This is a genomic window from Enterobacter oligotrophicus (assembly GCF_009176645.1).
Taxonomy (GTDB): domain Bacteria; phylum Pseudomonadota; class Gammaproteobacteria; order Enterobacterales; family Enterobacteriaceae; genus Enterobacter; species Enterobacter oligotrophicus.
Map to the genome: position 1 here is coordinate 3,664,548 of NZ_AP019007.1, position 230,686 is coordinate 3,895,233.

207 protein-coding genes, 8 tRNA genes and 3 pseudogenes (2 of these 218 only partly in view) are annotated in these 230,686 nt (G+C 54.5%); 105 read left to right on the forward strand and 113 right to left on the reverse strand.

All coding sequences use genetic code 11. The annotated features are described in order from the left end of the window. Positions 1-719 carry the 5' portion of a bifunctional methylenetetrahydrofolate dehydrogenase/methenyltetrahydrofolate cyclohydrolase FolD gene (gene folD, locus EoCCA6_RS17535; RefSeq protein WP_152083729.1) on the reverse strand. Its footprint begins 148 nt before the window's first position, so only the first 719 of its 867 coding nucleotides appear in the window; its start codon is at positions 717-719; the stop codon falls past the left edge of the window. Positions 720-1,028: 309 nt separating this feature from the next. Here folD and fimA point away from each other — a divergent pair, with 309 nt between their 5' ends. The 6 genes from fimA to sfmF all read left to right on the forward strand — a co-directional run bounded on the left by fimA (position 1,029) and on the right by sfmF (position 7,050). Further along, a complete protein-coding gene (gene fimA, locus EoCCA6_RS17540) occupies positions 1,029-1,592 on the forward strand; it encodes a type 1 fimbrial major subunit FimA (protein ID WP_152083730.1) in 564 nt (187 codons plus the stop codon). Positions 1,593-1,661: 69 nt separating this feature from the next. Further along, positions 1,662-2,204, forward strand: a complete 543-nt coding sequence (gene fimI, locus EoCCA6_RS17545) for a type 1 fimbrial protein subunit FimI (protein WP_152083731.1) — start codon at positions 1,662-1,664, stop codon at positions 2,202-2,204. A 34-nt stretch (positions 2,205-2,238) separates the two neighbouring features. Continuing rightward, entirely contained in the window at positions 2,239-2,931 is a 693-nt protein-coding gene (gene fimC, locus EoCCA6_RS17550; protein WP_152083732.1) for a type 1 fimbria chaperone FimC, read from the forward strand. Positions 2,932-2,945: 14 nt separating this feature from the next. Continuing rightward, positions 2,946-5,510: a fimbrial biogenesis usher protein gene (locus EoCCA6_RS17555; RefSeq protein WP_152083733.1), complete on the forward strand. Its 2,565-nt coding sequence runs from the start codon at positions 2,946-2,948 to the stop codon at positions 5,508-5,510. Continuing rightward, positions 5,500-6,519: a type 1 fimbria D-mannose specific adhesin FimH gene (gene fimH, locus EoCCA6_RS17560; protein WP_232623261.1), complete on the forward strand. Its 1,020-nt coding sequence runs from the start codon at positions 5,500-5,502 to the stop codon at positions 6,517-6,519. The genes EoCCA6_RS17555 and fimH overlap by 11 nt, the downstream gene beginning before the upstream one ends. A gap of 9 nt (positions 6,520-6,528) precedes the next feature. Beyond that, positions 6,529-7,050: a fimbria assembly protein gene (sfmF, locus tag EoCCA6_RS17565; RefSeq protein WP_152083735.1), complete on the forward strand. Its 522-nt coding sequence runs from the start codon at positions 6,529-6,531 to the stop codon at positions 7,048-7,050. A 51-nt stretch (positions 7,051-7,101) separates the two neighbouring features. On the opposite strand, the gene fimZ is transcribed toward sfmF, so the two are convergent. The 3 genes from fimZ to EoCCA6_RS17580 all read right to left on the reverse strand — a co-directional run bounded on the left by fimZ (position 7,102) and on the right by EoCCA6_RS17580 (position 9,984). Beyond that, complete coding sequence (fimZ, locus tag EoCCA6_RS17570) at positions 7,102-7,734, reverse strand: fimbria biosynthesis transcriptional regulator FimZ (RefSeq protein WP_152083736.1); 633 nt, start codon at positions 7,732-7,734, stop codon at positions 7,102-7,104. Between the two features lie 810 nt (positions 7,735-8,544). Continuing rightward, complete coding sequence (locus EoCCA6_RS17575; protein ID WP_152083737.1) at positions 8,545-9,261, reverse strand: helix-turn-helix transcriptional regulator; 717 nt, start codon at positions 9,259-9,261, stop codon at positions 8,545-8,547. A gap of 24 nt (positions 9,262-9,285) precedes the next feature. Continuing rightward, positions 9,286-9,984 (reverse strand): EAL domain-containing protein, encoded by a 699-nt coding sequence (locus EoCCA6_RS17580; RefSeq protein ID WP_232623262.1) that lies wholly within the window; start codon positions 9,982-9,984, stop codon positions 9,286-9,288. A gap of 277 nt (positions 9,985-10,261) precedes the next feature. On the opposite strand from EoCCA6_RS17580, the gene EoCCA6_RS17585 reads away from it, so the two are divergent. After that, positions 10,262-10,338 (forward strand) — tRNA-Arg (locus tag EoCCA6_RS17585). 15 nt (positions 10,339-10,353) lie between these two features. On the opposite strand, the pseudogene EoCCA6_RS17590 reads toward EoCCA6_RS17585, so the two are convergent. Beyond that, positions 10,354-10,548, reverse strand: a pseudogene (locus EoCCA6_RS17590) (integrase); the annotation flags it as partial. After that, positions 10,548-10,715, reverse strand: a pseudogene (locus EoCCA6_RS17595) (regulator); the annotation flags it as partial. The pseudogenes EoCCA6_RS17595 and EoCCA6_RS17590, both read right to left, overlap by 1 nt. A gap of 507 nt (positions 10,716-11,222) precedes the next feature. Here EoCCA6_RS17595 and EoCCA6_RS21785 point away from each other — a divergent pair. After that, entirely contained in the window at positions 11,223-11,402 is a 180-nt protein-coding gene (locus tag EoCCA6_RS21785) for a phage tail protein (protein ID WP_420841611.1), read from the forward strand. A gap of 1,735 nt (positions 11,403-13,137) precedes the next feature. Here the strand turns inward: EoCCA6_RS21785 and EoCCA6_RS17605 are convergent. Together EoCCA6_RS17605 and EoCCA6_RS17610 are read right to left on the reverse strand one after the other, a co-directional pair. Then, positions 13,138-13,536, reverse strand: a complete 399-nt coding sequence (locus EoCCA6_RS17605) for a divergent PAP2 family protein (RefSeq protein ID WP_174779603.1) — start codon at positions 13,534-13,536, stop codon at positions 13,138-13,140. A gap of 6 nt (positions 13,537-13,542) precedes the next feature. Then, complete coding sequence (locus EoCCA6_RS17610) at positions 13,543-14,415, reverse strand: decaprenyl-phosphate phosphoribosyltransferase (RefSeq protein WP_152083738.1); 873 nt, start codon at positions 14,413-14,415, stop codon at positions 13,543-13,545. 76 nt (positions 14,416-14,491) lie between these two features. Between EoCCA6_RS17610 and EoCCA6_RS17615 the strand changes: the two genes are divergently transcribed. The 3 genes from EoCCA6_RS17615 (at position 14,492) to EoCCA6_RS17625 (ending at position 17,974) form a co-directional block, all read left to right on the forward strand. Next, entirely contained in the window at positions 14,492-14,821 is a 330-nt protein-coding gene (locus tag EoCCA6_RS17615; RefSeq protein WP_152083739.1) for an EamA family transporter, read from the forward strand. A gap of 8 nt (positions 14,822-14,829) precedes the next feature. Continuing rightward, positions 14,830-16,413 (forward strand): hypothetical protein, encoded by a 1,584-nt coding sequence (locus tag EoCCA6_RS17620; protein ID WP_152083740.1) that lies wholly within the window; start codon positions 14,830-14,832, stop codon positions 16,411-16,413. A gap of 499 nt (positions 16,414-16,912) precedes the next feature. Then, the gene (locus EoCCA6_RS17625) at positions 16,913-17,974 is read left to right on the forward strand and encodes an acyltransferase family protein (RefSeq protein WP_152083741.1); all 1,062 of its coding nucleotides are present in this window, start codon (positions 16,913-16,915) and stop codon (positions 17,972-17,974) included. Positions 17,975-18,010: 36 nt separating this feature from the next. Here the strand turns inward: EoCCA6_RS17625 and EoCCA6_RS17630 are convergent, their stop codons facing one another. Next, positions 18,011-19,009, reverse strand: a complete 999-nt coding sequence (locus EoCCA6_RS17630) for an acyltransferase family protein (RefSeq protein ID WP_167515548.1) — start codon at positions 19,007-19,009, stop codon at positions 18,011-18,013. A 617-nt stretch (positions 19,010-19,626) separates the two neighbouring features. Here EoCCA6_RS17630 and EoCCA6_RS21825 point away from each other — a divergent pair. Then, positions 19,627-20,011: pseudogene (locus EoCCA6_RS21825) on the forward strand (HumD family translesion DNA polymerase). A 376-nt stretch (positions 20,012-20,387) separates the two neighbouring features. Here EoCCA6_RS21825 and EoCCA6_RS17645 read toward each other — a convergent pair. From EoCCA6_RS17645 to EoCCA6_RS17665, 5 genes are all read right to left on the reverse strand, one after another. Continuing rightward, entirely contained in the window at positions 20,388-20,837 is a 450-nt protein-coding gene (locus EoCCA6_RS17645) for a Shiga toxin A subunit (RefSeq protein WP_232623263.1), read from the reverse strand. Then, on the reverse strand, positions 20,834-21,202 hold the full coding sequence (locus EoCCA6_RS17650) for a tlde1 domain-containing protein (protein ID WP_152083743.1): 369 nt from the start codon (positions 21,200-21,202) through the stop codon (positions 20,834-20,836). Before EoCCA6_RS17650 ends, EoCCA6_RS17645 begins: the two co-directional genes overlap by 4 nt. Positions 21,203-21,213: 11 nt before the next feature. Beyond that, positions 21,214-21,471, reverse strand: coding sequence for an Hcp family type VI secretion system effector (locus EoCCA6_RS17655; protein WP_152083744.1), 258 nt, complete (start codon positions 21,469-21,471; stop codon positions 21,214-21,216). Positions 21,472-21,593: 122 nt separating this feature from the next. Further along, on the reverse strand, positions 21,594-22,463 hold the full coding sequence (locus tag EoCCA6_RS17660) for an EAL domain-containing protein (protein ID WP_152083745.1): 870 nt from the start codon (positions 22,461-22,463) through the stop codon (positions 21,594-21,596). A gap of 296 nt (positions 22,464-22,759) precedes the next feature. Then, on the reverse strand, positions 22,760-23,197 hold the full coding sequence (locus EoCCA6_RS17665) for a winged helix-turn-helix domain-containing protein (RefSeq protein WP_152083746.1): 438 nt from the start codon (positions 23,195-23,197) through the stop codon (positions 22,760-22,762). Positions 23,198-23,673: 476 nt separating this feature from the next. On the opposite strand from EoCCA6_RS17665, the gene EoCCA6_RS17670 reads away from it, so the two are divergent. From EoCCA6_RS17670 to EoCCA6_RS17710, 9 genes are all read left to right on the forward strand, one after another. Continuing rightward, positions 23,674-24,450 (forward strand): transcriptional regulator, encoded by a 777-nt coding sequence (locus tag EoCCA6_RS17670; RefSeq protein ID WP_152083747.1) that lies wholly within the window; start codon positions 23,674-23,676, stop codon positions 24,448-24,450. Next, positions 24,443-24,904: a hypothetical protein gene (locus EoCCA6_RS17675; protein ID WP_152083748.1), complete on the forward strand. Its 462-nt coding sequence runs from the start codon at positions 24,443-24,445 to the stop codon at positions 24,902-24,904. Before EoCCA6_RS17670 ends, EoCCA6_RS17675 begins: the two co-directional genes overlap by 8 nt. A gap of 274 nt (positions 24,905-25,178) precedes the next feature. Beyond that, positions 25,179-26,258, forward strand: coding sequence for a YncE family protein (locus EoCCA6_RS17680; RefSeq protein ID WP_152083749.1), 1,080 nt, complete (start codon positions 25,179-25,181; stop codon positions 26,256-26,258). 52 nt (positions 26,259-26,310) lie between these two features. Next, complete coding sequence (locus tag EoCCA6_RS17685) at positions 26,311-28,488, forward strand: TonB-dependent receptor (protein ID WP_152083750.1); 2,178 nt, start codon at positions 26,311-26,313, stop codon at positions 28,486-28,488. A gap of 104 nt (positions 28,489-28,592) precedes the next feature. Then, on the forward strand, positions 28,593-29,978 hold the full coding sequence (gene pheP, locus EoCCA6_RS17690; protein ID WP_152083751.1) for a phenylalanine transporter: 1,386 nt from the start codon (positions 28,593-28,595) through the stop codon (positions 29,976-29,978). A 270-nt stretch (positions 29,979-30,248) separates the two neighbouring features. Beyond that, complete coding sequence (locus EoCCA6_RS17695) at positions 30,249-31,484, forward strand: MFS transporter (RefSeq protein ID WP_152083752.1); 1,236 nt, start codon at positions 30,249-30,251, stop codon at positions 31,482-31,484. A gap of 15 nt (positions 31,485-31,499) precedes the next feature. Further along, positions 31,500-32,525, forward strand: a complete 1,026-nt coding sequence (locus EoCCA6_RS17700) for a sugar phosphate isomerase/epimerase family protein (protein WP_152083753.1) — start codon at positions 31,500-31,502, stop codon at positions 32,523-32,525. Next, a complete protein-coding gene (locus tag EoCCA6_RS17705) occupies positions 32,518-33,660 on the forward strand; it encodes a Gfo/Idh/MocA family protein (RefSeq protein WP_152083754.1) in 1,143 nt (380 codons plus the stop codon). The genes EoCCA6_RS17700 and EoCCA6_RS17705 overlap by 8 nt, the downstream gene beginning before the upstream one ends. 75 nt (positions 33,661-33,735) lie before the next feature. After that, positions 33,736-34,707 carry a LacI family DNA-binding transcriptional regulator gene (locus tag EoCCA6_RS17710; RefSeq protein ID WP_152083755.1) on the forward strand — a complete coding sequence of 324 codons (972 nt, stop codon included), beginning with the start codon at positions 33,736-33,738 and terminating at the stop codon, positions 34,705-34,707. On the opposite strand, the gene EoCCA6_RS17715 is transcribed toward EoCCA6_RS17710, so the two are convergent. After that, positions 34,708-35,952, reverse strand: a complete 1,245-nt coding sequence (locus EoCCA6_RS17715; RefSeq protein ID WP_152083756.1) for a mechanosensitive ion channel family protein — start codon at positions 35,950-35,952, stop codon at positions 34,708-34,710. A gap of 66 nt (positions 35,953-36,018) precedes the next feature. Further along, complete coding sequence (locus tag EoCCA6_RS17720) at positions 36,019-37,455, reverse strand: MFS transporter (RefSeq protein ID WP_152083757.1); 1,437 nt, start codon at positions 37,453-37,455, stop codon at positions 36,019-36,021. A gap of 107 nt (positions 37,456-37,562) precedes the next feature. Between EoCCA6_RS17720 and EoCCA6_RS17725 the strand changes: the two genes are divergently transcribed. Together EoCCA6_RS17725 and EoCCA6_RS17730 are read left to right on the forward strand one after the other, a co-directional pair. After that, a complete protein-coding gene (locus EoCCA6_RS17725; RefSeq protein ID WP_152083758.1) occupies positions 37,563-38,432 on the forward strand; it encodes a helix-turn-helix transcriptional regulator in 870 nt (289 codons plus the stop codon). 151 nt (positions 38,433-38,583) lie between these two features. Then, a complete protein-coding gene (locus EoCCA6_RS17730) occupies positions 38,584-39,186 on the forward strand; it encodes a hypothetical protein (RefSeq protein ID WP_152083759.1) in 603 nt (200 codons plus the stop codon). A gap of 27 nt (positions 39,187-39,213) precedes the next feature. Here EoCCA6_RS17730 and nfsB read toward each other — a convergent pair whose 3' ends face one another. From nfsB to EoCCA6_RS17745, 3 genes are all read right to left on the reverse strand, one after another. Further along, positions 39,214-39,867, reverse strand: a complete 654-nt coding sequence (gene nfsB, locus EoCCA6_RS17735; protein ID WP_152083760.1) for an oxygen-insensitive NAD(P)H nitroreductase — start codon at positions 39,865-39,867, stop codon at positions 39,214-39,216. A 120-nt stretch (positions 39,868-39,987) separates the two neighbouring features. Then, positions 39,988-40,356: an MmcQ/YjbR family DNA-binding protein gene (locus EoCCA6_RS17740; protein WP_152083761.1), complete on the reverse strand. Its 369-nt coding sequence runs from the start codon at positions 40,354-40,356 to the stop codon at positions 39,988-39,990. Next, entirely contained in the window at positions 40,346-40,936 is a 591-nt protein-coding gene (locus EoCCA6_RS17745) for a TetR/AcrR family transcriptional regulator (RefSeq protein WP_152083762.1), read from the reverse strand. The genes EoCCA6_RS17740 and EoCCA6_RS17745 overlap by 11 nt, the downstream gene beginning before the upstream one ends. Positions 40,937-41,126: 190 nt before the next feature. Between EoCCA6_RS17745 and EoCCA6_RS17750 the strand changes: the two genes are divergently transcribed. Both EoCCA6_RS17750 and EoCCA6_RS17755 read left to right on the forward strand, forming a co-directional pair. Beyond that, positions 41,127-42,230 carry a RomA family MBL fold metallo-hydrolase gene (locus EoCCA6_RS17750; RefSeq protein WP_152083763.1) on the forward strand — a complete coding sequence of 368 codons (1,104 nt, stop codon included), beginning with the start codon at positions 41,127-41,129 and terminating at the stop codon, positions 42,228-42,230. 32 nt (positions 42,231-42,262) lie between these two features. Beyond that, a complete protein-coding gene (locus tag EoCCA6_RS17755; RefSeq protein WP_119935465.1) occupies positions 42,263-42,604 on the forward strand; it encodes a RamA family antibiotic efflux transcriptional regulator in 342 nt (113 codons plus the stop codon). 98 nt (positions 42,605-42,702) lie between these two features. On the opposite strand, the gene EoCCA6_RS17760 is transcribed toward EoCCA6_RS17755, so the two are convergent. Beyond that, complete coding sequence (locus tag EoCCA6_RS17760) at positions 42,703-44,847, reverse strand: TonB-dependent siderophore receptor (protein ID WP_152083764.1); 2,145 nt, start codon at positions 44,845-44,847, stop codon at positions 42,703-42,705. Between the two features lie 123 nt (positions 44,848-44,970). Here EoCCA6_RS17760 and EoCCA6_RS17765 point away from each other — a divergent pair, with 123 nt between their 5' ends. Then, positions 44,971-46,539, forward strand: coding sequence for an alpha/beta hydrolase-fold protein (locus tag EoCCA6_RS17765; RefSeq protein ID WP_152083765.1), 1,569 nt, complete (start codon positions 44,971-44,973; stop codon positions 46,537-46,539). Here EoCCA6_RS17765 and EoCCA6_RS17770 read toward each other — a convergent pair. Next, positions 46,525-46,773 (reverse strand): DUF1158 domain-containing protein, encoded by a 249-nt coding sequence (locus EoCCA6_RS17770; protein ID WP_152083766.1) that lies wholly within the window; start codon positions 46,771-46,773, stop codon positions 46,525-46,527. The two genes, EoCCA6_RS17765 and EoCCA6_RS17770, sit on opposite strands and share 15 nt — an antisense overlap. Positions 46,774-47,262: 489 nt before the next feature. Here EoCCA6_RS17770 and EoCCA6_RS17775 point away from each other — a divergent pair, with 489 nt between their 5' ends. The 3 genes from EoCCA6_RS17775 (at position 47,263) to EoCCA6_RS17785 (ending at position 54,285) form a co-directional block, all read left to right on the forward strand. Further along, positions 47,263-49,971, forward strand: coding sequence for a cation-transporting P-type ATPase (locus EoCCA6_RS17775; RefSeq protein ID WP_167515549.1), 2,709 nt, complete (start codon positions 47,263-47,265; stop codon positions 49,969-49,971). A 105-nt stretch (positions 49,972-50,076) separates the two neighbouring features. Then, a complete protein-coding gene (locus tag EoCCA6_RS17780) occupies positions 50,077-51,141 on the forward strand; it encodes an efflux RND transporter periplasmic adaptor subunit (RefSeq protein WP_152083767.1) in 1,065 nt (354 codons plus the stop codon). Positions 51,142-51,150: 9 nt separating this feature from the next. Next, on the forward strand, positions 51,151-54,285 hold the full coding sequence (locus EoCCA6_RS17785; protein ID WP_152083768.1) for an efflux RND transporter permease subunit: 3,135 nt from the start codon (positions 51,151-51,153) through the stop codon (positions 54,283-54,285). Here EoCCA6_RS17785 and EoCCA6_RS17790 read toward each other — a convergent pair. Beyond that, positions 54,236-55,357: a YbdK family carboxylate-amine ligase gene (locus EoCCA6_RS17790; RefSeq protein WP_152083769.1), complete on the reverse strand. Its 1,122-nt coding sequence runs from the start codon at positions 55,355-55,357 to the stop codon at positions 54,236-54,238. The genes EoCCA6_RS17785 and EoCCA6_RS17790 overlap by 50 nt on opposite strands. A gap of 786 nt (positions 55,358-56,143) precedes the next feature. Between EoCCA6_RS17790 and EoCCA6_RS17795 the strand changes: the two genes are divergently transcribed. Further along, positions 56,144-56,617 carry a cold-shock protein gene (locus EoCCA6_RS17795; RefSeq protein ID WP_152083770.1) on the forward strand — a complete coding sequence of 158 codons (474 nt, stop codon included), beginning with the start codon at positions 56,144-56,146 and terminating at the stop codon, positions 56,615-56,617. A 109-nt stretch (positions 56,618-56,726) separates the two neighbouring features. Here EoCCA6_RS17795 and EoCCA6_RS17800 read toward each other — a convergent pair whose 3' ends face one another. The 5 genes from EoCCA6_RS17800 to EoCCA6_RS17820 all read right to left on the reverse strand — a co-directional run bounded on the left by EoCCA6_RS17800 (position 56,727) and on the right by EoCCA6_RS17820 (position 61,764). Next, the gene (locus tag EoCCA6_RS17800; protein ID WP_152083771.1) at positions 56,727-57,431 is read right to left on the reverse strand and encodes an ABC transporter ATP-binding protein; all 705 of its coding nucleotides are present in this window, start codon (positions 57,429-57,431) and stop codon (positions 56,727-56,729) included. Then, positions 57,418-58,254 carry an ABC transporter ATP-binding protein gene (locus tag EoCCA6_RS17805; protein WP_152083772.1) on the reverse strand — a complete coding sequence of 279 codons (837 nt, stop codon included), beginning with the start codon at positions 58,252-58,254 and terminating at the stop codon, positions 57,418-57,420. The genes EoCCA6_RS17800 and EoCCA6_RS17805 overlap by 14 nt, the downstream gene beginning before the upstream one ends. Then, complete coding sequence (locus tag EoCCA6_RS17810; RefSeq protein WP_152083773.1) at positions 58,247-59,080, reverse strand: ABC transporter permease; 834 nt, start codon at positions 59,078-59,080, stop codon at positions 58,247-58,249. Before EoCCA6_RS17810 ends, EoCCA6_RS17805 begins: the two co-directional genes overlap by 8 nt. Then, positions 59,080-60,093, reverse strand: coding sequence for an ABC transporter permease (locus EoCCA6_RS17815; protein WP_152083774.1), 1,014 nt, complete (start codon positions 60,091-60,093; stop codon positions 59,080-59,082). The genes EoCCA6_RS17810 and EoCCA6_RS17815 overlap by 1 nt, the downstream gene beginning before the upstream one ends. A gap of 102 nt (positions 60,094-60,195) precedes the next feature. Next, a complete protein-coding gene (locus tag EoCCA6_RS17820) occupies positions 60,196-61,764 on the reverse strand; it encodes an ABC transporter substrate-binding protein (protein ID WP_152083775.1) in 1,569 nt (522 codons plus the stop codon). A 198-nt stretch (positions 61,765-61,962) separates the two neighbouring features. On the opposite strand from EoCCA6_RS17820, the gene EoCCA6_RS17825 reads away from it, so the two are divergent. Continuing rightward, positions 61,963-62,658 carry a GNAT family N-acetyltransferase gene (locus EoCCA6_RS17825; protein WP_152083776.1) on the forward strand — a complete coding sequence of 232 codons (696 nt, stop codon included), beginning with the start codon at positions 61,963-61,965 and terminating at the stop codon, positions 62,656-62,658. A gap of 88 nt (positions 62,659-62,746) precedes the next feature. On the opposite strand, the gene betA is transcribed toward EoCCA6_RS17825, so the two are convergent. From betA to betI, 3 genes are read right to left on the reverse strand one after another with little or no spacing between them, the layout of a single operon-like run. Beyond that, a complete protein-coding gene (gene betA, locus EoCCA6_RS17830) occupies positions 62,747-64,411 on the reverse strand; it encodes a choline dehydrogenase (protein WP_152083777.1) in 1,665 nt (554 codons plus the stop codon). 13 nt (positions 64,412-64,424) lie between these two features. Beyond that, positions 64,425-65,897 carry a betaine-aldehyde dehydrogenase gene (gene betB, locus EoCCA6_RS17835; RefSeq protein ID WP_152083778.1) on the reverse strand — a complete coding sequence of 491 codons (1,473 nt, stop codon included), beginning with the start codon at positions 65,895-65,897 and terminating at the stop codon, positions 64,425-64,427. A gap of 13 nt (positions 65,898-65,910) precedes the next feature. Beyond that, a complete protein-coding gene (gene betI / locus EoCCA6_RS17840) occupies positions 65,911-66,498 on the reverse strand; it encodes a transcriptional regulator BetI (protein WP_152084480.1) in 588 nt (195 codons plus the stop codon). A gap of 128 nt (positions 66,499-66,626) precedes the next feature. Between betI and betT the strand changes: the two genes are divergently transcribed. The 3 genes from betT (at position 66,627) to EoCCA6_RS17855 (ending at position 70,648) form a co-directional block, all read left to right on the forward strand. Continuing rightward, positions 66,627-68,660: a choline BCCT transporter BetT gene (gene betT / locus EoCCA6_RS17845; RefSeq protein WP_152083779.1), complete on the forward strand. Its 2,034-nt coding sequence runs from the start codon at positions 66,627-66,629 to the stop codon at positions 68,658-68,660. A 279-nt stretch (positions 68,661-68,939) separates the two neighbouring features. Next, positions 68,940-69,656, forward strand: coding sequence for a hypothetical protein (locus EoCCA6_RS17850; RefSeq protein ID WP_152083780.1), 717 nt, complete (start codon positions 68,940-68,942; stop codon positions 69,654-69,656). Between the two features lie 536 nt (positions 69,657-70,192). After that, positions 70,193-70,648 carry a SymE family type I addiction module toxin gene (locus EoCCA6_RS17855; protein ID WP_152083781.1) on the forward strand — a complete coding sequence of 152 codons (456 nt, stop codon included), beginning with the start codon at positions 70,193-70,195 and terminating at the stop codon, positions 70,646-70,648. Between the two features lie 89 nt (positions 70,649-70,737). On the opposite strand, the gene EoCCA6_RS17860 is transcribed toward EoCCA6_RS17855, so the two are convergent. Genes EoCCA6_RS17860 through EoCCA6_RS17870 form a run of 3 tightly spaced genes read right to left on the reverse strand, consistent with a single transcriptional unit; the run spans position 70,738 to position 72,151 of the window. Beyond that, on the reverse strand, positions 70,738-71,238 hold the full coding sequence (locus EoCCA6_RS17860; protein ID WP_152083782.1) for an Hcp family type VI secretion system effector: 501 nt from the start codon (positions 71,236-71,238) through the stop codon (positions 70,738-70,740). Then, entirely contained in the window at positions 71,238-71,594 is a 357-nt protein-coding gene (locus EoCCA6_RS17865; RefSeq protein WP_152083783.1) for a putative T6SS immunity periplasmic lipoprotein, read from the reverse strand. The genes EoCCA6_RS17860 and EoCCA6_RS17865 overlap by 1 nt, the downstream gene beginning before the upstream one ends. Beyond that, on the reverse strand, positions 71,591-72,151 hold the full coding sequence (locus tag EoCCA6_RS17870) for a type IV secretion protein Rhs (RefSeq protein ID WP_152083784.1): 561 nt from the start codon (positions 72,149-72,151) through the stop codon (positions 71,591-71,593). Before EoCCA6_RS17870 ends, EoCCA6_RS17865 begins: the two co-directional genes overlap by 4 nt. A gap of 260 nt (positions 72,152-72,411) precedes the next feature. Between EoCCA6_RS17870 and sitA the strand changes: the two genes are divergently transcribed. The 4 genes from sitA to EoCCA6_RS17890 are packed head-to-tail and all read left to right on the forward strand — an operon-like array spanning position 72,412 to position 75,790. Further along, positions 72,412-73,275, forward strand: a complete 864-nt coding sequence (gene sitA / locus EoCCA6_RS17875; RefSeq protein ID WP_373308836.1) for an iron/manganese ABC transporter substrate-binding protein SitA — start codon at positions 72,412-72,414, stop codon at positions 73,273-73,275. Between the two features lie 3 nt (positions 73,276-73,278). Continuing rightward, on the forward strand, positions 73,279-74,100 hold the full coding sequence (sitB, locus tag EoCCA6_RS17880; protein ID WP_152083786.1) for an iron/manganese ABC transporter ATP-binding protein SitB: 822 nt from the start codon (positions 73,279-73,281) through the stop codon (positions 74,098-74,100). Beyond that, positions 74,097-74,954 (forward strand): iron/manganese ABC transporter permease subunit SitC, encoded by an 858-nt coding sequence (sitC, locus tag EoCCA6_RS17885; RefSeq protein WP_152083787.1) that lies wholly within the window; start codon positions 74,097-74,099, stop codon positions 74,952-74,954. The genes sitB and sitC overlap by 4 nt, the downstream gene beginning before the upstream one ends. Then, positions 74,951-75,790, forward strand: coding sequence for a metal ABC transporter permease (locus tag EoCCA6_RS17890; RefSeq protein WP_152083788.1), 840 nt, complete (start codon positions 74,951-74,953; stop codon positions 75,788-75,790). The genes sitC and EoCCA6_RS17890 overlap by 4 nt, the downstream gene beginning before the upstream one ends. On the opposite strand, the gene entD is transcribed toward EoCCA6_RS17890, so the two are convergent. Then, entirely contained in the window at positions 75,777-76,427 is a 651-nt protein-coding gene (gene entD / locus EoCCA6_RS17895; RefSeq protein ID WP_152083789.1) for an enterobactin synthase subunit EntD, read from the reverse strand. The two genes, EoCCA6_RS17890 and entD, sit on opposite strands and share 14 nt — an antisense overlap. A 54-nt stretch (positions 76,428-76,481) precedes the next feature. Continuing rightward, positions 76,482-78,734, reverse strand: a complete 2,253-nt coding sequence (locus EoCCA6_RS17900; protein ID WP_152083790.1) for a TonB-dependent siderophore receptor — start codon at positions 78,732-78,734, stop codon at positions 76,482-76,484. Between the two features lie 251 nt (positions 78,735-78,985). Between EoCCA6_RS17900 and fes the strand changes: the two genes are divergently transcribed. The 3 genes from fes to entF are packed head-to-tail and all read left to right on the forward strand — an operon-like array spanning position 78,986 to position 84,262. Continuing rightward, entirely contained in the window at positions 78,986-80,185 is a 1,200-nt protein-coding gene (gene fes, locus EoCCA6_RS17905) for an enterochelin esterase (RefSeq protein ID WP_152083791.1), read from the forward strand. Between the two features lie 10 nt (positions 80,186-80,195). Continuing rightward, complete coding sequence (locus EoCCA6_RS17910; protein ID WP_152083792.1) at positions 80,196-80,408, forward strand: MbtH family protein; 213 nt, start codon at positions 80,196-80,198, stop codon at positions 80,406-80,408. Then, a complete protein-coding gene (gene entF, locus EoCCA6_RS17915) occupies positions 80,405-84,262 on the forward strand; it encodes an enterobactin non-ribosomal peptide synthetase EntF (protein WP_152083793.1) in 3,858 nt (1,285 codons plus the stop codon). Before EoCCA6_RS17910 ends, entF begins: the two co-directional genes overlap by 4 nt. 80 nt (positions 84,263-84,342) lie before the next feature. On the opposite strand, the gene fepC is transcribed toward entF, so the two are convergent. Genes fepC through fepD form a run of 3 tightly spaced genes read right to left on the reverse strand, consistent with a single transcriptional unit; the run spans position 84,343 to position 87,127 of the window. Next, positions 84,343-85,137 (reverse strand): iron-enterobactin ABC transporter ATP-binding protein, encoded by a 795-nt coding sequence (gene fepC / locus EoCCA6_RS17920; RefSeq protein ID WP_152083794.1) that lies wholly within the window; start codon positions 85,135-85,137, stop codon positions 84,343-84,345. Next, positions 85,134-86,123, reverse strand: coding sequence for an iron-enterobactin ABC transporter permease (fepG, locus tag EoCCA6_RS17925; RefSeq protein ID WP_152084481.1), 990 nt, complete (start codon positions 86,121-86,123; stop codon positions 85,134-85,136). The genes fepC and fepG overlap by 4 nt, the downstream gene beginning before the upstream one ends. Next, a complete protein-coding gene (gene fepD, locus EoCCA6_RS17930; RefSeq protein WP_152083795.1) occupies positions 86,123-87,127 on the reverse strand; it encodes a Fe(3+)-siderophore ABC transporter permease in 1,005 nt (334 codons plus the stop codon). The genes fepG and fepD overlap by 1 nt, the downstream gene beginning before the upstream one ends. A gap of 111 nt (positions 87,128-87,238) precedes the next feature. Here fepD and entS point away from each other — a divergent pair, with 111 nt between their 5' ends. Further along, positions 87,239-88,477, forward strand: coding sequence for an enterobactin transporter EntS (gene entS / locus EoCCA6_RS17935; RefSeq protein ID WP_152083796.1), 1,239 nt, complete (start codon positions 87,239-87,241; stop codon positions 88,475-88,477). A 77-nt stretch (positions 88,478-88,554) separates the two neighbouring features. Here the strand turns inward: entS and fepB are convergent, their stop codons facing one another. Further along, positions 88,555-89,514 (reverse strand): Fe2+-enterobactin ABC transporter substrate-binding protein, encoded by a 960-nt coding sequence (gene fepB / locus EoCCA6_RS17940; RefSeq protein WP_152083797.1) that lies wholly within the window; start codon positions 89,512-89,514, stop codon positions 88,555-88,557. A 187-nt stretch (positions 89,515-89,701) separates the two neighbouring features. Between fepB and entC the strand changes: the two genes are divergently transcribed. From entC to EoCCA6_RS17975, 7 genes are all read left to right on the forward strand, one after another. Continuing rightward, positions 89,702-90,877 carry an isochorismate synthase EntC gene (entC, locus tag EoCCA6_RS17945; protein WP_152083798.1) on the forward strand — a complete coding sequence of 392 codons (1,176 nt, stop codon included), beginning with the start codon at positions 89,702-89,704 and terminating at the stop codon, positions 90,875-90,877. Positions 90,878-90,886: 9 nt separating this feature from the next. Beyond that, complete coding sequence (gene entE, locus EoCCA6_RS17950; protein ID WP_152083799.1) at positions 90,887-92,497, forward strand: (2,3-dihydroxybenzoyl)adenylate synthase EntE; 1,611 nt, start codon at positions 90,887-90,889, stop codon at positions 92,495-92,497. Between the two features lie 10 nt (positions 92,498-92,507). Further along, positions 92,508-93,362: an isochorismatase gene (locus EoCCA6_RS17955; RefSeq protein WP_152083800.1), complete on the forward strand. Its 855-nt coding sequence runs from the start codon at positions 92,508-92,510 to the stop codon at positions 93,360-93,362. Further along, complete coding sequence (gene entA, locus EoCCA6_RS17960) at positions 93,362-94,117, forward strand: 2,3-dihydro-2,3-dihydroxybenzoate dehydrogenase EntA (protein ID WP_152083801.1); 756 nt, start codon at positions 93,362-93,364, stop codon at positions 94,115-94,117. The genes EoCCA6_RS17955 and entA overlap by 1 nt, the downstream gene beginning before the upstream one ends. Next, complete coding sequence (entH, locus tag EoCCA6_RS17965; RefSeq protein ID WP_152083802.1) at positions 94,118-94,531, forward strand: proofreading thioesterase EntH; 414 nt, start codon at positions 94,118-94,120, stop codon at positions 94,529-94,531. A 201-nt stretch (positions 94,532-94,732) separates the two neighbouring features. Beyond that, the gene (gene cstA / locus EoCCA6_RS17970; RefSeq protein ID WP_152083803.1) at positions 94,733-96,838 is read left to right on the forward strand and encodes a pyruvate/proton symporter CstA; all 2,106 of its coding nucleotides are present in this window, start codon (positions 94,733-94,735) and stop codon (positions 96,836-96,838) included. Between the two features lie 103 nt (positions 96,839-96,941). Further along, the gene (locus EoCCA6_RS17975; protein ID WP_006809671.1) at positions 96,942-97,139 is read left to right on the forward strand and encodes a YbdD/YjiX family protein; all 198 of its coding nucleotides are present in this window, start codon (positions 96,942-96,944) and stop codon (positions 97,137-97,139) included. Here the strand turns inward: EoCCA6_RS17975 and EoCCA6_RS17980 are convergent. From EoCCA6_RS17980 to EoCCA6_RS17995, 4 genes are all read right to left on the reverse strand, one after another. Beyond that, positions 97,136-97,540 carry a helix-turn-helix domain-containing protein gene (locus EoCCA6_RS17980; RefSeq protein ID WP_152083804.1) on the reverse strand — a complete coding sequence of 135 codons (405 nt, stop codon included), beginning with the start codon at positions 97,538-97,540 and terminating at the stop codon, positions 97,136-97,138. The genes EoCCA6_RS17975 and EoCCA6_RS17980 overlap by 4 nt on opposite strands. After that, positions 97,512-97,817 carry a type II toxin-antitoxin system RelE family toxin gene (locus EoCCA6_RS17985; protein ID WP_152083805.1) on the reverse strand — a complete coding sequence of 102 codons (306 nt, stop codon included), beginning with the start codon at positions 97,815-97,817 and terminating at the stop codon, positions 97,512-97,514. The genes EoCCA6_RS17980 and EoCCA6_RS17985 overlap by 29 nt, the downstream gene beginning before the upstream one ends. A gap of 183 nt (positions 97,818-98,000) precedes the next feature. Further along, on the reverse strand, positions 98,001-98,744 hold the full coding sequence (locus EoCCA6_RS17990) for an SDR family NAD(P)-dependent oxidoreductase (RefSeq protein ID WP_152083806.1): 744 nt from the start codon (positions 98,742-98,744) through the stop codon (positions 98,001-98,003). Between the two features lie 56 nt (positions 98,745-98,800). Then, the gene (locus EoCCA6_RS17995; protein ID WP_152083807.1) at positions 98,801-99,889 is read right to left on the reverse strand and encodes an oxidoreductase; all 1,089 of its coding nucleotides are present in this window, start codon (positions 99,887-99,889) and stop codon (positions 98,801-98,803) included. Positions 99,890-100,049: 160 nt separating this feature from the next. Between EoCCA6_RS17995 and EoCCA6_RS18000 the strand changes: the two genes are divergently transcribed. The 4 genes from EoCCA6_RS18000 to EoCCA6_RS18015 all read left to right on the forward strand — a co-directional run bounded on the left by EoCCA6_RS18000 (position 100,050) and on the right by EoCCA6_RS18015 (position 104,954). After that, entirely contained in the window at positions 100,050-101,552 is a 1,503-nt protein-coding gene (locus EoCCA6_RS18000; RefSeq protein ID WP_152084482.1) for a sugar ABC transporter ATP-binding protein, read from the forward strand. Next, positions 101,549-102,544 (forward strand): ABC transporter permease, encoded by a 996-nt coding sequence (locus EoCCA6_RS18005; protein ID WP_152083808.1) that lies wholly within the window; start codon positions 101,549-101,551, stop codon positions 102,542-102,544. Before EoCCA6_RS18000 ends, EoCCA6_RS18005 begins: the two co-directional genes overlap by 4 nt. Positions 102,545-102,564: 20 nt before the next feature. Continuing rightward, on the forward strand, positions 102,565-103,629 hold the full coding sequence (locus EoCCA6_RS18010; protein WP_152083809.1) for a sugar ABC transporter substrate-binding protein: 1,065 nt from the start codon (positions 102,565-102,567) through the stop codon (positions 103,627-103,629). Between the two features lie 83 nt (positions 103,630-103,712). Continuing rightward, positions 103,713-104,954, forward strand: a complete 1,242-nt coding sequence (locus tag EoCCA6_RS18015; RefSeq protein ID WP_152083810.1) for an LVIVD repeat-containing protein — start codon at positions 103,713-103,715, stop codon at positions 104,952-104,954. 62 nt (positions 104,955-105,016) lie between these two features. Here EoCCA6_RS18015 and mtnK read toward each other — a convergent pair whose 3' ends face one another. After that, complete coding sequence (gene mtnK, locus EoCCA6_RS18020; RefSeq protein ID WP_152083811.1) at positions 105,017-106,216, reverse strand: S-methyl-5-thioribose kinase; 1,200 nt, start codon at positions 106,214-106,216, stop codon at positions 105,017-105,019. Between the two features lie 105 nt (positions 106,217-106,321). Here mtnK and mtnA point away from each other — a divergent pair, with 105 nt between their 5' ends. Next, positions 106,322-107,356 (forward strand): S-methyl-5-thioribose-1-phosphate isomerase, encoded by a 1,035-nt coding sequence (gene mtnA / locus EoCCA6_RS18025; protein WP_152083812.1) that lies wholly within the window; start codon positions 106,322-106,324, stop codon positions 107,354-107,356. Between the two features lie 22 nt (positions 107,357-107,378). Here mtnA and EoCCA6_RS18030 read toward each other — a convergent pair whose 3' ends face one another. Continuing rightward, a complete protein-coding gene (locus EoCCA6_RS18030; protein ID WP_152083813.1) occupies positions 107,379-107,651 on the reverse strand; it encodes a helix-turn-helix domain-containing protein in 273 nt (90 codons plus the stop codon). Between the two features lie 106 nt (positions 107,652-107,757). Between EoCCA6_RS18030 and EoCCA6_RS18035 the strand changes: the two genes are divergently transcribed. Beyond that, a complete protein-coding gene (locus tag EoCCA6_RS18035) occupies positions 107,758-107,982 on the forward strand; it encodes a helix-turn-helix transcriptional regulator (RefSeq protein ID WP_152083814.1) in 225 nt (74 codons plus the stop codon). Between the two features lie 80 nt (positions 107,983-108,062). Here the strand turns inward: EoCCA6_RS18035 and EoCCA6_RS18040 are convergent, their stop codons facing one another. Genes EoCCA6_RS18040 through EoCCA6_RS18050 form a run of 3 tightly spaced genes read right to left on the reverse strand, consistent with a single transcriptional unit; the run spans position 108,063 to position 109,902 of the window. Continuing rightward, positions 108,063-108,605, reverse strand: a complete 543-nt coding sequence (locus EoCCA6_RS18040; RefSeq protein WP_152083815.1) for a 1,2-dihydroxy-3-keto-5-methylthiopentene dioxygenase — start codon at positions 108,603-108,605, stop codon at positions 108,063-108,065. Continuing rightward, entirely contained in the window at positions 108,602-109,291 is a 690-nt protein-coding gene (gene mtnC, locus EoCCA6_RS18045; protein ID WP_152083816.1) for an acireductone synthase, read from the reverse strand. The genes EoCCA6_RS18040 and mtnC overlap by 4 nt, the downstream gene beginning before the upstream one ends. Further along, positions 109,288-109,902: a methylthioribulose 1-phosphate dehydratase gene (locus EoCCA6_RS18050; protein WP_152083817.1), complete on the reverse strand. Its 615-nt coding sequence runs from the start codon at positions 109,900-109,902 to the stop codon at positions 109,288-109,290. Before EoCCA6_RS18050 ends, mtnC begins: the two co-directional genes overlap by 4 nt. A gap of 126 nt (positions 109,903-110,028) precedes the next feature. Between EoCCA6_RS18050 and EoCCA6_RS18055 the strand changes: the two genes are divergently transcribed. Beyond that, on the forward strand, positions 110,029-111,189 hold the full coding sequence (locus EoCCA6_RS18055) for a pyridoxal phosphate-dependent aminotransferase (protein ID WP_152083818.1): 1,161 nt from the start codon (positions 110,029-110,031) through the stop codon (positions 111,187-111,189). Here the strand turns inward: EoCCA6_RS18055 and EoCCA6_RS18060 are convergent, their stop codons facing one another. From EoCCA6_RS18060 to citR, 3 genes are all read right to left on the reverse strand, one after another. Then, a complete protein-coding gene (locus tag EoCCA6_RS18060; protein ID WP_152083819.1) occupies positions 111,190-111,816 on the reverse strand; it encodes an IbrB-like domain-containing protein in 627 nt (208 codons plus the stop codon). After that, entirely contained in the window at positions 111,801-113,024 is a 1,224-nt protein-coding gene (locus EoCCA6_RS18065; protein WP_152083820.1) for a phosphoadenosine phosphosulfate reductase, read from the reverse strand. Before EoCCA6_RS18065 ends, EoCCA6_RS18060 begins: the two co-directional genes overlap by 16 nt. Before the next feature lie 163 nt (positions 113,025-113,187). Beyond that, the gene (gene citR / locus EoCCA6_RS18070) at positions 113,188-114,087 is read right to left on the reverse strand and encodes a DNA-binding transcriptional repressor CitR (RefSeq protein WP_152083821.1); all 900 of its coding nucleotides are present in this window, start codon (positions 114,085-114,087) and stop codon (positions 113,188-113,190) included. A gap of 688 nt (positions 114,088-114,775) precedes the next feature. On the opposite strand from citR, the gene ahpC reads away from it, so the two are divergent. From ahpC to EoCCA6_RS18100, 6 genes are all read left to right on the forward strand, one after another. Continuing rightward, positions 114,776-115,339 carry an alkyl hydroperoxide reductase subunit C gene (ahpC, locus tag EoCCA6_RS18075; protein WP_008501015.1) on the forward strand — a complete coding sequence of 188 codons (564 nt, stop codon included), beginning with the start codon at positions 114,776-114,778 and terminating at the stop codon, positions 115,337-115,339. A 187-nt stretch (positions 115,340-115,526) separates the two neighbouring features. Beyond that, complete coding sequence (ahpF, locus tag EoCCA6_RS18080; RefSeq protein ID WP_152083822.1) at positions 115,527-117,092, forward strand: alkyl hydroperoxide reductase subunit F; 1,566 nt, start codon at positions 115,527-115,529, stop codon at positions 117,090-117,092. Between the two features lie 181 nt (positions 117,093-117,273). Then, positions 117,274-117,849, forward strand: a complete 576-nt coding sequence (locus EoCCA6_RS18085) for a TorD/DmsD family molecular chaperone (protein ID WP_152083823.1) — start codon at positions 117,274-117,276, stop codon at positions 117,847-117,849. Continuing rightward, a complete protein-coding gene (locus EoCCA6_RS18090; RefSeq protein WP_152083824.1) occupies positions 117,846-120,122 on the forward strand; it encodes a molybdopterin-dependent oxidoreductase in 2,277 nt (758 codons plus the stop codon). The genes EoCCA6_RS18085 and EoCCA6_RS18090 overlap by 4 nt, the downstream gene beginning before the upstream one ends. After that, complete coding sequence (locus EoCCA6_RS18095) at positions 120,119-120,676, forward strand: 4Fe-4S dicluster domain-containing protein (RefSeq protein WP_152083825.1); 558 nt, start codon at positions 120,119-120,121, stop codon at positions 120,674-120,676. The genes EoCCA6_RS18090 and EoCCA6_RS18095 overlap by 4 nt, the downstream gene beginning before the upstream one ends. Then, a complete protein-coding gene (locus EoCCA6_RS18100) occupies positions 120,676-121,443 on the forward strand; it encodes a dimethyl sulfoxide reductase anchor subunit family protein (RefSeq protein ID WP_152083826.1) in 768 nt (255 codons plus the stop codon). Before EoCCA6_RS18095 ends, EoCCA6_RS18100 begins: the two co-directional genes overlap by 1 nt. A 43-nt stretch (positions 121,444-121,486) precedes the next feature. On the opposite strand, the gene uspG is transcribed toward EoCCA6_RS18100, so the two are convergent. Next, on the reverse strand, positions 121,487-121,915 hold the full coding sequence (uspG, locus tag EoCCA6_RS18105) for a universal stress protein UspG (protein ID WP_152083827.1): 429 nt from the start codon (positions 121,913-121,915) through the stop codon (positions 121,487-121,489). 181 nt (positions 121,916-122,096) lie between these two features. Between uspG and EoCCA6_RS18110 the strand changes: the two genes are divergently transcribed. Further along, positions 122,097-123,335 carry a zinc-dependent alcohol dehydrogenase gene (locus EoCCA6_RS18110; protein WP_152083828.1) on the forward strand — a complete coding sequence of 413 codons (1,239 nt, stop codon included), beginning with the start codon at positions 122,097-122,099 and terminating at the stop codon, positions 123,333-123,335. An 8-nt stretch (positions 123,336-123,343) separates the two neighbouring features. Here the strand turns inward: EoCCA6_RS18110 and yldA are convergent, their stop codons facing one another. Both yldA and rnk read right to left on the reverse strand, forming a co-directional pair. Further along, a complete protein-coding gene (gene yldA / locus EoCCA6_RS21715; RefSeq protein WP_275938378.1) occupies positions 123,344-123,433 on the reverse strand; it encodes a small membrane protein YldA in 90 nt (29 codons plus the stop codon). 139 nt (positions 123,434-123,572) lie between these two features. After that, a complete protein-coding gene (rnk, locus tag EoCCA6_RS18115) occupies positions 123,573-123,983 on the reverse strand; it encodes a nucleoside diphosphate kinase regulator (protein ID WP_152083829.1) in 411 nt (136 codons plus the stop codon). Positions 123,984-124,285: 302 nt separating this feature from the next. On the opposite strand from rnk, the gene EoCCA6_RS18120 reads away from it, so the two are divergent. Together EoCCA6_RS18120 and EoCCA6_RS18125 are read left to right on the forward strand one after the other, a co-directional pair. Then, the gene (locus EoCCA6_RS18120; RefSeq protein WP_152083830.1) at positions 124,286-124,906 is read left to right on the forward strand and encodes a flavin reductase family protein; all 621 of its coding nucleotides are present in this window, start codon (positions 124,286-124,288) and stop codon (positions 124,904-124,906) included. A 1-nt stretch (position 124,907) separates the two neighbouring features. Continuing rightward, positions 124,908-125,762, forward strand: a complete 855-nt coding sequence (locus tag EoCCA6_RS18125; RefSeq protein ID WP_232623264.1) for a helix-turn-helix transcriptional regulator — start codon at positions 124,908-124,910, stop codon at positions 125,760-125,762. Between the two features lie 3 nt (positions 125,763-125,765). Here the strand turns inward: EoCCA6_RS18125 and ptsP are convergent, their stop codons facing one another. The 7 genes from ptsP to dcuC form a co-directional block, all read right to left on the reverse strand. Beyond that, a complete protein-coding gene (ptsP, locus tag EoCCA6_RS18130; RefSeq protein WP_152083832.1) occupies positions 125,766-128,261 on the reverse strand; it encodes a phosphoenolpyruvate--protein phosphotransferase in 2,496 nt (831 codons plus the stop codon). 21 nt (positions 128,262-128,282) lie between these two features. Next, the gene (gene ypdE, locus EoCCA6_RS18135; RefSeq protein ID WP_152083833.1) at positions 128,283-129,323 is read right to left on the reverse strand and encodes an aminopeptidase; all 1,041 of its coding nucleotides are present in this window, start codon (positions 129,321-129,323) and stop codon (positions 128,283-128,285) included. Continuing rightward, complete coding sequence (gene ypdF, locus EoCCA6_RS18140; RefSeq protein ID WP_152083834.1) at positions 129,323-130,408, reverse strand: aminopeptidase; 1,086 nt, start codon at positions 130,406-130,408, stop codon at positions 129,323-129,325. Before ypdF ends, ypdE begins: the two co-directional genes overlap by 1 nt. 12 nt (positions 130,409-130,420) lie before the next feature. Next, positions 130,421-131,671, reverse strand: a complete 1,251-nt coding sequence (locus tag EoCCA6_RS18145) for a PTS fructose transporter subunit IIC (RefSeq protein WP_152083835.1) — start codon at positions 131,669-131,671, stop codon at positions 130,421-130,423. A 27-nt stretch (positions 131,672-131,698) separates the two neighbouring features. After that, positions 131,699-132,022, reverse strand: coding sequence for a PTS fructose transporter subunit IIB (locus tag EoCCA6_RS18150; protein ID WP_152083836.1), 324 nt, complete (start codon positions 132,020-132,022; stop codon positions 131,699-131,701). A gap of 173 nt (positions 132,023-132,195) precedes the next feature. Beyond that, positions 132,196-133,005 carry a ribonuclease I gene (rna, locus tag EoCCA6_RS18155; RefSeq protein ID WP_152083837.1) on the reverse strand — a complete coding sequence of 270 codons (810 nt, stop codon included), beginning with the start codon at positions 133,003-133,005 and terminating at the stop codon, positions 132,196-132,198. Positions 133,006-133,099: 94 nt separating this feature from the next. Continuing rightward, complete coding sequence (gene dcuC / locus EoCCA6_RS18160) at positions 133,100-134,467, reverse strand: anaerobic C4-dicarboxylate transporter DcuC (protein ID WP_152083838.1); 1,368 nt, start codon at positions 134,465-134,467, stop codon at positions 133,100-133,102. Between the two features lie 342 nt (positions 134,468-134,809). On the opposite strand from dcuC, the gene EoCCA6_RS18165 reads away from it, so the two are divergent. The 7 genes from EoCCA6_RS18165 to cspE all read left to right on the forward strand — a co-directional run bounded on the left by EoCCA6_RS18165 (position 134,810) and on the right by cspE (position 142,281). Next, positions 134,810-135,211 carry a hypothetical protein gene (locus tag EoCCA6_RS18165; protein WP_152083839.1) on the forward strand — a complete coding sequence of 134 codons (402 nt, stop codon included), beginning with the start codon at positions 134,810-134,812 and terminating at the stop codon, positions 135,209-135,211. A gap of 55 nt (positions 135,212-135,266) precedes the next feature. After that, positions 135,267-135,560, forward strand: coding sequence for a copper-binding protein (locus tag EoCCA6_RS18170; protein ID WP_152083840.1), 294 nt, complete (start codon positions 135,267-135,269; stop codon positions 135,558-135,560). An 11-nt stretch (positions 135,561-135,571) separates the two neighbouring features. After that, positions 135,572-136,828 carry a TolC family protein gene (locus EoCCA6_RS18175; protein ID WP_152083841.1) on the forward strand — a complete coding sequence of 419 codons (1,257 nt, stop codon included), beginning with the start codon at positions 135,572-135,574 and terminating at the stop codon, positions 136,826-136,828. Next, positions 136,825-138,030: an efflux RND transporter periplasmic adaptor subunit gene (locus tag EoCCA6_RS18180; protein ID WP_152083842.1), complete on the forward strand. Its 1,206-nt coding sequence runs from the start codon at positions 136,825-136,827 to the stop codon at positions 138,028-138,030. Before EoCCA6_RS18175 ends, EoCCA6_RS18180 begins: the two co-directional genes overlap by 4 nt. After that, positions 138,027-141,143, forward strand: coding sequence for an efflux RND transporter permease subunit (locus EoCCA6_RS18185; protein ID WP_152083843.1), 3,117 nt, complete (start codon positions 138,027-138,029; stop codon positions 141,141-141,143). The genes EoCCA6_RS18180 and EoCCA6_RS18185 overlap by 4 nt, the downstream gene beginning before the upstream one ends. A gap of 120 nt (positions 141,144-141,263) precedes the next feature. Next, positions 141,264-141,881 carry a lipid IV(A) palmitoyltransferase PagP gene (pagP, locus tag EoCCA6_RS18190; protein ID WP_373308822.1) on the forward strand — a complete coding sequence of 206 codons (618 nt, stop codon included), beginning with the start codon at positions 141,264-141,266 and terminating at the stop codon, positions 141,879-141,881. A 190-nt stretch (positions 141,882-142,071) separates the two neighbouring features. Continuing rightward, positions 142,072-142,281 carry a transcription antiterminator/RNA stability regulator CspE gene (gene cspE / locus EoCCA6_RS18195; RefSeq protein ID WP_002439184.1) on the forward strand — a complete coding sequence of 70 codons (210 nt, stop codon included), beginning with the start codon at positions 142,072-142,074 and terminating at the stop codon, positions 142,279-142,281. A gap of 219 nt (positions 142,282-142,500) precedes the next feature. On the opposite strand, the gene crcB is transcribed toward cspE, so the two are convergent. Then, positions 142,501-142,884, reverse strand: a complete 384-nt coding sequence (gene crcB, locus EoCCA6_RS18200) for a fluoride efflux transporter CrcB (RefSeq protein WP_152083845.1) — start codon at positions 142,882-142,884, stop codon at positions 142,501-142,503. A 69-nt stretch (positions 142,885-142,953) separates the two neighbouring features. Between crcB and EoCCA6_RS18205 the strand changes: the two genes are divergently transcribed. Both EoCCA6_RS18205 and tatE read left to right on the forward strand, forming a co-directional pair. Further along, a complete protein-coding gene (locus EoCCA6_RS18205; protein ID WP_152083846.1) occupies positions 142,954-143,742 on the forward strand; it encodes a deaminated glutathione amidase in 789 nt (262 codons plus the stop codon). A 126-nt stretch (positions 143,743-143,868) separates the two neighbouring features. Further along, the gene (gene tatE, locus EoCCA6_RS18210; protein WP_014069320.1) at positions 143,869-144,072 is read left to right on the forward strand and encodes a twin-arginine translocase subunit TatE; all 204 of its coding nucleotides are present in this window, start codon (positions 143,869-143,871) and stop codon (positions 144,070-144,072) included. Positions 144,073-144,151: 79 nt separating this feature from the next. On the opposite strand, the gene lipA is transcribed toward tatE, so the two are convergent. From lipA to leuS, 14 genes are all read right to left on the reverse strand, one after another. Further along, complete coding sequence (gene lipA, locus EoCCA6_RS18215; protein ID WP_006177132.1) at positions 144,152-145,117, reverse strand: lipoyl synthase; 966 nt, start codon at positions 145,115-145,117, stop codon at positions 144,152-144,154. A gap of 207 nt (positions 145,118-145,324) precedes the next feature. Next, positions 145,325-146,278 (reverse strand): YbeF family transcriptional regulator, encoded by a 954-nt coding sequence (locus EoCCA6_RS18220; protein ID WP_152083847.1) that lies wholly within the window; start codon positions 146,276-146,278, stop codon positions 145,325-145,327. A gap of 291 nt (positions 146,279-146,569) precedes the next feature. Next, entirely contained in the window at positions 146,570-147,211 is a 642-nt protein-coding gene (gene lipB / locus EoCCA6_RS18225) for a lipoyl(octanoyl) transferase LipB (protein ID WP_152083848.1), read from the reverse strand. Positions 147,212-147,304: 93 nt separating this feature from the next. Beyond that, positions 147,305-147,568, reverse strand: a complete 264-nt coding sequence (ybeD, locus tag EoCCA6_RS18230; RefSeq protein ID WP_003858718.1) for a DUF493 family protein YbeD — start codon at positions 147,566-147,568, stop codon at positions 147,305-147,307. Between the two features lie 107 nt (positions 147,569-147,675). Continuing rightward, positions 147,676-148,887 carry a D-alanyl-D-alanine carboxypeptidase DacA gene (dacA, locus tag EoCCA6_RS18235; RefSeq protein WP_003858714.1) on the reverse strand — a complete coding sequence of 404 codons (1,212 nt, stop codon included), beginning with the start codon at positions 148,885-148,887 and terminating at the stop codon, positions 147,676-147,678. A 139-nt stretch (positions 148,888-149,026) separates the two neighbouring features. Continuing rightward, positions 149,027-150,133, reverse strand: a complete 1,107-nt coding sequence (rlpA, locus tag EoCCA6_RS18240; protein WP_152083849.1) for an endolytic peptidoglycan transglycosylase RlpA — start codon at positions 150,131-150,133, stop codon at positions 149,027-149,029. 17 nt (positions 150,134-150,150) lie between these two features. Beyond that, complete coding sequence (gene mrdB, locus EoCCA6_RS18245; protein WP_042715186.1) at positions 150,151-151,263, reverse strand: peptidoglycan glycosyltransferase MrdB; 1,113 nt, start codon at positions 151,261-151,263, stop codon at positions 150,151-150,153. A gap of 2 nt (positions 151,264-151,265) precedes the next feature. Further along, positions 151,266-153,167, reverse strand: coding sequence for a peptidoglycan DD-transpeptidase MrdA (gene mrdA / locus EoCCA6_RS18250; RefSeq protein WP_152083850.1), 1,902 nt, complete (start codon positions 153,165-153,167; stop codon positions 151,266-151,268). Between the two features lie 28 nt (positions 153,168-153,195). Beyond that, the gene (gene rlmH / locus EoCCA6_RS18255; protein WP_003858701.1) at positions 153,196-153,663 is read right to left on the reverse strand and encodes a 23S rRNA (pseudouridine(1915)-N(3))-methyltransferase RlmH; all 468 of its coding nucleotides are present in this window, start codon (positions 153,661-153,663) and stop codon (positions 153,196-153,198) included. A gap of 3 nt (positions 153,664-153,666) precedes the next feature. Continuing rightward, the gene (gene rsfS, locus EoCCA6_RS18260) at positions 153,667-153,984 is read right to left on the reverse strand and encodes a ribosome silencing factor (RefSeq protein WP_152083851.1); all 318 of its coding nucleotides are present in this window, start codon (positions 153,982-153,984) and stop codon (positions 153,667-153,669) included. A 269-nt stretch (positions 153,985-154,253) separates the two neighbouring features. Further along, positions 154,254-154,919 carry a nicotinate-nucleotide adenylyltransferase gene (gene nadD, locus EoCCA6_RS18265; RefSeq protein ID WP_152083852.1) on the reverse strand — a complete coding sequence of 222 codons (666 nt, stop codon included), beginning with the start codon at positions 154,917-154,919 and terminating at the stop codon, positions 154,254-154,256. After that, complete coding sequence (gene holA / locus EoCCA6_RS18270; protein ID WP_152083853.1) at positions 154,912-155,943, reverse strand: DNA polymerase III subunit delta; 1,032 nt, start codon at positions 155,941-155,943, stop codon at positions 154,912-154,914. Before holA ends, nadD begins: the two co-directional genes overlap by 8 nt. Beyond that, positions 155,943-156,512, reverse strand: a complete 570-nt coding sequence (gene lptE / locus EoCCA6_RS18275; RefSeq protein ID WP_152083854.1) for an LPS assembly lipoprotein LptE — start codon at positions 156,510-156,512, stop codon at positions 155,943-155,945. Before lptE ends, holA begins: the two co-directional genes overlap by 1 nt. 14 nt (positions 156,513-156,526) lie before the next feature. Then, the gene (gene leuS / locus EoCCA6_RS18280) at positions 156,527-159,109 is read right to left on the reverse strand and encodes a leucine--tRNA ligase (protein ID WP_152083855.1); all 2,583 of its coding nucleotides are present in this window, start codon (positions 159,107-159,109) and stop codon (positions 156,527-156,529) included. A gap of 214 nt (positions 159,110-159,323) precedes the next feature. On the opposite strand from leuS, the gene EoCCA6_RS18285 reads away from it, so the two are divergent. Beyond that, the gene (locus tag EoCCA6_RS18285; protein ID WP_152084483.1) at positions 159,324-159,806 is read left to right on the forward strand and encodes a zinc ribbon-containing protein; all 483 of its coding nucleotides are present in this window, start codon (positions 159,324-159,326) and stop codon (positions 159,804-159,806) included. 79 nt (positions 159,807-159,885) lie between these two features. Here the strand turns inward: EoCCA6_RS18285 and rihA are convergent, their stop codons facing one another. The 10 genes from rihA to miaB all read right to left on the reverse strand — a co-directional run bounded on the left by rihA (position 159,886) and on the right by miaB (position 170,159). Then, the gene (gene rihA, locus EoCCA6_RS18290; protein ID WP_152083856.1) at positions 159,886-160,827 is read right to left on the reverse strand and encodes a pyrimidine-specific ribonucleoside hydrolase RihA; all 942 of its coding nucleotides are present in this window, start codon (positions 160,825-160,827) and stop codon (positions 159,886-159,888) included. Positions 160,828-160,947: 120 nt separating this feature from the next. Then, entirely contained in the window at positions 160,948-161,673 is a 726-nt protein-coding gene (locus EoCCA6_RS18295; protein ID WP_152083857.1) for an amino acid ABC transporter ATP-binding protein, read from the reverse strand. Further along, entirely contained in the window at positions 161,673-162,347 is a 675-nt protein-coding gene (gene gltK, locus EoCCA6_RS18300) for a glutamate/aspartate ABC transporter permease GltK (RefSeq protein ID WP_152083858.1), read from the reverse strand. The genes EoCCA6_RS18295 and gltK overlap by 1 nt, the downstream gene beginning before the upstream one ends. Then, a complete protein-coding gene (locus EoCCA6_RS18305; protein ID WP_152083859.1) occupies positions 162,347-163,087 on the reverse strand; it encodes an amino acid ABC transporter permease in 741 nt (246 codons plus the stop codon). Before EoCCA6_RS18305 ends, gltK begins: the two co-directional genes overlap by 1 nt. 154 nt (positions 163,088-163,241) lie before the next feature. Next, on the reverse strand, positions 163,242-164,147 hold the full coding sequence (locus EoCCA6_RS18310) for an amino acid ABC transporter substrate-binding protein (protein ID WP_152083860.1): 906 nt from the start codon (positions 164,145-164,147) through the stop codon (positions 163,242-163,244). 401 nt (positions 164,148-164,548) lie between these two features. Next, positions 164,549-166,087, reverse strand: coding sequence for an apolipoprotein N-acyltransferase (lnt, locus tag EoCCA6_RS18320; RefSeq protein ID WP_152083862.1), 1,539 nt, complete (start codon positions 166,085-166,087; stop codon positions 164,549-164,551). A gap of 5 nt (positions 166,088-166,092) precedes the next feature. Then, on the reverse strand, positions 166,093-166,971 hold the full coding sequence (gene corC, locus EoCCA6_RS18325) for a CNNM family magnesium/cobalt transport protein CorC (protein WP_152083863.1): 879 nt from the start codon (positions 166,969-166,971) through the stop codon (positions 166,093-166,095). Positions 166,972-167,060: 89 nt separating this feature from the next. Next, positions 167,061-167,528 (reverse strand): rRNA maturation RNase YbeY, encoded by a 468-nt coding sequence (gene ybeY / locus EoCCA6_RS18330; RefSeq protein ID WP_010428616.1) that lies wholly within the window; start codon positions 167,526-167,528, stop codon positions 167,061-167,063. Then, positions 167,525-168,571 (reverse strand): PhoH family protein, encoded by a 1,047-nt coding sequence (locus EoCCA6_RS18335; RefSeq protein ID WP_152083864.1) that lies wholly within the window; start codon positions 168,569-168,571, stop codon positions 167,525-167,527. Before EoCCA6_RS18335 ends, ybeY begins: the two co-directional genes overlap by 4 nt. Positions 168,572-168,734: 163 nt before the next feature. After that, complete coding sequence (gene miaB / locus EoCCA6_RS18340; protein ID WP_152083865.1) at positions 168,735-170,159, reverse strand: tRNA (N6-isopentenyl adenosine(37)-C2)-methylthiotransferase MiaB; 1,425 nt, start codon at positions 170,157-170,159, stop codon at positions 168,735-168,737. 135 nt (positions 170,160-170,294) lie between these two features. Here miaB and ubiF point away from each other — a divergent pair, with 135 nt between their 5' ends. Next, positions 170,295-171,470, forward strand: coding sequence for a 3-demethoxyubiquinol 3-hydroxylase (ubiF, locus tag EoCCA6_RS18345; RefSeq protein ID WP_152083866.1), 1,176 nt, complete (start codon positions 170,295-170,297; stop codon positions 171,468-171,470). 109 nt (positions 171,471-171,579) lie between these two features. Here the strand turns inward: ubiF and EoCCA6_RS18350 are convergent. The 12 genes from EoCCA6_RS18350 to nagB form a co-directional block, all read right to left on the reverse strand. After that, positions 171,580-171,654, reverse strand: a tRNA-Gln gene (locus EoCCA6_RS18350). A 37-nt stretch (positions 171,655-171,691) separates the two neighbouring features. Further along, positions 171,692-171,766, reverse strand: a tRNA-Gln gene (locus tag EoCCA6_RS18355). 44 nt (positions 171,767-171,810) lie between these two features. Beyond that, positions 171,811-171,887 (reverse strand) — tRNA-Met (locus EoCCA6_RS18360). Between the two features lie 17 nt (positions 171,888-171,904). Further along, positions 171,905-171,979 (reverse strand) — tRNA-Gln (locus EoCCA6_RS18365). A gap of 33 nt (positions 171,980-172,012) precedes the next feature. Beyond that, positions 172,013-172,087: transfer RNA gene (locus EoCCA6_RS18370), tRNA-Gln, on the reverse strand. Between the two features lie 23 nt (positions 172,088-172,110). Beyond that, a tRNA-Leu gene (locus tag EoCCA6_RS18375) sits at positions 172,111-172,195 on the reverse strand. Positions 172,196-172,203: 8 nt separating this feature from the next. After that, positions 172,204-172,280: transfer RNA gene (locus EoCCA6_RS18380), tRNA-Met, on the reverse strand. A gap of 224 nt (positions 172,281-172,504) precedes the next feature. Further along, entirely contained in the window at positions 172,505-174,169 is a 1,665-nt protein-coding gene (gene asnB / locus EoCCA6_RS18385) for an asparagine synthase B (RefSeq protein WP_152083867.1), read from the reverse strand. Between the two features lie 250 nt (positions 174,170-174,419). After that, positions 174,420-175,172 (reverse strand): ribonucleotide monophosphatase NagD, encoded by a 753-nt coding sequence (gene nagD, locus EoCCA6_RS18390; protein WP_152083868.1) that lies wholly within the window; start codon positions 175,170-175,172, stop codon positions 174,420-174,422. Between the two features lie 45 nt (positions 175,173-175,217). Then, positions 175,218-176,438, reverse strand: a complete 1,221-nt coding sequence (gene nagC / locus EoCCA6_RS18395; protein WP_152083869.1) for a DNA-binding transcriptional regulator NagC — start codon at positions 176,436-176,438, stop codon at positions 175,218-175,220. An 8-nt stretch (positions 176,439-176,446) separates the two neighbouring features. After that, on the reverse strand, positions 176,447-177,595 hold the full coding sequence (gene nagA / locus EoCCA6_RS18400) for an N-acetylglucosamine-6-phosphate deacetylase (RefSeq protein ID WP_152083870.1): 1,149 nt from the start codon (positions 177,593-177,595) through the stop codon (positions 176,447-176,449). Between the two features lie 56 nt (positions 177,596-177,651). Beyond that, a complete protein-coding gene (gene nagB, locus EoCCA6_RS18405) occupies positions 177,652-178,452 on the reverse strand; it encodes a glucosamine-6-phosphate deaminase (RefSeq protein ID WP_152083871.1) in 801 nt (266 codons plus the stop codon). Between the two features lie 327 nt (positions 178,453-178,779). Between nagB and nagE the strand changes: the two genes are divergently transcribed. The 4 genes from nagE to chiQ all read left to right on the forward strand — a co-directional run bounded on the left by nagE (position 178,780) and on the right by chiQ (position 184,857). Next, complete coding sequence (gene nagE / locus EoCCA6_RS18410; RefSeq protein WP_152083872.1) at positions 178,780-180,801, forward strand: N-acetylglucosamine-specific PTS transporter subunit IIBC; 2,022 nt, start codon at positions 178,780-178,782, stop codon at positions 180,799-180,801. Positions 180,802-180,970: 169 nt separating this feature from the next. Beyond that, positions 180,971-182,638 (forward strand): glutamine--tRNA ligase, encoded by a 1,668-nt coding sequence (gene glnS, locus EoCCA6_RS18415; RefSeq protein ID WP_152083873.1) that lies wholly within the window; start codon positions 180,971-180,973, stop codon positions 182,636-182,638. A 447-nt stretch (positions 182,639-183,085) separates the two neighbouring features. After that, positions 183,086-184,483, forward strand: a complete 1,398-nt coding sequence (gene chiP / locus EoCCA6_RS18420; RefSeq protein ID WP_152083874.1) for a chitoporin ChiP — start codon at positions 183,086-183,088, stop codon at positions 184,481-184,483. A 47-nt stretch (positions 184,484-184,530) separates the two neighbouring features. Further along, positions 184,531-184,857, forward strand: coding sequence for a ChiQ/YbfN family lipoprotein (chiQ, locus tag EoCCA6_RS18425; protein ID WP_152084484.1), 327 nt, complete (start codon positions 184,531-184,533; stop codon positions 184,855-184,857). A 157-nt stretch (positions 184,858-185,014) separates the two neighbouring features. Here chiQ and fur read toward each other — a convergent pair whose 3' ends face one another. The 4 genes from fur to ybfF all read right to left on the reverse strand — a co-directional run bounded on the left by fur (position 185,015) and on the right by ybfF (position 187,626). Next, positions 185,015-185,461: a ferric iron uptake transcriptional regulator gene (gene fur, locus EoCCA6_RS18430; protein ID WP_152083875.1), complete on the reverse strand. Its 447-nt coding sequence runs from the start codon at positions 185,459-185,461 to the stop codon at positions 185,015-185,017. Positions 185,462-185,750: 289 nt separating this feature from the next. Then, complete coding sequence (fldA, locus tag EoCCA6_RS18440; protein ID WP_003858653.1) at positions 185,751-186,281, reverse strand: flavodoxin FldA; 531 nt, start codon at positions 186,279-186,281, stop codon at positions 185,751-185,753. A gap of 155 nt (positions 186,282-186,436) precedes the next feature. After that, a complete protein-coding gene (gene ybfE / locus EoCCA6_RS18445) occupies positions 186,437-186,724 on the reverse strand; it encodes a LexA regulated protein (protein WP_152083876.1) in 288 nt (95 codons plus the stop codon). 128 nt (positions 186,725-186,852) lie between these two features. Continuing rightward, positions 186,853-187,626 (reverse strand): esterase, encoded by a 774-nt coding sequence (gene ybfF / locus EoCCA6_RS18450; RefSeq protein ID WP_152083877.1) that lies wholly within the window; start codon positions 187,624-187,626, stop codon positions 186,853-186,855. 183 nt (positions 187,627-187,809) lie between these two features. Between ybfF and seqA the strand changes: the two genes are divergently transcribed. Both seqA and pgm read left to right on the forward strand, forming a co-directional pair. After that, positions 187,810-188,358 carry a replication initiation negative regulator SeqA gene (gene seqA, locus EoCCA6_RS18455; protein WP_152083878.1) on the forward strand — a complete coding sequence of 183 codons (549 nt, stop codon included), beginning with the start codon at positions 187,810-187,812 and terminating at the stop codon, positions 188,356-188,358. Between the two features lie 24 nt (positions 188,359-188,382). Further along, a complete protein-coding gene (gene pgm, locus EoCCA6_RS18460) occupies positions 188,383-190,023 on the forward strand; it encodes a phosphoglucomutase (alpha-D-glucose-1,6-bisphosphate-dependent) (RefSeq protein ID WP_152083879.1) in 1,641 nt (546 codons plus the stop codon). 90 nt (positions 190,024-190,113) lie between these two features. Here the strand turns inward: pgm and potE are convergent, their stop codons facing one another. The 9 genes from potE to kdpF form a co-directional block, all read right to left on the reverse strand. Further along, positions 190,114-191,427, reverse strand: coding sequence for a putrescine-ornithine antiporter (gene potE, locus EoCCA6_RS18465; RefSeq protein WP_152083880.1), 1,314 nt, complete (start codon positions 191,425-191,427; stop codon positions 190,114-190,116). Then, positions 191,424-193,622 carry an ornithine decarboxylase SpeF gene (gene speF, locus EoCCA6_RS18470; RefSeq protein ID WP_152083881.1) on the reverse strand — a complete coding sequence of 733 codons (2,199 nt, stop codon included), beginning with the start codon at positions 193,620-193,622 and terminating at the stop codon, positions 191,424-191,426. Before speF ends, potE begins: the two co-directional genes overlap by 4 nt. A 256-nt stretch (positions 193,623-193,878) precedes the next feature. Beyond that, positions 193,879-193,983 carry a leader peptide SpeFL gene (speFL, locus tag EoCCA6_RS18475; protein ID WP_003858645.1) on the reverse strand — a complete coding sequence of 35 codons (105 nt, stop codon included), beginning with the start codon at positions 193,981-193,983 and terminating at the stop codon, positions 193,879-193,881. 278 nt (positions 193,984-194,261) lie between these two features. Beyond that, positions 194,262-194,939, reverse strand: a complete 678-nt coding sequence (kdpE, locus tag EoCCA6_RS18480) for a two-component system response regulator KdpE (RefSeq protein WP_152083882.1) — start codon at positions 194,937-194,939, stop codon at positions 194,262-194,264. After that, the gene (gene kdpD, locus EoCCA6_RS18485) at positions 194,936-197,623 is read right to left on the reverse strand and encodes a two-component system sensor histidine kinase KdpD (RefSeq protein WP_152083883.1); all 2,688 of its coding nucleotides are present in this window, start codon (positions 197,621-197,623) and stop codon (positions 194,936-194,938) included. Before kdpD ends, kdpE begins: the two co-directional genes overlap by 4 nt. After that, a complete protein-coding gene (gene kdpC, locus EoCCA6_RS18490; protein WP_152083884.1) occupies positions 197,624-198,199 on the reverse strand; it encodes a potassium-transporting ATPase subunit KdpC in 576 nt (191 codons plus the stop codon). Between the two features lie 12 nt (positions 198,200-198,211). Further along, the gene (gene kdpB / locus EoCCA6_RS18495) at positions 198,212-200,260 is read right to left on the reverse strand and encodes a potassium-transporting ATPase subunit KdpB (RefSeq protein WP_152083885.1); all 2,049 of its coding nucleotides are present in this window, start codon (positions 200,258-200,260) and stop codon (positions 198,212-198,214) included. A gap of 18 nt (positions 200,261-200,278) precedes the next feature. Next, positions 200,279-201,958 carry a potassium-transporting ATPase subunit KdpA gene (kdpA, locus tag EoCCA6_RS18500; protein ID WP_152083886.1) on the reverse strand — a complete coding sequence of 560 codons (1,680 nt, stop codon included), beginning with the start codon at positions 201,956-201,958 and terminating at the stop codon, positions 200,279-200,281. Next, entirely contained in the window at positions 201,958-202,047 is a 90-nt protein-coding gene (gene kdpF, locus EoCCA6_RS18505; RefSeq protein WP_152083887.1) for a K(+)-transporting ATPase subunit F, read from the reverse strand. The genes kdpA and kdpF overlap by 1 nt, the downstream gene beginning before the upstream one ends. A gap of 309 nt (positions 202,048-202,356) precedes the next feature. On the opposite strand from kdpF, the gene EoCCA6_RS18510 reads away from it, so the two are divergent. From EoCCA6_RS18510 to nei, 7 genes are all read left to right on the forward strand, one after another. Beyond that, positions 202,357-202,563: a YbfA family protein gene (locus EoCCA6_RS18510; RefSeq protein WP_014883027.1), complete on the forward strand. Its 207-nt coding sequence runs from the start codon at positions 202,357-202,359 to the stop codon at positions 202,561-202,563. A 698-nt stretch (positions 202,564-203,261) separates the two neighbouring features. Then, positions 203,262-204,674, forward strand: coding sequence for a deoxyribodipyrimidine photo-lyase (gene phrB, locus EoCCA6_RS18515; RefSeq protein ID WP_152083888.1), 1,413 nt, complete (start codon positions 203,262-203,264; stop codon positions 204,672-204,674). 10 nt (positions 204,675-204,684) lie between these two features. After that, entirely contained in the window at positions 204,685-205,428 is a 744-nt protein-coding gene (locus EoCCA6_RS18520) for a type 2 GTP cyclohydrolase I (RefSeq protein ID WP_152084485.1), read from the forward strand. Positions 205,429-205,442: 14 nt separating this feature from the next. After that, positions 205,443-206,099, forward strand: a complete 657-nt coding sequence (gene pxpB, locus EoCCA6_RS18525) for a 5-oxoprolinase subunit PxpB (RefSeq protein WP_152083889.1) — start codon at positions 205,443-205,445, stop codon at positions 206,097-206,099. Continuing rightward, the gene (gene pxpC, locus EoCCA6_RS18530; RefSeq protein WP_152083890.1) at positions 206,093-207,025 is read left to right on the forward strand and encodes a 5-oxoprolinase subunit PxpC; all 933 of its coding nucleotides are present in this window, start codon (positions 206,093-206,095) and stop codon (positions 207,023-207,025) included. The genes pxpB and pxpC overlap by 7 nt, the downstream gene beginning before the upstream one ends. Beyond that, complete coding sequence (pxpA, locus tag EoCCA6_RS18535) at positions 207,012-207,749, forward strand: 5-oxoprolinase subunit PxpA (protein WP_152083891.1); 738 nt, start codon at positions 207,012-207,014, stop codon at positions 207,747-207,749. The genes pxpC and pxpA overlap by 14 nt, the downstream gene beginning before the upstream one ends. Positions 207,750-207,773: 24 nt before the next feature. After that, on the forward strand, positions 207,774-208,565 hold the full coding sequence (gene nei / locus EoCCA6_RS18540; RefSeq protein ID WP_152083892.1) for an endonuclease VIII: 792 nt from the start codon (positions 207,774-207,776) through the stop codon (positions 208,563-208,565). A 119-nt stretch (positions 208,566-208,684) separates the two neighbouring features. On the opposite strand, the gene EoCCA6_RS18545 is transcribed toward nei, so the two are convergent. Continuing rightward, a complete protein-coding gene (locus tag EoCCA6_RS18545; RefSeq protein ID WP_152083893.1) occupies positions 208,685-209,968 on the reverse strand; it encodes a citrate synthase in 1,284 nt (427 codons plus the stop codon). 639 nt (positions 209,969-210,607) lie between these two features. Here EoCCA6_RS18545 and sdhC point away from each other — a divergent pair. The 8 genes from sdhC to sucD all read left to right on the forward strand — a co-directional run bounded on the left by sdhC (position 210,608) and on the right by sucD (position 220,380). Further along, positions 210,608-211,012: a succinate dehydrogenase cytochrome b556 subunit gene (gene sdhC, locus EoCCA6_RS18550; RefSeq protein WP_165853329.1), complete on the forward strand. Its 405-nt coding sequence runs from the start codon at positions 210,608-210,610 to the stop codon at positions 211,010-211,012. Continuing rightward, complete coding sequence (sdhD, locus tag EoCCA6_RS18555; protein ID WP_008501088.1) at positions 211,006-211,353, forward strand: succinate dehydrogenase membrane anchor subunit; 348 nt, start codon at positions 211,006-211,008, stop codon at positions 211,351-211,353. The genes sdhC and sdhD overlap by 7 nt, the downstream gene beginning before the upstream one ends. Further along, complete coding sequence (sdhA, locus tag EoCCA6_RS18560) at positions 211,353-213,119, forward strand: succinate dehydrogenase flavoprotein subunit (protein WP_152083894.1); 1,767 nt, start codon at positions 211,353-211,355, stop codon at positions 213,117-213,119. The genes sdhD and sdhA overlap by 1 nt, the downstream gene beginning before the upstream one ends. Positions 213,120-213,134: 15 nt before the next feature. Then, positions 213,135-213,851 carry a succinate dehydrogenase iron-sulfur subunit SdhB gene (gene sdhB, locus EoCCA6_RS18565; protein ID WP_008501090.1) on the forward strand — a complete coding sequence of 239 codons (717 nt, stop codon included), beginning with the start codon at positions 213,135-213,137 and terminating at the stop codon, positions 213,849-213,851. 359 nt (positions 213,852-214,210) lie between these two features. Then, positions 214,211-217,018, forward strand: a complete 2,808-nt coding sequence (gene sucA / locus EoCCA6_RS18570; RefSeq protein ID WP_152083895.1) for a 2-oxoglutarate dehydrogenase E1 component — start codon at positions 214,211-214,213, stop codon at positions 217,016-217,018. Between the two features lie 14 nt (positions 217,019-217,032). After that, complete coding sequence (gene odhB / locus EoCCA6_RS18575) at positions 217,033-218,259, forward strand: 2-oxoglutarate dehydrogenase complex dihydrolipoyllysine-residue succinyltransferase (protein ID WP_152083896.1); 1,227 nt, start codon at positions 217,033-217,035, stop codon at positions 218,257-218,259. An 85-nt stretch (positions 218,260-218,344) separates the two neighbouring features. Further along, positions 218,345-219,511, forward strand: coding sequence for an ADP-forming succinate--CoA ligase subunit beta (gene sucC / locus EoCCA6_RS18580; protein WP_006809579.1), 1,167 nt, complete (start codon positions 218,345-218,347; stop codon positions 219,509-219,511). After that, positions 219,511-220,380 carry a succinate--CoA ligase subunit alpha gene (gene sucD, locus EoCCA6_RS18585; RefSeq protein ID WP_008501094.1) on the forward strand — a complete coding sequence of 290 codons (870 nt, stop codon included), beginning with the start codon at positions 219,511-219,513 and terminating at the stop codon, positions 220,378-220,380. Before sucC ends, sucD begins: the two co-directional genes overlap by 1 nt. A gap of 83 nt (positions 220,381-220,463) precedes the next feature. Here the strand turns inward: sucD and EoCCA6_RS18590 are convergent, their stop codons facing one another. Continuing rightward, positions 220,464-221,180, reverse strand: a complete 717-nt coding sequence (locus tag EoCCA6_RS18590; RefSeq protein WP_152083897.1) for a GntR family transcriptional regulator — start codon at positions 221,178-221,180, stop codon at positions 220,464-220,466. Positions 221,181-221,352: 172 nt separating this feature from the next. Between EoCCA6_RS18590 and mngA the strand changes: the two genes are divergently transcribed. The 8 genes from mngA to tolQ all read left to right on the forward strand — a co-directional run. Beyond that, complete coding sequence (mngA, locus tag EoCCA6_RS18595; protein ID WP_152083898.1) at positions 221,353-223,269, forward strand: PTS 2-O-a-mannosyl-D-glycerate transporter subunit IIABC; 1,917 nt, start codon at positions 221,353-221,355, stop codon at positions 223,267-223,269. A gap of 21 nt (positions 223,270-223,290) precedes the next feature. Beyond that, the gene (gene mngB / locus EoCCA6_RS18600) at positions 223,291-225,924 is read left to right on the forward strand and encodes a mannosylglycerate hydrolase (protein ID WP_152083899.1); all 2,634 of its coding nucleotides are present in this window, start codon (positions 223,291-223,293) and stop codon (positions 225,922-225,924) included. A 684-nt stretch (positions 225,925-226,608) separates the two neighbouring features. Further along, complete coding sequence (gene cydA, locus EoCCA6_RS18605; protein WP_008501098.1) at positions 226,609-228,177, forward strand: cytochrome ubiquinol oxidase subunit I; 1,569 nt, start codon at positions 226,609-226,611, stop codon at positions 228,175-228,177. Between the two features lie 15 nt (positions 228,178-228,192). After that, positions 228,193-229,332, forward strand: a complete 1,140-nt coding sequence (gene cydB / locus EoCCA6_RS18610) for a cytochrome d ubiquinol oxidase subunit II (protein WP_152083900.1) — start codon at positions 228,193-228,195, stop codon at positions 229,330-229,332. A 14-nt stretch (positions 229,333-229,346) separates the two neighbouring features. Next, positions 229,347-229,460: a cytochrome bd-I oxidase subunit CydX gene (gene cydX / locus EoCCA6_RS18615; RefSeq protein ID WP_006177208.1), complete on the forward strand. Its 114-nt coding sequence runs from the start codon at positions 229,347-229,349 to the stop codon at positions 229,458-229,460. After that, positions 229,460-229,750: a cyd operon protein YbgE gene (ybgE, locus tag EoCCA6_RS18620; protein ID WP_020884961.1), complete on the forward strand. Its 291-nt coding sequence runs from the start codon at positions 229,460-229,462 to the stop codon at positions 229,748-229,750. The genes cydX and ybgE overlap by 1 nt, the downstream gene beginning before the upstream one ends. 148 nt (positions 229,751-229,898) lie before the next feature. Further along, complete coding sequence (ybgC, locus tag EoCCA6_RS18625) at positions 229,899-230,303, forward strand: tol-pal system-associated acyl-CoA thioesterase (protein ID WP_152083901.1); 405 nt, start codon at positions 229,899-229,901, stop codon at positions 230,301-230,303. Then, positions 230,300-230,686, forward strand: the 5' portion of a protein-coding gene (gene tolQ, locus EoCCA6_RS18630; protein WP_152083902.1) for a Tol-Pal system protein TolQ. Its footprint extends 306 nt past the window's final position; only the first 387 of its 693 coding nucleotides appear in the window; it begins with the start codon at positions 230,300-230,302; its stop codon lies beyond the right edge, outside the window. Before ybgC ends, tolQ begins: the two co-directional genes overlap by 4 nt.

The following is a 230,686-nucleotide window of genomic DNA, read 5'->3' on the forward strand; positions in this document are numbered from 1 at the left end:
ACCTTGCCGTTTTCCAGTCGGTTAATACCGACATCCACGACAATCGCGCCCTCTTTAATCCACTCGCCCGGAATAAAGCCCGGTTTACCGACTGCCACGATCAGCAGGTCGGCGTTCTCAACGTGATGACGCAGGTTTTTCGTAAAGCGGTGGGTCACGGTGGTGGTGCAGCCCGCCAGCAGCAGCTCCATGCTCATCGGGCGGCCGACGATGTTGGAGGCTCCAATCACCACCGCATTCAGGCCGTAGGTGTCGATGTTATAGCGCTCCAGCAGCGTCACGATGCCGCGTGGTGTGCACGGGCGCAGACGCGGCGCGCGCTGGCACAGGCGGCCCACGTTGTATGGGTGGAAACCGTCGACGTCTTTATCTGGTGCGATACGCTCCAGTACCTTCACGTTGTCGATGCCCGCTGGCAGCGGCAACTGAACCAGAATACCGTCGATCTCGTTATCGGCATTCAGAGTGTCAATAAGTTCCAGCAGTTCCGCTTCGCTGGTGGTTTCTGGCAAATCGTAAGAGCGGGAGACGAATCCTACCTCTTCACACGCTTTTCGTTTGCTGCCGACATAAATCTGTGATGCCGGGTTGCTGCCAACCAGCACAACAGCTAACCCTGGAGCGCGAAATCCAGCCGCAGTACGCGCTTTCACTTTTCCCGCGATCTCAGAGCGCACCTGCTGCGCAATCGTTTTACCGTCAATAATCTTTGCTGCCATCAGAGAGAGGATTCCGTCTGTAACGTTTAAAAGGGGGGATGCCCTGTATTTTGTCAGAAGCGAGCGCCGCTGTCAGTCACCCTTTGCGAGAATTCCACAGCAGGCCGCAAAAACCTTTCTTAAGGCATGGTCAATTTCCTAGCCGGAATTAGGATGTCGCCTGGTGAAATGGCAGTGTTTTGACATATTTAAAAAACACATCCTGCGCTACTTTGTCTCCTCCGAAATAAGCCTTCAATTACTTAATTGAACATATTTCTTATTCCCGAACGTCGCGGGAAGGGTTATTTATATTTTAAAGGAATAGACATGAAACTCAGCAACATTGCTTCTACTGTTATTGCTACACTGGCCCTGGTCGCGGGTGCCGCTCACGCAGAAGATACCACCACTCCGGTTTCCGTAAATGGCGGTACTGTGCATTTTAAAGGTGAATTAGTGAATGCCGCATGTTCAGTCAATACTGATTCTTCTGAACAGACGGTTAAACTCGGTCAATACCGTACTGCGAAATTCACCAAAGTGGGTGACACGACTTCAAATATTCCATTCACCATCGAACTGAACGATTGCGATCCGCTGGTGGCGAAAACTGCCGCAGTTGCCTTTACCGGTCAGATTGACGCGACCGATAAAACCCTGCTGGCCGTCACCTCCGGTAGCAACGATAACACCGCGAAAGGCGTGGGTATCGAGATCCTCGACAGCAAATCCACCACTCTGACCCCAGATGGTGCGACCTTCTCTGCGGCGCAGAACCTGATTGAAGGGACCAACACCCTGAACTTCACCGCGCGCTACAAAGCCACGGCGGCTACCACCGAGCCAGGCCAGGCGAACGCGGACGCTACCTTCGTAATGAAATACGAATAATTTTTCTGCACAGGGACGTTTATGGCCTCAGGGAAGAGGTCTTTTAAACGAAAACGCCGGGAACGAAGGATGACAAGGATTGGGATAGCGCTGTTAGCCCTTGCGATTGCTCACCAGACCCTCGCGCATACCGTGGTAATTGATGGCGGGAAAGTTCACCTCAGAGGTGAGCTGGTCAACGGTGGCTGCGCCGTGGCACCTGACAGCCAGAATATGCGTATTGATATGGGGCAGTACCGCACAAATGCATTTTCCGGTGTGGGGAGCTTTTCAACGGTGAATGTGCCTTTCACCGTTCGGCTGCTTGACTGCAGCGTGGACGTCTCGCGCACCGTGGGGATTCAGTTCCAGGGGGTAACGCCTGCCGAAGATCCGCAGGTCTTTCTGGCGACATCGCGGCCAGGCGAAACGCCTGTCAGCAGCGGCGTTGGGCTGGCTCTTTTTGACGAACAACAACGCCAGATTATTCCAAATGCGACGGCGGTCAGCTGGTTGCCCATTAATTCCAGCGAGCTGGCGTTTCATTTCAGCGCCCGTTATCGGGCTATTTCCGAACAGCTCGTGCCAGGCAATATTCAGTCAGATGTCTGGTTTACGTTGATTTATCCCTGACGCCTGCGAACACATTATTAAAGGTACGGTTGTGATGAACACCCTAATTAAACCTGGACTGATCTTTTCACTTATTTTGATGATGGTGTCTGTTTCCGCGAACGCCTCCGGGGGGATTGCCCTGGGCGCGACGCGCGTTATTTATCCGGCGGATGCCAAACAGACGTCGCTGGCGATCACCAACAGCAATAAACAAGAGCGCTATTTAATCAACGCGTGGATTGAAAATGCCAGCGGCCAGAAAGAAAAAACCTTTGCCGTGACGCCGCCGCTGTTTGTCAGCGAGCCGGACAGCGAAAACACGTTGCGCATTATTTACGCAGGCCCGCCGCTGCCAGCCGACCGCGAATCGCTTTTCTACATGAACGTGAAGGCAATCCCGTCGGTAAGTAAATCACACCAGGACGGCAACAATGTCCTGCAACTGGCAATCTTATCGCGCATCAAACTGTTTGTTCGCCCGACGAACCTTGCTATGCCGCCGGAAGAGGCGCTTTCTCAGCTGCGCTTTGAGCGGGTCGGGAATCATCTCAAGGTGAGCAATGCCTCGCCGTATTACGTCACCCTGGTCAACCTGACGCTCGGCGGCAAGACGCTAAACAACCTGATGGTCGCCCCGAAAAACTCGGCGCAGCAGGTATTGCCTGCCGCAGCAGGGGGCACGCTCTCCTGGCAGAGCGTGAACGATTACGGTGCCATCACACCGGCGCGTAGTGTCAACCTGTGAGCAGAGTCAGGGCGATGAACACTCAGCAATGGCGTTACTGCCCGGTTGCACTGGCACTGATGGCAACGCTCTGGCCGCAAACCGGCTGGAGCGAAAGTTACTTCAACCCCGCCTTCTTATCCGATGACACCGCTAACGTGGCGGATTTGTCACGTTTCGAACAAGGGCACCAGCAGGCACCCGGTATCTATCGCGTGGATATCTGGCGCAACGATGAATTTATCGGCACGCAGGATGTGCGCTTTGAACAGGCCGACGACACGCCGCCAGTCGCGGGCGGATTGTCGCCGTGCATCACACGCGCGCTGCTCGATCGCTTTGGCGTCAATATCGCGGCGTTTCCTGAGCTGGCTAACGTGCAGGGGGACGCCTGTGTCCCGCTGAAAACGGCCATTCCCGGAAGCGAAACGGTATTCAACTTTGCCTCGCTGCGCCTCAACGTCAGTCTGCCGCAGGTGGCGATGCAGAACAGTGCCCGCGGCTATATTCCCCCTGAGCAGTGGGATGAAGGCATCCCCGCCGCGCTGCTGAATTACAGCTTTACCGGCAACCGGGGGAGCGACGACGACAGTTATTACCTGAACCTGCAAAGCGGGCTGAACTACGGTGCCTGGCGTCTGCGTAATAACGGCGCGTGGCGTTACTCGCAAAATAACGGTCAGCGGCACAGCGAGTGGCAGAACATTGGCACCTGGGCGCAGCGCACCGTTATCCCGCTTAAAAGCGAGCTGGTTCTTGGTGACAGTAATACCGGTAACGATGTGTTCGACAGCGTTGGTTTTCGCGGCGGGCGGCTCTACTCCTCCGACAGTATGTACCCGGACAGCATGCAGGGCTACGCGCCCACCGTGCGCGGTATCGCCCGCACGCCTGCCAAAGTGGTGATCCGCCAGAATGGCTATGTCATTTACCAGAGCTATGTGCAGCCGGGTGCGTTTGCGATTACCGATCTGAACCCGACCTCCTCAAGCGGTGACCTGGAGGTGACGGTCGAAGAGAAGGACGGTAGCCAGCAACGCTACACCGTACCGTATTCCACCGTGCCGTTACTGCAACGTGAAGGGCGCTGGAAATACGATCTGGTGGCGGGGGACTACCGAAGCGGCAACAGCGAGCAGGATACGCCGTTCTTTACGCAGGGCACGCTGATTGCTGGTCTTGCGGAGGGGTATACGTTGTATGGGGGTACGCAGCTGGCATCGCGCTATACCGCGATTGCCATCGGTGCCGGGAAAAACCTCGGAGACTGGGGCGCGGTGTCGCTCGATCTCACCCATGCCCGCAGCCAGCTTGCGGATGACAGCCGCCATGAAGGGCAATCGCTGCGTTTCCTCTACGCAAAATCACTGAACGGCTTTGGTACTAACTTCCAGCTGCTGGGCTATCGCTACTCCACCAAAGGGTTTTATACCCTCGACGATGTGGCCTGGCGTTCGATGGAAGGCTATCAGTATGGCGATGATCAGGATGATGACGGTGTGCCGGATGTGCAGAGCTATCACAACCTGACGTGGAATAAAAAAGGGCGTTTCCAGCTCAATATCTCCCAGTCGCTGGGGGATTACGGCTCTGTATATGTATCGGGTAGCCAGCAAAGTTACTGGGGAACCAGTGAATCAAACGTCTGGTATCAGTTGGGTTATGCCGGCGGTGTGCAGGGGATCAGCTACTCCGTCTCCTGGTCGTGGAACAAGTCTGTCGGAATCGACGGGATGGATCGCATCGCGTCGTTTAACGTCTCCGTGCCGTTTAGCCTGTTTACCCGCCACGGTTATCGCCGCGATAGTGCGATAGACAGGGCCTATGCCACGGCGTCAGCCAGCCGTAATAGCGACGGTGAAAGCAGCTGGCAGACTGGCGTCAGCGGCACGTTACTGCAGGATCGCAACCTGAGTTACAGCGTGACCCAGGGGCACACCAGCAATAACGGCTCAAGCGGAAGCGCCAGTGCTAACTGGCAGGCAACCTACGGCACGCTGGGCGTAGGTTACAACTACACGCGTGACCAGCACGATCTCAACTGGCAGCTCTCCGGCGGTGTGGTCGGCCATGCTGACGGTGTGACTTTCAGCCAGCCGCTGGGGGACACCAACGTGCTGATCAAAGCGCCTGGCGCAACGGGCGTCAGCGTCGAAAACCAGACTGGGGTGAAAACCGACTGGCGGGGCTATGCGGTGATGCCGTATGCCACGGTCTACCGCTATAACCGCGTGGCGCTGGACACCAACACCATGAGCAACAACACCGACATTGAAAATAATGTCTCAAGTGTGGTGCCAACCAAAGGTGCGCTGGTGCGTGCCAGCTTCGATACCCGCATTGGCGTGCGTGCCCTGCTGACCGTTAAGCGCAATAACCAGCCGGTGCCGTTTGGGGCGGTGGTGCGTGAAACCCAAAGCGGTGTCACCAGCATGGTGGGGGATGACGGGCAGATCTATTTAAGCGGGTTGCCACTTTCAGGCCAGCTGTTAATTCAATGGGGCAATGGTGCGAGCATGCAATGCCGCGCGTCTTACCGCCTCCCGGAAGAGAGCCTGCAACAGGCGATCACGCAACAGGAGATCCACTGTGATCGATAAACGACTTAATCGCCGGATTCTGCTGGCGTTATTGCTGGTCAGCCTCCCGGCAACACAGGCCCTGGCGACCGTTTGCGTAAATGAAAATGGGGTGGCGACCGATATTTTTTACGATCTGACCGACACCTTTAACAGTTCAAATAACCAGGTGGGACAGATTGTTACGCTGAGCCAAAAATCGCAGTGGGTGGGTGTCAACGCGGTCTGCCCAAAAGGAACATCCGGCACGACCACCAAACGTAGCTATGTGACTGATTTTCCGATCACAACCACGATCGATAACTACAAGTATCTCAGGCTGAATGACTACCTTGACGGCGCGATGAAGATAACCGATAGCGCCGCAGGGGTGTTTTATCCTCCGCAAAATTATATCCAGATGGGTAGCCACCCTAACGTGGCAAAAAATCAACCCTTCCCGGTAAAAGACTCTAATCTGGTCTTTCGTCTGAAGGTGACACGACGGTTCATCAATATGGTTGAGATCCCGCGGGAGACGATGTTCCGGGTTTACGTTACCACGACATCATCCGACCCGCTTAGCACGCCGGTCTACACCATCAGCTACAGCGGAACAATCCAGGTACCGCAAAGCTGCGCCATTAACGCCGGTAATATCGTGGAATTTGATTTCGGTGACATCGGTGCCTCTTTGTTCAGCAAAGCCGGCGCGGGCAACAAGCCGGAGGGCGTGTCAGCGCAAAGCAAAACCATCGCCATTAAATGTACCAACGTGGAGGCGAATGCTTACCTGACGATGCGTGTGGAAGCGGAAAAAGTTTCCGGCAGTGCGCTGGTGTCGGATAACCCGGACGTGGGTTTTGTCATTGCCAATGAAAGTGGTACGCCGCTGACGCCCAACAACCTGACCAGCAAGATCCCGTTCCGCCTGGATGACAGTGCGCAGGCGCAAGTGGGAATACGCGCGTGGCCTGTCAGCGTGACGGGCAACAAGCCTGCTGAAGGGCGATTCACCTCCCGCGGCTATCTGCGCGTGGATTACGATTAAGGAGGAGTGATGCACTACGGGATCAGGCTGGTCGCGGTAGCTCTCCTGGCGCTTCATACCCAGGCCCAGGCGACGACGGCGTTGGGGGAAATTAACATTCAGCTTTACGGCAACATCGTGGATTTTACCTGCGTGGCGGAGGGCAGCGACAGTGATAAGACCGTCTCGCTGGGCACCTGGCCGACGAAGCAGCTCAACACCACGGGCAGCCGCACTCAGGCGGTTCCTTTTACGCTGAAGCTGACGGGGTGTCCGCCGGGGGCGGCCTCTATTACATTCTCCGGTAAAGCCGACGGGAGTGATAACAGCCTCCTGGCGCTGAATGATGCCAGTGCGGCCAGCAACGTAGCGGTGGAGATCCGCGATCGGGATAAAACGCGCCTGGCGTTGCAGCAGGCCAGTCAGGAGGTGGCGGTTGACGCGGAGGGCAATGCCGAATTGTCGTTTTATGCTAATTATATTGCCACAGCCGATAATCCGCAGCCTGGCCGGGCGGATGCCGATGCGACGTTTATGATTAATTATAATTAAGCCTGACCGCACTCCCTGCAACTCACGTAAGTTGCAGGGAGTGATTTCAGGTTATAGCAATTCGTGTGCTTTGGCGTAATCAATTAATTCAACAATGCTCTGCACACCCAGCTTGGAATAGATATTGGATTTATGGGCACTGATGGTCTTGTTGCTTAATAATAACTGTTCTGCAATCTCCTTATTGGATAATCCGTTCGCGAGGTAACGCAGCACCGTTACCTCGCGATTTGATAAGGGCATATCCACAGCGGCTCCCGTCCGGGAACCCAGATGATTTATAAAGCTCAATGTTTCTGAGGGGAAAAAAGAATAGCCCGTCAGAATCATTTCAACCGCGTTATAAATCTCGCTCAAATCTTTTCGCTTGCTGACAAAGCCATTTGCCCCGGCGCGTATGGCGCGCCCGGCATAAAATAATTCAGATTTCGAAGACAGGAAAAGAACCTTTATCTCTTTGTTTAAGTTCCTGATTCTTTTAAGCAATGAGAATCCATCGGTGCCTGTCATTTCGATGTCGAGGATCACCAAATCGATGGTGTGGTTACGAATGCAGTCAAGCACTTCGTGACTATCACCAGACTTGAGTTTGACAACGATATTTTTATTTTTCTGTAGCAGGACTTCTATCGACATTCTGACGATAGGGTGTTCGTCCATAATGATAACGGATGCCGGTTTCATTTTTTATGCCTCAGATTGTTAAAAGCGTTATGCTGAGTTTTGTAAAACTCTCGTAAAGCCGGAAGGATAATTGTGCAGATCCTTATACGGTGGTATTTCCCTGGAAAGAGCGAAAGCATCCTTGTTAACGTAGTGATGGAATCAATGCCACTGCGCGGTTATGTCATTTTGCTGTCGATGGCAAAAGGAATTTTCTTATTCGTATTTGAAACACGGCTTATTATACCGTTTAAGTTTTATCCGAAAAGCCTGTAAATTAATAACTGTATATTTCCGAATATTATATTCTGGATCTTAAGAGCTATTATTTTAAATTTAGCGGAATTGTCCTGTTATTTCATTTACTGCAATCATTCATCTTTATGTAATAACAAAAAATAAAAGATATCACTATATGTTGATCAATTGTTAACAAAAAGGGGCAGGAAACGCACCTGCCACGTTCGTGTTTATTGGTTATCATGCAACCACATTGGGCGCGATATCGTCATCTGAAGCCTTTGTTCTCCTCCTGGAAAATTCTCTCATTACACAGCAGGATCTGCTGTGTTTCACGCTTTACGCTCCCCGTCAATTCAGATAAATCGCTTGTTTTTACATCATTATCTTACTCTTTACGGAAAGAGTTAAACCTTAACGCATGGGCGAAATCGCTGTTTTTACTGTTTTTGTCAGCATTTCACGTTGTTGAAGTGGATAAATTAGGAATAGTTTTAAATTCGATATTTTTGTTAAAAATAAACATTAAATTAACATTTATAGTAAGTAATTTCCTAAAGGTCTTTAGGAATTAAGGGGTTAGTGGGCGCGTTAAAATGTGAAGTCTGAGAGGTTATTGAGAAGATGGAGCAGTTCCTGGCGGTTGTTCAGCCCAAGTTTCGTCAAAATGCAGCTGAGACGATAAATGATGCGGTTGTAGGGTCGGTTATGCAAAAGCGCGATATGCCGTAACGAGTAGCCGCGCGACAGCGCCTGCAAAATAGGCCACTCCTCACGTGAAAACCACTCTTTACTCACGCCTGGGTGAGGCCGGGTCTCCAGCAGGCTTTGCTGCATTGCCGGTGCCGGAAGCTGACGCTCCAGAACATGGAAAGGCCCCGCTGCTTTGCAAAAAAGCCGTGCGTCGTAATCATCCGCCCTGATTAACAGGTGAGGCATGAGAAAGGGAGGATAGAGGCTTTGCCTTCTCAATCGATCCAGCAGATCGATTAATGTTGACGTGCGGCTGTCGATATCCACGACAAGCCGTGCTGACGGCCAGTGGCTTAGTGCGGCGAGCGCCGTTTCCAGCGTAGGGTAGTCGCAGCAGTTATTGAGGGGAAACTGGCCGTTGAGAAACCCTGTGCGCAGGAAATTATCCTGGGTGACCAGGATAATGAACGGGGCATCGGTTTTGCGAGTCTGGTTGACCGACTGGCTCAAAAATTCGAGTCGATCGAAAAAGGGGGGAACAAAAGGGGAGTGCGTAAATCCCAGTGAATCACTTCCTGTCCGACGCCGCCTGTAACGGCGTACTGTCATTCGCATAGCTTCCCTCTCGGCGATGACCGTTTATTCCTCCGGCCATGTCCAGGATGGCCAGTAATATCCCTGACCGAATCCCGCGCCTGCCTGCAGAGCACATGCTTGATCCCTGTCTGTTTCAATACCTTCGATAAGCACGTTCGCCGCGATTTGCGAGCACAGCGTGACCAGTTGCGAAAGCGCAGGACTGGTTCGTAAACGCCAGAACGCAAACTTATCGATTTTTACCCCACACAGCGGCAAGCGAAAGGATAAAAACGCGTGCACTAACGCTTCATCAACATCATCCAGCCAGATACGGTGTCCCTGTAGGGTCAACTGCTGTAAGCGCAGAACGACACATTCACGCTGTCTGGCAGACAGCGAAAAAAATAATCCCGGCTCGACAATCTCAATATTTAGCGGCGGACTTTTCAGCTGGTACAGACGCTTAAAAGTTTCCGGCACGGTTAATACGGTTATCGGCAGATTGATGAAAAGATTGTTACAGGGGACGTCGTTTTTTAGCATGGCAAGCTGAGTCTCAAGCAGCATAACCGCCTGCATCGTCGATTGATGGCGAAAAAAGCATTCGCTTTGCTGATGTGGAGACAGCACGCTGAGCACTTCAGCCCCCACGGTGCGGGAAGAGGAGAGGGCGACGACAGGCTCAAGTTTGATGCCGGTGATGTCCTGTGAGATATGTTGCAAGCGAGAGGGGGAATACGTCAGGTTGTGCGCTGTCACTCCGTTGTCCTGTTCTCTGCCAGCCTCCGGGCGGCCGGGATACCGCGTAACAGTGTGACGGGGCAGTGAGCAAGATAATAGCGGGCGTTACTTAAAAGCGACTAAGGTTTTTCTCAGTGATAAAATGCGCAGAGAACACGCACAAATGTTGAAAAAACAGCCGTATTTACAACTGGCTAACCGTTATCAGAAGAGAAGGCGGAAAAGGCATTGACTCACCTGTCATTGACCGTATAATTCCTCGCGTTTCACCACCGCGAAGTTCACTCTTCTCCGTGCGCCCTTAGCTCAGTTGGATAGAGCAACGGCCTTCTAAGCCGTAGGTCGTAGGTTCGAATCCTACAGGGCGTGCCATTATGAATCATGAACTTACGCCTCTTTCGCTTCCTCCTCATTTCCGGTGTGGGACATATTTGGGACATCAAACCCAAAAATTGAGTCAATTTGCTTCGCATGCTCAGTTAAATGGTTAGGGGCTAAGTGAGCATATTGACGTACCATTTCTATGCTTTCCCAGCCGCCCATTTCCCGCAGTATAGATAATGGAACTCCGGACTGAATTACTCGTTGATGATCAGCGAAGAGGCAACGTCCTGATTGTCCAGAATCGATGACCAGGCGCGTACCGCATTGCGGATCTTTTCGTGGTCTGGCACCGCCTGAGATTGAGCGCGGTTTATCATCGCTCCCGGAATGAATCCGGTATTGTATTGATACTTAAGTGAATGCATTGCTTTCCCTGTCGCGGTTAGGGCCGCCGGTCACGATGCAGCCGTTGAGCGCCGAAGGGATACCTTCATCAGGTAAAGATATGAATGGAGTGCTTTATTCAACTACTGTCCAGCAGCAATAGCAAAATATTGGTATGACATATCCATTCAGCCAGGAATTCTCTGAAGCAGTGAGCGGATACCCTAGAGGAGCCATTGTTCCAAACAACTATTTCAGGCCTGACAAATTCCAGCATTACGCTCCCATCTCTCCAGGCAGCCAAGGACCGCATTATTTTAACTGGAAGTCTTACCAGGAATATAAACCTCACATTTCCTATGGATAAGATTATGGACATCTAGAATAATTGCCCTGGTAATTTCTCTGTCACATACAAAATGGCTTCTGGGACTGGGGGCCAAATAGTGTCGGGTCTGACATCAAGAATATTTTGTGATGGCGTTAACATCTCAGATGAAACCATCAATGCCAAGAACGATATGGTAGGTGTCGCCCTGCCTTTTGCGATGAACATAGCTTCTACAGGATGGCTGATTTGCAATGGTCAGGAAGTAAGCAGAGCCGCATATGCCAGATTATTCTCGCGAATTGGAACGCTTTATGGATCTGGTGATGGGTCGACAACGTTCGAGTTCCAGATATGCGTAGTGAATTTGTCAGAGGGTTTGATTCTGAGAGAGGTGTAGATGTCGGAAGGTTGTTTGGTTCGTATCAAAGTTATGCAATGGAGAGAATAACCGCATCGTTTATTACACGATCATCGATATCAGCAGTCGGTGCTGCTGCGCAAAATATTGTTGGTGTTTCTGGTGCTATGACAACCCAACCACTTTTGGCTGGAGATTACATCCTAACGCAAACACCCCGTTCTATCTCAACTCTATTTCAGAGTTAGTTGATGTTAGGTGTGGCATGGGTGTTTATAGATGGAATATCGACCCAAGGGGCATGGTGAAGGAGCACAGTTATGCTACCGAGATGCGCTACGATGACCTAACGAAGCCGGCATTTTACTCGGATATAAAAATTCCCTCGGCTCTGGGTGGGTATGGAAGACAATTTGCGACATTACTTTTTAACGGAGAGAGTGCAGCTCGGACTACTGTAGCAGCAATAAGCTATAAAGATTTTACTTCTGATGTTGAATTGAAGAAGGTTGGGAGATATGTGTTTAACCAGCGAGTATATTACCAATATGAATGTCGGAATCAGGAAGCCATCTGGAAACATCGGCAATGAAATACATAACATTTCTACACAAAATATCAATTATATAACATGGGCAACATTTATCGTTTAATCACCGCAAATGAATAGCGGAAATGACACATACATGAAGTATAATTTCTCCGGGTGTATGATAGCTGCCACAAGATTTGATGTAAAAAATATTTTTGGTTCAGGATTCGATATTGTATATAGACAATGTCTCTTTCAGTATAATGAAGGATATGCAATAAGGATGAGATGCCATAATTCTGAAACTCAACATTATGGCTCTGTAATTATTGACAATCGCTGGTTCGAGGAAAATGGTAAAATTGGCGATGCGATTATTATTGATGGAATAACAGAATAGCCAGTGGACATGTATTTTCAGAATATCAGAAATGTTAAAATCGTTGACGCTGCGTTTTCTAGTATAAGACTGGTAAACTCATCAGTATCCATGAACTATTTGGCGTTCAGTGATGTTCGCGGATCTGATTATTATCTTTCTGAGATTGATTCAAATAGTTGTATCTATAGTGAAAATGAACGAGCGCAATTAGGAAGGCCTTTGCAGGGATTGATTATCAATTCAATTCCCGCATATTAGTGGAAGTAATGGCTTGCGTGATAGGTTTCTTACAACGCATCGTAGAACTAAAACAAACCTCAGTCTCGCTTCCTCATGTGGCTATGGATGCAGTTTTGACCAATCAGCAAGCATGAACTCAGCAACAGGTTCTTTGTACCCCAGCACCCAAGCGCAGTATGCACTTCTTGGCACCTACGTTTCTGGATGGATTATTCCTGCAGGGACAACGGTAGTTATAACAAATCCGGCGAATATCATGATGGTTGTTGGTCGATATTATGCCTGGTCTGTTGATGTATGCTGGATAGTTGCCGGGGATGCCACAGTGCAATTAGTGCAGTCTGGAGGAGTCACTCTCTCATAACCGCTGGTAAGAAATACATCTACAGAAAACGGATACAGAACATTTTCTGGACTTGGCTGGTATAGTGCCGCATAAGAGGATAATCGCTGTGCATTGAGGATTAATGGAGGAACAGTATCAACTGTTTTACAAACCAGCATGTTTCAATTTCAAATGTTCGATTCTCTTTCTGAGGCTATCAACTGGTTTAACTCCGGCATATGTCTGGGTAAAAACTCTACTATATGATTCATGCCCCATGAAGGGGCTATTATTTCTAAAAATTCGACATGATGAAACCAACAATCCCGCCAACAAGGCAGCCCACCGCAATTTCAGGTAGGCTATGCCCAACCCTCTCACGCAGACCAGATTGATTTATCTTGTTGATGGCCTTCGCGTGCTTCTCCACCTGCTTGCGTAGACTTTTCGCATCAAGCAATACGATGTACGCCAGAGTCACAGCAACACCAAATGCCGGATTATCAATCCCATTTCTAAACCCAATCAGCGAAACCATACTGAATACGATCGCCGAGTGGTTACTTGGCATTCCGCCATAACCTATCAATGAAAAGGCCAGCTTGCCTTCTCTGATGCTGTTCACCAGAAACTTAGTAACGCCAGTAACAAACCATGCAACGAAAGGCGTTGCCAGATACACAAAGCTCATCATTTTCCCTTAAGGCATAAGCACATAAACACAGGTACTAATCCACGCCAGAATTGTAAGTATTAGCGGGTAATCTGAAAGAAGAGAGTCTGTGGGAGACTCACCGCCATCAAGTGAATCAACGTTATACCAGTAGCGGAAGAGACCGAAAAGAACCAATGGAATTGTGATTGTCATTTCCGGTTTCTCTGAGATCACATACAGGCTATAGAAAACCAGAGCGCCAGTTGCGGACATTTCAGAGTACCGAGACACAAGCTGAACGGAGTATTTACCAAGGACATTCCTGGACTCCTTTCCACTCTTTAAAAGCTCCTGTCGGCGCTTGATGGATGCAAGGTAAAGAGCCAGACACAGTGTTGTGATGAACATCCACTGAGAAAGGCTGACACCTATAGCCATAGCTCCAGCCATAGTCCTTAGCACAAAGCCTATAGCAATGCAGAATATATCTACTACCGGTATGTGTTTCAACTTATATGAGTAGGCAACGTTAAGACCGATATAGCCAATGACGACTACGGCTACATTGCTGTACACGGCCAAAGCCAAAGCCAGGACTGTATACAGAATAGCAAGCAAAGCCCATGCCTGAGCATTAGAAACGGCACCTGATGCAATAGGGCGCTTCATTCTCTTCTTCGGATGAGCCCTGTCTTTCTCAACGTCATTGATATCGTTTAAGACGTAAACAGCGGAGGATGCAGCGCAAAATATCAACATTGCAATAACGGAATGAAGAATCGAATCGGCATTCATGAACTGGCTTGAAAATAGCAATGGAGCCATAACAAACAAGTTTTTTACCCACTGCTTTGGTCTGAGCAATTTAATCAGCCCGGCAGGCAAAGAGTTCCTTTCAGATACTGTATATTCAGTCATGTGTTTTTAAGTAAATGGTAATGAAGTTGCCCGGATGATAGCATGTCTGCAAAATCATGTCTTTATCGGTGGGTAAATGGGGATTATCTATATTATAATCAGCGGCTTATGTAGCGCATTGGCTGGGGCTATGTTAAAACTAGGGGCGCACAGAAAGCCATATGTAAGCCTGTTTGATTTTTGGCCGCATGCATCTGCAGTGGGATTTTATTTTGTGGGTTTTGTATTCTATTTTCTCGCACTATCAAGAATGAGCCTTACCATTGCATATCCGATCATGGTTTCCAGCGCCATTCTGTTTGTGATGTTTATGGGAACGATATGGTTTGCTGAGCCAATTACAACAACGAAAATTGTTGGTGCGGCAATAATTATCCTCGGTGTATTTGTTGTTAATATGGCATGAGGTGTTTTGTGCAAAAGGAACTTCAAAACAAGTGGGCATTAAGTAGTTTTTATATCCTCCTGTTTTTCATAATTGTAAGTCTAGCATCTATAGCAAAACAGCTATTAATGCATTACCAAGTTATTGGAGGGGGTAACTCTGTTTTCATTCTCTCCTTGGTCATTGCTGCGGCCATCACTTTTGTTTCAGCCAGAAAGGCTAACGCATGGATTTTGCTGCCACTTTTGATGATCGGGATTTCTCTGCTTCAAGCCTCTATATATCCAGATCATAGTTGGGATGGGTTGGCGTATCATCAGAAGGCAGCATGGTACCTCATGCATAGTGGAAACCTTCTGTTTGATGGTGATGCTGGAAACTTCTGGATTGCGCTATATCCAAAATCAACGTGGTACTTTGCTGGTGAGGCAGGATTGCAGTTTGGTAGCCTTGCTTACGGCAGCGCCTATCAGCTTATGATCGGATTTTCTGCGTATGCATACACAATCTATTTCTTCGGAAAGAACGGATACTCATTAGTTGCAGGCCATATCTTCGCGGTATTGAGTTTGCTTAGTCCAATATTCATAGCGCAGTCTTTCAGTTATTACGTTGACGCCACGATGGGATTTCTGGCACTCCTGATGATGCTGTCATCACTCGAATATGGAAATACGAGGCACTGGTTTGATGCTGCTGTATTGATCATGGCATCCATCATAATCGTTAATATAAAGTTCTCTGGCTTCCTTTACGTTGGAGTTTGCTTCTTAATTCTGGGCCTGAGAAGCCTTCCCAGAGTGAAGGAAACAGTAACGGTCTGTGTAATTTTTATAGCTTTCCTCATTGCTGGCGTGGGTGTGATTGGCGCTAACCCATACGTTAAGAACTTAGTCTCAGGAAAGCATATATTTTATCCATTGTTTGGGGAGAGTAAGAAAGACATCATCACTTTTGCACAGCCTCCTTCTTTTCATGACATGAATCGTTTTGAAAAGCTGGCAGTGGCTACGTTCTCTCAGAGTGAGAACATAAACGAGGCATCCAAAAGGGATCCTCAACTAAAAGTGCCTGGAATTATAAGTGCTAACGAGTTAAGCCAATTATCCTTTGAAGATTTGCGAATTGCAGGATTTGGTCCGCTTTATTCTTTTGCACTTATATTAGCTTTTGGATTCATCATCTACCGCAGAGGTATAGATCGGAACTGTCTTATACTTCTTGGAATGATTGGACTGAGTACCATTCTTAACCCAGAGGCATGGTGGGCGAGATATGCACCGCACCTGTATACGATACTTCTTCTTCCACTAATAAGCATCAAAAAAGATGAAGATGGGTTGGGGAAAGTATTCATAGGAGCAATCATTGGTGTCGTTATCGTGAACGCACTGATGATGGCAAAGGCAAGATATGAAACATCAAGCTCATTTAATGCTGGTCTCAACTGGATTTCAGGGAGTTGCAAGGACAAGACACTGCACCTCTCACCATTCAATACCTTCCTTATAGAGCCAATGGCTCAGAGAGGTGGTGAGAAATACTTCATCGACGATAAACCATCAGGCGATGCAAAAGACTACAGGCGTAAATTTTACTACTGGTGTGAATGAGTTAGAGACCCGCTCCGGCGGGTCTTCTTATTTCATTAGTTGAGCTATCAGCTCGCAACCTTATGCGGTGCGAGTAGAGGTGCCAAGACGGCTTACTGAAATATCGAATTGTGGTGCATTGAGTTTAATGGTACACCTATAGCACCTGCTATTTGTTCTTACGAACGCCGATACTATCGCTTAATTCTACTGAACAGATCTTTTACTACCTTCCAGTCCATTTGTGACCATATTTATATTCCGATTAAGTCGATAATTTTTGTGTCTTGAACTGAGCAGAGAAAATTAAAAAGTAAAGATAAAAGGCATACCATAACAATGAACCCTACTAAGGAAGTGATTATTTTTAACATGGCATCAACCATCAACACACGCAAACAAACCAGCCAATTGATACACTTATGGCGAACAGATCAAGATGATGTGAATGATGTCATTGTAAGAGAATGATTTATGTGGTAAAAACATAAAAATCACCAAAATCTTTCGGAAATTTTTAATGCGCAACAATGTTGTAGACTACTACCGCGCTTTAGCTGTAACGTTGGTCACTGTATACCATATTCAGATGGGGCTTGGGAAAGATACCTTTGATTTAAATTACGGATTTAACCTATTCGCCCCATTGGGTAATGGTTGGATTGGTGTGGGTATATTTTTCATTCTCTCTGGTTACTGCATGGGGATGTCAACGGCGCGCGATCTTACCAATGGTGTCACTATTTTTAAATCACTTCGGTATTTAATGAAACGCTTCCTTCGTATCGCGCCTGCATATTATTTCTCGATGCTGGTCTGGTTCGTTTTTATTAATTATTTTTCCATTATAAAAAAACCAACAGATCTCATTGATATAATTACCCATTCCATATTCATTCATAATCTGATACCAGAAACCATTTACACCATTAATGGTGTCTACTGGTCCATTGGCGTAGAAATGCAATTCTATGTCTTACTCCCGGTAATTATTGCTCTGGCCACAACGCTAAGCAAGCGAGTTATATTGCTAGCGCTCTGCGTTGTCACAACCATAGCAACTTACTACTCAGACCTGAGCCATGCTTATAAAATTGGGTTAGCTAATTATCTTACACTCTTCGTGTTGGGATGGATGTTTTATGAATACAGGCATCAGATTCATTACTTCTTAAAAAAAAATAATCTTGGGCTGGCGTGTCTTTTAATCGCTGTAACTATGATGTTTTACAAGGGGAACAGTTACAGTAACTCAGAAAAAATTTTTGAACTTATAGTTTCTGTTTTCTTTGGATTAAGCATGATCAATTTCGCGGTTGATGGGAAGTTCGCAAAAACGTCATACATAAATGAGTTAGTAGCCTTAGTCGGAAGAGCATCATTCAGCATATATTTGTATAACTATATATTCTATGCTGTTAAGCCAGTACAATATAATTTGATTGCGGGTCTTGTACTACTAATCACAGTAATTGCGTTCGGTATACTCATGTACCAGATTGTGGAAGTACAAACGGAAAAAATCAGGAAAAGAATTTTCTCCCGAAAAGCTCAAAATGATCACGTGGGACAAGTTGCTTGAATCCAAAAGAAACCCCACTAAGGTGGGGGTTCTTTATCAAAGACATCTAACTTTATCCCGAATTTTGTTTATTCTTTTTTCAAATGCATGTGCAATAAAACAAGCGAAAAATGTAGTGATTGTTCCTGCTATCAATAGCACGAAACTCCGCGCTTCAATATCTGTAATTTTGAAAATAATATAACCAATAGGCAAGTGAAGAAGGTAAAATGGATAAGAATAATCACCCAATAATCTTGAAGTATTGCTTTGCTTCATATTAAATAATTTATAAACTATTATTGCGCTAGATAGTATGTTTATATAGAAGAATAAGGCTGACATTATTTTCAGTTGCGTTGTTGAAGGACCATTTAAGAACCAGATAAAAGTAAAAGCGTAACATATCATAAGAGCAGCAACCGAAGAAACAAAGGCCTTGTTTGAACTGGCCCAGTTCAATAAATAGGTTCGGAAGTAGCATCCAACAGAAAACCCGAGGGAACCAGCTATTATTGTGCCGTAACGATCATCCCACCCTAAGAGCGATTTCTGAGAAATGATTAATACTGTAAGATGATAGCCTATAGATACTGTCAGCCAAAGTGAGATAAATTTCTTTCCCATCTTTACAGCGAATGGAATAAAAGCGTAAAAAAATAACTCAACGAATAAAGTCCACGATGGCGGTATAGTCCTTTCTTTTACATCAAAATCCATTCCGATTAATGTTGAGTTCATCAACCAACTTTTTATGGTTGAGGGTAGAGATAAATTTGAGTCGAAAGCCTTGATGTTATCAACACCTAAAATATATAGCGATGCAATGGTAAAAATGAAAACCAAGAGATACATCGGGTAGATTCTAAGGATTCTATTAATCGCATATTTATAAACACCTATTGGTGATGTGCCATATTTGCCCATGACTATTTCAGTCATTAAATAGCCACTAAGAATGTAAAATGAAAAAACAGCATATCTGCCGATTCCACCAATAATCCATAGATGATTTGCACATACTAATAATGCAAGGAGAAACCTGAAATATCCCACGTCGCATCCTTTTATTTAACTTTATTAATTGTGTTAATAACTCTTGTTTTCAACCAGTCATTCCATTCAATGTGTAACCAAACGACAATAATGATAGTGTTAGCTAATATAGTTAACTGATTTTTATCCCAACCCGTTATCAGCGCTACAATGGTGAGAGTTCCGAGTATTCTGATTAGTATTTTTTTAAAAGTCATGGTTAACCACACATAGGAGACATTACACCATCATACCCAAACATGGAGGAATATGTTACTGAAAAGTTGTATGTGGCCACTGTTGCCATAACTCGAAATTTAAAGGTAGTAAGCTCTAAGATCCTTGCCTAATCTTCAGACTTAAAAAAACTGTGTGCATATACAGTCAGTGATTCAGTGAGGATATCATTAATGCCTCGTCAGTCAGACATACACGCTGCCTTTGTTGCGGCTATACAACTAAACTCCAGGGGCTATCGCTACCTGAGCACTGACAGCTTCATTGAGAAGTTGCGGGAGTTCAATTGGCACTTTACCCGGTCCAATGCAAACTCATGGACAGAGCACTATCGGCCAGATTTCATTGATAAGACGCGACAATCACTAATGGATCTTGCGCAACATGGGGACGGTTCACTGATGGGCTTTTCTTCACCTGCTGCTGACTTCCAGGAACAACGCATATCACTCGATCAGCGACTTATTCAAAAATCAGCCGCCACGTACTTTATGCTCGCTGTGGAGACTATTTACCGCTGCGGCATTATGAAAGATGCTCTTCTTGTCGTTGATGCGCCACTTACGTCATGCTACGACTCGCTGCTTATCTGCGAATCGGAAGGTGCATTCAATGTAAAACGGTACAGAACTCAGACTAGATCGCATCTGGAAAATGTGTCCAGGAATGAAAAAGGAAAGTTTGCCTGGGAAGGATTATGGAGAGGCTAGACCGATATTTGGGATGAGCACATACATCACCAACGATGCGTGCACGGGCGAGTTTGATGACTGCTCGGTGTTGTGAGGGAAAACGGCATAGTTATGCTCAGTAGATGGCTGTGCATTATCTGTGTCACAGATGTGTCATGCATGGATGCACCATAACGCAGTGGATAATCATGTGACGACACGTAATGACACAAGTCCGGCGCGAGCGCGGAAAAAACGATGCTAATACAGTCCGTTAAATACTGCTCTACGTTCTTCTAAGCCGTAAGCCGTAAGCCGTAAGCCGTAGGTCGTAGGTTCGAATCCTACAGGGCGCCATCTTTATATTTTCTAACGTCCCGCAAAGCCTGCTAAATCCAGCTAATACATGCTTTTCAACTGAGGGCATGTCTCTGGCGGCGGAAGAGGAAAGGTGAATCAGGCCCGCTACAGCACAATGCGGGCTTCAGTTGCTAGAATTCTCGCGATAAGGTCAGATACCCGTTGAACCGTACCGAGCATTCATTATCATTTGTAAAAGCTGACGAAATGAATTCATCAAGTTTGCCGTTTTTATCCGTAAACGTGTATTTTGCTGTTACAGTCAGTACATGGTTGTCGTGATAAATACGGTAGTAATCGCGCTCTGAAAGTCTTATATCAGCTGGTTTTTTTAAGTCAGCCTTACTGTCAGCAATCGCAAGTTTTCGGGCAAATACATCAGATACTGGCGCAATACTCAGCACTTCAACGGCGGTCTTATCGTGCTGGATTGTGGTCAGGTCAATACCCAGATCATTCTTTATGCTGGTAAGGAGCATCCCTTCGACATAATGCTCAGGTGCTGCACACTCGCTATCCGGAACTGCTGCTATTACACATACTGGCATGAAGATAATAGCCAGTGCATATGTGCGGATCATCGAACAACCTCCAGCAATGCACCTGTATCCTTACTTACAAGCAGGCGGGTCGAATGACTCATAATGATACAACCTTCTGAGGCAAATCCGGTAATACCAACACGCTTATCACCGTGCATTCGGAAGGTATGCATATCGCGTGCGTAGGTATTTCCACTAATATGTTTCAGGGTAATAGTCAGCGGCCCTTTGCTGGTGCCAGAGCTGCCAATTTTCCATGTTCCGCGCGGGATTGGCCCCATACCTCGCACGTGCTCGCGGTCAGGGTTATTTTTATTGGTAAGAACGCCGGAGTAACCTGTTTCAACGAGTTTTCCATTTTTGAACAGTTCACCGGTGCTTTGTTTATAAAGCCATTTAGCCATTAGTGATCTCCTTATGCGGTTTTACGTTCTTTCCAGCTGTCAGCATGCTGAATATTACCATCGACATAATTCCAGGTGATTTTTTCGAAAGTATGTGCCTTGTGCTGGCGCGTTCCGGTAGCAGCGCCGGTCATGTCATCGGTGGGGATAAATACATCGTGCTGCATCCCCACCAGTTCAATGCTTCCCTCTCGTCCAGTAATATCAACTCCTCCTTTCAGTAGCTTTTCGTCTTCCTCGTAAAGCCATAGATAAACGGGTATTGCCATCCTGGTAACTCCTTGTTACTCCCTGAAATTTAATTAACCATACCGCGCAATAAGTTTTGTAAGTGTAATATTTTATTGGCATGGATTAACCATGATTCGCGTCATTGATAAACAGGCATGATTCATTCATAAACCGAAAAGTCTCTGCGAAATACATCCCCTGTTTTCCCGGTCACCTTTCTGACCAGTTCGGCAATCTCAACGGGTCGGCAGAAGTAGTACCCTTGCAAAAAATCACACTTTTTTAAGCGCAGGTAGTCAGCCTGAGCCTGTGTTTCGACACCTTCTGCAATGATCCTGAGATGCATTTTTTTCGCCAGTTCGATAAGGCTATCCACCAGGCGGGTATCGCCACTACCGTCGATCTGGCGGATAAACAGTTTGTCTATTTTAATGAACTCTGGCTCCAGCGCGTGAATGTATGACAGGTTCGAATATCCCGTGCCGAAGTCATCGAGCGCAATCGCGATGCCGGAATTTCGTAACGTCGCAAACCACTCGCTCAGTTGAGGAGTGAAATGCAGCGGGTGCCTTTCGGTGATTTCTATAACGAGCCGCACGTGGCTTGCGGAGAGCCTGTGTAAAAGCTCAACGGAATCGGTTTTAAAACGAAGATCGAGGCAGTTATGGGGGCTAAGGTTAAGACAAATGTAGAGCCCGTCCGGCAAGAGATGACACCGGTGCTGTAGATCGGCAATGACCTGCTGAATAAGATGATGGGTTAGCGGAGCGATAAGATTATGTTCCTCCGCAAGAGGGATGAAAATATCAGGGGAGACGCAGCCATAGCGTGGATGTTTCCACCTGGCGAGCACTTCAATTCCGGCCATTTTGCCCGACTGACTGTCGAAAAAAGGCTGATAGACCGGCACGATCTGAAGCTGATGAATGGCCGCGCTCAATGTTTTTACCGGCGAGTGGCGAAAAAAACGGGCCAGCAGTGCGCGAAAGCGTGAGAGCCGCGCAGGGTTAGGTTTGTTAACGCTGTTCATTGTGAGCCTTTACCGTGCGGGCAACCGCAGAGCAGTGATCAGAATTTAACCCAGTCGCCGCGCTCTTTACCAGGTTAAAGCCGGTGTCGACATGCGAGACAGATCCGTTAATCCGGTTTTCGATCGCTTTCGCGGACCGGGCACTCCGCTGTGCAAGAGTACGTACGAACGCCTGCATGGGCGGCTTCAACGGCGGCATTCTGCGAAGCCGCTAATTAACGAGAAAAAAATGTTTACAGACTGGAAAGGAAAAAAGCCCTTCGCGTCACTGCTCAGGGCAAATACCTGGGCTGACATCAATCACTCAGGTTAATTTCTGCGCCGTTATTATTGCAAAGAGTGTGGAGCTCACTCATTTTGTAGTAAATAGGGGTGACATTCTGGTAATTTATTATGTAACCACGGCCTCTGACGTTTTTAATAAAATCCGCCGGTAATCCCAGCAACCTGATTTTATTGTTCAGATTATTCAGAACTTGCCATAATCGCTGTGTCGATGGGCTGAGGTTATTCTCCTCCCAGATTTTTTCAAATAACTCTTCCTTAGAGACAGGATTTTCCCTGCCATGCTTCAGAAGATAAAGGAATAGCTTCAGCATCGTTTCATTAAAATAGATCGAAACAAATGTGATGTTTTTATCGCTGCGACAACCTGTAAGGCGATAAATCCTGCGGTTAAGGATGTCGAAGTGAATACCATCACCGATCATAAATCCATATAGACGATAATCCATATCATTCCTGCTTGCGTATGATTAAATTAGTCTTATACCTCTGCATTTATGCCTTTCTATAACCCCTATTTTTTATATGGGAGATTATAAGGCCGCAAAGAGGGGTTTCCAATACACACCCCTATGCGCTATAGCGAAGGGGGAGCGTGATAATCATTTGTGGTGTTCTTTTTTTCATAAATGGTATTCTTGGAGTTAATGACTTAATTTATCTGTTTTGTAGTATTTTATGCTAAAAACATGTCTCTATCAAAATGCTCAAAATTTAATTTCAAATTTTTGCTAAAAATTGGCATTAAATGTTGGGCTGGTGTGGCACTCCTCGCATCATTGTTGTCCGATATATCGCATTACAATAAATGTGAGCGACCAAAGAGAGGAGTGAATTAAAATGATTTATCCTGAATCAGCTTTTTTTACCTCTGAAGGGCACGGATGAACAGGCTTTGTCCCTATATGTAGCCCCCGGTTGTGCTATGACGAATACTTATCTGATCAATGAAACCCTCCTTTTTGAACCTGAGATGCGCCGCCTGGGGCCGCTGAAGGGTTATCCTGAACGGTCGATCGCTCTGCATGGCCCCGTCAGTGAATGCCTTCTGCAACTTCTTGAAAACAATGACAGGATACTGAGCCAGCGTTTTTTATTTGCCGCCATATGGGAGAAACACGGGACTGTTGTCACCACGAATGCGCTGTATCAGACCATTGCCTCTGTACGTAAGGCATTGAAAACCGCCGGATTAGCGGAAGATGTGATTAAGACTTTTCCAAAGGAGGGCTTTAAATCAACCGCGGTGCTGCGTGTCGGAAAACGGGACGATTTTCTCACGTCAGACAATTCACCCTCTGCTATCGAAAATACAGGAATATCAGCTAAAACGGTGGTTTCTCATTCAATAAAACACAAAACCACGCTCGCGTATTGGCTGGCAGGCGGAATGTTTATTCTATCCTGTTCAATCTTCTGGTATGAATTTAATCACAGAGTACCTGTTTTTGATCATTACCAGAAAGTGGGGAAGATTGGCGGGTGTGAGGTGTTTTCCTCATGGCACAATATTGATAAAAGCCGCAGTACGTTTGAAACACTGACGAGCCGATATCCTGTTCAATGTACTGCCGGGATGTTTGCTTATTTAAGTCTTAATATTGCTCAGCATGGTATGTCGGTGATTGTCTGCGATCGCAATCCAAAAGCAAGTGCAGCGAATTGCCGGTCAATTTTTTACAGGCAACACTATAATGAATAAACCATTAATACACGGGGCTTTGATCGCGTTTGGTATTATTGCACCTTTACTGGGTGCCTGGTCCGTTCACGAACGGCGGGATAATTTTAGCTGTCAGATTCAGGCTGTTATTGTGGATGAAAATAGCGCTATTGATGTGAGTATGAATTATACGTTGAGGAATGGCAGAGGAATTTATGAGTCATCAGGGGAATACCGGGAAAAAGGGAAACCTCCGGAGGCGATCAGCAACAAAATTACCTTCAACTACTGGAATGAATCAGACAAGGTGATCATGGTTTCGAATGAGACAAATGCATTGCCGAAAAAGCCGCAGGCTTTCAGAGACCATACGCCAGATTTCTTTCATCGGCGCGATCGCGGTATCAGCCTGAAAATACTTCCCGCCAATGACAACAGCTATCTCTTCCTCTATGACGGCTTGCCCGTTTTCTTCTGCTCTAAAAGTGAGTAAGTGATGCAGTTTCCAGCCCCTTTCAATGTCCCCTTGGGTTACGTCTTTTTACACTTGATTATATAAAGATAATGAGTATAGTTCTCATTCTCTTTAGTGTTTGCGGGCGTTGACGGACTCATCCCGCATCAATAGTGAGCAGATCTCACACGGAACACTGAGTACAACGGTGGAATCTGCTCTGGCCTTACAGCCTGCCAACACAATCATAATCGCAGCCCTATGCGACGCAGATCCCCGCCTGACTCTCTTTAAACGGTAAAGGATGTTCCTGATGACCAAAAAATTGTCCGCGCTGGCACTGCTCGTTGCTGCTTCGCTTTCCGGCTGTGCTGCACAGCACACGACAGCACCTGCGCCAGAAGCTCAGAAAACCGTGACGGCTCCGGCTGAGACGGGTGTGATCAAACGCGATCTTGCCGATGGCCTGTACGAAATGGTGCTCAACCAGAAAGGCGATGCGCTGTTTGTTGCCAGCGCGGAAGGCTTCAAGGACGTGCAGGGTGGAGTGGTCTACAAACTTGATCCCGCCACGCTGAAAACCACGGGCCGCAGCCATACCGACCTGAAAAACTTCGCAATGACGATCTCCCCTGACGGGCAGACCGTTTATGTGACTAACTCGCTGGACGGCGGTATCAGCGCCATTAACACCGCAGACGGTAAAGTCAAAAAGCGCCTGATGTTTACCGAGCGTAACGAAGAAGGGTTCCCGTTTGGCGCGCGTGAAATTCTGCTGCATGAAGGCACGCTGTATGTCGGCGGCGTGGGCGATCCAGGCGTGATTTGGGTTGTTGATGCCGAAACCCTGAAACTGAAAAAAACCATCAAAAATGCGGGTCAGTGGGTCACCGGGCTGCTGTGGTCTGAACAGACGGATCGTCTGTATGCGGCCAACGGCGGCGGCGAGATCCTCGTTATCAACCCGCACACTAATAAAATTGAAAAACGCTGGAAACCGCTGGGCGACAAGCCTGCGCTGCTCCTGAACCTGGCGGAAGATAAGGCCACAGGACGTCTGTTCGTCACCGATAACTCCAAAGCCAAAACCACGCTGGTGTTGAATATTCACACGGGCGAAGTGATCAAACAACTTGATGTAGGCGATTCGCTGGCGGTGAAATTTAATGCCAAACGCAATGAGCTGTACATCACCCAGCGCGAGAGCGGCAAGCTGTTGAGCCTGGACGCCACCACCTATGCCGTGAAGCATACCTGGGATCTGCCACCGAATCCGAACAGCCTGCTGCTGTCGGCCGATGGTCAGACGCTCTACGTCACCGTTAAGCAGGCGTTCAATAAAGACAACTCCACTAACGGCCCGGACAGCGTCGTTCGCATCTCTCTTAAATAAATTCTAAGGCCCGGTTACGGGCCATTTTGCGTGTACTTTTAATGAGTTACTTATGAACAACACCACAATGCACAAAACGCTGCTGGCGCTTGCCATTGCTGCGGCTACGCACTCCGCCTTTGCGGCGGAGGCTAAAAAAGAGGACACCATTGTTGTCCAGTCTGCTCCCGCCAGCGATTTCAAACCCGGCGGTGACCAGCTGGTGCCCGCCTTTCTTGACGGGCAGGTAGCCAACGGCGGACGCATGGGAATGCTCGGCCAGCAGAATGCCATGGACGTTCCGTTCAATATCATCAGCTACACCTCGAAACTGGTGGAAGATCAGCAGGCGAAAACCATTGCTGATGTCGTTGCTAACGACGCGGGCGTACAGTACGTCCAGGGTTACGGCAACAGCGCAGAAACGTTTCGTATTCGTGGCCTGAAGTTTGACGGCGACGACATGACCTTTGGCGGTCTCTCCGGCGTGCTGCCGCGTCAGGTCGTTGATGCCCAGATGGTTGACCGCATTGAGATCTTCAAAGGGGCAAACTCCCTGATGAACGGTGCAGCAAGCTCAGGCGTGGGCGGGATGATTAACCTTGAGCCAAAACATGCGGGCGCAACGCCGCAGGCGAAAGTGGGTGTGGACTACACTTCCGATTCGCAGTTTGGCACCACGCTGGATGCGGGCCGTCGCTTTGGCGACAGCGATCAGTTTGGCGCGCGCGTGAACCTGGTCCACCGTGAAGGGGAAACGCCAATCGCCAACGACCGCCGCCGCACCACGCTGCTCTCTACCGGCCTGGATTACAAGGGCGATAACTTCCGTACCTCGCTGGACTTGGGTTATCAGAAGAAAACGTTCCACGGCAGCCCGACCAGCGTCAACATTTCGGGAGTGGATTTCGTCCCCGATCCGCCGAAAAACGATCGCAACTTCTCGCAGAAATGGGCCTACAGCAATATCGAAAACGAATTCGGTATGTGGCGCAGCGAGTATGACATCACCGACAACTGGACGGCTTATACTGGCCTCGGCGCGCAGCACTCGCATGAGGAAGGGATCTACAGCGCGCCGAAGCTGGTGGATAAAAGTGGCAAGGCGACGGTCAGCCGTCTCGACACCAACCGTATCAGCGATTCCGTCAGCGGGATGGCGGGGATTCGCGGTAACTTTGATACCGGCTTCGTATCGCACAAGGTCAACGTGGGGTATTCCGCGATGACCAAAAACGAAAAAATCGCGTGGAAGATGTCGTCAGAGACCCCGACCACCAACATCTACCACAATACCGGTGTCGATATGCCGGACAGCTCTAACTTCAATGGGTTAGGCGGAAAATACAGCGATCCGCTGACCAGTGGGCGCACCCGCACCCAGGGCTGGTTGTTGAGCGACACCCTGGGCGTGCTGGACGACAAATTGCTGTTCACCGCCGGGGCGCGCCATCAGAAGGTCGTCATCCGCGGGTATGACAAAATCACCGGTGCGGAAAACGACGCAGACGGTTTCGATGGCAGCCGCTGGATGCCAACCTACGGCGTGGTCTACAAACCGTGGGAAGAAATTTCCCTGTATGCCAACCACACTGAAGCGCTCCAGCCGGGTAAAACCGCGCCCAACACTGCCACCAACTACGGTCAGAGCACCGGTATCGTCCACTCTAAACAGAACGAAGTGGGCGTGAAGGCGGACTTTGGCCGTGTGGGCGGCTCGCTGGCGCTATTCGAAATCAAAATGCCGTCGGCGATCCTCAACAGCAACGGCCACTATGGCCTGGATGCTGAGCAGCGTAACCGTGGCGTTGAGCTGAATGTCTTTGGCGAACCGATGCTGGGGATGCGTCTGAACGCCAGTGCTACCTGGCTGCAGGCGGAGCTGACCAAAACCAACAACGGTGTGAATCAGGGTAATGATGCGATTGGTATCCCGAACTTCTACGCCGTGCTGGGTGCCGAGTACGACATCAAGCCGATTGAGGGCCTGACCGCCACCGCGCGCGTGAACCACTCCGGCACACAGTATGCCGACCTGGCCAATACCAAAAAGCTCGACAGCTATACCACGCTGGACCTGGGGATGCGTTATCGCTTTGCGGTGAACCACAACGAAAACCAGATGACCCTTCGTGCGGGCATCGACAACGTGACCGATGAAAACTACTGGGCAAGCGTAGACGATTCCGGTACTTACGTCACTCAGGGCGAACCGCGTACCTTTAAGGTCTCGGTTGGCTACGAGTTCTAAGCGTTCCACCCTCGTTATCCGGGGCATGGATGCCCCAATCCCTTGCTACCACCAGCATGAAGTGTTAAAACGTGCCCCTTCTAAAAAAGAGACAGGGGTAGGACGTGAAAGACGCGTCATCCGCTTCAGGCAACGGTCGTGCTGAAGCCTCGTCGGATCAGAATCCGACGCTGCAACGTGGTTTGCAAAATCGACATATTCAGTTAATTGCCCTCGGCGGCGCTATCGGTACTGGGTTGTTTCTCGGCATCGGTCCCGCCATTCAGATGGCCGGTCCGGCGGTCCTGCTGGGTTATGGCATCGCCGGGATTATCGCCTTCCTGATCATGCGCCAGCTCGGCGAGATGGTTGTCGAAGAGCCGGTTTCAGGCTCGTTTGCACACTTTGCGTATAAATACTGGGGCCCGTTCGCCGGCTTCCTTTCCGGCTGGAACTACTGGGTGATGTTCGTGCTGGTGGGGATGGCGGAGCTGACTGCCGCAGGCATCTATATGCAGTATTGGCTCCCGGATGTTCCGACGTGGATCTGGGCCGCGGCCTTCTTCATCATTATTAACGCCGTTAACCTGGTGAACGTGCGTCTGTATGGCGAAACCGAGTTCTGGTTCGCGCTCATTAAGGTACTGGCGATCATCGGGATGATTGGCTTTGGCCTGTGGCTGCTGTTCTCCGGTCACGGCGGCGAGCGCGCCACCATCGACAACCTCTGGCAGCACGGCGGTTTCCTGGCAACCGGCTGGAAGGGGCTGATCCTCTCACTGGCGGTGATTATGTTCTCCTTCGGCGGGCTGGAACTGATTGGGATCACTGCGGCTGAAGCGCGCGATCCGCATAAAAGCATCCCGAAAGCGGTCAATCAGGTGGTGTACCGTATCCTGCTGTTTTATATCGGTTCGCTGGTGGTACTGCTGGCGCTCTATCCGTGGGTGGAAGTGAAATCCGACAGCAGCCCGTTTGTGATGATTTTCCACGATCTGGACAGCAACGTGGTGGCTTCGGCGCTGAACTTCGTCATCCTGGTAGCATCGCTGTCGGTCTATAACAGTGGGGTTTACTCCAACAGCCGTATGCTGTTTGGCCTCTCCGTACAGGGCAACGCGCCGAAGTTCCTCACCCGCGTCAGCCGCCGCGGCGTGCCGGTCAATTCGCTGTTTCTCTCTGGCGCTATTACGTCGCTGGTGGTCTTGATCAACTATCTGTTGCCGAAAGAGGCCTTTGGCCTGCTGATGGCGCTGGTTGTCGCCACGCTGCTGCTGAACTGGATCATGATCTGTCTGGCGCATCTGCGCTTTCGCGCCGCGATGCGTCGCAAGGGACGTGAGACACAGTTTAAGGCGCTGCTTTATCCGGCGGGCAACTACCTCTGTATCGCTTTCCTGGGGCTGATTCTGGTGCTGATGTGTACCATGGATGAGATGCGCCTTTCAGCGATGCTGCTGCCTGTGTGGGTGGTATTCCTGTTTATCGCGTTTAAGCTCTCTCGAAGGTAAAAGCAAAACGGCAACCTGGTTGCCGTTTTTAGTGTTTGCACCCTCTCCCTGTGGGAGAGGGTCGGGGTGAGGGCACCAGACCGCACCCACCTTCACGCCCGGTGGCGCTGCACTTACCGGGCCTACCACGCATCTCGCAACTTCCCCAACATCTTTATCGTGACCCCCCTCCCAATTCTGTTTCGATCCACAGGATCTTTATTTTGTAATCGATTACTTTTTTATCTGAACTGATTTGTAATCGATTACTTTTTCCGGGTGAGGCTTATCATGGTGTCAACTGAAAGTAGTGGAAAGGCGATAGTGCAGCACCGGCTGCTGGTTCCGCGTCTGTCGCTGATGATGTTTCTGCAGTTTTTTATCTGGGGTAGCTGGTCGGTCACGCTCGGCCTGGTGATGACCCGGCACAACATGTCTTTACTGATTGGCGATGCGTTCTCCGCCGGGCCGATCGCCTCCATTCTGTCGCCGTTTGTGCTTGGTATGCTGGTAGATCGCTTCTTTGCCTCGCAGAAGGTGATGGCGGTGATGCACCTGGCGGGCGCGGCAATTCTGTGGTTCGTGCCGGGGGCGCTAATTGCTGAAAACGGCGCGTTGCTGATTGGCCTGCTGTTTGGCTACACGCTCTGCTACATGCCGACGCTGGCGCTGACCAACAACATCGCGTTTCACAGCCTGGCAAACGTGGATAAAACCTTCCCGGTGGTGCGCGTTTTTGGCACCATCGGCTGGATCGTGGCGGGTATTTTCATCGGCGTCACCGGCGTGGCCTCAAGCGTTACCATCTTCCAGGTGGCAGCGGCCAGCTCCGTGCTGCTGGCGCTCTACAGCCTGACTCTGCCGCACACGCCCGCGCCGGCGAAAGGCTTGCCCGTTAAGGTGCGCGATCTCTTCTGTGCGGACGCCTTCGCGCTGCTTAAAACACGCCATTTCTTCGTCTTCTCCGTCTGCGCGATGCTGATCTCCGTTCCGCTCGGCACGTACTACGCCTACACCGCTTCTTATCTGGCGGATGCCGGGATTGCGGATGTCAGTACCGCCATGTCCTTCGGGCAGATGTCCGAGATCTTCTTCATGCTGGTCATTCCGCTGCTGTTCCGCCGTCTGGGGGTGAAATATATGCTGCTGATCGGCATGCTGGCGTGGTTCGTGCGTTACGCCATGTTTGCGCTGGGCGTCAGCGAGGAAGGGCGCATCTTGCTGTACCTGGGCATTCTGCTGCACGGCGTCTGCTACGATTTCTTCTTTGTGGTCGGCTTTATCTACACCGACCGCGTGGCGGGTGAAAAGGTGAAAGGTCAGGCCCAGAGCATGATCGTGATGTTCACCTATGGCATCGGCATGCTGCTCGGCTCACAGATTTCCGGTGCGCTCTATAACCGCCTGGTGGCGGGGCAAACTGTGCCGCAGGCGTGGGTGACATTCTGGTGGATACCGGCGGTGGCTGCAGCGGCGATTGCACTGATTTTCCTTCTCACGTTTAAGTATGACGATGACAAGGCGTAATGTTCAGGAGGTGGTATGAGAACGATTAAGGGACCGGGTATTTTTCTGTCGCAGTTTATCGGTGGGGAAGCGCCGTTCAACACCCTCGACGGGCTGGCGGGCTGGGCGGCTGCTAAGGGTTACAAAGCGGTGCAGATCCCCTGTAACCATCCGCATATTTTTGATGTGGAGAAAGCGGCGAAGAGTCAGGCCTACTGCGATGAAATCACGGGCAAGCTGGCAGCGCACGGGTTGGTCATTAGCGAACTGTCGACCCATCTGGAAGGGCAGCTTGTGGCGGTGAACCCCGTCTACAGCGAGGCGTTTGACCACTTCGCGCCTGCCGCTGTGCGTGGTAACGATACGGCGCGGCAGGCATGGGCGACGGAGAAAGTGAAGCAGGCGGCAGTCGCCTCGGCCAGATTAGGCCTGAAAGCGCACGCCACCTTCTCCGGCTCGCTGGCCTGGCCGTTTTTCTACCCGTGGCCGCCGCACAACGAGCAGCGTTTTCAGGACGCATTTCAGGAACTGGCAAACCGCTGGCGGCCGATTCTGGATACCTTTGACGAGCAGGGCGTGGACGTCTGCTTTGAGCTGCATCCGGGAGAAGATCTGCACGACGGCGTGGCCTTCGAGCGTTTTCTGGCGCTGGTCGATAACCACCCGCGCTGCAACATTCTCTACGACCCGAGCCACATGCTGCTGCAACAGATGGATTACCTGACATTTATTGATATCTACCATGCGCGAATTAAAGCCTTCCACGTGAAGGATGCCGAGTTCCGCCCCAACGGACGCAGCGGCGTGTATGGCGGCTACCAGCCGTGGATCAACCGCGCCGGACGCTTTCGCTCACTGGGCGACGGGCTGATCGACTTTAAAGGCATTTTCAGCAAGCTGACCCAGTACGACTACGACGGCTGGGCGGTGCTGGAGTGGGAGTGCTGCCTGAAAGACGGTGATACCGGGGCACGGGAAGGCAGTGAGTTTATCCGCCGCCACATCATTCCCGTCTCCGGGCGCGCGTTTGATGATTTCGCGGCAGGGGGTAGCCATGATTAACGTCGGCATTATCGGCAGCGGGTTTATCGGCCCGGCGCATATTGAGGCGCTGCGCCGCCTTGGATTTGTCCAGGTGGTGGCGCTGTGCGACGGCACGTTTGCTCAGGCGCAGGAAAAAGCACGCCAGCTTAACGTGCCGCATGCCTATGGCAGCGTGGAAGAACTGCTCGCGCATCCGGAACTGCACGTGGTGCACAACTGCACGCCGAACCACCTGCATGCGGAAATTAACCGCCAGGTTTTGCGCGCAGGTAAGCATGTGTTTTCCGAAAAGCCGCTGTGTATGACGCCGGACGAGGCGCGCGAGCTGGTGGCGCTGGCGGAGCAGGCGGGCGTGGTGCACGGCGTCAGCTTTGTCTATCGTCAGTTTGCAATGGTGCGCCAGGCGGCGAGTATGGTGCGCGCGGGCAGCGTCGGGCGGCTGTTTGCCTCGCACGGCAGCTACCTGCAGGACTGGATGTTGCTGGAAACCGACTACAACTGGCGGGTGGATGCCGCGCTCGGCGGGGCGTCCCGCGCGGTGGCGGATATCGGTTCCCACTGGTGCGACACGATGCAGTTTGTCACCGGGCGGCGTATTACCGAGGTGATGGCCGATCTCTCCATCGTTTGGCCGACGCGCAAGGCTAGCGTGGCGGGCAATCAGACGTTCACGCATGACGAACACGCTCACTATGAAGACAAGCCGGTGACGACTGAAGACGTCGGCTCGGTGTTGTTCCGCTTTGACGACGGCAGCAAAGGCAGCTTTAGCGTCTCGCAGGTGAGCGCCGGACGCAAAAACCGTCTCACGTTTGAAATCAACGGCAGCGAGCGGTCGGTGGCGTGGGATCAGGAGGTGCCGCAACGGTTGTGGATCGGCCATCGCGCGCAGGCGAATCAGACTCTGAGCGACGATCCTGGCCTGATGAACCCTGACGTGGCCGACAGCGCTCATTTCCCCGGTGGGCATATCGAAGGCTGGCCTGACGCCTTTAAAAATATGATGGCGCAGTTTTACCGCGCCGTGCAGGCCGGGAAAATGCCGGAACAGCCGCAGTTTGCCACCTTCCACGAGGGGGCGAACGTCATGTATATCATTGATGCCATAGTGAAAAGTCACCAGCAGCAGCGCTGGGTACGCGTGGAGCGTTGACGGTTTGCCCGGTTCGCCGGGCAACAAATTTATGATAGCCTGCATAAAACGCTAACCGCAGGATGTGTCGTCGCTATGTCAATTCAGAAAATCGCTCAGCTTGCCGGCGTGTCCGTGGCAACGGTTTCCCGCGTGCTTAATAACAGCGATACCGTAAAAGCGAAAAACCGCGAGCGCGTCCTGCAGGCGATCAAAGAGAGTAACTACCAGCCCAATTTGCTGGCCCGCCAGCTACGTACCGCCCGCAGCTATATGATCCTGGTGATGGTATCGAACATCGCCAACCCGTTCTGCGCCGAAGTGGTAAAAGGGATTGAAGCCGAGGCCGAGAAGAATGGTTACCGCATCCTGCTGTGTAATTCTGGCTCGGATATCGAACGTTCCCGATCGGGCTTAAGTCTGCTGTCGGGTAAAATCGTCGACGGGATTATCACCATGGATGCCTTCTCGAAGCTGCCGGAACTTGCGGCGCTGATTGGTTCCGCGCCGTGGGTGCAGTGCGCCGAATACGCCGATGCCGGTATCGTCTCCTGTGTGGGCATTAACGATGTGGACGCTTCACAGCACGTTGTCAGTCAGCTTGCCGACGGCGGGCGCACACGCATCGCGCTGATTAACCACGACCTCAGCTACAAATATGCCCGCCTGCGCGAACGTGGCTATAAAAGCGTGATCCACCTGCGGGATCTGGCGTATCAGGCCGTGGAATACGCCAGCGATCTCAGCTCCAGTGCAGGCATGGCAGCGATGCAAAAATTACTGGAAGAGAACCCACCTGATGCGGTATTTGCCGTTTCCGATACGCTGGCGGCAGGCGCATTGCGTGCCATTCAGCAGGCGGGATTACGCGTGCCGGAGGATATTGCGGTTGTCGGTTTTGACGGTACGGAACTGGCGGAGATGATTTCGCTCACCACTATTGAGCAGCCATCGCGTGATATCGGGCGCAAGGCGGTCGAACTTTTACTGAATAAAATCGACAACCCGGATGCGCCCACGGAAAGGGTGATGATGGACTGGCGCTTTATTTCCCGCGCCAGTGCCTGATTATTTCGCCAGTACGCCAGCCAGCGAGCGAATATCGTTCCCGGTGGGTGTCTGGTGAATGCGCAGCCCAAATTCATCCACTACCGCGAAAATATGGTCAAAGATATCGGCCTGAATCTCTTCATATTCTGCCCAGATCACCGTGTTGGTGAAAGCATATATTTCAATCGGCAGACCGTTGGCATCCGGCGCGAGCTGACGCACCATTAACGTCATATCGTTACGAATACGCGGATGACTTCGCAGGTATTCATTCAGATAGGCGCGGAAGGTGCCGATATTGGTCATCTTGCGCAGGTTTAATACCGATTCCCCTTCGCCGTTTTCCTGATTCCACAGCGTAATTTCCTCATGACGCGCGGCCAGATAAGGCTTAAGCAGTTTCGCCTGAATCAGCTTCTGCTGTTCCTGCTCGTCAAGGAAATGAATGCTGGTGGTATCGATATTCAGGCTGCGCTTAATGCGTCGCCCGCCGGAGGCCGACATGCCGCTCCAGTTGATAAAGGCGTCGGACACCAGCGCCCAGGTTGGAATGGTGGTGATGGTGTTATCGAAATTGCGCACTTTAACGGTGGTCAGGCCGATGTCCGTCACCGTGCCGTTCGCGCCGTATTTCGGCATCTCCAGCCAGTCGCCGAGCTTCAGCATATCGTTAGCGGAGAGCTGAATACCCGCCACAAGCCCGAGTATCGGGTCTTTAAAGACCAACATCAGAACGGCAGCCATCGCACCCAGACCGCTGATCAGAATCGCCGGGGACTGACCGATCAGCAGGGAGATAATCAAAATCCCCACCAGGATCGCGCTCACCAGCTTGATGCCCTGAAATATCCCTTTTAGCGGCAGCTGTGACGCAGTGGCCATTTTCTGTGACAGATTAAAAATGACGTCCAGCAGCGAGAAGAAGGAGAGCAGGGCATACACCATTACCCACAGCTTTGCGCAGGTGGTAAGTATTTCTGCTGCTTCGCTGCCTCTTTGCAGCCACAATACCGCCTGAACGTTGACGATTATCCCCTGCAGGGTAAAGGCCAGACGGTGAAATAATTTATTCTGAGTAATGATTTGCAGCCACAAATGGCTGCTGGCCTGCGCACGCTTCTCAAAAGCCCGCAATACCACTTTGTGCAGAATAAAATGAACAATAACGGCGGTAAGAAAAATAATACCAAAGATAATCACTAAAGAGGTGGTGTGATTAATTTCAATGCCTAACTCTTCAACCTGAGCAATTAATTCCTGCATAACGTCTCCTGTATTGATGCAGCCCCATAATGGCGGCTGCGGATCTATTATGCAAATTCGGAGGGGTTATCTGGACGCGTGACAGGTCTTTACCACCGGTAAACAGAGACGATGGCGCATACGCAGCGTCGCCAGCGCCAGCACGATCATCATCCCCGTTTCAACCGCCAGGAAAACCGTTATCGCCTGAGTATAATCTCCGTGATGATTCTGCAGCGCATGCAGCAAAATCGCCCCGAAAATAGCCGGACCAAGACCGAGTGCCGCCTGCTGAAGCGTGCTCAAAATTGCGCTCGCGGCACCGGCATCGTCTGGCTGGATATCGCGCATCCCGATGCGGTAGAAACTGTTTACAATCAGCGCCTGCCCGTAACCGATCAGCCCGGTTGCCGGAGCCAGCGTCAGCGCGGTATTCGTCATCCCCCAGAGGCGGAAGGTGGCGATCAGCGCCAGCAGACCCATAATCTGGATCGCCAGGCCCGTGAGCAGAATGGTGCTGGTGCTATAGCGGGCAATCAGGCGCGGGGCAAACCACGCAGAAATAAAGTACGTTACGCCAAGCGCAATAAAACTGTTCCCCGACTGCCACGGTGCCATCCCCAGACCGGTCTGCATGGTGAGCGCCATACAGAACATAAACCCGGACCAGACGCTGAAAAAGAGCATCGCAATCAGTACGCCAAAACGGATGCTGTGAAGCTGCAGCAGGCGCGGGGGGATCAGCGGGTGAGCGTCCTCGCGCTCTTTTTTACGCGCATTCAGCACCATCAAATAGGCCAGCGGAATAATGGCGAGAAGCATAGCCTTCAGCGGCCATGACCAGTGCCACTGCGGGCCAAGCGCCATCGGGAACAGCAGGCAGCAGAGGATAATCGCCAGCAGTCCGGTGCCGGTCCAGTCGATGCGTGACCGGGCATCGCGGCGGGTTTCCGGCACGTAGCGGCGGCTCAGCGCGAGCACCACCATGCAGACAGGCACGTTGATAAAGAAGGCGTTACGCCAGCCCAGCCCGGCGATATCCGCCGACACCAGCCAGCCGCCGCCCATCTGCCCCACGATAAACGCGATGCCGCCAATGCCGCCAAACAGGCTAATCGCTTTCGCATGGGCGGTGCCTTTTAGCGTCACATGCAGTGTGGCAAGAATTTGCGGCATGATCAGCGCCGCCCCTGCGCCCTGGACGATACGCGCGGCAAGCAACTGTTCAATATTACCCGCCATACCGCACAGCAGCGAGGCCAGACCAAAGCTCGCCACGCCCCACATAAACAGACGACGGCGGCCGAGGTTATCCCCCAGCTTGCTGCCGAGCGCCAGGCAGACGGCGAAGGCCACGCCGTAGAGCGCGACAATCAGTTCCAGCTCGGTGGCGGTGGCATGTAAAGAATGGGTGATGGAATCCAGCGCCACGTTGGTAATTGAGGTATCAATCAGCGGCAGCATCTGGCCGGTTAACAGCAATATCAGGCCTGCACGACCCGGTGAAACAACTGACGTATTCATGGTAACTCCATTGCGTCAAACAGCTTAGAGACGTAGCATCAACCATCTGATAAACGAGTACCAGTTCTTGCTTATACTGGTACTGACACTACCATGCAGGGGGATTTATGGCGCTGATGTCTGAACCTGTCACCTCACTCAAGGATGACACCCGAAAGCAGCTTGGGGCATTTTTACGCGCCCGTCGTGAAAGCCTCGATCCGCAGCGCCTCGGCTTACCGCGCAGCGGCCGCCGTCGCACACCGGGGCTGCGTCGTGAAGAGGTGGCCCTGCTGGCGGATGTGGGCGTCACCTGGTACACCTGGCTTGAGCAGGGCAGGGACGTCAATCCATCGAGCGCGGTGATGGCTGCAGTGGCGAAAGCGCTGCAGTGTACGCCGACGGAAACCCGACATTTGTTCGTTCTGGCGGGTTTGCCACCGGGTGAAGCGCCACAGGCAATCTGCTGCGAGGGGATCAGCGAAGGCACGCGCCGCCTGCTCGACACCCTGATGCCGAAACCTGCCAGTATCCAGAAACCCAATTTCGACATCGTGGCGTGGAACGACAGCTTCGGCCATCTGATGGGCGTCGATTTCAATGAAATTCCGCCGGAAGACCGTAACTGTATCTACCTGTTCCTCACCCATCCGGCGTGGCGCGCACGCCTTGGCAAACGCGACGATGTACTGCCCATTTTTGTCTCCTACTTCCGTGCGGCGATGGCGGAGCACCGGGGCGACCCGCAGTGGGAAGCGAAGCTGGCCCGCTTCTTTGCGGTGTCTGAAGAGTTCAAAGCCCTGTGGCACCAGCGCAACGACGTTCGCGGGGTGGAGAACCAGCTCAAGCTGTTTACTCATCCTGAACTGGGTGATTTTAATTTGCAGCAGATGTACTGGTACTCTGCGCCGCGAAACGGATCGCGGTTGCTGGTCTATTTACCGGTGGATGAGGCGGGAGAGAGGGCGATGGCATGGCTGGCGGAGCAGGGGAAATAAGTTTTTGCGAGGCGCTTTCAGGGAATCAGAGCCTCTTCTGCTAAGTGGCTGAGACAGGCGTAAGGTGAGGTTTAATTAAACCAACCGACTAAATCGTCATGATTTCGATGAAGTGTTAAGTCGTCTATACTCACGCGATGAGAAACCACCCATGTCGCCACTGATGATTGATTCCGCAGACTTCAGCCAAAAACTCGGCCTTATCTCCCGAAACGTCGAACACACCGAAGCGTTCCTGGCGCGAGGCACGGAGGATTTCCATCTGCCGGGGTTTCTGCTGCCTGTCGGATACCGACTTTTAAAATCACGTTATGGCGATGAATACCGTCTCGTGACAACCGACGACGGCAAGCCCTACACCGCTTATGCAGTGAAGCTGACGTTTCACAACGAAATTACCTATCCTCATGGGGCCGCCACGCAGGTGATGGTGTGGCGTACTCCGCGCGCCGTACATCAGCGCGTGATAAGCGGGTTACCGCAACTCTTTTTTCAGTGGCTGCTAAGTGAATATGACATCGTTGTTTCGGACGGCGAGCAAACGGGAGACGGACAGCGATTCTGGCTGCTCATGATCGACTGGGCGTTTACTATGAACTATCGCATTCGCGTGGCAGACGGTACGGTGGGAGAAGAGTGGACGTTAACGCCCGTAAATTCTTACGCTGAGCTTGAAGAACGCTGGATTGCTTTTGCCTGGGGTAGCGATCGTGGTGTCCATCCGCATCGCAGGCTGGTCATCAGTAAAACGTAACGGGCCGCATGCAGCGGCCCGTTTTCATTAGCACTCCGTCACAACCGTGCTCAGCGGCAGGCGAGACTTCGGCAGCGTGGCGTTGAAATCTTCCACGCTGTGGTGCCCAACCGGCACCACCACCAGGCTGGTGAAGCCTTTCTCTTTCAGGCCAAACTCTTCATCAAGGATAGCCGCGTCGAAGCCTTCAATCGGCACTGCGTCCAGGCCCATCGCGGCCACGCCCAGCAGGAAGTTACCGACGTTCAGGTAAACCTGTTTTGCCATCCACTGGTCGTCATCTTTCAGGTCGACACGGTGCATATCGGCGAAGTAGTGGCGGCCTTTGTTGTTGGCGGCTTTCGCTTCCGGCGTCGCAAAGCGGCCATCGGCTTCTTCCTGGTCAATCACGCGATCCAGCCACGCATCGTCCATCGCGGTTTTTGCGCAGAACACCACCACGTGAGAAGCGTCCAGCATTTTGCGTTCGTTGAACACGTAGGTACCCGCTGCGGATTTCGCCACACGCGCTTTACCTTCCTCGGTGCTGGCAACAATAAAGTGCCACGGCTGGGAATTGGTGCTGGACGGGCTGTACTGTAGCAGGGTTTTCATTTTTTCCGCTTCTTCCACGGTCAGTTTTTTGCTTGCGTCAAACGCCTTGGTAGAGTGGCGTTTCAGCGCGACAGAAATGATATCCATAACAACTCCTGGTGATGAAATTCGCCCGCACACGGGCGCGAAAGGAAAGCAGATTACCGCGCGAAGCGGCAAAAGATAAGTGCAATTCGAGCGCTTACACTGTTCGGCACAGACGAACAATCAGGCCGGGCGTATCCACTTCTGGTCTTTTTTCGGCAGCTTATCGACGACCAGATCCCACGACTCATGGATAAGATCCGTGACCAGCTCCGGCGTAATGTCGTCGGTGCCGTAGAGCGAAATCCAGTGTTTTTTATTGAGGTGATAGCCAGGCTCAATGCCCCGATAAATCTGTTGATTGAGCAGCGATTTTTCCGGCTCAGATTTCAGGCTGACGTGAGGCCGCCCGTGAGCGGCGGCCATAATCATAAAAATCTTTCCACCCACTTTAAAGACATCGAACTCCGGGCCAAACGGCCAGCAGTGTTCCGTGAATGGCAGCTCCAGCGCCACGCGTCTGGCGTGCTCCTGTAAAGATTTACTCTCCATCTTTACCCTCTATGGCGAGCGCCCGCCACATGGCTTCAAAGCCGAGCGCTTTAAAATCGACGGCGCGGGAAGGATCGCGGGTGGCAAATTCCATCGTGGTTTCGGCCAGCGATAAGAAAATCGCATCGCCAAAGGTGCGAAACTCGTCGGACATAAATACCTGGCGTACCGAGCGGCGGCACAGTTCATTCAGCTCCGGGAACATATCGTGAACCGCCTGTTCGGTCTCTTTCGAGATTTTCTCGCTCACACCGAGCTGGCGGATCGCGCCGTGAGCGATTGGGTTACGAATGCCCCAGTCCACATAGCTATTCCAGATATTACGGGTATGTTCTTTCGGAAGCGTAATAGAGCGATCGAGGTTCGCCAGCATAGTCTGGCAAAGATCCTGCTTCAGATGCAGATAGAGGGCGTTCAGCAGATCGTCTTTGGTAGCAAAGTAGCGAAACAGTGTGCCTTCAGCGACACCCGCATTACGGGCAATCAACGCCGTTGAAGCCGCAATGCCAGACTGAGCAAATGCCGCGGTTGCCGCTTCCAGTAAGGCCTGTTTTTTATCTTCACTCTTTGGACGTGCCACTAAAAATCCCCTCCTCTTAATTGTAAAAAAACACATTGAATCATGCGTGTCATACCGCTGCAACGCGGAATGTCAAAGATCGAAAACATCTTGACGATATATTCATCGTATCTATAATGAGTGCTTACTCACTCATAATCAAGTTCAACCCGCGCAAACCATCGGAAGGGGCGCGAAGCCGGGTCAGGAAATGAAAAAGCCTCTATTCATCTGCGTGGTGTTTGTCATGATTATTGCTTCAGCTGCGAGTTTACCTTTTATCCTGAATGCCGGATTTGGCCAGCCACCGCAGGGTGCGCAGCTCACGGAAGTGGAAGCCTCTCCGCAGTATCGGGACGGCAAGTTTCACAATACGCTGCCGACGCCGGGTTTTACCGGGCAACAAAATATGCTGGTGGCGTGGTGGCAATTCCTGACCCGCAAAACCGAAAATGCCCGTCCGGCGCAGCCGCTGCCGCTGGTTAACACCGATCTGGCGAGCCTGCCGCTGGCGCAAGACACACTGGTGTGGCTCGGCCACTCCTCCTGGTATATGCAGCTGGCAGGCAAACGTATCCTGATCGATCCGGTGCTCGGCAACTACGCTGCGCCGTTCTCGTTCCTTAACAAGGCGTTCGCCGGGGAATACCCGTGGCATGCGGAAAGCATGCCGGAGATCGATCTGCTGATTATCTCTCACGATCACTACGACCATCTGGATTACGCCACCATCAGGGCTTTGCTGCCAAAGGTGAAACGTGTGGTCACCCCGCTGGGCGTCGGTTCACACCTGCGTTACTGGGGTATGAATCCTGAGATTATCGACGAGCGCGACTGGAATCAGTCCGTGCGCATCAGCGAAGAGCTGACGGTTCACGTGCTTCCTGCACGTCACTTTTCCGGGCGCGGCATCAAGCGCGACCAGACGCTGTGGGGCAGCTTTATGTTCGTTACGCCCGAGCAGAAGGTTTACTACAGTGGCGACTCCGGTTATGGCCCGCATTTCAGAGCCATCGGTGAGCAGTTTGGCGAGGTGGATCTCGCCATTATGGAAAACGGCCAGTACGACCAGGACTGGAAGTACATCCACATGCTGCCAGCTGAAACGGCGCAGGCCTCCGCAGATCTCAATGCCAGAGCGGTGGTGCCAGGGCATAACGGGCGCTTTGTGCTGGCGAAACATACCTGGAACGATCCGCTGATCCAGCTGGCAAAAGCCAGCAAGGACAAACGTTATCGCCTGTTGACGCCGGAACTGGGCGAGCCCGTCCGGGTGAGTGATACCACCCAACAGTTTCGCGCATGGTGGGAATAATGATCAACCGAGAAGCAGAAGGGGAGAGCAGCATGACCATTTCCGCTCAAGTCATCGACACCATTGTCGAGTGGATCGACGACAACCTGCATCAGCCGTTACGCATTGAAGAGATTGCCCGCCATGCGGGCTACTCGAAGTGGCACCTGCAGCGGCTGTTTATGCAATATAAAGGTGAAAGTCTGGGACGCTATATCCGCGAACGTAAGCTACTGCTGGCGGCGCGCGATTTGCGTGAATCGGACGAACGCGTGTATGACATCTGCCTGCGTTACGGGTTTGACTCGCAGCAGACCTTTACGCGCATCTTTACGCGAACGTTCAACCAGCCGCCTGGGGCATATCGCAAAGAGAATCACAGCCGGGCGCACTGAGTTGTTTTCGCCCGGTGGCGGCTACGCCTTACCGGGCTTACAAACATTGCGAACGTAGGCCGGGTAAGGCGCAGCCGCCACCCGGCTTTTTTGTTGGCTTACCAGCGATAATTCACCGTCGCCGTTACCGTGCGGCCAATCCCGTAGAAGCACGCCGTATCGCTTGCACACGACGCGACATACTTCGTATCCGCCACGTTATTGACATTAAACTGCACGCTCGCCCCTTTCAGGCTGCTGTTCATCTCGCCCAGATCGTAGCTCACCATCGCATCATACAAATCCACCGACGGCACCTTGAACGTGTTCTTTGCATCGCCGTAGCTGGTGCCGATGTAACGCATTCCCACGCCTGCGGTCAGGCTCTTCAGCGCGCCGCCAGGAATGGTGTAGCTGGCGAAAGCCGATGCCATATGCGTTGGGATACGCGCGGGGGTTTTGCCTTCTGTCCCTGCCACCGTCGTGCTCCGGGTTTTTGCATCCGTGTACGTGTACGAGCCAATCAGGTTGATATTGTCCATCAGCGTGGAGTGGATCTCCGCCTCAACGCCTTTCGAACGCACTTTGCCCGCGTTTTCAAACCAGCCTTCGGCGCTATTGTAGGTCGCGACGTTGTCCTGGGTTAAATCGTAGAGGGCAAGGGTCATCAGCGTGGTATCAACCGGCTGATACTTCAGCCCGATTTCCGTCTGCTCTCCGGTAGTCGGTTTAAACGGCCCTACGCCTGGCGCACGGTTGGTCTGCAGATTCGGTTCGAACGAGGTGCTGTAGCTAATATAGGGCGACAGGCCAAAGTCGAACGCATACAGCAGCCCGGTACGCCACGTGAATTTGCTGTCGTTCTGCTGGGTAACGCTGTTATCGGTGAAGTCGTTAGTGCGCACTTCGCTCCAGTCATAACGCCCGGAAACCAGCCATTCCCAGTTATTCCAGCTTATCTGATCCTGCAGATACAGGCCCATCTGGTCGAGGTTTTGCTGTTCGTCGGTGGCGGTGCTGAAGGTGCTTTCATCGACGTTCACGCCGTACACCGGGTTTGTCCAGTCGAGGTCATACTGTGAGCCGCTTCCGCGTTCCAGCAGCTGTTTATCTTTGCTGCTCTTGTAGTCGATGCCGCCAAGCAGGGTATGGCTGACGTTACCCGTATTCACCAGATACTCAAGCTGATTATCGAGGCCAAACTCATTGGTGGTGCGCTCCTCGTGCTGGGCGCGGCGGGTCAGCACTGTGCTGTCAGCGGCGCTGTTAGCGTAAACCAGGTAGCGGTATTTTTGCTTAATGGTGGCGTAACGCGCGTTCTGGCGGAAGGTGAGGTTATCGGCAAACTGGTGTTCCAGCTCGTAACCGATCATCGTCTGCTCGCGCCAGGACTGATCATAATCCGGATCGCTGACGTTAAAGTCGCGTGGAATGTATTTGCCATTCGCGCTCTTCAACGTGCCATACGCGGGGAGGAAGTTACGGTAGCCCGCATCCGGATCTTTCTGATAACTGCTCAGCAGCGTAAAACGGGTCTGATCGTTCGGATACCAGGTGATCGCCGGGGCAATCGCCATTCGTGTCTCTTTGTAATCGTCCACCTGATTATGCTGGGTGCGGGCGATACCGTTGACGCGATAAAGCACGCGCCCGTCATCGCTGAGCTTACCACCGAAATCAAACGCGCCTTCTGCCAGGTCGTTGTTACCGGTGCGGAACTGGACGTTGTGGATGGATTCGGTGGTCGGTCGTTTGCTGGTCATGCTGATAAGCCCGCCCGGATTGACCTGACCAAACAGCACGGACGCCGGGCCACGTACCAGCTCCACCCGTTCCAGCAGCCACGGATCAATCGCGCCCGTCTGGGAAGAGGCCGTTGCGCCGAAGCTCAGACCGTCGAGGAATTTCGGTACGTAGCTAAAGCCACGCACAAACACTTCATCGTTACGGTTGGACGATCCGCGGTACTCGGTAAAAACGCCAGCGGAGTAACGCAGCGCCTGCGATACGGACGTCACGTCCTGCATCTTCATCTGATCGCGGGTGATCACCGACACCGACTGCGGCGTCTTCACGATCTCTGCGCTGGTCTTGGTCGCGGAAAGGGTTTTGGTTGCCACGATCCCCTTTACGGGCGCGGTGGGTTCTTCACTTACACCCTGCGTCACCGTAATGGTTTCTTCTTTGGTTTCGGCCTGAGCCGTCACGCTGGCCGCAGCCAGACTCAAAAGCCAGAGTTGAATTAACTTATTATTTTTAAACATTTTTATTATACGTCCTTGGTTGCTATCGCCATAAAAACACCGGTAAAACGGCCTAGATGATATTGCAAATTATTACCATTTGCATTAGCGTTGTTTACAAATTTAGGCGGGGAACGGGCATTAATGAAAAGGGCATGGAGTGGGTTGCTGTTAGGGATCGGTACGCTGCCTGCGGTGGCAGCAACGTGTGAACACTCTTCCCTCCAGGGAGATGTACAGGGAAAATTTGATGCCAGCGGCGAAGTTTGCTTTGTGCTGCCCGAGCTGACTGAAAACTATGTCTCAGCCACCCTCAATGGCGTAACCGATGCCCGCCTGCTGGACGCGCAAAACCGCCGTATCCGCACGCTGGTTGAAAATGGTCCCGCAGACGGTGAACACACCCTCCTTTTTGCCCTCCCGGTACGGCAGAGCACCTCGCTGGTGTTGCATGGAGAGGCGGGCAAGCCGTGGCGTTTTCAGTGGAGAATGAAAGAGACCTCCGCGTTACCACGCGTACAAATGCTGGAGCCTGAAAGCCCGACGCTGCAGGCGCTGGCAAAAACGATTGCTGCCGGTGGGAGCACTGATGCGTTCTGGCAGGCGCAGATTCGGCAGGGAACGCCGATGGTGGAGCCGGTGGATGCAGGACATAAACGTGTTACTTTCCTGTGGCGCGGCGCGCGGGATAACGTCTTTATTCTCGGCTCGCCGGCGGGGGACCACGATCCGCTGTTCCGACTGGGGAAAAGCGATGTCTGGTTCCGCAGCTACGTGGTGCCTGCCGATACGGTAATGCAGTACAAACTTGCGCCGGATGTACCGTTGATAGACGGTTCACCGCGTGAGCAACGCCGCGCGATCCTGGTGAGTGCGCAGGCCGATCCGCTTAACCCGAACACCTTTGGCGAACAGAAAGCGGATCGCTGGAACCGCTATTCGCTGCTCGATCTCAGCCCGACACGCTACTGTTCCGTGCAGGCCACGTCACAGCCGCTGGTGCACGGCACGCTGAGCCGCCAGATGTTTGCCAGCAGAATCCTCGGCAATTCCCGCGAAGTGATGATTTACAAACCGCGCGGCGCGCAGCCTGCGCGCTGGACGCTCATGCTGTTCGACGGGCAGATCTATCAGGATGAGTACCACTTCGCCAATGTGCTGGATGGTCTGATTGCCCGCCATCATCTTCCGCCCGTTAACGTGGTGTTTATCGACAGTCTCGATTATGCCCGTCGCGGCAAAGAGCTGCCGCCCAATGCGGATTTTGCCGACTTTATGGCGCATGAACTGCTGCCGTGGCTACGTCGGCAGGGGATTGCAATGCAGCGGCAAAAAACGGTGCTGGCGGGTTCCAGCTATGGCGGGATTGCGTCGTCCTGGATCGCGCTGCGCTATCCGCGTCTGTTTGGCAACGTACTGAGTCTTTCAGGCTCGTACTGGTGGGCACCGAAAGGTGAAGCGCCCGGCTGGCTGACGCGCCAGTATCAGCAGTCGCCGCTGTATCCGGTGCGCTTCTGGTTACAGGCCGGAAAGTTTGAAACCACGGGCGCGGGTGGCGGCATCTACCGCACCACGCAGGATTTCGAACAGGTCTTGCGGGAGAAAGGCTATCGCGTCAGTTTCCACCCGTGGTCCAGCGGCCATGATTATGCCGCCTGGTGTGAGGCGCTGATCCACGGCATGCGTGATTTCACCGGCTTACGACGCCAGTGAAAACCAGCGACGCCAGACGAAACGCAGAACGAAGAATTCGATTGTGCCGAGCACTAAAAACCACAGGCAGAACAGTATGGTGTAGAGCTGGTTGAGATCGACCATATGGAAGGTCGTCATCAGTTTCTGCGCCAGTACCAGACCGAGCGACGGCGCGGGTAACAGGAGGCAGGAGATCAGGGCCAGCAATAAAATGCCCCCCGCAGTGAGCAGCGATTCTAACGGGTGTTTCATCTTAATGTTAATCGTCAGTTAAAAAAGCGATTGTCGGGCATAATGTAACGTAAAGCAATATAAACCCGGCATGCGATTTTTGATAAAAAATCCCCCTCATTTCTGCTTCTGAATAACAGAAAAAGAATAATTTATCCGTGACGATTAAATTGCGCTCTCGTTATGTAAATATATGTTCTCCTCAGGAAAATAATTTTACAAACGTATACGTGCTATATCCAATTAACGTTGCAATAACAATGGCAGCGATAATGTATAACGCCAGACGCCGTCCGCGATAAATGCCAAACATGCTTCCTCCTCGTTTAGTTTTGGTTTAGACATATTTTGTAAAAATCAGGTCATTGAATTAGTTTTAAGCAGTTTTGAATAACCCGGCAATCATTATATTGCGGTAGATCAAATTAACCCGCAAGCCTTAAAAATGAATTTATTAAAGCCAGAAAGGAATTCAGGCTTCCGACCACCGGAAATTGAAGGAAAAATACAATGACCAAAATGATTAACTCTCAGAATATGCCACCCGCAGACGGGCTGGCCTACCAGCAGACCGTAGAGCAAGTGCTTGCTCACAAGCAGAGCCAACCGAATGGGCTGGACCGCGCTGAAGCGCAGGCGCGCCTGCAAAAGCATGGCCCGAATGCGTTACCCGAGAAAAAAGGCAAACCGGCCTGGCTGCGTTTTCTGGCGCATTTTAACGATGTGCTGATTTACGTTCTGCTGGCGGCTGCCGTATTAACGGCGGTAATGGGACACTGGGTTGATACCCTGGTTATTCTGGGCGTGGCGGTCATTAACGCATTAATTGGACACATTCAGGAAAGCAACGCGGAAAAATCCCTGCAGAGTATTCGCAATATGCTCTCCAGCGATGCGCGCGTTATTCGTAATGGCAGCCATGAAACAATACCAACGACTGAAATAGTTCCGGGCGATATTATTGTCCTGCGCGCGGGGGATCGTATTCCGGCGGATATGCGGTTAATTGAAGCGCATAATTTACGCGTGGAAGAGGCGATTCTCACCGGTGAATCCACCGTGGTGGATAAACACATTAATCCGCTGAGTGGTGAATTACCGCTGGGCGACCGCACCAACCTGGTGTTCTCCGGTACAACCGTGAGCGCGGGCGGTGGTGTCGGCGTGGTGATTGCCACCGGGCAGGAGACCGAACTCGGCCACATTAACCAGATGATGGCGGGCATCGAAAAACACCGTACACCGTTGCTGGTGCAGATGGACAAACTGGGTAAAGCGATCTTCGCCATTATTCTGGCGATGATGGCTGCGCTGTTTATCTTCAGCCTGGTGTTCCGCGAGATCCCAATGGGTGAGCTGCTGCTCTCCCTGATTAGCCTGGCGGTTGCGTCTGTACCGGAAGGTCTGCCCGCGATTATCTCCATTATTCTCTCCCTCGGCGTGCAGGCGATGGCGCGTAAGCGAGCCATTATCCGCAAGCTGCCGACGGTCGAAACGTTGGGCGCAATGACCGTGGTCTGCTCGGATAAAACCGGCACCCTGACCATGAACGAGATGACGGTGAAAGCCATCATCACCGCCGATACGTGCTATCGCGTGGACGGCAACAGCTACGAGCCAGTGGGCAATATCTACCTGGAAGGCAGCGACGAGCCGGTGCTGATCCAGCCGGGCACCGTGCTGGAGCAGTACCTGCGCACTATCGATCTGTGTAACGACAGCCAGCTGATTCAGGACGAGCGCGGTCTGTGGGGCATCACCGGTGGGCCAACCGAGGGCGCGCTGAAGGTGCTGGCAGCGAAAGCCAGGCTCACGCCGGTCATGACCTCGCTGGTTAACAAGATCCCGTTCGACTCACAGTACAAGTACATGAGCACCCACTACCAGATTGGCGGTGAGGAGCAGATTTTGATCACCGGCGCGCCGGACGTGATTTTTGCCCTGTGTGCTCAGCAGCAGACCCGTAACGGCGCAGAAACCTTCAACCGCGCGTACTGGGAAACCGAGATGGAGCGTTATGCGCGCCAGGGGCTGCGCATGGTTGCTGCGGCGTTCAAGCCAGCGAACGGTGAGCAGGCATTAACTCACGACGACCTGAGCCACGGCCTGATCTTCCTCGGCATCGCCGGGATGATGGACCCGCCCCGTCCGGAAGCGATTGATGCAATTAACGCCTGCCAGCAGGCCGGTATCCGCGTGAAGATGATCACCGGCGATCACCCGCAAACGGCCATGAGCATCGGCCAGATGCTGGGGATCACCAACAGCGAGCAGGCGGTGACTGGCTACCAGCTTGAGAAGATGGACGACGCCGAACTCGCGGAAGCGGCGGTGAAATATGACATCTTCGCCCGTACCAGCCCGGAGCATAAGCTGCGCCTGGTAAAAGCGTTGCAGGACAAAGGCGAAATCGTCGGCATGACCGGCGACGGTGTGAATGACGCTCCGGCGCTGCGCCAGGCTGACGTGGGCATCGCCATGGGTATCAAAGGCACGGAAGTGACCAAAGAGGCGGCGGATATGGTTCTGACGGACGATAACTTCGCCACCATCGCCAGCGCGGTGAAAGAGGGGCGTCGTGTTTACGACAACCTGAAGAAGACGATTCTGTTCATCATGCCGACTAACCTGGCGCAGGGTCTGCTGATTGTGATTGCGCTGCTGGCGGGGAACATCATTCCGCTGACGCCAGTGCTGATTCTGTGGATGAACATGGCGACCTCCGCCACGCTCTCCTTCGGCCTGGCTTTTGAAGCCGCCGAGCGCAACATCATGCGCCGCCCGCCGCGTCAGACCGGCCAGCACGTAATGGATGCCTATGCCGTATGGCGCGTGGCCTTCGTCGGCACCATGATTGCCATCGCCGCCTTTGCGCTGGAAGCCTGGCTCGCCCCGCGCGGCCACAGCGCGGAGTTCATCCGCACCGTGCTGCTGCAGATGCTGGTCTGTGCCCAGTGGGTGTACATGATCAACTGCCGTAATACTGACGGGTTCTCCCTGAACCGTGGTCTGCTGGCGAACAAAGGGATCTGGCTGGTAACGGGCGTGCTGTTCCTGCTCCAGGCGGCGATTATCTACCTGCCGTTTATGCAGATGCTGTTTGGCACCGAAGCGCTGCCGCTGCGCTACTGGTTTGTCACTCTGGCGGTTGCGGGCGTGATGTTCTTCGTCGTCGAAATCGAGAAGCGACTGACCCGCAGGTTCCGTAAGGCTGCATAACTTTTTGCCCTCACCCTAACCCTCTCCCACAGGGAGAGGGAACGCTGACCTCCCTCTCCTTTTGGGAGAGGGCCGGGGTGAGGGGAAACACTGAGGTACTTGTTTATGAAATTCCCGCTCCTGTTCGCACTCCTCGTCTGCACCTTGCCACCCGCATTCGCCGCCGCCATTCCCGTTCGCGTCGCGACCGTGGAGCAGACCGCCCATGCCGCCGAGCGCCAGATACCGGGCCGCATCGAAGCCATTCACACCGTTGAGCTGCGCGCCCGCACGGAGGGGGTTATCACCCACATCAACTTCCGCGACGGGCAGTATGTGAAAAAAGGCGATGTGCTGTTTGAGCTGGACGATGCCGAGCCGCGCGCTGCCCTGCGTCTTGCGCAGGCCGAAGTTAAAAGCGCTGAAGCCACACTGCGTCAGGCGCAGCAGCAGCTTTCCCGCTTTGAAAGCCTGGGCAGCAACAACGCCATTAGCCGCCACGATGTGGACAATGCTCGCATGCAGCGCGACGTTGCCAGTGCTGCGCTGGAGCAGGCCAAAGCCCGGCTCGACACCCGCAACGTCACTCTGGCTTATACCCGCATCACCTCGCCGATTGACGGCCGCGTGGGGCACAGCAGCTTCCACGTGGGCAGCCTGGTCAATCCTGCCAGCGGCGTGCTGGTGGAGGTCGTGCAGCTTGATCCCATCCGCATCGCCTTTGCGCTGGAAGAGGGCGCGTTTGCCACCAAAGCCGGACAGCATGCGGATATCAGCGCGATGAAAGAGGCGTGGCAGGCGCTGATCGACAGCAACGGCCAGCGCGTCAGCGGCGAGCTAACATCGGTGGACAACCGCATCGACCCGCGCACCGCCAGCGTGATGCTGCGCGCCGAGTTCGCCAACCCGCGCCATCAGCTGCTGCCCGGCGGTAATGTGAATGTGACGTTGCGCCCGGCAAGCGAGCAGCCGGTGCTGACCCTTCCCGCCGCGGCGATCCAGCAGAACGGCGACGGGTTCTTCACCTGGGTGGTTAACGCCGCCGGAAAAGCCGAAAAACGCCCGCTTCAGCTTGCGGGGCAAATAGGCCAGCAGTTCCAGATTGCCTCCGGCGTGAAGCCCGGTGAGCGAGCAATTACTGACGGTGCGCAGCGCGTGCAGCCAGGCGCTGCCGTCCAGATACTGAATTAAGGAGCCATCATGCTGACGTTTTTCATCAAACGCCCGCGCTTCGCGATGGTCATTGCGCTGGTGATAACCCTGCTGGGCGCCATCGCGCTGAAGATTATCCCGGTTGAGCAGTACCCGCAGATCACGCCACCGGTGGTGAATGTGAGTGCGTCGTGGCCGGGCGCAAGCTCGGCTGACGTGGCAGAGGCCATCGCCACGCCGCTGGAAACGCAGCTTAACGGCGTGGATCACATGCTCTATATGGAGTCCACCAGTTCGGACGAAGGCACTTACAGCCTGAACATTACCTTTGCGGCGGGCACCGATCCGGATCTCGCCGCCATCGACGTGCAAAACCGCGTGGCGCAGGCCGTGGCGCAGCTGCCGACCGAGGCGCAGCAAAACGGCGTGCAGGTGCGCAAGCGCGCCACCAATCTGATGATGGGGGTAAGTCTTTACTCACCAGACAACACCCACACGCCGCTGTTTGTCAGCAACTATGCCAGCACCCAGGTGCGCGAGGCGCTGTCTCGCCTGCCGGGCGTCGGGCAGGTGCAGATGTTTGGCGCGCGGGACTACAGCATGCGTATCTGGCTGCGTCCTGACCGCATGAACGCCCTGAACGTCACCACCGACGATGTGGCGCAGGCGCTGCGCGAGCAGAATGTGCAGGGGGCAGCAGGTCAGGTCGGCACGCCGCCGGTATTTAACGGCCAGCAGCAGACCCTGACCATCAACGGGCTGGGACGTTTAAACCAGGCCGAAGACTTTGCCGACATCATTATCCGCGCGGGCGAGATGGGCCAACTGGTGCGCCTGAAGGATGTCGCAACCATCGAGCTTGGCTCGCGCAGCTACAGCTCCGGCGCGCAGTTGAACGGGCATGATTCTGCCTATCTCGGCATCTACCCGACGCCGTCCGCCAACGCCCTGCGTGTGGCCGACGCGGTGCGCGTCGAGCTGGAGCGTTTGTCCGCGCGTTTCCCGGACGATCTCACTTATGAAGTGAAGTTCGACACCACCACCTTCGTTGCCGCGACCATTAAAGAGATCGGCGTCTCGCTGGCGCTGACCATGCTGGCCGTTGTGGTCGTCGTATCCCTGTTCCTGCAAAGCTGGCGCGCGACGCTGATTGTCGCGCTTGCCATTCCGGTGTCGCTGGTGGGCACCTTTGCGGTGCTCTACACGCTCGGTTACTCCGCCAACACGCTGAGCCTGTTCGCTATTATTCTGGCGCTGACCATGGTGGTGGATGACGCCATTGTGGTGGTGGAGAGCGTCGAAACGCTGATGGCGGAAGGGCAGAGCCGCACGGCGGCGACCGCGCTGGCGCTGCGCCAGATTGCCGGGCCGGTGATTGCCACGACGCTGGTGCTGCTGGCGGTGTTTGTGCCGGTGGCACTCCTGCCGGGGATTGTCGGCGAGTTGTACCGTCAGTTCGCGGTGACGCTTTCCACCGCCGTCACGCTCTCAAGCCTGGTGGCGCTCACCCTGACGCCCGCCCTGTGCGCGATGCTGCTGCGCCCGCGTCCGGCGCGACCAGCCGCGATTTTCCGTGGCTTTAACCGTGGGCTGGATGCCACGCGCAACGTCTATACCTGCATCGTTAATCTGTTCAACCGGCGTCCGTGGCTGGCGCTGCTGGCAACCGCAGGCGCGGCGGCCGTGGTGGTGTTTAGCTTTATGTCGATGCCCAAAGGCTTCCTGCCGCAGGAAGACCAGGGCTACTTCTTTGCCAGCGTCCAGCTACCCGAAGCGGCCTCGCTGGAACGTACCGAAGCGGTGATGGAGACGGCGCGAGAGCTTATCGCCAGCAATCCGGCGGTCGACGATGTTATTCAGGTGTCCGGGTTTAACATTCTCAACGGTACCAGCGCCTCCAATGGCGGGTTTATCTCCGTCATGCTGAAGGACTGGAGCGAACGTCCGCCGCTGGATGAGGTGATGGGCACTCTGCAGAGCCAATTATTGGCTCTGCCGGAAGCGACCATCATGACCTTCGCGCCGCCGACGCTACCGGGGCTGGGTAACGCCTCCGGCTTCGACCTGCGCATTCAGGCGCAGGCGGGGCAATCCCCGGCGGAGCTGGAGCGCGTCACGCGAGCGGTGCTGGCGAAAGCCAATCAGCATCCGCAACTGAGCCGCGTATTCACCACCTGGAGCAGCAACGTGCCGCAGCTGACGCTGACCGTTGATCGCGAGCGCGCCGCCCGTCTTGATGTGCCAGTGTCGCGCATCTTCAGCAGCCTGCAGACCGCCTTTGGCGGCACACGCGCCGGGGATTTCAGCGTTAACAACCGTGTCTACCACGTGGTGATGCAAAACGAGATGCAGTGGCGCGCGCGTGCTGAGCAAATCAGCGAGCTGTTCGTGCGCAGCAACAACGGCGAGCGGGTGCGCCTGAGCAACCTCGTCACCATCACCCCGACCGTTGGCGCGCCGTTCCTGCAGCAGTACAACCAGTTCCCGTCCGTGTCGGTGAGCGGCTCGGCGGCTGAAGGGGTGAGCAGCAGCACCGCGATGGCGGCGATGGGCGAGCTTCTGGCGGAAAACCTGCCAGTCGGATACGACTACGCCTGGAGCGGCATGTCGTATCAGGAGCAGCAGACCGGCAATCAGGCCATCTGGATTGTGCTGGCGGCGGTGGTGATGGCGTGGTTGTTCCTTGTCGCCCAGTACGAGAGCTGGACGCTTCCGGCGAGCGTGATGCTCTCGGTGCTGTTCGCCATCGGCGGGGCGCTGGTCTGGCTGTGGATGGCGGGCTACGCTAACGACGTATACGTGCAGATTGGCCTTGTGCTTCTGATCGCCCTCGCCGCCAAGAATGCGATCCTGATTGTTGAGTTCGCCCGCGCGCGGCGCATGGACGGAATGGCGATTGTCGATGCAGCCCGCGAAGGGGCATCGCGCCGCTTCCGTGCGGTGATGATGACCGCTGTGTCGTTCATCATCGGCGTATTGCCGATGATGCTGGCGACCGGGGCGGGGGCCCAGAGCCGACGTATCATCGGCACTACGGTGTTCAGCGGCATGCTGGTCGCCACCGTTGTCGGCATCCTGTTTATCCCGGCGCTGTTCGTGCTGTTCCAGCGCCTGCGCGAGTGGGGCCACGGCCTTACGGACTCGTCGCCCACAGCTCGCAATGCTTCTGAACCAGAGAAATAAGCGAGCCGCCGTCGGCGATAAAGTCCCGCATACGCTGCGCTTCGCTCTTGCCCTGTTTTAACAGCAGGGCAATTTCATTAATCGCGCTTGTCGCGCCGAGCTTCTCGGCCGACGGCGAAACCTGCTCCAGCAACCAGGCGATATCTTCCGCCACGGTTTTGTGCTCGCCGGTATGCACGTCCGTTAAAATTCCCTCTAATCCGTAGCGACATGCCTGAAAACGGTTAAAGCGGTACAGCAGAAAATCCCGTTCCTGATGCTTATACGGCCGCGTGGTCAGCAGCCAGTGCGACGTCGCCTGAATCAGCCCGGCGATATTAATGGCATGGCCGAGCGTCAGCGGTGTATCCATCACCCGCACCTCGACGGTGCCAAAATGCGGGCTGGGTCGAATATCCCAGTGCAGATCTTTAATGCTGTCGATCATGCTGGTGGAACTCAGGCGGCGGAACAGCCCTTCGAACTCCTGCCAGTTATTCACCCACGGCATCTGGCCGTTATCCGGGAACCCTGAGAAGATATTCAGGCGCGACGAGGCAAATTTCGTGTCCGTACCCTGCATATACGGCGACGCGGCGGCCAGGGCGATAAAGTGCGGCACAAAGCGCGACAGGCCGTGCAGCAGATAAATAGCGTCATCTCCGCTCCGACACCCGACATGCACGTGCTGGCCGAACACCGTGGCCTGCAAAATCAGGTAGCCAAAGCGCTCCAGCGTGATGTTATAGCGCTCGTCGTCGCACACCTCCTGACGCTGCCATTTCTGGAACGGATGTGTGCCACCGCCGCAAATCTGGATATGCTGATCCGCTGCCGCGCGCAGGATGCTCTGCTGCATCACCGAAAACTGTGCTGCCGCCTGGTCGATGTTCTGACACACGCCGGTGGCAATTTCGAGCATGCTTTCGGTGATGTCGTGCTTCACTTCACCGCCTTTGATGTCGTCTTTGACGGCGGCGATGAGCGCGGAGGAGTCCTGGCTCAGATCGTAGCCTGGCGGGTTAACCACCTGCAGTTCGAGTTCGATACCAAGAGTGTAGGGGTCAGAGGAATGAAAATCGGGTAAGGGCATGGTGCACTCCGTTGTCGTTGATGAATTGAGTATAGGAGAAAATTACCGCTCTCCTGGTCAGGGTTAAAATCTGACGTGAATGAAATAAAATATTTAATTAAAGCAATATTTGTGTCGCTTATTAATAAATAAAGTATGGAGATAGCAGATAAATGATTTTATTTCGTTTATGAAATATTTATCCCTGCTTTGATGAAACTATGTTATTTTTTATACATCGCGGGGTGTGCCTGATTATCACGTAAATTATTGCCATTTATATCTCTTATGAGTGGTAAACAGAGCTGTACGCATTATGGCTTTTCTATCAGTGACTTATGATTATTCCACCACTGTTTTCAAAAGGCGGAAAGTCTTAGGGAATTATGTGGGGCTAGTGAAATGGTTTTCAATAAAACGACTGTTTTATAAAAAATAACAGCCTGACTCACAGGGTTGTAGATAAATCTGTCTGTGAGGATTAAAAATAATAATTAAAGTAAACTCTCTCCTTGCCCACTTCCTGTGTGGGCTTTTTTTTAATTGGGAAAAAGGCTTATCACTCGTATTTAACGCTCTCTCATCATCGCCAGAAAACGTTTCACCGTCTGCGAGCGTTCAAAACGCAGCTATCTGCCGACGACAGCGCTAATCCGCTGCTGATGGGGCTGCTCCATCTTAGCCAGATTTTGTGAAGCCATAATTTCCCCTGCATCATTGCCGGCTTTTTTTGTCTCCTCAGCCATTGTGCATTACACTGCGCGCTGCAAAAATTGAGTCATTGAGATCTGACAGGCGGTAACAGCGATGAACGGTACAATCACAACGTGGTTTAAAGATAAAGGCTTTGGATTTATCAAAGATGAAAACGGTGACAATCGCTATTTTCATGTGATTAAGGTCGCAAACCCTGATCTGATTAAGAAAGACGCGGCGGTGACCTTCGAGCCAACCACCAATAACAAAGGCCTTTCCGCCTACGCGGTGAAGGTGATCCCGGAAAGTAAATACCTGTATATCGCAGGCGAACGCGTGAAGCTCACCTCGATCAAATCCTTTGTGGTGTTCAGCGAAGAAGAGCCTGTCGATACTGGCATCGATAAAGTGAATGCGGTGCTGTCGGTGGGGATTTTGATGAACAATATCAAACCGAAATCCGACAAGAAGCAGGGCGAGATGCGCACGGTGAAGAAACTGGCGATCACCACCTTCCAGAACACGACGCTGATTTTCACCGAAGATGAGATCGACATCGATGCCACGGTGAAGCTGCTGAAGTGATCCTGTTGTCGGGTGGCGGCTACGCCTTACCCGGCCTACGAAAAACCATCAACGCGGCACGAAACGTAGGCCCGGTAAGCGCAGCGCCACCGGGCACAGCCGCGCGCACTTAACCCATCCTGTGCTCGCCCCGTAACATCGCCTCACGGTCAAACACCCGCTGGATCTCCCCGTGCGCCATAAACGCCGCGCGGTCGGACATATGCGCAATCACATCCGCGTCGTGGCTTACCAGAAGATAGGTCATATCGTGCTGTGTTTTCAGGCGGTTGAGCAGGTTAAGAATTTCTGCCTGTACCGACATATCCAGCGCCGAGGTCGGTTCATCCAGCAGAAGAAGCTGCGGGCGCAACAGCAGCGCACGGGCAATCGCCACGCGCTGACGCTGACCACCGGAAAGCTGGTGCGGATAACGTTTCCCTGCGTCGGCAGATAAGCCCACCTGCTGCAGCGCATCCGCGACCTTTTCAGCTATCTGCGTTTCACCGTGAATTTTCAACGGTTCCGACAGCGTGCGTGAAATGGTGTGGTTCGGGTGCAGCGACGCCCACGGGTCCTGAAACACCATTTGCACATTGCGACGAAGTGGGCCTTCAAAACGTCTGCCTGGCGTTAACGCGTCTCCCAGAACCGCAATGCTGCCACGCCACTCGCGCTGCAATCCTGCCAGCACCCGCAGGATCGTTGATTTTCCGCAGCCGGATTCACCAATCAGGCTAAACGTTTCACCTTTCTCAATGGTAAAGCTGGCGGCAGAGACCGCTGTTTTTTCCCCGAAGGTGACCTGGAGCTGGTTGACATCAACGAGTGCCATTGGTCGCCTCCCTGAACGGTTGTGTGCGGTCGAGTGTTGGCAGCATCTGGCCGTAGGTGCTGGCGTTCGGGCGGCAGGTCCACAGGGTGCGTGTATACGGGTGCGTCGCCTGCGGAAGCTGGCTTGCCGCCATTTCGTCCACTTTCTCGCCCTGATACATCACCAGCACGCGGTCGCAGTGTTCCGCCACCAGCGGCAGGTCGTGGCTAATCAGCAACATCGCCATCTGGCGTTCTGCACATTGCTGTACCAGTAGCTCCAGGATCTGGTTGCGCAGGCGCGCATCCAGCGCCGAGGTCGGTTCGTCGGCAATCAGCACCTGCGGGTTATTCATGAGCGCAATCGCAATCATTACCCGCTGGCCCATACCGCCGGAGAGTTCGCCGGGGTAACGCTGGAGCACGTTCTCAGACAGCCCGACGGCGCGGATAATGTCGTGAATGCGCGCAACGCGTTCCGAACGGGGCAGAGCCTGATGCAGGGTCAGTGCCTCGTCAAGCTGAGCCGCAACGCTTTTCACCGGATTCAGCGCATAGCGCGGGTCCTGCAATACCATCGCAATCCCGTTGCCGCGCAGCGCCTGCCAGCGACGGTTGTTCAGGGTCAGCAGATCGTTACCCAGCACGTTAAGCTGCCTGGCGCTTACCACGCCCGGTTTACGCACCAGCCCCATTAATGCGCGGGCAGACATGGATTTGCCCGAGCCGGATTCACCGACCAGCGCCAGCCGTTCGTTGCCAAGCGTAAAGCTCAGGTTGTTGACCACGCGCGCGGCGGGGTAGTCGATATTCAGCGCATCGACGATGACGCGGTGTTCAGTCATGTTGCGGCTCCAGTACGTCGCGCAGGCCATCGCCCAGCAGGTTAAAGGCCAGGCTGGCAAACAGAATAGCGCCGCCCGGAATGGCGGCAATCCACCACTGGTCGAAAATCACCTGCATGCCATCGGCAATCATTGCGCCCCATTCGGCCATCGGCGGACGCGCACCGAGACCGAGGAAGCCAAGCCCGGCGGCGGCAAGAATAATCCCCGCCAGATCCAGCGCCAGTCGCACAATGGCGGACGGCAGGCACAGGGGCAGAATGTGGCCGACCAGCAGCCGCGGGCCGCGAATGCCCATCATTTCAGCGGCGGTGAGGTAATCGCTGTGGCGCAGACGCTGAATTTCACTGCGTGCCTGACGCGCATAGGCAGGCCAGGTGGTTAAGGCCAGCGCCAGCGCACCGTTGACCAGCCCCGGACCAAGCATCGCCACAAAGGCAAACGCGAGGATCAGGCGCGGCATCGACATTACAACGTCAGTAAAACGCATCAAAATGCGCTCCATCCAGCCGCCGTAGTAGCCGGACAAAATCCCCACCAGCAACCCGGCAGGCAGAGTGATGACGGTAACTAAAGCCACCAGCCCGAGCGCCGGACGGGTACCGTAAATCAGGCGCGAGAGCAGGTCGCGCCCGTAGCTGTCGGTACCCAGCCAGTGCTGAGCGTTGGGTGCCTGCAAACGCGCGACGGCATCCTGCCAGTTCGGGTCAAGGGGCGCAAGCCAGGGGGCAAACAGGGCGATAAACACCAGCAGCGTAATGGCTATCAGCCCGCAAAATGCGGCAGGGGAGCGGCGCAGACGGCGTAAGAAAAGATAAAACGGCATTAGCGCACCCTGGGATCGGTTGCCCGCACAAGCAGGTCGGTAAGGTTATTGATCAGCACAAAGCTCACGCCAATCAGCAGCGTACCGCCCATTATGGCGGTCGTGTCACCGGCGAACAGGGCGGTGGTGAGATAGCGTCCGATGCCCGGCCAGGAGAAGACGGTCTCGGTTAACACCGCACCTTCCAGCATGCTGGTATAGGCCAGCGCAATCACCGTCAGCAGGGTGCTGCGAATGTTTGGCAGCACGTGGCGCAGCAGGATAGTCATCTCACCAGCACCTTTAGCGCGGGCGAGCAGTATGTACTCTTTGTTCATCTCGCTGAGGCACGCTGAGCGCGTCAGGCGGGTGATGCTTGCCAGCGAGTAATACGCCAGCAGCAACACTGGCAGCACCAGATGGCTGATGGCGTTGCGGAACGCCTCGCGGTCGCCGGAAAGCCAGGTATCAATCAGCGCAAAGCCGGTTCGCGGCTCTACGGTGAACTGCCAGATATCGTCCAGCCTGCCGGGGCCTGCGCTCCACTGCAGCTTTGCGTAGAACAGCGCCAGCATCAGCAGGCCGAGCCAGAAAATCGGCACCGAGTTGCCGAGCAGCGTGAGCGTACGAACCGCTAAATCGAGCGGCGAACCGGCGTAGCGGGCGCACAGCACGCCTGCAATCACGCCGAGTACCGTGCCGATAATTAGCGCCAGCGTTGCCAGTTCCAGCGTGGCGGGAAAGGCGTGCAGCAGATCCTGCAATACCGGTTGACCGGTAGCGCTGGCGGTGCCTAAATCACCGTGGGCGAGATTTTGCAGATAGTGCCAGAACTGCACGGGCAGCGGCTGATCCAGCCCAAGCTGGTGGCGAACCTGATCGTAAGTGGACTGGCTGGCGTGATCGCCGACGATCTGCAAAACGCGATCGACCGGAGAAAACGCAGAGAGCGCAAACGTGACCAGCAGCAGCCCGAATAGCGTGAGCAGGAGAGTCAGCAGACCCTGAAGCACGCGGGTGGAAAGATGTGGCATGGGAAATCTCTTCATGCCGGGGGGCGGCTTCGCCTTACCCGGCCTACAAAAACCGAGAACGTAGGCCGGGTAAGCGCAGCGCCACCCGGCAACAAGGGCAAATTACTTCGTTACGCGATCGTACCAGACCATATCCGCGTTCAGCCCCTGCTGATACCCCTTCACGTTATCGCGCACCACGATCTGGGTTTTGCCCTGATCGACAAACACATACGGCGAGTTATGCTGCAATTGTTCCTGCATCTTCTTATAGAGATCCAGGCGTTTTGCAGGATCGGGTTCGGCCACTGCCGCCAGCGTGGCCTTGTTCAGCTCCGGAATTTTCCAGCCGTTCAGCCCGGCCACGGTGCTGGATTTGCCATCGTTCCACGCGAAGGCGCTGGCGTTGGAATGGGCGTCGAAATAGTCCGGTATCCACAGACGGATCGCCGCCTGATGCTGTTTCGCACGTACACGGGCATACACCTGGCTACCGGCGGCGGGCAGCAGATCGACCTTCACGCCGCCCTGTGCAAAGCTCGCCTGCATGGACTGGGCGATAGTAATAAACGGCGGCTTGTTCTCCACGTCCAGCGTAAAGTGCGCGTCTTTGATGCCTGCTTTGGCGAGAATGTCTTTCGCTTTTGCCGGGTCAAATTTGAACGGATTATCTTCCAGCGCACCCGGCAGACCGACCGGCAGGAAGCTCTGATGGACAAAATACTGGCCTTTCAGCAGATCTTTGGTGATGCCTTCATAATCCACCAGCCAGCGGGAGGCTTCCCAGAACGCCGGATTATTCAGCAGCGGGTTGGCGCTGTTTCCGGTGTTAAACACCAGATAGTTCTGCTCGGCGGACGGAATGCTCAGCACTTTCACGCCGGGTTTGCCGTTGAGCGCGCTAATCTGATCTGCACCCAGATCGCGCGCCACGTCCGCATCGCCCTGCTGGATCAGCAGGCGGCGAGAAGCCGGGTCCGGAACATTTTTAATAATGATGCTTTTAAGCGCGGGCGCGCCGCCAGGCGCGGATGCATTGGCTTCCAGCACGATGGCCTGATGCGGCTGATAGACGCGCATTTTGAACGCGCCGCTGCCCGCAGAGTGCATTTTCAGCCACGCGTTGCCGAAGTCGTTATCTTTCACATTCGCTGAGACCAGTTTCTCATCGACGATGGAGGCGATTGGCGTGGAGAGAATATTCAGCGCTACCGACGGGCTAACGTCCGCCGTCCAGTGCAGGGTGAGGGTATGATCGTCCACTTTTTTCAGCTGGCTGGCGATGTTGCTGGCGTCCCAGCCCAGCACGTTAAGAATGAAGGCCGGAGATTTGTTCAGCGTCACGGCGCGGGTATACGAGAAAATCACATCTTCCGGACGCAACGGGTTGCCGGAGGCAAATTTTGCACCGGGCTTGAGTTTGATGGTCAGGGTTTTTGCTGCTGCGTCGGCTTCCCAGCTTTCCGCGAGGATCGGCGTGATTTTTTCCGGGTTATCGCGGTCTGGCTGCACCAGACGCTGGTACAGGCTCGGCACGGTCTGGATGCTGGAAAGCTCGTTGGCTTCAGCCGGATCGAGGCTCACGATGTCATCAAGGCCCTGGGCGACAACCAGCGTATTGGGCGGAGTAGCGGCATGGACAGCGCCTGAGAGTGCAGCCAGCACCAGTAACGGCAGCAGTTTTTTAGTCATAGCGATCCCTGAAAAATATATTGTGATTGTTTTATGCTCCGTTACGTTAGGCCGACTCAGGAATTCCTCAAAGTCGAAATTCTGCTTTGCTTATGCCATCCGGGTATAACGCATGCAGCCTGGTTATTAGCCGCGTCGCTTTTCGTTCGCTTTTTTACCTGCTATAACAAAATCCTTACCTTTCAGGGAGTCACTGCCGTGCCCGAAATCAACCACCATGGTCAAACCGTTAACGATATCGTTCCCGACTGGAAATGTGCGCGCGTGTTAACCCGCACACCGCTCAGCGGTCAGTATTGTCGTCTGGAGCCGCTGGATGCGGATCGCCACGCTGCCGATCTCTTTGAGGCGTATGCACTGGGCGACGACAGCGACTGGACGTGGCTCGCCAGTACGCAACCTATGAGTGTGGAAGCCACTGCGCACTGGGTACTCGGAAAAGTGATGGATGACGAACTGGTGCCCTATGCCGTGATTGATTCAGGCACGGGGCGTGCGGTGGGGCTGGTGAGCTATATGGCGATTGAGCGAATGCAGGGCTCGGTGGAGATTGGCCACGTCACCTGGTCGCGCAGGATGAAAGGCACCCGCATCGGCACCGAAACGGTATGGCTGTTGCTGAAAAATGCGTTTGAACACGGTTACCGACGGCTGGAGTGGAAGTGTGATTCGATGAACGTGGCGTCACGCAAGGCGGCTGAGCGGCTGGGGTTTGTCTGGGAAGGCCGCCTGCGCCAGAAGCTGGTGCGCAAGGGGCGTAACCGCGACAGCGAAATGCTTTCTATGATTGACCGGGAATGGCCTGAGCGGGACGCAGAACTGCGCGCCTGGCTGGCGGCGGAGAATTTTGACGGGGAAGGGCGACAGGTTAAGCGGTTAGAGGCGTTTCGGTAATAATCTCCCCTAACCCTCTCCCTGTGGGAGAGGGAACGATGACACCCTTTCCCTCCGGGAGAGGGCCGGGGTGAGGGCAGCAAGCAACTCAGCGTCGAACCGGTGCCCCATTCGCCACATAATACGCCGCCGTACTCTTCGCCAGCGGCTCGCGCCCGCGAATGGCGTCGGCAATTTTCTCGCCAATCATGATCGTGGTGGCGTTCAGGTTACCGGTAATGATCTGCGGCATAATCGACGCATCCACCACGCGTAACCCTTCCAGCCCGTGCACGCGGCCTTCGCCGTCAACCACCGCCATCTCGTCATAGCCCATCTTACAGGTGCCGCACGGGTGGAAGGCGGTTTCGGCGTGATTCCGCACGAACTCGTCCAGCTGTTCGTCAGTCTGGCATTCAATGCCTGGGCTGATTTCACGGCCGCGGTACTTGTCCAGCGCGGGCTGGTGCATGATCTCGCGCGTGATGCGGATTGCGTCGCGGAACTCCTGCCAGTCCTGTTCGTGAGACATATAGTTGAACAGGATCGCCGGATGCTGGTGCGGGTCACGGGACTTGATGCGCACGTGTCCACGGCTTGGTGAGCGCATGGAGCCAACGTGGCACTGGAAGCCGTGCTCTTTCACCGCGTTGGAGCCGTTGTAGTTAATCGCCACCGGCAGGAAGTGGTACTGAATGTTCGGCCACGCAAACTCCTCGCGGCTGCGGATAAAACCGCCCGCTTCGAAGTGGTTGCTCGCACCCACGCCGGTGCCGCCAAACAGCCACTCCGCGCCAATCTTCGGCTGGTTCCACCACTGCAGGGCAGGGTAGAGAGAAACCGGCTCTTTGCATTCGTACTGGAGGTACATCTCCAGGTGATCCTGCAGGTTTTCACCCACGCCGGGTAAATCGTGTACCAGCGGGATATCAAACTGCTTCAACAGTTCAGCATTGCCCACGCCGGAGCGCTGGAGGATCTGCGGAGACGCAATAGCGCCTGCGCACAGCAGCACCTCTTTATTCGCCGTCGCGTTGGACGGGATGGTGCTTTCGCCCTCCAGCCACTCAACGCCCACCGCGCGCTTGCCTTCGAAGATGATGCGATCGGTCATGGCGTGGGTGCGGATAGTCAGGTTCGGGCGCGGTTTCGCCTGGTCCAGATAGCCGCGCGCGGTGCTGGCGCGTCGGCCCTGCGGCGTGACCGTTCGGTCCATCGGCCCGAAGCCTTCCTGCTGGTAGCCGTTGAGATCGTCGGTGCGCGGGTAACCCGCCTGCACGCCCGCTTCAACCATCGCCTCAAACAGCGGATTCACGCCGGGTTTGGAGGTGGTGACGCTCACCGGGCCATCGCCGCCGTGGTAGTCGTTTGGCCCCACGTCACGCGTCTCCGCCTTGCGGTAATAAGGCAGACAGTTGAGATAGCTCCAGTGCTCCAGACCGGATTCTTTTGCCCAGTTGTCCAGATCCATCGCGTTGCCGCGCACGTAGCACATGCCGTTGATCAGCGACGAGCCGCCCAGCCCTTTACCGCGTCCGCACTCCATGCGGCGGTTGTTCATATGCGGCTCTGGCTCGGTTTCATACGCCCAGTTGTAGCGCTTGCCCTGCAGCGGGAACGCCAGCGCGGCAGGCATCTGGGTACGGAAGTCGAAGCGGTGATCCGGCCCGCCCGCCTCAAGCAGCAGGACCGTGGTGTTCGGATCTTCAGTCAGTCGTGTTGCCAGCACGTTGCCGGCAGAACCGGCACCAATGATGATGTAGTCAAATTGCAAAAAAACCTCCCGGTTAAAATATGGACTGGAATTTACCCATCTCAACCTGGATGGACTTCACCTGGGTGTAGCTCTGGAGCGTCATTACGCCGTTCTCGCGGCCAATGCCGGAGTGTTTATAACCGCCGACCGGCATCTCTGCGGCGGATTCGCCCCAGGTGTTGATCCAGCAGATGCCCGCTTCGAGCTGATGAATAGCGCTATGTGCGCGGTTCAGATCGGCGGTAACAATGCCTGCCGCCAGACCGTAGTCGGTGTCGTTGGCGCGACGGATCGCGTCTTCATCGCTTTCGTATGTGAGGATGGACATCACCGGGCCGAAGATCTCTTCGCGCACGATGGTCATCTCGTCGGTGCAGTCGGTGAATACGGTCGGGGCCACCCACGCGCCGTTGTCAAAGCCTTCGCCCTTCAGCACGTCGCCGCCGCACAGCACGCGCGCGCCTTCCTCTTTGCCTTTGGTGATGTAGCGCAGCACGCTGTCGCGGTGCGGGAAGCTGACCATCGGGCCGAAGTTGGTGCGTTCATCGAACAGATCGCCCGCGCGGATGCGGCCCACGCGCTCAACGATTTTCTGCTCAAACGCGGCCTTACATTTCGCGGGCACAAATACGCGGGTGCCGTTGGTGCACACCTGGCCGGAGCTGAAGAAGTTCGCCATCATGGCGATGTCTGCCGCGAGATCCAGATCCGCGTCGTCGAAAATAATCAGCGGCGATTTGCCGCCCAGCTCCATCGTCACCTTTTTCAGGGATGAGGCCGCCGAGTTCGCCATCACTTTTTTGCCGCTGGCGACGCCGCCGGTAAAGGAGACTTTCGCGATCCCTGGATGCTCGGTCAGGTACTGGCCCGTCTCCGCGCCCACGCCCGGCAGGACGTTAAACACGCCGTCTGGCAGGCCCGCTTCGGTGTAGATTTCGGCCAGTTTCAGGGCGGTGAGCGGCGTCACTTCGCTCGGCTTGAAGATCATCGCGTTGCCCGCTGCCAGCGCCGGGGCGGATTTCCACAGGGCAATCTGGATCGGGTAGTTCCACGCACCGATGCCCGCCACCACGCCCAGCGGTTCACGGCGAGTGTAGACGAATGAAGTCTCGCGCAGGGGGATCTGGCTGCCTTCGAGCGCCGGGATCAGCCCCGCGTAATACTCCAGCACGTCCGCGCCGGTGACGATATCCACAGCACTGGTTTCAGAGAATGCTTTACCGGTGTCGAGGGTTTCCAGCTTCGCCAGTTCGTCGTTTCGCTCGCGCAGAATGTCGACGGCGCGGCGCAGAATGCGCGAACGCTCCATCGCGGTCATCGCCGCCCAGATTTTTTGCCCGCGCGTTGCGCTTTCCACTGCGCGGTCGACGTCTTCGCGCCCGGCAGCCTGTACGCTCGCCAGGACGTCACCGTTGGCCGGGTTGATGGTCTCGAAGGTGCGACCGCTGGTGGCCGATGTATAACCACCATTGATATAAAGCTGCTGTTCTGCCATTCGGGACATAAATTCTCCTCGGTTATTCGGTCGGTAAATGCTGGCTGATAAAGTGGCTGGTGAGCGACTGGGCCAGAGTTTTATCCAGCGGTTTGCCGCTTAACGCGGCGCGCAGCCACAGCCCGTCAATCAGTGCCGCGAGCCCGTAGCCCGCCTCTTGCGCCTGTTCACGCGACAGTTCGCGGCGGAACTCGTACACCAGGTTCGACAGCAGGCGGCGGCTGCTCACCTGCTGCAATCGGTAGAGCATCGGCTGATGCATACTGCTCGCCCAGAAGGCCAGCCAGGCCTTCATCGCGGCGCTACTGACCTGGGTTTCATCAAAGTTGCCGCCGACAATCGCCTGCAGGCGCTGTTCTGCGCTGCCGTTCGGCAGGGCATGTAAACGGCTTAATACCGCGTCGCGCAGCTGGCCGGTAATGTCGCGCATGGTTGCTTCCAGCAGACCGTTTTTATCTTTGAAATAGTGACTGATGATCCCCGTGGAAACGCCCGCCCGACGGGCGATCTGCGCGATGGTCGCGTCATGCATTCCCACTTCATTTATTGCTTCCAGCGTGGCGTCGATAAGCTGCCTGCGCCGGATCGGCTGCATCCCCACTTTGGGCATTTTTGCCACTCCATTCATCAGCGTTGGTTATACATTAAAGCGGTTTTTGATTGGACGTTCAATATAAAATGTGTCTTAATTGTTGCGATTTTGGATTTCAATAGTTACAAAAACAGTGGGGATACTGGATGACAGGCCTTTCACAAGACAGAGAAAAAGACAAAATCAACCCGGTCGTTTTTTATACGTCCGCCGGGCTGATTTTGTTGTTTTCCCTGACGACCATCTTCTTTCGTGATTTTTCTGCCGAGTGGATTGGGCGCACCCTCAACTGGGTGTCGAAGACCTTCGGCTGGTACTATCTGCTGGCGGCGACGCTCTATATCGTCTTTGTTGTCTGCATTGCCTGCTCGCGCTTCGGTTCGGTGAAGCTCGGGCCAGAGCATTCCAAGCCCGAGTTCAGCCTGCTGAGTTGGGCTGCGATGCTGTTTGCCGCGGGCATCGGCATCGACCTGATGTTCTTCTCCGTGGCGGAACCGGTCACGCAGTATATGCAGCCGCCGGAAGGGGCGGGGCAGACGATGGAGGCCGCGCGCCAGGCGATGGTCTGGACGCTCTTCCACTACGGCCTGACCGGCTGGTCAATGTACGCCCTGATGGGGATGGCGCTCGGATACTTTAGCTATCGTTATAATTTGCCCCTCACCATCCGCTCTGCGCTTTATCCGATCTTCGGTAAAAAAATTAACGGACCTATTGGGCACAGCGTCGATATCGCAGCTGTGATCGGCACCATTTTTGGTATCGCGACGACGCTGGGCATTGGCGTGGTGCAGCTCAACTACGGGCTGAGCGTGCTGTTCGATATTCCGGATTCGATGGCGGCGAAAGCGGCGCTGATTGCGCTGTCGGTGATTATCGCCACCATTTCGGTGACCTCCGGCGTGGATAAAGGTATCCGCGTGCTCTCGGAGCTGAACGTGGCGCTGGCGCTGGGATTGATCCTGTTTGTGCTGTTTATGGGCGATACCTCGTTCCTGCTCAATGCCTTAGTGCTGAACGTGGGCGACTACGTGAACCGCTTTATGGGTATGACCCTGAACAGTTTTGCCTTTGATCGCCAGGTAGAGTGGATGAACAACTGGACGCTGTTCTTCTGGGCGTGGTGGGTGGCGTGGTCACCGTTTGTCGGCCTGTTCCTGGCGCGTATTTCGCGTGGCCGCACCATCCGTCAGTTCGTGATGGGCACGCTGATTATCCCGTTCACCTTTACCCTGCTGTGGCTGTCGATTTTCGGCAACAGCGCGCTGCACGAGATCATCCACGGGGATGCAGCTTTTGCCCAGGAAGCGATGGTGCATCCGGAGCGTGGCTTCTATAGCCTGCTGGCGCAGTATCCGGCGTTCACCTTTAGTGCGTCTGTTGCGACGATTACCGGCCTGCTGTTCTATGTCACTTCGGCGGATTCCGGCGCGCTGGTACTGGGCAACTTCACCTCGAAGCTCAAAGATATCAACAGCGATGCGCCGAACTGGCTGCGTATCTTCTGGTCTGTCGCCATTGGCCTGTTGACGCTCGGCATGCTGATGACCAACGGCATTTCGGCATTGCAGAACACCACGGTGATCATGGGGCTGCCGTTCAGCTTCGTCATCTTCTTCGTGATGGCCGGGCTGTATAAATCGCTCAAGGTGGAAGACTACCGCCGCGTGAGTGCCAGCCGCGACACTGCGCCGCGACCGATGGGCGCACAGGACAGGCTGAGCTGGAAAAAACGCCTGTCGCGCCTGATGAACTACCCTGGCACGCGCTATACCAGCCAGATGATGGAGACGGTCTGCTACCCGGCGATGGAAGAGGTGGCGCAGGAGCTACGCTTGCGCGGTGCCTACGTTGAGCTGAAAAACCTGCCGCCGGAAGAGGGGGAGACCCTGGGGCACCTGGATCTGCTGGTGCATATGGGGGACGAGCAGAACTTTGTCTACCAGATTTGGCCGCAGCAGTATTCGGTGCCTGGGTTTACCTATCGTGCGCGCAGCGGGAAATCGACCTACTACCGTCTGGAGACCTTCCTGCTGGAAGGCAGCCAGGGGAATGATTTGATGGATTACAGTAAAGAGCAGGTGATTACGGATATTCTGGACCAGTATGAACGGCACCTGAACTTTATCCATCTGCACAGGGAAGCACCGGGGAATAGCGTGATGTTCCCGGATGTCTAAGGCTTGAACTGAATAATATTGATGATTGAAATGGGGCCAGAGGGTAATCTCTGATCCCTTTTTTCATCAAGAGTGCTTCTAATGCCCTGAAGTCGAGGTGTACTATGTACTTCATTAAAGTATATCGAGGTGTGAGATGGGGATCTTTGAAAAACTTAAATCTTCTCTCGAAGAAGCTGTTGAAATCCAGGTCGGTAAGAAATTGCCCGCCCGAGTAAAGCGTTACGAAGTTGTGGACGTTCAAGAAATTAGAGGGAAAATGAAAAATAAGGAATCAGAATGCAAGAATTAACTTGTAAATGGTCACCACAATTGATTGTCGAATTAATTAAAAGTGTGGCATGGCCTATTGTGGTTATTTTAATCGGTGTTGGGTTCCGTTCTAAAATTTTACAAGTAACCCGCTCATTTTTCTCAAAAAATTCGGTTTCTGAAATCTCTGCTTCAGTTTCAGGGGTGTCTGCAAAATTCACTGCGGCACAGCAATCAGAAACGTTAGAAACTGCTAATTCGACTGCAACAAATCTTCCTAACAACATCAGTTTAAAAGCATTACAACAAAGACACGAGTTGGAGAGAACCGAGTTTAGTGAAGAGTTATACCAGAGCATTAAAACACATTTGTCGGTATTAAATGTTAGAGATGAGGAAAGTATAGAGTTGTTGGCTCAGGAATTATCACTCAGCCAAAGTTTTTTAAGGTATTTTGACATAAATAAAGTACTTTTTCGTTCGCAGTTTGATTTTTTTCAATTCATTTCAAATAAAGATGGTTGTATTTCAGAGAAAGAAGCGCTTCTCTATTTTGAAAAAGTAAAAGAGAGCTTTAGTGATGCGTTTTCTGATTGGGATTTAGTGAAGTATATAGCATATCCAGTCAGTAATGGCGTACTGATTGTAGAGAATGGTAATTTTATTATATCTGCAATGGGAAGGTCGTATATCAATTTCATGTCACGAAATCCTCAGTTAATTGATGGGCTTGTAAAACTTTAATCGTTGTTTGCAAAATTTGTACTTTAGTTTTTATTTGTTTCCCTATGATGTATTAAGGTCGAGGAGTTTTTAATGGATAGTTTTTTAAGGGTTTAACTTGTTATTTTAACGTGAAATATGAATGGTGATTGATTTATGATTATTTGGTTTTGAATTTTAGGTTTTTGTTAATGTTATAGTGGGCTTAGCAAATTAATACATGATTTTTTAACTCACTTTAAAATAAAAATCAATTCTTACTACAATTTGTCTTGGCAAGTAGAAGTCAATGTTTTTTTTGAGTGTATTAATTAGAGTATTCAAGACAACACTTCTTGCATTTGCATTTGCATTTTCCTTCGAGCCGTCTCGCATTTTTAAAATATATCCAAACATAATACCCCTGTACATAAATCCATGGCGCTATAATGACCATAGTTAACCGCTGCAAGATGAACTGTGAAAAATATGTAAAACAGAAAAAAAAGGAATCGCGGTACAAAGGTGTGTCACCACCTCCGTACCGCTAACCACAAACAACTAAACAGGAGTTGATTATGGCTGCGAAGAATTCTATGCCAGAGCGGGCTATTGCCCAAACAGAAAATGCAGAATTAGAGATTCAGCAGGAAAATCGCGAGAAGCTACGCAAAAAATGCATCCGGACATTGCACGGCGAGCCGGTTCACTTAGCGTATCTTCATGAAAGGGGGGAAGCGGGTTCTGCCTGCGTTGAGCTTTATACCCGAATGGAACGCAACTATCTGCCGTTAACCGGTGCGTGGTTAACCCGCGCAGGATTTAAAGCGGGTATAGCCGTGAAGATCCGCGTGATGCCGGATTGTATTGTCATTACGCCCCAGCATTCCCGTGAACTTTGGGGATGTCTGGAAGGCACCAGCGCGACGTATACCAATAAGCTGAAAATGATGAAGTGGCTGGAGACGTTTCCTGGGGCGTTAATTGATACAGGGGATTTACCCGTTAACGAAAGAGAGAAAGGAAAGCGGTAAAGTTTAACGAGGCGATCCTGGGAACGCAGGATCGCCGTTTCTAAGCAAAAGCATATATTAATGTTTATTAGTCAGGTGAATCAGTAAATTTATACGTTACTTTTCTCTTTTTGCGCCGGTTTCATCCATGCATCGCTATAAAGAATATTTCCTTTCACATAATTCCACTGGATGCCCCGGAATCTCAGTCCGATAACTTCATGCATATTCGGCGCAGTGCTTCCCGGATAATACACGTGTGTGAACTCCACTGATGAGATAACCACACTTTCAAGTGTAATATTGTAGACCTCGGTTTCTATACCTGCTTCAACTATTTCATAATATTTGATAACGGCCTTTTGCAGGCGTTTGCTCTCACAAACGGCAATAGCAAGATAAGGGCTGACTTTATCTAATTGCTTATGCAAGGTAACAGGACCGTGTTGCCGCGTACCGGTCATATTTCCTGTATGGCTGTCTACAGCTTGTTTTACGCCGTAGCTGCTGTTCATGATCTCAATAGCTCCTTCCCGGCCTGGCATCATACAATCGCCCTGGACGAGCATTCCATTCTCATCGTAGAGAAATAAGTACGCGGGTAATGACATTATAACCCTCCCAGGTTAGTAAGTTGTCCATCATTATCAATGAAAAATTCATGCTCATAACTCTTACCATTCAGACCATAACTAATTACATATGTATAGCCATACTCCCATTTCACCTTTATGCAACTGTCAGGATACGACATATTAAGTTTATTGTGCCCTGAACTTACGATGGTTGTGATATCAGGGCCTTTGCTGGAATCGATTGTGTAATAATTCACACTATCTTTTTTATCAATGCTAAAACAAATATGATCACCCTCAATAAAGGTCGCTCGGGCATCTGCTGAAGGTGGGCCACCGGGGCAACCTGTCAGGAGAAAGCATAAGGGAATAATTAATGTTATCGTTTTCATCCAGGAAATCCTTTTAACATGTTTTTATACTTTTGCAGAAGATTATATACGGGTTCATTCGAGTTAATATCACGATACATGGGTAAATATTTATAGTTTTCAAATCCGTAATACTGTAATAACCAGTAATCACTCACGATGGATGCTTGTTGTTCTAATCCGTAATGCATTAAATCTGCTTTATCTAAGCTGTATGAATAATCAGCAATGCCAGAAAATAATCCCCTTGTTCTGACATACATCCCTTTTTGCGCTTGCCAGACGTGCATCATTTCATGCATAAATCGATGCTTTTTTCGGAGGCTTTCCTCCAGCGAAAAATCCGGTGAATACGTTTCTTCTCTGTACCACATTTCCCCGTTGGGACTCATCGCCACATCTACAGGCTGGAGATTAAAAGGAAGATAGCTTTCTCTGTGCACCCACACCAGATGGTAACGAATGCTGTAACCATAAAGCGTCTTAGCAAGAGCAATTTCCCCAATCGTAAGTTGCCGGACCCCACCCGGATTAATCGGGGTTCCCGATGTGGTGTGAATTCTTTCGTTAACGGGCACGTCAATTCCCTTTGTTTAATATGGGTATTGAGCGTAAATCATACTCCTGACCGGGAGAGAAAAAAGAAAGCACTTTTCCTAAAACTTCCGCCTGACAGTCTTCATTGACACAACTTTAATGATAATTATTTTCATTTAGATATAGCCTGTGCTATACCATATAGCACAGGCTAATTTTGCTTTGAATTTAACCACATTAGGAGACTTCTGCGATGCACCCACTGCAAGGATTGAAGCGGCTGTTGCTCAGTGCGCTGTTAATGACCGTCACTACCACGGGCGCGCTGGCGGCTGAAAAATTCCAGGTCATAACCACCTTTACCGTCATTGCCGATATGGCGAAAAACGTGGCGGGAGATGCCGCAGACGTCACTTCTATCACCAAGCCCGGTGCGGAAATTCATGAGTATCAACCGACGCCAGGCGATATCAAACGTGCGCAGAAGGCGCAGCTGATTCTGGCTAACGGCATGAATCTGGAACTGTGGTTCCAGCGTTTTTATCAGCATCTCAACGGCGTGCCGGAAGTGATTGTCACGAAAGGCATCACGCCGATGGGGATCACCGAGGGGCCGTATAACGGCAAGCCCAACCCACATGCATGGATGTCGCCGGACAATGCGCTGATCTACGTCGATAACATTCGCGACGCGCTGGTGAAGTACGATCCGGCAAACGCGCAGACCTACCAGCGCAACGCGGAGATCTACAAGCAGAAAATCACCGGGACGCTTGAGCCGCTGCGCAAGCAGGTGGCGGAGATCCCGGAGAACAAGCGCTGGATGGTGACCAGTGAAGGCGCGTTCTCCTACCTCGCGCGGGATTTAGGGCTGAAAGAGCTTTATCTGTGGCCGATCAATGCCGATCAGCAGGGTACGCCTCAGCAGGTGCGCAAAGTGATCGACCAGGTGAAAAAGCACCAGATCCCGGCGGTGTTCAGTGAAAGCACCGTTTCCGATAAACCGGCGCGTCAGGTCGCACGCGAAACGGATACCCACTATGGCGGCGTGCTCTACGTTGACTCACTCAGCGCGGAGAACGGGCCAGTGCCAACCTATATCGATCTGCTTAAAGTCACCACCGGTACGCTGGTGCAAGGCATTCGTGACGGTATGAAGGAGTAAAACATGCAAGAGGGGATTGTCGTTTCAGATGTGACGGTGACGTACCGAAACGGCCACACGGCGCTCCACGATGCCACGTTTAGCATACCGGGCGGCTCAATTGCCGCACTGGTGGGCGTAAACGGATCGGGTAAATCTACGCTCTTTAAAGCGGTGATGGGCTTTGTGCGCGTAGCCAGCGGTTCAATTGCGATTCTGGGCATGCCCACCCATCGCGCGCTGCGCCAGAATTTGGTGGCATATGTTCCGCAGTCGGAAGAGGTGGACTGGTCGTTTCCGGTGCTGGTGGAAGATGTGGTCATGATGGGGCGCTACGGTCATATGGGGTTTCTGCGTCGTCCCAAAGAGCACGATCGCCGCATCGTCACCGAAGCCCTGAGGCGCGTCGATATGCTGGAGCTTCGCCACCGGCAAATTGGCGAGCTGTCCGGCGGGCAGAAGAAGCGCGTTTTTCTCGCGCGCGCCATCGCTCAGCAGGGGCAGGTGATCCTCCTTGATGAACCCTTTACCGGCGTGGATGTGAAAACCGAGGCCAAAATTATCAGCCTGCTGCGCGAACTGCGTGACGAGGGTAAGACGATGCTGGTCTCGACGCATAACCTGGGTTCGGTGACCGAATTCTGCGATTACACGGTGATGGTCAAAGGCACCGTGCTGGCGAGCGGGCCGACGGAGACCACCTTTACCGCAGAAAATCTTGAGCGCGCCTTCAGCGGCGTGCTGCGACACGTGGTACTCAGCGGTTCAGAAGAGCGCATTATCACCGACGACGAGCGTCCGTTTGTCGCGCATCGTCTGCCTGCGGGTGAGGGGAGGGCACAATGACCGCGCTGCTTGAACCGTTTGGTTATACCTACATGCTCAACGCCATGTGGGTCTCCGCCATGGTGGGCGGTTTGTGCGCCTTTCTCTCCTGCTACCTGATGCTCAAAGGCTGGTCACTGATTGGCGATGCGCTATCGCATTCGATTGTCCCTGGCGTGGCGGGCGCGTATATGCTCGGGCTGCCATTCTCGCTGGGCGCATTTTTATCGGGCGGGCTGGCGGCAGGCAGCATGTTGTTTCTCAACCAGCGCAGCCGACTGAAACAGGATGCGATCATCGGGCTGATCTTCTCCTCCTTTTTCGGGATTGGCCTGTTCATGGTGTCGCTTAACCCGACCTCTGTGAACATTCAGACCATTGTGTTGGGCAATATCCTGGCCATCGCGCCGGAGGATATCGTGCAACTGACGATCATCGGTGTGGTGTCGATCCTCATCCTGCTGGTGAAATGGAAAGATCTGATGGTGACCTTCTTTGATGAAAACCACGCGCGGGCGATTGGGTTGCGTCCGGCGCGTCTGAAAATTATGTTTTTCACGCTACTGGCGGTCTCCACGGTGGCCGCGCTACAAACTGTCGGCGCTTTCCTCGTCATCTGCCTGGTGGTCACGCCGGGCGCAACCGCCTGGCTGCTGACCGATCGCTTCCCCCGACTGCTGATGATTGCGGTAGCGATTGGCAGCATCACCAGTTTTCTTGGCGCGTGGTGCAGCTATTATCTGGACGGTGCAACAGGCGGGATTATCGTGGTGGCACAAACCCTGCTGTTTCTGCTGGCCTTTGTCTTTGCGCCTGTGCATGGCCTTCTGGCAAGCCGACGCCGTGCGCGCCAGGCACCGGAGGGCGAAATATGATTACGCTGCTGCTTGAACCGTTCAGCTTTACCTTCATGAACAACGCACTGGTGATTGCCCTGCTGGTGGCAATTCCCTGCGCGCTGCTCTCGGTTTTTCTGGTGCTAAAAGGCTGGGCGTTGATGGGCGATGCCATGAGCCACGCGGTATTCCCCGGCGTGGTACTCGCCTGGATGGCGGGATTGCCGCTGGCGCTCGGCGCATTCGTGGCCGGGCTGTTCTGCGCCATTGCCACGGGGTATCTCAAAGATAACAGCAGAATTAAGCAGGATACCGTTATGGGTATCGTCTTTTCCGGCATGTTCGCCGCCGGGTTGATTCTCTACATCGCCGTTAAACCTGAAGTGCATCTCGACCATATTTTGTTCGGCGATATGCTGGGGATTAACGGAATGGATATCCTGCAAAGTGGCCTCGTTGCTGCGCTGATTGTCGCCATTATTGGCCTGAAATGGCGCGATTTTCTGCTGTTTTGTTTTGATTACCAGCAGGCGCAGGTGAGCGGTTTACGCACACGCTGGCTGCATTACGGGCTGCTGTGCATGGTTTCGCTCACGATTGTGGCAACGCTAAAAGCAGTGGGGATTATTCTGTCGATATCGCTGCTGATTGCTCCCGGTGCCGTTGCGGTGCTGGTGACCCGGCGCTTTCACGTCGCGCTGCTGGTCGCAACCGTGATTTCGGTGGTGGTATCGCTGAGCGGCGTTTACCTCTCGTTTTACCTCGACAGCGCCCCCGCGCCGACAATAGTGGTGCTGTTTGCCCTGGTGTTTGTCATGACTTTCACGGTCACGAGCATGAAGGCGAAGCGGCAGGAAAGCGTCACAGCAGGGTGATAACGTTGTCACCCATGCGTTTCCAGTGCAGGGTAAACGCTGCGCCCTCCTGAAACCCTGCCAGCGGGCGAGTCAGCGCCAGCGTCAGGTGTTCAGCATCGAGCGCGATGACGCGAGCGCTGTCAAACCCCATCATGGCATTCACCCAGGGGAACAGCGCCTTAAAGAGACTCTCTTTGGCGCTGAAGGTCAGCGTCAGGGCGACGGTAAACGGCAGCGCGTTGTCACGCAGGCGCGATGCTTCCTCCGGGCTGACAATCCCCGCGTGAATCTCTTCGGCTTCCTCTGCGGGTAAAATCGTCTCGCAGTCGATACCGACAGGTTGCCGCGCACGATTTATCACCACAGCCAGCGCGCAGCCGGACGTATGCGTAATGCTCCCGGCGATGCCAGCAGGCCACAAGGGTTCGCCGCTGCCGCCAATGGCTGGCACGGCAGAAATACCGTGCTCCTGCAAGGCATGCGCTGCGGCAAGGCGTCCGGCAAGATGCTCCGCCTGGCGTTTAGGTGCCGCGTGGGCGAGCGTGGTGTGATGAGGTAACCAGAGCAGGTCTGCGTGGGTGAAGGTTGCGGGATCAAATTCAATTCGATGGAGACGATAACCCGCAAGGGTGATAAGGCTGTGAGTGGTATGCATCGTATCCTCTGATAAGAAAAAAGCCCCCTTCGCGGGAAGAGGGCTTACAGTCTATCAGAAGTGCGTATTCACGCTCATGTACCAGGTACGACCCGGCTCGTTGTAGGTGTAGGCACCTGCACCGTACATATACGCGCCAGTAGCGGTGTTCCCCGTCGTCTGGGCATTACCTGCACGCCACTGACGTTTATCGAAGACGTTATCAATCCCGCCAGTCAGGCTGACGTTTTTGGTTACGTCCCAGGTCGCGCTCAGGCCAACGATGCTGTACGGGCTGACTTCGTCTTTCTCAGAGCCCGTAACCGGCTGACCTTTGTAGTTATATTTCTTCGGCTGCTGCTTGCCGTACCAGGTGAAGGTGGACTGCAGCGACACATCCTGATGGACCTGCCAGCTCACAGTTGAGTTCAGCGTGTACTCCGGAATGATCGACAGACGATCGCCCGTCTCCTTGTTCTTACTCTGCAGCATGTAGGTGATGTTGTTGGTCCAGTTGATCGTGTCGCTGACCGGCACATTCAGGGAACCTTCAAGACCTTCCACCACCGCTTTTGGCACGTTTTCCCACTGATAAATATCGGTGGTGACTTTACTGGTGGAGGTCTGGCCGATTGGCGCATAGCCCGCTTCAATCTTGTCGCGGTAGTCGTTGCGGAACCAGGTCACACCCGCCAGCCAGCCGTCGTGTTTCCACTCCAGGCCAATCTCTTTGTTGATGCTGGTTTCGGCTTTCAGATCATCGTTACCCATCATGTAGCAGCCCACGCCGTCTGAACTGGCGTAGCAACCCTGGCCTTTGCTGTACAGCAGATAGTTCGGGTTGGTCTGATACAGGCTTGGTGCTTTGTACGCGCGCGCGATACCCATCTTCAGGGTGAAGTCATCGCCCAGACCTTGCGACAGGTTCAGGGACGGGCTCCAGTTGTTGCCCACGATGGTGTGGTGGTCAAAACGCAGCGCCGGCGTCAACATGGTGCTGTCGGTCAGCTCCATGTTGTTCTCAGCGAACAGAGAGAAGATCTCCGCCGATGAGTACGGGCTACGATCGTCGCTCATGCCAGGGATCGTCCCCCCTTGCTGAGGCTGGGTGTTGGAGGTGGAATCCTTCATGCGCTGCTGGTTCCACTCAGTACCCAGCGTCAGGTTCTGGTTAACCAGGAAATCAATCGGCAGGTTGATCTCGCTGTGCAGCATCACGTCAGCCAGATCGGTATCGGTGAATTTATCGCTGTTGAACAGCCCTTCCAGGCCGCCCGCCAGTCCTTCACCCAGACGGGAGTTACGGGTGTGTTCGTACTGTGCCCAGTTGCTGGTGGTAATGCCGTTATCCCAGCCGCCGTTCCAGGTTACCGCGAAGTTCTGACGATAGATACGGTTGGTCTCTTTACCGTAGTTTTTCTTCACCAGACCGTTGGTGCTGTTATCGTTGTTGGTGTTCTGCGTATCGCCCGCGTAGAGGTTGTTCTGGCGGCTGTAACCCGCTTCAAACTCCAGAGACTGCATCGGCGCGAAGTCCCAGCGCACCACGCCGTTGATGTCTTTGTTTTCCACACCTTCACGGCCTGCTGGCAGCGTGTCGGCGTAAGTACCGGTACGCTCAGACTGGTGGCCCTGGTTGATGTCCCACGCATCGGCCTGGGTTTTGTCCAGGTTGCCGTACATGCGGAAGCTGAAGTCGCCGCCCAGCGGGCCACTCAGACTGAAGTTGGTGCGTTTAGTTGAACCTTCGTCCTTGTGTTCTGGTGCATTCAGGTAGGTGTTCCAGGAACCATGCCACTGGTCGTCGAATTTTTTGGTGATGATATTCACCACTCCACCCGCTGCACCGTTACCGTAACGGGCGGCGGCCGGGCCACGGATCACTTCGATGCGTTCGATCATCTCTGGCGGCACCCAGCCGGTATCCCCACGGGTATCACGCTCGCCGCGCCAGCCCAGGCGGATGGAGTTACGGCTGGTGACCGGTTTGCCGTCGATCAGGATCAGGGTATTTTCCGGGCCCATACCACGGATATCAATCTGTCGGTTGTTACCGCGCTGGCCGCTGGTGGAGTTACCGGTCAGGTTAACGCCCGGCATGGTACGGATGATTTCGGCAACGTCGCGCGCGGGCGGGTTCTTACGGATTTCGTCGGCGGTGATGGTTGATACACCAGGTGCCTGCAGGTTCTGTTCTGCGGCGGTGATCACCATTGTGTCTTCGTGCTGCGCGGTGGCGGCAGTCGTGTCGTCTGCCAGGGCTGGCAGCGCGACGCCGTAAATCCCTAAGTTGACCAGCAAGGCCAGGGAGTGAATCTTCTTATTCATTGTACGTCCTGCTTTTCGCGCCGCATCCCCTGGTCTCCGTTCCCGAAAGGGAGAGGAGGCGGCATGTTGTCACCCGCATGTTGCGTAAGCAGCCCTGTCCTCGAGCGCACACAACGCGTGGCATGGTTATTTTATGAGCGCGCTTCCCACAGCGCGGGCACTACGCTATTGCAAATGCAAATAGTTATCAATAATATTATCAATAATTTTTGTCTTGCAACAAAAAAAGACTCGATAAACATGAGGTTATAGTGACGGCGTTAACAACGGGAAGTGAGGCCTGGTGGCAGTCGAAACGCGGCCCGGACGTGACAGGTATTCAGGGTAACTATCGCGTGACGTTCTGGTGGCGTGACCCGGCGGGTACGCAAAACACGTCGACGGTGAAGCGCGTCTGGATCTATATCACCGGTGTGACCGATCACCATCAAAATGCCCGTCCGCAATCCCTTGAGCGTATTCCTGATACCGACGTCTGGCATTGGCAGGGCGAGTTCAGCCCCGCGTGGCGCGGAAGCTACTGTTTTATCCCTTCTGATAACGAACATGATTTTGCCGATACGGTGTTTCACGGCGAGCAACCGGACCGCATGGCGCTGCGTGAAGGCTGGCGGAAACTGCTGCCCCACGCGGTTTCCGACCCGCTGAACCCGCAGAGCTGGCGTGGCGGGCGCGGCCATGCCGTCTCGGCGCTGGAGATGCCCGGCGCACCGGTGCAGCCAGGCTGGAACCATCCCGATACACCATACAAACAGCCTGTCTGTATTGAATGGAAGAGCGAGCGTTTGCATAACCGTCGCCGCGTGTGGATTTTCACTACCGGCGAGGAAAGCCCTGAACGTCCGCTGGCCGTGTTGCTCGACGGTCAGTTCTGGGCGGAAAGCATGCCCGTCTGGCCTGCCCTGGCGTCACTGACCAGCGAAGGCAAACTGCCGTCCGCGGTTTACGTTCTGATTGACGTGATCGACACCGCACACCGCAGCCGCGAGCTGCCCTGCAATCCTGATTTCTGGCTGGCGGTGCAGGAAGAACTCCTTCCGCTAGTGAAAACCCTCGCGCCATTCAGCGACCGCGCTGACCGGACGGTCGTCGCAGGCCAGAGTTTTGGCGGGCTTTCTTCACTCTATGCTGGCCTTAACTGGCCGCAGCGTTTTGGCTGCGTGCTCAGTCAGTCCGGCTCCTACTGGTGGCCGCACCGCGGTGCACAGCAGGACGGACTACTTATCGAACAACTTAAAGCGGGTGAAAAAACCGCACGCAGGCTGCGCATCGTCCTTGAGGCGGGGCGCAATGAGCCACTTATTTTCCGCGCAAATCAGGCGATTTACGCCGAACTACACACACAGCAACCGGTTATCTGGCGTCAGGTTGACGGCGGACACGATGCGCTTTGCTGGCGCGGTGGGCTGACGCAGGGGCTGATGGCTCTCTGGCAGCCACTTATTCAATAACGGAGTCTGTATGGAATTCAGCAATCCTTTCGATAATCCGCAGGGACAGTTCGCCATTTTGCAAAACGACCAGGGGCAGTACAGCCTGTGGCCGCAGCAGTGCGAACTGCCCGCGGGCTGGCGCGTGGTGTGCGAACCGCAATCTCAGGAAGCGTGCCAGCAGTGGCTGGCGGGACACTGGCAAACGCTTGAACCGTCTTACTTTGCGGAGGAAAACGCATGAACCGTCTTCCTCTCGTCGCCGCCCAGCCGGGTATCTGGATGGCGGAACAGCTTTCCTCGCTGCCAAACGCCTGGAGCGTGGCGCACTATACCGAACTGAAAGGCGATATCGACGCGCCGCTGCTGGCAAAAGCGATTGTTGCGGGCATGATGCAGGCCGATACCCTGCGCACACGCTTTACGGAAGATAACGGCGAGGTGTGGCAGTGGGTGGACGAGTCCATCACTCTGCCGGAGCCGTCAATCGTTCGCGCCGACACACACGACGACGCCGTGGCACTGATGGAAGCCGATCTCAATCAGAACCTGCGTGTCGACAGCGGCCAGCCGCTGGCATTTCACCAGTTAATTCAGGTGGGCGAGCGTCGCTGGTACTGGTATCAGCGTTATCATCATTTACTGGTAGATGGCTTCAGTTTTCCGGCGATTACCCGCCAGATCGCTGCCATTTACAGCGCATGGAAAAAGGGTGAACCTGCACCTGAATCGCCGTTTACACCGTTTGCCGACGTGGTGGACGAGTACCAGCGCTATCGCGACAGCGAAGCGTATCAGCGCGACGGCGCATTCTGGGCAGAGCAGCGCAGGCAGCTTCCGCCACCCGTATCGCTCTCGTCCGCGCCGTTGCCAGGGCGTGCAGCAACCACCGATATCTTGCGCCTGAAAGTGACTGCCGACAGCCGCGCCTTCAGCCAGCTTGCACAGGCCGCAGGGCCGGTTCAGCGTACCGATCTGGCGCTTGCGCTGGTGGCGCTGTGGCTTGGCCGTCTTACCGGTCGGCTGGACTATGCCGCCGGGTTTATCTTTATGCGTCGCATGGGGTCAGCGGCGTTAACCGCAACCGGGCCGGTGCTCAACGTGTTGCCGCTGGCGGTGAATATCGCCCCGCAGGAGAGCCTGCCGGCGCTGGCGTTGCGTTTGTCCAGCCAGTTGAAAAAAATGCGCCGCCATCAGCGTTACGACGCTGAGCAGATCGTGCGTGACAGCGGGCGTGCCGCAGGCGATGAAGCGTTGTTCGGGCCGGTATTGAACGTCAAAGTCTTCGATTATCAGCTGGATATCGACGGTGTGGACGCCATCACCCACACGCTGGCAACGGGGCCGGTTAACGACCTTGAGCTGGCGCTGTTCCCGGACGAGCAGGGCGGTCTGAGCATTGAAATCCTTGCTAACAAACAGCGTTACGATGACGCGACGCTCACCCGCCACGTTGCGCGCCTGAACGCGATGCTGACGCAGTTTGCAGCGAACCCGGACCTGCGCTGTGGGGAGGTGGAAACCGTTTCTGAGCAGGAATACCAGCAGCTTGCCCGCATCAACGACACCGGGCTGGCGTTACCGTCCACCACGCTGGCGGAACTGGTAGCGGAACAGGCGCGCAACACGCCGGACGCCCCTGCGCTGGCCGATGCACATATCGAACTGAACTACCGCCAGATGCGTGAGCAGGTGGTCGCACTGGCAAACGTGCTGCGTGAGCGCGGCGTGAAGCCGGGCGACAGCGTGGCGGTCGCTCTGCCGCGCTCGGTGTTCCTGACGCTGGCGCTGCATGGCATCGTGGAAGCCGGGGCCGCATGGCTGCCGCTGGACACCGGTTACCCGGACGATCGTCTGCGGATGATGCTGGAAGACGCAAAACCGTCTCTGCTTATTACTACCGATGAACAGCTTCCGCGCTTTAGCGATCTGCCCGTAACGACGTTTAGTTACAACACACTATTACCTGCAACGGACGGTGAGCCGCTGCACCTGGCGAAGCCAGAGCAGACCGCGTACATCATCTTTACCTCTGGCTCGACAGGTCGTCCGAAAGGGGTGATGGTCGGGCATACCGCTATCGTTAACCGCCTGAAGTGGATGCAGGATCACTATCCGCTTGATGCGAGCGACGTGGTGGCGCAGAAAACGCCGTGCAGCTTTGACGTATCGGTATGGGAATTCTGGTGGCCGTTTATCGCCGGGGCGAAGCTGGTGATGGCCGAGCCGGACGCACACCGCGATCCGCAGGCAATGCAGAGCTTCTTTGCACAATACGGCGTCACCACCACCCACTTTGTGCCGTCAATGCTGGCAGCGTTTGTTGCCTCGCTGACGCCGGAAAATGCCGACTGCTGCAAAACGTTGAAACAAGTGTTCTGCAGTGGCGAAGCGCTCCCGACCGAACTGTGCCGTGAGTGGGAGCAACTGACCCACGCGCCGCTGCATAACCTCTATGGCCCAACGGAAGCCGCGGTAGATGTGAGCTGGTATCCGGCGTTTGGCCCGGAACTGGCGGCGGTTACAGGTAATAGCGTGCCAATTGGCTTCCCGGTGTGGAACACGGGACTGCGCATTCTGGATGCGATGATGCGACCGGTGCCGTTCGGCGTGGCGGGGGATCTCTATCTCACTGGCATTCAGCTGGCGCAGGGGTATCTGGGACGCCCGGATCTCACGGCGAGCCGCTTTATTGCCGACCCGTTCGCGCCCGGCGAGCGGATGTACCGCACCGGCGACGTTGCCCGCTGGCTGGATAACGGCGCGGTGGAGTATTTAGGCCGCAGCGACGATCAACTGAAAATTCGCGGCCAGCGCATTGAGCTGGGCGAAATCGATCGGGCGATGCTTTCGCTGCCGGATGTGGCTCAGGCCGTGGCACACGCCTGCGTGTTTAACCAGGCGGCGGCCACGGGTGGGGATGCCCGTCAACTGGTGGGATACGTTGTCTCCGAATCCGGTTTACCGCTGGATCGCGATGCGCTGCTGGCTTCCCTGAGAGCACAACTGCCGCCGCACATGGTGCCGGTGGTGCTGCTGCAAATCAGCGCACTGCCGTTAAGCGCTAACGGTAAGCTCGACCGCAAGGCGCTGCCGCTGCCGGAGCTGACCAGCAAAACCTCAGGGCGTGCGCCGGAAAGTGAAACCGAAGTAGCCGTGGCGCAGGCGTTCACCGCGTTGCTGGGCTGCGAGGTGAACGATATCGACGCCGATTTCTTTGCCCTCGGCGGACATTCGCTGCTGGCGATGCGCCTGGCCGCACAGCTCAGCCGTGCGTTTGACCGCAAAGTGACGCCGGGGCAAATTATGGTGGCGTCGACGGTCGGCAAGCTCAGCGCGTTGATGGATTCGCAGATGAGCGATGAGCAGGCACAGCGTCTGGGTTACGAGACGATCCTGCCGCTGCGCGAAAGCGACGGCCCGACGCTGTTCTGCTTCCACCCGGCATCCGGCTTTGCGTGGCAGTTTAGCGTGCTGGCGCGCTACCTCAGCCCGCGCTGGTCGATTACCGGTATTCAGTCACCGCGCCCGGCGGGGCCGATGCAGCAGTGTGCGGATCTGGATGGTGTGATCGCGCACCATCTGAATACGTTGCGCGCACAACAACCGCATGGCCCGTATTATCTGTTCGGCTATTCACTCGGCGGCACGCTGGCGCAGGGTATTGCCGCGCGTCTGCGCGAGCAGGGTGAAGCGGTGGCGTTCCTCGGCCTGCTGGATACCTGGCCGCCGGAAACGCAGAACTGGGCGGAGAAAGAGGCCAACGGCCTTGACCCGGAAGTGCTGGCCGAAATCGAACGCGAACGCCAGGCGTTTATCGCTGCGCAGCAGGGGCAGGGCTCCGGCGAGCTGTTTAACGCCATTGAAGGCAACTACGCCGACGCGGTGCGGTTACTTACCACGGCGCACAGCTCACGCTTCGACGGCAAAGCAACGCTGTTTGTCGCCGAGCGCACGCGAACGATGGACCCGCAGCAGGCCTGGGCTCCGTGGGTGGGGGAGCTGGAGGTTTACAGCCAGGATTGCGCCCACGTGGATATTATCTCGCCGCAGGCGTTTGAGAAGATAGGGCCGGTGTTGAAGGGGATTTTGGGATAGTGAAAATGCCCGGTGGCGCTGCGCTTACCGGGCCTACACGTCGAACGTAGGCCGGGTAAGGCGAAGCCGCCACCCGGCAATTACCGCCGACCCAACGGCACCACCAGCGGCGTACCCGCCACCGGATCGTCAATAATCATGCAGCGCATACCGTAGATCCGCTCGATCAACTCCGGCGTCACAATCGCTTTCGGCGCGCCCTGCGCCACAATCTCACCGTCCCGCAGTGCAATCAGATGCGTGGCGTAGCGGCAGGCCTGATTCAAATCATGCAGCACCGCCGCCAGCGTATACCCCTGCGTGCGGTTCAGTTCGCTCAGCAGCTCCAGCAGGTCAATCTGGTGGCTGATATCCAGCCAGGTTGTCGGCTCATCCAGCAGCATGATGGAGGTTTCCTGCGCCAGCACCATCGCGATCCACGCCCGCTGGCGCTGCCCGCCGGAGAGGGTGTCCACGCTTTGCTGTGCGAGATCGGTAATGCCCGTCGCCTGCATCGCCCGATTCACCGCCTCGTCGTCCTCTTTGCGCCAGCGGGTAAACAGCGGCTGGTGCGGGTAGCGCCCGCGCGAGACCAGCTCCTGCACCGTAATATCGCCCGGCGTGGTGGCATTTTGCGCCAGCAGCCCAATGCGGCGTGCCACCTCTTTGCTGGCGAAGCGCTGGATCTGCTCGCCGTCGAGATACACGCAACCCTCAACCGGCGTCATCAGACGGCTGAGGGTGCGCAGCAGGGTCGATTTGCCGCAACCGTTCGGGCCGATAATCGCCGTAAAGTGACCATCCGGGATTGCCACGCTTAAATCGCGGGCAATGATTTTTTTGCCATAGCCGAGGGTTAAGTTTTCGCCGCGCAAGCGGGATGCTGTGTCTGTCATTTCTTGCGTGACTCCTGAACGAGCAACACGATGAGGTAAATCCCGCCGAGGCTGACGGTCACCACGCCCACCGGAAGTTGATAAGGCATAAACAGCTGCTGGGCGCAGAGATCGGCGGCCAGCAACAACAACGCACCGCACAGCGCCGCCTGGGTTAAGCCCCAGCGTGCCGTGCCGCTGAGACGCCGCGCAATGTGCGGTGCCACCAGCGCGATAAATGAGATCGGCCCGGCAATGGCGGTAGCGGCGGCTGTCAGTAATACCGCCACCAGCATCAACATCAGGCGCGAGCGCTCAACGCCGACGCCCAGCGCACAGGCGCTGTCATCACCCATTTCCAGCAGGCGCATGCGGCGCACCAGCAGCAGCGCGCCAACAAACATCAGTAAAATGAGCGGGGCAGCAGGCCAGGTTTTGCCCCACGTCAGGCCGTTCAGTGAACCGGCATACCACAGCCCGGCGGAGAGCGCAGTTTCAAGCGAGGCCTGCAGTAACAGCCAGGTGTTAAAGGCCATCAGCATGGCGCGCACGCCGATACCGATGATGATCAGGCGGAAGGTGTCGATACCGTTGCGCCAGGCCAGCAGCCAGATAATCAACGAAGTTAAAATGCCGCCAGTCATTGCCGTAAAGGTAATTGCCGTCAGGTGCTGACCGAACAGCACCATCGCCACCAGTACGCCGCTCCAGGCCCCCGTGTTGAGGCCCATCACGTCCGGGCTGCCGAGCGGGTTGCGCATCAGCGACTGGAAAATCGCACCGCTGACACCCAGCGCCGCACCGACCAGAATCGCCATCGCCACACGCGGCAGCCGCCATTCCGTCACCACCAGGGTGATATTGCGCGGCGCGCTGCCGAGCAGGGCATTAAAGACCTGGGCAAAATCGAGCGTTACCGCGCCGCTGCGCAGGCTCCAGACCGCCAGCAGCACAATGGCGGCAATCAGCAGGGACACGCTGGTCACTAAACGACGGGACGGGGCCATCATGCGCCACCTCCGCGTTTACGCCGCACCAGGAAGATCAGCACCGGCGCGCCAATAAAGGCGCTCACCACCGACACGCGCAGTTCACCGGGCACCAAAAGACGGCCCAGCACATCGGCAAACAGCAGCAGGGCAGGTGTTGCCAGCAGCGTGACGGGCAATGACCAGCGGTGATCGGCCCCTACCAGCCAGCGCGCCATATGCGGCATCATCAGGCCGATAAAGGCAATCGGGCCGACCACCGCCGTCGCGCTACCGCACAGGACGGTGATCGCGAGAAGACCCATCAACTGCGTGCGTGCCACGCGGTTGCCGAGCGCGGTAGCGGTGTCGCTGCCGAGGCTCAGGCTGTTCAGCGCGCGGCTTAAAAACAGCACCACGACGGCGGCGATAATCACCGGAACAATAACCACTTTTAAGGTTTCGAGTGTGCGGATATCCAGCGAACCGGCCTGCCAGAAGCGCAACTGATCGTAGACATCCGGGTTAAGCAGAGCGATGCCGTTCGATAATCCTTCCAGCACCGCCGCGAGCGCAACACCTGCAAGCGTCAGACGTACCGGGCTGAGCTGTCCACCGCCCTGGCTGCCGGTAAAGGCCACCACCAGCGACGCCGCCAGCGCGCCGCAAAAGGCCATCACCAGTTGTTCAGACGGAGAGGTGAAACCAAACAGTGCCGCGCCGAGCACAATGGCGAAACTGGCACCAGAGTTCACGCCGAGAATGCCAGGGTCCGCCAGCGGGTTGCGGGTGAGGGTTTGCATCAGGGCACCGGCAAGCCCGAGCGCACCACCGGCCAGCAGGCCAGCAAGGGTTCGCGGCAGACGAGCATCCAGCACGATGATGCAGTCGGCACTCTGGCAGGTACCGGAGAGCGCATCGACAATAACGGATGCGGGCAGCGGTTTCGCGCCGACCAGCAGGCTGAGTGCAATCGCAAGGATCAACAGTAGCAACAACACGGGTACGGCAATGGCACGCACCGTGGAGGAGGAAAACGACATAGCAACATCCATGATGTGATAATGATATTAATTATCGTTATCTATCTTATTTGGCTATGTTAGCATGTGCGCCCATGAAATTGGTAGATCGTTAGACCTCAAGGCCTTGTCATGAATCAAAAATCCTGGCTGCTCAACCTCAGCCTGTTGAAAACGCACCCGGCGTTTCGAGCGGTTTTTATCGCTCGTTTTATCTCCATTTTATCCCTCGGTCTGCTTGGCGTTGCCGTACCGGTGCAGATCCAGACCATGACCCACTCCAGCTGGCTGGTGGGCTTGTCCGTCACCCTGACCGGCGGGGCGATGTTTGTCGGGCTGATGGTGGGCGGCGTGCTGGCAGACCGATACGAGCGTAAAAAGCTGATCCTGCTGGCGCGTGGCACCTGCGGCGTGGGTTTTGTCGGGCTGTGTCTGAACGCGATGCTGCCGGAGCCATCATTAATTGCGATTTATGCCCTGGGGCTGTGGGACGGCTTTTTTGCTTCACTCGGTGTGACGGCGTTGCTGGCAGCCACACCTGCGCTGGTCGGGCGTGAAAACCTGATGCAGGCAGGGGCGATTACCATGCTTACCGTCCGTCTGGGCTCGGTGATTTCACCGATGGTTGGCGGCCTGCTGCTGGCGACCGGCAACGTGGCGTGGAACTACGGCCTGGCGGCGGCGGGGACCTTTATCACCACCTTAACGCTGCTGCGTCTGCCGCTGCTTCCACCGCCCCCGCAGCCGCGTGAGCATCCGCTCAAGTCGCTGATGGCCGCCATTCGTTTTCTGTTCAGCAATCCACTGATTGGCGGTATTGCGCTGCTCGGCGGTCTGTTGACCATGGCGAGCGCCGTGCGCGTGCTTTACCCGGCGCTGGCGGGGGAGTGGCAGATGAGCGCTTCAGAGATTGGCGTGCTGTATGCTGCCATTCCGCTTGGCGCGGCGTGCGGAGCGCTGACCAGCGGCAACCTGGCGCAGAGCGCTCGTCCTGGCCTTATCATGCTGGTAGCGACGCTGGCCTCGTTTATCGCCATTGGGTTCTTCAGCCTGATGCCTGTGTGGGCGCTGGGCGTGATCTGCCTGGTGATCTTCGGCTGGTTGAGCGCCATCAGTTCTCTGCTGCAATACACCCTGATCCAGACCCAGACTCCGGAAGGGATGCTCGGTCGCATTAACGGCCTGTGGACGGCGCAAAACGTAACGGGCGATGCGATTGGCGCGGCGATCCTCGGCGGGCTGGGGGCAATCATGACGCCGGTGGCGTCGGCGAGCAGCAGCGGGTTTGTGCTGGCGATTATTGGCGTGATTTTATTAATGTCGTTGGCAGAATTGCGCCGATTCAGGCAGGAGAGTGTGTTGACCTTGTAGGTCGGGTAAGGCGTAGCCGCCACCCGACAAAACGCCCGGTGGCGCTGCGCTTACCGGGCCTACGTGGAACGTGCCACTTATTTAAAAATTGTATTTAAACGCTGCAACACCAGCATCGCGCTGTAATAATCCAGGCGGAACGTCTCGGTTCCTAATGCCCAGACGCGCTTGTTCTGCACCGCCGGCAGGTGTGCCAGAAGTGGATTGGCGTAGATCGCATCCACGTCTTTTTGATCGCCGGCAAACAGGAACAGCCCTTCACCGTTTAGCCCGGTCGCCAGATTTTCCCCACCTAACTGAATAATGTCGTGACGCTTGCCCTGGCTTTGTGAGGTGTTCATGCCAGCAGGCAGCTCAGCCAGCGTAAAGCCGAGTTGATGCAGCAGCTTGCCCTGTGCCGATTCCGCCGTCCACAGGTTGGCGCTGTGTGCGGCGGCAGTATAGACAATTGCGTTGACCGGCTGTGGCGGCAGCGTCATCTGCTGTTTTACCTGAGCGAGTTGTTTATCGAATGCGGCAATACGTTCAGCGGCCTGTTTTTCCTGACCGGTAATTGTCCCCAACTGTTTCAGCAGTTCCTGCCAGCTTTTATCGTCATAGTTGATGATAAGCGTCGGGGCGATGGCCGAAAGCTGATCGTAGAGCGCCAGTGCGGAATCCCCGCCTGTGGCGCTGATCAAAATCAGGTCCGGCATCTGCGCGGCTACCGCTTCGGAGCTCGGCTCGCCAATGTACAGACGTGCGAGCTTACGCTGCTTCGCGATGTCGCCCCACTGGCGCAGGAAGCCCTGGGCATCGGCTACCCGGTTATTTGGCGTGGTGGCACCGCTGGCGACCACCGGCGCGTCGATTGCCAGCAGGGAGCCGGTTAACGTCACGCTGGTGGAGACAATGCGCGTCGGTTTGCTTTCAAGCGTGTGAACCCCACGGCTGTCGGTGACCTGACGGGGCCAGTCAGCGGCGGTGGCTGAGGTTAGTCCTAAAACAAAAAGTCCTGTTAAAAGAAGGGCATTACGGCAAACGGCGGGAAGTTTCACAGAGCGGCATCCTGTTTTTGTTGAAGTTAATGCTTCTCATTTTCATGATTGCAGTGAAGGGATGCAAGCAATAGTCGCACAAGTTGTTTGCTCTGCGGTTGACACCGGGGCGCTGTAAGATTAGGTTAGCCGTCGAAAATATAAATGATAATCATTATTACTGCTTTTATCATTTTAGGAGGATGATATGGATACGTCATTGGCTGAGGACATCCAGCACACCGCGACCACGCTGCAATCAGACAGCTTTTTCTTTATGTCGCCCTATCGCAGTTTTACCACGTCAGGCTGTTTTACCCGCTTCTCTGAATCCGCCGTTGGCGGTGACGATCCGGCTGGACATTTCCAGCAAAAATTAGCCCAGGCTTTCCAGAACGCAAAGGCCAGCGGCATTGCCCATCCGATTATGGTGGGTGCGATTCCGTTCGATACCCGCAAACCGTCGTCCCTGTTTATTCCCCAAAGCTGGCAGACCTTTTCTCGCCCGGCGCGTCAGCAGTCCGCACGTTATGTGGCGGGCGCACAGGCGCTGAATGTCGAAAAACGTACCGAGATCCCGCCACAGCCTGTTTTTGAAGAGATGGTTGCGCGTGCCGCCGCGCTTACCGCGACGCCGAAGGTGAACAAAGTGGTGCTGTCGCGTCTGATTGATATCGAGACCGACAAAACCATTGATAGCGGTGCGCTGCTGGAACGTCTGATCGCTCAGAACCCGGCAAGTTTTAACTTCCACGTGCCGCTGGAAGACGGTGGTGTGCTGCTGGGCGCAAGCCCGGAACTGCTGCTGCGCAAAGAGGGCGCGCACTTTAGCTCGCTGCCGCTGGCAGGCTCTGCGCGGCGTCAGCCGGACGATGTGCTGGACCGTGAAGCAGGCAACAAGCTGCTGGCATCCGAAAAAGACCGCCACGAGCACGACCTGGTGACGCAGGCGATGAAAACCATTCTGGAGCCGCGCAGCCATCATCTGAGCATGCCTGCCTCTCCGCAGCTGATCACCACGCCGACGCTGTGGCATCTGGCGACGCCGGTAGAAGGCGAGGCGCGTGAAAACGAGAACGCTCTCACGCTGGCTTGCCTGCTGCACCCGACGCCAGCCCTGAGCGGCTTCCCGCATCAGGCGGCGAAACAGCTGATTGCCGAGCTGGAGCCGTTCGACCGCGAACTGTTCGGCGGCATTGTCGGCTGGTGTGACAGCGAAGGTAACGGTGAGTGGGTGGTGACCATACGCTGCGCGCGCCTGCATGAAAACAGTGTTCGCCTGTTTGCGGGGGCAGGCATTGTGCCCGCCTCCTCCCCGGTGGGCGAGTGGCGCGAAACCGGCGTAAAACTCTCCACCATGCTGAACGTCTTTGGTTTGCATTAAGGAATACTCATGACCATTCCCTTTACCCGTTGGCCTGAGGACTTTGCCCGACGCTACCGTGAAAAAGGCTACTGGCAGGATCGGCCGCTGACCCACATCCTGACGGATCATGCGGATAACGATGCCGTGGCGATTATCGACGGCGAGCGACACATCACGTACCGCGCGTTTCATCAGGCGGTGAACAACCTGGCGTCAGCACTGCAGGCGCAGGGTATCCATCGCGGTGAGACGGCGCTGGTGCAGCTTGGCAACGTGGCTGAATTTTACATCACCTTCTTCGCCCTGTTGCAAATCGGTGTTGCGCCAGTCAACGCGCTTTTCAGCCACCAGCGCAGCGAACTGAATGCCTATGCCACGCAGATTAAACCCGCACTGCTGATTGCCGACCGCGAGCACACGCTGTTTGCGGGCGATGATTTCCTCAATCGCTTTGTGGATGAACACCGCTCGGTGCGCGTTGTGCTGCTGCGCGGCGACAAGGGTGAACATGCCCTGGACGCGGCAATTGCTCGTCCGGCGGATAATTTCATCCCGAACCCGACGCCTGCCGACGAAGTGGCGTTTTTCCAGCTCTCTGGCGGCAGCACCGGCACGCCGAAGCTGATCCCGCGCACGCACAACGACTACGACTACAGCATTCGTCGCAGCAACGAGATTTGCAATATTACCGCTGACACCCGTTATCTGAATGCGCTGCCCGCCGCGCATAACTACGCCATGAGTTCGCCGGGATCGCTGGGGATTTTCACGGCAGGCGGTTGCGTGGTGCTGGCGAACGATCCGAGCGCCACGCTCTGCTTCCCGCTGATTGAAAAGCATCAGATCAACGTGACGTCTCTGGTGCCACCGGCAGTCAGCCTGTGGCTGCAGGCGATTGCTGAAGGTGCGGGGAACGGTCAGCTCAAATCCCTGAAGCTGTTGCAGGTGGGCGGCGCACGTCTGTCCGCTACGCTCGCCGCCCGTATTCCGGCAGAGATTGGCTGCCAGCTTCAGCAGGTGTTCGGTATGGCGGAAGGGCTGGTGAACTACACCGCGCTCGACGACACGCCGGAACGCATTATGAATACTCAGGGCCGCCCAATGTGCCCGGACGATGAAGTGTGGGTGGCGGATGAGAACGGTAATCCGCTCCCGCGCGGGGAAGTCGGCCGCTTAATGACGCGTGGGCCGTACACCTTCCGCGGCTATTTCAACAGCCCGGAACATAACGCCAGTGCTTTCGATGCGGACGGTTTCTACTGCTCTGGCGATCTTATCGCCATCGACGAGCAGGGTTACATCACCGTGCAGGGACGCGAGAAAGATCAGATCAACCGTGGTGGCGAGAAGATCGCCGCAGAAGAGATCGAAAACCTGCTGTTGCGCCACGAATCGGTGATCCACGCCGCGCTGGTGAGCATGGAAGACAGCCTGCTGGGTGAAAAGAGCTGCGCGTATCTGGTGGTGAAACAGCCCCTGCGCGCGGTGGAGGTTCGTCGCTTCCTGCGGGAACAGGGCGTTGCCGAATTCAAACTGCCGGACCGCGTGGAGAGCGTTGATGCGCTTCCGTTAACGCCCGTCGGCAAAGTCGATAAAAAACAGTTGCGCCTGTGGCTTGCTGAACGCGCCCAGGGCTGAGGAACAGAGTATGGCCATTCCAAAATTAACCGCTTACGCACTGCCAACCGCCGCAGACCTGCCGACCAATAAGGTGAACTGGGCGTTTGAGCCAGAACGCGCCGCGCTGTTGATTCATGATATGCAGGAGTACTTCCTGAACTTCTGGGGTGAAAACAGCGCGATGATGCAACAAGTGGTGGCGAATATCGCCAAACTGCGTGCGTACTGCAAAGAACACAATATTCCGGTGTACTACACCGCCCAGCCGAAAGAGCAGAGCGATGAAGACCGTGCGCTGCTGAACGACATGTGGGGGCCGGGCCTGACCCGTTCGCCGGAACAACAGCGTATCGTGGCTGAACTGACGCCGGACGAAGCGGACACGGTGCTGGTGAAGTGGCGCTACAGCGCGTTCCACCGCTCGCCGCTGGAGCAGATGCTAAAAGAGACCGGCCGCAACCAGCTGTTGATCACTGGCGTTTACGCGCACATTGGTTGCATGACCACCGCCACCGATGCGTTTATGCGTGATATCAAGCCGTTCTTTATTGCCGACGCACTGGCCGATTTCACCCGCGACGAGCACCTGATGTCGCTGAAATACGTGGCAGGGCGCTCTGGCCGCGTGGTGATGACCGACGATCTGCTGCCGTCCATTCCGGTATCGAAAGCGGAATTGCGTGAAATCGTCCTGCCGCTGCTGGACGAATCCGATGAGCCGATGGATGACGAAAACCTGATTGATTACGGTCTGGACTCGGTGCGCATGATGGCGCTGGCGGCGCGCTGGCGCAAAGTACACGGCGATATCGATTTTGTGATGCTGGCAAAAAATCCGACCATTGACGCCTGGTGGGCGCTGCTTTCCCGTGAGGTGAAGTGATGGCCGGATTCGATTTTACCGGCAAAACCGTCTGGGTGACGGGCGCAGGTAAGGGCATTGGTTACGCCACGGCGCTGGCGTTTACCGAGGCGGGTGCGCAGGTGACCGGGTTCGACCTGGCGTTCCCGCAGGACGATTATCCGTTTGCCACCGAAACGCTGAACGTGGCGGACGCCGCGCAGGTAAACGAGGTTTGTGGGCGTTTGCTGGCAACGCTTGAGCGCCTGGATGTGCTGGTCAATGCCGCCGGTATCCTGCGTATGGGCGCAACCGATCAGCTCTCGCAGGAGGACTGGCAGCAGACGTTTGAGGTTAACGTCGGTGGGGCATTTAACCTGTTCCAGCAGACGATGGGCCAGTTCCGCCGTCAGCAGGGCGGGGCGATTGTGACGGTGGCCTCTGACGCGGCCCACACGCCGCGCATTGGCATGAGCGCTTATGGTGCCTCGAAAGCGGCGCTGAAAAGCCTGGCGTTGACCGTCGGGCTGGAGCTGGCGGGCAGCGGCGTGCGCTGTAATCTGGTATCGCCGGGTTCAACAGACACCGATATGCAGCGCACCCTGTGGAAAAGCGATGATGCGGAACAGTTGCGTATTCGCGGCTTTGGCGAGCAGTTTAAGCTCGGCATTCCGCTGGGAAAAATTGCCCGTCCGCAGGAGATTGCCAGCACGGTGCTGTTCCTTGCGTCCGATGCCGCCAGCCACATTACCCTGCAGGATATTGTGGTGGACGGCGGTTCCACGCTGGGGGCGTAAATGATCTGGAAACGTCATTTATCCCTCGACGAACTGAACGCCACCAGCCTGAATACGATGGTGGCGCACCTGGGCATCGTCTATACCCGCATCGGTGATGACACGCTGGAAGCGGAAATGCCGGTGGATACGCGTACCCATCAGCCGTTTGGCCTCCTGCATGGTGGGGCGTCTGCCGCCCTGGCGGAAACGCTCGGTTCGATGGCCGGTTTTCTGATGACCCGCGACGGGCAAAGCGTGGTGGGAACGGAGCTGAACGCGACGCACCACCGTGCGGTGTCGCAGGGCAAGGTGCGCGGGGTGTGTCAGCCGCTGCATCTGGGACGCTCCAGCCAGAGCTGGGAGATCGTGGTCTTCGACGAACAGGGACGGCGGTGCTGTACCTGTCGGTTGAGTACGATGGTATTGGGGTAGAACGTGCCAGATTGCCGCGTGGCGCTGCGCTTACCCGGCCTACAAAACCAAAGTGTGAGTCCGGGAAGTGATCGGCTTAACACTGTGGTGTAAATGTCTGGTTTGACCACACATTATTGCGTTTCAAAGTTGTTAAATTTTATCCGTTGTTCTAGAAACAAAATGTAACATCTCACTGTTTCACGACAACGGATAACCATTATGAACAACTCAGGGAAATACCTTACATGGGCAGTGCTCTCGGTTGTGGGAGCATTTGCCCTGGGCTACATCGCCCTCAACCGGGGGGAGCAGATCAATGCGCTCTGGATCGTCGTTGCCTCCGTCTGCATTTATCTGATCGCATACCGTTTTTATGGCCGCTATATTGCCAGAAATGTGCTGGGCGTTGACAGTACGCGCATGACGCCCGCCGTGCGTCATAACGACGGGCTGGACTACGTGCCGACGGATAAAAAAGTGCTGTTTGGTCACCACTTTGCGGCCATTGCCGGGGCAGGCCCGTTGGTGGGGCCGGTGCTGGCCGCGCAGATGGGCTATCTGCCGGGAATGATCTGGCTTCTTGCAGGCGTGGTGCTGGCAGGGGCTGTGCAGGACTTTATGGTGCTGTTCGTCTCAACTCGCCGCGACGGGCGTTCGCTCGGTGAGCTGGTGAGAGAGGAGATGGGGGCGACCGCCGGGGTGATTGCGCTGGTGGCGACCTTTATGATTATGGTCATCATCCTTGCGGTGCTGGCGATGATCGTGGTGAAAGCGCTGACCCACAGTCCGTGGGGAACTTACACCGTCGCCTTTACCATTCCGCTGGCGCTGTTTATGGGGATCTACATTCGCTATCTGCGTCCGGGACGCATAGGCGAAGTGTCGGTGATTGGCCTGGTATTCCTGGTCTTTGCCATTATCTCCGGCGGCTGGGTGGCGGAAAGCTCAACCTGGGCCCCGTGGTTTGACTTTACCGGCGTGCAGTTGACCTGGATGCTGGTAGGGTACGGTTTTGTGGCGGCGGTGCTGCCCGTGTGGCTGCTGCTGGCCCCGCGTGATTACCTTTCCACTTTCCTGAAAATCGGCACTATTGTCGGGCTGGCCATCGGCATTCTGATTATGCGCCCGACGCTGACCATGCCTGCGCTGACCAAATTCGTTGACGGTACTGGCCCGGTCTGGACCGGTAACCTGTTCCCGTTCCTCTTTATCACCATCGCCTGTGGTGCGGTGTCGGGTTTCCACGCGCTGATCGCCTCCGGTACGACACCGAAGATGCTGGCCAATGAAAATCAGGCCTGCCTGATTGGTTACGGCGGGATGCTGATGGAGTCCTTCGTGGCGATTATGGCGCTGGTCTCTGCCTGTGTTATCGATCCGGGCGTTTATTTTGCGATGAACAGTCCGATGGCGGTGCTGGCTCCGGCCGGAACCGTTGACGTAGTGGCATCGGCTGCACAGGTTGTGAGCGGCTGGGGCTTTAGCATCACGCCTGAAACGCTAACGCATATCGCCAGTGAAGTGGGCGAGCAGTCGATTATCTCGCGTGCGGGCGGTGCGCCGACGCTGGCTGTGGGCATGGCGTATATTCTGCACGGTGCGCTGGGCGGACTGATGGACGTGTCGTTCTGGTATCACTTCGCCATTCTGTTTGAAGCGCTGTTTATCCTGACGGCGGTGGATGCGGGTACGCGTGCGGCGCGCTTTATGCTGCAGGATCTGCTCGGCGTGATCTCCCCGAACCTGAAACGTACTGATTCCTTACCCGCTAACCTGCTGGCAACGGCGCTGTGCGTGCTGGCGTGGGGCTATTTCCTGCACCAGGGCGTGGTTGATCCGCTGGGCGGGATTAATACTCTGTGGCCGCTGTTCGGTATCGCCAACCAGATGCTGGCAGGAATGGCGCTGATGCTTTGTGCCGTGGTGCTGTTTAAAATGAAGCGTCAGCGTTATGCGTGGGTGGCGTTAGTACCAACCGCATGGCTGCTGATCTGTACGCTGACCGCAGGCTGGCAGAAAGCGTTCAGCCCGGATGCGAAAGTGGGCTTCCTGGCCATCGCCAACAAGTTCCAGGCGATGATCGACAGCGGGGCTATTCCGCCGCAATACACGGAATCTCAGCTGTCGCAACTGGTGTTTAACAACCGTCTGGATGCCGGACTGACCATCTTCTTTATGGTGGTGGTCGTGGTGCTGGCGTTGTATTCTCTGAAGTCTGCACTGGCGGCGCTGAAAGAAGACAAGCCGACGGCGAAAGAGACACCGTATGAGCCAATGCCTGAGAACCTGGAAGAGATTGTGACCCAGGCGAAAGGGGCGCATTAACCTGTTTGCCGGGTGGCGGCTTCGCCTTACCCGGCCTACATTCCTTATCCCCCTCTCCCTGTGGGAGAGGGCCGGGGTGAGGGAAACAAACGAGAAATGACCTATGTTCGACACCCTCTCCAAAGCAGGTAAGTACCTCGGCCAGGCCGCCAAAATGATGATTGGCGTGCCGGATTACGACAACTACGTCGAGCATATGCGCGTCAACCACCCGGACCAGACGCCAATGACCTACGAAGAATTTTTCCGTGACCGCCAGGATGCCCGCTACGGCGGCAAGGGCGGGGCGAAGTGCTGTTAACCCTCTTTCGGTAAATAGAGGCTGATCTGTTCCTGTTTACAGCCGTAGATGGCCGCCAGCTTTTCGCGGGTGCGTTTTTGCGGGCGAGAGTCCAGCGCTTCCAGCTGTGACACGGCGGACTGGCTGATACCGAGTTTGTCTGCCACCTCCTGCTGGGATAACCCGCGCAGGATACGCCACGCGGCCTGCAGGCTGACGTTTTGCCAGGTCATGATGCTGCACACTTCGCCGGGCAATTCCACGTTATCCAGACTATCGTGTTCGACCTCAATATCCTCCAGGTCATCGTCGGTTTCGTCGTCAATTTCTGCCATCTGTAAAAGCATACGAAAATATTCGTGATAGGGAATAACGACGTACTGCGTTTTCCCGTTATCGTCCTTGATTAGCTGTACAGCCATAGTTGGCACTCTCCTCATGCAGGTAAGTTGTTGAAGTTCTGCGCTTGACGGCCAAAACATAACAATGGTCATCGGGATCGTCCCGAAGCGTATAGATGATGCGGTAATCGCCAACGCGTAGCCGGAAATGATTTTCTGTCGTCGATATTTTTTTGATATCGGGCCGGGGAGCCGAGCGGTCATCCAGCCCGGAGAGCTTTATCTCAATGCGGCGCTGATACCGCTCGTCAATTCTGGAAAATGCCTTTTTGGCACCATTGGACCAGACAATCTTCATCCGTACCTCCACTGTACGCCCACACAAAACATAAGGAAATAATAAGACTATTAGATAAATTCCGAATTTCTAATGGGGTACTGTAGAGCGGAGAAAAACCGTGAGAAAGCGGCAAAACGCGAACCGTCGAGACGGCTCGGAAAGGCCTCTGCCGGGCGACAGAGGCTTGCAGAAAATATGCGATCAGGCGTTCAAACCGCCGTCAACGTCCAGCCCCGTGCCGGAGATCTGCCCGGCGGCCGGGCTTGCGAGGAACGTCACCGCTGCAGCGATATCTTCCGGCTGGCCGTAATGACCCACGGCAATCATCTGGCGCTGGGCTTCAGCCTGCTCGCCATCCTCCGGATTCATATCGCTGTTTGTCGGACCCGGATGCACAAGGTTAACGGTAATACCGCGTGGGCCCAGATCGCGCGCCAGACCACGGGTGAGAGAGTTGAGGGCCGATTTGGTCATCGAATAGACGGCAATGCCCGGCATCGCCACACGGTTTGCCAGACAACTGCCGATGTTAATAATCCGTCCGCCGTCAGACATATGCACCAGTGCTTCCTGGATGGCGATCACCACGCCGCGAATATTAACGTTGATAAGGGCGTCGATATCCGCCAGCGTCATGGATTCCAGCGGGCCACCGCGCGCAATGCCGGCGTTGTTGACCAGAATATCCAGCCCGCCGAGGGTGCGTGCCGCCTGCGTGACGGCATCCTGGATGGCCTGCGCACTGGCACTGTCGGCCTGTATGGCCTCGCTTTTACGCCCAAGTGCCGTTATCTCGTCGGCGACCATCCTGGCTTTATCCGCGGATTTTTCATACGTAATAACCACATCGGCACCGGCGCGTGCCAGCGACAGTGCAATGGCACGACCCAACCCACGGCTGGCACCGGTAACCAGCGCCTTCTTACCTGTTAAATCGATCTGCATGATGACCTCGTTGCGAGAGTGATGAGAATCATCATTAGGTATAGACGGTGGGGAGATTAACGGTTGAAGGTTTCCACCTTCTCAAACGCGGCACGCAAAACTTCAGGCGTTAGCTCAACCGGCAAGTAGTGAATCGACTCCACCGGGCGCAGGGTGTGGGTAATCACCTTGTCCACGTCTTCACGGTTGTCGATGTCGACGTCCAGCTCGCGAAGCCGGGTCGGCAGGTTAAAGCGCTGATACGCGGCCACCAGCTGTGCCAGCACGTCGTCCTGGCCGAGCAGGGCGCTTTGCACCAGGATGCCGTAGGCTACTTTGGTGCCGTGCAGGTATTTTTCGGTTTGCGGCAGTACAGTTAACCCGTTGTGCACAGCATGCGCCGCCGCCACGCGGGTGTAGCGCTCGCCCAGGCCGCCCACCATACCGCCTCCGGCGATAATCGCATCCACCACATCCCTGAATGCCTGTGTCGCTTCGCCGCGCTGCTGGTCAGCCAGCGCTTCCTCGCTGCGTTCGAGCAGCACGTCACGGATCGCCAGCGCACCGTTGATCCCAAGACGCACCGTCAGCGGCAGGTTTTCAGGTTCTGGAGCCAGTACGACCGCTTCGTACCATTTCGCCAGCGTATCGCCGATCCCTGCCAGCAGATACTCCGCCGGGGCGTTAAGGATGATTTGCGGCTCCACCAGCACCAGGAAGTTAGCGTCGTCGAAAATCTCGAACTGCAATGCCTGACCGGCATCGTTATACCAGACGGAGAGTGGCGTCCATGCCGCGCAGGTGGCGGCAATGGTTGGGATAGCGACAACCGGTACGCCCAGGCGACGCGCCACCGCTTTGGCGGTATCGAGCAGCGCACCGCCACCAACACCGATAACCACACTGGCATCACTGCCGGATTCGTTCACCAGATGAGTGACGTCGCGCTCGCTGCAGTGGCCCTTAAACAGCAGATGTTTTGCCCCCGGTGCGTTAAAGCTCTCCGGGAGGAAAGGCCGCGCGCCTTCGATTGCACGCTCGCCATAAATCCATACCGCGCGGGAAAGTTGGTCCGAAGCGAAGAAATCATTCAGACGCGCCAGGCTGCCGGGATGAGAGAAGTAGTTCGCCGGGCCAGGCACGACGCGGATATCGGTGTTGCTCATGATGTTGTCCTTTTTTAGCAAGCGCTAACCCGATGTTATGTCTGGACATCCGGATGGCTAATAATATTTTGCTTTATCTTATGCCTTTTCCGTTGTTGTCAGTCAACCGGAGCTGTGAAAAATTCGATAAATCAGAAGAGTAATGAAGGATTTAACGCAGATGGTTTCCAGTCGCCTTGAAATGCGTGGTATCAGCCTGGCCTTTTCCGGCTTTCAGGCATTATCGCGCGTGGACTTCACGTTGACCGGCGGCACCGTACACGCGCTGACCGGGGCGAACGGCGCGGGGAAATCGACGCTGATGGCGGTGCTGTGTGGCACGCACGATCACTATGAAGGTGAAATTTGCATTAATAACCAGCCGGTGGCGATCCGCGAGCCGCTCGATGCCAAACGGCTGGGTATTCACCTGGTGCAGCAGGAAGTGGACGTGGCACTCGTGCCGGGTTTAAGCATCGCTGAAAACATTATGCTCGATCAGCTGGCGCAGCCGGGGCACCACTACAACTGGCGCGCTGTACGCCAGCAGGCAAGACAGGCGCTGGCACAGCTGGATGTCTCCCTTGACGTTCGCCGTGCCATCGATAGCTGTACGCTGGCCGAAAAGCAGCAGATTTTGCTGGCACGGGCGCTGTCGCACCACTGCCGTTTTTTAATTCTCGATGAGCCGACCGCGCCGCTGGATGCACACGAAAGCGAACGCCTGTTTACCGTGGTAAAACGCCTGCAACAGCAGGGCATCGGCGTGGTGTTTATCTCTCACCGTATCCACGAGCTGAAAGCCATCTGCGACACCTTAACGGTGCTACGCGACGGCAAGCTGATTGAGTCCGGCCCGATGGCGGATCTCAGCGGCGAAGAGATTGTCGAGAAAATGCTCGGCCATGAGCTGAACGACATCTATCCCCCTGCGCGACCGCCGCACAGCGAAGAGACACTGCTGCGGGTGGAAGGGCTGCACGACGACGCGCTGCTGAAAGATATCTCACTGCACCTGCGCAAAGGTGAAATTCTTGGCATTGCCGGGCTGGCGGGGGCAGGGAAAACCGAACTTTGTAAGGCGCTGTTTGGTGCCAGCAAAAGCCGCGTGGAACACGGTGAGCTGAATCATCGGCCCTGGAAACCGCGCGACCCGGCGGACTCGGTGCTGCGCGGGCTGGCGCTGGTGCCGGAAGAAAGGCGCAAAGAGGGCATTTTTATTGATGAGCCGGTGAGCATGAACCTGGCGGTGGCGGCGGATAACACCTTTTCGCGCTGGAGCCTCTTCGGCCATCGGCAGGCGTGGCGCTGGGCGGAAGAGGTGATTGCCCGCGTCGGTGTGCGTGCGCGGGGGCCGGGGCAGGTGCTGCGTCGGCTTTCTGGCGGTAACCAGCAGAAGATCGCCATCGGAAAGTGGTTGCGAAACGACGCCAGCGTGTTGATTTTCGACGAGCCGACCAAAGGCGTGGACGTGAAAGCCAAAACCGATCTGTTCCAGCTGATCGACGGCCTGGCGCGCGAGGGCAAAGGGGTGATTTACGCCTCCGGCGAATTTGCTGAACTGGTCGGGCTGTGCGACCGCATCTGCGTATTGTGGGACGGACGCATCGTGGCGGAAATCGCCGGGGCCGAAGCCCGTGAAGAGACACTACTTTATTATTCAACCGGAGGAACGGCGTCGTGAGCAAGGCCCTTTCAGTGACGGCGGCGGAGTCTGGCCGTCAGCAAATTTTCGATTTTCTCTACAAGTGGGGCATGTTGCTGACCGTCGTCGCGCTGGTGGCCGTCTTTGGCCTGGCGTCGGACAACTTCCTCGATCCGAACAACATCATCAATATTCTGCGCTCGATTGCCATCGTGACGGTGATTGCCATCGGCGTGTCGATCTCCCTGACCATTGGCGGGTTTGACCTTTCTGTGGGATCAACCGCGTCGCTGGCGAATGCGCTGGTGATTTCACTTTTCGTCTGGCACGGCTTTGGCACCACCGAATCAATTCTGATCACTCTCGCGCTCTGCACGCTGGTGGGGCTGTTTAACGCGTTTCTGATTGTCGTTCTGCGTATTCCGGACATGCTCGCGACGCTTGCCAGCCTGTTTGTGATCCAGGGTGTGGCGATGACCTACAGCTACGGCGGCTCGATTACCGAGAACATGGTACTGCCGAGCGGCGACATGGCGGAAGGCACCATTCCGGCGGCGTTCAGCCTGCTGGGGCAGGTGCCGACCATTGTTGTCATCATGCTGGTGGTGACCATTGTGGCGCAGCTTGGACTCTCGCTGACGACCCACGGTCGCCGCATGTATGCCATCGGCGGTAATCCGGAAGCGGCGCGGCTTTCTGGCATTCGCACCACGCGTTACAAGGTGGCAGCCTACGTGATTGCTTCACTGCTGGCGGGGCTGGGCGGCATTTTGCTGGCCTCGCGCATCGGTTCGTCGCAGGTGAATGCGGGCGGCGGCTATCTGATGGACGCGGTGGCAGCGGCGTGGATTGGCTTTTCGCTGGCCGGTTCCGGTAAACCGAACGCGCTGGGTACGCTGGTGGGGGCGGTCATTCTCGGTGTGCTGTCGAACGGGCTGGTGATGCTCTCCGTGCCGTATTACGCCATGGACATTATAAAAGGGCTGGTGCTCGCGGTGGCGCTGGCTATTACCTACATACAAAAACGCTGACAACACAACGGGATATAAAAATGAAAAAGATTGCACTCTCTTTGATGACACTGGGGTTACTCACTTCTCTGCCGGGCTTAGCGGCCACCCCCGCACCGGTTCCGGCCGCCATTGCAAACCACGACGGTCCAATCCGCATCGCGGTGATCCGTAACCTCGGCTCTGATGACAACACCACGCAGTTTGTTGCAGGGGCGATTCAGGAAGGGAAGAAACTCGGCTTTAAAGTCAGCACCTTTTTAAGCAACGGTGACGATGCCAAATTCCAGGACTTCGTGAACCAGGCGATCAGCCAGAAATACGACGGGATTATTCTTTCTCAGGGGCGTGACCCGTATGCGACCGCGCTGGTGAAAAAAGCGGTGGATGCTGGCATCAAGGTTTCCGTGTTTGATACCGCGGTTAACGGCGAGATCCCCGGCGTAACCGTGACCCAGCAGGACGACGCTTCCCTGACCAATCTCTCCTTCGGCCAGTTGGCAAAAGATTTCAACGGCAAGGCGAATATTGTGAAGCTGTGGGTTGCGGGCTTCCCGCCGATGGAGCGCCGTCAGGCGGCCTATAAAGAACTGCAAAAACAGTACCCGGACATCAAAGAGCTGGAGTCCATCGGTGCGGTTTCTTCTGACGTTCAGGGCGATACCGCCAACAAAGTCGGCGCGATCCTGGCGAAATATCCGAAAGGTAAAATTGACGCCATCTGGGGAACCTGGGATGCCTTCAGCCAGGGAGCCTATAAAGCGCTGAAAGAGAATGGTCGCACGGAAATTAAACTCTACAGCATCGACATCTCCAACCAGGATCTGCAGCTGATGCGCGAGCCGGGCAGCCCGTGGAAGGTGAGCGTGGCGGTAGATCCGAAACTGATTGGTGCGACCAACGTGCGTCTGATTGCGAACAAGATTGCCGGTGAAACCACGCCTGCGACCTACGATTTCAAAGCGGCTGCGATTCCGCAGGCGCTGCTGACGGCGCAGCCTGGCGCGGTGAACGTGGCGTCTCTGGGGAAAATTATTCCAGGCTGGGGCCAGACGGAAGATTTCATTGCCCCGTGGTTTGCGACGCTCGAAGCCAGGTCAAAATAATGCCCGATGGCGCTTCGCTTACCGGGCCTACGGTGTTGTAGGCCGCATAAGGCGCAGCCGCCATCCGGCGAAAGGAATCCACTATGTCTGCATTACCTCAACCCGAATACAGCCGCAATATGCGGCTGATTGGTCATAGCGATCAGGGCGGTCGCCCGGACGGCGTACAGCTTATGGTGCACCGCGGCTTTGCATATATCGGCCATATGGTGTCGCAGGGCTTTTCGATTGTGGACGTGCGCGACCCGAAAAACCCAAAAGCGGCAGGCTATGTACCCGCCCCGCCGGGCACCTGGAACGTGCACCTTCAGGCGCACGATGACCTGCTGCTGGTCATTAACGCCCGCGATCTGTTTGCCGATGCCCGCTTTGCTGACGAAAAGGTTTACTATACCCGTCAGGTGGGGGAAACCGTCAGCGACGTGCAGGATAAAGGCTGGAGCGCCGGGCTGCGGGTGTTTGATATCTCCACGCCCGATAAGCCGCGTGAAATCAGCTTCCTGTCCCTGAACGGTATTGGCATTCACCGTATCTGGTACGTGGGCGGGCGCTGGGCGTATGTATCAGCGCTGATCGACGGTTTTACCGACTACATCTTCCTGACCATCGATCTGGCTGACCCGCGTAAACCCGAAGTGGCGGGGCGCTGGTGGCTGCCGGGGATGAACCAGGCCGAAGGCGAAAACCCAACGTGGCCGGACGGCAAACGCTACGCGCTGCACCACGCGATTATCGCAGGTGATACCGCTTACGGCAGCTGGCGCGACGGCGGGTTGACGCTGCTGGATGTGAAGGATCGGACGCAGCCGAAGCTGATTAGCCACCGCAACTGGAGCCCGCCGTTTGGCGGCGGCACGCACACCGCGCTGCCGCTGCCGGACCGCGATCTGCTGGTGGTGCTGGACGAAGCGGTGCTGGATAACCAGCAGGACGGCGAGAAGCTGATCTGGCTGTTTGATATCCGCGAGACGTCGAATCCGGTGAGCATTTCCACCTTCCCGCAGCCGGATGAAATCGACTACGTGGCGAAAGGGGCGCATTTTGGCCCGCACAACCTGCATGAGAACCGGCCAGGAAGTTTTATTAGCTCAACGCTGATTTTTGCCACGTACCAGAATGCGGGCGTGCGCGCGTATGACATCTCTAATCCGTATCGCCCGGTTGAAACCGGTGCGCTGGTGCCCGCCGCGCCGGAGAGGATGATGGATACGCGGCCCAATCGCCCGCAGGTAATCCAGTCTTGCGACGTGTTTGTGGATGCGCAGGGGATTATTTACAGCACGGATTATAACGGCGGGCTGTCGGTGATTGAGTATTTGGGGTGAGTGCGGTTTGATGCCCTCACCCCGACCCTCTCCCACGGGGAGAGGGCGAAAACCAAAAGCACTCAGCTATACTGCCGCACTCGCGCCACCAGCTCTTCCGCGCTGTCGATACGGTCGGCAATCACAATGAGCGCTTTACCGAGCGTAATCGCGTGGCGCAGGCATTCGTGGCGCATCGCCTCATCCTGAATGGTGTCGATGTCCGCCACGTGCGACAGCCCGACGCTGCGGCGAATCAGCTCGGTGCCGCAGAAACCGATGGTATCTTTCCAGACTTTTTTCAGGAACTCAGAGGCATAGCCTGGCGCGCTGAGTGCGGCATCACGCGTTTTTTCGTTCGCCAGCGCCTGGAAGCGCTCCGCAAAGGTATTCCACAGCTCCTGAATATCGGCCAGACGCTGTTCGCGGGCGGCAGCGGCATCGCGGATGCCCAGGTGCCCCGGCAGGCCGCAGAAGTTAAGCAGCAGGTTGCCGATGGCGGTGCCCACGTCAAAGCCAACCGGACCAAAGTAGCCGAACTCGGCGTCGATGGCTTTCAGGCTGTTTTCGGCCACAAAAATCGAGCCGCTGTGAATATCGCCGTGCAGCAGCGCTTCCGCCTGGGAGAAGAACCGGTGCTTAAGAGAGGCCACGGCAATTTTTAGCTGGGCGTCGTCGCGCAGGGCGGCTACGTCGTTTTCCAGCTCTGCCGGGTAGTTGTTGCGCGCGTGGATCTGGTAGGGATCGTTGAAGAACAGATCTTCGGTGATCTCACACATCTCCGGATTAATGAATTTCGCGACCTGCGCTTTTTTCTCGTGCGGGTGCAGGTAAAAATCGCTGGTGTGGAACAGCGTGTGGGCGAGGTATTCACCCAGCTGTCGCGCTGCCTGCGGGTAATAATTATTTTTGATCAGCTCGCCGCGCCAGATGCGATGGCTGGAGAGATCTTCCATTACCATCACCGCCAGCGCCGGGTCGAAGTGGTGGATTTTCACCGTGTGCTGCGGGCTGTGCTGGTAGTGCTCAACGAGGGTTTGTGCCTCAAGACGCGCGCGGTCCAGCGTCAGCGGCCAGGACTCGCCAACGCAGCGCACGTAGGGCAACGCCTGCTTGACGATGATGCGGCTCACGCCTGCGCTGTCGAAAATTTTAAACACCAGATTGAGGTTACCGTCGCCCACTTCCTGCGCCTCCACCAGCGATGAAGGGTCATCAAGGCCGCCAAACTGCTTTGCATACTCCACGGCGTCCTGGGCGGTAAAGGTACGGTATTGCGACATTGCCTGTTCCTCATTGGTTTTGCTAATAAAGACATGTAGACGTCTATACATCTGGATTTCATCCTGACACAATGTGATACAACAACGCAACAGGGAATTAACGACATGCAGACATTACAGACGACCAGCCTGCGGGTGGCGGATAATCAGCTCTTTATTCTCGATCAGCAGGCGCTTCCGCAGGAGAAACGCTGGCTGGATGCCTCGACGGTCGAGGCGCTGGTTGGGCATATCCACGCCCTGCGGGTGCGTGGCGCGCCGCTGATTGGTCTCTCTGCAAGCCTGCTGCTGGCGCTGCTGGCGGAAAACGGCAAAAGCCGCGACGAGCTGGCGGTGGCGCTGGAAACCCTGCGCGCCTCCCGCCCGACGGCGGTTAACCTGATGAACAATCTTGATCGCATGAAACAGGCGCTGCGGCGGGAAGATTTTGTTCCGGCGCTGGTGGAAGAAGCGTTACGCCTGATTGACGAAGATAAACAGCTTTGCGATGCGATTGCGCGAGCGGGCAGCGCGCTGGTGAAGCCCGGCAGTCGCCTGTTGACCCACTGCAACACCGGCGGGCTGGCAACGGCGGGTGTCGGTACGGCGCTGGGCGTGATTGCCCGCGCGCATGAAGAAGGTAACGTCAGCAATGTGTGGGTAGACGAAACGCGTCCGCTGTTGCAGGGCGGTAGATTAACCGCATGGGAGCTTGGCGAGCTGGGTGTGCCGTATCAGCTGATTACCGATTCTATGGCCGCGAGCCTGATGGCAAAAGGGCAGGTTGATGCCGTGTGGGTCGGTGCCGATCGCATTGCCGCTAACGGCGATGTGGCGAATAAAATCGGCACCTACTCCCTGGCGGTACTGGCGAAATTCCACGGCATTCCGTTCTACGTTGCCGCCCCGCACACGACCCTTGACCCGGACTGCCCGAACGGTGATGCGATCCCTATCGAGCAGCGCGCCGCCAGCGAAGTGACGGGCGTGGCGGGGAGCTTTGGTGCAGTGCAGTGGGCTCCGGAAAACGCACAGGTGTATAACCCGGCATTTGACGTCACGCCTGCGGCGCTGATTAGCGGCTGGGTGCTGGATACAGGCGTGGTTACTTCTGAAGAGGTCGCCAAAGGGAAATTTCTCTCCATTGAGGAAGAGGGGTGAGGTGACGGGGTGAGTTCAATGATCATGTCGTAGAGATTTTTCTCTTTTTGGTTGTCCTCATCTGACGGAATATCGGCTCGCCTTTTTCATCAAAATATCTTTCAGGCCATATCTCATCCGGTGGAATGTTCAGCGCCTGAGCAATAAGCAATTCTCCTTTAGGCCACGGGCGTGATAGTGCGTTTGCCAGTGTGGATGAAGATAGTCCAGCCTTACGGGACAACGCCGCCAGGCTTGTCCCATGTTTCTTTAATGCGGCAATGATATCGGCAGGATGCCAGTTCTGATGACGCATTGTGTCCTCCTTACAGGTTTTCGTTACAAGTACAGTTATCCAGTTTTGGGATAAAAACGCAATGGGAGGATATTCGATTTCAGGATATTTGTATGGAATCGGAACAATGGCTTCTGTCTACTCAGCTGAATACCAGAGTGTTATCAATGCGTTGAAAAAAGCCCGTAAAGAGCGTGGGATCACTCAGGCGCAGCTTGCGGAGGCGTTGGGCAAACCGCAATCATTCATCGCCAAAGTTGAAAACGGTGAACGGAGGTTGGATGTGGTGGAGTTTGTGCATTTGGCGAAACTCGTGGGTGCGGACATACAGAGGATTATTGGGAGTATTTAACGAATGGTCGGATAAAGGAACGTGCTGTGCGGCTCGTTCCCCTCGCTCCGTCCCTCTCCCTGTGGGAGAGGGAGAAAACATCATGCCAGCCTCGGATACGCATCCGCAATCGCATCCCCGGTAAACTGTGCAATCCAGCCTTCCGGGTTATCGAAAATACGAATCGCCGTAAAGTTCGGCTCTGAACCCATGTCAAACCAGTGCGGCGTGCCTGCGGGCACAGAGATCAGGTCGTTTTTCTCGCACAGAACCTGATACACCTCATCGCCAATATGCAGGCAAAACAGTCCCGCCCCCTCAACGAAGAAACGGACTTCATCTTCGCCGTGGGTGTGCTCGTTCAGAAATTTCGCGCGCAGCGCCTCTTTCTGCGGATTGTCGGCGCGCAGGCTGATCACGTCCCAGCTCTGATAGCCTTTCTCCGCCACCAGTTTGTCGATCGCATGCTGATAAGCCTCGATCACCGCTTCAGGTGCGGGATCGTGGCCTAAATCACGATCCGCCGCCCAGCGTTCAAAACGCACCCCTTTGGCATTGAGCTGTTGGGCGATCTCGGCGGCGTCGGTGCTGTGCCACTGTGGCTGGCTGGCGTCTTTGTCGGAATAAATGGTTAATGCGCTCATGAAGGGATCTGCTCCGGGTTAATCTCGTCGAACTGGTGGACCTGATGATGGTGGCTGGTGCCATCTTCATCACCACGAATCAGCTGCAGGGTGCGAAAACCTGCCTGCTCAGCGGCGTCCAGCTCCTGATGAACATCCGACAGGAACAGGATCTGCGACGGGGCAATGCCCGTGTGTGCCGCAATGTTCTGATAAGAGTGCACCTCGCGCTTGGCACCGATGTGCGTATCAAAATAACCGCTGAACAGATGAGTAATATCACCTTCGTCGCTGTAGCCAAATAACAGTTTCTGCGCAGCAACGGAGCCAGAGGAATAAACATAGAGATCAATGCCTTGTGCCTTCCATTTTTCCAGCGCAGGCAGGACGTCCGGGTAAAGATGGCCGGTAAAGTCGCCGTTGACGTAGCCATCCTGCCAGATGATGCCCTGCAGGGCTTTCAGCGCGGTCGATTTGCGGTCCTCATCCATAAAGGCGAACAGCGTGTCGATAAGCGCATTGATGCTGGCGTGGGGATTGCCAGTTTCATCGCGCAGGTTGTCCAGGATTGATTTGACCGGCTCGGCGTACTGCTGGGCGGTCACAAAGGCCGCCAGTCGCTCACGCGCGTAAGGGAACAAAACATCATGGACAAAACGGATATCGCTGGTCGTCCCTTCAATATCCGTCACAATTGCGCGAATCATACTCTCTCCAGTTGTCGTAAACGCATTTCGCATTCAAATAAGAATTCTAACCCTTCCAGGTGACGGCGGGCTTCTGCCACATCGCGTCCCCAGCAGGTTAAGCCATGACCGCGCAGAAGAAAACCATAATTAAGCGGCCGTTCCTGCGCGTAATGGGCGATGCGCGAGGCGAGGGCATCGATATCCTGGTCGTTATCAAACACCGGGATGGCGACCGTATCCAGATGCGTGGTCTGCCCGGCGAGGGATTTCTGCATCTCGAAGCCGCTAATTTTCAGTTCGGCTTCTTTGACCAGACGGGATAACACCGTGGCGTTGACGGTGTGAACGTGCAGGACGGCATTGGCTTCCGGAAACAGGCGATAGATCAACGTATGCAGGCCCGTTTCGGCCGATGGTTTGCGGCCAGACGGCGCGCGGTTGGTGGCGATCTCCACCTGCAGAAAATCATTGGTTGTGAGGCTGCCTTTATCCTTGCCGGATTCACTGAGCCAGCAGAGGTGTTCGTCCTGACGCACCGACATATTGCCGCCGGTGGCCGGGGCCCATCCTTTAGCGCCAATCCAGCGGCAGGCGTCGATCAGGTGTGTGAGTTGCAGGTTGTCTGTCATTTCCTTTTGCCCTCCCGGTCAGGCAGGAATATTGATATGGTTTAGACGTCTAAGCGTCTTGATTGCCAAAGACTAACATCGTGTTATAGTGTCAGCAACATAAGTATTACAAGCAGGCACAACACAATGAGCAACAACGCATTGATTCCGCAAAGTAAACTTCCCAACCTCGGCACCACCATCTTTACGCAGATGAGTGCCCTGGCGCAGCAGCACAATGCCATTAACCTCTCGCAGGGGTTTCCGGATTTTGATGGCCCGACATATTTGCAGGAACGTCTTGCGTATCACGTCGCGCAGGGGGCGAACCAGTATGCGCCGATGACGGGCGTGCAGGCGCTGCGGGAAGCTATTGCGGATAAAACGGCGGAGTTATATGGCTATAAGCCAGACGCGAACAGCGACATTACGGTAACGGCTGGTGCGACCGAGGCGCTGTATGCGGCGATTACTGCGCTGGTGCGCACGGGTGATGAAGTGATCTGCTTCGACCCAAGCTACGACAGCTACGCACCTGCAATTGAACTTTCCGGCGGTGTGGTGAAGCGTGTGGCGCTGCAGCCACCGCATTTCCGCCCGGACTGGCAGGCGTTTTCTGCGCTGCTGAGCGACAAAACCCGCCTGGTGATCCTCAACACGCCACACAATCCATCCGCAACCGTGTGGCAAAACGTGGATTTCGCTGCCCTGTGGCAGGCCATTGCCGATCGTGAAATCTATGTGCTGAGTGATGAAGTCTATGAGCATATCTGTTTTGCCGAAGAGGGGCATGTGAGCGTGCTGGCACATCCGCAGCTACGCGAGCGCGCCATAGCCGTTTCGTCGTTTGGCAAAACCTACCATATGACTGGCTGGAAAGTGGGTTATTGCGTGGCTCCCGCGACGATAAGCGCGGAACTGCGTAAGGTGCATCAATACCTGACGTTTGCGGTGAATACGCCTGCCCAACTGGCGCTGGCGGATATGCTGCGCGCCGAGCCGGAGCACTATCGTGAATTGCCTGCGTTTTACCGGGCTCGTCGCGATCTGTTTGTGGATGCCCTGAGCCAGAGCCGTCTGGAGATTTTGCCCTGTGAAGGCACGTACTTCCTGCTGGCGGACTACAGTGCGATTTCGGACCTGGATGATGTGAGTTTCTGCCAGTGGCTGACAAAAGAGATCGGTGTGGCCGCTATACCGCTGTCTGTGTTCTGCGCCGATCCTTTCCCGCATAAGCTGATTCGCCTTTGTTTTGCGAAACAGGAATCGACGCTACTGGCGGCGGCAGAGCGACTGAATTTACTCTGATTACTTCACTGTCCAGGCTTCTGAATAACGACGGTTTGCAAACAGCTCCAGCAGGCCGTTGATTTGCTTAAGTCGCAGCACTTCGTCGCTGTCCATGCCAAGCTCCTTGCCAATTTTCTCGTTATCCCAGCCGAGTAACACCAGCTCACGCACGATTTCCGACATGGCGTTAATCTGGTGTCGACCACGCGCGCGGTTGTGGCGAATCGTGGCGGCCATCCTGTCGACCTTTTGCTGACGTTCCTTGCGCAGGCAGGTAACCGGCAAATATCCTTTAAGCTGACGCTTTAACACGGCGCGGTTTGAACCAATTTCGTGGCGATGAAAACCATCAACAATTTCATAATGTTGTGGTTCGTTTTCGGTCACTACAATGGGCTGCGTGAAACCATCCAGCTCAAGCGACTTGCTGAGCAGCCGTTTTTCCGGCGGGGCGACATTATTGGGGTTGTAGTCGTTGGCAATGATATCGTCCTGCTTAATCCAGAGTACGCAGTCGACAGGCTGTTCCCGAAAAGGGCTGTTTTCATGAATAGCCTGACGAAAAGTGTTGATGGCTTCAATTCGCTCATTTTCAGAGAGCGATCCGAGATAGCTATTTATTTCTTTTATCAATCGTTGTTGCATAAGAGCCCCCACTCCTGTCGTTTGGTCTTCATTCGTTCACTGTAGCGCTGGTAATGTTTTGGTTTAGTGGGGCTAAAAGAGAGCGCGCGGCACCAGTAGTCATTATTAAGAAGTACCTTACATATGCGCCTCCAGGAGGGAATATCTCTGGAGCCGATATCGCCTTCCTGGGTCTCCGGGATGTCGGCCATCCCTCTTTTTTGATACCAGTGCAGATAGATCGCAATTTTATTGCGGTAATGTTCCGCCGTTTGCTGCGGCATGCTGTCGAGTAAGAACATCGCGTATTCTTGCCAGCAAAGATGATCGGGCTTAAGAAGTTTGCGGTGTCCGTAGAAGTGGTTATTGTGACCCGCGTATATCCCTCCGCTGCGCACGCCGCTGACCCTTTCGCACATGGCCGCCCAGCGTTCTGGCTCTACCACGTGATAGAGCCATAATCCCTGACGCTGCTCCGGGCCAAACGGTTCACAGATGCGCATATAGCGCGGCGGAACGCCCGCCTGATACATCAGGTCGTAGAGAGGGTTATAGCAACAGCCACTCCTGGCGAACCATGTCCAGATATCGGCCGTTTTCCAGTCGTACATTGGATAGATGTACCAGGCATGCCCGCCTGGTGCGACGGTCGTCCAGGGTTTATCGTCGGCAAAACGCTGTTTGCGTTCATTCGCGATAGTGAGAAAACGATTGTAGGATTCATCGGCACGGATACCGATCATGACTGCGGCGGGACGCTTCTGCGCAAACCAGTCTGAGAATGAACGTACAAATGCTTCGAATGTCATGCCGGGCTGGTAGAAATCAAAGTAATCAGTAACGGTAATCGCCCATTCAGGTGGTTGACGAACCCATGTTTTGCCAGGTTCCCAGCATTGCCATTCAGGCTGGTATTGTGAAAGCGAATTTTGCGTGGTGAGCGGCAGTGCAACCCAATAAAAGTGGTCAATCACGTCCTGATATTGTGCGTACATTTTATTGACGTGCTCAATGGTACAGGAAAATTGTGCTTCCCAGTCAATAAACAGTACGCTGAACTTTTTATGTTGCGCACGTGCCCGTTGCGCGGTGAGATGCAACATAATGGTGGAATCTTTGCCCCCGGAAAAGGAAACGCAGACGCGAGAGAAATTCGCGAGTGTCCATTCGATTCGCTCTTGCGCGGCTTCAAGCACATTACAGGAAAGGGGATATTTATAGAGTGACATGTTCAATCTCTTCTTGAGGATGAATGTCCGGAATCTTTTTTACTCCAAATAGAGATTGATAGTAACGTAATTGCTTGAAGATTAAAACGATAAATCATTCCTGACTCTAATAGCTGCGGTGTTGCTTAAATGCGATGTTCAACATTTAAGCAACACCCGGAATTTATTCTTCGTCTATTTTATCAATGAAGTGAGAAAACACGTGGCTGTTCAGTGCAGAGCGGTTGTACAGCATATAGGCATCCATGTCGGGTAATTCAAACGGCATGGTTATACTCTTCAGATTTAATACTTTTTTATATTGTTCAAAAATCGGGGCAGGTACAGTTCCTATTAAATCAGTCGTACTAATAATATTTAGTATGGAAATAAATGAGTCGCCGCGAAAGGCAATGTTCCTCTCCGGGAAGAGAAGCTCAGTCTGCGCACGATACTCTTTTATGCCATTTTCCTGGCTACGGAGTTGGGCGAATTTCTCCTCAACCAGCCCTTCATAAGTGATGTGATCGTTAAGGCGGGAGTGCTCATTACGGGCGACTAAAAGCACAGGGAACTTGAAGTACGGACGACAAATCACCGAGCGGTTATTGATGGGGGCGAGGGTAACAATCAGATCCGCTTTACGGTAGGCCAGTAAATCTTCAGCGGTTTCGGGTGCCAGTACCACATCGTATTGATCTACCTGATAGTTTTCTTCTGTCAGTAAATGTTCCAGCAGTCCGGACAAGCGCCCCTGGATGATGATCTGCGGACAGTAGATAACAAAACTTTTCTTAAGCTCTGAACCATTCATAATGTTAATGGTTTGCTCTAACTGATTGAGATTTTTTTCCAGATGTTGGTGTAAGTTCGCACCCACTGTTGTTGGTGTGATTCCCTTACCTGAGCGTATAAACAGCGGGTCATTGAGTTGTGTACGCAGACGCTGCAAGGACTGGCTAACCGCTGACGGAGTGATATAGAGCGTTTCTGCTGCTCTGCTGATGCTGAGATGCTGGTAAATGCATTCAAAAATAACCAGCAGATTGAGATCAAATTTTTTAAGGTCATAGAGGTTTGCCATACTTCATCCTGAGTGAGCTGTGTTTATGGTGGTTATCTCATAATTGATAACTATAGTTCGAAGCTAACCATTTACAATCCGTGTAGTTAACTTACTTAAACTGCTTTGAATACCAGCTTAATATATCATGACGCTGGATAAATGAAATAGAACTTCATGGGTCTTTAAGATATTTTTATCTTTGAAAATTTATATGTTTTTCGCATCTACTAATTATGATGAATACATTTGCTTGAGATATTATTATTTCAAATTATATCCCAGGATACCTTTCCGGAGTTTGTTGCTATTCATTCTCATTAATGGGGGTGAAAATAATTTATCGGTAAAAGGAAAGTATATTCGACAAAACCTATCACAGCCATAGGCAGGAACGCCTGCAGGATGGATTGCCCTGAGCTTTCACCAGTGTTGTAATCAATGCGCTGTTACGACCTTGATATAAAGGTATGTAGAGCGCAACGCAACGCCAGCTTCGGCTGGCACTGAATGTACCTGCGGGGAGTTCAGGTATCAGGGCCGCCCGGTGAGGCGGCCTTTTTACTTTAGGGGCCTCTTCACAAGGTTCACCATGCTGTCTTGTTTAAGTTGTTAGGTATGGCTGATTGATTTGATACAGCAAACACATTAGCCCCGACGAGCAAAGTTGGTTACCTTACATCTCAACGAAAACACGGAGGAAGTACAGATGTCTTTGATTAACACCAAAATTAAACCTTTCAAAAACCAGGCGTTCAAAAACGGTGAATTCATCGAAGTCACCGAGAAAGATACCGAAGGCCGCTGGAGCGTCTTCTTCTTCTATCCGGCTGACTTCACCTTTGTTTGCCCGACTGAACTGGGCGACGTGGCAGATCACTACGATGAACTGCAGAAACTGGGCGTAGACGTTTACTCTGTGTCTACCGACACCCATTTCACCCACAAAGCGTGGCACAGCAGCTCTGAAACCATTGCGAAAATCAAATACGCGATGATCGGCGACCCGACTGGCGCCCTGACCCGTAACTTCGACAATATGCGTGAAGATGAAGGCCTGGCCGACCGCGCCACCTTCGTTGTTGACCCGCAGGGTATTATCCAGGCTATCGAAGTTACCGCTGAAGGTATCGGCCGTGATGCTTCTGACCTGCTGCGCAAAGTGAAAGCCGCTCAGTATGTTGCTTCTCACCCAGGCGAAGTCTGCCCGGCGAAATGGAAAGAAGGCGAAGCGACTCTGGCTCCATCTCTGGACCTGGTTGGCAAGATCTAAGTCTGTAAAGCCTGGCGGCGCTGCGCTTGCACAGGCCTACAGTATCGTAGGTCGGGTAAACGAAGTGCCACCCGGCAATCAATGGGCGCACCCGCGCCCATTTCATTCCAGCACCATGATGCAAGTTGCATTCAGGCCGCCCGTATAAGGCAGCTTGCATGATGACGTTTTTAGAGAGGGAAGAACAATGCTCGACACAAACATGAAAACCCAGCTCAAGGCCTACCTTGAGAAACTGACCAAACCTGTTGAGCTGATTGCCACGCTGGACGACAGCGCGAAATCGGCAGAAATCAAGGAACTGCTGGCAGAGATCGCCGAGCTGTCACCGAAGGTGACCTTCAAAGAAGATAACGCGCTGCCAGTGCGTAAGCCATCCTTCCTGATCACCAATCCTGGTTCTGACCAGGGGCCACGCTTCGCGGGTTCTCCGCTGGGGCATGAATTTACATCACTGGTGCTGGCCCTGCTGTGGACCGGTGGTCATCCGTCAAAAGAGGCGCAGGAATTGCTGGAGCAGATCCGCGATATCGACGGTGATTTTGAGTTTGAAACCTATTACTCACTCTCCTGCCACAACTGCCCGGACGTGGTGCAGGCGCTGAACCTGATGTCGGTGCTGAACCCGCGCATTAAACACACGGCGATTGACGGTGGCACGTTCCAGAACGAAATCACCGATCGCAACGTGATGGGGGTTCCGGCGGTCTATATGAACGGTCAGGAGTTCGGCCAGGGGCGTATGACGCTGACCGAAATCGTGGCAAAAGTGGATACTGGCGCGGAAAAACGTGCGGCAGAAGCGCTGAACAAACGCGATGCCTATGATGTGCTGATTGTGGGTTCCGGCCCGGCGGGCGCAGCGGCTGCAGTGTATTCTGCCCGTAAAGGGATTCGTACCGGTCTGATGGGCGAACGCTTTGGTGGTCAGGTACTGGATACCGTGGATATCGAAAACTACATTTCCGTGCCGAAAACCGAAGGCCAGAAACTGGCGGGCGCACTGAAGGCGCACGTCAGCGATTACGATGTGGATGTCATTGACAGCCAGAGTGCCAGCAAGCTGGTTCCTGCCGCGGTAGAAGGTGGTTTACACCAGATTGAAACCGCGTCTGGCGCGGTGCTGAAAGCACGCAGCATTATCATTGCCACCGGTGCTAAATGGCGCAATATGAACGTGCCGGGTGAAGATCAGTATCGAACCAAAGGCGTGACCTACTGCCCGCACTGCGACGGCCCGCTGTTCAAAGGCAAACGTGTGGCGGTCATCGGCGGTGGTAACTCCGGTGTGGAAGCGGCTATCGACCTGGCGGGTATTGTTGAACACGTTACCCTGCTGGAGTTCGCCCCTGAAATGAAAGCGGACCAGGTGCTGCAGGATAAAGTCCGTAGCCTGAAAAACGTCGACATCGTGTTGAATGCGCAGACGACGGAAGTGAAGGGCGACGGCAGCAAAGTGACGGGTCTGGAATACCGTGACCGCGTGAGTGGCGATGTTCACAGCGTGGCGCTGGCGGGAATTTTCGTTCAGATTGGTCTGCTGCCAAACACCACCTGGCTGGAAGGCGCGATCGAGCGCAACCGTATGGGCGAAATCATCATTGACGCCAAATGCGAAACCAGCGTGAAAGGTGTGTTTGCGGCGGGTGACTGCACCACCGTTCCATACAAACAGATCATCATTGCCACCGGTGAGGGGGCGAAAGCATCGCTGAGTTCGTTTGATTATCTGATTCGCACCAAAACAGCATAATAAAAGAAAGTAAGACTACACCTGCACAGCCGCCTCATCATGGGGCGGCTTTTTTTTACGCTTATTTTACTCTCGATTCTTTCTCTTCCGAAAGTGACTGCCTGCTTTGATCAAAGAAATAAATGCATGTGCTGATAATATCTGCCAGATTTTTTTTCGCAGATAATTATTTATATTTTATATGAATGATACAAATGTATTTACAGCTTCAATATATGACGCATTGTCATCATTTGAATTAACGGGATTAGCCTTTCGCGATTTTTTTAATGCGGAAGAAATGACCTCGCGACAACGCGCAACAGGCCAGTTATGCCCGGAGAGTGGAAAGTGGCTTGAGGCTGCCTGGCTGGATATGGAGTATGACTTCAGCGCGCTGTTTCTGGGCCCGATGGCACCCCTGGCTGCACCTTATGCCTCGGTTTACCTTGACGATGAGCCGCTGTTGATGGGGGCCACAACCCTTGGCGTCCGTGAGTTTTTGCACAGTGTTGGGCTTTTCGTCAGCGAAGAAAACCGTATTCCGGATGACCATATCAGTTTTGAGCTGGAACTGGTCGTGATGCTCTCCGCCTGTGCCCGGAAATCACCGCAGTACCACGATGCGCTTAACCGATTTGTATGTGGCCATCTTGAATTATGGCTGCCCGCATTTATCGAGAAAATAAACAATAACGCGAAAACATCTGCAATTAAACATATCGCATTGCTATTGACTAATTGGTTTGATGAATTAAAAGCGAGAGTAATATTATGAGCAATGATACTGGACAACTGAACAGACGCTCCTTTTTAAAAGGTCTGATTGCGTTGGGTGCAGTTGCCGCGTTACCGGGTGGATTACTCTCCTCCCGCTGCGCGCTGGCGCAACCGCCCATTCCGTTTAACCCAAAAACCTACAAAATTTTCCGTAACGCCTGTCCGCGTAACTGCTACGACACCTGCAGCTTAAAGACCTGGGTGAAAGATGACGTTATCACCTTCGTTGACGGGGCTAGCGAATCGACCTACACCCACGGCGCGCCTTGCGTGAAAGGGCTGACCTATCCGCGTCGCGTTTACTCCCCGGATCGTATCAAGTACCCGATGATTCAGGATGGACGTGGCAGCGGCAAATGGCGTCGCGTCTCGTGGGATGAAGCCATGCAGAAGATAGCCAGCAAGATGCTGGAGATCAAAAAGAAAGACGGTTCCATGCTTGGTCTCGCGCTGTCGAAATACTCCGGTAACCTCGGCGTAATGAGTTATGCCGTTGAGGGGATGATGTCCTCTCTGGGCTACACCACGCGCTTTGCGGGTACGCCATGCTGGCCTGCGGGGATCGACGCACAGCATTACGACATGGGTGACATGTGGTGTAACGACCCGGAAGACATGGTGAAAGCCAAATACATCATTCTCTGGGGGGCGAACCCGGCGTGGTGCTCCATGCACTCCATGAAGTACATCTACCAGGCGCGTGAGAAAGGGGCGAAGGTGGTGGTGATTGACCCACTGTTCTCGCAAACTGCCGCAAAAGCCGATCTCTATCTGCGCGTTCGCCCAGGTTCTGACGGTGCGCTGGCGCTGGGCATGGCGCGCCATTTGCTGGATATTGGCCGCGTCGATCAGGATTTTGTAAACAACTTTGCTCACGGTTACCCGGAGTTTGAGCAATATCTGCGTAATAACATTACGGTGGAGTGGGCGTCTGAGATCTGTGGTCTTTCCGCCGATGTGATTCGTCAACTGGCAGAAGAATTTACCGCCGTGAAGCCTGCCACCGTCTGGATTGGTTATGGCATGCAGCGCCACGTTAACGGTGGCGCGAATGTGCGCGCAATTGATGCATTTGTCGCCATGACCGGCAACATCGGTGTGGAAGGGGGCGGCGCTCGCTACGGTCACTTGCAGACCTGGGGCTACAACTATCACGCGATGACGCAGAAGCCACCTGAGGGATCTGTGGGCATGGAGGGGGCGGGTGGCCCGGTGGGCGAGTTCGTCAGCGACAGCGGCGAAAAGCGCCAGTACGCCGACCGTGCGCTGAACCTGAACCAGACCGCGCAGAGCATTCTGGACGCTAACGATCCGCCAATCCGTATGCTGTGGGTCGCCTGTAAGAACCCGTTCGCACAGGACTTCGACCGTAACAAAATGGAAAAGGCCTTCAGCAAGCTGGAGATGGTGGTGTGTGTCGATCAGTTCTTTAACGAGACGGTACAACACGCGGACATCGTACTGCCGGTGACCACCACCTTTGAGCACTGGGATCTCTCATCGTCGTACTGGCACTACTGGCTCTCGATAAACGAACCGGCGATCAAGCCAATGTACGAGTGCAAGAGCGATCTCGATATTGCCGTACTGCTCTCCCGCACCATCAACAAACTGGAACCGGGTTCCTGTACTTTCCCGCAAGAGATTGACCAGAAAAAATGGCTGGATCTTGAGTTCAACGACGGTATGGCGAAGCAGTTTGGTATCCGCTCATGGGACGAACTGCTCGACGGCCCGGCGAAAGCCAAAATGGTCAGCACCGCAGCCTGGCACGATCGCAAATTCAAAACGCCGTCAGGTAAGTACGAATTCCTCTCCTCACGGTGTGAAGAGAACGGCCACAAAGCGTTGCCGGAATATAAACCCGCCGCCGAGGGAGAACTGCCGTTCCATCTCTTTACGCCGCACCTTCAGTATGGTCTTCACTCCCAGTTCGTGAACCTCGACTGGATGCAGGTGTTCTGGCCAGAACCATTTGTTTATATCCACCCGGTGGCGGCGGCGAAGAAGGGCATTCGCGAGCTGGCGAAAGTGCGGGTATTTAACGATGCCGGTGACGTGGAGCTGCGCGCAAAAATCACCACCAACGTGCCGGAAGATTTCCTGGTGATGTATGAATCCTGGTTTAACAAGCTGAAGTACAACGTGCAGAACGTGGTGAAAGATACGCCAGCGGATATGGGCAAAATGGCGACCGGTGCGCCGGGTGCTGCAATCCACAGTCAGTTTGTCGACATTGTCCTCATTGCGAATGAAGGAGTTGAAGCATGAGACGCGCATTTTTAGTGAACAGTGATAAGTGCATCGGCTGCCGTGGATGCGCAATGGCCTGTAAGAGCTTTAACCAGCTGGAGCCGGATCGTTTCTGGCGTTATGTCTATCCGCTGGATAAAGAGATTTACCCGCATGAGGAGCGTGCGTTCTTCTCGCTGGCCTGTAACCACTGCGAAAATCCGGCTTGTCTGGCGGCCTGTCCGGTGGAAGCCTACACCAAACGCGATGATGGTGTGGTGGTACATAACCCGGAACGCTGCATTGGCTGTAAAAACTGTATCCGTAACTGCCCGTATGGCGCACCGCGCTTTAACGAAGAGACGCAAAAGGCTGAAAAATGCAGCATGTGTTATGAGCGTCTGGATGTGGGGATGGCACCTGCCTGCGTCAACGCCTGTCCGGTAGGTGCGCTGACGATTATCGACCTGGATGCCGATCCGCTGCCAAACAATGCGGTGCAATATCCGCCGGGCTTCCCGAAAATGCCGCAGTTGAATCCGGGCACTCGCTTTATTCTTGCGCGTCAGCCAAAACAGCCGGGGGATAAATAATGGAAAAGTACGAACTGCCACTCGTTATTTTTACCGTGCTGAGCCAGATGTCCGTCGGCATGACGCTGCTGCTGACCTGGCGCACGCTGCGCGGTGAGATTCAGGGAAATCGTCTCTACTGGCTGATTACGGGCCTGATCCTGGGCGTGGCGTCTGTTGCGGCGATACTGCATCTGGCGCACCCGGAGCACGCCTACAATGCGCTGATCAACCTGAAGCACGCCTGGCTGAGCCGTGAAATCCTGGGCGCGACGCTTTATGGCGGCACGATTGGGCTGGCCTTCCTGACCAAAGGGAATAAAGGCGCTGCGCTGCTGGCCTCCTTGTTTGGGGTTCTGCTGGTGGTGGTGCAGGGGATGACCTATGCAGCCCCTGCGATGCAGGCTATAGCGAATGGCATCACCATGATTCTGTTCTTCGCCACCGTCTGGGTTATGGGCTGTGCAGCCACGCCGCTGCTTGGGCTGAAATCCTCCGGCGCTGCGCTGCGTTCAGGTGTTGTGGTTTTGATGGCGCTACTGATTGCCGCTCCACTTATCTGGCTGAGCGGTGGCACGATCATGAAAATGACCGCTCAGGCATGGCTAAGTTCACCCCTCTACCTGGGAAGCCTGCTGTGCTGTGCCATTGGATGCGTATTAACGCTGACGCGCCAGCCGATGCAGAAGGCCGTGTTCGTGATCCTGCTGGTGGGTGTGGCGCTCAGTCGTCTGACCTTCTTCGGCGATACGATCAGCACAATCGTCAATATTGGTCATCTGTACTGATAAGAAAAACCCCGCTAAGGCGGGGTTTTTTGTGGGTGACTGATTACCTGACCACCATCACCGGAATATGGGTGTGGCGGATCACACTGGATGCGTTCGATCCCAGCAGGTGTGTCGTAATGGATGGATTACGTGAACCGATCACCACCACGTCCGCTTTCAGTTCCCCCGCCAGTTCGTTAACGGCATCACGCACGCTGCCGAATCTGACATGGGTTTTGATACGTGAAGGGTCGATGCTGAAGTGTTCAACCATGGTCTGTAAACGCGTTTCGGCTTCGTGCTGCAGATGCTCTTCGAAGCGACGCACATCGGCGGCAAAACGGTGGAGACTCAAACTGGCGGAGCCTGGTAAAACGTGTAAAAGATGAATAATCCCGTCCTGCTGAGCAAGGAACTCCGCGTGGCGAACGGCCTTATCGCTCAGCGCCATCTCGAAAACATCAACCGGCATAATGATTGTCTTATACATACCCGTTTCTCCTTGTTTATAAACGCTGAAATCATTCAAACACAAAATAACAGGGGTTTCTGTAACCGCTGCGGCACTTTTTTATTTCGCCAGGATAAATCTCAAAACGCCCCTATTTCAGGGCAGACCTTCAGAGGTAGCTACCCTTTTATAAACGTATCCACATCCCTTCGGAGGTCGTATGAAAGCACTTACGTACCACGGTCCGCACCATGTTCGTGTCGATAATGTCCCTGATCCTGTCATTGAACAGCCTGACGATATCATCCTGCGGGTGACGGCAACGGCGATCTGCGGCTCCGATTTGCATCTCTATCGCGGAAAGATCCCTAAGGTTCAGCATGGCGATATTTTTGGTCATGAATTCATGGGCGAAGTGGTGGAGAGCGGAAAGGAGGTGAAGGATTTGCAGAAAGGGGACCGCGTGGTGATCCCTTTTGTCATTGCCTGCGGTGACTGCTTCTTTTGCCGACTGCAACAATATGCCGCTTGTGAAAAAACCAACGCCGGGCAGGGCGCGGCGCTGAACAAAAAGCAGATCCCGGCTCCGGCTGCGTTGTTTGGTTACAGCCATCTTTACGGCGGGGTGCCCGGCGGGCAGGCGGAATATGTCCGCGTGCCAAAAGGCAACGTCGGGCCTTTCAAAGTGCCGCAACTGCTATCAGATGATAAGGCGCTTTTCCTGTCTGATATTTTACCTACCGCCTGGCAGGCGGCCAAAAATGCGCAGATCGAAAAAGGCTCAAGCGTGGCCGTGTTTGGGGCGGGACCAGTAGGCTTACTGACCATCGCCTGCGCACGCCTGTTAGGGGCAGAACAGATCTTTGTCATTGACCATCATCCATACCGGCTGCGGTTTGCGCAGGAGCGATATGGCGCGATCCCCATTAACTTTGATGATGATAACGATGCGGCAGAAAAAATCATTGAGCAGACAGCCGGACAGCGTGGCGTGGATGCGGTTATTGATGCCGTCGGGTTTGAGGCAAAAGGCAGCACCACGGAAACCATTCTGAGCAATCTTAAAATTGAGGGCAGCAGCGGTAAAGCGCTGCGCCAGTGTATTGCTGCCGTCAGACGTGGCGGTGTTGTAAGCGTGCCGGGCGTCTATGCCGGGTTTATTCATGGCTTCCTGTTTGGCGATGCATTCGATAAAGGACTGAGCTTTAAGATGGGGCAGACCCACGTTCATGCATGGCTGGGGGAACTGTTGCCGCTGATTGAACAAGGTCTGCTTACGCCGGAAGAGATCGTTACGCATTACCTGCCGCTTGAGGACGCAGAGCGCGCCTACGCGATCTTTGAAAAGCGGGAAGAGGAGTGCCGCAAGGTGATCCTTGTGCCCGGCGCGGACACGCCCGAAGCGGCACAGCAGAAGGTAAAAGGCCTGGTGAATGCGTTTCCGGGTGGCGTTGTGTGAGGGGGCGCTTACCAGTGGCGTTCAAGATAAAGGACTGCCGTGACGAGGATCGCCATAAAGATGAGAAAAAACAGCGTGATATACACTATATCACTCATGAGGGTTCCCACGGCATTAAAACAGATTAAGCGTGGATGACGCCGATTTTTCGCGATATAGGAAAATCAGGTGAAATCGCGGAAAGAGGATGCATCAGCATCCTCTGTGCAAAGCGAACAGGCGCTTGTTCAGATGGGATTAACGCAGGTAATCACCGGCCGCTTCTGGCTGGTAGAGAAGCGCCAGCACTTCAAGATGGGCAGAGGCCCCGCCGGGTAATTCCCAGTGGATGGTGTCGCCGGTACGCAATCCAAGCAGTGCAGCGCCGACAGGTGCCAGAACGGAAAGCTGGCTGCTGCTGTCGGTCATCTGCGCCGGGTAGACCAGCGTCCGGGTCAACTCTTCGCCCGTTGTCAGGTTGCGGAATTTGACCTGGCTGTTCATGGTTACCACATCATGTGGCATTGACTCAGGCGTACACATCTGCGCCCGGTCAAGCTCCTCATTCAGCGCGTCGGCCACCGGAAGTGAGGCGAATTCTGGCTTTTCCAGAAGTCTGTCGATACGTTCTGCGTCGAGTTCATTAATGATAATTGTGGGTCTGGACATTTATTACTCCATGTCGTTAATGCTGCGTGTAACGCAGAAACCAATCCAAAAGAAAACCCTCGCCGTCTGGCAGCGAGGGTTTAACTCTCCCGATGATACTGGCTGAGCACACAAGTTTGAAGTGATGAACGTCACATTCACAGGTCATATGAATTTTTGGCTAAAAACGTGATCCTTCGCCAATCTGCATTATCCTTTTTTATTCGTTCCTGATTTCTGACGGATTGCGTTACGCTGATCGTCCTGAACCAGGGCGATGAGCGAAGCGTCATTCGTATCTGCCCCACCAGTGAGAGAGCAACATGTACTTTTATCAACCATCTCAGGGGCACGGCCTGCCGCATGACCCGCTGAATGCCATTATTGGCCCACGTCCTATCGGCTGGATCGCTTCTTGCGATAAGGCCGGTCAGCTGAATCTCGCGCCGTATAGCTTCTTTAACTGCTTCAACTACCGTCCGCCGATTATCGGTTTTTCCAGTAATGGCTGGAAAGACAGCGTGCGTAACATTGTCGAGACGGGGGAGTTTGTCTGGAACCTGGCGACGCGCGATTTGGCAGAGGCGATGAATGAGACCTCTGCCACGCTTCCCCACGGTGAAGATGAATTTGCCTTTGCAGGGCTGACCCCTGCTGCGAGCCAGCTTGTGAAAGCGCCTCGGGTGGCGGAAAGTCCGGTGAACTTTGAATGCCGCCTGTCGCAATGTATTCAACTGACGGGGGCAGATGGAACGCCGGTTGACACCTGGCTGGTACTCGGAGAGGTTGTTGGCATTCATATCGCTGAACGGCTACTGGAAGAGGGCATTTACCAGACCGCGAAAGCACAGCCTGTACTGCGTGCAGGCGGGCCAACGGCCTACTATTCCATCAGCGATACACATCGCTTTGATCTGGTACGGCCGGATGCGCGCAGGGGGTAATATGCTCGACAACACCTTGCCTGCCGATCAACAGTTTTTTGCCGACCTGTTCAGCGGGCTGGTGCTTAATCAACAGCAACTGGGGCGGGTCTGGTTTGCCCATTCTCCGGCCTCAATCCCCACGGGAAGCGTGAAGGTTGAATGGCCGCGGCTCGACGTGGTGTTGCGCGGTGAGTATGGCAACTCGCTTATCCCGGAACAAAAGGCGATCCGCCAGGGCGAAATGGTGTTTATTCCTGCCCATGCGGCCAATGTGCCGATGTTTGAAAAGCCGGTGATGCTGCTCAGTATCACCTTTGCTCCGTCCTGGCTTGGGCTGGTGTTTCAGGATGCCCGTAGCGGGAAGCCCGTTGCTCCGCAGCGCAAAGTGGAACTGCCACATCCGGAAAGAGGGGAATGCGCAGCAATGTTGATGGCGCTCACGTATCTGAGCGCGTCGCCACAGGATCAGGCTATCATTCAGCCACTGGTGCTCAGCCTGTTGCACTGGTGTCGAAAGGTGGCCTCGATGCTGCCTGAACCGGGGCTGTCGAGAGGGGATTTTCTCTATCAAAGCGTCTGTCAGTGGGTGCAAATGCATTACGCGTCACCCGTCTCGCGTGAGAGCGTTGCTGCGCTGTTTAATATTTCCCCGAACCATCTGTCGCGCCTGTTTTCGCAGCAGGGCACCATGAGCTTTGTGGATTATGTTCGCTGGGTGCGAATGGGAAAAGCGCGTACTATTCTGCAGAAATACCACCTGCCGGTGGGGGAAGTGGCGAAGCGTTGTGGTTATCCTGACAGCGACTATTTCAGCCGACTGTTTCGGCGTCAGTTTGGCCTGACGCCGGGGGAGTATCGCGCGCGTTTTCAGTAGCGATCAGAAGGTGATCTCGGCATTTAGCAGATCAAGAAGTTGTTGTGGCGAATCTGCGGCAAACAGCGATTCACGGAACGCTTTGTTGACCAGCTTTCGCGCCAGCTGGGAGAAGACTTTCACGTGATTGTTCCCCTCCTGCGCGCCGAGCGTCAGCATGATCACCAGCTCCACCTCTCCCATGTCCGACTCCCAGTCGATCGGCGTTTCCAGACGCGCAATGCTGATGCTGGAGTGGCGTATCCACTGAGATTTAGTATGTGGAATGGCGACGCCGAACCCGACAGCAGTGGTGACAATCTCTTCGCGTTGCCATAAATCCTCTTCCAGTTCGAGCGGGTTCTCAGTCCGCCCCTGAATCGCCAGGTTGCCGCACAGGAACTGAAGCACCTGCTCTTTTGAGGAGAGCGGTTCATTGAAAACGATGGTTTCCAGCGCCAGCAGCGGGCGCGCAGGCTCTTCGGGTGTGAAATCAGTTAACAGCGTTTCTATCTCCTCCGCGCTACGGCAGTTGCAGGCTTTGTCAGCCAGCGCCTGACAAGCATCGCTTTCAAGCTGGCGGAGCTGGGTTTTTACAGCCGGTATGCGCGGCCCGCTCATGCTGAACTCATCAATGCCCAGCCCTAACAACAGGGGCAGATATCGATGTTCGCCACCGAGTTCGCCGCAAATGCCTACCCATTTACCGTGGCGATGCGCCGTTGCCGTTATCTGGCGCACCATGCGTAAAAACGACGGAGTGATCGGATTGTAAAGCGGAGAAACCCGTGGGTTATTACGGTCGACCGCGTAAAGGTACTGGGTCATATCATTTGAACCAATACTGAAAAAATCCACCTCATCACAGAAATGGTCGATGATAAAGCAGACCGAAGGTACTTCAACCATAATGCCCAGCGGCAGGTGCCCGGTATGGCGTAACCCTTGTGACGTCAGCTCGGCACGAACGCTTTGCAGCTCCTGTTTCACCCACAGAATTTGATCGAGACTGTGGACCATCGGGATCATCAGCAGTGCATTACCGTTGGCACCGGCTCGTAAAATGGCGCGTAGCTGCGTGCGGAAGAGGGGGGCAAATTCAGGGTAAATACGTACCGCCCGATACCCGAGGAAAGGGTTCTCTTCCTGCGGAATGTTGAGCCAGGGGATCTGTTTATCGCCGCCAATGTCCATCGTGCGGAAGATCACCGGTTTGCCTTCGGCAGAGAGCAATACCTGCTGGTAGGCTTCAAACTGTTCCTGCTCATCCGGCGCGCTATCGCGATCCATGTAGAGCATTTCGGTACGAAACAGGCCAATGCCCTGAGCCCCACAGGCAAATGCACCTGGTGCTTCCAGCGCGCTGCCGATGTTGGCGGCGATATCCACCGGAACGTTATCTCGGGTCAGCGCCGGTAACGCTGCGTCTTTAATCTGCTGCTGGTGGCGTTTGTCAGCAAGGCGCTGTGCCACGCTGTAATAGTGATTGACTGCTTCATCAGGCTCCATAACCAGTACGCTGCAGACACCGTCCAGAATCACCTCTTTACCCGCAAACGGCGTCAGCGAGTTGACTGTTAAACCACTCAGCACCGGAATCGACGCGGCACGGGCCAGGATCAACGTGTGAGACGTGCGGCCTGTTTTCTCCAGAACCATCCCTTTCAGGTGGCGGGTATCAAGGCTTAAAAACTGGCTTGGGGTTAAATCTTCTGCCACAAGAATGGTGGGGGCGTCCAGAGTGAATGCCGAGGTCTGCTGAAGCTCAGGCCAGGTGATGCTCAACAACTGCTCGCTAATATCGCGGATATCGCTGACCCGCTCGCGCAGGTAGTCGCTGGCGGAAAGCGAAAGTTTGTCGCAGATCTGCGCCATATTGCGAATGATGGCTTCTGCAAGGCTGAGCCGCTCCTCGACGATCAGCCGACGGATGTTGCCGCCAAATTCGTCGTCCTGAATCAGTGACAAATGGGCGCTGATAATGGTTTTGCTTTCCCCGTCCAGTCCGCGCAGACGCTGGTTAAGCTGCTCCGCCAGCGTGGCAAGGCTGTGTTCCAGCCGGGTGATATCTTCCGGCGTGGCCGGATTCTGGCAATAACGCTGGAGGTTATCGCTCTGCCAGCCCCGCAACGTGCCGGTGCCGATGCCACTGGACAGAGTGATGGCGTGCTGTAACTGCGGATTAAGCCGCAGAAGCGACCGGGGGAGGGGATGCGCGATGTGCGGCGCATCGCCGGACGGAATGCTGTCACTGTCGATGAACGTCGTGTTGAGATACTGCTCCAGGACGCGTCTGGCCTGCTCTTCATCACTGCCGCTAATTTCAAGCGTACAGCTGTCGTTAAACAGCGTGCCTGTGCTGATCAGCGCCAGCGAGCTTTTGGCATCTGCCAGGGTATTCAGCCGGTTATTGATAAAACGAATGTCGCTACGCCATGCGCTGCACTGCTCTTTGAGCGCCCAGGCCGGACGAGCGTGAAGCCCGTTAGGGAGCGGGCAGAAAAATTCAATCGAAAGCATACTTTCTCCTTACGCGTGAGATCAGCACCTGAAGTCCGTCAGATGAGCCACGGTCTCACGATTCAAACACGCCGCCAGGGCGACAAGCAGTTGGTGGGTCTGGTCGATATCCTTCTCATCGGCAATCGACGCCGCACAATGTCCGTGTCGGGTGGGAGGACCAAGCACCACCGTGGGGACACCTGTGCCGGAGAGGTGGATCGCCCCCCCATCGGTGCCGCCATTGCTGAACATGTCTTTTTGCAGCGGAATACCCAGCGGGCGGGCCACTTTTTCAATGAACGCGGTCAGTTTCGGCGGGGCGATAAGCGTTTTGTCACAGAGCACCAGCATCGGCCCCGCGCCGATCTGCCGATGATTCGCGCTGCCATAATCAAAGTTTTTTGACCAGCAGGCGGTATCAAGCACCAGCGCGATGTCGGGATTGATGGTTCGGGCGGTAGTCTGTCCACCGCGCAGGCCCACTTCTTCGCTGGAGCTGGCGACCAGCCACAACTCGCATTCGAGCGGAGCTTTATGCAGTTCACGCAGCAGGGTGAGCAGCAGATAACAGCCAAGACGATCGTCAAAGGCCTTGCCCATCACGCGGTTGTGGGGAAGGGAGTGAAAGGGCGTATCGAACGTCACGCGGTCGCCCGCGTCGATGCCCGCCGCGAGCACCTCTTCCGCCGAGGCAGCACCGATGTCGACGCGCAGGTTTTCAACGGCGTCGCCTTTTACCTCGCCATCCAGCAGACCGGGGATTTTTTGCCCGTCACGTGTGGTAATGCGCACCGGCTGCAACGTGCGAGCCATCATGCGCACGTTGCCAATCGGCAGGACGTCAATCGCCCCTTCACGCGAGATGCTGCGCACCATAAATCCGACTTCGTCCATATGGGCACAGACCATCACCCTGGGGCCATTATGCTGATTGACGCGGATGAGCACGGAGCCGAGGCCATCAAATTGCACGTCTTTATTGTACTTGTGCGCTTCGTTGATCAGGATGTTACGCACCTCCTGCTCCGACGCCGCAATGGCGTCGGCCTCGCTCAGCGCGCGGAGTAATTCTCTGTCCATCAGTTTTCTCCCGTCGTCAGCAGCGTTTTGTCCATGGTGTAAAGCACCTCAGCCCCCGTTTCTGTCACCAGTATTACGTCCTCGATTCGCACGCCGCCCAGCCCTTCAAGGTAGATCCCCGGCTCAACGGTCAGCAGCATACCGGGCTGCAGCAGAGTCGTATCGGTGGGGGAAAAGCGTGGATTTTCATGGACATCAATACCAATAGCATGGCCGGTATTGTGACCGAACTGCGGGCCGTAGCCCGCGCGGGCAATCACCGTCCGGGCGGCGGCATCCACCTGATTGCAGGGAATGCCAGGACGTATGGCACCGATCGCCGCCCGTTGTGCTTCCAGTACAATCTGGTAAACCGGATATAAAGGATGGTCTTCTGGCTTTTGGTCGTGCCCGGCGACAAGGAAGGTCCTCGTCATGTCCGAGCAAAATCCCTGGTGTTGAGCGCCAAAATCAAGCGTGACCATCTCTCCCGGCATGATGACCTTGTCAGAGGCTTTTCCATGCGGCAGTGCGCCGCGTGGTCCGCTGGCGACGATAGTATCGAATGAGGGTTTTTCCGCCCCCTGTTGTTTCATAAACCATTCCAGCTCGGCGGCGACCTCGCGCTCACGCAGGCCAGGCCGAATAAAATGGCGGATATGCTGCGCGGCTCTGTCGGCAATCTGGCAGGCCGCGCGGATGCGGGCGATGTCGTCCGCGGTTTTTATCTGACGCAATGGATCAAGGGAGATACTGCGCAGCGTCGTGTTCAGCGTTTCGCGCCACTGCGTGCCGGTTTGCCAGCTCACATGTTCGCCCTCAAAGCCCAGCGTGGCGAGCTGCTCGTCGGCAATCAGTCGGTTTACCGTTTGAGTAAACGGGTTTTCAGCACTGAGCAGATGCATCTGGTAGTTGGTAGCACGTGCTGCAATATCGTTGTAATAACGAAAATCCACCAGAATATGCGCGGACGTCCGCGTCACCAGCACGTAGCCCGAACCGGTGGAAATGCCCAGATGCGGCTGTTTGTTCTGACGTGACGCGATCAGTACGCCATCCAGGTTTTCATCTGCCAGCCAGCCACGAAGCGTTGTCAGTAAATCCATTTTGTTACTCCGTTACAGCGTATCGACGGCGAGTTTTCCGCGTTTATGCATGCTGTTGCGAATCATCACCACCAGCAAGGCCGTAATCACTGCGCCGACCAGAATGCTGAGCATATAGGCACCCAGGTTGGTGACCAGCGGCCATGCCCAGATGGCGGATTCAGGGAACCACTGGACGGCACCCAGCGCGGTGGCGGTCATCGCCCCTGCAATGGCACCGATCATGTACGCGGGCAGCGTGGCGACCGGATTTTCCAGCAGGAACGGAATGGCCCCTTCGCTGATCCCCATAAATGCCAGGAACATGGCGGTTTTACCCTGCGGATAAAGCTGCGGGCTGAACAGGCGTTTACCGGTCAGGCGGCGGTCGATAAGCGTTGCCAGGCCCAGGCCAATTGGTGGAATGACAATCGCCACAGCGCGCGAGGTAATCGGCAACACGTGATCGGTGGTCAGCCCCAGGCCGACAAAACCGGCCGCTTTGTTGATTGGGCCGCCAAGATCAATCGCGGTGGCGGCAGCCATGCCGATGGCATACATCATCGAACCGGCTTCGCCTGCCGCCAGCAGTAACGCGCGCATACCGGCGTTCAGCCAGCCGCCAATTGGTGTGATGATGTAATACATCGCCAGCATCACGAACAGCGCGGACAGGATCGGGATCAGGAAGGTGCTTTTAAACGCCAGCAGATACTGTGGCACATTAATGCGGGTGTTTAGCCATTTAACCAGGTAGCCTGCGGCAATCGCGATAATCAGCGCGCCGATAAAGGTGGACGGTACGGGTTTGGTTGCAAGCCAGGTCAGCTTTTCCGCATCGAAATTCAGTACCAGCGTCGGTTGCGTGGCGACCAGACCGCCGATAAACCCGGCCGGGAAGGCCAGCTTGCCGCCGATAGAGTTCGCGACAAACGCGGAGAACATCGGGATGGCGAAGCTGAACAGCAGTCCACCAAAGGATTCGGTCAGGTAACCGAATTTCAGAACGGAAAGGTTAAACCCGGTGAACTTGCCTGAGTTCAGTGCATCCATAATGCCGGTATCCGGTGGAATTTCCAGCCAGACATACGCGATAAGCTGTGAAATGGCGAGGATCACCCCGCCCATAATGAGCGTCGGCACCATGCGGGAGATACCTGACATAATGTGCTGAGGCAGCTCTTTCCAGAATGTATTACCTGTTGCGACCGGTGCGGGTTTGATTGCGAGCGTGTCGCCCTCGTGACTTTCCGGGCGAACCGCACTGCGTTTTTTAATTGCCATGACGAAAACCCCTGAGGTGGAAAATTATTATTGTTCTGCAGCAATCATCTCTTCGATCTCTTTCAGGGTGCCTGCCGCATTTTTAATCGCATCCTGAAGGGTGATTTCATAGACGTCGCGCGTTTCAAAGCGCTCGTTATCTTCCGGGGTGATGGCAATGGCGTGGATAATAATGTCTGCTTCGGCGATATCCTGTGCCGTTAAGCGGTTCTGAATACCATCCGCGCCCTGTGTCTCAATTTTGACCTCATAACCCGCTTCCTTTGCGGCATCTTCCAGTGCCTGAGCAGCCATAAAGGTGTGTGCCAGTCCCATCGGACAAGCGCAAAGCGCAATCAGTTTTTTAGCCATTGTGAATCCTCCTGTAGATGACACCGTGATTATGGCGGGGAGGTTTCCTGTGTGTTTACCGGATAAATAATGCAATAGCCGGAGGAATGATGCTTGTGATCGGAAGTGTGACGCTTATCGTCATATAACGGAAATGAATGAAATACCGGGCAAAATGTTGCCCGGCCGGGGGATCAGTAACCGACTTTATCGATCACAAATTGCTTGCCGCAGTTACCCGGATGCGGTTGCGGGGCAAAGGAACCGGAAGAGAGAGGATTGTTAATGGTGTCCGCTTTTAATGAGATCTGTATTTCTGTCAGGTAGGCAGGGTTGCCATTGCAGGTGAGCTTGACGGCTTTGACATTCTGCTTACCCCAGCTTTCAGCAACGGCTCTGTCAAAGTCGCGGCGGCTCACGGTTTTACCGTAATTTTCTGCGAGGAATTTCCCCACGGCACTGCTTTTGACTTCCTGATTCATGCGCACCATCGTGCCGAAATACGCATCAGGATCGAAACCAAAGCAAACCCCGTGTTTGGCATATTCGTAACGCTCCAGGCATGAATTCCCGCCTGCGCCGGGCATGACGCTGTTTAGTTTTGCTGCCCCCGACAGGGAAAGCCCGGTTTCAGCGGCGGCGCATTTGCGGCTGGCTTTCGCTTCCGGCATGTTCGGGATCGGGCGGGTGGCACAACCAAAACGCATCCAGCGGCGTTCATCCACCCCACGTGCGGCAATTGATTTCGGCAGACCAGGCCACAATCCGTGAACGGTCAGGAAATCTGTTTTTGCCTTACTCTCTTTTTGCAGACGACACTCGTCAGGCTCGTTGCGGTTGCGATCGACCATGCTCTGGCAGAATCCCGTCTGCCACGAAAGGGCTAGAACGTAGCGATCGAAATCACCATATTGCGTTGCCCTGAGGGGTTCTGCTTGTGCGGAGAGTACACAGAGTGCAAGCGCTATAGCGCCAGAGGGGATAACGACATCCTTCCTGAACATTTGATTTCCTGATCGATTGAGCACGATTAATTTCTGGAAATTATTAAAGCACAAAAAGCGCCCGCAGGCGCTTTTTGGCTATGCAGAATTTCGCTCAGGCAGCGCCGGGAACCAGCACTTCCGTGGCGATAATCACAATGATCAGGCCAACCAGCACCGGGACTGAGGTGCGTTTAACCACTTCAAACGGAGAGATTTTTGCCATACCTGCGACAGCCACTACCACGCCTGACACCGGGGAAATGGTACGACCCAGGTTTGAAGCCTGCAGCATAGGAATGGAGAGGTATGCCGGGTTAATACCGGAAGAGTGAGCCAGTTTCGGGATCATCTCGACGAATGCGTAGAACGGCGCATTACCGGAGCCGGTGGTCATCGCCGCCAGCATGGTCAGCACCACCAGCACCAGCATCAGGATAATGCTGGCTGAGCCAAACGACGTGGCGATAGAGATCAGGCTCTGGATAAAGCCAATCGTGCTCAGCCCCTGGGCAAATACGCCTGCGGCTACTAACAGCATCACTACGCCTGCGAACGCATCCGCCATGCCGCGGTATGCGACTTCCAGACCAGAAAATACTTTCTGAGTGTTAAAGCCACGTACAAACTCCAGCAGGGCAGCCAGCAGCATACAGATCACCAGAATGGTGATGATATGCAGTTGCGGACCCCATTTGCCGTCAAAAATGAGGACGCCAATAATTGGCGTGAACGGCAATATGGAATAGAACGCCGGGGCGGTGGTGGTGATTTCACTCACGTCCATCATTTCGTGGCTGATATTCTCTTTATTATCGAGATAGCGCTGCCAGAAGAAGTGTGCAATGCCCATGCCGATAATGGCGATAATGGAGATCGGCAGCGTGGTTTTAAAGGCGAAGTCGATGAGAGACATTTCAGCCGCTTTCGCTGCCAGAACCACGTCACCAGAGGTGGGTGAAAGAATAATTGCTGCCGGTGAAGCACAGATAGCGGCTGCCGCACCCCGGCTGATGCCAACGTTGACCATGACCGGGAACAGGGTAGCCATTAACAGCACGCCAAGACCAGTTGCCGACGAAACGGCGAGGGACATAAGGCAGGCAAGAAAATAGGCTGCGACCATAAGCAGATACGGGGAGTTGATATACTGCAATGGCTTAGAGGCCAGCTTAACGACCATATCGTTAGCGCCGATATGGGTCATATACGCGGCAAAACCACACAGCATCATAATCATCATGCCCAGATCGCCGCCGCGGCTCATGAGCAGAATTTTAATATATTCAACAATGTCAGTGGCGGTATAACCGGTGCTGGTTTCGCTGGCGGGTAAAACCTGATGACCCATTAGCGCACTAATAATCAGCAGCGTCAGACCACCGACAAATAACACGCCCGTGGCCGAATAGCCTTTAATGATGTAGCGTGCTACACCGACAATAACGACGACTCCGATAAGGAGTTCGATAAACGTAAACATGATTTCCCCTGTATCCTTGCTGCCCGAGAGCACAAATAATCAATAAAAAAGAAGCATGAAATGTGCCGAATTAATGGCCTGCCATTGCTGATTAAAATCAAGAAATAGACTACTAAAGGAGATATCGACGATATTTTTGCCACCGCTACGTCATTTATGCCATATGAATATTGACCGGCTGAATACTCATTATATGTCATTAAAATGATAGTGAAGTGTTAATATCATGAGTGTAGTTTTTCGGATGGTTGATAATGAACGTAAAACTCATTAAAAGCGCTTTTCTTTCATTGTCTCGCCTGCCTATACTCGCACCACTTTTTTCAACCTGATGACGCCGATATGCACGCCAGCTGGACCTATCGCCTGCGCTTCCTTAAAAAACATCTGCTGATGTTTTTGGTGGCCTTTGGCTGGCTGTTAATTCAGAGTCAGGTTGCGATTGCGTCGCATGATTGCTCTATCGATCTGCGGGGGGATGTCGCCGCTATCCAGCATATGGATATGATGGCTAAACCCGGACCGCATAATACAGTGGATGCTTCACCGTTATGTGAAAAACACTGCATGCCGGATCAGGGGCAAAAAGATCCCGCACAGCCTCAGCTTGTGGCGCTTCCTGCCGCCATAACGCTTACCCTAAACACGCCAGATTGCGACGCAGTTAGCCATTCCGCGTGGACAGTAACCCCTCCTGCAGCAGGGCCGCCGGCAACGATTCGTTATTGCCGGTTCAGAGAATAAGAAACCTGTTAATTCGTTAATTTTATTTTCATTTACGTTTAACAGGAGTTTTATCATGCGTGCTTTATTCCTTTCCGCGCTGCTTGGCGCGTCCGTCTCTCTTGCTTCCTTTACCGTTCAGGCGGACCAACGCTGGCAAGGCCACGGTGTGGTTCAGTCTGTTTCTGAAAATTCCGTCATGCTCCAGCACGACGCCATTCCCGAACTGAAATGGCCAGCCATGACGATGCCGTTTACGTTGTCTCCTGGCGCGGCGCTGAACGGTGCAAAACCCGGCGATGAAGTGACCTTCACGCTTGAGCGTGCGGGTGACGGCTTCCGGATTGTCTCGCTGACGCCACAGCGCTAAGCGAGGTCATCATGAAACAACACACACTGAGCCTGTGGCTCGGTGGGGTGCTGTTCGGCCTGTTGAGCTCCGCCGTCCAGGCGGAGCCGTGGACGCTCGAACAAACCCTGACCGAAGCCCAGCGCTATTCCGCAGAACTGTCAGCCAGCCGTAACGAGGCGCAGGCGCTGGATGCGATGGCCGATTCTGCTACCCAGTTACCGGACCCAAAACTGAAGTTTGGTCTTGAAAACGTGCCAGTGCAGGGCAGTAACGACAGGCGACTGACGCGTGAAGGTATGACCATGCAGAAGATTGGCATCATGCAACGCTACGTTAGCGCAGAAAAGCGGGAGCGCAAAGCGCAAACATTTCAGGCGCAGGCGCGCAGCGTGCTGGCGAAATCCGGGGCTATTCGCGCTGCACTTCAGCGTGATACCGCCCAGGCCTGGCTGGATCTGGCGCTTGCGCAGCAGGCGCTGAAAACGGCCAGAACGCTGGTCAGCGAAACGGAACGTCAGCGCGGCGTACAGACGGCAAGCGTGGGGGCCGGAGGCTCAGCACCGGACAGCGTACTGGCACTGCGGATGACCTTAAGCGCCATGCGCGACAAAGCAACGCTCGCGCAGCGGGATGTTCAGCTGGCGCAAAGCCGCCTGTTACAGCTGACGGGGCAAGCCATTACGGATGTGCGCGGGCCGTTACCGCGCTATCAGCGTCTGCCTGCCGATGAAAAAACGCTGGAAGCCGGAATTATTCAACATCCGGAAGTGGAGGCCGCCCGCAGCGAAGCCGAGACCGCGAAAGCCCGTTCTGCGCAATCAGCCGTGGCGGCCATTCCTGACGTGGATGTGGAGGTCTTTTACGCGCATCGTGCTGAAGGGTATGACGATATGGCCGGTGTGATGTTCAGCGTGGATCTGCCTCTTTTTCAGTCAAAACGACAGGACAAAGATTATGCCGCCGATGTTTCTCGCTCGATGCAGGCGGTAGACCAGCTGACGCTGATTAAACGTGAGCATATTGCCCAGGTACAAACCCTGGTGGCGCAGTATCAGGCCGCGCAGACCTTATGGCAGCGTCAGCGGGATGAAGTGCTGCCTTTACAGCGTCAGCGGCTGACGGTGCTGACGGCACAGTATCGTTCCGGGCAGTCTGAACTACCGGCGTTACTGGATGCCCGTCGTGGCGTACTGGATACGGAACTGGCAGTTAATCAGGCCGAGCGTGAGATGGCGCGGACCTGGGCTGCCGTAAACTGGCTGATCCCGCAGGAGCTGGCGCAATGAAAACAACAACCTTAACCGCGGTCGCGGCTGTCGTCATTGTGGCGGCTGGCAGTGGCTATTGGGTGGGGAAAAAACAGTCCCATCAACCAATTGCAGCTTCGCAGCCCTCTGAACGCAATGTGCTGTACTGGTACGATCCAATGATGCCGGGCCAGCGCTTTGATAAGCCGGGAAAATCGCCTTTTATGGATATGGACCTGGTGCCGCGCTACGCCGATGAAGAGAAAGCGGCGGCAGGCGTCGGGATTAGCTCTCAGCAGCAGCAAAACCTGGGGATGAAAACAGCTAAAGCGGAAATGCGACAGCTGGTAACACCGTTCACGGCTTTTGCTTCGGTATCGACGGATGAACGCAGCGTGTCGGTGGTTTCGGCACCGGCCAACGGTGTGGTCTCGAAATTGTTTGTTAAAGCGCCACAGCAGCAGGTGAAAAAAGGTGAGCCGCTGGCGCAACTGTGGATACCGCAGTGGACGACGGCCCAGCAGGAGTATCTGGCTGTCCGCCAGCTTGGCGATGCCGGGCTGACCCGCGCGGCACGTGAGCGGCTGGCTCTGCAGTTTATGCCAGAGGAGGTGATACGTATGCTGGAACGTAGCGGTAAGCCGCAGACCACGCTCACGCTTCGGGCCGCGCAGGCCGGATATGTGGTGAAACTGGATGTGCGGGAAGGGGCGCAAATTACGGCAACGGCACCGCTCTTTGAAATAGCCACGCTCGATCCCGTCTGGCTGGTTATCGACTATCCGCAATCCCAGGCGCAGTCTCTGGCGGTGGGGAGCAAAATGGTGGCAACGACCGAAAGCTGGCCCGGAGAGCAATTCCACGGCACGGTCAGCGAACTGCTGCCACAGATGGAGACGACGACGCGAACGTTGAAAGCGCGCATTGTGCTGGATAATACCGCGCAGAAGCTGAAACCGGGTATGTATCTCACCGTCTCCCGAAGCAAAGAACCCACACGTCAACCCGTTCTGGCGGTGCCGGAAGAGGCGGTCATCAATACCGGGGAGTCATCACGCCTGCTATTAGCAACAGGAGATGGCTATTTCCGTCCGGTAAACGTGGAAACCGGGCTGACGGCGAAAGGGTGGACGGAGATCCGCTCGGGGCTCAACGCGGGCGATAATGTGGTGACTTCCGGCCAGTTCCTGATTGACTCTGAAGCCAGCCTGCGCAGCGTAATGCCGGAGGTGACGCCATGATTGCGGCAGTGATTCGGGCTTCATTACGCAACCGGCTGCTGGTGATCCTTGCGGCGCTGGTCATGGCGGGCTGGGGCGTGTGGGCGGTACAGCGTGCGCCACTGGACGCGCTTCCTGATTTGTCGGACGTGCAGGTGATCGTCAAGGCGAGCTATCCCGGTAAAGCGCCACAGGTGATTGAAGATCAGGTGACCTGGCCGCTGACAACGTCGATGTTGTCCGTGCCGGGAGCAAAAACCGTGCGTGGTTTTTCTATGTTTGGCGATGCGTATATCTACGTACTTTTTGAAGATGGCACCGATCTCTACTGGGCGCGCTCAAGGGTACTGGAATATTTAAGCCAGGTGCAGGCGCAGTTTCCGGCAGGAGTGAAGGTGTCGCTCGGGCCAGACGCCACGGGCGTAGGCTGGATCTATGAATACGCCCTGATCGACCGCAGCGGCAAACATAGCCTGGCGGATCTGCGCGCCATTCAGGACTGGACGCTGAAGTTTGAGCTTAAGACGGTCCCTAATGTCTCAGAAGTGGCGAGCATCGGCGGGATGGTGCGTCAGTATCAGATCGTGGCCGATCCGGCGAAGATGCGGGCGTTAAATATTACCCATAGCCAGCTCGCCAGTGCTGTTCAGGCCGCAAATAAGGAGAGCGGCGGCGCATTGCTGGAGAGAGGGGAGGCGGAGTATATCGTGCGCACCACGGGCTATTTACGCTCGCTGGATGATTTTCGCAACGTGGTCATCGCCAGCCGCAATGGCATACCTGTTCTGCTCAACGATGTCGCGACCATCGGCTTCGGTCCGGAGATCCGCCGTGGTGTGGCAGAACTGAACGGAGAAGGCGAGGTGGCCGGTGGCGTGGTGGTGATGCGCTACGGACAGAACGCACTGGAGACGATTCATGCGGTGAAAGAGAAGCTGCATGCGCTGCAGAAAACATTGCCACAGGGCGTTGAGATTGTTCCGGTGTATGACCGCTCAACCCTGATCGAGGAGTCGGTTAAAACGCTTTCCCATAAACTCCTTGAAGAGTTTGCCGTTGTGGTGGTGGTTTGCGCGCTGTTCCTGTTTCATTTTCGTTCCGCGCTGGTGGCGATAGTCTCTCTGCCGCTGGGTATCCTGGGTGCCTTCGTCGTGATGCATTATCAGGGTATCAACGCAAACATCATGTCACTCGGCGGAATTGCAATCGCCATCGGGGCGATGGTGGATGCGGCGATCGTGATGATTGAAAACATGCACAAAGTGCTGGAGCAGTGGCGGCATGATAACCCAGGTAAAAATCCGTCTTCCGGTGAATACTGGCAGCTGGCCGAGCGTGCGGCGGTGGAAGTAGGGCCTGCGCTCTTCTGCAGCCTGTTAATCATTACCTTGTCGTTTATTCCTGTGTTCTCGCTTGAAGCGCAGGAAGGGCGAATGTTCTCGCCGCTGGCGTTTACCAAAACCTGGTCGATGGCCGTTGCCGCAGGGCTTGGGATCACGCTGGTTCCCGTTTTGATGGGTTATTTTATTCGCGGGAAAATCCCGGATGAGAAGGCTAACCCGATCAACCGCGTGCTGATCCGCCTGTATGAGCCGCTGCTGGATAAAGTGCTCACTTTTCCGAAAACCACGCTCGTGCTGGCGTTTGCGCTTTTACTCGCGACGTTCTGGCCGTTGAGCCGCCTGGGAAGTGAATTTATGCCCCCGCTGGACGAAGGCGATTTGCTGTATATGCCGTCAACGTTGCCGGGCATTTCTGCCAGGGAGGCATCACGGCTGCTGCAGCAAACCGACAGGCTTATCAAAAGCGTACCGGAAGTCGCCAGCGTGTTTGGTAAAGCCGGACGGGCGGAGTCGGCCACCGATCCTGCGCCATTAACCATGCTGGAAACCACCATTCACTTTAAGCCACGCGACCAGTGGCGGCCGGGAATGACACCCCAAAAACTGGTGGAGGAGCTGGATAAAACGGTCTCAGTGCCAGGAATTGCGAATGTGTGGGTGCCGCCGATCCGTAACCGTCTGGATATGCTGGCAACCGGGATAAAGAGCCCGGTCGGTATTAAGGTGAACGGCAATAATATTGCCGATATTGAGCGGGTAGCTCAGCAGATAGAGCATGTCGTGAAGCAGGTTCCAGGCGTGACGTCGGCGCTGGCAGAGCGCCTGACGGGCGGTCGCTATGTGGATATTCGCATCGACAGACAAAAAGCGGCGCGCTATGGCGTATCTGTCGACGAACTGCAAAGCATGGTCGCCACACTCGTGGGAGGAGATAACATTGGTGAGGTGATCCAGGGGCGCGAACGTTATCCCATCAATCTGCGTTATCCCCGCGATCTGCGCGATAACGTCGACAAGCTGCGGATCTTACCGGTTATTACCGCGAACGGTAGCCAGGTGGCACTGGGTGAACTGGCCGATATCGTCGTGACTGAAGGCCCGCCGATGCTTAAAAGTGAAAACGCGCGACTATCCAACTGGATCTATGTGGATTTGCGCGGACGCGATCTGAAATCTGCCGTGGATGAGATGCAGAAGCGGGTGGCTGAGAACGTGGTTTTACCGCAAGGCGTTTCGCTCTCCTGGTCAGGGCAATTTGAATATCTGGAGCGGGCAACCGCGAAGCTAAAAATAGTGTTGCCGGTGACGTTAATGATTATATTTATACTGCTCTGGCTGACCTTCAAACGGATTGCTGACGTCTTAATAATAATGGGGACATTACCGTTCGCACTTATTGGCGGGGTGTGGTTATTGTGGCTTCTTGAATATAACCTCTCCGTGGCGGGGGCGGTAGGATTTATAGCCCTGTCAGGTGTTGCTGCTGAATTCGGTGTAATTATGGTTCTCTATCTGAATCATGCGCTGGATAAATATCGTGATCGTGAACCTGAGGGCGGAAATGCCATGCTGATGCGCGCAATCCACGAAGGTGCAGTGCTGCGCGTGCGGCCCAAAGTGATGACCGTTGCCACCATTATGGCCGGGTTGCTGCCTGTTATGTGGGGCGGCGGTAGCGGCTCAGAGGTGATGCAGCGCATTGCTGCCCCAATGATTGGTGGAATGATCACCGCCCCGTTATTGTCGATGTTGGTTATTCCGGCACTCTATAAATTGTTACATCAACGTTAAATTTGTATCCTGCATGCGCTTATTACGGCGTGCAGGATTGTCTTTATCAGAATATTCCCATGATTTCCGTTGTTAACCAGGAATTGCACTGATGTTGTTAAGACTTCATTCAACTATTCTGTGGTAAGCTCTGCTCCGAATACAAAGAATGGTAATTGCATTGTGATTGTACGTAATAAATTTTTCCTGATTTTAGTGTTTATTTCTGGGCTGTTAACGTTCTCTTCTGTGGCAAATGCAGAGGGCAGCGCGACAGGGAAAGGCTGGTTCTCCACGTTTACGGATAACGTCGCGGAAACCTGGAAGGAACCAGAACATTACGATCTCTATATCCCGGCGATAACGTGGCACGCACGTTTTGCGTATGACAAAGAAAAAACAGACCGCTACAACGAGCGCCCCTGGGGGGCGGGTTTTGGTCAGTCCCGCTGGGATGAACAGGGAAACTGGCACGGCCTGTACCTGATGGCGTTTAAAGATTCCTACAACAAATGGGAACCGATTGGCGGCTACGGCTGGGAGAAAACCTGGCGTCCGTTAACGGACGACAACTTCCGTCTTGGCCTGGGGTATACGGCCGGGTTCACCGCCCGTGATAACTGGAAGTACATCCCTGTGCCGGTATTACTTCCTCTGGCGTCGATTGGCTATGGTCCTGCTACGTTCCAGATGACCTATATCCCTGGTACTTATAACAACGGTAACGTTTACTTCGCCTGGATGCGTTTTCAGTTTTGACTGAATTAACTTTACATTCTGGCGAAAAAACGCACTGCCGTTGAATCATAAAGGATAAAAATCGGCCTCTGAAAATTAACGCGACTTTTGTCACTTTTTATCAAAGATCCGCTGGACAAAACGGCCGACAATTGTTGTACTGATACCCGACACAGCATTTGTGTCGTTTTTTAATGTAAAGGTAATTTTGATGTCTAAGATTAAAGGTAACGTTAAGTGGTTTAATGAGTCCAAAGGATTCGGTTTCATTACTCCTGAAGATGGCAGCAAAGATGTGTTCGTACACTTCTCTGCAATCCAGTCTAATGGTTTCAAAACCCTGGCTGAAGGTCAGCGTGTTGAGTTTGAAATCACTAACGGTGCCAAAGGCCCTTCTGCTGCTAACGTAATCGCTCTGTAATTCAGACGCGTCAGCAAGAATTTCAAAACCCGCTCATTGAGCGGGTTTTTTTCGTTTTGAATCAATTAAGCAGATAAATTTTCAGGAAGCTGGCAATAATTAATACGCTCAGCAAAACCATCCCTGTGCTCATCAAACGCTCTTTCATGCTGTCACCCTCGTTCAGTATTGCGCCCAGAGTGACAGAGAAAAATTAAGCCAACATTAACGTCGCGATTGTTATTGCGGGCTGGCTGAGGAAAAGAGCCAAAATGCGATCCCTGTCATCGCAAATGAGCCGAGCATGTTGACGGCAATGTTGGTCAGTGCCCAGCCAGGACGGCCTTCCTGGAAGAGAAACACCACCTCTGCAGAAAAGGTGGAAAACGTTGTTAAGCCACCGCAGAAGCCGGTTGTGATCAATACCTTCCATACAGGATCGATATGGGTCATACGATTAAACCAGGCCAGCCCCATTCCAATGATAAATGCGCCAATCAGGTTCGCGGCCAGGGTTCCCATCGGAATGGCCTGATGCAGGGGATTAAACCGCATACTCAAGAACCACCGCGCAACGCTACCCGTTCCGCCACCAATAAAAACGGCTAAAAGGAGTTGTAACACTGTCAATACCTGCTATTTGATGTGTAAGAACATCGAGTGTAACGCTGTTTATGATGAGGGGACAAATCTATGTATGTTGCGGTAGGGCAGTTTGCAGTGACGCCAGACTGGAAAGAAAACGCGCAAAAATGTGTCTCCCTGATGGCACAGGCGCAGCAAAAGGGGGCATCGTTACTGGTGCTTCCTGAGGCGTTACTGGCACGCGATGACAACGACCCTGATCTGTCGGTAAAGTCTGCGCAGGCGCTTGAGGGGGAGTTTTTACGATTGCTGCTGGCCGAAAGCGCTGGCAATCAACTGACAACCATTTTAACCGTGCATGTCCCTTCTACACCGGGCCGGGCGGTGAATACGCTGGTGGCGATACGTGAAGGCGCTATTATTGCAAGCTATGCCAAACTCCATCTCTACGATGCGTTTAGCATTCAGGAGTCGCGGCTTGTTGATCCGGGGGAGTGTGTTCCGCCGCTGCTCAACATTGAGGGTTTCAACATTGGTCTGATGACGTGCTATGACATCCGATTTCCTGAGCTGGCATTACACCTGGCGCTGCAAGGGGCTGATATTCTGGTTTTGCCCGCTGCATGGGTAAAGGGACCGTTAAAAGAGCATCACTGGAGTACGCTACTGGCAGCGCGTGCGCTGGATACCACCTGTTACCTGGTGGCTGCCGGGGAGTGTGGAAACAAGAACATCGGGCAGAGCAGAGTGGTCGACCCGCTGGGCGTAACAATCGCAGCGGCGGCGGAAACGCCCGCGCTTCTGCTGACGGAGATAATTTCAGAGCGGATTGCGCTTGCGCGTCGGCAGTTACCTGTTCTTCGTAACCGTCGGTTTGCGCCACCGCAATTATTGTGATGTTTTTTTAAACAGTGCTTGATTCACCTTGTTACAGATTGCTATTGTGTGCGCGCGTCAAATGACCGTTAATACGATCGGGTTTTTGGCGCTGAATGCAGCCTGTTTTAAGTAAAGAAGGTATCTATGGGTGAGATTAGTATTACCAAACTGCTGGTGGTTGCCGCACTGGTCGTCCTGTTGTTTGGTACAAAGAAGTTACGCACGCTGGGTGGCGACCTGGGTGCTGCCATTAAAGGCTTTAAGAAAGCGATGAACGACGATGACGCGGCCGCGAAGAAAAGCGCCGAAGATGATGTCCCGGCAGAGAAACTTTCGCACAAAGAGTAATGGCAAGGCTGTAAGGCTTGCAAAAAAAACCGGCTCACGAGGCCGGTTTTTTGCTTTTCTGTAAATAAATATTACAGGTTTATTTCACTTCTTCGCCTTTCGCCTGCATATCGGCGTGATAAGAAGAACGAACAAATGGACCGCAAGCCGCGTGGGTAAAGCCCATCGCCATCGCTTCCGCTTTCATCTCGTCGAACTCATCCGGGCTAACGTAGCGTTGAACCGGCAGGTGATGGCGGCTTGGCTGCAGATACTGGCCCAGCGTCAGCATGGTCACGCCGTGGCGACGCAGGTCGCGCATTACTTCAATGATCTCAGCGTTGGTTTCCCCGAGGCCAACCATCAGGCCAGACTTGGTCGGGATATGTGGATGTGCTTCTTTAAAGCGCTCCAGCAGCTTCAGGGACCAGTTATAGTCGGCACCCGGACGCACCTGGCGATAAATGCGCGGCACGTTCTCCAGGTTGTGGTTGAACACGTCTGGCGGGGTCGCGGTGAGAATATCCAGCGCGCGATCCATACGTCCGCGGAAGTCCGGGACCAGCGTCTCGATCTTGATGCTTGGGCTTTTTTCACGGATAGCGGTAATGCAGTCAGCAAAGTGCTGTGCACCGCCATCGCGCAGGTCGTCACGGTCGACGGAGGTAATCACCACATAGCGCAGCGCCATATCGGCGATAGTCTGCGCCAGTTTTTGCGGTTCGTTGGCGTCAGGCGCAACCGGGCGACCATGAGCAACGTCGCAGAATGGGCAGCGACGGGTACAGATTGCACCCAGAATCATAAATGTCGCGGTGCCGTGATTGAAACATTCAGCAAGGTTGGGGCAGGAGGCCTCTTCACAGACAGAGTGGAGGCCATTTTTGCGCATCGCCGCTTTGATCCCCTGGATACGCGAAGAGTCGGCCGGAAGTTTGATTTTCATCCATTCCGGTTTTCTTAACAGCGCCTCGCGCTCTGTAGCCACGTTTTTAACCGGGATAAGGGCCATTTTATCGGCATCGCGGTATTTAACACCGCGTTCCATCACAATGGGTTTACTCATAGCGTGCGTGTTCCAGTTGCGAATATCGAAGGAAAGCGTTTCAATTCAAGGGAATGTTGTATTTATCAACTATTTTTGAACGAACGACAGGCAGTATATCATTGAAACGGTCGATAAAGCAGCCTGCCAGGTCGCCAATTTGTAAAATAGTTGTTGTTTTGTGCCTTTTGCCCCGCGTGTGGCAGGGGCTTGTGCTGAATGCACCTGTCAGAAGGCCTGACGGATGACGTTGATCACGTTTTCCAGAACCGGATCGCGCAGGCTTAGCTTGTTGTAATGTAGCGAAATTTCAACTGATTCGACATTCAACTGGCTCAATGAAATGCTCTCCAGCGGCCAGCATTTTCGCAGCAAATTATAGAGGCGTGAAGGCATGACACAAAGCATGTCGCTGCTGCCAATCAGGGCTGCTACGGTAAACATATTGTAACTGCTGAAGCTGATCTGACGCTCAGGGAAGAGTTCATCAAGACGCGGGCTTAATGGGTTTGCTCCTTGCCCTTCGGTAATAAATGACGCGTGTTCATAGCTGCGCAGATTCTCTAAAGTCACTGGCTGGCTAAGAGCCGGATGCTGTTGACGACAAACAAGCGTCAGGCTGTCGACATAGAGGACATTTTGCCCCAGCGCTCTGGCGCTAAAATTGTTGCTGTCGATAATTAAATCGGTCTGGAATTGCGCCAGCTGCGTTTCGGCTTCGCTGACGGGCACGTTGCGTATCAGCAGGTGTGGTACATGCTGTTTTACGGCCTGGTAGATGGCGGGCATCACCAGTACACCAAGCGAAGGAGAAGTACCAATGGTAATGGTTCTTTGCTTGTCGTAGCTGCCGGTTAAATCCAGTGCGCCCAGAATCGATTCCAGCCCCTGACTGATGTACTCATGAAGATGCGTAGCGTAGGCGGTCGGCGTGACACCCTGGCCTTTACGAATAAATAAAGGATCGGGAAATATAGCGCGCAGCTTTTGAATTGACTGGCTAATTGCTGAGGGTGTGAGATTAAGAATTTTCGCAGCATTAACGATACCCTTGTGGACATATACTGCCTCAAAAATAGTCAGCAAATTGAGATCAATATTACGTAAAGTCCGAAAAATTTGCGGCTTATCTTCTCCGCCGGGTTCATTAAGTCGTTTAGCTGGTAAATTATTATACTCCACGCTTTCACTCCGTATTCATTCATAACATGAATGATAGTTGAATTTATTTATTATGCTTGTAGAGATTCGTAAAGTGTTTCGTGTGTGTCACTTGTCTATCAAAAACAAACAGTTGTGTGGTTATCACACAAGGTACATGAAACCCGCAGGCGGTACTCTCTGGGGACTTAATAATATGTAGCGCTAATATGCGGGCGCTTCGAAAATATAGAATATGCGGTTTATTGTAAAGCGTAAATGCGGGAAATAAGCAGTGGCTCGTCAAATAATCGAGCCATGATGTATGATGTATTAAGCGGGGATATATTCGTATGGAGGATTGTTAAGTAGTGCTAACAAGTTGTTCAGCAGTACAGGACGAATATTATCAGGCGTGGCGGTTTCAACCCACTGACGCATTTGCGTCATTTCCATTCCGGCGTAGCCGCACGGATTGATTCGCAGGAATGGCGTGAGATCCATATTAATGTTAAGTGCCAGCCCGTGGAATGAACAGCCTTTACGAATACGCAGACCCAGCGAACAAATTTTCATTTCCCCGACATATACGCCCGGAGCATCAGCACGTGGATGGGCATCTATGCCATATTCAGCAAGGGTATTAACGACAGTCTGTTCCAGCAGGGTAACCAGTTCACGCACACCCAGCTTTCTGCGTTTAAGGTTTAGCAGTACATACATCACCTGCTGGCCGGGGCCATGATAGGTCACTTGCCCACCGCGATCGCTCTGAATAACCGGAATATCACCCGTCATTAACAGATGCTCAGCTTTTCCCGCCTGGCCCTGGGTAAAAACAGGGTAGTGTTCCACCAGCCAGATCTCATCAGGTGTAGTGTCATCGCGTGAATCGGTGAAGTCATGCATAGCCTGGGAGACAGGCTCATAAGGTTGCAGCCCGAGATGGCGGACAAGAATTTTATCCTGGTACAAAACTACGTCTCCGAAGACGAGGGAGAAAAAGGTAAGGGGAGTATATCACAGCGGGGGAAGAGGTTACCCGGCAAAGCGGGTAACCGCAGAGGACTACAGCACCATACGAACGATTTCGATATTGCCGAGCTCTTCGTACAGCGTCTCGACCTGCTCAATGTGGGTCGCAGTGATGGTAATAGAAACCGAGTGGTAGTTGCCTTTGCTGCTTGGTTTTACCGACGGAGAGTAGTCGCCCGGCGCATGGCGCTGTACCACTTCAACCACCTGATCAACCAGCTCAGGTTTCGCCAGACCCATTACTTTGTAGGTAAATGGGGTCGGGAATTCAAGCAGTTCGTTAAGTTTGGTTTTCATGTCAGCTCCGGCGTGTGTGTAAAAAATAATAACTCCCGCCACAGGGCGGGAGTTTTACTGATACGTAGTATATGGGGATCAAAATCACACTTTCAAGTGTTCAATTTTTAGCCAAACCAGTGATGGAACATCAATTTAATGTAATCAATGATTTTGCCGAAGAAATTGCCTTCCGGAATTTCTTCCAGCACCACGAGTGGACGCTGATCGATCGTTTTACCATCGAGCTGGAAGTTAATGGTGCCGACAACCTGATTTTTCTGCAGCGGTGCATGCAGTTCAGTGGTATTCAGCACATAGCTCGCTTTCAGATCTTTCATGCGGCCACGAGGAATGGTCAGATACAGATCTTTATCCACGCCCAGCGAAGCACGGTCGTTGTCACCAAACCAGACTGGCTCAGAGGCAAACTCTTTACCTGCTTTCAGCGGGTTCACGGTTTCGAAGAAACGGAAGCCCCAGGTCAGCAGTTTTTTACTTTCTGTTTCACGGCCTTTAAAGGTGCGACCGCCCATTACCGCAGAGATCAGACGCATCTGGCCTTCTGTCGCGGAAGCCACCAGGTTATAACCGGCTTTGTCAGTGTGTCCGGTCTTGATGCCGTCTACGTTCAGGCTGTTATCCCACAGCAGGCCGTTACGGTTGGTCTGACGAATGCCGTTGAAGGTGAACTCTTTCTCTTTATAAATAGAGTATTCGTTCGGCACGTCACGGATCAGCGCCTGGCCAATCAGTGCCATGTCACGTGCGGAGCTGTATTGACCTTCCGCATCCAGGCCGTGGACGGTCTGGAAGTGGCTGTTTTTCAGACCCAGCGCAGATACATAGCTGTTCATCAGGCCCACGAAGGCATCCTGGCTGCCAGCCGCGAAATCGGCCATCGCCACGCAGGCATCGTTACCGGATTGCAGGTTGATACCGCGAATCAGCTGGGAAACAGGAACCTGCATGCCAGGCTTCAGGAACATCAGGGATGAACCTTTAAACACCGGGTTACCGGTTGCCCACGCATCGTTGCCGATGGTCACCAGATCGGTCTCTTTGAATTTACCTGCCTTCATGGCCTGGCCGATAACGTAGCTGGTCATCATTTTGGTCAGGCTGGCCGGATCGCGACGGGCATCGGCATTCTGTTCTGCCAGAACCTTGCCAGAGTTGTAGTCGATCAGGATGTAGGATTCCGCGTCGATCTGCGGAACGCCAGGGATCATGGTCTTGATGTTCAGGTCATCCGCGTGAGCTGCAGAAAAAGCCGCTGCGCAAAGGGCCGTGGTCAGCGCCATGCGCTGCACAAAACGAGCAGAAAAAGTGGTCTTCATGGTCAGAACTACGACATCCGTGATGGAATTAAAAAAAGTGCCTTACTATAGCAAAAGCTATACAGGCAGGCATCCGACTTTAAGCATGAGTTTGTGAATGTGTTTTACACAAATTGACATTTCGGATACCGCCGATTAATTACTTTGCAACGGTTATGAACGACTGCAGTTGTGCTTCGCTTTGCAGACGCTGCTGCAGGGACGCCGCCTGAGATTTGCTGGCAAACGGCCCCATCTGAATACGCCAGACTGCACCATTTTGCTCAACGCGTCCAGGCACGCCGAACTGCTGGCTCAAACGCTGCTGATACTGCTGCGCACGAGCCTGATCGCTTACGGCTCCTACCTGTACCACAAAGCCACCGCTGGTTGCTGCCGGGGCTGACACCGCCGCACTTTGCGTGGTGGCTGGAGCCGTTACGGGCGCGGGCTGTGTTACAGGTGCGGCCACGGGGGCTGGCGCAGGCTCACTGCTTTCCAGCACGCCTGAGGCTAAGGTCGTTGGGGCACCGAGGAAGCCGCTGCTTTTCACCGGCGCACCCGTGCTGTCATCGCTATGCAACGTGTCATTGCTGATAGCCCGCACTTCGCCCTGCGGTTGAACAGGCTCTGCCGGAGAGGAGGCTCCACCCATGCCACCGCTTAAATCCGGACGTGCGGGCAGGGCGTAGGTTTGTTTCGCCACGGTCGTACAGGCTGTACCCGGACCGGAGAGCGTGCCATCCTGCGCCACGATAATCGGGTCAATACGAACTTTGGTGTTATTTGACGTGTTCAGGCGGTCAGCAGCAGCGCGTGACAGTGAAATCACCCGGTCATTTCCGTAGGGACCGCGATCGTTAATGCGTACCACGATCATACGGCCGTTCGCCAGGTTTGTAACACGCGCGTAGCTAGGGATCGGCAGCGTTGGGTGTGCTGCCGTGATTTGCATCGGATCGAACGTTTCGCCGGACGCAGTGAGGTTACTCCCTGGCTCAGCATCGTAAATGGCGGCAAAGCCTGCCTGACTGAACCGGGAAGGGTCCTGGACAATCTTGTAGCTTTTGCCGTCGCGCTGATAATCCTGGTTCGCGCTGGCATTCAGCGGTTCATAAATGGGATCGGCACCACTGATTTCAACAATCGGGCCATTGCAGACCGCAGGCTGCGGCGGCGCGACGGTTGCCTGTTGCTGACCATCATCACTTGTACAGGCTGCAAGTAAACTTGCAGCGATGCAGATCCCCAGCCACTGCTTACGCATTGCGATCCCCCTTGTTTTTATACGCTTTTTGACAACATTTTCCTGTGGGTATGGATCGACATCACGATACCAAACCCGGCCATCAACACGATCAGTGCCGAGCCCCCGTAACTGACCAGCGGCAGCGGTACACCCACAACCGGCAGGATACCACTCACCATACCAATATTTACGAAGACATAAACGAATAAAATCAGCATCAACCCGCCCGCCATCACGCGGCCAAAGGTGGTTTGAGCCCGCGCGGCAATCCACAGCCCACGCATGATCAGCAGCACGTAGAGCGCCAGCAGGATTAAAATACCAACCAGTCCTAACTCTTCCGCCAGGACCGCAAAGATAAAGTCGGTGTGGCGTTCAGGTAAGAATTCGAGCTGTGACTGCGTACCGTGCAGCCAGCCTTTACCGCGCAGGCCGCCGGAGCCAATGGCAATCTTCGACTGAATAATATGATAGCCCGCGCCCAGCGGATCGGTTTCCGGGTCGAGCAGCATCATTACGCGCTGGCGCTGGTAATCATGCATCAGGAAGAACCAAAGAATGGGGATAAAAGCCGCAACCAGCACGACTGCAATACCAATCAGACGCCAGCTCAGGCCAGACAGGAACAGTACGAACAGGCCAGAAAGTGCGATCAGGATCGAGGTGCCGAGGTCAGGCTGCGCCGCGACCAGCAGCGTTGGCAGAAAAATCAGCACCAGCGCAATGGCGGTATTTTTCAGCGAAGGTGGGCAGACATCGCGGTTGATAAAGCGCGCTACCATCAGTGGAACCGCTATTTTAGCAATTTCGGAGGGCTGGAAGCGGACAATCCCCAGATCCAGCCAGCGCTGTGCGCCTTTGGAAATGGCACCAAACGCATCAACCGCAACCAGCAGGATAATACAGAATATATACAGGTAGGGGGCCCAGCCTTCGTAGACGCGCGGCGGGATCTGCGCCATGACCACCATAATGACCAGACCCATCGCGATCTGGCCGATTTTGCGCTCCATCATGCCAATGTCCTGGCCGCTGGCGCTCCAGATGACCAGAGCGCTGTAGACCAGCAGCGCCAGCAGAATCAGCAGCATGGCTGGGTCGATGTGGATTTTGTCCCACAGCGATTTTTTATTTGGATTATCGGTCATGATTATTGGTCCTCCGCCGCAGCGGCTGCCGGGTTTTCAGTTGGCAGTTCGGTGTTGTTATCACCCAGCATAATGTGGTCGAGGATCTGGCGCATGATCGTACCCACAGCCGGGCCAGCACCGCCGTTTTCCAGAATCATCGCCACCGCAACCTGCGGGTTATCATAAGGGGCGAACGCCGTCATGAGTTTGTGGTCACGCAGACGCTCAGCAATTTTATGCGCGTTATAGGTTTCATTCGCTTTCAGGCCGAAGACCTGTGCCGTCCCCGATTTGGCCGCGACTTTATACGGTGCACCGGCAAAGTATTTGTGTGCTGTACCGTTCGGGCGGTTTGCCACGCCGTACATGCCGTCTTTTGCGATTTCCCAGAAACCGGAATGAATGTCACCCACCGGCGGTTCATGCGGCTGAACCCACGGCACTTTTTTACCGTCTTCAACCGTGCTTTGCAGCAGATGCGGAACTTTCACGACGCCATCGTTGATGAGGATCATCATCGCTTTGTTCATTTGCAGCGGCGTTGCCGTCCAGTAACCCTGACCAATTCCTACCGGAATGGTATCGCCCTGATACCACGGCTTTTTAAAGCGCTTCAGCTTCCATTCACGGGTAGGCATGTTGCCTGAACGTTCTTCTGCGAGATCAACGCCGGTGTAATGTCCGTAGCCGAATTTACTCATCCACTCCGACAGACGGTCAATGCCCATGTCGTAGGCCACCTGATAGAAGAAGGTGTCCGCAGACTCCTCCAGCGATTTAGTGACATTCAGATGGCCGTGGCCCCATTTTTTCCAGTCGCGGTAACGCTTCTCTGAGCCAGGCAGTTGCCACCAGCCAGGGTCAAACAGGCTGGTATTGCGATTGATCACGCCTGCGCTCAGCGCGGAGACGGCGACGTATGGTTTTACCGTTGATGCAGGTGGGTAGACACCCTGCGTGGCGCGGTTCACCAGCGGGGTATTTGGGTCCTTGAGCAGGCCGGAATAATCTTTGCTGGAGATGCCGTCCACGAAGAGGTTAGGGTCGTAGCTTGGCATGGAGACCATTGCCAGAATACCGCCAGTGCGCGGGTCGGTAACGATAACCGCGGCGCGGCTACCGGCCAGCAGGGTTTCGATATACTGTTGCAGCTTAAGGTCAAGCGTCAAATAGACGTCATGCCCTGCCTGCGGTGGCACCTCTTTCAACTGGCGGATCACGCGGCCACGGTTGTTCACTTCAACCTCTTCATAGCCGGTCTGGCCGTGCAGGACATCTTCGTAATAGCGCTCAATGCCCAGCTTACCGATATCGTGCGTTGCGGCGTAGTTAGCCAGCTTACCGTCTTTATCGAGGCGGTCGACGTCTTTATCGTTAATTTTGGAAACGTAGCCAATGACGTGGGTGAGTGCAGAGCCATACGGGTAGTAACGGCGCTTGTAGCCTTTCACTTCTACACCGGGGAAGCGGTACTGATTAACGGCAAAACGAGCGACCTGCACTTCCGTCAGGTTTGTTTTAACCGGAATAGAGGTGAAGCGGTGCGAACGGGCACGCTCCTTTTTAAAGGCGGCGATGTCGTCATCGTTGAGATCGACAACGTTTTTTAGCGCTTCCAGCGTATCCTGAACATTATCCACCTTCTCCGGCATCATCTCGATTTGATAGATGGTGCGGTTTAACGCCAGCGGCGTGCCGTTACGGTCATAAATAATGCCGCGGCTGGGGGCGATAGGCACCAGCTTGATACGGTTTTCGTTGGAACGCGTCTGGTAATCGGTATAGCGGACGATTTGCAGATTATAAAGGTTGGCGATCAGCACGCCGGTAAGCAGCAAAATCCCCGTAAAGGCGACCAGTGCCCGGCGCACAAACAGCGCGGACTCAGCCGTATAGTCGCGAAAAGAATTCTGTAGTTTCATCCGCTGCTTAATCTACCCTGGTCAGTCATTACTCGCGGTGATAGGGGTGGTTGGTAGTAATGCTCCACGCGCGATACAGACTCTCTGCCACCAGAACCCGAACGAGCGGGTGGGGCAACGTCAGCGCGGAGAGGGACCAACTTTGTTCTGCTGCCGCTTTACAGGCGGGAGATAACCCTTCAGGCCCGCCAATCAACAGACTGACGTCACGGCCATCCTGCTTCCAGCGCTCCAGTTCGTGCGCCAGCTGCGGCGTATCCCAGGGCTTGCCTGGAATATCGAGGGTAACGATGCGGTTTTTGCCTGCGGCAGCCAGCATCAGCTCACCCTCTTTATCGAGAATACGTTTGATATCGGCGTTCTTGCCGCGCTTTCCTGCTGGGATCTCCACCAGTTCGAACGGCATATCTTTTGGAAAGCGACGCAGATACTCAGTAAAACCGGTTTGTACCCAGTCCGGCATTTTGGTGCCGACGGCGACCAGCTGCAACTTCACGCATTAACCCCAGAGTTTTTCCAGCTCATACAGGCGACGGCTCTCTTCCTGCATGACGTGGACAATCACATCGCCGAGGTCGACAACCACCCAGTCAGCGGTCGCTTCACCTTCAACACCAAGCGGTAACAGCCCTGCCGCACGTGATTCCTGAACAACATGATCGGCAATCGAAACCACATGGCGAGTAGATGTACCGGTGCAGATAATCATGCAGTCGGTGATGCTGGATTTACCCTTAACGTCGATAGCGAGGATGTCCTGACCTTTCAGGTCATCAATTTTGTCGATAACAAAATCCTGGAGTGCTTTACCCTGCAAGTTTTCCCCCTGGGTGAATGAAATAGTGCTTCTGTGAGTTTGTAGCCAGACAGTATACCTGAACTGACGCCTGTGTCGGGACAAATGTCACCGGCCGGGCTTTTGAAGGCGGGTATCATCCCACCCTCCGCCTGAGATTGCATCGCCATTTTTGTAAAACAATTTCTGTAAAGCAATGATCGGCGGGAAAGTCTGGCAGCGGAGGATATCAGTATGGCTTAACCTGTCAAGGCAGGATAATCAATAAGGCGCGATTTCCTGCGTCAGTGCTATGCCTCTGCACTTTTCTGATACAACCCATGCTGGCGGATATATTCCAGCACCGATGCTGGCAGCAGATCGTCACAGGTTAAACCCTGTTGCAGGCGGTCACGAATAATGGTCGCTGAAATATCAAACCATGGTGTTTCGGCAAGATAGATTTTCCCGGCGGGCAGAGTATGCAGATCTTCTATATTGTCGGTGAGGTGTGTGTCGAGCCACTGCTGGTGCTGTTCTTCGCGCATGGTCAACGGGTAGCCCGGACGGCGGCAAACCAGCAAATGGCTGTTATCCAGAATGGTTTCGTACTGATGCCAGGTGGGGAAGTTAAGCAGAGAATCCTGGCCGATAATAAACGCCAGCGGTTTCTTCGGGCCTTGTTCGGCGCGCCACTCCTGCAGTGTCTGCGAAGTCCAGGAAGGGGTATCGCGGCGCAGCTCGCGTTCATCAAGAGTAAAAAGGGGCTTATCCGCAATGGCCAGGGACAGCATCTCTTTACGCTGTTCACTGGTGGCCTCTGGTTGAGGGCGGTGCGGCGGGACGTTATTCGGCATGATGATCACGCGCTGCAGGCCAATCAGATTCGCCAGGATTTCAACCGGCTTCAGGTGCCCATAATGTACCGGATCGAACGTACCGCCATACAGTGCCTGTAAAGAGTGCATATTATCCATCGATAAAAACGTCTGCCAGCGCCTTGTGGCACAGCAGCAGGGAAAGACTTTCCAGCTCAGCCCAGATCGACTGACCATAGTCCTGTTTCAGCGTCAGTTCGGCACGCAACAGAAGCTGTATTGCCTGGCGCAGTTGTTCATGGCTCAGGCGGTTTATCGCCTCGGTGGTCATTGCCCGGCGGTTTTGCCATACGCGATGTTTATCAAACAGCGCGCGCAGCGGGGTATGGGCGGACTGGCGCTTGAGATTAATCAGCAGCAGCAGTTCGCGCTGAAGCGTGCGCAGCAGAATGACGGGTTCACTGCCTTCAAGCCGCAGCTGCTGCAAAATATGCAGGGCGCGTTTACTCTTCGCTGACAACAGTGCATCCACCCAGTGGAATGGCGTGAAGTGAGCGGCATCGTTAACCGCCTGCTCCACGCGCGGTAGCGTCAGCTTGCCGTCCGGCCACAGCAGAGAAAGACGGTCCAGCGCCTGGGCCAGTGCCAGCAGGTTGCCTTCATAGCAGTAGCAAAGCAGCTGGTTCGCGGCATCATCCAACTGGAGATTATGCTGTTTAGCTCGCGCCGCCACCCATTTGGGCAGATGCGCCTGTTCTGGCGTCTGGCAGGTGACCAGCACCGCGTTGGCCGCAAGCCGGGTAAACCAGGCCGCATTTTCCTGTGCTTTGGTGAGTTTATTGCCGCGAACAATTAACAGAAGATCGCTGTGTAACAAGCTGACCAGCGTGGCGAGTTGTTCATTGATAGCGGCGTTGGGGCCATTTTCCGGCAGCAGGAGTTGAATGGTCTGGCGTGATGCAAACAAACTCATCGCCTGACAAAGCGAAAAGAGGGCATTCCAGTCGGTGTTGTTATCGATCTGAAACGTGTGATGCTCATCAAAGCCCTGAGTCGCCGCGGCCTGGCGAACGGCATCAAGACTTTCCTGAAGTAACAGTGGGTCGTTTCCGAGTAGCAGATACGCCGCGCGCAGCCCTTCATTGAGCTGCGCGCGGAGTTGTTCAGGATACAACCTGATCATCAGTTACCCATTGAGGTAGAAACAGGGGACGTACTGGCATCCGGTTGTTCGGTGATGTCAGAGCCTTGTTTCGTCGACGCGGCAATGCCTGGCAGTTTACGGATCAGCTGTTCCGCCGCCTTGTCATACATTTCGTTAATGATAATTTGCTGCTCGGCATCTTTTGCCAGTGCAGTTTGCGGGTTATCGAAGAACGAACGGTAGACTTTGGTACTGATCGGGTAAATGTCTTTGCCCGGAATCAGCACTGAAGCGCTGACCGACATCACCATCTGGTACTCAGCGGTACGGCCATCCTGGAAGATAGACGCCGTATCTTTGCTCAGGCTCATACCCCGAACGCGAAGAGACGGTACATCCTGGCGCAGCGTTCCTTTCTCGATAAGCTCAACGCCATTCAGGCGCAGCTGGTTACGAATTGCCCGGCTGAGCGGTCCATTCGGATCGGATGAGTCGAAGATCATCGTTTTCATCTGAGCAGGCACTGCCGTGGTATTGCGCAGATGCCAGCCACAACCAGCGGTGACAAGCACCGCCAGAGATAAGAGTATTGTTGCCAGTTGTCGCACGTTTCCTCCCGCGCTTAGCCAACGACCAGATTCAGCAGTTTACCCGGTACGTAGATCACTTTACGTACGGTAACGCCCTCAAGATATTTCGCAACCAGATGTTCCTGACCTGCGCGCTCGCGAACCTGCTCTTCGGTTGCATCGACAGCCACGGTGATTTTACCGCGCACTTTGCCGTTAACCTGCACCACGACCAGGGTGGTGTTTTCCACCATGGCGGATTCGTCAGCCACAGGCCACGGTGCGTTGTCGATATCACCTTCGCCTTTCAGCTCCTGCCACAGGGTGAAGCTGACATGTGGCGTGAACGGGTTCAGCATACGAACCACGGCCAGCAGCGCTTCACGCATTAAGGCACGATCCTGCTCGCCATCCTGCGGGGCTTTCGCCAGCTTGTTCATCAGTTCCATAATAGCCGCAATTGCGGTATTGAAGGTCTGACGACGACCAATATCATCGGTCACTTTCGCGATGGTTTTATGAACATCACGACGCAGCGCCTGCTGATCTTCGCTCAGTGCGGCAACGTTCAGTGCTGGCGCATCACCCTGAGAGGTGTGCTCGTAAACCAGTTTCCAGACACGCTTCAGGAAGCGGTTAGCGCCTTCAACGCCGGATTCCTGCCACTCCAGGGTCATGTCCGCCGGAGAGGCAAACATCATGAACAGACGCACGGTATCCGCGCCATAACGCTCAACCATCACCTGCGGGTCGATGCCGTTGTTTTTGGACTTGGACATCTTGCTCATGCCGGTGTAAACGAGCTCATGACCTTCGGCGTCTTTCGCTTTCACGATACGGCCTTTCTCGTCGCGCTCAACGATCGCATCAACCGGAGAAACCCAGTTACGCTCGCCGTTCGCGCCAACGTAGTAGAATGCGTCTGCGAGAACCATACCCTGACACAGCAGCTGCTTAGCTGGTTCATCAGAGTTCACCAGGCCCGCATCACGCATCAGCTTATGGAAGAAGCGGAAGTAGAGCAGGTGCATGATGGCATGTTCGATACCGCCGATGTAGATATCCACTGGCAGCCAGTAGTTTGCGGCTTTGGAGTCCAGCATCCCTTCCTGATACTGCGGGCAGGTGTAGCGCGCGTAATACCAGGAAGATTCCATAAAGGTGTCAAAGGTGTCCGTTTCACGCAGCGCAGGCTGGCCGTTGACGGTGGTTTTCGCCCATTCAGGATCGGCTTTGATCGGGCTGGTGATGCCGTCCATGACCACGTCTTCCGGCAGGATCACCGGCAGTTGATCTTCCGGCGTTGGCATTACGGTGCCATCTTCCAGGGTCACCATTGGAATTGGCGCACCCCAGTAACGCTGACGGGACACACCCCAGTCGCGCAGACGGTAGTTCACTTTACGCTCGCCCACGCCCTGGGACGCCAGTTTATCGGCGATGGCGTTGAAGCCCTCTTCGAAGCTCAGTCCGCTGAATTCGCCGGAGTTGAACAGGGTGCCTTTTTCGGTCAGCGCTTGTTCGGACAGGTCTGGTTCAGATCCATCGGCGGCCAGAATAACGGCTTTAATCGGCAGGCCGTATTTGGTGGCAAATTCGTAGTCGCGCTGATCGTGGCCCGGAACCGCCATCACTGCGCCCGTGCCGTACTCCATCAGCACAAAGTTCGCTGCCCAGACAGGGATGGCTTCGCCCGTCAGAGGGTGCTTAGCATAGAAGCCTGTCGCAACGCCTTTTTTCTCCATCGTTGCCATGTCGGCTTCGGCCACTTTGGTGTTGCGGCATTCGTCGATGAAGGTGGCCAGTTCCGGATTGTTTTCCGCCGCTTTCTGCGCCAGTGGGTGACCTGCGGCAACGGCCAGGTAGGTCGCGCCCATGAAAGTGTCCGGACGGGTGGTGTAAACGGTCAGGGTCTGATCGTAGTTCTCAACGTTGAAGGTGATTTCCACGCCTTCAGAACGGCCGATCCAGTTACGCTGCATGGTCTTAACGGTGTCAGGCCAGTGATCCAGATTATCCAGATCGTTCAGCAGCTCGTCAGCGTAAGCGGTGATTTTGATAAACCACTGTGGGATCTCTTTACGCTCAACTTTGGTGTCACAGCGCCAGCAGCAGCCGTCGATAACCTGTTCGTTCGCGAGAACGGTCTGGTCATTCGGGCACCAGTTAACGGCAGAGGTTTTCTTGTACACCAGCCCTTTTTTATACAGCTCGGTGAAGAATTTCTGTTCCCAGCGGTAGTATTCCGGGGTGCAGGTCGCCAGCTCACGGCTCCAGTCATAGCCGAAGCCCAGCATTTTCAGCTGGTTTTTCATGTACGCGATGTTGTCGTACGTCCACGGTGCCGGGGCGGTATTGTTTTTGACCGCTGCGCCTTCCGCAGGCAGACCGAACGCATCCCAGCCGATTGGCTGCAGAACATTTTTACCCAGCATACGCTGGTAGCGCGCAATCACGTCACCGATGGTGTAGTTACGCACGTGGCCCATGTGTAGTCGACCAGAAGGATAGGGAAGCATCGACAGGCAGTAATACTTCTCTTTGCTCTCGTCTTCGGTTACTTCAAAGGTACGCTTCTCGTCCCAGTGTTGCTGGACTTTTGATTCTATCTCTTCCGGGCGGTATTGCTCTTGCATGGCAGCCAGTGGTCCTGTTTTCAATACAGCTACAAATGTAGCCAATGGATGTGGTAATTCAGATCCGCATAGCATAGCCCAAACGCCCGTGCCAAAACAGCCTTTCGCACAAATGCGCTTTGCTGGAATTTACCGGGTCTGTGCTTCATCTGGCAAAGCGGCGATGAAATAAGGTCTATTATTAGAAATAGTTACTTACCCAGGAGGCAAAATGATGAACAAGGTTGCTCAATTTTACCGCGAACTGGTAGCAACACTGACGGAACGACTGCGTAACGGCGAGCGTGATATCGACGCACTGGTTGAACAGGCTCGTGCGCGGGTGACGCAAACGGGTGAGTTAACACGAACGGAAATCGAAGAGGTGACGCGCGCCGTACGCCGCGACCTGGAAGAGTTTGCGCGTAGCTATGAAGAGAGCCAGGACGAGGTCGTCGACAGCGTGTTTATGCGAGTGATCAAAGAGAGCCTGTGGCAGGAGCTGGCGGATATCACCGATAAAACGCAGCTGGAGTGGCGCGAGGTATTTCAGGATTTGAACCATCACGGTGTCTATCACAGCGGCGAAGTAGTGGGGTTGGGGAACCTGGTGTGTGAGAAGTGCCACCACCATATAGCCGTTTATACGCCGGAGGTGTTGTCGCTGTGTCCGAAGTGCGGGCACGACCAGTTCCAGCGACGCCCGTTTGAGCCATAGGTAAAAGCAAAACGGCAACCACGTTGCCGTTTTTAGTGTTTGCTCCCTCTCCCTGTGGGAGAGGGCCGGGGTGAGGGCATCAGGCCGCAGAATAATAAGCCAGCCGCTCCGCCAGCAAATCCACAAATGCCTGCCGATCGATATCCACCATCAGCGTGGTATTCGGCGCATTTCCCGTCAGCGAGTAATAGTCCACTACCGTCATGCCCTGGGTGTATTTTCCCTGCGTTTCCACGCCGACCCAGCGTTCAACCGTGGTGAACATCTCCGGTTTCAGCAGCCAGGCGATGGTGCAAGGGTCATGCAGCGGTGCGCCGTGGAAGCCCCATTTCTCCGCTTTGTGATACTCCATAAAGAAATCGAGCAGCTCTGCCACCGTCGTCGCAAGCGGGTTACCCACAGCACGAAAACGTTCAATGTCATCTGCCATAATCTGCGCGCGGTGCGTAACATCCAGCCCCGCCATCACAACCGGCAGACCCGACTGGAAGACAATCTCTGCGGCTTCCGGGTCGACAAAGATGTTGAACTCCGCTGCGGGCGTCCAGTTACCTAACCCCATTGCGCCGCCCATGATGACAATACGGGCAATTTTGCTGTGCAGTTCAGGATGGCTGTTAAGCAGCAATGCGACGTTGGTTTGCGGGCCGGTAGCCACCAGCGTGACAGGCTCGTGGCTTTCGCGCAGAACCTTCGCCATCAACTCCACGGCAGTACAATTTTGCGGCGCGAAATCCGGCTCCGGCAGGGCCGGGCCGTCCAGCCCACTTTCACCATGCACGTTGTCGGCAATGATCAGCTCACGCATCAGCGGCTTCACGGCACCGCCTGCGACGGGAATATCCGTGCGTTTGAGCAGCGTCAGCATACGCAGTACGTTACGCAGGGTTTTGTCAGGCGTCTGGTTTCCGGCGGATGACGTGACCGCTTTCACTTCAAGCTCAGGGGAGGCAAGTGCAAGGACGAGAGCGATCGCGTCATCATGACCTGGATCGCAATCGATAATGATAGGTTGTGCCATAGCGTTCTCCATACGTAGCGTTATTTTGTGACAAGGTTAACGCTGTAATGTGACGCCGACGAGAAGAAGAACGTTAAAGCGTGAAGCAGTGCGCAATCCGCAGATTGCGCACCGGGAAGATTAGTGCAGGATTTTGGCGAGGAAGTCTTTTGCGCGTTCCGATTTCGGGTTAGCGAAAAACTCTTCTTTCGGCGAGTCTTCAACGATTTTCCCTTCGTCCATGAAGATCACGCGGTTGGCCACTTTACGGGCGAAGCCCATCTCGTGGGTCACCACCATCATGGTCATCCCTTCATGTGCCAGCTCGACCATCACGTCCAGCACTTCGTTGATCATCTCTGGATCGAGTGCAGAAGTGGGCTCATCAAACAGCATCGCCACCGGGTCCATGCACAGCGCACGGGCGATCGCCACACGCTGCTGCTGGCCGCCTGAGAGCTGTGCCGGGAACTTATCCGCATGAGCCGAAAGCCCCACACGCTCCAGCAATTTCAACCCTTTCTCGCGCGCCGCTTTTTTATCGCGCTTAAGCACTTTCACCTGCGCCAGCGTCAGGTTTTCGATAATGGAGAGGTGCGGGAACAGCTCAAAATGCTGGAATACCATTCCGACGTGGGAACGAAGCTGCGCAAGGTTGGTTTTCTTGTCGTTAACTTTGGTGCCGTTGACGAGAATTTCACCCTGCTGCACCGGCTCCAGGCCGTTGACGGTTTTGATCAGCGTGGATTTACCGGAGCCGGACGGCCCACACACTACCACCACATCGCCTTTTTTCACTTCGGTAGAGCAGTCGGTCAGCACCTGAAAGTGCCCATACCATTTAGAAACATTTTTCAGGGAAATCATTACACAGTCCTTTTCTTCAGCCAGCTGACCAACAGCGACGCGCTTAAACTAATCACGAAATAGACCCCACCCGCGAAGAGGATCATCTCGACCTGCGTACCATCACGTTCACCGATGGTGGATGCGGTACGGAAGAAGTCTGCCAGGCTCAACACGTAGACCAGCGAGGTATCCTGGAACAGCACGATGCCCTGAGTCAGCAGGAGCGGTACCATGGCGCGAAACGCCTGCGGCAGAATAATGAGCTGCATTGACTGCCAGTGCGTCATCCCCAGCGCCAGCGCAGCGCTGGACTGCCCACGGGAGATACTCTGGATGCCCGCGCGGATAATCTCTGAGTAGTAAGCGGCCTCGAACATCGAGAATGCCACCATCGCGGAGATCAGACGGATATCAGTTTTGGGTGACAGGCCCAGTACATTCTGTAAGAAGCCTGGAACAATCAGGTAAAACCACAGCAGCACCATCACCAGCGGAATGGAACGGAAGACGTTAACGTAAGCGGTGGCAAACCAGGCGAGCGGTTTAAAGCTCGACAGGCGCATCACCGCCAGCAGGGTGCCCCAGACGATACCCACGATGATGGCGATAACGGTGATCTTTAAGGTGATCACCAGGCCATCCAGCAGATACGGCATGGAAGGAACGATAGAACTCCAGTCAAACTCGTACATTATTTGCCCCCCAGATTGCCCGGCAGGCGAACTTTGCGTTCAACCAGGTTCATCACCAGCATGATGAATGCGTTTATCAGAACATACGCGAGCGTGATCGCCGTGAAGGATTCCCACGCATGGGCGGAATAATCCAGCAATTTACCGGCCTGAGCCGCCATATCCACCAGACCGATAGTGGAGGCGATGGCCGAGTTTTTCACCAGGTTCATCATCTCTGAGGTCATGGGCGGCACGATAACGCGATAAGCGTTTGGCAGCAGCACGTAGCGGTAGGTTTGTGGCAGCGTGAGCCCCATCGCCAGACCGGCATTTTTTTGCCCGCGCGGCAGTGACTGAATGGCGGCACGCACCTGCTCGCAAACGCGCGCAGCGGTAAACAGCCCCAGACAGAGCATGGAGGAGACAAAGAACTGCACGTTAGGGTCCAGTTCTGCCTTAAACCACATGCCAAGATTTTCCGGCAGCAGTTCCGGCACAACCAGATACCACGTAAAGAATTGCACGATCAGCGGAACGTTACGGAACAGTTCCACATACAGCGTGCCAACAGAAGAGAGTAAACGGTTAGGAACGGTGCGCAGAATACCGAACAGCGAACCGACAAGAAACGCGATGATCCACGCCGTTATCGATAACGCAACGGTGACCTGAAAGCCGCTCCACAGCCAGCCAAGATAGGTGGTGTTGCCGAACGGGGCTTGTTGCAGAAAAATGCCCCAGTTCCAGTCGATTGACATAATAAACTCCGGAAAAAAAAGGGTAGCAGCGCTACCCTCGAAGATTGGTGAGAAGCTCATTTTCGCGCTGAGTGGGGAACGACCACTCAACGTATAGTCTGTCCATGCTTCCCGACAATCGAGAGGGCAGGAGATCCCGCCCCTGTTGTTCTAATTAGTTAAGAGCTTTGTCATTAGGTGATTTGAACAGCGCTTTCATGTCGTCAGACAGTTCGAAGTTCATATTGAGGTTTTTTGGTGGAATTGGGTTTTTGAACCACTTATCGAACCATTTTTCCGCTTCGCCGGATGTCTGAACCTGAGCGATGGTGTCATCGATCAGCTTTTTGAAGTCGGCGTCGCCTTTACGCAGCATACAGCCGTACGCTTCTTTTGATTGCGGAGTGCCGACGATTTCCCAGTTGTCTGGTTTCTTCGCTTTCGCACGTTCACCCGCCAGCAGGGCATCGTCCATCATAAACGCGACGGCGCGACCGCTTTCCAGGGTACGGAAGGAGTCGCCGTGGTCTTTCGCGCTGATGATGCGCATGTCCATTTTCTTCTCGTCATTCAGTTTGTGCAGGAGCACTTCTGAGGTCGTACCGGAGGTGACAACAACGGCTTTACCTTTCAGGTCAGCAAAATCTTTGATCTCACCGCCTTTTTTCGTCAGCAGACGCGTACCTACCACGAAAATGGTGTCGGAGAAGGCGGCCTGCTTCTGGCGCTCAAGGTTGTTGGTGGTGGAGCCACACTCAAAATCGAAGGTGCCGTTTTGCAGCAGAGGAATACGGTTTTGTGAAGTGATAGGGATCAGCTTCACCTGCAGGTCAGGTTTGTTCAGCTTTTTCTTCACAGCTTCAACGATGGCGTTGGAGTAATCCTGTGAATAGCCCACGACTTTTTGCGTGTTGTCGTAGTAAGAGAACGGGACAGAAGATTCACGGTGGCCGACCACGATCACGCCATTTTTGGCAATCTTGTCGAGAGTGCTTCCTGCTGCCGGAGCGTCTGCAGCGTGTACCGCGCCCGCGGACATTCCCATAACCAGCATTGCTGTGGCCAGTTTACGTAATTGCATACCCAACTCCTTTCTTATCAGCGCCAGTGACGCATTGATACCCATTGTGATGTTGTTATATCTCGCGCTATGCGAGTGCAGTGTTATGCATGCTTGTTAACATTTAGTCTGGCTTAATGTAAAGATTTTGCTGCGTTATTGTTTATTTTTGCGAAGCGCGCCGCACCATTCAGAGGCAAAAATCTCTCGTTGCACCGTTTCGGTGCTACCGATGATCTACGCTGGTGCGACAAGGTTGCACGTTAAGCCAAACTGCGTTTGCGTGAATAAACAAAGCAATAGGCGTGCCAGATTGAGTATTAGGGGGAATTGTCGGGTGGCGGCTGCGCCTTACCCGACCTACGGGAATGGAAATGTAGGCCGGGTAAGGCGCAGCCGCCACCCGGCAACAGAAGGTAAGGCTATTTACGACGCTGACGCAGACTCATTAACACCGCGCCAAAGCCGAACAGCGTGGTCAAAATCCACAGCGGCCAGTTGCCGGTACGGGCGTACGGTGTCAGACCGGTGGTTGGCGTAACGCTGGTGGTCAGCACCTCGCGGGTGAACTGCGGGATCATCGCCTGAATTTCCCCCTGCGGCCCAATCACGGCGGTGATACCGTTGTTGGTGCTGCGCAGCAGCGGACGCGCCAGCTCCAGAGAACGCATACGCGCCATCTGGAAGTGCTGCCACGGGCCAATCGACTTACCAAACCAGGCATCATTAGAGATAGTCAGCAGGTAATCGGTATCCGGGCGGAAGTTATCGCGCACCTGCTCGCCGAGGATAATTTCGTAGCAGATGGCTGCCGTCAGGGCAAAGCCGTGCGCGTGCAGCTGCGGCTGAACATACGGACCGCGGCTGAAGGAGGACATCGGCAGATCAAAGAACGGTGCCAGCGGGCGCAAAATCGACTCCAGTGGAACAAACTCGCCAAACGGAACCAGATGGTTTTTGTTATAGCGATTAGTGGAGTTATAGCTGTACCTACTGTCTTTGCCGAGCGTAATGATCGTGTTGTACGTGTCATAGCGGTTCTGCTGGTTCAGGCGTGCATCAACGATCCCGGTGATCAGCGTGCTGCCGCGCGCGCGAAGCAGATCGTCCATCATCTTCAGGAACGGCTGCTGGTTGATTTCCAGGTCAGGGATCGCCGACTCCGGCCAGATAATTAACTGCGATTTGCCCATCACGGCTTCGGTGGCATTGGCATAGATTTTCAGCGTGTTAATCAGCTGATTTTCATCCCACTTCAACGACTGGGGAATATTACCCTGCACCATAGAAACCTGGGTTGCGCGCTCTGGCTCCAGGGTGAACCACTGGATATAACGCAGCGGGAAGGGCAGGGCAAATAGCACCAGCGCCGTAACCAGCGGTTTCCAGTTGCGCGTGACCAGCGCCAGCACCAGCAGGCCGCTGACCATCATCAGCAGGAAGTTAATCGCCTCAACGCCCATCACGGGTGCCAGCCCTTTCAGCGGGCCGTCAATCTGGCTGTAGCCGAACTGCAGCCACGGGAAGCCGGTCAGTACCCAGCCACGCAGGAATTCTGTGATTTGCCAGACGACCGGTGCCGCAATGGCGACGCGCAGCCAGGTGGTTTTCGGCCACAGGCGAGACAGGATACCGGCGAACAGGCCGGTATAGAGCGAGAGATAGGCGGCGAGCAGCACCACCAGGAAGACGTTCACCGGACCCGGCATACCGCCAAACTGCGCGATACTGACGTAGACCCAGTTGATGCCGGAACCAAACAGCCCCAGCCCCCAGAAGTAGCCAATGGCGGCTGCCTGAACCGGACGGCGATTCAGGGTTAACCCCTGTAGCCCCATCAGAGAGAAGATGGCGGCGGGCCAGATATCGTAAGGAGAAAAAGCCAGCGTACCGCTGGCTCCGAGTAACAACGCCAGCAGCAAACGGACGCGCTGGCGTTCAAAGAGTGGGGCAAATGCCATTTACATTAATCTTCCAGTTTTGGCACCGGTGAGTCGTCCGGCATTCTGACGTGAACCTGTATAATACGTCGGCTGTCGGCCATGGCGACCTTAAACTGGTAACCGTCGATGTCAACGGTCTCGCCACGAGCCGGAAGATGACCAAAGGCCTGCATCACCAGTCCGCCAATGGTATCCACCTCTTCATCGCTGAAGTGGGTGCCGAAGGTGTCGTTGAAATCCTCAATCGAGGCCAGCGCGCGTACGGTCCAGGTGTGGCGGCTGAGCTGACGGAAGTCGATATCCTCTTCTTCGTCATACTCGTCTTCGATTTCGCCCACGATCAGCTCAAGGATATCCTCGATGGTGACCAGACCGGACACGCCACCGAATTCATCAATAACAATCGCCATGTGGTAGCGCTGAGAGCGAAACTCTTTCAGCATCCGATCCACACGTTTACTTTCCGGCACAACCACGGCCTGGCGTAACACTTTTTCCATGCTGAAGGCTTCGGCATCGCTGCGCATAAACGGCAGCAGATCTTTAGCCATCAAAATCCCTTCGATGTGATCTTTGTCTTCGCTAATGACCGGGAAACGCGAGTGGGCGGATTCGATGATCACATCGAGGCACTCGTCCAGGGTCTGGTTACGTTTCAGGGTGATCATCTGCGAGCGGGGGATCATGATATCGCGGACGCGCTGGTCGGCGATGTCCATAACCCCTTCGAGCATTTCGCGCGTATCTTCGTCGATAAGGTCGTTTTGCCCGGAATCACGAATCAGCTCCAGCAGTTCATCACGGTTTTTCGGTTCGCCGTGGAAAAGCTGGTTCAGAATGAGGGAGAAAAATCCCTTTTTACTGGTTGTCGTGTCGCTACTGTGTGAATTGTCGTCGCTCATGGCGTTTGTTAAGGGTTCTCTTGTTAGTTCAACGTTTACCGCCGCGCTATGTCCTTACGCGGCGGCATGTTAGCCAGCCGGTTGACTGACTATTCTTTCTCGGCAATGTACGGGTCCTCATAGCCCAGAGCAAGCATTATCTCTGTCTCAAGGGACTCCATCTCTTCCGCTTCATCATCTTCAATGTGATCGTAGCCCAGCAGGTGCAGGCTACCGTGTACCACCATATGCGCCCAGTGCGCGTCGAGCGGCTTTTGCTGCTCTTTGGCTTCCTGCTCAACCACCTGACGGCAGATGATCAGGTCGCCCAGCAGCGGCATTTCAATCCCCGGAGGCGCTTCGAACGGGAAAGAGAGCACATTGGTCGGCTTATCTTTCCCGCGGTAGGTCAGGTTAAGCTCGTGGCTTTCCGCTTCATCCACCAGGCGAATCGTCACTTCTGATTCTTCCTGAAACTGGGGGATAACCGCATCCAGCCATTTCTGAAACTGTGCCTCATCTGGCATGCCGGAATTATCTTCACAGGCCAGCTGTAAATCGAGGATCACCTGACTCATTTCTGTTCTTGCTCCTGCGCATCGCGCTTACGTTCTGCGGCCAGTTCGGCCTTACGTTTTTGTTCCGCCTCTTCCCAGGCTTCATAGGCGTTAACGATGCGCGCGACCACCGGATGGCGGACGACGTCTTCGCTGTGGAAGAAGTTAAAGCTGATTTCATCGACTTCGGACAGCACTTCAATCGCGTGGCGCAGGCCAGATTTGGTGCTGCGCGGCAGGTCAATCTGGGTGATGTCGCCGGTGATGACCGCTTTCGAGTTAAAGCCGATACGCGTCAGGAACATCTTCATCTGTTCGATGGTGGTGTTCTGGCTCTCATCAAGAATGATGAACGCATCGTTGAGCGTGCGGCCGCGCATGTAGGCGAGCGGGGCGACTTCAATCACGTTACGCTCAATGAGCTTCTCTACTTTCTCAAAGCCTAACATCTCGAACAGGGCGTCATAAAGCGGGCGCAGATACGGGTCCACTTTCTGACTTAAATCACCCGGCAGGAAGCCGAGTTTTTCACCCGCTTCGACGGCAGGGCGAGTCAGCAGAATTCGACGGATTTCCTGGCGCTCCAGCGCATCAACCGCAGCGGCAACCGCCAGATAGGTTTTCCCCGTACCCGCCGGACCCACGCCGAAGGTGATGTCATGGTCGAGGATGTTGGCAATGTACTGCGCCTGGTTCGGCGTGCGTGGTTTAATCACGCCGCGTTTGGTCTTGATGTTGATCGCTTTGCCGTAGTCCGGCACGCTTTCCGCGCTCTGCTCAAGCACGCGCGCCTCTTTAATGGCGAGGTGGATCTGTTCCGGTTCGATATCCTGCGTTTCGCCACGCATCGGGGCGGTATCAACATACAGACTGCGAAGAATATCTGCAGCGGCATTGACGCAGATGCTGCGTCCGGTGAGTTTGAAATGGTTATCGCGACGATTGATTTCGATACCCAGACGTCGCTCAAGTTGTTTGATGTTGTCATCAAACGGCCCGCACAGGCTCAGCAGGCGAGCGTTGTCTGCGGGCGTTAGGCTAATTTCACGCGTATCTATGTTCAAACTGTTCCTCTTTGAGTAGTTAACTTACCCGGTGGCACCTGGCGTAATAAAACGGTCATTACCGAAATTATTCACGCCACAGAATAAAGGCGCAAGCGTTGCGGATGATATTGGGGGCAATGAGAGGAAATACAAGGCCTGCCGGAAGGGCAGGCCATAAGGACTATGGCTGGTAAATCCCCACGCCAGAATCGTCTACTTTGCGGGTGCGAGAGATCACCGATTCGGGTGATTCTGCAATACGCAGGCCCATTTCGGCTTCGGTCCGTACCAGCTTCGCGCGCAGTGAATTGGTCAGGACTTCGACAATTTCGACGTCCACAAATTTACCGATCAGATCCGGGGTGCCTTCAAAGTTCACCACGCGGTTGTTTTCGGTACGACCGGACAGTTCCATAATGCTCTTGCGGGAAGTGCCTTCCACCAGAATACGCTGGACGGTGCCGAGCATACGGCGGCTCCAGGCGTTGGCCTGCTGGTTGATACGCTCCTGCAGAATATACAGACGCTGCTTTTTCTCTTCTTCCGGCACATCGTCAACCATATCGGCCGCAGGTGTTCCAGGACGCGCTGAGAAGATGAAGCTGTAGCTGACATCGAAGTTTATTTCGCCAATGAGCTTCATGGTGCGCTCGAAGTCATCAGCGGTTTCGCCAGGGAAGCCGACGATAAAGTCGGAGCTGATCTGGATATCGGGACGCGCTTCACGCAGCTTACGGATGGTGGACTTATACTCCAGCACCGTATGTGGACGGCCCATCAGGTTCAGCACCCGGTCAGAGCCACACTGAACCGGCAGGTGCAGGAAGCTCACCAGCTCTGGCGTATCGCGATAAACGTCAATGATGTCGTCGGTAAATTCCATTGGATGGCTGGTGGTAAAGCGAATACGGTCGATGCCGTCAATCGCGGCCACCAGGCGCAGCAGTTCGGCAAAGCTGCCGGTGGTGCCATCGTAGTTCTCACCGCGCCAGGCGTTAACGTTCTGACCCAGCAGGTTCACTTCGCGTACGCCCTGCGCGGCCAATTGCGCGATTTCAAACAGAATATCGTCTGCTGGACGGCTGACTTCTTCACCACGGGTGTAAGGCACCACGCAGTAAGTACAGTATTTGTTGCAGCCTTCCATGATGGAGACGAAAGCGGTCGGGCCATCAGCGCGCGGCTCTGGCAGACGGTCAAATTTTTCGATCTCCGGGAAGCTCACATCCACGACCGGGCTACGATCGCCGCGAACCTTATTTATCATCTCAGGCAGGCGGTGCAGGGTCTGAGGGCCAAAGACAATATCCACATACGGGGCTCTCTGGCGGATCAGCTTACCTTCCTGCGACGCGACGCAGCCGCCCACACCGATGATCAGGTCCGGATTTTTTCGCTTAAGAAGTTTCCAGCGGCCTAATACGTGAAAGACTTTTTCCTGCGCTTTTTCACGAATTGAACAGGTGTTCAGCAGCAGCACATCGGCTTCTTTCGCATTTTCAGTCAGCTGGTATCCGTGGGTGGTATCCAGCAGATCGGCCATCTTGGATGAATCGTATTCGTTCATCTGACAGCCCCAGGTTTTTATATGGAGTTTTTTAGTCATCGACTTGCTCAGCTCAGGATTGCAAGCCGCGTATTGTAATGCTTTGGTGGGGTTGTGACCAGTATGAAGGTTATGACTCTCAAGAGCGCAAAAATCCGGTAAACTTAAGGGATTCTCCAATAAGGAAAAATGACCATGACACTCCAACACACCGAAGTTGCCGTTGTCGGCGGCGGTATGGTCGGCGGCGCGCTGGCGCTGGGGCTGGCGCAGCAGGGATTTGCGGTAACGGTAATTGAGCAGTCGGCACCGCCGGCATTCGATCCCGCCAGTAAACCGGACGTGCGCATTTCCGCAATCAGCGCGGCGTCCGTCGATCTGCTGCGCGGGCTGGGCGTTTGGGAAGCGGTACAGGCGATGCGCGCCCATCCTTACAGTCGTCTTGAAACCTGGGAGTGGGAAAATGCCCATGTCGCGTTTGATGCCGCTGAACTGAAGCTGCCGCGCCTGGGGTATATGGTGGAAAACAATGTTCTGCAACTCGCCCTGTGGCAGGCGCTGGAGGCGCATCCGAACGTTACGCTGCGTGTACCTGCTTCCCTGAAAGCGCTGCATCGCCACGAAAGTGGCTATCTTCTGACGCTGGATAGTGGCGATGGGCTGGCCGTGAAACTGGTAGTGGGGGCAGATGGTGCGAACTCGCAGGTCCGGCAGATGGCGGGAATTAGTGTACATGCCTGGCAATATCAGCAGTCCTGTATGCTGATCACCGTCCAGTGCGAGAATGCACCGGGCGAAAGCACCTGGCAGCACTTTACGCCAAACGGCCCACACGCCTTTTTACCGCTGTTCGATAACTGGGCATCGCTGGTGTGGTACGACAAACCGGTGCGCATTCGCCAGTTGCAGGGGCTCTCTATGGAACAGTTGCAGCGCGAAATTCTGCAGCATTTCCCGAGCCGTTTAGGTTCTGTCACGCCGGTCGCTGCGGGCGCATTCCCACTCACACGACGTCATGCTTTGCAGTATGCCCGTGAAGGGCTGGCGCTGGTGGGCGATGCGGCACACACTATTCATCCGCTGGCCGGGCAGGGGGTGAATCTGGGCTATCGAGATGTCGATGCGTTACTGGACGTTTTGAGCAATGCGCGTGGCCATGCGGAAGCCTGGTCCAGCCATCAGGTTCTGAAACGCTACCAGACGCGGCGTATGGCGGATAACTTTATCATGCAGTCAGGGATGGATCTGTTCTATGCCGGGTTCAGCAATGACTTAGCCCCGGTGCGCATTCTGCGTAATATCGGCTTAATGGCGGCGGAACGCGCCGGTGGTCTGAAACGTCAGGCCCTGAAATACGCCTTAGGACTTTAATCCTTTTTCCCTCTCCCCGTGGGAGAGGGTCAGGGTGAGGGCATCAGGCCGCACAATGCTGAACAACAAAAACAAAAAAACCCGCAGAGCGGGCTTTTTTGTTACTAAGTGGCTGGGGTGCAGGGATTCGAACCCCGGAATGCTGGTATCAGAAACCAGAGCCTTACCGCTTGGCGACACCCCAATTGCGTTAAACAAACTGCTTAACGACTTTTTTAAATTGGCTGGGGTACGAGGATTCGAACCTCGGAATGCTGGTATCAGAAACCAGAGCCTTACCGCTTGGCGATACCCCAACAATTTTTTCTAGCTTACCGAAAAAATCGGTAAATGACTAATTTGGTGGCTACGACGGGATTCGAACCTGTGACCCCATCATTATGAGTGATGTGCTCTAACCAACTGAGCTACGTAGCCAGCACTGCAATCTTCGATGGCTGGGGTACCTGGATTCGAACCAGGGAATGCCGGTATCAAAAACCGGTGCCTTACCGCTTGGCGATACCCCAATAACCGCGGAGAACCGCTAAATCGAAGAAATATGGCTGGGGTACCTGGATTCGAACCAGGGAATGCCGGTATCAAAAACCGGTGCCTTACCGCTTGGCGATACCCCATCCGTGCAACGCTTACCTGGGAATGGTGCGGGAGGCGAGACTTGAACTCGCACACCTTGCGGCGCCAGAACCTAAATCTGGTGCGTCTACCAATTTCGCCACTCCCGCAAAAAAGATGGTGGCTACGACGGGATTCGAACCTGTGACCCCATCATTATGAGTGATGTGCTCTAACCAACTGAGCTACGTAGCCATCTTTTTTTCGCGTTACCTTATCGGCGTTGCGGGGCGCATTATGCGTATAGACCCTTGCAGCGTCAACACCTTTTTCAACGAAAATAGCCGGAATGTGACTGTTTGGTTAGGTTGCGAACAGCGTGGCCGAATATTCGGCAATTATTGGTTATTAATCGATTTTGTGCGGTGAAAAGTAAGGCAAAAAAAAGGCCCCGAAGGGCCTGTGTACAGTTTAAGCGATTACTTATAGGCGGACTGGTGAACGCCTACCGCACGTCCTGAAGGATCGTTCATCGCTTTGAAAGATTCATCCCATTCAATGGCTTTCGCAGAAGAACAGGCGACGGACGGGCCACCCGGCACACATTCGGCGGCGCTCGGAACCGGGAACAGTTCTTCAAAGATCTCACGGTACAAATACGCTTCTTTAGAGCCTGGCGTGTTGTACGGGAAGCGGAAGCTCGCGGTTTCCAACTGTTGGTCGGAAACCTGTTTTGCCGCCACCTCTTTCAAAGTGTCGATCCAGCTGTAGCCAACGCCGTCAGAGAACTGCTCTTTCTGACGCCATGCAACGCTTGCTGGCAGGTAGGATTCGAAACATTCACGCAGGATATGTTTCTCCATTTTACCGTTGCCGCACATTTTGTCCTGCGGGTTGATGCGCATCGCCACATCGAGGAATTTCTTATCCAGGAACGGCACGCGCGCTTCCACGCCCCAGGCGGACATCGCTTTGTTGGCACGCGCACAGTCAAACATATGCAGCGCCTGCAGTTTACGCACGGTTTCTTCATGCAGCTCTTTGGCGTTTGGCGCTTTGTGGAAATAGAGATAGCCGCCAAACACTTCGTCCGAGCCTTCACCGGACAGCACCATCTTAATGCCCATCGCTTTGATCTTACGGGACATTAAATACATCGGCGTGGAGGCGCGGATGGTGGTAACGTCATAGGTTTCAATGTGATAGATCACATCGCGGATCGCATCCAGACCTTCCTGCACGGTGAAATGAATTTCATGGTGCACGGTGCCGAGGTGGTTAGCCACTTCCTGCGCGGCTTTCAGATCCGGTGCACCTTCCAGGCCCACGGCGAAGGAGTGCAGCTGCGGCCACCAGGCTTCAGAGCGTTCCTGATCTTCAACGCGACGGGCAGCGTATTTCTTGGTGATCGCGGAGATCACAGAGGAGTCCAGGCCGCCGGAGAGCAGCACACCGTAAGGCACGTCTGACATCAGGTGGCTTTTCACGGAATCTTCCAGCGCCTGACGCAGCTCGGCTTTGTCCGTGACGTTGTCTTTTACCGCGTCATAATCGAACCAGTCGCGCTGGTAGTACGGGCGGATCTCGCCGTCTTTGCTCCACAGATAGCTGCCTGCCGGGAACTCTTTAATGGTGCGGCAAACCGGCACCAGGGCTTTCATTTCAGACGCGACATAGAAGTTGCCATGCTCGTCGTGGCCCATGTACAGCGGGATGATACCAATATGATCGCGGCCAATCAGGTAGGCGTCTTTTTCGCTGTCGTACAGCGCGAAGGCAAACATGCCCTGCAGGTCGTCCAGGAATTCCGGACCTTTCTCCTGATACAGCGCCAGGATCACTTCACAGTCAGATCCGGTCTGGAACGCGTAGCGATCGCCGTACTCGGCGCGCAGTGCCTGATGGTTATAGATTTCACCGTTCACAGCCAGCGCGTGTGTTTTTTTCTCGTTATACAGCGGCTGTGCACCGGCGTTGACGTCAACAATCGACAGACGTTCATGAGCCAGAATCGCTTTATCGCTGGCGTAAACGCCGGACCAGTCCGGACCGCGGTGGCGCATCAGGCGGGACAGTTCGAGAGCCTTTTTACGCAGTTCACCCGCGTCAGTTTTAATATCCAGTACGCCAAAAATTGAACACATAACCTTCTCCGTTAACCCTGTTGCTTTGTAATGTTGCTTGCTTATGAAAATGCCGCAAAAGGGGGAGGGGGCGCAAGCGTTTTACGGGGAGAAACGAAAATAGTGCAATGGTGATTGCTGAATGTTGAAAAAAGAGTATGACCTGAGTGCTTTTATTGATGATTATGCAATGAATGCTGGTTTCTGTTAGATGGCGTGATGTTTGTTTAGGGCTGAAATGAAGAACCACGCCCTGAGGCGTGGCTCTGAATCAGATCACATCGATTTCGTCGACGGAAGGGTAAATCCAGCTTGGCCGGAACGGCATGGAGTCGATATCGTCGAGCGTCGATACGCCAGAGAGGACCAGTATTGTCTCAAGACCCGCCTGGAATCCGGCCAGAATATCGGTGCGCAGGTTGTCGCCGACAATCACGGTTTCCTCTGAATGGGCCTGCATTTTGTTCAGTGCAGCGCGAATGATCCACGGACTCGGCTTACCAACAAAAAACGGCTTACGACCGGATATTTTTTCGATACCCGCGCAGAGTGCACCGCACGCCGGGTAAAAACCACGGCCATGGGTATCCGGGTTGGTGGCGATGAAACGCGCGCCGTTGGCGACGAAGTACGATGCTTTATGCATCATCTCCCAGTTATAGGAACGCGTTTCGCCCACAATCACAAAGTCCGGGTTCACATCGGTGATGGTAAAACCTGCTTTATACAGCTCGTGGATCAGCGCACCTTCACCGACCACGTAGGCTTTTTTGCCTTCCTGACGCTTCAGGAAATCTGCAGTCGCCATTGCAGAGGTATAAAACACGCTGTCCGGCACGTCGACGCCTGCGGTGGCGAAGCGGTTTGCCAGATCCTGACCAGTCTGGGAAGGGTAGTTCGTGAGCAGAACCAGTGGCATTCCTTTGTCGATGATGCGGTGAAGAAACTCCGCAGCACCCGGCACGGCAACGTTATCGTGCATCAGCACGCCGTCGATATCACAAATTACATTCTTAATGGTCATGGACTTTCCGACATCAAAAAAAGAAGGCGTTACTATAAGACCCGATCAACTTTCCAGCAAATGTTGCAGCAGAATACCGTTGAGCATGGCGCGTTTCACCAGGGCAAAGGCACCAATGGCTGAGCGATGATCCAGCGTTGAGCGCACCACCGGTAAATTCTGACGAAACGCTTTCAGCGCCTGGGTGTTAATGCAGCCTTCAATCGCGGGCAATAGCACTTTTTCGGCTTCGACTATTTCGCCAGCAATCACCACTTTTTGCGGGTTAAACAGGTTGATGGCAATGGCAATGGTTTTACCCAGATGCCGTCCTACCTGCTCGATCACTTCGCAGGCCAGCGCGTCACCTTTGTTGGCGGCCTTGCAGATGGCACCGATCTTACAGTCATCCAGCGTCACGCGGCTTTGGTAGCCCTGTTCCAGCAGATGTCGGACCCGATGTTCAATCGCCGCGTTAGCGGCAACGGTTTCGAGGCAGCCAAAGTTTCCGCAGTGACAACGTTCGCCAAGCGGCTCGACCTGAATGTGGCCGATCTCGCCCACGTTGCCGTTGCGACCGATAAAAATCCGCCCGTTAGAAATAATCCCTGCGCCCGTACCACGGTGAACGCGCACCAGAATAGAGTCTTCACAGTCCTGGCTCGCACCAAAGTAGTGCTCTGCCAGCGCCAGCGAGCGGATATCGTGACCGACAAAGCAGGTCACCTTAAAGCGCTTTTCCAGCGCGTCGACCAGCCCCCAGTTCTCCACCTGAATATGCGGCATGTAGCGAATGACGCCGCTTTCAGGGTCGACCAGGCCCGGCAGGATCACCGAGATGGCAATGAGTTCGCGGATCTTGCGCTGACAGCTTTCGATAAACAGCGCAATGGTATTCAGCAGCGCGTGTTCCAGCGTCTCCTGGGTACGCTCCGGAAGCGGGTAGTGCTCTTCAGCGATGGCTTTGCTGCTCAGATCGTAAAGCGTAAGCGTGGTGTCATGGCGACCAAGACGGACGCCAATGGCCTGAAAATTGCGGGTTTCGGTGATAATGGAGATCGCGCGGCGACCCCCGGTGGAGGCCTGCTGATCGACTTCTTTGATCAGGCCGCGCTCAATAAGCTGACGTGTAATTTTTGTCACGCTGGCGGGAGCAAGCTGGCTTTGTTCGGCTATCTGAATGCGCGAGATTGGCCCGTGTTGGTCAATCAGGCGATAAACTGCCGCGCTGTTAAGTTGTTTAACGAGATCGACATTACCGATTTGAGCTTGTCCGCCTGGTGTCATACTTTTACTTACTCAGTGACGACCTCGTTACCATTAACGATGGTCTTAATAATTTTATAATCGTGTGTGAATGCCGTCAGGTTTGCAACCATACCCGGTGCAATGCCGCCCAGCTGTTTATCTACGCCCATTGCGCGCGCCGGATAAAGCGTTGCCATACGCAGCACTTCATCAAGTGCGATGCCGCAATGCTCAACCAGGTTACGCACCCCTTCGATCATCGTCAGGGCAGAACCGCTCAGCGTGCCATTCTCATCCACACACAGTCCATTACGGTAGTATATTGTTTTACCAGCAAAAATGAACTGGTCAATATTTGCCCCTGCCGGTGCGGTTGCATCCGTCACCAGGCACAGCTTGTCACCTTTCAGACGTTTAGCGTTGCGGATGTTGGTGTAATCGACGTGCAAGCCATCAGCAATAATGCCGCAATAGACGTCTGGCTCATCCAGAATAGCCCCAACCAGCCCCGGTTCACGGCCGGTGATATACGGCATGGCGTTGTACAGGTGGGTCGCAAACGTAATGCCTGCGCGGAAACCGGCTTTCGCTTCTTTCAGCGTGGCGTTTGAGTGGCCCGCTGAAACCACAATCCCGGCGGCAGCCAGTTTGCTGATGACGTCAGTGCCGGTCATCTCAGGTGCCAGCGTCACTTTGGTGATCACGTCGGCGTTGGCGCACAGGTAATCAACCAGCCCGGTATCCGGCTTACGCACGTAGTTCGGGTTGTGGGTGCCTTTCTTGACCATGTTCAGCCATGGTCCTTCAAGGTGCAGGCCCAGCGCCTGATTCGGATGTTTTGCCAGGTATTCACGCATTACGCGGATACCCTGTTTCATCAGGTCATCGCTGCTGGTAATCAGGGTTGGCAGATAGCTGGTACAGCCCGATTTTTCGTTGGCTTTCTGCATGATTTCCAGCGTTTCGACCGTCACCGCTTCAGCAGTATCGTTAAACTGCACACCGCCGCAACCGTTAAGCTGAACGTCGATAAAACCGGGGGAGATCGTTGCTCCATTGAGTGAGCGCTGTTCTATCTCCGGCGGCAGTTCGGCCAGCGGGCAAACACGTTCAATCAGGCCATTCGCGATCACAATCGCATGGTCATCCAGAATTTCATGGCCGGTATAAATCCGACCGTGGGTTAAAGCGTACATAACGACCCCCGGTTTAAAAAATGCGACCGCCTCTGCATAAAGAGGCGGTAATTCAATTACAGACCTTTGATGCTCTCAGCTTCTAACTCGTTGAAGTATTTCAGCGTTTTCACTTTCAGTTCCATCGTGGACGGTTCGTCACACACGATGACTGATTTCGGATGCAGCTGCAGGCAACTGATGGTCCACATGTGATTAACGTTGCCTTCAACGGCTGCCTGGAGCGCCTGCGCTTTCACGCCGCCCAGCACCAGAATCATCACCTCTTCGGCATCCAGCAGGGTGCCCACGCCAACGGTCAGGGCGTATTTTGGAACCTGATTTACGTCGCCGTCAAAGAAACGGGAGTTTGCCACGCGGGTGTCATGGGTCAGCGTTTTAATACGGGTACGGGAAGCCAGAGAGGATGCAGGCTCGTTAAACGCGATATGACCATCGTTACCCACGCCACCCATGAAGAGATGGATTTTGCCGTAAGAGCGGATTTTTTCTTCATACTGACGGCATTCTGCGTCAATATCAGGCGCATTACCATTCAGCAGGTTAATGTTTTCCGCCGGGATATCAACGTGATCAAAGAAATTGCGGTGCATAAAGCTGTGGTAGCTTTCAGGATGTTCCTTTGGCAGGCCAACATATTCGTCCATGTTGAACGTCACAACATGTTTGAAGCTAACCTGGCCCGCTTTGTGCATTTCAACCAGAGCTTTGTAAGCTGTCAGTGGCGTACCACCGGTTGGAAGACCCAGTACGAAAGGGCGATCTGCAGTCGGTTTGAACGCATTAATGCGGTTAACGATATGGCGAGCGGCCCATTTACCGACTTGTTCAGCAGTTGCCAGGGGAATCAGTCTCATTGTTCACCTCAAGAGTTAAAGTAAAAGTGTGGGCGGATGACAGCGGAACCTGATACTTAAGCGTAACCTGGAAACTTTCAGGCCGGATCAATCCGTCTTGATTTTTTGAATGATAAAATAAGTTTTCGCTGTTAGCCAGTGAAAGGGAGGGTTATTAACGATATTTGGTGACAAAAATCACAAAAAGTACGCGTTTAATTTGCGATACGAATTAATTTTTCACACACTCACAATGCCAGTGAATCATCAACCGTATCTATAGGTTAGTGACACAATAAAAACACAGCTGAGAATGTGCCTTAAATGGGGTCTCATAGGGGGAAGAAAGTGAGTATTCTAGGTTATTTACAAAAGGTTGGCCGCGCGCTTATGGTGCCGGTCGCCACGCTGCCAGCGGCAGCGATATTAATGGGTGTCGGTTACTGGATTGACCCGGTTGGCTGGGGTGGGGACAATGCATTAGCGGCGTTCTTCATTAAGTCCGGTTCTGCCATCATCGACAACATGTCTGTACTGTTTGCCATTGGTGTGGCTTATGGTATGTCCAAAGATAAAGACGGTGCTGCGGCGCTGACAGGCTTCGTGGGCTTCCTGGTGTTGACCACGCTCTGTTCTCCGGCTGCGGTTTCCATGATCCAGAAGATCCCGGCGGACCAGGTTCCGGCCGCGTTCGGTAAGATCAGCAACCAGTTCGTGGGTATCCTCGTCGGTATTATCTCTGCGGAATTGTACAACCGCTTCAGCAGTGTCGAGCTGCCTAAAGCGCTGTCGTTCTTCAGCGGTCGCCGTCTGGTGCCGATTCTGACCTCTTTCGTGATGATCTTCGTTGCGTTCATCCTGATGTACATCTGGCCGGTGATCTTCGACGGTCTGGTGAACTTTGGTGAACACATCCAGAAACTGGGTTCTGTCGGTGCGGGCGTGTACGCGTTCTTCAACCGTCTGCTGATCCCGGTTGGTCTGCACCATGCGCTGAACTCCGTATTCTGGTTCGACGTTGCCGGTATTAACGATATTCCTAACTTCCTGGGTGGCGCTCAGTCCATCGAAGCCGGTAAAGCGGTTGTCGGTATCACGGGCCGTTACCAGGCGGGCTTCTTCCCAATCATGATGTTCGGCCTGCCGGGTGCAGCGCTGGCTATCTACCACTGTGCGCGTCCTGAGAACAAAGCAAAAGTGCTGGGTATCATGATGGCCGGTGCATTTGCCGCCTTCTTTACCGGGATCACCGAGCCGCTGGAATTCTCCTTCATGTTCGTTGCTCCGGTTCTGTATGTGATCCACGCCGTGCTGACCGGTATCTCCGTGTTCATCGCCGCAAGCATGCAGTGGATTGCGGGCTTCGGCTTCAGCGCGGGTCTGGTGGATATGGTGCTTTCTTCCCGTAACCCGCTGGCAACGCACTGGTGGATGCTGATCCCACAAGGTCTGGTGTTCTTCGTTATTTACTATGTTGTGTTCCGTTTCACCATCACCAAATTCAACCTGATGACGCCGGGCCGTGAGCTGGCTGTAGCCGGTAGCGAAGCGGATGGTCAGGACGTGAATGTGAGCGTGGATAAAGACCAGGACGTAGCAGGTCTGGCGCGTCAGTACATTGCTGCGGTAGGCGGTTCTGACAACCTGACCGGTATTGATGCCTGTATCACCCGTCTGCGTCTGAACGTGAAAGACTCTTCCCTGGTGAACGAAGCACTGGCAAAACGTCTGGGCGCATCTGGTGTTATCCGTCTGAACAAAACCAGCGTGCAGATTATCGTGGGCTTTGTGGCAGAAAAAATTGCTAACGCCATGAAAACCACCGGCCCGGTAGCCGCTGCGGAAGCGTCTGCAGCGCCTGCTGCTGCACCAACTGCGGCAAAACCACAGGCTGTGCCAAATGCAACGACCATCGCCGCGCTGGTTTCTCCAGTTACCGGTGAGGTGGTTGCCATCGAACAGGTGCCTGACGAAGCGTTTGCCAGCAAAGCGGTGGGTGACGGTGTGGCTGTGAAACCAACGGATAAAACCGTGGTGTCCCCGGCAGCCGGGACTATCGTGAAAATCTTCAACACCAACCACGCGTTCTGCCTCGAAACTGAAAAAGGCGCGGAGATCGTTGTCCACATGGGCATTGATACCGTGGCACTGAACGGTCAGGGCTTTACCCGCCTGGTGGAAGAGGGCGCGGAAGTGGTCGCAGGCCAGCCGATTCTGGAAATGGATCTGGACTTCCTGAACGCCAACGCGCGCTCCATGATTAGCCCGGTGGTATGCAGCAACATCGACGACTTCAGCGGCCTGGTGATTCAGGCGAAAGGCGAGGTGGTTGCGGGTCAAACGCCACTGTATGAGATTAAAGGCAAGTAATCGCTCCTGAGTAGAGTCATGCCTTAAGCGGCGGGGGAGATCCTCCGCCGCTTTTTTTTGCAGCAAATGCCCCCATTATTTTCTCAAGAGCCGTTTTAAGGGTTGTCACTACGTCCGGCTTATAAGATCATATGCCGTTATACGTTGTTTACGCTTTGAGGAATCCACGATGAGTGAGGCAGAAGCCCGCCCGAGTAACTTTATTCGTCAGATCATCGATGAAGATCTGGCCAGTGGTAAGCACACCACAGTGCATACGCGTTTCCCGCCGGAGCCGAATGGCTACCTGCATATCGGGCACGCAAAATCGATCTGCCTGAACTTTGGTATTGCGCAAGACTACCAGGGCCAGTGCAACCTGCGTTTCGATGACACCAACCCAGTAAAAGAAGACATCGAATACGTTGAGTCCATCAAGAATGACGTGCAATGGCTGGGCTTCAACTGGTCTGGTGATATCTGCTACTCCTCTGACTATTTTGATCAGCTGTATGCCTACGCGGTTGAACTGATCAACAAAGGTCTGGCGTATGTCGACGAACTCTCTGCAGATGAGATCCGCGAATACCGTGGTTCACTGACCGCGCCGGGTAAAAACAGCCCGTACCGCGATCGCAGCGTGGAAGAGAACCTGGCGCTGTTTGAAAAAATGCGTGCCGGTGGCTTCGAAGAAGGCAAAGCGTGCCTGCGTGCCAAAATCGACATGGCGTCTCCGTTTATCGTGATGCGCGATCCGGTGCTGTACCGCATTAAGTTTGCAGAACACCACCAGACCGGGAACAAGTGGTGCATCTACCCGATGTACGACTTCACCCACTGCATCAGCGATGCGCTGGAGGGCATTACGCACTCCCTGTGTACGCTGGAGTTCCAGGACAACCGTCGTCTGTACGACTGGGTGCTGGATAACATCACCATTCCTGTGCATCCGCGTCAGTACGAGTTCTCTCGTCTGAATCTGGAATACACCGTGATGTCCAAGCGTAAGCTGAACCTGCTGGTGACCGACAAGCACGTTGAAGGCTGGGACGACCCACGTATGCCGACCATCTCCGGTCTGCGTCGCCGTGGTTATACCTCTGCCTCTATTCGTGAGTTCTGCAAGCGTATCGGCGTCACCAAACAGGACAACACCATTGAGATCGCGTCTCTGGAGTCCTGCATTCGTGAAGACCTGAACGAAAACGCGCCGCGTGCAATGGCCGTTATCGACCCGGTGAAACTGGTTATCGAAAACTACCCGCAGGGTGAGAGCGAGCTGGTTTCCATGCCTAACCATCCGAGCAAGCCAGAGATGGGAACGCGCGATGTGCCGTTCAGCGGTGAGATCTGGATCGATCGTGCTGACTTCCGCGAAGAAGCGAACAAACAGTACAAGCGTCTGGTGCTGGGCAAAGAAGTGCGTCTGCGTAACGCCTACGTGATCAAAGCCGAGCGCGTGGAGAAAGATGCAGAAGGGAATATCACTACCATCTTCTGTACTTACGATGCCGACACGTTGAGCAAAGATCCCGCCGATGGCCGTAAAGTGAAAGGCGTTATCCACTGGGTAAGCGCGACGCATGCGCTGCCAGTTGAGATTCGTCTGTACGATCGTCTGTTCAGCGTGCCTAACCCTGGTGCTGCGGAAGACTTCCTGGCGACCATCAATCCGGAATCACTGGTGATCAAACAGGGTTATGCGGAACCGTCCCTGAAAGCGGCCGAAGCCGGTAAAGCGTTCCAGTTTGAACGCGAAGGTTACTTCTGCCTGGACAGCCGTCACAGCACCGCTGAGAAACCGGTATTTAACCGTACCGTCGGCCTGCGTGATACCTGGGCGAAGATTGGCGAATAATATCGCAGCCGTGGTCAATGAGAAACAAACGCCGCTTATCGCGGCGTTTTTTTATTTAACGATCATGCTGTTAAAGCCGTACATAAATATTGCAGGTCAAAATATCTGGTCAATGTGGTGCTACTTATTTTTTTAAAAAAAGTTTTTATTTTTGCGAAAATGCTTAAGGCTCAACAATACGGGCTTACTTCAGGCGTTACTCACTGAAATATATTGTTTTCCCCCCGCCAATCCTCGCTTTCTGATAAATGTTACAAAGCACTACGAATTATGTGCACTTCGTCATAATCCTGACTTTTGCCCACTGAAAAGCGTTGATAATTCGCGTCGCGAAAAATAACCTAAAGACGGTAGTTAATTCGAGGGTATTTATAACTGCCCCTGACCATCAGGTCTTTTATATTTCCGCCGTTTTAGGCGTTTTAATTCGTCAAAGAGGAATAATCTATGCGTACGTTCAGTGGCAAACGTAGTGCGCTGGCGCTGGCTATCGCCGGTGTGACAGCAATGTCGGGCCTGGTGGTTGCACCAGAGGCAAAAGCAGCAGGTTTTATCGAAGATTCTACCCTTACGGGCGGGATCTATTACTGGCAGCGTGAACGTGACCGTAAAGACGTCACTGAAGACAAATACAAAACCAACCTTTCTCACTCCACCTGGAACGCCAACCTGGATTTCCAGTCGGGTTATGCGGCGGATATGTTCGGTCTGGATATTGCTGCATTCACCGCCATTGAAATGGCCGAAAACGGCGACAGCGGTCACCCGAACGAAATTGCATTCTCCTCCAGCAACAAAGCCTATGATGAAGACTGGTCCGGGGATAAAAGCGGTATCAGCCTGTATAAGGCAGCAGCGAAATTCAAATATGGCCCGGTATGGGCGCGTGGTGGTTATATTCAGCCAACTGGTCAGACACTGTTAGCCCCGCACTGGAGCTTTATGCCAGGGACCTATCAGGGTGCTGAAGCTGGCGCTAATTTTGATTACGGCGATGCGGGTGCGTTGAGCTTCTCCTATATGTGGACCAACGAGTACAAAGCACCGTGGCACATCGAAATGGACAAGTTCTACCAGAACGATAAAAAGACCAAAGTGGAATATCTCCACTCGCTGGGCGCGAAGTATGATTTCAAGAACGATCTGGTACTTGAAGCTGCATTCGGTCAGGCTGAAGGCTATATCGATCAATATTTTGCCAAAGCCAGCTACAAATTTGATATCGCGGGTAGCCCGCTGAGCACCAGCTATCAGTTCTACGGTACGCGTGATAAAGCCAGCAACGGCACCGTCAATGATATTTACGACGGCACCGCATGGCTGCAGGCGCTGACTTTCGGCTATAAGGTCGGCCAGGTTGATTTACGTCTGGAAGGGACATGGGTGAAAGCAGAAGGGCAGCAGGGCTACTTCCTGCAGCGTATGACCCCAACCTACGCCTCCTCTAACGCTCGTCTGGATATCTGGTGGGATAACCGCTCCGACTTCAACGCCGACGGCGAAAAAGCGGTCTTCTTCGGCGCGATGTATGACCTGAAAAACTGGAACCTGCCAGGCTGGGCAGTGGGTGCCTCTTACGCTTACGCCTGGGACGCGAAGCCTGCGGATATGGCAACACCGGATGCGTACTACGATCCAAACTACCGTCTGAAAGAGTCCTCCTACAGTCTGGATGCCATCTATACCCTGCAGGAGGGGCGTGCGAAAGGCACCATGTTCAAACTGCACTTCACGCAGTACGACAACCATTCTGATATCCCAAGCTATGCGGGCGGTTACGGCAACATCTTCCAGGATGAACGTGACGTGAAATTTATGGTTATCGCGCCATTCACTATCTTCTGATGAACGCTCCGGCGGGCTGAGTCCCGCCGGGATGGAGACTGAACATGATGAAAAAAATTATCGTCGTCGCGTTGCTGGCATCAGGGCTGGCGGCATGCGCTCAGCCTCAGGCACCGAAAGAGGATTCGCGTCTTAAAGAAGCGTATAGCGCCTGTATCAATACCGCTGAGGGATCGCCGGATAAAATCGAAGCCTGCCAGAGCGTGCTGAATGTGCTTAAGAAAGAGAAAGCGCATGAACAGTTTGCGACGCAGGAAAACATTCGCGTGATGGATTACCAGGCCTGTATTCAGGCACGTAAAACGGGTAACGATCAGGAAGTGGCGAAGCGTTGCGATAAAATCTGGCAGGAGATCCGCAGCAACAACAACTAATAAGCCGTTTTTACGCCCGGTGGCGCTGCGCTTACGGGACCTGCAAAGGTGTCACAGCCCGTAGGCCCGGTAAGCGCAGCGCCACCGGGCTTTTTATTGCCATAAAACAGGCAAAAAAAAGCCAACCTTTCGGCTGGCTCAGAGTATAAACACTACTTTATTTCGCATCGTGCGCATGTTCATCTTCGCGGCAATCGCCTTCTGCACAGTGACCATACAGGTACAGGCTGTGGTTGGTCAGGCGAATGCCATGACGAGCGGCAATTTCACGCTGGCGCGCTTCGATAGAATCATCGCTAAATTCAATGACCTTGCCGCAATCGAGGCAGATCAGGTGATCGTGGTGGTGCTGCTGGGTCAGTTCGAAAACAGATTTACCGCCTTCGAAATTATGACGGGTGACAATGCCCGCGTCATCGAACTGGTTCAGCACGCGATAAACGGTTGCCAGCCCAATCTCTTCACCCATGTCGATAAGACGCTTGTAAAGGTCTTCCGCACTGACATGGTGATTGTCTGGCCCCTGAAGCACTTCAAGGATTTTTAACCGAGGAAGCGTAACTTTCAGGCCAGCCTTCTTTAATGCGGTATTGTTGTCAGTCATGCGGAATCTGTCCTGTTGCTAAACGATTCACTTCTAAAGAAGAAGTGACAGAAAATGCACTTGGGATGATGCGTCTCATTATAGAACTGCCATGGCTAAATGAAAACTGCAAGTCTCAAGCAAAGTATGCTTATAAAAACGTGGTATCACCAACAAACTTGTTCGATGGCACCCACTTTTTACCGGGGGATATTGTACAGGTCTGAGCGAAAAAGTTAAAAGTTTGTAGCAATTAATTTAATCGGTTTTACCTGGAAACGGGCGCAACCGGAGTCGCGCCGCAGAGAAATCAGGCGTTAAGAATGTCGTCCAGATTCAGTTCTTCGCGGACCTGCTTAACCCATTTCTCAACACGCTCAGCCGTCAGTTCTGGCTGGCGGTCCTCGTCAATAGCCAGGCCAACGAAGTGATCGTCGTCTGCCAGGCCTTTAGAGGCTTCAAAGTGATAGCCTGCCGTTGGCCAGTGACCCACAATAGCCGCACCGCGTGGTTCAATGATGTCGCGGATAGTGCCCAGCGCGTCACAGAAATACTCAGCGTAGTCTTCCTGATCGCCACAGCCGAACAGGGCAACCAGTTTGCCGTTGAAATCCACTTCTTCCAGGGTTGGGAAGAAATCGTCCCAGTCACACTGCGCTTCACCGTAATACCAGGTCGGGATACCCAGCAGCAGGATGTCATAGCCCTCGAGATCTTCTTTGCTGCTCTTGGCGATGTCATGCACATCGGCAACGTCTTTACCGAGCTGTTTTTGAATGTTTTTTGCGATATTTTCGGTATTGCCGGTATCACTGCCGAAGAAAATGCCGATAATTGCCATGAGTAAAATAACCTCTTGAAACTTAATGGTATGGTGGCGCAATTTGTCCACGGATAAGGGCAATAATAGCAGAACTGGCAACCCTGCGGAAACAGCTATCGCGCAGGACTGCACTCTGTGCTACATGAAAAGGGTGATAAAGGGGATTTTCAGACTTATGCCTTGCTGTGCATCATCTCAAGTTGAGCAATTAACATCTCTTCAATCAGCTCGCTGCGGCTGATGTCACGGGCGTTCGCCAGCGCATTAAGCGCATCGACGGCATCGGCGTTGAGCTTCAGTTCGACACGCTTAAGCCCACGATTTTTATCGCGTTTAAGCTGATTGCGTTTATTAATACGCAGCTGTTCATCGCGCGAAAGCGGATTCGTCTTGGGTCGTCCCGGTCGACGCTCATTCGCGAACAGATCTAGTGTCGTGCGGTCCGTTTGTTCTTTGGCCATGATTCTGAGACTTCGGGGAAAACAAGCCGCCCTGCTAATGCCCAGGCGATAAGCGCGCCATCATACATCACGGAAAACGGCACGCCAACGACTGGAAGCCCGTAGCCTTCCAGTCGCTCTCTTTTTAATCAATTTTCCGTATCAGTAAGATAGCGGCGGATAGCACGCAATACGGCGTCAGGTTTTTCGGCATGAACCCAGTGTCCGGCACTGGCAATCACATGGGCGCGAGCCTGTGGGAATTGTGCCAGCAGCGTGTCGCGGTACGCGTCGGTGACGTAAGGAGAGTTACCGCCACGGATAAAGAGGGTAGGGTGCGGCCAGGCGGGGACAGTTTCCCAGCCCACGATATTATTGTACTGGTCCCACAGCACTGGTACGTTAAAACGCCATTGCCCCTCAACAAATGATTTCAGCAGGAACTGAACCACACCTTCTTCATCCAGATGCTCGCGCATAATGGCCGCAGCCTGCTGGCGAGTAGAGACACCGGCGTCGGTTACCGCATTGATCGCGGCAAAAATTTCGTCGTGGCGACGCACGTCGTAATTCACAGGCGCAACATCTATGACGACCAGGCCAGTTATTCGTTCCGGTGCCAGCGCGGTTAACGCCATGACCGCTTTGCCACCCATTGAATGCCCAATCAGCGTCACCTTCTGCAGGTTGTGGTCATCCAGCGTATCGAGCAGATCCTGCGCCATCGCTGCGTAGGTCATCTCCTCTGAACGCCCGGAAAGACCGTGATTTCGCATATCGACCTGCAAAATATCGTGGTCGGTAACTAAATCGCGTGCCAGGACGCCCAGGTTATCCAGGCTGCCAAAAAGCCCGTGAACCAGGACGACGGGAGAATTATTGTTCGGCGATTGTGCAGATTGCGCTCGGGAATTCAATTTCATGGCAAAGTTCTTTTTTTACGTATGTCAGGTTAGGGTATCATGTTGACCATTCTGCCGCCCGGCTGCAAGAATCCAGTTTAATCTGACTTTTGCCGCCAACCTGGTTTGACGCTATCCGCTGTTGGGATTTGACCTTATAATCCCAACGACTTGTATTCAGATAAGATATCGCACTGGATTAAGATGAAAACAATCGAAGTTGATGACGAACTCTATCAGTATATCGCCAGCCAGACGCGGCATATCGGGGAGAGCGCGTCCGACATTTTACGGCGCATGCTTAAAATTTCCGCCGCTTCACAGCCTGCTACTCCAGCCACAAAAGATGTCGTGTCTCAGCCGAGCGTTGTTGCACAGGCAAAACCTGCCGTGACGCCAGCAAAAGATAAAGTGCGCGCGATGCGCGAGCTGTTGCTGTCTGACGAATATGCAGAGCAGAAAAAGGCGGTTAACCGCTTTATGCTGGTGCTGTCTACACTCTATTCACTGGATAACAACGCGTTTGCTGAAGCGACCGAGTCGCTGCATGGTCGTACTCGCGTTTATTTCGCGGGCGACGAGCAAACGCTGCTGCAAAATGGCAATCAAACCAAACCTAAACATGTTCCCGGCACGCCGTACTGGGTCATCACCAATACCAACACGGGCCGCAAGTGCAGCATGGTTGAACACATCATGCAGTCCATGCAGTTCCCGGCGGAATTGATTGAAAAGGTTTGCGGTACAATTTAACCCTTGCATCAGAAGGACCAGGCAATGGCAAATCACAGCCGTGCAGGCCAACCTGCACAACAAAGCGATTTGATTAACGTCGCTCAACTGACCGCACAGTATTACGTGCTGAAACCGGTCGTGGGCAACGCAGAACACGCAGTGAAGTTTGGTACATCTGGCCACCGTGGCGGCTCAGCTCGCCACAGCTTTAACGAACCGCATATTCTGGCCATTGCTCAGGCCATCGCGGAAGAGCGCGCGAAAAATGGTATTACCGGTCCGTGCTATGTAGGGAAAGATACTCACGCGCTGTCAGAGCCTGCATTTATTTCTGTGCTGGAAGTGCTGGCCGCAAACGGTGTCGACGTGATTGTTCAGGAAAATAACGGTTTTACCCCGACGCCTGCGGTCTCGAATGCGATTCTGGTGCACAACAAAAAAGGCGGACCGCTGGCCGACGGCATCGTTATTACGCCGTCCCACAACCCGCCAGATGACGGTGGTATCAAATACAATCCACCGAACGGTGGTCCGGCGGATACGAACGTCACGAAAGTGGTGGAAGACCGCGCAAACGCCCTGCTGGCGGATGGACTGAAAGGCGTCAAACGCATTTCTCTGGATGCTGCCATGGCTTCTGGTCATGTAAAAGAGCAGGATCTGGTGCAACCTTTCGTGGAAGGGCTGGCGGATATCGTCGATATGGCGGCGATCCAGAAAGCCGGTCTGAAGCTGGGTGTTGATCCGCTGGGCGGCTCCGGTATTGAATACTGGAAACGCATCGCCGAGCATTACAAACTGGATCTGACCATCGTGAACGATCACGTCGATCAGACCTTCCGCTTTATGCACCTGGACAAAGACGGCGCGATCCGTATGGACTGCTCCTCTGAGTGCGCAATGGCGGGCCTGCTGGCGCTGCGCGACAAATTCGATCTGGCGTTTGCTAACGACCCGGATTATGACCGTCACGGTATCGTCACGCCTGCGGGCCTGATGAACCCTAACCACTATCTGGCCGTTGCCATCAACTACCTGTTCCAGCACCGCCCACAGTGGGGCAAAGAGGTCGCTGTCGGTAAGACGCTGGTTTCCTCGGCGATGATTGACCGCGTAGTTGACGCGCTGGGGCGTAAGCTGGTGGAAGTACCGGTCGGCTTCAAATGGTTTGTTGATGGGCTGCACGATGGCAGCTTTGGCTTCGGCGGTGAAGAGAGCGCGGGGGCATCCTTCCTGCGTTTCGATGGTACACCGTGGTCAACCGATAAAGACGGCATCATCATGTGCCTGCTGGCGGCGGAAATCACCGCAGTCACGGGTAAAAATCCACAGGAACATTACAACGAGCTGGCCGCACGTTTTGGCGCACCAAGCTATAACCGTATTCAGGCTGGCGCGACCTCTGCGCAGAAGGCGGCGTTGTCCAAACTCTCTCCGGAGATGGTGAGCGCAAGTACACTGGCAGGCGACCCGATCACCGCGCGTCTGACGGCTGCACCGGGTAACGGCGCGTCTATCGGTGGTCTGAAGGTGATGACCGAAAACGGCTGGTTCGCCGCGCGTCCATCCGGTACGGAAGATGCGTACAAAATCTACTGTGAAAGTTTCCTCGGCGACGAGCATCGTAAGCTGATTGAGAAAGAAGCGGTAGAGATCGTGAGTGAAGTGCTGAAAAACGCATAAGTGCGGTTTGTGTGCCGGGCGGCACTGCGTTTGCCCGGCCTACAACAACGCGCACAGGCCCGGTAAGCGCTAGCGCCACCGGGCTTTTTTTTAACTATGTTTATTCTTCAACTCAAACCTCGGTGACACCAGCCCGTACAGCGTCCAGCCCATAAAGGTCACCATCGCGCCATAGAGCATCGCTTCCTGGCCGGAAGAGTAGAGCGCGTAGAAGCTGTAAATTGCCCCAATCAGCGCCACGATATTTGCCGCCCGCGCTTTGCGTGGATCGACCTTCGCCACCTTCTGAATGATCACCAGCGCCGCCATCGACAAAATGTACGGAATGATATTGGTCACCACCGCCAGATTAACGAGCACGTTGAACTGACTGTTCAGCGACGGGCTGATGGTCATCAGCGACAAACCACTCTGGAAGATGACAATCGCCAGCATCCCCTGCACCGGTGCATCCGCTTTGGTCACGCGGGAGAAGATTTTCGGGAAATAGCCTTCGTCAGCCGAGGATTTAAACACCTGAGCAATGGTGAACTGCCAGCCGAGAAGTGAGCCGCAGCAGGACATCACCATTAGCCCCATGATCACTTTCCCGACTTCCGGGGTGAACATCTGCGCAAACGCCAGCCCGAACGGTGCGGTGGAGTTAGCAAGATCCATGTTTGGCACAATTCCCGCAATCACGTTGGTCGAGACGATATAGATCACCGCCGCCCCCAGCGTTCCGCCGAGTACCGCGATCGGTACGTTCTTCTCCGGGTTCTCCACCACTTCTGCGTTTGCACAGGCCGATTCCAGGCCGAGGAAAGCCCACAGCGTCATGGCGATGGACGAGCCTACCGCCGTGAAGAACGGCACATGGTGTGGGTTCCAGGAGTTTGCATACAGCGTCGGGCTAAACCAGAACCAGCCGATGATGCACAACCCCACGACCGGGATAATCACGCCCCAGACGGTAATGCTGCTGATCTGCCCGGTGATGCGCGCCCCGCCAAAGTTGGCGACGGTGCAAATCCACAGCACGCCAATGGTCGCCAGCCCAATTTGTACCGGGCTGAGCGTCGCACCAAACAGTTCCGTACCGTAACCGACCGCTGAAATGGCAATCGCCACGTTGGCGATCAGCAGTGACACGCCGTAGGTATAGTTGGCCATAAAGTTGCCGGACTTACCGAACGCATACTCCGCATAGCCACCCATCCCGCCGGACTTGCGGCTGAACATTCCGCATTTGGCGAAAGCCCATGCCAGCGCCATTGAGCCCACGGCGGTCACCAGCCAGGAGATAATCGAAATCGTTCCGACTTCAGCCAGCTTGGTGGGCAGCATAATGATCCCGGACCCCATCATGTTCACCATGGTGAGGATGGTCAGTTGCACTACGCCCATCTTATTAGATTTGCTCATAATTTTTCTCCTTTCAGCAGCGATGGCTGAGCGGCGGGTTGCTTAATGACGTAGCAGCGAACCTGTTTGCGACCGTCGCACTCTTCGACGTAGACCCCCTGCAGTTCCGGTGCAAATCCCGGCAGCAGGTTGATGCCTTCTTCCAGCGCCGCAAAGTAGCGCAATACTGAACCGCCCCAGACTTCACCAGGAACTACACACAGCACACCCGGTGGGTAAGGAAGCGCGCCTTCGGCGGCAATTCTGCCTTCTGCATCTCGCAGTGAAACCAGCTCCACTTCGCCACGCAGATAGGCATAGTTCGCCTCCTGCGGACTCATCACCACGCGTGGGAAATGAGACTTACGGAACATCTCTTTCTGCAGCTGTTTAACGTTGTTGCGGGCATACAGGTCATGCATCTCCTGGCAAATCTGGCGCAGGGTGTAATCGGCATAACGTTCCGGATGCTGTTTGTAGAGAGAAGGCAGAACGTCTTTCAGCGGCACATCGCTCTGGAGCAATTTTTCGAAGCGCACCAGTTGGGCAACCAGCTGCTGCAGCTTGCCCATATCCTCTGCAGGCGTGAGCAGGAACAGGATGGAGTTGAGATCGCATTTCTCCGGTACAATGCCGTTTTCACGCAGGAAGTTGGCGAGGATGGTGGCGGGCACGCCGAAATCTTCATACTCACCGGTACGGGCGTTAATGCCCGGCGTGGTCAGCAGCAGCTTGCACGGGTCGATAAAATACTGGTGCTCGGCGTAGCCTTCAAAAGCGTGCCAGCGTTCACCCGGCACAAAGTGGAAGAAGCGCAGATCGGTTGCAATCTCCGCCGTGTCCCAGCTTTCCCACGCCCGGCCATCTACCGTCTCCGGCACAAACGGACGGATAAACTGGCAGTTCTGCAGGATCAGCTTGCGCGCCTCAATGCCCGTGACAACACAATCCATCCACATGTTGCGCCCGCTCTGGCCTTCATGCATACGGGCGTTGATGTCCAGGGCGGCAAACAGCGGATAGAACGGGCTGGTAGAGGCGTGCATCATAAAGGCGTTGTTGAGACGCTTGTGGGGGACATAGCGCTGCTGGCCTTTGATATGGCTGTCTTTTTTGTGGATCTGCGAGGTTTGTGAGAAACCGGCCTGCTGTTTATGCACAGATTGCGTGACCAGAATGCCCGGATCGTTCTCGTTCAGCTCCAGCAACAGCGGCGAGCAATCGGCCATCATCGGGATAAATTGCTCGTAACCCACCCAGGCGGAGTCAAACAGGATGTAATCACACAGATGACCAATCTTATCCACCACCTGACGGGCGTTATAGATTGTGCCATCGTAGGTGCCAAGCTGGATCACCGCCAGACGGAACGGACGTTCATCGCGTGCGCGCCCTGGCGCGACTTCTGACACCAGCTCGCGCAGGTAGCTCTCTTCAAAGCAGTGGGCGTCGATCCCGCCGATAAAGCCATACGGGTTGCGCGCGGTTTCCAGATAGACGGGCGTTGCGCCCGCCTGCAGCAGTGCGCCGTGGTGGTTGGATTTATGGTTGTTGCGATCGAACAGCACCAGGTCACCGGGCGTCAGCAGGGCATTGAGTACCACTTTGTTGGAGGATGACGTCCCGTTCAGCACAAAGTAAGTTTTATCGGCATTAAAAACTTTCGCCGCATGCTGCTGCGCGATGCACGGTGCGCCTTCGTGAATCAGCAAATCACCCATTGCCACATCGGCGTTACACAGGTCAGAGCGGAAAAGCGTTTCGCCAAAGAAATCGACGAACTGGTTACCGGCAGGATGACGGCGGAAGAACTGGCCCCCCTGATGCCCAGGGCAGTCAAACGCGCTGTTGCCCTGTTTAACGTAGTCGACCAGGGCGCGAAAGAACGGCGGGCGAAGCTGGGTTTCATACTTCAGCGCTGCCGCTTCCAGCTGGCGTCCATAGAAATCGTTGCTGGTGTCAGAACACTCAAAAACGCCATGAATACGCGACAGGTACTCTGCCGGGACAATTTCTTCTTTATGTGTGGCAATAAAAACAGGAATATCGAATCCGGTTGCTTCAATTTCGTCTATCGCACCATGGGAAATATCGCTGACCGCCAGCACTACGGCGGCAACATCAATATAATCTGTTGCGCTGAGATCCACCATTTCACGATGCGTGGTAAAGCAATCAGGGCAGGCACGACTGGCGGCAATTTTTAAATTTTTCATCTTTATCTCTTTATTTAAGGCAATATGAGTCCCTCGATTTCTCGTAAAAAAGAAATCGATATTTTTACCGGGAAAAAAGCAAAGCGTGGCCGCTGATCCGAAAATCAGAGAATGGCATTTGCAGAGTAAAATCCAGTCCGCCCGGTTACAGATAAGTCTGGATCAAGAGAAATGAGCGCACGAGTTCACAGGCAATTGCCTGTAAAATAAAACGTTTCAGGATGACCTGTAAGCAGATGCGCCAGAAGTCGAAGGACTACCGGGCGTTGAAGAGATGAAAGTCAAAACAGTTACGGTGGGCAAACATCATAATATGCGTTGTTCGCCTTATATGGGGCATTAAACGATTGTTGTTTTCCATGCTTATTTTCCTTTCAGTAATTGAAAGCATGGTCATTTTATCCAGGAAAAGGCGATTAACTGTGAGGCAGATCACCATTAACCGATCATTTCAGAAATAAATATTCGTTTATGATGAATATCTCAGATCAAAATGCTGTTTTGTTTGGATTGTGTTAATGATGTGTTTTTTTAATGTTTTTTATGCGGAGAAATAAGGCCTGAGATAATCAGTTGATTTATTTTGTGGATATTTTAAATCGGTTTAAATTATTATTTAGCGCAGAAGTGAATAATTATTCAAAGCATAAACCGATAACCGATACCGGTTTCAGTTAATAAATGGCGAGGGCGCGCGGGGTCGACTTCGAGTTTCTGACGAAGGTGTCCCATATAAATGCGTAAATAATGACTATGCTCGACAGCATTAGGCCCCCATACCTGGCTTAGCAGCTGGCGTTGGGTGAGCACTTTACCGTGGTTGTTAAGCAGAACGGCAAGCAGACGAAACTCGATAGGGGTCAGGTGGATCTCTTCTTCACCACGGGCGATGCGCCGCGCGGCGAGATCGACCCGAATGTCACCAAATGTATAAACCGGATCGGATGACACTATTGCGTTGTGGCGGCGTAATGCTACGCGAAGACGCGCCTGCAGTTCACCAATGCCAAAAGGTTTGATCAGATAATCATCTGCTCCGGCATCCAGCGCGGCGATTTTATCCGTCTCTTCGGTACGGGCTGAGAGCACCAGAATCGGCATCTGACTCCACTGACGCACTTCGCGAATAAAATCGATACCGTCACCATCCGGTAGTCCCAGATCGAGGATAACCAGGTCCGGCTTGCGGGTAGCGGCCTCGATCAGCCCCCGCTGCAGCGTCCCCGCATCATGAACGCGCAAACCGTCGCCTTCCAGCGCAGCACGCAGAAAGCGACTAATGGCGAGTTCATCTTCAACAATCAGAACGTTAATCACAAATCCTCTGATAATTCATCAAGTTCTGGCGGGGCATCCAGTGGAAGTGTAACACAAAAACGCGCGCCGCCTTCCGGGCGGTTTTCCGCTGAAATGGTCCCGCCGTGTACATCGACGATGGCCTGGCAAATCGCCAGACCCAGCCCGACGCCAGGGATAGCGGACTCTTTATTTCCACGGGCAAACTTCTCAAAAATAGCGTGCTCCTGCCCGGCCGGAATGCCAGGGCCAGTGTCCCAGACTTCCAGCTGTAACGCCTGCTTTTGCACTGTCGCATTGATACCAATCTGCGCCTTCGCTCCCGCATATTTGCCAGCATTTTCCAGCAGATTAATCAGGACGCGCTCAAACAGCGGACCATCTACGTGAATCAATGTCAGCGGTTCAGGCATATTCAGCGCGATATGGCGGCCGCCCAGTCCAGGCTCCAGCATTTTTAATGCGCTGCCGACGACTTCCTCCAGCGTCAGCCACTCTTTTTTGAGGTTGAAACCGCCCGACTGAATGCGTGCCATATCCAGCAGGTTGTTCACCAGACGCGTCGTGTTCAGCACATGCTGGCGGATCTCGCTGGCCTGCATTGCATGTTTTGACCCTTCAGCCGCCAGATCCAGCGTCAGAATTTCAGACTGACCAAACAGCACGGTGAGCGGGGTGCGCAGGTCGTGAGAGAGCGCCGCCAGCAAGGCGTTACGAATACTTTCGCGCTCGCTCGCCAGCCGCGCCTGCTCTTCGCTGGCGGTGAGTGCCAGCCGTTCAAGGGCGTTGGCGACCAGCAGGGTAAAGGTCTCCAGCAGACGTTGCTGCTCGGGGATCATCAACTGGCGCAAATTGGCGGGCTCCACAATGACCAGCCCCTGAATTTTGTCTGCGCTGCGTAGCGGCAGGATTTGATAAGGCACGCCCGGCAGGGTGTCCGTACCTGCGCCTGCGGGCAGTCCTTTATCAAAACTCCAGCGCGCAATGGCTTCATCCCAGGGCGTCATACCGGAGGCGGAAGTCAGTGGACGAAGATTGCCCTGCTCGTCAGGGAGCAAAATGAGGTTACTGGCGTGAAACGTTGAGCGGATAAATTGCTCGCTTGTGTGCACGATATCCAGCGGCGTTCGACCCACCGCCAGCGATTTGGACATCTCATACAGATGGCGCGTGCGCTGTTCGCGGTAGCGGGCGATACGAGCCTGATAACGCACGCCAGCCGTCAGATTCCCGATCACCAGCCCGACGGTGAGCATCACACCAAAGGTAAGAATGTACTGCACATCCGACACGGCAAGTGTCCCGCGCGGGGCAATAAAAAACAGATCGAAACTGATGACGTTAATCACCGTAGCCAGTACCGACGGCCAGCGTCCGTAAAAGAGCGCGACCACGACCACGCCCAGCAGGTAGATCATCACCAGATTGGCGGCATCGAAAGCGATCAGCCACTGGCTGGCAATCACCGTAATCAGGGCGCAGAGCACTACGGCGACCAGACAGCCGCGGATCTGAATGCGCCATTTCTCGCCAAAGGCGCGGGCGTCCGGCGCACGGTTTGGCAGGGGCGTTGGTTTATCATCCAGCGCGACGATCACCAAATCCAGATCGGGCGCGCGGCGGGCCAGCCTGTCGGCAAAAGATTCACGGCTAAACCAGCGGCGATGCTGACGACGGCCAATGACAATCTTGCCCAGATTATGCTCACGGGCGTAACGCAGGATGGCTTTATCTTCCGCAGGATCGGAGAGCGTGGCGGTTTCGGCCCCCAGCTCCTGCGCCAGGCGTAGCGATGCCAGAATGGCGCGGCGCTGGTTTTCAGGCAAAGCGTGGAGCTGCGGCGTTTCAACGTACACCGCATGCCAGACGCTGCCGAATTTCGCGGCAAGCCGGGCGGCGGTGCGGACCAGTTTTTCATTGCCGCTGCCGTGACCAATGCATAACAGAATGGCATCCCGCGTATGCCAGACGCGTTCCTGCCCCTGCAGATCACGCCAGGCTCGCATCTGGTCATCAACGCGATCGGCGGTGCGGCGTAAGGCCAGCTCGCGCAGGGCGATGAGGTTGCCTTTGCGGAAAAAATGTTCGATGGCGCGTTCGGCCTGGCCTGCGATATAGACTTTGCCTTCATGCAGGCGCTGGCGCAGGTCGTCTGGCGGCAGATCGACCAGTACCACTTCATCGGCAGAATCAAAGAACGGATCGGGCACGGTCTCCCGCACCTGAATGCCGGTCACGCCGCTGACCACGTCGTTCAGGCTTTCCAGATGCTGAACATTCACCGTGGTGAAGACGTCAATGCCAGCTTCAAGTAACTCTTCAACATCCTGCCAGCGTTTCGGGTGGCGCGAGCCTGGCGCGTTGCTGTGCGCCAGTTCATCCATCAGGATAAGGGCAGGACGGCGGGCAAGGGCAGCGTCGAGATCGAACTCCGCCACCAGCCGACCACGATGGTTAATTCGGCGGGGCGGCTGCGTGGCAAGTCCCGCCAGCAGCGCCGCCGTCTCTTTGCGGCCGTGGGTTTCCACTACGCCGATCAGAATATCAAGCCCCTGCGCCCGTAGCCGCTGTGCTTCCGTCAGCATGGCGAACGTTTTACCGACACCCGCACAGGCACCGAAGAAGATTTTCAGTTTGCCGCGATGGGCTTCAGCCGTCTGTTCGAGCAGCCTGTCCGGGTCCGGGCGCATGGGCTCGTCGGTCATTTAGTTTTTCCTTAGCGCGTCCAGCGCCAGATTCAGCTCAACAATGTTCACTACCGGCATGCCGATGAAACTGACCAGCGGTTGTTGCGTATGCTCTGCGACCAGCTGGCTCACCTGTTCGGTGGTTAACTGACGGGCCACAGCGACGCGCGGAATTTGCCAGGCCACAGCGTCGGGCGTCAGGCTATAGTCCAGCCCGCTGGCTGAAGCGGTCACCAGCTCCACAGGCACCTCACGGCTGGCCTGCGGATTGGCAGCGCGCAGGGACGCTACGCGCTCAGCAATGGCGTTGTCCAGTTCCGGGTTGCTGCCCGCAAGATTACTGCCGCCCGATGCCATCGGATTATACGGGCTTTCGGCAGTGGCGGAAGGGCGTCCCTGGAAGTAGCGGGCATCCGTAAAGTTCTGCCCAATCAGGCGCGAGCCGCGGTTCTCTCCATTCTGGATAATCAGCGAGCCGTTTGCCTGGTCCGTGAACCACCACTGACCCAGCATGGTGGTCACCAGCGGGTAAAGTCCGCCGGTTATCAAAGACAGCAGAATAAACAAAAGTATAGCGGGGCGTAACATCGTCATTTGCTTCACCTTTTAAACCAGCCCGAACAGCGTCAATAACACATCGATAGCCTTGATCCCAATGAAGGGAACCACCAGCCCGCCCAGACCATAAATCCACAGGTTGCGGCGCAGCATGGCAGCGGCAGTAAGCGGTTTATAGCTCACGCCTTTCAGCGCCAGTGGGATCAGAAAGACAATAATCAGTGCGTTAAAGATCACCGCACTGAGAATGGCCGACGCGGGAGAATGCAGATGCATCACGTTCAGCGCATTCAACTGCGGCCAGGTGGCGGCAAAGGCGGCCGGAATGATGGCGAAGTATTTCGCCACGTCGTTGGCGATACTGAAGGTGGTCAGCGAGCCGCGCGTCATCAGCATCTGTTTTCCGATGTGCACCACTTCAATCAGCTTGGTTGGGTTAGAGTCGAGATCGACCATGTTGCCCGCCTCTTTTGCCGCCTGCGTACCGGAGTTCATTGCCACCGCCACGTCGGCCTGCGCCAGGGCAGGGGCATCATTGGTGCCATCCCCTGTCATCGCGACCAGACGGCCTTCCGCCTGATACTGGCGGATCAGCGCCAGTTTCGCTTCCGGCGTCGCCTCGGAGAGAAAATCATCCACGCCCGCTTCAGCGGCAATCGCGGCGGCAGTCAGGCGATTATCTCCGGTGATCATCACCGTTTTGATCCCCATTTTGCGCAACTGGGCGAAGCGCTCTTTGATGCCGCCTTTCACGATATCCTTCAGGGCAATCACCCCCAGCACGTTTGCCCCCTCGGAGACAACCAGTGGCGTAGCTCCCTGACGGGCGACGCTCTCAACCAGTTTGTCTACATCTGACGGGAAATGACCATTATTGGCGTCGATATGGCGACGGATAGCGTCCACGGAGCCTTTACGGATCATTCGGTCCTGAATGTTTATCCCGCTCATACGGGTTTGCGCCGTAAACGGCACGAAAGTGGCATGCAGGCTCTGAACGTCGCGCTGGCGCAGGTTAAAGCGCTGTTTGGCGAGAATCACGATACTGCGACCTTCCGGGGTTTCATCGGCAAGCGAAGAGAGCTGTGCTGCATCCGCCAGCGTTTTTTCGTCCACGCCCGGTGCCGGTAAAAACTCAGAAGCCTGACGGTTGCCGAGCGTAATCGTCCCGGTTTTATCCAGCAGCAGCACGTCTACATCGCCTGCGGCTTCAACGGCACGTCCGCTGGTGGCGATGACGTTTGCACCCAGCATGCGGCTCATCCCCGCGACACCGATGGCGGAAAGCAGGCCGCCGATGGTGGTGGGGATCAGGCAGACCAGCAGCGCCACCAGCACGGTGATGCTCACCGCCGTACCGCCGTAAGCGGTGAAGGGCCAGAGGGTAGCAGTTGCCAGCAGAAAGACGATGGTCAGGGCCACCAGCAGTATGGTCAGGGCAATTTCATTTGGTGTTTTACGACGCTGCGCGCCTTCCACCATGGCGATCATCCGGTCGAGGAACGTTTCGCCGGGGTTGACGCTGCACTGGATCACCAGCCAGTCAGAGAGGATGCGCGTCCCGCCTGTGACCGACGCAAAGTCACCGCCTGATTCCCGGATTACTGGCGCGGATTCCCCGGTGATGGCGCTTTCGTCCACCGATGCGCCCCCTTCAATCACTTCGCCGTCGCAGGGGATGATGTCACCCGCTTCGACAAGCACCACGTCGCCTTTACGTAGCTCGTCTGCCGGAACGTGGTCCATCGGCGCACCGTATTTGGCTTCACGCAATTTGCGCGCGAAGGCGGTCTTTTTCACGCCTTTCAGGCTGTTGGCCTGCGCTTTACTGCGCCCTTCCGCCAGCGCTTCGGCGAAGTTGGCAAACAGCACGGTAAACCACAGCCACAGGCTGATTGCGCCAGTAAACAGCGTATTTCCCGGAAGGTGACCTGTTCCCATAGCAATTGCCAGTGCGGTGGTCAGTAAACTGCCAATCCAGACGATAAACATCACCGGGTTGTGCCACTGCACGCGCGGGCTCAGTTTTTTCACCGCATCCATGAGGGCCTGACGAACTAACGACGGTTCGAACAGGGCCATTTGTTTACGACTCATGACAAATTCTCCGCAAAATCAGCGTAAAGAGAGGTGTTCCGCGACCGGGCCTAACGCGAGGGCGGGGATAAAGGTCAGGGCACCAACGAGTAAGACGGTGCCAGTCAGCAGGCCGACAAACAGTGCGCCGTGGGTGGGTAACGTACCGGTGGTGGTCGGCTGGATTTTTTTACTTACCAGCGATCCGGCGATTGCCATGATCGGCACAATGACGCCGAAACGACCCACAAACATGCAAAACGCCAGCAGACAGTTCCAGAACGGGGAGTTGGCGCTTAAGCCCGCAAAGGCGCTACCGTTATTATTGGCAGCAGACGAGACGGCATATAACACTTCGCTAAAGCCGTGGATGCCAGGGTTAAAGATGCCGCTGCGTCCGGCTTCGGTCATTAGCGCCAGCGCGGTGCCGAGCAGCACAAGGGCAGGGGTGACCAGGATCGCCAGGGCGGTCAGCTTCATTTCCCTGACATCGATTTTTTTACCGAGATATTCCGGCGTGCGGCCAATCATCAGGCCCGCGATAAACACCGCCAGCAGCACGAACAGCAGCATGCCATACAGCCCGGAGCCAACGCCACCGAATACCACTTCGCCAATCTGCATCAGCCACATGGGGATCATGCCGCCGAGTGCGGTGAAGGAGTCATGCATCGCGTTCACCGCCCCGCAGGAGGCTGCGGTCGTCACCACTGCATAGAGGCTGCTGGCGAGAATACCGAAGCGGCTCTCTTTGCCTTCCATATTGATGTTGCTGTTAGCGCCCAGCGGCATGAAGTGGCCGTTACCACTCCACTCGGCCCACATCACCAGTGCGACGCAAACCACAAAGATAAGAGACATGGTCCAGAGCAGGGTGCGCCCCTGACGGCGATCGTTCACCGCATCGCCAAACGCGAAGCAGAGCGCCGCAGGGATCAGGAATATCGCCAGCATCTGCACAAAATTGGTCAGCGCCGTTGGGTTTTCAAACGGGTGTGATGAGTTGGCATTGAAGAACCCGCCGCCATTTGTACCGAGCATTTTAATGGCTTCCTGCGACGCCACAGGTCCCATCGGCAGGAGCTGTTTTGCCCCTTCAAGCGAAGTATAAGGTGCGTAAGGCAGCAGGTTTTGCAGGGTGCCCTGCTGGATAAAGAACAACGCAATAAGCAGCGAAAGAGGAAGTAAAACCCACAGGGTGATGCGCGTCAGGTCGGCCCAGGCGTTGCCCAGCGTGGTGACATTCTGGCGGGCAAACGCGCGTGTCAGCGCGAAGATCACCGCAATGCCGCTCGCCGCAGAAAGGAAGTTTTGCACGGTTAACCCGGCCATCTGGCTGAAATAGCTCAGCGTGGTTTCACCGGCGTAGGATTGCCAGTTAGTGTTACTGACGAAACTGACCGCGGTGTTTAACGCAAGATGCCAGGACAAACCGGGTAACTGTTGTGGGTTCAGCGGCAGTATGCCCTGCAGCATCAGCATGGCAAAGAGGATGACCAGCCCCGTGATATTCAGCAGCAGAATAGCCAGCAGGTACTGACGCCAGTTCATCTCCCGATCGCGTATCCCTAAAACGTGCCATATCCCTTTTTCAATGTGATCCGTGCCCGGCAATGGGACGTTGTTGATCAGACGCGCAAGCCAGGTTCCCAGTGGCCTTGCCAGTATAAACAGCACCAGTAAAAAGCTGGCGATAAGCAAAAACGCCTGAGCAGCCATCAGAATGCCTCCGCATTAACCAGGGCATAAACCAGATAACCCAATAACAGGAACACCAGCACGATGCCGGTAATCAGACCTGCACTCACAATCCACCTCCGGGTGACAGTTGTATTTGTGCTAACGGTAGGATTTATGGCGCAAAGATTTCGCAAAAATCGGGCGGGGAGGTGTAAAAAAAGTATAAAAATGAAAAGCCCACAATTTAACTATTGATAAGTAAATTGTTAACTTTCTTGTAACTTAATTACGGCGTGAATGTAAATATTCACTAAATGGATAAAAATAAGTGGTCGGATGAGTAGTAAAATTACAAACAAAGCGATATTATTTTAGCCAGGTCACAGATTTTGAATTTTCCGGAGAATGTTTCCGGCCAACTACAGGGGAGAAAAAATATGGATCTGTATAAAGCGTATCCGGCTCATATCGTTTTCATGCGTCGTACTTTCGCCGTAGTGGCTGGCGTGCTGGCCCTGCCGGTGATGCTGTTCTGGAAAGATCGCGCACGTTTTTACAGCTATCTGCACCGTGTCTGGGCGAAAACCAGCGAGAAACCAGTGTGGATGGATCAGGCCGAGAAAGCGACCTGCGATTTCTATTAATACTACGACTATGCCGACGCTGTGAATCCCCAGGAGCGGATATCAGTACGTAACTGAGGCGAGCGAGGAAAGCCAACGCGCAGGCTGCTTGAAGTGTGACGGGTATACACACAGCAATAAAAAAACCGCCAACAGCAATGTGGCGGTTTTTTTGTCCCTCAGGATTCGCGGTCCGTTGGGTGGTTTTACAGGCTCCTACCAGAGGATTACTAGCATACTTCTGCACGCTGATGAATCAAACGTTTAAATCCTAAATATATTCTTAAACACGTGTTCGATGGATTACGCTTTGAACTCGTGGTGATTACTATGCAGCGTCCCTTTCCGCCATCTCGCAAATGGGCACCGGTCCGGGGAAAGGAGTAACCACAACCGTGAAACAGGTTCTTACCAGAGCTTGTGTCCACCGACTTATCACCGGTGGTGAACGGTGGAGCGGTTAGCTGCAGGGACCGCATGATGAAACGCTATTTTTGCATTGCGTTCATTGTCGCCAGCGTACTCGTTATTAAAAGTGATGAACCGACCAGGTTTGTTGCATTTACCACGATAGCGCAGGACAAGTAGCGTTAAGGCCGCCTCGGGCGGCCTTTTTTAGTTCATCCCGTCTACACTTCATGGCAAAGTAGTTCTATGTGTGCCTTTTTTCCTTTAACGGCATACCCTTACGGACATAATGGACAACTGCCTGGAGTTTTATGCCCACCCATCTGGTTTGGTTTCGTGCAGATTTACGTATACACGACAACATCGCCCTGGCGGCGGCCTGCCGCGCTAAAGATGCCAACGTGCTGGCTCTGTTTATCGCTACGCCCGAACAGTGGCAGCAGCATGATATGGCACCCCGGCAAGCGGCCTTGCTCCGTTCATATCTGAATGACCTGCAACGCTCGCTCGCTGAAAAAGGCATTCCACTGATTTATCAGGAAGTGCGTGACTTTACCGCACAGCTCCAGACGGTGCAGGAGACCTGTAAGCAGCACAACGTCACGCATCTTTTTTATAACTACCAGTACGAATTCAACGAGCAGCAGCGCGACCGTCAGCTGGAGAAGATGATGGAAGACGTGGTCTGTGAAGGGTTTGATGACAGCGTAATGCTGGCTCCGGGTAGCGTGATGACCGGCAACCATGAGATGTATAAAGTGTTTACGCCGTTTAAAAATGCCTTTATCAGACGCCTGAAAGAGGCGTTACCGGAGTGCGTGGCCGCGCCAGCCGTGAGGGAAGAGGCATTAACGGATCTACCTGAACTGACATTTAACTATCCGCAACAAGCGTTTGATGACACGCTATTCCCGGCCAGTGAGCAGGCTGCAATCGCCCGGTTACGCCACTTTTGTAAACAGGGGGCGGCCGAGTATGAAGCGTGTCGGGATTTTCCTGCCACCGAAGGTACCAGCCGTTTGTCGGCCTGTTTAACGCTGGGTGTGCTCTCTCCGCGCCAGTGTTTACATCGCCTGCTGGCTGAACAGCCGCAGGCGCTGGACGGAGGTGCAGGTTCCGTCTGGCTGAATGAGCTTATCTGGCGTGAATTTTATCGCCATTTGATGACGTATCACCCTGATTTATGTAAACATCGTCCCTTCATCCGCTGGACGGATAATGTAAAGTGGCAATCGGATAATGAGCGGCTCAAAGCCTGGCAAACCGGGCAGACAGGCTACCCGATTGTCGATGCCGCGATGCGCCAGCTCAATGAAACCGGTTGGATGCATAACCGTCTGCGAATGATTACCGCCAGCTTTCTGGTGAAAGATCTGCTTATCGACTGGCGTATCGGAGAGCGCTATTTTATTTCTCAGCTGATCGATGGCGATCTCGCGGCAAATAACGGCGGCTGGCAGTGGGCTGCCTCTACCGGAACCGATGCGGCTCCTTATTTTCGAATTTTTAATCCGACGACCCAGGGACAACGATTTGATGCTGACGGCGAGTTTATTCGTCAATGGGTGCCTGAACTTAGCAATGTGCCGGTAAAAGCGCTCCACGAACCCTGGGCCTGGGCGGATAAACAGGGCGTGACGCTTGATTATCCCCGCCCGGTTGTCGACCATAAACAGGCGCGCGTCGCCACGCTGGCGGCGTATGAAGCCGCCCGCAAAGCATGAGAGAATGATGATGAAAAACACTGAACTGGAAAGCCTGATTAACGAAAAACTGAACAGCGCCTCCTTCAGCGACTACGGCCCGAATGGTCTGCAGGTTGAAGGTCGTGAGACGGTGCAGAAAATTATCACCGGCGTCACGGCAAGCCAGGCGTTGCTGGATGAGGCCGTGCGTCAGCAGGCGGATGCGGTCATTGTCCATCATGGATACTTCTGGAAAAACGAATCGCCGATTATTCGCGGCATGAAGCGCAACCGCCTGAAAACGCTGCTGGCAAATGATATCAACCTCTACGGCTATCATCTGCCACTGGATGCGCACCCTGAACTGGGCAATAACGTGCAGCTCGCACAGCTGTTGGGTATCACGGTGATGGGCGAGATTGAGCCGCTGGTCCTGTGGGGCGAATTGGCCATGCCGGTTCCGGGCCTGGAACTGGCTTCGTGGCTTGAAGCGCGTCTGGGGCGTCGACCGCTGTGGAGTGGTGATACGGGGCCGGATCAGGTGAAACGCGTTGCCTGGTGTACCGGCGGCGGTCAGGGCTTTATCGACAGCGCGGCACGTTTCGGCGTGGATGCCTTTATCACAGGCGAAGTTTCTGAGCAGACCATCCATTCTGCCCGTGAGCAGGGGCTGCATTTCTACGGCGCGGGGCATCACGCGACGGAACGCGGTGGTATCCGCGCGCTCAGCGAATGGCTGACGGAAAATACCGATCTGGATGTGACCTTTGTGGATATCCCTAACCCGGCCTGATGAGAGGTGGTTAAGTGCAGCGAGCGCGTTGTTATCTTCTGGGTGAAACTGCAGTCGTTCTGGAGCTTGAACCACCAGTTACGCTTGCCACGCAAAAGCGTATCTGGCGGCTGACGCAGCGTCTGGCCGACATCCCGGAAGTGGTTGAAACCATTCCGGGTATGAATAATATCACCGTCGTGCTGCGCAATCCGCACACGAAGGCGCTGGATGCCATCGAACGTCTTCAGCGTTGGTGGGAAGAGAGCGAAGCGCTGGAGCCGGAATCTCGTGCTATTGAGATCCCCGTGGTGTATGGCGGTTCGGGGGGACCCGATCTGTCCGTTGTGGCAGCACATTGTGGGCTGACGGAAAAGCAGGTTGTCGAGCTGCATTCCTCTGTTGATTACGTTGTCTGGTTCCTGGGGTTTCAGCCAGGATTTCCGTATCTGGGAGGATTATCTCCGCGGTTGCATACTCCACGCCGCGCCGAGCCGCGTCTGAGCGTACCCGCGGGCACCGTCGCGATTGGGGGTGAACAGACCGGGATCTATCCGCTCGCATCGCCCGGCGGCTGGCAGCTTATCGGGCACACCACCGCACCGTTATTCGAACCGGGGCAGGATGCGCCAATACTCCTGCGTCCTGGCGATACCCTTCGCTTTATTCCACAAAAGGAGGGGATATGTTAACGCTTATCCGCGCGGGTCTTTACACCTCTGTTCAGGACGCCGGTCGGTTTGGTTTTCGTCAGTCGGGCCTGAGCTACTGTGGCGCGCTTGACCGACCCGCGCTTGAGATTGCGAATATGCTGGTGGGCAACCCTGGCAGTACGGCGGCGCTGGAGATTACGCTCGGTCAGTGCGTAATTGAGTTCAGCCAGGAGACATGGTTTGCCTTAACCGGTGCTGGCTGTGACGCAACGCTTGATGGTAAAGCGGTATGGACGGGCTGGCGTTTGCGGGCGAAGGCCGGACAGCGCCTGACCCTGAAGCGCCCTTTGCACGGCGTGCGTAGCTACCTGGCCGTCGCGGGCGGCATTGATGTGCCGGAGGTGATGGGCTCGTTCAGTACCGATCAAAAAGCGGGTATCGGCGGGCATGAAGGACGCTTGCTGCGCGACGGCGATCGGCTCACGCTAAAACCCTCAACGCGCCATTTCTCGACGGCGCAGGGCGTAAAGCAGTTGTTATGGGGAAATACCCTCCGCGCCTTGCCGGGGCCGGAATATCATGAATTTGATGAAGTCTCGCAGGCTGCTTTCTGGCGATCGCCGTGGAAGATTAGCCCACAAAGTAACCGTATGGGCTATCGTCTGCAGGGGCAGCCGCTGAGCCGCACGACGGACCGCGAACTGCTCTCCCATGGATTACTGCCAGGCGTGATTCAGGTGCCGTCCAACGGACAGCCCATCGTGCTGATGAATGATGCGCAGACGACGGGCGGTTACCCGCGCATTGCCTGTATTATTGATGCCGATCGCTACCATCTGGCGCAAATCCCGCTGGGGCAGCCGATTCACTTTGTGCAATGCTCGCTGGAAGAGGCGCTGAAAGCGCGGCAGGATCAGCAGCGTTATCTGGAACAACTGGCGTGGAGGCTCGATGGTAAAGATTGATTTAAACGCCGATCTGGGCGAGGGCGGCAGTGCAGATGCTGAGCTGATGACGCTGGTCTCGTCGGTCAATATCGCCTGCGGTTTTCACGCGGGCGACGCGCAAACCATGCTGGTGAGCGTGCAAAATGCCATCAAATATGGCGTAGCGATAGGTGCTCACCCGAGCTTCCCTGATCGGGAAAACTTTGGCCGTACGGCGATGGATCTCCCGCCCGAGACGGTCTACGCCCAGACGCTTTACCAGACTGGTGCGCTGGAGGCGATCGTGCGTTCTCAGCAGGGCGTGTTACGCCACGTGAAACCGCACGGCATGCTCTACAACCAGGCGGCAAAAGATCCCGTCCTGGCGGATGCCATTGCCCGCGCGGTACGGGATTGTAACCCGCAGCTGATTTTGGTTGGCCTGGCAGGCAGCGAGCTTATCCGCGCCGGGGAACGGCTGGGGCTAGCGACCCGTCAGGAGGCCTTTGCCGACCGGGGCTATCAGCCTGACGGCAGCCTGGTGCCTCGCACACAGCCAGGCGCGCTTATTACTGATGAAGAAAAAGCGTTGGCGCAGACGCTGGAAATGGTGCGCTCCGGCCAGGTCACAGCGACTGACGGCACGCTGGCACAGGTCCAGGCTGATACGGTTTGTTTACACGGTGATGGTGAGCATGCGCTGCAGTTTGCGCGCCGCTTGCGGGCGGCTTTTACTGAACAGGGTATTCTCGTCAGCGCCTGATTATCACAAAAAGGACAAAAAAAGATGCCAGAAGGTCCGGAGATCCGTCGCGCGGCGGATAGCCTGGAGGCGGCGATAAAGGGCAAACCCCTGACGGATGTCTGGTTTGCCTTTCCTCAACTGAAACCGTTTGAATCACAGCTGGTGGGGCAGACGGTGACCCATATTGAAACGCGCGGCAAAGCGTTGCTCACCCACTTTTCCCATAACCTGACGTTATACAGCCATAATCAGCTTTACGGTGTCTGGCGTGTGGTGAATGCGGATGAACAGCCACAAACCACGCGCGTGCTGCGCGTCAGGCTGCAAACGGCGGAAAAAGCCATCCTGCTTTACAGCGCGTCGGATATCGAAATGTTAACGCCGGAGCAGCTACTCGTTCATCCGTTCCTGCAGCGCGTTGGGCCGGATGTGCTGGATATGCAGTTGACGGCAAGCGATGTGAAAGCCCGATTGCTATCGCCCAAATTCCGCAACCGGCAGTTTTCCGGTCTGTTGCTCGATCAGGCGTTTCTGGCGGGATTAGGCAACTACCTGCGGGTGGAAATCCTCTGGGAAGTGGGGCTGGCGGCGCAGCATAAAGCCTCTCAGCTAAGTGACATGCAGCTGGAGGCGCTATCTCATGCGCTACTGGATATCCCGCGTCTGTCGTACAACACGCGTGGCGTGGTGGATGATAATAAGCATCACGGGGCGCTGTTCCGGTTTAAAGTGTTTCATCGGGCGGGGGAAAAGTGTGAGCGGTGTGGTGGGGTGATAGAGAAGACAACGCTCTCTTCAAGACCGTTTTACTGGTGTCCAGGGTGCCAGATGTAAAAAAGCCGGGTGGCGGAGGTCAAAGCAAAACGGCAACGAAAGTTGCCGTTTTTAATATTTTCACCCTCTCCCTGTGGGAGAGGGCCGGGGTGAGGGCATCAGGCCGCACCCAACGTCTGTTAACGCTTCAGGTCAGACTTAAAATCACGCTGCTCGTAGCCGGTATACAGCTGACGAGGACGGGCGATTTTCATGCCTTCGCTGTGCATTTCGTTCCAGTGCGCAATCCATCCCACGGTACGGGCCATGGCGAAGATCACGGTGAACATGGAAGACGGAATGCCCATCGCTTTCAGGATGATACCGGAGTAGAAGTCGACGTTCGGGTAGAGTTTCTTCTCGATGAAGTACGGGTCGTTCAGCGCGATGTGTTCCAGCTCCATCGCCACTTCCAGCAGATCGTCTTTGGTGCCCAGCTCTTTCAGCACTTCGTGGCAGGTCTCACGCATGACGGTGGCGCGCGGGTCATAGTTTTTGTAAACACGGTGACCGAAGCCCATCAGGCGGAAGGAGTCATTCTTGTCTTTCGCGCGACGCACGAACTCAGGAATGTGCTCAACAGAGCTGATCTCTTCCAGCATCTTCAGTGCCGCTTCGTTCGCGCCGCCGTGCGCCGGTCCCCACAGGGAGGCAATACCCGCAGCGATACAGGCGAACGGGTTCGCGCCTGACGAGCCAGCGGTACGGACGGTAGAGGTAGAGGCGTTTTGTTCGTGGTCAGCGTGCAGGATCAGAATACGGTCCATCGCACGTTCCAGCACCGGGTTCACTTCATACTCTTCGCACGGCGTGGAGAACATCATGCGCAGGAAGTTGCCGGCGTAGGAGAGGTCGTTACGTGGATATACAAACGGCTGACCGATGGAATATTTGTAACACATCGCCGCCATGGTTGGCATTTTGGACAGCAGACGGTAAGCGGCGATTTCACGGTGACGTGGGTTGTTCACGTCCAGCGAGTCATGGTAGAACGCCGCCAGCGCACCGGTAATCCCACACATCACCGCCATCGGGTGAGAGTCACGACGGAACGCATGGAACAGACGGGTAATCTGCTCATGGATCATGGTGTGACGGGTCACGGTGGTTTTGAATTCATCGTACTGCGCCTGCGTTGGTTTTTCGCCGTTCAGCAGGATATAGCACACTTCCAGATAGTTGGAGTCGGTGGCTAACTGATCGATGGGGAAGCCGCGATGGAGCAGGATACCTTCGTCACCGTCAATGTAGGTGATTTTGGATTCGCAAGATGCGGTAGAGGTGAATCCAGGGTCAAAGGTGAAAACGCCTTTTGAACCCAGCGTACGGATATCAATAACATCCTGACCGAGCGTGCCTTTTAGCACATCCAGTTCAATAGCAGTGTCACCACCCAGGGTGAGCTTTGCCTTTGTATCAGCCATTTACGGTCTCCTTAGCGCCTTATGCTTAAGACTGCGGTTCACCGGATTTGCCTTCAACTGTTAATCACCGTTACCAGATTGTTATTTGGCTTACCGCTCAGCTCACGAGGAGAAACCAGGGTACAGAGCTATGGCGCCTTGCAGGTAAACGAATGAAATATCAGTGAAATAACAGCAAATCAGCGTTTTTGCAGTCCGAATTATTCAAACCTGTATATCACTAATAACTGTCCTGATAACTTCGGTCAATACCATCACACTGTTACATAACTATTTGTCAGGTGAAAGAGAGACCTCATAACTTTTGCGCATTATATGCCTTTTCTGATGACGTTTGTAACAATATTGTTTAACATTTGTCAAATCAGATGATTAAAAATTAAAAATATGTTGTTATCGTGACCCTGATCACTGTTCCAGAGAAAACCCGACAAACTGTATGTAGGTTAATTGTAATGATTTTGTGAACGGCCTATACTGCCGCCAGGTCTCCGGAACACCCTGCAATCCCGAGCCACCCAGCGTTGTAACGTGTCGTTTTAGCATTTGGAAGCAATGTTTTGCATGACGCGCAGTTATAGAAAAGGAACGCTGCTTGACCCGCATCGCAGTCCGGAGGAAGGAAACAATAAGAACAGCATGTGGGCGTTATTCATGATAAGAAATGTGAAAAAACAAAGACCTGTCAATCTGGATCTCAAAACGATCCGATTCCCTGTAACAGCAATAGCGTCCATTTTGCACCGCGTATCCGGTGTGATTACGTTTGTGGCGGTCGGTATTCTGCTGTGGTTACTGGGAACCAGCCTCTCGTCTCCTGAAGGATTCCTCCAGGCCTCTGCCATCATGAATAGCTTCTTCGTGAAATTTATCATGTGGGGCATTCTCACCGCGCTGGCCTACCACGTTGTCGGTGGTGTTCGCCATATGCTGATGGATTTTGGCTATCTGGAAGAGACTTTCGAAGCCGGGAAACGCTCCGCTAACATTTCATTTGTGATCACTGTCGTGCTTTCACTTCTTGCAGGAGTTCTCGTATGGTAAGCAACGCCTCCGCATTAGGACGCAACGGCGTACATGACTTCATTCTGGTTCGCGCTACCGCCATCGTCCTCACCCTTTACATCATCTATATGATCGGTTTCTTCGCGACCAGCGGGACGCTGACGTGGGAAATCTGGAGTGGGTTCTTCGGATCTGCCTTCACCAAAGTGTTCACCCTGCTGGCCCTGTTCTCCATCCTTATTCATGCCTGGATTGGCATGTGGCAGGTGTTGACCGATTACGTTAAACCGTTGGCGATTCGCCTTCCTCTGCAGCTGGCTATTGTCGTTGCTCTGGTGGTTTACGTTATTTATGGATTCGTTGTGGTGTGGGGTGTGTAATGAAACTGCCAGTCAGAGAATTTGATGCTGTTGTGATTGGTGCGGGTGGCGCAGGTATGCGCGCCGCACTGCAAATTTCCCAGAGCGGCCAGTCCTGTGCGCTGCTCTCTAAAGTATTCCCGACCCGTTCCCACACTGTGTCTGCGCAGGGCGGTATTACCGTTGCGCTGGGTAACTCCCATGAAGATAACTGGGAATGGCACATGTACGACACGGTAAAAGGTTCCGATTACATCGGTGACCAGGATGCCATCGAATATATGTGTAAAACCGGCCCGGAAGCGATTCTGGAGCTGGACCACATGGGGCTACCGTTCTCCCGTCTGGAAAATGGCACTATCTATCAGCGTCCGTTTGGTGGCCAGTCGAAAAACTTCGGCGGCGAGCAGGCGGCACGTACTGCGGCAGCGGCTGACCGTACCGGCCACGCGCTGCTGCACACGCTTTATCAGCAGAACCTGAAAAACCACACCACCATTTTCTCCGAGTGGTATGCGCTGGATCTGGTGAAAAACGCCGATGGCGCAGTCGTAGGCTGTACCGCGCTGTGCATCGAAACCGGTGAAGTGGTCTACTTCAAAGCCCGCGCAACCGTGCTGGCAACCGGCGGCGCTGGCCGTATTTACCAGTCCACCACCAACGCCCACATCAACACTGGTGACGGCGTCGGTATGGCTATCCGCGCGGGCGTGCCGGTGCAGGATATGGAAATGTGGCAGTTCCACCCAACCGGTATCGCCGGTGCAGGCGTTCTGGTAACAGAAGGCTGCCGTGGTGAAGGTGGCTACCTGCTGAACAAACACGGCGAGCGCTTCATGGAGCGTTATGCCCCGAACGCGAAAGACCTGGCGGGTCGTGACGTGGTGGCACGTTCCATCATGATCGAAATCCGTGAAGGCCGCGGCTGTGACGGCCCGTGGGGTCCACACGCCAAGCTGAAACTCGACCATCTGGGTAAAGAGGTGCTGGAATCCCGCCTGCCGGGCATTCTGGAGCTGTCCCGCACCTTCGCTCATGTTGACCCGGTGAAAGAGCCGATTCCGGTTATCCCAACCTGCCACTACATGATGGGCGGTATTCCGACCAAAGTGACCGGCCAGGCGCTGACCGTGAACGAGCAGGGCGAAGACGTGGTGATTCCTGGCCTGTTCGCGGTAGGTGAAATTGCCTGCGTATCCGTACACGGTGCGAACCGTCTGGGCGGCAACTCCCTGCTGGACCTGGTGGTGTTTGGTCGTGCAGTCGGTCTGCATCTGCAGGAGTCCATTGCCGAGCAGGGCGCGCTGCGTGACGCGACCGACGACGAAATTGATGCCTCTCTTGAGCGCCTCAACCGCTGGAACGGAAACCGTAACGGCGAAGATCCGGTGGAAATCCGTAAAGCGCTGCAGGAATGTATGCAGCACAACTTCTCGGTATTCCGCGAAGGTGACGCGATGGCCAAAGGTCTTGAGCAGCTGAAAGCGATCCGCGAGCGTCTGAAGAATGCCCGTCTCGACGACACCTCCAGCGAGTTCAACACCCAGCGCGTCGAGTGTCTGGAGCTGGATAACCTGATGGAAACCGCCTTCGCGACCGCGATGTCGGCAAACTTCCGTACCGAAAGCCGTGGCGCGCATAGCCGCTTCGACTTCCCGGATCGTGATGATGAAAACTGGCTGTGCCATTCCCTGTATCTGCCAGAGTCGGAAACCATGACGCGTCGTAGCGTCAATATGGAACCGAAACTGCGTCCGGCGTTCCCGCCGAAGATTCGTACTTACTAATGCGGAGACAGGATAATGAAACTCGAATTCTCAGTTTATCGTTATAACCCGGATGTTGATGATGCTCCGCGCATGCAGGATTACACCCTGGAAGCGGAAGAAGGTCGCGACATGATGCTGCTGGATGCCTTAATCCAGCTGAAAGAAAAAGATCCGACACTGTCGTTTCGTCGCTCCTGCCGTGAAGGGGTTTGTGGCTCTGACGGTGTGAACATGAACGGCAAAAATGGCCTGGCCTGCATCACGCCAATTTCCGCGTTGCAGCGTCCTGGTCAGAAAATTGTTATCCGTCCTCTGCCAGGCCTGCCGGTCGTGCGTGATTTGGTGGTAGACATGGGGCAATTCTATGCACAATATGAGAAGATTAAGCCTTACTTATTGAATAATGGGCAAAATCCACCCGCTCGTGAGCACTTACAGTCTCCTGAGCAGCGTGAAAAACTCGATGGGTTGTATGAGTGTATTCTCTGTGCATGTTGTTCGACGTCCTGCCCGTCGTTCTGGTGGAATCCGGACAAGTTTATCGGCCCGGCCGGTCTGCTGGCTGCCTATCGCTTCCTGATCGATAGCCGCGACACCGAAACCGATAGTCGTCTGGAAGGATTAAGTGACGCTTTCAGCGTATTCCGCTGCCATAGCATCATGAACTGCGTCAGTGTGTGTCCTAAGGGGCTAAACCCGACGCGCGCCATCGGCCATATTAAGTCGATGTTGTTGCAGCGCAGTGCGTAAGTAACAACGCCGGATGGCGCTGCGCTTATCCGGCCTACGTAACAGTAGGCCCGGTAAGCGCAGCGCCACCGGGCAAATTGCAGAAACCTTTAAAAACTGCCAGATAAGTAAATAATCGAGACGTTCAGCGCGAGATAAGGCGCGGTTGAATGAATCCCCTGGAGCATAGTTAACTATGTGACTGGGGTGAGTGAAAGTCGCAACGCAGTCGCAGCCGGAACGACGAAGATTATTTAGACAGTTTCTAAAGGTTCCTTCGCGGGCCACAAAGAGCTCGCAGGTGAACCCCGGCACGTACACGTGGTGTGCGTGGTAGTTTCTACGGCGAAAGTAAGCATATAAATGCTTAAGGGATCACGATGCAGAACGGCGCAATGAAAGCCTGGCTGGACTCTTCTTACCTCTCTGGTGCTAACCAGAGCTGGATAGAACAGCTCTATGAAGACTTCTTAACCGATCCTGACTCAGTGGACGCAAACTGGCGTTCCATGTTCCAGCAGTTGCCTGGTACAGGGGTCAAACCGGATCAATTCCATTCCAAAACACGTGATTATTTCCGTCGTCTGGCGAAGGATGCCTCACGTTACTCTTCTGCGATTTCCGACCCTGACACCAATGCGAAGCAGGTTAAAGTCCTGCAGCTTATCAACGCTTATCGCTTCCGTGGTCACCAGCATGCGAATCTCGATCCGCTGGGACTGTGGCAGCAAGATCGTGTAGCGGATCTCGATCCGGCGTATCACGATCTGACCGAGGCCGATTTCCAGGATAGCTTTAACGTAGGTTCCTTTGCCATCGGCAAAGACACGATGAAGCTGGGCGAGCTGATTGATGCGCTCAAGCAAACCTACTGCGGTTCCATCGGCGCGGAATACATGCACATTACCTCTACGGAAGAGAAACGCTGGATACAGCAGCGCATCGAATCCGTAGCAGGCCACGCGACATTCTCTGCTGAAGAGAAAAAACGCTTCCTGAGCGAACTGACCGCAGCAGAAGGCCTGGAGCGCTATCTGGGGGCGAAATTCCCTGGCGCGAAACGCTTCTCGCTGGAAGGCGGTGACGCGTTAGTCCCTATGCTGAAAGAGCTGATTCGTCATGCCGGTAAAAGCGGGACGCGTGAAGTGGTGCTGGGTATGGCGCACCGTGGTCGTCTTAACGTGCTGGTCAACGTACTGGGTAAAAAACCACAGGACCTGTTCGACGAATTCGCGGGCAAGCATAAAGAACACCTCGGCACCGGTGATGTGAAGTACCACATGGGCTTCTCATCTGATATCGAAACTGAAGGCGGTCAGGTACACCTGGCGCTGGCGTTTAACCCGTCTCACCTCGAAATCGTCAGCCCGGTGGTGATCGGTTCCGTGCGTGCGCGTCTGGATCGTCTGGACGAGCCGAGCAGCAACAAAGTGTTGCCGATCACCATCCACGGTGATGCGGCGATTACCGGTCAGGGCGTGGTGCAGGAAACCCTGAACATGTCCAAAGCACGTGGTTACGAAGTGGGCGGTACCGTTCGCATCGTGATTAACAACCAGGTGGGCTTTACCACGTCGAACCCGCTTGATGCGCGTTCCACACCGTACTGCACCGACATCGGAAAGATGGTACAGGCACCTATCTTCCACGTGAATGCGGATGACCCGGAAGCGGTGGCCTTTGTCACTCGTCTGGCGCTGGACTTCCGTAACACCTTCAAACGCGACGTGCTGATCGACCTGTTCTGCTACCGCCGTCACGGCCACAACGAAGCTGACGAGCCAAGCGCAACCCAGCCGTTGATGTACCAGAAAATCAAAAAACACCCGACGCCGCGCAAAATCTACGCTGACAAGCTGGAAGGCGAGAAAGTGGCGACGCTGGAAGATGCGACCGAGATGGTCAACCTCTACCGCGACGCGCTGGATGCGGGTGAATGCGTGGTGAAAGAGCTGCGCCCGATGAACATGCACTCCTTTACCTGGTCGCCATACCTCAACCACGAGTGGGATGAGAGCTACCCGAACAAGGTCGAGATGAAGCGCCTGCAGGAGCTGGCTAAACGCATCAGCACCGTGCCTGAGGCGATCGAGATGCAGTCTCGCGTGGCGAAAATCTATGGTGACCGTCAGGCCATGGCTGCGGGTGAGAAACTGTTCGACTGGGGTGGCGCGGAAACGCTGGCTTACGCAACGCTGGTTGATGAAGGCATTCCTGTTCGTCTTTCCGGTGAAGATGCGGGCCGTGGTACCTTCTTCCACCGTCACGCGGTGGTTCACAACCAGACTAACGGTTCAACCTACACGCCGCTGCAGCACGTGCATAACGGTCAGGGCCAGTTCAAGGTCTGGGACTCCGTGCTGTCTGAAGAAGCGGTACTGGCCTTCGAATACGGCTACGCCACTGCTGAACCTCGCACCCTGACCATCTGGGAAGCGCAGTTCGGCGACTTTGCCAACGGTGCGCAGGTGGTGATCGACCAGTTCATCTCCTCCGGCGAGCAGAAATGGGGCCGCATGTGTGGTCTGGTGATGCTGCTGCCACACGGTTACGAAGGGCAGGGGCCGGAGCACTCCTCCGCGCGTCTGGAGCGTTATCTGCAACTCTGCGCCGAGCAGAACATGCAGGTTTGTGTGCCGTCTACTCCAGCTCAGGTTTACCACATGCTGCGTCGTCAGGCGCTGCGCGGTATGCGCCGTCCGCTGGTGGTGATGTCGCCGAAATCGCTGCTGCGTCATCCGCTGGCGGTTTCGAGCCTGGATGAACTGGCCAACGGCACCTTCCTGCCTGCTATCGGCGAGATTGACGAGCTGGACCCGCAGGCCGTGAAGCGTGTGGTGATGTGTTCTGGTAAGGTTTATTACGACCTGCTGGAACAGCGCCGCAAGAACGATCAAAAAGATGTCGCCATCGTGCGTATCGAACAGCTTTATCCCTTCCCGCACCAGGCGGTGCAGGACGCGCTGAAACCGTATGCTCACGTACATGATTTTGTCTGGTGCCAGGAAGAGCCGCTCAACCAGGGCGCATGGTACTGCAGTCAGCATCATTTCCGTGAAGTGATTCCATTTGGGTCTGCTCTGCGTTATGCAGGTCGCCCGGCCTCCGCCTCTCCGGCGGTAGGGTATATGTCCGTTCACCAGAAGCAGCAACAAGATCTGGTCAATGACGCGCTGAACGTCGATTAATTAAAGGATACATAATGAGTAGCGTAGATATTCTTGTTCCCGACCTGCCTGAGTCTGTAGCAGATGCAACCGTCGCCACCTGGCACAAGAAACCAGGCGATGCGGTTACCCGCGACGAAGTGCTGGTAGAAATCGAAACTGACAAAGTGGTACTGGAAGTACCGGCTTCAGCGGATGGCATTCTGGATGCAGTCCTGGAAGATGAAGGCACGACCGTGACCTCTCGCCAGATCCTGGGTCGCCTGCGTGAAGGCAACAGCGCGGGCAAAGAGTCCAGCGCGAAATCTGAAGAGAAAGCCTCCACGCCAGCGCAGCGCCAGCAGGCCTCTCTGGAAGAGCAAACCAACGATGCACTCAGCCCGGCGATCCGTCGCCTGCTGGCTGAGCACAGCCTTGACCCAGCAGCCATCAAAGGCACTGGCGTCGGCGGCCGTCTGACCCGTGAAGATATCGACAAGCATCTGGCGAAAGCGCCTTCGGACGCGAAAGCAGAAGCCAAAGCGCCTGCGGCAGCTCCAGCAGCACAGCCTCAGCTTGGCGCACGCAGCGAAAAACGCGTGCCGATGACGCGTCTGCGTAAGCGTGTGGCCGAGCGTCTGCTGGAAGCGAAAAACTCCACCGCGATGCTGACCACCTTCAACGAAGTGAACATGAAGCCCATCATGGATCTGCGTAAGCAGTACGGTGACGCGTTCGAAAAACGTCACGGTATCCGTCTGGGCTTTATGTCCTTCTACGTGAAAGCAGTGGTGGAAGCGCTGAAGCGCTACCCGGAAGTGAACGCCTCTATTGACGGCGATGACGTGGTTTATCACAACTACTTCGACGTCAGCATGGCGGTATCTACCCCACGTGGCCTGGTGACCCCGGTTCTGCGTGATGTGGACACCCTGGGTATGGCTGATATCGAGAAGAAAATCAAAGAGCTGGCCGTGAAAGGCCGCGACGGCAAGCTGACCGTAGACGACCTGACCGGCGGTAACTTCACCATTACTAACGGCGGCGTATTCGGTTCACTGATGTCTACCCCAATCATCAACCCGCCGCAGAGCGCGATCCTGGGTATGCATGCCATTAAAGATCGCCCGATGGCGGTAGACGGTAAAGTTGAGATCCTGCCAATGATGTACCTGGCGCTCTCTTACGACCACCGCCTGATCGACGGCCGCGAGTCCGTGGGCTTCCTGGTCGCCATTAAAGAGCTGCTGGAAGATCCAACGCGTCTGCTGCTGGACGTTTAGTTTTTGCAGTCTTGCCCGGCGGCGCGTTGCTTGCCGGGCCTACAAAAGCACTACCTAACGATTACCTGAAGGATGGATAGAACACATGAACTTACATGAATATCAGGCCAAACAGCTGTTTGCCCGGTATGGCTTACCGGCTCCGGTGGGTTATGCCTGTACTACCCCGCGTGAAGCAGAAGAAGCCGCATCTAAAATCGGTTCCGGCCCGTGGGTAGTTAAATGTCAGGTTCACGCTGGTGGCCGTGGTAAAGCGGGCGGTGTGAAGGTTGTTAAGAGCAAAGAAGAAATTCGTGCGTTTGCTGAACATTGGCTCGGCAAGCGTCTGGTGACCTACCAGACAGATGCGAACGGCCAGCCGGTTAACCAGATCCTGGTGGAAGCGGCAACCGATATCGCGAAAGAGCTGTACCTGGGTGCGGTCGTTGACCGTAGCTCCCGTCGCGTGGTGTTCATGGCGTCTACCGAAGGCGGCGTGGAAATCGAAAAAGTGGCGGAAGAGACCCCGCACCTGATCCACAAAGTGGCTATCGATCCGCTGGCGGGCCCAATGCCTTACCAGGGGCGCGAGCTGGCGTTCAAACTGGGTCTGGAAGGTAAACTGGTTCAGCAGTTCACCAAGATCTTCATGGGCCTGGCGACTATCTTCCTGGAGCGCGATCTGGCGCTGATCGAGATCAACCCGCTGGTGATCACCACCCAGGGCGACCTGATCTGCCTCGACGGCAAACTGGGCGCTGACGGCAACGCACTGTTCCGCCAGCCGGATCTGCGCGAAATGCGCGACCAGTCTCAGGAAGATCCGCGTGAAGCACAGGCTGCACAGTGGGAACTGAACTACGTAGCGCTGGACGGCAACATCGGCTGCATGGTTAACGGTGCGGGCCTGGCGATGGGCACCATGGACATCGTTAAGCTGCACGGCGGTGAGCCAGCAAACTTCCTCGACGTGGGCGGTGGCGCAACCAAAGAGCGCGTCACCGAAGCGTTCAAAATTATCCTCTCTGACGACAACGTGAAAGCCGTTCTGGTGAACATCTTCGGCGGGATCGTCCGTTGCGACCTGATTGCTGACGGTATCATCGGTGCGGTGGAAGAAGTGGGTGTTAACGTTCCGGTTGTGGTTCGTCTGGAAGGGAACAACGCTGAACTCGGCGCGAAAAAACTGGCTGACAGCGGCCTGAATATTATTGCAGCGAAAAGTCTGACGGATGCAGCTCAGCAGGTTGTTGCCGCAGTGGAGGGGAAATAATGTCAGTTTTAATTAATAAAGATACCAAGGTTATCTGCCAGGGCTTCACCGGTAGCCAGGGGACTTTCCACTCCGAACAGGCGATTGCCTACGGTACGCAGATGGTTGGCGGCGTAACGCCAGGTAAAGGTGGCACCACGCATCTGGGCCTGCCGGTGTTCAACACCGTGCGTGAAGCCGTAGAAGCCACGGGCGCAACCGCGACGGTGATCTACGTTCCGGCTCCGTTCTGCAAAGACTCCATTCTGGAAGCGATCGACGCAGGCATTAAGCTCATCATCACCATCACTGAAGGTATCCCGACTCTGGATATGCTGACCGTGAAGGTGAAGCTGGATGAAGCAGGTGTGCGCATGATCGGCCCGAACTGCCCAGGTGTAATCACCCCAGGCGAATGCAAAATCGGCATCATGCCAGGCCACATTCACAAGCCGGGCAAAGTGGGCATCGTCTCCCGTTCCGGTACGCTGACCTATGAAGCGGTTAAGCAGACTACCGACTACGGTTTCGGCCAGTCTACCTGCGTGGGCATCGGTGGTGACCCGATCCCTGGCTCTAACTTCATCGATATCCTGAAGCTGTTCCAGGAAGATCCGCAGACCGAAGCGATCGTGATGATCGGTGAGATCGGCGGTAGCGCGGAAGAAGAAGCGGCAGCGTACATCAAAGAACACGTGACCAAGCCGGTTGTGGGTTACATCGCAGGTGTGACCGCGCCGAAAGGCAAGCGTATGGGTCACGCAGGTGCGATCATCGCCGGTGGTAAAGGTACGGCAGATGAGAAATTCGCAGCGCTGGAAGCCGCAGGCGTGAAGACCGTTCGCAGCCTGGCGGATATCGGCGAAGCACTGAAATCCATCATTAAGTAAGTCCTCTCTGCTCTCTGAAAGGGGGGCGTTGATATAAAAAAATGTCCGTTTCGACATGGTTGGCCGCTGAAAAGCGGCCTTTTTTATTGCCTGCGTTTGGCGATGAGGGTGAATTTGTAATCGTCGCTATTGAACACATTGCGGCTGTATTCAAAGACTCTGCCGTCTTTCAGAAATCCGCGTGACACTTTTTCCAGAATCGGCTTTGCCGGATCGAGCGCCAGCGCGGCGATCGCCTCCTGCGATGGCATGACTGGCACCAGTTCCTGCTCGCTGCGATCGATTGCCATCTTTTTGATCTGCTCAATATAGTGGTATTTGGAGTTCTCCATGACCTCCCAGGTGAGATCGGCAAACATTGCCAGCGGCATCCACGTCTCTTCCAGGTTGACCGGTTTTTGCTTGATAAAACGCACGCGCTTCACGTGCCACACTTTGTCATCCGGGTTGAGGTCTAACTTTTCTGCCAGACGGGCATCCGCTTTGATCACTTCGAAAATTTTCACGTCGCTGTGGGTATCGACATTTCGATCGGCCAGCTTTTCGTAAAAACCGGTGAGCTGGTAAATGTCGTAGTTGACGCGCTCCTCTTTCACATAAGAGCCGCTGCCCTGAATGCTCTCAATAATCTGCTCTTCCGTGAGTAGCTTTAACGCCTGCCTTACCGTTACGCGGCTGACGCTGAACGCCTCCTGAAGACTGGATTCTGTAGGCAATGCATCACCCGGTTTTAAAACACCCGCATTAATTTTCTCGCGGAGCGTATCGGCTATCTGCCGGTACATCGGTTTATTGCTCATTTTGTATTGCCTGCTTAATACCTTTTCAGGGAATTATGCCTTCACGCGCAGGTTTGTAAATAATACAATTTAAATACAAATTATCGTTGTTAGTGAAAATGATCACATAAATGTATTATTTTGTCTGCCACAATCCTCCCCGGACAATAACAACGTAAGTGTGAGGATCTTTATGAACCTGACGACTCTGACCCATCCCCGCGCGATCTGTGTACAGGCGCGGTTTTCCAGCCGTGATGAGGCAATCCGCCAACTGGCAACGCGACTGGCAGCGTTAGGCTGTATTACTGACTGTGATAAATTTTTAACGGAGGTTTTCCACCGTGAATCGCTGGGACCGACGGCATTAGGTGAAGGGCTGGCGGTGCCGCATGGTAAATCGGCAGCCGTGAAAGAAGCGGCATTTGCGGTAGCCACGCTAAGCGAACCGCTGGAGTGGGAAGGCGTGGACGGCCCGGAAAACGTCGGGCTGATTTTCCTGCTTGCCATTCCACCTGCCGAAGCGGGTTCAACGCATATACAGGTATTGACGGAACTGACTTCTCGCCTGGCGGACGATGCCCTTCGGGCGCGGGTGATGGCTGCGACGACCGCAGAAGCGCTGCTTGCGGCGCTGGACGATGCACCGCAGGACGTAACCGTTGCTGCGTTAGCGGATGCACCTACCATCGTCTGTGTGACCGCCTGCCCGGCCGGGATTGCCCATACCTATATGGCGGCTGAATACCTGGAAAAAGCGGGACGTAAGCTCGGCGTAAACGTGGTGGTCGAAAAGCAGGGCGCGAACGGTATCGAAGGGCGTCTCACTCCACAGCAGTTACAGGAGGCAAAAGCGTGTATTTTTGCAGCAGAAGTGGCGATCAAAGAGAGTGAACGCTTCCAGGGTATTCCCGCTATTTCTGTGCCGGTTGCCGAGCCGTTGCGTCATGCTGAAGCCTTGATTGAGCGCGCGCTGGCATTGCAGCCTTCTTCGGCTACGCGCCCTGCGCAGGTTGAAACGGAGGCGAAAAAGAGCGTCAAAACGGAACTCAAGCAGGCGCTTCTCAGCGGTATCTCCTTTGCGGTGCCGCTGATTGTCGCCGGGGGCACGGTGCTGGCTGTGGCGGTGCTACTGGCACAGATTCTGGGCTTGCAACATCTGTTCGATCAGGAGAATTCGTGGCTGTGGATGTACCGTAAACTCGGCGGCGGCATGCTCGGCATTTTGATGGTGCCAGTTCTTGCTGCCTATACCGCATATTCACTCGCAGATAAACCCGCGCTGGCACCCGGTTTCGCGGCCGGTCTTGCTGCCAATATGATCGGCTCCGGTTTTTTGGGGGCCGTTGCAGGCGGGTTAATCGCTGGTTACCTGATGCGCTGGGTGAAAAATCATATTCGCCTTAATAACCGCTACAACGGTTTTTTAACTTATTACCTCTATCCGGTTATCGGCGTGTTGGGCGCAGGGAGCCTGATGCTGTTTGTGATTGGTGAGCCGGTGGCCTGGATTAATAACTCGCTGACCGCCTGGCTTAACGGACTCTCCGGCGCGAATGCGCTGTTGCTCGGAACCCTTCTTGGTTTTATGTGCTCGTTCGATTTGGGCGGGCCGGTCAACAAAGCGGCATATGCGTTCTGTCTCGGGGCGATGGCTAACGGCGTTTACGGGCCGTATGCCATTTTTGCCTCCGTCAAGATGGTGTCGGCCTTTACCGTTACGGCGTCAACCATGCTGGCTCCGCATCTCTTTAAGCAGTTTGAAATTGAAACTGGTAAATCAACCTGGCTGCTGGGGCTGGCGGGTATCACCGAAGGGGCGATCCCGATGGCGATTGAAGATCCGCTGCGGGTCATTGGCTCGTTTGTGCTTGGCTCAATGGCGACGGGCGCGATTGTTGGCGCAATGGGTATCGGGTTGTCCACGCCGGGGGCGGGCATTTTCTCCCTCTTTTTACTTCACGATGCCGGAATGGGGGGCGTGACAGCGGCGGCGGGCTGGTTTGGCGCGGCGCTGGTGGGAACCGCTATCTCTACGCTCATTTTACTGTTCTGGCGTCGTCAGGCTGTAAAGCGCGGTAAGTACGTCACAGAAGATGTTATGCCATAAACACTCACACAGGAAACGAAGATGAAAGCTGTATCTCGCGTTCATATTACGCCGCATATGCACTGGGACCGTGAGTGGTATTTCACCACGGAAGAGTCGCGTATTCTTCTCGTCAATAATATGGAGGAGATCCTCTCCCGCCTGGAACAGGACGACGAGTACAAATACTACGTCCTCGACGGTCAGACGGCGGTGCTGGAAGATTATTTTGCGGTAAAGCCGGAAAACCGTGAGCGGGTGAAAACGCTGGTGCAGGCCGGTAAGCTGATTATTGGCCCCTGGTATACCCAGACGGACACGACCATTGTCTCCGGCGAATCGATTGTGCGTAATCTGATGTACGGCATTCGCGACTGCATGGCGTTTGGCGAGCCGATGAAAATTGGCTACCTGCCGGATTCGTTTGGCATGTCCGGCCAGCTACCGCATATCTACAACGGATTTGGCATCACCCGCACGATGTTCTGGCGTGGCTGTTCCGAACGTCACGGCACAGATAAAACCGAATTTCTGTGGCAGAGCCGGGACGGCAGTGAAGTGACGGCACAGGTGCTGCCGTTGGGCTACGCGATTGGTAAGTACTTACCGGAGGATGAAGCCGGGCTGCGAAAACGGCTCGACAATTACTTCGAGGTGCTGGAAAACGCCTCCGTCACCAAAGAGATTTTGCTGCCTAATGGTCATGACCAGATGCCGCTACAGCAGAACATTTTTGCGGTGATGGATAAGCTCCGTGAAATCTATCCGCAGCGTAAATTTGTGATGAGCCGCTTCGAGGAGGTCTTTGAACATATCGATGCTCACCGCGGTGAACTGGCGACGCTGAAAGGGGAGTTTATCGACGGGAAATACATGCGCGTGCACCGGACGATCGGCTCCACGCGGATGGACATCAAAATTGCCCATGCCCGTATTGAGAACAAAATCGTCAATATTCTCGAACCGCTGGCAACGCTCGCCTGGACGCTGGGCTTTGAATATCACCACGGCCTGCTGGAGAAAATGTGGAAAGAGATCCTGAAGAACCACGCCCACGACAGTATCGGCTGTTGCTGCAGTGACAAAGTGCATCGTGAGATTGTCTCCCGGTTTGAGCTGGCCGAGGACATGGCCGACAACCTGACGCGTTTTTATATGCGCAAGATTGTCGACAATATGCCGCAAAGTGATGAAGACAAGCTGGTGCTGTTCAATCTGATGCCCTGGCCACGAGAAGAGGTGATTAACACGACCATACGTCTGCGCGCCAGCCAGTTCCGCTTGCTGGATGATAAAGGTAATGAAATCCCGTATTTCATCCGCAGCGCGCGTGAAATCGACCCAGGACTGATTGACCGGCAGATTGTGCATTACGGTAATTACGATCCATTTATGGAGTTTGATATTCAGATCAACCCGATCCTGCCGTCGATGGGCTACCGAACGCTGTATATTGAGCCGCATGTTGCCGGTAAGGTGCGTTCATCGCCGGGCACCACGGAGGCTTTGCTGGAAAATGCCTTCTGGCAGATGGCGTTAAACGACGACGGTACGCTGCGTCTGCGCGATAAAGAATCCGGGCGTATTTATGACCGCGTGCTGGAAATAGAAGAGAGTTCCGATGACGGCGATGAGTACGACTATTCACCTTCGCGTGAAGAGTGGCGACTCACTTCTGCGCAAGGGCAGCATGATGTTGAGGTGACGCATGAAGGCTGGCAGAGCAGGGCGGTTATTCGTCATCATATGGCCGTTCCGGCGAATCTGGCCGAACGCTCGGCGCGCCAGCAAAACGGCTCACTTGACGTTGAAATTGACGTGACGCTTAGCCACAACAGCAGACGCATAGACGTTGAAGTGCGTCTGGACAACCAGGCGGATGACCATCGTGTACGCGTTTTAATTCCAACGCCGTTCAATACGAAAGAGGTACTGGCTGATACGCAATTTGGCTCCGTAACGCGCCCGGTGTACGACGAAGCGATGGCAAACTGGCAGGAAGAGGGCTGGAAAGAAGCGCCAGTCCCTGTCTGGAATTTACTCAGTTACGCGGTTCTGCAGGAAAGACGTAATGGCCTGGCGCTGTTTACAGAGGGTCTACGCGAATTTGAAGTGGTGGGTGAGGATAACAAAACGTTCGCGTTGACCTTACTTCGCGGTGTAGGGCTATTAGGGAAAGAAGATTTGCTGCTGCGTCCAGGCAGACCGTCCGGCATTAAAATGCCTGTGCCTGACTCACAGATGCGGGGCCAGCTTCGCTGCCGTTTTAGCCTTTTCAGCTTTAGCGGATCGCCGGACAGTGCGGGCATTGCTCAGCAGGCGAAAGCGTGGCTTACGCCGGTCTACTGCTACAACAAAATCCCCTGGGATGCGATGAAACTTAATCGTGCTGCATGCACGACGCCGGACCACTACAGCCTGTTAACGTTGTCGCCGACAGAGTGCGTGTTGAGTGTGCTGAAAAAAGCGGAAGATCGAGACGAGCTTATCCTTCGCCTGTTTAACCCGTCTGAGTCCGGCTCTTGCGAGGTCGCTTTGGCGGTCAGTCAGGGGATTAAACGGTGTCGCGAAACGGACCTGAATGAAAAAATAAAAGGGGACGGGCATGACGGCACGGGGATTGAGGGCGCATTTCGTCCGGGTCAGTCACGCACCTTTAGTATTCAGATAGCGTAGTAGATGCAAAAACATGTCAAAGGGCTGCCGTAATGCAGCCCTTTTTCATTAGATAGTCACATAAGGGTGTTAATTTTAAGAGGGGTAAAAGTAAATTAAATGTAATTTCATGGCGCACCCTTAGCGTAATGGAAAAATACGATGATGCGACATATCCTTATAAGTTTACCCGGTTGTGAAAATGCTTTGTCCGGACCGGTTAATAAAAATCACTTTTATTTATATTAATGCCCGCATTTGATAACCATTCACGCCTTCTCAAACACATATTTTTAACATGGGATTTACCATTCTTACCATGATGAAACATGGTTAACAATGATGTTTGTTTTTGATTTAAATCAATGTTTAATCCTTGGAAAAAGCCGACAAAAGGCGTTAAATTGTCCCCGATCAAAATGGCTGAAAAGCGGTAATTTTGCTATAAATTGATCACCGTCGAAAAACGTAAAAGTGATTCAATAAAAACCTGTTTATTGTAAGGGTTTTGCAGCGTATTATATTTACGGGATCAATTTGGGTTTTTTATTAACGTATTTGTAACCTTTCATCACTGTTTTTTCCTCCAGTAGAGAATAAGCAACGAAGAAAGTCTGCAGATAACTTTGTATTGGGGCATGCGTGTGAATCCTTATCTAACGGGGTTCACTCTCGGAGTCTTCATGCGATGAGCAAGGAGTCATGATGTTAGATATAGTCGAACTGTCGCGCTTACAGTTTGCCTTGACCGCGATGTACCACTTCCTGTTTGTGCCACTGACGCTCGGTATGGCGTTCCTGCTGGCCATAATGGAAACGGTCTACGTCCTCTCCGGCAAACAGATTTATAAAGATATGACCAAGTTCTGGGGCAAGTTGTTTGGTATCAACTTTGCGCTGGGCGTGGCGACCGGTCTGACCATGGAGTTCCAGTTCGGGACTAACTGGTCTTACTATTCCCATTACGTAGGGGATATCTTCGGCGCGCCGCTGGCCATTGAAGGTCTGATGGCCTTCTTCCTCGAATCCACCTTTGTAGGTCTGTTCTTCTTCGGTTGGGACCGTCTGGGCAAAGTCCAGCATATGGCGGTCACCTGGCTGGTGGCATTAGGCTCTAACCTGTCCGCACTGTGGATACTGGTAGCGAACGGCTGGATGCAGAACCCCATCGCGTCTGATTTCAACTTCGAAACCATGCGTATGGAGATGGTCAGCTTTGCCGAGCTGGTCCTGAACCCGGTTGCACAGGTTAAATTCGTTCACACTGTGGCCTCTGGCTATGTGTGCGGCGCGATGTTTGTACTGGGTATCAGCTCCTACTATATGCTGCGTGGTCGTGACTTCGCGTTCGCAAAACGCTCCTTTGCTATCGCAGCAAGTTTCGGTATGGCGGCAATTCTGTCCGTTATCGTTCTGGGTGATGAATCCGGTTACGAAATGGGCGACGTTCAGAAAACCAAGCTGGCCGCTATCGAAGCCGAATGGGAAACCCAACCGGCTCCGGCTGCGTTTACGCTGTTCGGTATTCCCGATCAGGATGCGCAGGAAAACCGCTTCGCCATTCAGATCCCTTACGCGCTGGGCATTATTGCCACTCGCTCCGTCGACAAACAGGTCACTGGCCTGAAAGAGCTGATGGTGCAGCATGAAGAGCGTATTCGTAACGGGATGAAAGCCTACTCGCTGCTGGAACAGCTGCGCGCCGGTTCAACCGACCAGGCGGTTCGCGACCAGTTCAACGATGTGAAGAAAGACCTGGGCTACGGTCTGCTGTTGAAACGCTATACCCCGAACGTCTCTGATGCGACGGAAGCGCAGATTCAGATGGCAACCAAAGACTCCATTCCACGCGTTGCACCGCTGTACTTCGCGTTCCGTATCATGGTGGGCTGCGGCATCATCATGCTGCTGATCATCGCGGCGTCCTTCTGGTCCGTGATTCGCAACCGCATTGGTGAGAAAAAATGGCTGCTGCGCACGGCGCTGTACGGTATCCCGCTGCCGTGGATTGCTATCGAATCCGGCTGGTTTGTGGCGGAATATGGCCGTCAGCCGTGGGCGATAGGTGAGGTGCTGCCAACGGCAGTAGCAAACTCCTCCCTGACCGCGGGCGACCTGATCTTCTCTATGCTGCTGATTTGCGGTCTGTACACCCTGTTCCTGGTGGCTGAACTGTTCCTGATGTTCAAGTTCGCGCGCCTTGGCCCAAGCAGCCTGAAAACCGGTCGCTATCACTACGAGCAGTCCACTGCGACTACTCAGCCGGCACGCTAAGACAGGAGTCATCAAATGATCGATTATGAAGTATTGCGTTTTATCTGGTGGCTGCTGGTCGGTATTCTGCTGATCGGTTTTGCGGTCACCGACGGTTTCGACATGGGGGTGGGCATGCTCACCCGTTTCCTCGGTCGTAATGACACCGAGCGTCGAATCATGATCAACTCAATCGCCCCGCACTGGGACGGTAACCAGGTGTGGCTGATCACCGCAGGCGGCGCGCTGTTCGCTGCCTGGCCGATGGTCTACGCGGCTGCGTTCTCCGGCTTCTATGTGGCGATGATTCTGGTGCTGGCCTCTTTATTCTTCCGTCCGGTCGGTTTCGACTACCGTTCCAAGATTGAAGATACCCGCTGGCGTAACATGTGGGACTGGGGCATCTTTATTGGTAGCTTCGTTCCACCGCTGGTGATTGGCGTGGCGTTCGGTAACCTGCTGCAGGGCGTACCGTTCCACATCGATGAGTACATGCGTCTTTATTACACCGGTAACTTCTTCCAGTTGCTGAATCCGTTTGGTTTGCTGGCGGGTGTGGTGAGCGTGGCGATGATCATCACTCAGGGCGCGACTTATCTGCAGATGCGTACTGTGGGTGAACTGCACCTGCGCTCCCGTGCTACGGCTCAGGTTGCTGCGCTGGTAACACTGGTTTGCTTCGCACTGGCCGGTGTCTGGGTGATGTACGGTATTGATGGTTATGTGGTGACGTCTGCAATTAACCATACTGCGCCGTCTAACCCGCTGACCAAAGAAGTGGCGCGTGAGGCGGGCGCATGGCTGGTGAACTTTAACACTACCCCTGCGCTGTGGGCTATTCCGGCTCTGGGTGTACTGCTGCCGCTGCTGACTGTGCTGACCTCGCGTCTGGAAAAAGGTGCTCTGGCGTTCGTGTTCTCTTCACTGACCCTGGCGTGCATCATCCTGACGGCGGGCATTGCGATGTTCCCGTTCGTGATGCCTTCCAGCACCATGATGAATGCCAGCCTGACCATGTGGGATGCAACCTCCAGCCAGCTGACGCTGAACCTGATGACGTATGTCGCGTGTGTATTCGTACCGATTATTCTGCTCTACACCGCCTGGTGTTACTGGAAAATGTTCGGTCGTATCACCAAAGAACATATCGAAAGCAACACCCACTCTATGTACTAAGTAAGGAGCTGAATATGTGGTATTTCGCATGGATTTTAGGGACGCTTCTTGCCTGTGCATTTGGTGTCATTACCGCCCTGGCGCTGGAGCACGTTGAAGCGTCCAAAGCGGGTGAAGAAAAACACTGATGAACATTATCGCAACGTTATATGCGGTAATGGATAAGCGCCCGTTAAGGGCGCTTTCTTTAGTGATGGCATTACTGCTGGCAGGCTGTATCTTCTGGGACCCGTCGCGCTTCGCGGCTAAGACCAGTGAGCTTGAGATCTGGCACGGCTTCCTCATCATGTGGGCGGTGTGTGCAGGTGTGATTCACGGCGTCGGCTTTCGTCCGAAAGCCCTCCACTGGCAGGGCATTTTCTGCCCGCTGATCGCCGATCTCGTTCTCCTGGCAGGTCTGATTTTCTTCTTCTTCTGAATAAGAAATGTCCGTTAACGATATGGGCTTACCTGAGCCCATAAAAATTTACTCTCCGTTTACTTTCTCCCATTCCAAACCATCATTCCCGCGCGTATAGTAGCGAAGTTTGAAAGCTCCAACTTTTCTTGTATTACCGGGATGTAAAGTGAATACAACGCTGTTTCGATGGCCGGTTCGTGTCTACTACGAAGATACCGATGCCGGTGGTGTGGTCTACCACGCCAGCTACGTTGCTTTTTATGAACGGGCACGCACAGAGATGCTGCGCCATCATCACTTTAGCCAGCAGGTGTTGTTGGCTGAGCGAGTTGCCTTTGTGGTACGCAAGATGACGCTTGAGTATTTTGCGCCTGCCAGACTCGACGATATGCTCGAAGTCCAAACTGAAATTACATCAATGCGCGGAACTTCACTGGTTTTCACGCAGCGGATAGTCAATGCAGAGAACGCCGTACTGAACTCAGCTGAGGTACTGATTGTCTGTGTTGATCCAACCATAATGAAGCCTCGTGCGCTTCCTAAGTCTATTGTCGCGGAGTTTAAGCAGTGACTGACATGAATATCCTTGATTTGTTCCTGAAGGCAAGCCTTCTGGTTAAACTTATCATGTTGATTTTGATTGGTTTTTCAATCGCATCCTGGGCCATCATCATCCAGAGAACGCGTATTCTCAATGCCGCAGGCCGTGAAGCTGAAGCGTTTGAAGACAAGTTCTGGTCTGGTATCGAGCTTTCTCGTCTGTATCAGGAAAGCCAGGGACGCCGTGATAGCCTCGCAGGCTCCGAACAGATTTTCTACAGCGGTTTCAAAGAGTTTGCCCGCTTGCATCGTGCTAACAACCATGCACCGGAAGCCGTCGTTGAAGGTGCGTCGCGTGCGATGCGCATTTCCATGAACCGCGAGCTGGAAAATCTTGAAACGCATATTCCTTTC

Excerpts from the sequence above, each read along its gene's own strand:
- betI (WP_152084480.1), bottom strand. The coding sequence starts at position 66,498 with ATGCCCAAAGTGGGGATGCAGCCGATCCGGCGCAGGCAGCTTATCGAC.
- EoCCA6_RS18520 (WP_152084485.1), top strand. The coding sequence starts at position 204,685 with ATGAAAAACACTGAACTGGAAAGCCTGATTAACGAAAAACTGAACAGC.
- EoCCA6_RS17985 (WP_152083805.1), bottom strand. The coding sequence starts at position 97,817 with ATGAAGATTGTCTGGTCCAATGGTGCCAAAAAGGCATTTTCCAGAATT.
- rna (WP_152083837.1), bottom strand. The coding sequence starts at position 133,005 with ATGTTCAGGAAGGATGTCGTTATCCCCTCTGGCGCTATAGCGCTTGCA.
- mrdB (WP_042715186.1), bottom strand. The coding sequence starts at position 151,263 with ATGACCGATAATCCAAATAAAAAATCGCTGTGGGACAAAATCCACATC.
- rihA (WP_152083856.1), bottom strand. The coding sequence starts at position 160,827 with ATGGCACAACCTATCATTATCGATTGCGATCCAGGTCATGATGACGCG.
- EoCCA6_RS17975 (WP_006809671.1), top strand. The coding sequence starts at position 96,942 with ATGTTCGACACCCTCTCCAAAGCAGGTAAGTACCTCGGCCAGGCCGCC.
- EoCCA6_RS18085 (WP_152083823.1), top strand. The coding sequence starts at position 117,274 with ATGAATGATACAAATGTATTTACAGCTTCAATATATGACGCATTGTCA.
- EoCCA6_RS17605 (WP_174779603.1), bottom strand. The coding sequence starts at position 13,536 with ATGATGAGCTTTGTGTATCTGGCAACGCCTTTCGTTGCATGGTTTGTT.
- EoCCA6_RS18015 (WP_152083810.1), top strand. The coding sequence starts at position 103,713 with ATGTCTGCATTACCTCAACCCGAATACAGCCGCAATATGCGGCTGATT.
- entD (WP_152083789.1), bottom strand. The coding sequence starts at position 76,427 with ATGCATACCACTCACAGCCTTATCACCCTTGCGGGTTATCGTCTCCAT.
- leuS (WP_152083855.1), bottom strand. The coding sequence starts at position 159,109 with ATGCAAGAGCAATACCGCCCGGAAGAGATAGAATCAAAAGTCCAGCAA.
- kdpB (WP_152083885.1), bottom strand. The coding sequence starts at position 200,260 with ATGAGTCGTAAACAAATGGCCCTGTTCGAACCGTCGTTAGTTCGTCAG.
- EoCCA6_RS18110 (WP_152083828.1), top strand. The coding sequence starts at position 122,097 with ATGAAAGCACTTACGTACCACGGTCCGCACCATGTTCGTGTCGATAAT.
- EoCCA6_RS17805 (WP_152083772.1), bottom strand. The coding sequence starts at position 58,254 with ATGACTGAACACCGCGTCATCGTCGATGCGCTGAATATCGACTACCCC.
- EoCCA6_RS17660 (WP_152083745.1), bottom strand. The coding sequence starts at position 22,463 with ATGAACAGCGTTAACAAACCTAACCCTGCGCGGCTCTCACGCTTTCGC.
- EoCCA6_RS18145 (WP_152083835.1), bottom strand. The coding sequence starts at position 131,671 with ATGGCAATTAAAAAACGCAGTGCGGTTCGCCCGGAAAGTCACGAGGGC.
- tatE (WP_014069320.1), top strand. The coding sequence starts at position 143,869 with ATGGGTGAGATTAGTATTACCAAACTGCTGGTGGTTGCCGCACTGGTC.
- ybfE (WP_152083876.1), bottom strand. The coding sequence starts at position 186,724 with ATGGCCAAAGAACAAACGGACCGCACGACACTAGATCTGTTCGCGAAT.
- sfmF (WP_152083735.1), top strand. The coding sequence starts at position 6,529 with ATGCACTACGGGATCAGGCTGGTCGCGGTAGCTCTCCTGGCGCTTCAT.
- mtnK (WP_152083811.1), bottom strand. The coding sequence starts at position 106,216 with ATGTCGCAATACCGTACCTTTACCGCCCAGGACGCCGTGGAGTATGCA.
- sucC (WP_006809579.1), top strand. The coding sequence starts at position 218,345 with ATGAACTTACATGAATATCAGGCCAAACAGCTGTTTGCCCGGTATGGC.
- betT (WP_152083779.1), top strand. The coding sequence starts at position 66,627 with ATGACAGGCCTTTCACAAGACAGAGAAAAAGACAAAATCAACCCGGTC.
- EoCCA6_RS18170 (WP_152083840.1), top strand. The coding sequence starts at position 135,267 with ATGCGTGCTTTATTCCTTTCCGCGCTGCTTGGCGCGTCCGTCTCTCTT.
- fimI (WP_152083731.1), top strand. The coding sequence starts at position 1,662 with ATGACAAGGATTGGGATAGCGCTGTTAGCCCTTGCGATTGCTCACCAG.
- EoCCA6_RS17890 (WP_152083788.1), top strand. The coding sequence starts at position 74,951 with ATGATTACGCTGCTGCTTGAACCGTTCAGCTTTACCTTCATGAACAAC.
- EoCCA6_RS17725 (WP_152083758.1), top strand. The coding sequence starts at position 37,563 with ATGGCGCTGATGTCTGAACCTGTCACCTCACTCAAGGATGACACCCGA.
- EoCCA6_RS17670 (WP_152083747.1), top strand. The coding sequence starts at position 23,674 with ATGACGAATACTTATCTGATCAATGAAACCCTCCTTTTTGAACCTGAG.
- EoCCA6_RS17860 (WP_152083782.1), bottom strand. The coding sequence starts at position 71,238 with ATGTCATTACCCGCGTACTTATTTCTCTACGATGAGAATGGAATGCTC.
- EoCCA6_RS17575 (WP_152083737.1), bottom strand. The coding sequence starts at position 9,261 with ATGCGAATGACAGTACGCCGTTACAGGCGGCGTCGGACAGGAAGTGAT.
- EoCCA6_RS17865 (WP_152083783.1), bottom strand. The coding sequence starts at position 71,594 with ATGAAAACGATAACATTAATTATTCCCTTATGCTTTCTCCTGACAGGT.
- nagD (WP_152083868.1), bottom strand. The coding sequence starts at position 175,172 with ATGACCATTAAGAATGTAATTTGTGATATCGACGGCGTGCTGATGCAC.
- seqA (WP_152083878.1), top strand. The coding sequence starts at position 187,810 with ATGAAAACAATCGAAGTTGATGACGAACTCTATCAGTATATCGCCAGC.
- EoCCA6_RS18510 (WP_014883027.1), top strand. The coding sequence starts at position 202,357 with ATGGATCTGTATAAAGCGTATCCGGCTCATATCGTTTTCATGCGTCGT.
- fimA (WP_152083730.1), top strand. The coding sequence starts at position 1,029 with ATGAAACTCAGCAACATTGCTTCTACTGTTATTGCTACACTGGCCCTG.
- EoCCA6_RS18285 (WP_152084483.1), top strand. The coding sequence starts at position 159,324 with ATGAACAAGGTTGCTCAATTTTACCGCGAACTGGTAGCAACACTGACG.
- miaB (WP_152083865.1), bottom strand. The coding sequence starts at position 170,159 with ATGACTAAAAAACTCCATATAAAAACCTGGGGCTGTCAGATGAACGAA.
- ypdE (WP_152083833.1), bottom strand. The coding sequence starts at position 129,323 with ATGGACAGAGAATTACTCCGCGCGCTGAGCGAGGCCGACGCCATTGCG.
- EoCCA6_RS18060 (WP_152083819.1), bottom strand. The coding sequence starts at position 111,816 with ATGCAACAACGATTGATAAAAGAAATAAATAGCTATCTCGGATCGCTC.
- fepC (WP_152083794.1), bottom strand. The coding sequence starts at position 85,137 with ATGACAGACACAGCATCCCGCTTGCGCGGCGAAAACTTAACCCTCGGC.
- nadD (WP_152083852.1), bottom strand. The coding sequence starts at position 154,919 with ATGGATAATATGCACTCTTTACAGGCACTGTATGGCGGTACGTTCGAT.
- entS (WP_152083796.1), top strand. The coding sequence starts at position 87,239 with ATGAATCAAAAATCCTGGCTGCTCAACCTCAGCCTGTTGAAAACGCAC.
- sitB (WP_152083786.1), top strand. The coding sequence starts at position 73,279 with ATGCAAGAGGGGATTGTCGTTTCAGATGTGACGGTGACGTACCGAAAC.
- ybfF (WP_152083877.1), bottom strand. The coding sequence starts at position 187,626 with ATGAAATTGAATTCCCGAGCGCAATCTGCACAATCGCCGAACAATAAT.
- sdhC (WP_165853329.1), top strand. The coding sequence starts at position 210,608 with ATGTGGGCGTTATTCATGATAAGAAATGTGAAAAAACAAAGACCTGTC.
- chiQ (WP_152084484.1), top strand. The coding sequence starts at position 184,531 with ATGAAAAAAATTATCGTCGTCGCGTTGCTGGCATCAGGGCTGGCGGCA.
- EoCCA6_RS18180 (WP_152083842.1), top strand. The coding sequence starts at position 136,825 with ATGAAAACAACAACCTTAACCGCGGTCGCGGCTGTCGTCATTGTGGCG.
- ybeY (WP_010428616.1), bottom strand. The coding sequence starts at position 167,528 with ATGAGTCAGGTGATCCTCGATTTACAGCTGGCCTGTGAAGATAATTCC.
- EoCCA6_RS17955 (WP_152083800.1), top strand. The coding sequence starts at position 92,508 with ATGGCCATTCCAAAATTAACCGCTTACGCACTGCCAACCGCCGCAGAC.
- phrB (WP_152083888.1), top strand. The coding sequence starts at position 203,262 with ATGCCCACCCATCTGGTTTGGTTTCGTGCAGATTTACGTATACACGAC.
- fepD (WP_152083795.1), bottom strand. The coding sequence starts at position 87,127 with ATGTCGTTTTCCTCCTCCACGGTGCGTGCCATTGCCGTACCCGTGTTG.
- fur (WP_152083875.1), bottom strand. The coding sequence starts at position 185,461 with ATGACTGACAACAATACCGCATTAAAGAAGGCTGGCCTGAAAGTTACG.
- EoCCA6_RS17980 (WP_152083804.1), bottom strand. The coding sequence starts at position 97,540 with ATGGCTGTACAGCTAATCAAGGACGATAACGGGAAAACGCAGTACGTC.
- pxpA (WP_152083891.1), top strand. The coding sequence starts at position 207,012 with ATGGTAAAGATTGATTTAAACGCCGATCTGGGCGAGGGCGGCAGTGCA.
- EoCCA6_RS18055 (WP_152083818.1), top strand. The coding sequence starts at position 110,029 with ATGAGCAACAACGCATTGATTCCGCAAAGTAAACTTCCCAACCTCGGC.
- yldA (WP_275938378.1), bottom strand. The coding sequence starts at position 123,433 with ATGAGTGATATAGTGTATATCACGCTGTTTTTTCTCATCTTTATGGCG.
- EoCCA6_RS17730 (WP_152083759.1), top strand. The coding sequence starts at position 38,584 with ATGTCGCCACTGATGATTGATTCCGCAGACTTCAGCCAAAAACTCGGC.
- EoCCA6_RS17810 (WP_152083773.1), bottom strand. The coding sequence starts at position 59,080 with ATGCCGTTTTATCTTTTCTTACGCCGTCTGCGCCGCTCCCCTGCCGCA.
- nagA (WP_152083870.1), bottom strand. The coding sequence starts at position 177,595 with ATGTACGCTTTAACCCACGGTCGGATTTATACCGGCCATGAAATTCTG.
- mrdA (WP_152083850.1), bottom strand. The coding sequence starts at position 153,167 with ATGAAACTACAGAATTCTTTTCGCGACTATACGGCTGAGTCCGCGCTG.
- fepG (WP_152084481.1), bottom strand. The coding sequence starts at position 86,123 with ATGGCCCCGTCCCGTCGTTTAGTGACCAGCGTGTCCCTGCTGATTGCC.
- EoCCA6_RS18310 (WP_152083860.1), bottom strand. The coding sequence starts at position 164,147 with ATGCAATTACGTAAACTGGCCACAGCAATGCTGGTTATGGGAATGTCC.
- EoCCA6_RS17795 (WP_152083770.1), top strand. The coding sequence starts at position 56,144 with ATGAACGGTACAATCACAACGTGGTTTAAAGATAAAGGCTTTGGATTT.
- ptsP (WP_152083832.1), bottom strand. The coding sequence starts at position 128,261 with ATGCTTTCGATTGAATTTTTCTGCCCGCTCCCTAACGGGCTTCACGCT.
- EoCCA6_RS17695 (WP_152083752.1), top strand. The coding sequence starts at position 30,249 with ATGGTGTCAACTGAAAGTAGTGGAAAGGCGATAGTGCAGCACCGGCTG.
- EoCCA6_RS17675 (WP_152083748.1), top strand. The coding sequence starts at position 24,443 with ATGAATAAACCATTAATACACGGGGCTTTGATCGCGTTTGGTATTATT.
- ybeD (WP_003858718.1), bottom strand. The coding sequence starts at position 147,568 with ATGAAAACCAAACTTAACGAACTGCTTGAATTCCCGACCCCATTTACC.
- EoCCA6_RS17610 (WP_152083738.1), bottom strand. The coding sequence starts at position 14,415 with ATGACTGAATATACAGTATCTGAAAGGAACTCTTTGCCTGCCGGGCTG.
- EoCCA6_RS18305 (WP_152083859.1), bottom strand. The coding sequence starts at position 163,087 with ATGTCAATCGACTGGAACTGGGGCATTTTTCTGCAACAAGCCCCGTTC.
- EoCCA6_RS17910 (WP_152083792.1), top strand. The coding sequence starts at position 80,196 with ATGGAATTCAGCAATCCTTTCGATAATCCGCAGGGACAGTTCGCCATT.
- entC (WP_152083798.1), top strand. The coding sequence starts at position 89,702 with ATGGATACGTCATTGGCTGAGGACATCCAGCACACCGCGACCACGCTG.
- EoCCA6_RS18035 (WP_152083814.1), top strand. The coding sequence starts at position 107,758 with ATGGCTTCTGTCTACTCAGCTGAATACCAGAGTGTTATCAATGCGTTG.
- EoCCA6_RS18165 (WP_152083839.1), top strand. The coding sequence starts at position 134,810 with ATGCACGCCAGCTGGACCTATCGCCTGCGCTTCCTTAAAAAACATCTG.
- nagC (WP_152083869.1), bottom strand. The coding sequence starts at position 176,438 with ATGACACCAGGCGGACAAGCTCAAATCGGTAATGTCGATCTCGTTAAA.
- sucA (WP_152083895.1), top strand. The coding sequence starts at position 214,211 with ATGCAGAACGGCGCAATGAAAGCCTGGCTGGACTCTTCTTACCTCTCT.
- sitA (WP_373308836.1), top strand. The coding sequence starts at position 72,412 with ATGACCGTCACTACCACGGGCGCGCTGGCGGCTGAAAAATTCCAGGTC.
- nei (WP_152083892.1), top strand. The coding sequence starts at position 207,774 with ATGCCAGAAGGTCCGGAGATCCGTCGCGCGGCGGATAGCCTGGAGGCG.
- EoCCA6_RS18100 (WP_152083826.1), top strand. The coding sequence starts at position 120,676 with ATGGAAAAGTACGAACTGCCACTCGTTATTTTTACCGTGCTGAGCCAG.
- EoCCA6_RS18150 (WP_152083836.1), bottom strand. The coding sequence starts at position 132,022 with ATGGCTAAAAAACTGATTGCGCTTTGCGCTTGTCCGATGGGACTGGCA.
- dcuC (WP_152083838.1), bottom strand. The coding sequence starts at position 134,467 with ATGTTTACGTTTATCGAACTCCTTATCGGAGTCGTCGTTATTGTCGGT.
- EoCCA6_RS18120 (WP_152083830.1), top strand. The coding sequence starts at position 124,286 with ATGTACTTTTATCAACCATCTCAGGGGCACGGCCTGCCGCATGACCCG.
- EoCCA6_RS18090 (WP_152083824.1), top strand. The coding sequence starts at position 117,846 with ATGAGCAATGATACTGGACAACTGAACAGACGCTCCTTTTTAAAAGGT.
- EoCCA6_RS17785 (WP_152083768.1), top strand. The coding sequence starts at position 51,151 with ATGCTGACGTTTTTCATCAAACGCCCGCGCTTCGCGATGGTCATTGCG.
- EoCCA6_RS18125 (WP_232623264.1), top strand. The coding sequence starts at position 124,908 with ATGCTCGACAACACCTTGCCTGCCGATCAACAGTTTTTTGCCGACCTG.
- lipA (WP_006177132.1), bottom strand. The coding sequence starts at position 145,117 with ATGAGTAAACCCATTGTGATGGAACGCGGTGTTAAATACCGCGATGCC.
- EoCCA6_RS17700 (WP_152083753.1), top strand. The coding sequence starts at position 31,500 with ATGAGAACGATTAAGGGACCGGGTATTTTTCTGTCGCAGTTTATCGGT.
- EoCCA6_RS17710 (WP_152083755.1), top strand. The coding sequence starts at position 33,736 with ATGTCAATTCAGAAAATCGCTCAGCTTGCCGGCGTGTCCGTGGCAACG.
- kdpC (WP_152083884.1), bottom strand. The coding sequence starts at position 198,199 with ATGACGATGTTACGCCCCGCTATACTTTTGTTTATTCTGCTGTCTTTG.
- entE (WP_152083799.1), top strand. The coding sequence starts at position 90,887 with ATGACCATTCCCTTTACCCGTTGGCCTGAGGACTTTGCCCGACGCTAC.
- lnt (WP_152083862.1), bottom strand. The coding sequence starts at position 166,087 with ATGGCATTTGCCCCACTCTTTGAACGCCAGCGCGTCCGTTTGCTGCTG.
- sitC (WP_152083787.1), top strand. The coding sequence starts at position 74,097 with ATGACCGCGCTGCTTGAACCGTTTGGTTATACCTACATGCTCAACGCC.
- EoCCA6_RS17780 (WP_152083767.1), top strand. The coding sequence starts at position 50,077 with ATGAAATTCCCGCTCCTGTTCGCACTCCTCGTCTGCACCTTGCCACCC.
- pgm (WP_152083879.1), top strand. The coding sequence starts at position 188,383 with ATGGCAAATCACAGCCGTGCAGGCCAACCTGCACAACAAAGCGATTTG.
- EoCCA6_RS17705 (WP_152083754.1), top strand. The coding sequence starts at position 32,518 with ATGATTAACGTCGGCATTATCGGCAGCGGGTTTATCGGCCCGGCGCAT.
- EoCCA6_RS17775 (WP_167515549.1), top strand. The coding sequence starts at position 47,263 with ATGACCAAAATGATTAACTCTCAGAATATGCCACCCGCAGACGGGCTG.
- EoCCA6_RS17855 (WP_152083781.1), top strand. The coding sequence starts at position 70,193 with ATGGCTGCGAAGAATTCTATGCCAGAGCGGGCTATTGCCCAAACAGAA.
- ypdF (WP_152083834.1), bottom strand. The coding sequence starts at position 130,408 with ATGGATTTACTGACAACGCTTCGTGGCTGGCTGGCAGATGAAAACCTG.
- speFL (WP_003858645.1), bottom strand. The coding sequence starts at position 193,983 with ATGGAAAACAACAATCGTTTAATGCCCCATATAAGGCGAACAACGCAT.
- EoCCA6_RS17715 (WP_152083756.1), bottom strand. The coding sequence starts at position 35,952 with ATGCAGGAATTAATTGCTCAGGTTGAAGAGTTAGGCATTGAAATTAAT.
- rnk (WP_152083829.1), bottom strand. The coding sequence starts at position 123,983 with ATGTCCAGACCCACAATTATCATTAATGAACTCGACGCAGAACGTATC.
- fldA (WP_003858653.1), bottom strand. The coding sequence starts at position 186,281 with ATGGCAATTATCGGCATTTTCTTCGGCAGTGATACCGGCAATACCGAA.
- mtnA (WP_152083812.1), top strand. The coding sequence starts at position 106,322 with ATGCAGACATTACAGACGACCAGCCTGCGGGTGGCGGATAATCAGCTC.
- EoCCA6_RS17685 (WP_152083750.1), top strand. The coding sequence starts at position 26,311 with ATGAACAACACCACAATGCACAAAACGCTGCTGGCGCTTGCCATTGCT.
- nagB (WP_152083871.1), bottom strand. The coding sequence starts at position 178,452 with ATGAGACTGATTCCCCTGGCAACTGCTGAACAAGTCGGTAAATGGGCC.
- EoCCA6_RS17555 (WP_152083733.1), top strand. The coding sequence starts at position 2,946 with ATGAACACTCAGCAATGGCGTTACTGCCCGGTTGCACTGGCACTGATG.
- sdhA (WP_152083894.1), top strand. The coding sequence starts at position 211,353 with ATGAAACTGCCAGTCAGAGAATTTGATGCTGTTGTGATTGGTGCGGGT.
- EoCCA6_RS17990 (WP_152083806.1), bottom strand. The coding sequence starts at position 98,744 with ATGCAGATCGATTTAACAGGTAAGAAGGCGCTGGTTACCGGTGCCAGC.
- EoCCA6_RS17750 (WP_152083763.1), top strand. The coding sequence starts at position 41,127 with ATGAAAAAGCCTCTATTCATCTGCGTGGTGTTTGTCATGATTATTGCT.
- EoCCA6_RS17645 (WP_232623263.1), bottom strand. The coding sequence starts at position 20,837 with ATGATCCGCACATATGCACTGGCTATTATCTTCATGCCAGTATGTGTA.
- EoCCA6_RS18205 (WP_152083846.1), top strand. The coding sequence starts at position 142,954 with ATGTATGTTGCGGTAGGGCAGTTTGCAGTGACGCCAGACTGGAAAGAA.
- fimZ (WP_152083736.1), bottom strand. The coding sequence starts at position 7,734 with ATGAAACCGGCATCCGTTATCATTATGGACGAACACCCTATCGTCAGA.
- EoCCA6_RS17995 (WP_152083807.1), bottom strand. The coding sequence starts at position 99,889 with ATGAGCAACACCGATATCCGCGTCGTGCCTGGCCCGGCGAACTACTTC.
- EoCCA6_RS17770 (WP_152083766.1), bottom strand. The coding sequence starts at position 46,773 with ATGAAACACCCGTTAGAATCGCTGCTCACTGCGGGGGGCATTTTATTG.
- EoCCA6_RS18000 (WP_152084482.1), top strand. The coding sequence starts at position 100,050 with ATGGTTTCCAGTCGCCTTGAAATGCGTGGTATCAGCCTGGCCTTTTCC.
- EoCCA6_RS18010 (WP_152083809.1), top strand. The coding sequence starts at position 102,565 with ATGAAAAAGATTGCACTCTCTTTGATGACACTGGGGTTACTCACTTCT.
- EoCCA6_RS17800 (WP_152083771.1), bottom strand. The coding sequence starts at position 57,431 with ATGGCACTCGTTGATGTCAACCAGCTCCAGGTCACCTTCGGGGAAAAA.
- odhB (WP_152083896.1), top strand. The coding sequence starts at position 217,033 with ATGAGTAGCGTAGATATTCTTGTTCCCGACCTGCCTGAGTCTGTAGCA.
- EoCCA6_RS18185 (WP_152083843.1), top strand. The coding sequence starts at position 138,027 with ATGATTGCGGCAGTGATTCGGGCTTCATTACGCAACCGGCTGCTGGTG.
- sdhB (WP_008501090.1), top strand. The coding sequence starts at position 213,135 with ATGAAACTCGAATTCTCAGTTTATCGTTATAACCCGGATGTTGATGAT.
- rlpA (WP_152083849.1), bottom strand. The coding sequence starts at position 150,133 with ATGCGTAAGCAGTGGCTGGGGATCTGCATCGCTGCAAGTTTACTTGCA.
- mtnC (WP_152083816.1), bottom strand. The coding sequence starts at position 109,291 with ATGATTCGCGCAATTGTGACGGATATTGAAGGGACGACCAGCGATATC.
- EoCCA6_RS18545 (WP_152083893.1), bottom strand. The coding sequence starts at position 209,968 with ATGGCTGATACAAAGGCAAAGCTCACCCTGGGTGGTGACACTGCTATT.
- speF (WP_152083881.1), bottom strand. The coding sequence starts at position 193,622 with ATGAAAAATTTAAAAATTGCCGCCAGTCGTGCCTGCCCTGATTGCTTT.
- citR (WP_152083821.1), bottom strand. The coding sequence starts at position 114,087 with ATGGCAAACCTCTATGACCTTAAAAAATTTGATCTCAATCTGCTGGTT.
- entF (WP_152083793.1), top strand. The coding sequence starts at position 80,405 with ATGAACCGTCTTCCTCTCGTCGCCGCCCAGCCGGGTATCTGGATGGCG.
- corC (WP_152083863.1), bottom strand. The coding sequence starts at position 166,971 with ATGAGCGACGACAATTCACACAGTAGCGACACGACAACCAGTAAAAAG.
- EoCCA6_RS17850 (WP_152083780.1), top strand. The coding sequence starts at position 68,940 with ATGCAAGAATTAACTTGTAAATGGTCACCACAATTGATTGTCGAATTA.
- uspG (WP_152083827.1), bottom strand. The coding sequence starts at position 121,915 with ATGTATAAGACAATCATTATGCCGGTTGATGTTTTCGAGATGGCGCTG.
- ahpC (WP_008501015.1), top strand. The coding sequence starts at position 114,776 with ATGTCTTTGATTAACACCAAAATTAAACCTTTCAAAAACCAGGCGTTC.
- EoCCA6_RS17680 (WP_152083749.1), top strand. The coding sequence starts at position 25,179 with ATGACCAAAAAATTGTCCGCGCTGGCACTGCTCGTTGCTGCTTCGCTT.
- EoCCA6_RS18175 (WP_152083841.1), top strand. The coding sequence starts at position 135,572 with ATGAAACAACACACACTGAGCCTGTGGCTCGGTGGGGTGCTGTTCGGC.
- EoCCA6_RS21785 (WP_420841611.1), top strand. The coding sequence starts at position 11,223 with ATGAACATAGCTTCTACAGGATGGCTGATTTGCAATGGTCAGGAAGTA.
- EoCCA6_RS17815 (WP_152083774.1), bottom strand. The coding sequence starts at position 60,093 with ATGCCACATCTTTCCACCCGCGTGCTTCAGGGTCTGCTGACTCTCCTG.
- EoCCA6_RS17820 (WP_152083775.1), bottom strand. The coding sequence starts at position 61,764 with ATGACTAAAAAACTGCTGCCGTTACTGGTGCTGGCTGCACTCTCAGGC.
- sdhD (WP_008501088.1), top strand. The coding sequence starts at position 211,006 with ATGGTAAGCAACGCCTCCGCATTAGGACGCAACGGCGTACATGACTTC.
- potE (WP_152083880.1), bottom strand. The coding sequence starts at position 191,427 with ATGAGCAAATCTAATAAGATGGGCGTAGTGCAACTGACCATCCTCACC.
- cstA (WP_152083803.1), top strand. The coding sequence starts at position 94,733 with ATGAACAACTCAGGGAAATACCTTACATGGGCAGTGCTCTCGGTTGTG.
- gltK (WP_152083858.1), bottom strand. The coding sequence starts at position 162,347 with ATGTACGAGTTTGACTGGAGTTCTATCGTTCCTTCCATGCCGTATCTG.
- ubiF (WP_152083866.1), top strand. The coding sequence starts at position 170,295 with ATGACACTCCAACACACCGAAGTTGCCGTTGTCGGCGGCGGTATGGTC.
- dacA (WP_003858714.1), bottom strand. The coding sequence starts at position 148,887 with ATGAAGACCACTTTTTCTGCTCGTTTTGTGCAGCGCATGGCGCTGACC.
- entA (WP_152083801.1), top strand. The coding sequence starts at position 93,362 with ATGGCCGGATTCGATTTTACCGGCAAAACCGTCTGGGTGACGGGCGCA.
- pxpC (WP_152083890.1), top strand. The coding sequence starts at position 206,093 with ATGTTAACGCTTATCCGCGCGGGTCTTTACACCTCTGTTCAGGACGCC.
- mngA (WP_152083898.1), top strand. The coding sequence starts at position 221,353 with ATGAACCTGACGACTCTGACCCATCCCCGCGCGATCTGTGTACAGGCG.
- cspE (WP_002439184.1), top strand. The coding sequence starts at position 142,072 with ATGTCTAAGATTAAAGGTAACGTTAAGTGGTTTAATGAGTCCAAAGGA.
- ahpF (WP_152083822.1), top strand. The coding sequence starts at position 115,527 with ATGCTCGACACAAACATGAAAACCCAGCTCAAGGCCTACCTTGAGAAA.
- chiP (WP_152083874.1), top strand. The coding sequence starts at position 183,086 with ATGCGTACGTTCAGTGGCAAACGTAGTGCGCTGGCGCTGGCTATCGCC.
- betB (WP_152083778.1), bottom strand. The coding sequence starts at position 65,897 with ATGTCCCGAATGGCAGAACAGCAGCTTTATATCAATGGTGGTTATACA.
- fimC (WP_152083732.1), top strand. The coding sequence starts at position 2,239 with ATGAACACCCTAATTAAACCTGGACTGATCTTTTCACTTATTTTGATG.
- EoCCA6_RS18095 (WP_152083825.1), top strand. The coding sequence starts at position 120,119 with ATGAGACGCGCATTTTTAGTGAACAGTGATAAGTGCATCGGCTGCCGT.
- holA (WP_152083853.1), bottom strand. The coding sequence starts at position 155,943 with ATGATCAGGTTGTATCCTGAACAACTCCGCGCGCAGCTCAATGAAGGG.
- ybgE (WP_020884961.1), top strand. The coding sequence starts at position 229,460 with ATGAACATTATCGCAACGTTATATGCGGTAATGGATAAGCGCCCGTTA.
- EoCCA6_RS18050 (WP_152083817.1), bottom strand. The coding sequence starts at position 109,902 with ATGACAGACAACCTGCAACTCACACACCTGATCGACGCCTGCCGCTGG.
- cydA (WP_008501098.1), top strand. The coding sequence starts at position 226,609 with ATGTTAGATATAGTCGAACTGTCGCGCTTACAGTTTGCCTTGACCGCG.
- EoCCA6_RS18295 (WP_152083857.1), bottom strand. The coding sequence starts at position 161,673 with ATGATTTCCCTGAAAAATGTTTCTAAATGGTATGGGCACTTTCAGGTG.
- EoCCA6_RS17665 (WP_152083746.1), bottom strand. The coding sequence starts at position 23,197 with ATGGATTATCGTCTATATGGATTTATGATCGGTGATGGTATTCACTTC.
- EoCCA6_RS17650 (WP_152083743.1), bottom strand. The coding sequence starts at position 21,202 with ATGGCTAAATGGCTTTATAAACAAAGCACCGGTGAACTGTTCAAAAAT.
- EoCCA6_RS18040 (WP_152083815.1), bottom strand. The coding sequence starts at position 108,605 with ATGAGCGCATTAACCATTTATTCCGACAAAGACGCCAGCCAGCCACAG.
- EoCCA6_RS17625 (WP_152083741.1), top strand. The coding sequence starts at position 16,913 with ATGCGCAACAATGTTGTAGACTACTACCGCGCTTTAGCTGTAACGTTG.
- sucD (WP_008501094.1), top strand. The coding sequence starts at position 219,511 with ATGTCAGTTTTAATTAATAAAGATACCAAGGTTATCTGCCAGGGCTTC.
- EoCCA6_RS17755 (WP_119935465.1), top strand. The coding sequence starts at position 42,263 with ATGACCATTTCCGCTCAAGTCATCGACACCATTGTCGAGTGGATCGAC.
- kdpD (WP_152083883.1), bottom strand. The coding sequence starts at position 197,623 with ATGACCGACGAGCCCATGCGCCCGGACCCGGACAGGCTGCTCGAACAG.
- EoCCA6_RS17655 (WP_152083744.1), bottom strand. The coding sequence starts at position 21,471 with ATGGCAATACCCGTTTATCTATGGCTTTACGAGGAAGACGAAAAGCTA.
- EoCCA6_RS17760 (WP_152083764.1), bottom strand. The coding sequence starts at position 44,847 with ATGTTTAAAAATAATAAGTTAATTCAACTCTGGCTTTTGAGTCTGGCT.
- EoCCA6_RS18030 (WP_152083813.1), bottom strand. The coding sequence starts at position 107,651 with ATGCGTCATCAGAACTGGCATCCTGCCGATATCATTGCCGCATTAAAG.
- EoCCA6_RS17615 (WP_152083739.1), top strand. The coding sequence starts at position 14,492 with ATGGGGATTATCTATATTATAATCAGCGGCTTATGTAGCGCATTGGCT.
- glnS (WP_152083873.1), top strand. The coding sequence starts at position 180,971 with ATGAGTGAGGCAGAAGCCCGCCCGAGTAACTTTATTCGTCAGATCATC.
- cydB (WP_152083900.1), top strand. The coding sequence starts at position 228,193 with ATGATCGATTATGAAGTATTGCGTTTTATCTGGTGGCTGCTGGTCGGT.
- EoCCA6_RS17790 (WP_152083769.1), bottom strand. The coding sequence starts at position 55,357 with ATGCCCTTACCCGATTTTCATTCCTCTGACCCCTACACTCTTGGTATC.
- entH (WP_152083802.1), top strand. The coding sequence starts at position 94,118 with ATGATCTGGAAACGTCATTTATCCCTCGACGAACTGAACGCCACCAGC.
- nfsB (WP_152083760.1), bottom strand. The coding sequence starts at position 39,867 with ATGGATATCATTTCTGTCGCGCTGAAACGCCACTCTACCAAGGCGTTT.
- cydX (WP_006177208.1), top strand. The coding sequence starts at position 229,347 with ATGTGGTATTTCGCATGGATTTTAGGGACGCTTCTTGCCTGTGCATTT.
- EoCCA6_RS17740 (WP_152083761.1), bottom strand. The coding sequence starts at position 40,356 with ATGGAGAGTAAATCTTTACAGGAGCACGCCAGACGCGTGGCGCTGGAG.
- kdpA (WP_152083886.1), bottom strand. The coding sequence starts at position 201,958 with ATGGCTGCTCAGGCGTTTTTGCTTATCGCCAGCTTTTTACTGGTGCTG.
- EoCCA6_RS18590 (WP_152083897.1), bottom strand. The coding sequence starts at position 221,180 with ATGAGCAATAAACCGATGTACCGGCAGATAGCCGATACGCTCCGCGAG.
- EoCCA6_RS17765 (WP_152083765.1), top strand. The coding sequence starts at position 44,971 with ATGAAAAGGGCATGGAGTGGGTTGCTGTTAGGGATCGGTACGCTGCCT.
- mngB (WP_152083899.1), top strand. The coding sequence starts at position 223,291 with ATGAAAGCTGTATCTCGCGTTCATATTACGCCGCATATGCACTGGGAC.
- asnB (WP_152083867.1), bottom strand. The coding sequence starts at position 174,169 with ATGTGTTCAATTTTTGGCGTACTGGATATTAAAACTGACGCGGGTGAA.
- EoCCA6_RS17720 (WP_152083757.1), bottom strand. The coding sequence starts at position 37,455 with ATGAATACGTCAGTTGTTTCACCGGGTCGTGCAGGCCTGATATTGCTG.
- EoCCA6_RS17900 (WP_152083790.1), bottom strand. The coding sequence starts at position 78,734 with ATGAATAAGAAGATTCACTCCCTGGCCTTGCTGGTCAACTTAGGGATT.
- EoCCA6_RS18065 (WP_152083820.1), bottom strand. The coding sequence starts at position 113,024 with ATGTCACTCTATAAATATCCCCTTTCCTGTAATGTGCTTGAAGCCGCG.